Below are 165528 nucleotides of genomic sequence, written 5' to 3'. Positions count from 1 at the left end.
ACAGGAGCAAGCTCCTGATCATCGTTCGACTTGCATGTGTTAAGCACGCCGCCAGCGTTCGTCCTGAGCCAGGATCAAACTCTCCGTAAAAAAATACAACCAACACCGAAGTGCCAGCGAGTTGATTCTGACTGTTGACTGTCTACTGACAATCTTCAATCCAAAAGGAATTGTCTCCGTACCTCCACAAGTGAAGGCAACGGGGTCAATAAATTGGCATTGACAATGTGCACGCTGTTGAGTTCTCAAGGACCAGACGCACCCCCCACTCGACTCCATCAGGAGCTCCGCCAGAGGGGCATTCGTTCTTGGCTGCCACCGGCGACGCGTCGGACCGAGGTCCTGTGGCTCATCCCGAGGGGAGAGGGCCGGTGGAGTAGTCATCCTAAGCGTCGGAGCGATCGAGCACAAGGCCTGATCTGAACTCCGGTGGAGGATGGTCCCGCTTGAGGGCCGGCGTGCTCTGGGCTTTCGCTCCAGCCGCTCCGCCGCACCTTTGGGGTGACGAGTAAGAACTCTACGCAGCGATCCCGGGGAGCGCCAACTGCCCCGCCTCCCGGGCGTGTCGCGTTGTGCAACACGGCGGAGAACGACTCATGCCCGCTCCCCCGGGGACGGGCGAGCGGGCACGAGTGGTGTGCGGGATCCGGTGTCAGACCAGGGTGACGCCGGCGAGGGTCTTCTTCCCGCGTCGGAGCACCACGATGCCACCGGGGAGCGCGAGGTCGGCGAGCAGCGCGGTGCCTTCCTCGACGCGGACGTTGTTCACGGAGACCCCGCCCTGGTCGACTGCGCGCCGGGCCTCGCCCAGCGACTTCACGAGTCCGGTCTCGACGAGTGCACGAGCGACGTCGGCATCCCCCCCGAGGCTCACCGATCCGGGCAGCTCGGCGATGGCGGACCGGAGGGTGTCGGCGTCGAGGGCACCGAGGTCGCCGTTGCCGAACAGCGCACCCGCGGCGTCGATCGCCGCGCGGGTGGCGGCCTCGCCGTGCACGGTCGCGGTCACGTCGTGGGCCAGGGTCCGCTGGGCCTCGCGACGGAAGGGTTCCTCGGCCACGGCACGCTCGAGCCGCTCGATCTCCTCGCGGGACAGGAAGGTGAACTCCCGCAGCCGGGCGATCACGTCGGCGTCCGAGGTGTTGAGCCAGAACTGGTAGAAGGCGTACGGGGACGTCATCTCCGGGTCGAGCCAGATGGCGTTGCCCTCGCTCTTGCCGAACTTCGTGCCGTCCGAGTTCGTGATGAGGGGCGTCCCGATCGCGTGCACCGATGCACCCTCGGAGCGTCGGATCAGCTCCGTGCCCGAGGTCAGGTTGCCCCACTGGTCGGATCCACCGGTCTGCAGCGTGCAGCCGTACTGCCGGAAGAGCTCGCGGTAGTCGAGTCCCTGCAGGATCTGGTAGCTGAACTCGGTGTAGCTGATGCCCGCGTCCGAGTTCAGGCGCGCCGCGACCGCGTCCTTCTTCAGCATCGTGCCGACGCGGAAGTACTTGCCGATGTCGCGGAGGAAGTCGATCGCGGACAGCGGCGACGTCCAGTCGAGGTTGTTCACCAGCCGCACCCCGTTGTCGCCCTCCGGGCTGAGGAAGCGTGACACCTGGGCCTGCAGCCGGCTGACCCACTCGGCCACCGTCTCCGGGGTGTTCAGGGTGCGCTCGGCCGTCGGGCGCGGGTCACCGATGAGCCCGGTGGATCCGCCGACGAGCGCGAGCGGCTTGTGCCCGGCCAGCTGCAGCCGACGCATCGTGAGCAGCTGGAGCAGGTTGCCGCAGTGCAGGGACGGGGCCGTCGGGTCGAAGCCGCAGTAGTAGGTGACCGGCTCGCCGTCGAGGGCCTCCTTGAGCGCCGTCTCGTCGGTGGAGACGTGCACCAGACCGCGCCAGCGCAGTTCGTCCCACACCGAGGCGAAGGTGGGGTCGTTCCGCTGGCGTGTCAGGACGTCGTGATCGGTTGCGCTGGACACACGACGATCGTAGCGGCGTGCGGCGGCGCACCGGGATCCGGCCGGGAGGCGCGGTGCCGGTTCACCGGTCGACCGCACCCTTGTGACGCCGGTAGGTCGAGACCGTCGGGTCGCCCGCCAGCCAGAAGCGCCAGGGGAACGACACGCCGCCGGCGATGCCGCCGACGCCGGTGCGCGGTCCCCGCGCGATGCGCGGGCCGAGCCCGTCGGCCGGCCCCGACGGTACGGACAGGAGCGCGTCGGCGACCGCAGTGGGTCCGTGCTCGGTGATGCGCGCCTCCAGGCCGGGTGCCAGGGTGAGCACGAAGGGACCGGACCCGTCGAGCACCGACGTGCCGTCATCCGTGCCGAGGACCGCGCCGAGCGCGGTCCCGAGGTTGCCGGGACCGCGTGCGAGCGCGACGTCGGCAGGCCGGTCGCCCCGGCGCGCCCGAGCGGTCGCGACGCCGTCGACGACCTCCGCGGCCCGGAGGAGCGACCCGGACGACGTGCCCTCGGGGCCGCTGACCACGTTGACGCACGTGTGGATCCCGTAGGAGCGGTAGGCGTACAGCGTGCCGGGCGCACCGAACAGGTGCCGGTTCCGCTCGGTCATGCCGCGGTGCCCGTGGGAGCCGGGGTCGGTCGGACCCCAGTAGGCCTCGACCTCGGTGATCCGGAGGGTGACGCCCCGACCCGAGATCGTCGCGCCGAGGAGGGCCGGCGCCGAGGTCGGTGCCGGCAGCTCGAGCAGCGCGCGGAGCGGGGACGTCATCGGGTGAAGGGCGCCCCCGCGGCCAGGTCGTGCACCCGACGGGTCAGGGACGCGAGCTGCTCGGCGACGCGGTCGGGCGCAGTGCCGCCGACGCCGGCGCGGGACGCGACGCTGCCCTCGATCGTCAGGACACCGCGGACCTCGGGGGTCAGGTGCTCTGACACCGAGCGGTACTCGGCGTCGGTCGGCTCGTCGAGCTCGATGCCGCGTTCCTCGCAGTGCCGGACGAGCGCACCCGAGATCTCGTGCGCGTCGCGGAAGGGCACGCCCTGGCGGACGAGCCACTCGGCGACGTCGGTGGCGAGCGAGAAGCCCTGCGGCGCGAGCTCGGCCATCCGGTCGGTGTCGAAGGACAGCGTCGCGACCATGCCGGTGAACGCGGGCAGCAGGACCTCGAGCTGCGCGACCGAGTCGAAGACGGGCTCCTTGTCCTCCTGGAGGTCGCGGTTGTACGCGAGCGGGAGCCCCTTCAGCGTCGTGAGGAGCCCCGTGAGGTTCCCGACGAGACGCCCGGACTTGCCCCGGGCGAGCTCGGCGATGTCGGGGTTCTTCTTCTGCGGCATGATGCTCGAACCGGTCGAGAACGCGTCGTGGAGGCGGACGAAGCCGAACTCCTTCGTGTTCCAGAGGATGACCTCCTCGGCGAGGCGGGACACGTCGATCCCGACCTGTGCCAGCACGAACGCGAACTCGGCCACGACGTCACGGGCTGCGGTGGCGTCGATCGAGTTGTCCGCCGGCCGGGCGAAGCCGAGTTCGTGGGCGATCGCCGTCGGGTCGAGCCCCAGCGAGCTGCCCGCGAGGGCACCGGCGCCGTACGGGCTGACGCTCGCGCGGTCGGCCCAGTCGCGGAGCCGCTCGAGGTCGCGGACGAGCGGCCACGCGTGCGCGAGCAGGTGGTGCGCGAGGAGCACGGGCTGGGCGTGCTGCAGGTGCGTCCGGCCCGGCATGATCGCAGCCGGGTGCTCGCTCGCCTGCTGGGAGATCGCGTCGACGAGGTCGATGACGAGCCGCCCGATGCGGCGACCGTGGTCGAGCATGTGCATGCGGCCGAGCGTCGCGATCTGGTCGTTGCGGCTCCGTCCCGCCCGGAGCTTGCCGCCGAGCTCGGAGCCGAGGTCCGCGATGAGCAGGCGTTCGAGGGCGCCGTGGACGTCCTCGTCGCCGTCGTCGGGGAGCAGCGAACCGTCGGCGTGGGCGGTCTCGAGCCGGTCGAGGCCGCCGAGCATGCGGTCGAGCTCGTCCGCGGTCAGGTACCCGGCCGTGTGCAGCGCCCGGGCGTGCGCACGCGATCCGGCGATGTCGTACGGGGCGAGCTGCCAGTCGAAGTGCGTCGACCGGGACAGCGCGGCCAGCTCGGCGCTGGGGCCGTCGGCGAAGCGCCCGCCCCAGAGGGCGCCGGTGTTCGTGGCGTCGGTCTTGGCGGGCTGGTTCGCGTCGGTCATGTCGTCCTGCCTGGTGGTGGTGTCGGGGTCGGTCGGTTCGGGTGCATCGGCGCGGGCTGTCGAGTGGCGGGTGCTGCTGGCGGCGGTCGTCTCGGAGCCCGGTCAGTTCGCGCGGTCACGCCGGGCGGCGATCCGGGCGGGTCGGGCCCACGCCGCGGCGAGGGTCACGGGCTCGTCCGACGGAGCGGCGGCGAGTTCGTAGTCGTAGAGGCTCTGGCCCGACCGGCGCCCGACCACGGTCGCGGTCCCGCCGTGGAGCCGGAGCCGGACGTCGCCGGAGACGTGCTCCTGGGACTGCTCGACGAAGGCGTCGAGCGCGCGACGGAGACCGCTCCCCCACCGCCCGTCGTGCACGAGGTCGGCCCACTCCTGGTCGACGGACCGCTTGCAGCGGAGCACGTCCCGCTCGAGGGTGAGCCGCTCGAGGTCGCGGTGCGCGGCGACGAGCGTGGTGGCGGCGGGGCTCTCCGCCAGGCGACGGACCTTCCGCCCGTCGAGCAGGTCGTCGATCCCGTCGTGCCGTCCGACGCCGTGCCGACCGGCGAGGGCGTCGAGTTCGAGCAGCAGCCGCAGGACCGGGAAGCGCTGGCCGTCGAGGGCGACCGGGACACCGTGCTCGAACGTGACCACGACCTCGTCGGGGTCGGGGGCGTCGGTCGGGTCCTGCGACCGCGTCCAGTCGTCCGCTTCGGCACCGGACCAGGGGTCGTCCGCCGCCGACGTCGTGACGAGTCGGCCCCACAGGTCCTGCTCGGTCCCCGAGGACGGGACGGCGCTCGTCGGCACGGCGACGACGTCGAGATCGGGGTCGAGCCCGCCGACCGCGGCGGCCAGGGCCACCTCGTCCGGGGCGACGGTGGCGTGGGCGACCGCGGTCGCGCCGAGCTGCCGGGCGGTGCGTACCAGGTGGGTCGCGACGAGGGGGCGGCGGAGTGCCGGTACGAGCACCCGGTCGCCGTCGCCTGCGTTCGCACGGACCGCCGCGACGACGTACTGCTCCGCGAACTCGGCCTTGGCGTCGACGACGATGGCGTCCACCGCACCCGCCGTGCGGGCACGGTGGCGGACGGCGTCGACCTCGCGCGACCGCCCGCCGACGTCGACCACGAGGGCCAGGACCTCGTGGTCGACACCGAACTGCCGGACGGCGGCAGACGGGTCGACGCCGGCGGAGCAGGCCACCACGATGCGGTCGGTCACGGTCGGGTCCCCGGTCCGCTCAGACGGCGAGCGGGGCGGGTGCCGCGGGCGCACCCGTGGCGTTCGCCGCGAGGAGCCAGGCGAGCAGGGCCTTCTGCGCGTGCAGTCGGTTCTCCGCCTCGTCCCAGATGATGCTGCGCGGTCCGTCGATCACCTCGGCTGTGACCTCGTACCCGCGGTCGGCGGGCAGGCAGTGCATGAAGACCGCGTCGGCCGCCGCGTGGCCCATCAGCTCGTCGTCCACGCGGTAGCCGGCGAAGGTGTCGAGCCGCGACTGCTTCTCGTCCTCCTTGCCCATCGACACCCACGTGTCGGTGACGACGACGTCCGCTCCGGCGACCGCCGCGACCGGGTCGGTCACGACGAGGACCGAGCCGCCCGTCTCGGCGGCACGACGCTCGGCGTCGGCGACGACCCGGCTGTCCGGGCTGAACGCCGCCGGAGCGGCCACGCGTACGTGCATGCCCGCCGTCGCGCCGGCGAGCAGGTAGGACTGCGCCATGTTGCTGGCACCGTCGCCGATGAAGGCGACGGTCTGGCCGGCCAGGGTCCCGCGGTGCTCGCGGATGGTGAGCAGGTCGGCGAGGAGCTGGCAGGGGTGGAAGTCGTCGGACAGCGCGTTGACGACGGGGACCCGCGTGCCGGCGGCCATCTCCTCGAGCCCGGACTGCGCGTAGGTGCGCCAGACGATCGCCGACACCATGCGCTCGAGCACGCGGGCGGTGTCGGACGGGGTCTCCTTGCCGCCGAGCTGGCTGTTCGCCGTCGTGATGACGAGCGGGCTGCCGCCGAGGTCGGAGATGCCGACGTGGAAGGACACCCGGGTACGGGTCGACGACTTGTCGAAGATCACCGCGACGGTCTGCGGTCCGGCGAGGGGCTGCTCGCCCCAGCGGTCGGCCTTCACCTGCGCGGCCAGGTCGAGGATCGCGGACTGCTCGGCCTGGGTGAGGTCGTCGTCGCGGAGGAAGTGGCGGGTCATGCGGAGGTCTCCTGGGTGGGGGTGCCCTGCTCGGCGGCCACGGCGGCCAGGCTCTCGCCGAGGATCGACACGAACTCGTCGATCTCGTCGTCGGACACGATGAGCGGCGGCGCGATGCGCAGGCTCGACTCGTTCGGGGCGTTGATGATGAGACCGCGCCCGAGGGCGGCGGCGTTGACGGCGGGCCCGACGGGTGCGGTGAGCCCGACGCCCACGAGCAGGCCCGTGCCGCGGACCTCCTGCACCAGCGGCGATCCCAGCCCCGCGATGCCGGCACGGATGCGCTCGCCCTTCGTCACCGCTCCGGCGACGAGGTCGGCGCGCTCGATCTCCTCGAGGACCGCGTTCGCGACGCGGGTGCCGAGCGGGTTGCCACCGAACGTCGATCCGTGCTGCCCGGCCGAGAACAGCTCCGACGCCCACCCGAACGTGACGAGTGCCCCGATCGGGAAGCCGCCGGCGATGCCCTTCGCGATCGTGACGGCGTCGGGGGTGAAGCCGTGCCCCTGGAACGTGAACCAGTTGCCGGTCCGACCGACACCGGTCTGGATCTCGTCGAGGATGAACAGCGCGCCGTGTTCCTCCGTGAGCCGTCGGGCGGTCTGCAGGAAGCCCTCGGGCAGGTCGACGACGCCGGCCTCGCCCTTGATCGGCTCGACGATGAGCGCGGCGACGGTGTCGTCGATCGCGGCCTCGAGCGCCTCGACCGTCGAGTCGATGTGCTCGACGCCGGGGACCATCGGCAGGAAGTCCTCCTGCAGCGCGGGCTTGCCGGTGAGCGCGAGCGCGCCCATCGTCCGGCCGTGGAAGCCCTGCTTGAGCGCGAGGATGCGGGTCTTGCGGCCGTCGGCGCCCTTGTTCAGACGGGCGAGCTTGAAGGCCGCCTCGTTCGCCTCGGCGCCCGAGTTGCCGAAGTACACGCGGCCGGCCGCACCGGCCCCGGTGATCCGCTTGAGCCGCTCGGCGAGCTCGAGCTGCGGCGGTGTCGCGAAGTAGTTCGACACGTGGACGAGCTTCGCGGCCTGGTCCGCGACGGCGTCGACGAGCGCCGGGTGCGCGTGGCCGAGCGAGTTCACGGCGATGCCGGCGAGGAAGTCGAGGTACTCGTTGCCCTCGACGTCCCACACGCGGCACCCCTTGCCGTGGTCGAGCATGATCTTCGGCGGTGTCAGGGATCGCATGAGCGACGCCCCGAACCGGTCGTTCCAGGTCTGGGTCTGCGTCTCGGTGCTCACTGCTCGTTCCCCTTCTGCGTGGTGCTCGTGGTGTCGGCGGTGTGCCGGCCCGGGTCTGCTGCGGACTCCGGGACACGGCGTCCGACCTCGGCGTGGGTGTTCTGGTTCTCCGTGCGACGGCTCGGGTCCGGGATCACCTCGGTGCCCGCACCCCGGAGGGTGAAGACCTCGAGCAGGATCGAGTGCGGGATCCGGCCGTCGATGATGGTCGCGCCGCCGACCCCGCCGACCACGGCGTCGAGGCACGCGGTCATCTTCGGGATCATCCCGGACTCGAGGGTCGGGAGCAGCTCGCGCAGCTCCTCGACCGCGATGAGGTCGATGATCGAGTCGCGGTCCGGCCAGTTGCGGTAGAGCCCGGGGACGTCGGTCAGCATGAGGAGCTTGGCGGCGCCCAGCGCGATCGCCAGGGCACCCGCGGCCGCGTCGGCGTTGACGTTGAGCGCCTGGTCCGGGTGGGCGTCGTCGATCGCGATGCTCGAGACGATCGGGATCCGACCGGCAGCGATCGCGGCGAGGACCCCCGAGGGGTCGACGTGCGTGATGTCGCCGACGTGCCCGAGGTCGAAGTGCTCGCCGTCGACGACGACGCCCTTCTTCTCGCCGGTGAACAGCGAGCCGCCGTCACCGGAGACCCCGACGGCCAGACCGTCGCCGTGCTCGTTGACCAGGTCGACGATCTCGCGGTTGACCTCGCCGGCCAGGACGTCACGGACCACCGTGATCGCCTCGGTCGTCGTGACCCGGTAGCCGCCGCGGAACTCGGACTCGATGCCCTGCTCCTTGAGCGCCGCCGAGATCTGCGGACCGCCGCCGTGCACGACGACCGGGTGCAGACCGGCGTAGCGCAGGTAGACCATGTCCTCGGCGAACGCCCGCTTGAGGTCGTCGTTCACCATCGCGTTGCCGCCGAACTTGACGACCACGGTCTTGCCCGTGAACCGCTTCAACCACGGCAGGGACTCGATGAGCGTCGCGGCCTTGACGGCGGCGAGCTCGTGCTCTTCTTCCTTGGTGAGGTCGCTCATCAGCTGGAGTACGCGCTGTTCTCGTGGACGTAGTCGTGCGTCAGGTCGTTCGTGAGGATGGTCGCCGCGTGCGTGCCCACCCCCAGCTCGATGAGCACGTGGGTGTCGCGCGGGGTCAGGTCGACCTCGTCGCTCGGCCGGTCGGGGGCACCGGCGTGGCACACGCGCACCCCGTTCATGCTGACGTCGACCGCGTACGGGTCGAACTCGGCGTCCGTCGTGCCGATCGCGGCGAGCACCCGGCCCCAGTTCGGGTCGTTGCCGAACACCGCGGCCTTGAACAGGTTGTTGCGGGCCACGCTGCGACCGACGGTGACGGCCTCGTCCTCGCTGACCGCGCCGGTGACCGTGATGGTGATGTCGTGGCTCGCACCCTCGGCGTCCTGCTGGAGCTGCCGGGCGAGGTCCGCGCAGACGGCGGTCAGGGCCTCCTGGAAGTCGCCGACCTCCGGTGTCACACCGCTCGCGCCCGAGGACAGCAGCACCACCGTGTCGTTCGTCGACATGCAGCCGTCCGAGTCGACCCGGTCGAACGTGACGCGGGTCGCCGCGCGGAGCGCCTGGTCGAGCTGCTCGGGGGTCTGCACGGCGTCGGTCGTGATCACGACGAGCATCGTGGCGAGCCCGGGTGCGAGCATGCCCGCACCCTTCGCCATCCCGCCGACGGTCCAGCCGTCCTCGGTGACGACCGACTGCTTCGGCGTCGTGTCCGTCGTCATGATCGCGGTCGCGGCATCGGGGCCGCCGGCCGCCGACAGCGCGGCACTCGCCAGTTCGACCCCGCGGAGCACGCCGTCGCGGAACGTCTGGTCACCGACGCCGATCAGGCCGGTCGAGCACACGACGACGTCGCCGGCGCCGATTCCGAGTGCGTCGCCGACGGCCTCCGCGGTCATGTGGGTGGTCTGGAACCCGAACGGGCCGGTGAAGCAGTTCGCGCCACCGGAGTTGAGGACGACGGCCCGGGCGACGCCGTCGCCGACTGCCTGGCGCGACCAGATCACCGGGTGCGCCTGCGCGCGGTTGCTCGTGAAGACCGCGGCTGCGGCTGCGTCCGGCCCGTCGTTCACGACGAGGGCGACGTCGGGCTTCCCGCTCGCCTTGAGTCCGGCGGTCACGCCGGCCGCGCGGAAGCCCGCAGCGGCGGTCACGCCCTGGAGGCCCGTCCCGGCCTGGTCCGTCGAGGTCACGTCGGTCACGGGGCGACTCCGTCCACGCTGAGGCCGAGGGTCTCGGGGAAGCCCAGGGCGATGTTGGCCGACTGCACGGCCGCGCCGGCGGTGCCCTTGGCCAGGTTGTCGAGGGCGCTCACGGCGACGACGCGACCGGCGGCCTCGTCGACGGCGATGCCGACCAGCGCCGTGTTCGCGCCGACGGTGTCCGCGGTCCGCGGGAACTCGCCCTCCGGCAGCAGGTGCACGAACGGCTCGTCGGCGTACGCCTGCTCCCAGGCGAGCCGGACGTCGCGGGCGCTCACGCCGGGCGACAGCCTCGCCGTCGTGGTCGCCAGGATGCCGCGCGACATCGGGACCAGCACGGGCGTGAACGAGATCCGGACGTCGCCGGCCCCGGCGGCCACCAGGTTCTGCTGGATCTCCGGGATGTGCCGGTGGGTGCCGCCGACCGCGTAGGCGCTCGCGGATCCCATGATCTCCGATGCGAGGTACGTGGTCGCGAGCTTCTTGCCGGCACCGCTCGGGCCGACGCTCAGCACCGCGACGAGGTCGTCCGTCTCGACGAGTCCGGCCTGGACGCCGGGCTGGATGCCGAGCGTCACCGCGGTGACGTTGCACCCGGGGACGGCGATCCGCTTCGTCGCCGCGAGCTCGGTGCGCTGCCGCCCGAGGCTCTCGATGTCGTCGACGTCCCGCCACTCCTCCGCGGTCCCGGGCGCCGGCGCGGCGTGCAGCAGCTCCGGCAGGCCGTAGGCCCACGCGCCGTGGTACGCGCCGCCGTAGAACGCGTCCCAGGCCGCCGGGTCCGTCAGCCGGTGGTCCGCGCCGCAGTCGACGACGAGGGTGTCCTCGTCGAGCTCCGCCGTGATCGCACCGGACTGCCCGTGCGGCAGCGCGAGGAAGACCACGTCGTGTCCGCGCAGGTGCTCCGCCGTCGTCTCGACCAGGGTCATGTGGGCCAGCGATCGCAGGTGCGGCTGGGTCGCGACGAGCGGCTGACCGGCGTTGCTGTGCGCGGTCACCGTCCTGATGTCGAACTCCGGGTGGGCGGCGAGCACGCGCAGGAGCTCTCCGCCCGCGTAGCCGGAGGCTCCCGCCACGGCGACGGATACGGACATGGGTTCCACCTTTGGTCGGACTGGTCGTCGAGAGAGTCGGAGGCGGCGGCCCCGGGCGGTGCTGATCCGGTGGATCAGTCGCGCAGGGTCGCCCCGAATCGCTCGCCGGCACGTCGGACGGCGCCGTCACGGGCCTCGGAGGCCTCGGCAGCGGTCAGCGTGCGGTCCGTGGCGCGGAAGCGCAGCGCGAACGTCAGGGACTTCTGTCCCTCGTCCACGCCCGTGCCCCGGTAGTCGTCCACGAGCCGAGCATACTCCAGCAGCTCGCCGGCGCCGGAGCGCACGGTCTCGAGGACGTCGCCCGCGGGCACGTCGACGCCGACCACGAGGGACAGGTCCTGCGTCGCGGCCGGGTACGACACGATCGGCGCGACCGACACGAGGTCCGGTGCCGCGGCGATCAGCGCGTCGAGGTCGAGCTCGACGACGGCGACCACCCGCGGCAGCACCGCGGCCTCGGTGAGGACGGGCAGGAGCTCACCCGCGACGCCGACGACGGTGTCGCCCACGAGCAGCGAGGCCGCGCGCCCCGGGTGCAGGGACGGGTGGCTCGTCTGCGCGATGCGGAGCTCCACGCCGACCGCCCACGCCACCGTGCGGGCCACGTCGAGCGCATCGGCGACACCGTACGGCTCCGGCTGCACGCCCGGCTGCTTCACCGTGCGGTTGCCCGTGAGGAGGGCCGAGAGGTGGAACGGCTGGGGCGGGAGCGCGGCGTCGAGCGCGGCCAGGGTGTCGGCGGCGGGCAGCGCGGCGCCCGCCGGGACGGTCTCGGTGCCGAGCTCCACGCCGGTGGTCGGCAGGAACACCCGCGAGGTCTCGTACAGAGCGACGTCGACGAGCCCGCGGGACACGTTCCGCCGCGCGGCGTCGACGAGTGCCGGCAGCCCGCTGCGACGGAGCAGCGACTGCTCGCTGTCGAGGGCGTTCGCGAGCACGACGCTCGGTCCGCCGTCCCCGTCGATGCCGGGGTACGCGTCCTGGATCGTGGGGGAGACGAACGGCGCGGTGACGACCTCGACGAGGCCGTCCGCGGCGAGGGCGGCGGCCACCCGACGACGAGCCAGCTGGTGGCGCGTGAGACCACGCCCGGGCGGGGCGACCGGCAGCACGCTCGGGATGCGGTCGTACCCGACGATGCGTGCCACCTCCTCGACCAGGGTGGTGTCGTCGGTGAGGTCGGGGCGCCAGGACGGCGGCGTGACGACGAGGAGGTCCCCGTCCGCCTCGACCGACGCGCCGATCGCGCGGAGGGTGTCGACGACCTCGGCGTCGGTGTAGTCGACGCCGACCAGCTCGGCCGGACGTGAGAGCCGCATCGTGGTGGTCGGGCGCGGCTCGGTGTCGACGAGCGTCGAGCCGAGGGCGTCCGCCGTGCCGCCCGCGAGCTCGACGAGGAGCTCGACGGCGCGGTTCGCCGCGGCCTCGGCGACGAGCGGGTCGACCCCGCGTTCGAAGCGCTTCGAGGCCTCGCTCGGCAGCTTGTGGCGACGGGCGGTCCGGGCGATCGAGACCTGGTCGAAGCCGGCCGCCTCGATGAGGACGTCCGTCGTGCTGCCGGAGATCTCGGTGCGGGCGCCGCCCATGACGCCGGCGAACCCGACCGGGCCCTCGTCGTCGGTGATGACGAGGTCCTCGGGGTCGAGCGTGCGGGTCGTGTCGTCGAGGGTGACCAGGGTCTCCCCCGTGGTCGCGCGACGGACCCCGAGGCCGCCGACGACCTTCGCGAGGTCGTAGCCGTGCAGGGGTTGCCCGAGCTCGAACATCACGTAGTTCGTGACGTCGACCGGGAGCGAGATGGAGCGCACGCCGGCGAGCGAGAGGCGGGACACCATCCACGCCGGTGTCTTCACGGTCGGGTCGATGCCGCGCACGACGCGCGTGACGAAGGTGTGCGCGCCGACGCGACCGCGGATCGGTGCCCGGTCGTCGATCGTGACGCGGAAGCCCTCGCCGGAGCGGGGCGTGACACGCTCCACGGGGTCGTGGAAGCTCGCGCCCGTCGCGTGGGCGTACTCGCGCGCCACACCGCGCATGCTCATCACGTACCCGCGGTCCGGCGTGACGTTGATCTCCACCGCCGCGTCGTCGAGGCCGAGCAGCGCGATCGCGTCGGCGCCGACCTCCGGGTCCATGCCGAGGTCCGCGAAGCGGAGGATGCCGTCGTGCTCGTCGCCGAGACCGAGCTCGCGCGCCGAGGCGATCATGCCGTCGGAAACGTGGCCGTAGGTCTTGCGCGCGGCGATCGGGAACGGTCCGGGCAGGACGGCGCCGGGCAACGTCACGACGACGAGGTCGCCCACGTCGAAGTTGTGCGCACCGCAGACGATGCCGCGCGGTTCGGGCTCGCCGACGTCGACCTGGCACCAGTTGATCGTCTTGCCGTTCTTCTGCGGCTCGGGCTCGCGCTCGAGTACGCGGCCGACGACGATCGGGCCGGTCAGGTCGTAGGTGTGGATCGCCTCTTCCTCGAAGCCCACCGACACGAGCGCCGCGTGGACGTGCTCGAGGGTGACGTCGTCGGGCAGGTCGACGGACTCGCCGAGCCAACGGAGTGGGACGCGCATCAGACCACCGTTCCGAACTGCTGCGAGAAGCGGACGTCGCCCTCGAGGAAGTCACGCATGTCGTTCAGGCCGTTGCGGAACTGCAGCGTCCGCTCGATGCCCATCCCGAACGCGAAGCCCTGGTACTCGTCCGGGTCGATCCCGGCGGCACGCAGGACGTTGGGGTTCACCATGCCGCAGCCGCCCCACTCGACCCAGCGCGCCCCGCCCTTGGCGTTCGGCTGCCAGACGTCCATCTCGGCGCTCGGCTCGGTGAACGGGAAGTAGTTCGGGCGCAGGCGGATCTGCGCCTCGGCCCCGAAGACCTGGCGCGCGAAGTGCTCGAGCGTGCCGCGCAGGTGCGCCATCGTCAGGCCCTTGTCGATGGCGATGCCCTCGACCTGGGTGAAGACCGGCAGGTGGGTCGCGTCGAGCTCGTCGGCGCGGTAGACCCGCCCCGGGGCGATGACGTAGAGCGGCAGGTCACGCGACAGGAGCGAGCGGACCTGCACCGGCGAGGTGTGGGTGCGCATCACGAGGTGCCGGTCGACCGGTTCGACGAAGATCGTGTCCGCCATCGCACGGGCGGGGTGGTCCGGGTCGAAGTTCAGGGCGTCGAAGTTGAACCACTCGTGCTCGAGCTCGGGGCCCTCCGCCACCTCCCACCCCATGCCGACGAAGATGTCGGCGACGGTCTCGTTGAGGACCGACAGGGGGTGGCGCGAGCCCGGGGTCCTGCGGCTCGGCAGCGCCGTGACGTCGACCCGCTCGGCCTCGAGCCGGGCGCGCTCCTCGGCCTCGGCCAGGACGGCTTCCTGCTCGGCGATCGCCTGGTTCACCTGCCCACGGGCCTGCCCGACGAGCTTGCCGGCCGCGGCCTTCTGCTCCTTCGGCACGGTGCGCATCGCGGCGTTCATCCGCGCGAGTGCGGACTGCTCGCCGGTGTGCTCGGTCCTGGCCTGCTTCAGCTCGGCCACGGTCGTCGCGGCACGGACGGCGGCGAGGGCCTCGTCCACGGCGGCGGCGACGGCCGGTTCGCTGATCTCGAGGTGTTCTGACACGAGGCCCAAGCCTACCGGCCCGTGGGATACCGCCGTCCTGCACCGATCGGACGGTGGACGGCGACGCGGACGACTCCGCCCGTGCAGGACTACTTCGTCCGGTGGGCGAACGCCGACTCGTACAGGCAGACCGACGCGGCCGTCGCCAGGTTCATCGACTCCGCCCTGCCGTAGATCGGCACCTTGACGGCTCGGTCGACGAGGGCGAGGTCCTCCGCCGTCAGCCCGCGTGCCTCGTTCCCGAACACCCACGCCGTCGGCCCGTCGAGCATCCCGTCGGCACGGACGTCCGGCAGGTCGTCGCCCGAGACGTCGGCCGCGAGGATCGTGTACCCGAGGCCGCGTGCCCGGGAGACCGCGTCCGCCAGGGTCACGCCGACCGACACCGGGACGTGGAACAGCGAGCCCGTGGTCGAGCGCACCACCTTCGGGTTGTACGGGTCGACCGAGCGCCCGGTCAGCACCACGGCGTCGGCCCCGGCGGCGTCCGCGGCGCGGATGATCGTGCCGGCGTTGCCGGGGTCACGCACCTCCTCGAGGATCGCGACGATCCCCGGGAGGCCGCCCCGTTCCTCCAGGCCGTCGACCGTGTCCGGGAAGACGTCCTTCACCGACGTCGGGAACTGCTGGCACACCGCGACCACGCCCTGCGGGGTCACGGTGTCGGCCATCGTGTCGAGCACCTGCTCGGTGACGAACCACGTGTCCACCGGTGCGTCGTCGAGCGCGTAGCGCGCGGCGGCCGTCGGCGTGACGTACAGCTCGCGGAGCAGCTCCGGCCGGTACGCGATCGCCTCGCGCACCGCCTGCGGCCCCTCGAGCAGGAACAGGCCGGTGTCGGCACGGACGTCCTTCTTCGCCAGGGCGGCCACGGCCCGGACACGACCGGACTTCGGGTTCTCGAGGAGATCGCTCACGACACCAGTCTAGGAACGACGAAGCCCCCGCTCCGGAACGGAACGGGGGCTTCGGGTGGAGCGGTGACGACTACGCGGCCTTCGGAGCCGAGGTGTCGGCCGGGAGGGCGCCCTTGGCGGTCTCGACGAGCGCTGCGAACGTCTCGGGGTTGTTCACCGCGAGGTCCGCGAGGATGCGACGGTCGACCTCGACGCCGGCCAGGCCGAGGCCCTGGATGAGGCGGTTGTAGGTCAGGCCGTTCGCGCGCGACGCGGCGTTGATGCGCTGGATCCACAGGCGACGGAACTCGCCCTTCTTCGCGTGACGGTCCCGGTACGCGTAGACGAGGGAGTGGGTGACCTGCTCCTTCGCCTTGCGGTACAGGCGCGAACGCTGACCGCGGTAGCCCTCGGCGCGCTCGAGGATGACGCGGCGCTTCTTGGCGGCGTTGACCGCTCTCTTTACACGTGCCATTGATCTGTTCCTTTACGTTTCCGCCGGCTCAGTGGCCGAGAAGCTTCTTGACGTTCTTCGCGTCGGCCTTCGCGAGGACCTGGTCCTCGTTGAGGCGGGCCTTGCGCTTGGCGCTCTTGACCTCGAGGTTGTGACGCATACCGGCCTGCTGCTTCATGATCTTGCCGCTGCCGGTGACCTTGAAGCGCTTCTTCGACCCGGAGTGGGTCTTCTGCTTGGGCATGGAGGTGCCTTTCCGTGGGATGGGATGGGGGGCCGCGCCGTTGCGGGTGGGTCAGCTGCGCCGAGGGGCAGCTGCGCGGCGTGTCCGGGGAGGACCTACTCGGCCGGAGCCTCGACGGCCGCGGACTCGGTCGACTCGTCGGTCTCCTTGCCCTTCGCGGCGTGCTCCGTCGCGCGACGCTCGGCCTTCTGCGCAGCACGCTTGGCGTTCTGCTCGCCCTTGACGTCGGACTTGTTCTTGAGGGGGGCGATGATCATCGTCATGTTGCGGCCGTCCTGGGTCGGACGCGACTCGACGACACCGAACTCGGCGATCTCCTCGGCGAACTTCTGGAGGAGACGGACACCCTGCTCCGGACGCGACTGCTCGCGGCCACGGAAGAGGATCATCGCCTTCACCTTGTCGCCACCGAGGAGGAAGCCCTCGGCACGCTTGCGCTTGGTCTCGTAGTCGTGCACGTCGATCTTCAGGCGGAACCGGACCTCCTTGAGGTCGGTGTTCACCTGGTTGCGACGTGCTTCCTTGGCCTTCTGAGCGGCCTCGTACTTGAACTTGCCGTAGTCCATGATCTTGGCCACGGGCGGCTTCGAGTTCGGCGCGACCTCGACCAGATCCAGCTCGGCTTCCTGCGCGAGACGCAGGGCCATGGCGATCGGGACGACGCCGACCTGCTCACCCTGCGGTCCGACGAGACGGACTTCAGGGACGCGGATTCGGTCGTTGGTACGGGGATCGGTGATGCGGAGCTCCTTCAATCAGGTGGTGGTCGTCCGGGGCATCTGCCCTGGACGACGGCACGAGAGAGGAGATCTGACGCACGGATCTGGAACCCGTTCGGCAGCCGCCCGACGCCGTTCCGTCCGGAACGGCCAGCCGGCGCGGACGCCGGCGGAGCGGTTGGGACCCGGTAGCCTGTGGTGCACGGCCGCGGGTGGGAGAGACTCCTCTTCTACGACGCCGTCCGGTTGCCGGACCCGCTCGGAGAGCTGGTCGAAGCGCACGGACAGTATCTGCCGCCGATGAGTCTAGCAGAGGAGCACCGTGCCCGACACCCCCGAGAACGACAGCCCTGGGAACGACGTCCCGCAGGAGATCGCCGGCGAGGCGGCCGCCGCCGAGGCACGCGACATCGCCGAGGTCCCCGCCGTCGAGCTCATCAACACCGTGGCGGTGCACCTGCTGAGCGCGGCGGCCGTCAAGGTCGGCCTGGCCGACGACCCGCAGGAGCAGACGGACCTCGACGAGGCCCGGAAGCTCATCACGGCACTCGCCGGGCTCGTGACCGCCGCAGCCACCGAGATCGGCGACCACCACGCGCGTCCGCTGCGCGACGGGCTCCGCTCGGTGCAGCTCGCGTTCCGCGAGGCGTCGACGATCCAGGACGCCCCGGGCAAGGGTCCGGGCGAGAAGTACACCGGGCCCGTCAACTGAAGCGACACTGACGCGACACTGACGCGCCGCACCCGGTGACGGACGGGAGGCGCGTGACCGGCTGGTCACGCGCCTCCCGTCCGTCAGGGGCCGCTGCTGGTGCGGTGCGGTCAGCGGGCCGGCGCGGTCACCCCGCGTCGCGGGACGCGAGCCGCGCGACCGCGGCGAGCGGGATGCCGGCCCAGTCCGGTCGGTTGCGGGTCTCGTAGACCACCTCGTACAGGGCCTTGTCGAGCTCGAACGCGTCGAGGAGCGCGCGGTGGCCTCCGAGGTCCGTGCCGGTGCCGCGCTGGTAGCCGTCGAGGAACGCCTCGCGGGCGGCCTGTGCCCACGCGCCCGCGTCGACGAACGCGGCGTCGTGCGCGAGCGAACCGGCGACGTAGTCGAAGGACCGCAGCATGCCGGCGACGTCGCGCAGCGTGACGTCCGGGAGCGAGCGCTCGGTGAGCGGGCGGAGCGGCTCCCCCTCGAAGTCGAGGAACACCCACCCGCGGGGCTCCGGCGCCGCGAGCACCTGGCCGAGGTGCAGGTCGCCGTGGATGCGCTGCAGGGCGGGCCAGTCGGCCGCGGCGGCCCGGTCGTACACGGCGCGGACGGCGTCGACGTGCGGGGCGACGGTCGGGGCCTCGCGGACCGCGGCGTCGAACCGCGCGTGCATCGTCGCGACGGCCGCGTTCCGGCGCGCCTCGTCGGCGGGTTCGGTCGGCAGCGCCTCGGCGAGGGTGCGGTGCACCTCGGCGAGCGCCGACCCGAGGGCCGCGGCGTGCGCGTCCCACGGCGTCCCCTCGCGGGCGTCGTGCAGCGCGACCCGCCAGGCGTCCTCGAGCCCGGGGAGGAACTCCTGGGCGAACGCGAGGTGTCCGGTGGCCGTCCCGTCCGGGCGCCCGGAGTCCGGCCACGTGGCGCGCAGGGCGCCGTACACGGTGGGGACCCGGGCGCTGCCGGCGGCCGACAGTGCGAGCTGCGTCGTGACGTCGGGGTTGTCGCCGTGGTGCAGGACGCGGAAGACCTTCACGATGACCTGCGCGCCGTCCGCGGTGTCGCAGATGACCGAGGTGTTCGACTGCTCGCCGGAGAGCACGCGCGACGCGGTCACCCGTCCGATCGGGCGGAGGGACGACGGGTCGGCGTCGATGCGCTCGGCCAGTTCCTGCACCCACGCGGTGTCGGTCGTCGCGTCGACGGGATCCGACCCCGACCCGTCCAAGTCCGGTGCCGGGGACAGCACCGGCACCTGGTAGAGCACCGGCCCGGTCGGAGCGTCGTCGAGGACGAGCCGGGTGCCGTCCGACTCGGACAGCGTGCGGAGGGACGGCGTGCTGCCCTTCGCCGTGTACCAGCGCTGCCGGGCGATCCAGCCCTCGAGCGTGCGGTCGTGGACGCGGTCGGGTGCCTCGGCGCTCATGGGGAGGACGCTACGCGTCGGGACCGGAGTGCGTCCCGGGTGACGCGTCCGCTGCTCTTTACAACGATGTACAGAACGACCAGCATGGGGGCATGAGCTCCCTCGACGGCACCGGCGCCGCCCCCTCTGCCCGCGCATCCCTCCCCCTGGCCTCCGAGCAGGACGGCACCTACCCGCGTCCGCAGCTGCTGCGTCGTGCCTGGGCGGACCTCGACGGCACGTGGTCGTTCCGGAACACCGGGGACGACCCGTCGTGGCGGAGCGGTCTCCCCGACGCGCGGGACATCACGGTGCCGTTCCCGCCCGAGTCGCCGGCGTCCTGCATCGACGAACCGGGCTTCCACCCCGTCGTCTGGTACGCCCGCACCCTGACCCGGGCCGAGCTCGACGCCGCCGGGTACGGCCCCGGGGCCGATCGGCTGCGGCTGCACTTCGGCGCCGTCGACCACCGCGCCCGGGTCTGGATCGACGGCCGGTTCGTCGGCGAGCACGAGGGCGGCCACACCCCGTTCTCGTTCGACGTCACCGAGGCCCTCGGCACCGACCCCGACGGCGAGCACGTGCTGGTCGTCCGCGCCGAGGACGACCCGCACGACGTCACGCAGCCCCGCGGCAAGCAGGACTGGCACGAGGAGCCCCACGCCATCTGGTACCGCCGAACGACCGGGATCTGGCAGACCGTGTGGCTCGAGGCCGTGCCGTCGCGGTCGATCGCGGCCCTCCGCTGGACGAACGTCGACCACGCCACCGTGCGCCTGACCGTGCGGCTCGCCGGCGAGCGCCGGGACGCCGAACGGGTCCGCGTGGACGCCTGGTGGCAGGGCACGGGCGAGGAGCTCGCGTCGGTCGAGGTCGCCGTGCCCGCCGACGCCGACGAGGTCGTCGTCCCGGTTCCCGTCGCCCGCCAGACGAACGGCCAGGCCGAGGACGAACTGGTGTGGAGCCCGGAGACCCCGCGCCTCGTCGACGCGACGGTGGCACTCGTCGGAGTCGACGCGGTGGCGAGCTACTTCGGGCTGCGGACGGTCGGCACCGACGGCGGTGCGTTCCTGCTGAACGGGCGCGCGTACGACGTCCGCAGCGTGCTCAACCAGGGCTACTGGCCCGAGTCGCACCTCGCGGCCCCGTCCCGCGCGGCCCTCCGGCGCGAGGTCGAGCTCATCAAGGAGCTCGGCTTCACCGCGGCGCGGAACCACCAGAAGATCGAGGACCCGCGCTTCCTCTACTGGGCGGACCGCCTCGGGCTGCTCGTCTGGGGTGAGGCGCCGGGCGCGTACGCGTTCACCCCGCTCGCGGTGCAGCGGCTGGTGCGCGAGTGGATGGACGCCGTCGAACGGGACGCCTCCCACCCGTCGATCGTCACGTGGGTCCCCGCGAACGAGAGCTGGGGCGTGCAGCACGTCGCGACCGACCCGGCGCAGCAGGCGTACGCGAGGGCGCTCGCCGACCTGACGCGGGCACTCGACCCGACCCGCCCGGTGATCTCGAACGACGGCTGGGAGCACACGAACTCGGACATCGTCACGATCCACGACTACGAGGGCGACGGCGTCCGGCTCGCGGCGACGTACGCGGACGACGCGGCACGGACGGCGCTGCTCGGCGGCCGCGGACCCGCCGACCGCCGGATCCTGGTCGGTGGAGCGACGGACGAGGGCCAGCCGGTGATGCTGACCGAGTTCGGCGGCGTGGACTTCCAGCCGGGAGCCCGCCGCGAGGACGGCTGGGGCTACACCTCGGCCCTCGACGGCGACGACTGGGTCAACCGGATCACGGCGCTGTACGACGGCGTCCGGGCGAGCTCGTTCCTGGCCGGGTCGTGCTGGACGCAGCTCACGGACACGATGCAGGAGACGAACGGGCTGCTCAACGCCGACCGCAGCCCGAAGGTGCCGATCGAGCGGATCCGGGCGGCCGTCACCGGGCACTGACGGGCGGCACGTCGGTCCGTTCCCGCAGAACGCAACGTGGGCGGATCCTCGCAGCGACCTACCGCTGCGAGGAACCGCCCACGTTGCGTGTCGCGGGAGGGTCAGGACGCGAGGAAGCGCAGGACCGTCTCGTTCCACTCGTCCTTGTGCGAGGCGAGCACACCGTGCGGGCCGCCCTCGATGACGTGCGTCTGCGCGTTCGGGATGGCGGCGGCGGTGCGCTGACCGGACGCCTCGAACGGCACGATGCCGTCCGAGTCGCCATGGATGACGAGCGTCGGGACGTCGATCTTCGTCAGGTCGTCGCGGAAGTCCGTCGTCGCGAAGGCAACGGTGCAGTCGAGCGTGCCCTTCGGCGAGGCGAGCTCGGCGATCGACAGGTCGTACGCACGCTGGTCGTCGCTCACGAGCGGCTTCTTGAGCAGGCCCGGCTCGCCGCCCGCCGTGTAGAACATGTCGACGAACTGGTGGAGGAACGCGGGACGGTCGCCCGTGATGCCGTTCGCGAACCAGTCGGCGAGGTCCTGGTCGACCGCGCCGTCCGGGTTGTCGTCCGACTTCCACAGGTACGGCGGCACCGCGCTGGCGAAGACGAGCTTCTTGATGTTGCTGGTCCCGTACCGCGAGGCGTAGCGCGCGAGCTCGCCGCCGCCCATCGAGAACCCGATCAGCGTGACGTTCGACAGCCCGAGCTCGGTGATGAGCTTGTCGAGGTCCGCGGCGAACGTGTCGTAGTCGTACCCGCCCCAGGGCTGCGAGGACTGGCCGAACCCGCGGCGGTCGTAGGCGATGACGCGGTGGCCGGCCTCGACGAGTGCCGGGATCTGGCCCTCCCACGAGCGGCCGGAGAGCGGCCAACCGTGGATCAGGACGACCGGGTCGCCCGAGCCGAAGTCGTCGTAGTGCAGGTCGATGTCGTGGCCGTTCTCGGCGCCGACGGTGATGAAGGGCATGATTCCTCCTGTCGTGGTCCTTCCAGGGAACGCGGCTGATGCAACTCCCTGCACCCTGGTGCTCCCTGGAGGTGCGGCGACCGGACAGTGAACGTCGGCTGTGGAGGTGGGAGGATCGGTCGGTGACCGACCTGGCGGAGACGACCCGTGCCTCCCGGCCGGGGCTGTCGTCCCGCGTCCGTCGCCTGCTCACGGTCGGCCTGGAGGGACGGCACAGCGGGTGGACCGCTCCCCTCCTCGTGTGGCTGGCTTCCCGCGTGGTCAGCACCGTCCTGCTGCTCACGGTCTGGCTGCTCGCCACCGCGCACGGCTGGCGGTTCGCGTCGTACCGACGCGAGGGGACCTTCACGGCGTTCCTCGGGTCGTGGGACGCGTCGTTCTACCGGACCATCGCCGAGCACGGCTACCCGACGACGCTGCCCACCGACGCGGCGGGCCACGTGCTGCCGAACCCGTGGGCCTTCCTGCCGGTCTTCCCGGCGCTGTCGCGACTGGTCCAGCCCCTGGTCGGCGGGTCCTTCTGGGCCGCCGGCGTGCTCGTCGCCACGCTCGCCGGAGCCGGCACGTGCGTCGTGCTCTGGCACCTGGTTCGCGCGGCGACCGACGAGCGGCGGGCGACCCGGGCGACGGCGCTCTTCGCGTTCGCGCCGACCGGGTTCCTGCTGCAGGTGGCGTACGCCGAGAGCACGTTCCTGCTCCTGCTGTTCGGCGGCCTGCTCGCACTGGTGCGCCGGCGGTACTGGCTCGTGCTGCCGCTCGGGCTCGTGGCGGCGTTCACGAAGCCGGGGGTGCTCGCGCTCGCGGTGGCCCTCGCGGTGCACCTGGTGGTGCGGGTCGTCCGGGAGCGCCGGGCGCTGCCGGTGCGCGACGCGGTGGCCATCGTCGTCGCCGGGCTCGGGGTCGCGGCGACCGGCCTCGCGTGGCCCGTCGTCGCGTCGGTGGTGACGGGGCGGCCGGACGCCTACCTCGAGACGGAGACGTCCTGGTGGGTGGGGTTCGTCGGGCGGCAGCACTTCGAACCGCTGACGCCCTGGTTCCGGATGGCCTCGACGTGGCTCGGGCCGCTCGGCGTCGTGCTCGTGGTGGGTGTGCTCGCCGCCGCGGTGTGGGTCTGGACCCGGCGGGGCGTCCGCGCCCTCGGGACGGACGTCGTGGCGTTCACGGCGTCGTACGCGCTGTACCTCGTCGCGGTGTTCCTGCCGCAGCAGAGCCTGCCGCGACTGCTCCTGCCGACGGCGCCGCTCCTCGGGGCGGCGGGCTTCACGGGGACGCGGCGGCGGACGGTCGCGTGGCTCGTGGTCGGGGTGTGCCTGCAGCCGGTCGCGGTCGTGCTGCTGTGGTTCCTCGGGTTCCCCTGAGCACGCGCCGGCGGGTGGGGCGGAGGTCGCGGTCGCCGCGGTCGAACCACGGTTCCGACGTCGAACCAGGGTGGGCGGCTGGTTCGACGTCGCTTCCGTGGTTCGTCCCACGTCGTCGGAGCCGCCCCGCGCGGCCCTACGCGTCGAACGTGTGGAACCAGGCGGTGCCGCCCGGGTGCTGCACGGTGATCATCTCGTCGAGGTCGCGGTAGGGCCCGTCCTGGTTGTGGCTCGCCGACTTGATCCGGACGGTGCCGTCCGGCTCGGTGAAGACCTCGGAGACGATCGTCACGTGGTCGGGCGACTGGTTGTCGTTCCAGTCGTAGAACACGATGTCGCCGACCCTGACCTTGCTCCGCTCGTCGAGGGAGCGTCGGGTCAGCCCGAACTCCGCGGCGTTGGCGGTCATCCACGGTTCCATCGCCGGGCAGTACGTCCAGGTGGCGCTGTGCTGGGCGCCGCCGGCCCGGTTGTACCAGTCGGAGCGCTGCTGCCACCCGCGGGCGACCAGGGTCTGCGACACGTAGTTCGCGCAGTCGCCACCGATCGGGTTCATGGTGCCGTACTCGGCGAGGTTGTAGTCGGACCAGTACCGCATCGCGTACGCGAGCTGCCGGTCGACGTCGGTCAGCGCCGCGTAGGCGACCGTCGTCGTCGCGACCGCCGTCGACGCGTCCGGGACGGGTGCGGCCGTGGGCGTCGGGGTTGCGGTCGTCTGGTCCTGGGTCGCGCCGGCCTGCCCGTCGTTCGCCGCGCTGCCGTTGCCGTCCGACGACCGGTTGGCGGACGGACTCGGCTCGACCGCCGTCGTGAAGAGCGCGACGTCCGCCGAGCCGGGCGTGTACATCGCCTGGTGCGGAGCCGTGAAGGTCACCTTCGTCGCCGAGGCCCGCACGTCACGCGCCGCGATCCCGCCGACCGTCACCCCGCGGACCTCGGCCAGGCCGGTCCCGGCGACCGTGACGGTGACGCCGCCGGCGAGCGGGACCTGTGCGGGCTCGATCGACGAGGCGGCCGGGCGGGCGCTCGACGACGACCCGCCGTCCTTGCCACCGGAAGCTGCCCCGGACGAGCTCGACGATCCGGACGAGCCCGACGGGCTCGACGTGGCGTCGTCGCCGCGGGAGCAGGCGGCGACGGCGAACCCGATGCCGGCGACGCCGGCGAGGGAGAGCAGGGAGCGGCGGGTGAACGAGGCAGTCATGTCTGCACCAGGGTAGGCGACGGTGCGGCAGGATCACCGGAAGCGCACCACCGACCGGAAGGACCGCCACCCGCATGCCCGAGAGCCACGACTTCTTCGTCGCCGCCGACCCCGACTCCACCCGCCTCCGGGTCCGCGACGCACTCGTCCGTGAGGGCTACGCCGTCGAGGACGCCGCGCAGGGCGCCCTGCGTGCGACCCGCGGCAGCCTGGGCGTCACCCTGTTGATCGGGGCGCTGGCGGGCGAGCGGACGTTCCACACCCGGCTCGACGTGCAGCTCATGGTCGCACCGGACGGGAGCACGGTGGCACGGCTCCTCCGCGGGTCCGGGCGGGCGGTGCTGAAGGGCGGGGCGATCGGCGTCGCCCGCGGCACCCGGGCGTTCGAGCAGGCCGCGAACGCGATCCACGCCGAACTCGCGCGCGCCGGCGTCCTGACGGACAGCGCTCCGAGCTGACGACGGACCCTCGGGAACGCAGAAGGCCACCCGGTCCGGGTGGCCTTCGTGCATCTGGTGGAGCTAAGGGGATTCGAACCCCTGACCTTCTCATTGCGAACGAGACGCGCTACCAACTGCGCCATAGCCCCAAGTGCTCGACCACACTAGCACCACCGTGAGCGCGATCCGAAATCGGGACGCGGCGGCCGGGCGTGCCGCGGCGTCAGACCGCTCGACGTCGACGCATGACCGCGTCGAGGTCGGTCTGCCGGTAGTCGTCGTCGCCGATGACGCCCATGCCGGCCCAGCGGCTCGGCGTCGCGGTTTGCTCGGGCTCGAGAGCCGTGGCAGCTCACCACCGTGAGCGCGATCCGAAATCGGGACGCAGCGGCCGGGCGTGCCGCGGCGTCAGACCGCGCGACGTCGACGCATGACCGCGTCGAGGTCGGTCTGCCGGTACTCGTCGTCGCCGATGACGCCCATGCCGGCCCAGCGGCTCGGCGTCGCGGGCTGCTCGGGCTCGGGCGCCGCAGCAGCCGGAGCGGTTGCTGCGTCCGGCGAGGCCGGAGCGGTGGACGCGTCGGCGGACGCGGGTGCACGGAGCCCGAGCCGTTCCGCCAGGCGCCCCTGGTCGTGCGACGACAGCGAGGCCGCGGCCTCCTCGACGTCGGCACGCAGGCGGGACACCCGCGCGAGCGACGGGTCCTGCTCCCCCGCGCGGATCGCCGCCGCCTCGGCGTCTGCCTCGGCCTTCGCCGCGGCGACGCGCTCCCGCAGCCGGGCGGCGAGCTCCGCCGACGACTCCGGCGTGGGCGCCGGCGCCGACGGCCGCTGCACGTAGAGCGGCTTCGGCACACCGGCCGGGGTCCAGCTGCGGTCACGGGCGGGTCCGGCGGGCTGCTCGGCGGACAGCGGCGGCGCCGGGTCCGTCCAGGTGGCGGCCGGACGGGAGGCACGGGTCGCCTCCGCAGCCCCGGCCGCGGCACGCGCCTTCCGCGCCTGCGCCACCTGGTGCAGCTGCGCGAGGACCGCTGCGGACCCGCCCGCGGCGACGAGCCCCGCGACGGCGACGAGCCACGCCCCGGGTGCCGCGACGAGGACGACGAGCGCGACGACGATCCCGAGCGTGCCGAACAGGGTCGCGCCGAGCCGGGACCGACGCATGCGCATGGCGGTGAGCGCGGGGACGGACGAGACGCGCTCGAGCGTCGGCTGCTGCTCGGCCAGACGCCGGGTGATCTCCCGCTGCCGCGCCGCCTCGTGGGCGCGGACGATCGCGGTGCGCTTGGCCTCCTCGGACCGGGCGACGCGCTGCGCCTCGGCGAGGGACCGTGCGTTCATCTCGACCCGGACCTCGTCGGGGAGCTCGGCGGTCTGGGCGAGGATGCGCAGGGTCTGCTGCAGCCGGATCGCGTTCCGCTCGGTGGCGAGGTACTGGCGACGAGCCGCCCAGGACGGCATGAGGTAGACGACCCAGAGCACGGCCGCGATGAGCAGGACGATGCCGCCGCCCCAGGAGCCGATACCTGCCATGGGGCCACGGTAGGGGTGCGGGTTCCCCCGGCCGCTGATTGCCGGACGCGTGTTGCGCGAGTCGCGACGGAATCCGTCGGAGGAGGCGGTGCCTCCCGTCCGTCAGCTGCGGTGCGTCAGATCCGGGGGCGCGTGTCGAGCGGGACCGCCGCCTCGTCGCGCGCGGCGAGCGGGACGCTGCCGACGCCGGACGGCACCCGGCCGGCGACCCAGCGGTCGAGGACGCCCTCGCGGACCTCCTCGGCCACGAGCGCGAAGCAGAAGTGGTCGCGCCAGTCGCCGTTGATGTGGATGTAGCGGCGGCGCAGGCCCTCGAACCGGAAGCCGAGCTTCTCGACGACGCGGAGGCTCGGGGCGTTCTCCGGTCGGATGCAGATCTCGACGCGGTGGATGCCGACGACGCGGAAGCAGTGGTCGACCGCCATCGCGACGGCGATCGGGGTGACGTTGTGCCCGGCGGCGTCCTCGACGACCCAGTAGCCGATCGACGCGCTGCCGAGGGACCCGTAGGTGATCCCGGAGACGTTGAGCTGCCCGACGAAGCGGCCGTCGAGCTCCATCGCGAACGGGAGCCCGAGCCCCGCCCGGGCGTTCGCCTGGAGCGCCCGGATGCTGCCGCGGACGTCGGTGGAGACGTGCCCGGAGGGGTTCGTCGCCTCCCACGTCCGGAGCCACGACCGGTTGGTGGCGAGCGCGACGTCGAGGTCGCGGGTGTCACGGAGCCGGAGGGGCCGGATGGTGACCCGCCCGTGGGACAGGGTCGGGATCGTCGTCATCGCTGTGGTTCCTCCGGTGCCCGGTGGTCGACCGGGTGGATGCACGAACGGGCCCGGGGGCGACCCCGGACCCGTTCGTGACGGGGTGGCTACTCTCCCGCGTTGAAGTCCTTCAGCCAGGCCTTGAGGTCCGGGCCGAGGTCGTCGCGGTCCGAGGCGAGCTGCACGATCGCCTTGATGTAGTCCAGCTTGTCACCCGTGTCGTACCGGCGTCCACGGAACACGACGCCGTACACGCCGCCGGTCCACTCCTCGGCGCCCGCCATCTTCATGAGCGCGTCGGTCAGCTGGATCTCGCCGCCCTTGCCCGGCTCCTGCTTCTCGAGGACGTCGAAGACCTCGGGGCGGATGACGTAGCGGCCGATGATGGCGAGGTTCGAGGGGGCTTCGCCCTGCGGGGGTTTCTCGACCAGGCCGGTGATCTTCACGACGTCGTCGGTGTCGGTCTCCTCGACCGTGGCGATGCCGTACATGTGGGTCTGCGACTCGGGGACCTCGAGGAGCGCGACGATCGTCGCGTTCTTCTGGCCCTGCACCTCGATCATGCGCTTGAGCAGCGGGTCGCGGGCGTCGATGATGTCGTCGCCGAGCAGGACGGCGAACGGCTCGCGCCCGACGTGCATCTTGGCGCGGAGCACCGCGTGGCCGAGGCCGAGCGGGTCGCCCTGGCGGACGTAGTGCATGTCGGCGAGGTCGGTCGACTGGTTGACCTTCTGGAGCTTCTCGTGGTCGCCCTTCTTCTTGAGGGTCTCCTCGAGCTCGGCCACGTGGTCGAAGTGGTTCTCGAGTGCGTTCTTGTTGCGTCCGGTGATCATCAGCACGTCGGTGAGTCCGGCGCCGACGGCCTCCTCGACCACGTACTGGATCGCCGGCTTGTCGACGACCGGGAGCATCTCCTTCGGCATCGCCTTGGTCGCGGGGAGGAAGCGCGTGCCCAGGCCTGCGGCCGGGATCACCGCCTTCGAAATCTGGAAGCCCATGCGGATGAACGTACCGGACGACCACTGAGCCGTGGCATGGGCCTTTCGGGGGACACGGCAAGCCGCGTCCTGCGGCGGGAAGCCGCAAACCCGGTCTCGGTAGACTCCCCGCCATGACCGCCGATCTCGGGAACGAGAAGCGCGCCCTGCGAGCCGAGCTCCGGCAGCGGCGGCGCACCCGGACCACGACCGAGCGCGACACGGACACCGTGGGGCTGACCGCCACGCTGCAGCGCTTCGTGGAGGAGCGGCAGGTCCGCTCGCTTGCGCTCTACCTGTCCGCCCCCGACGAACCCGACGTGCGTCCCTTCCTCGTGTGGGCGCACGAGCACGGCGTCCGGGTGCTGCTGCCGATCACCCGCGAGGACGGCCTGCTCGACTGGGCGGTCGGCGACGGCTCGACCGAGCAGCAGGGCCTGCACGGCATGCCCGAGGTGGTCGGCGAGCTGCTCTCCCCGCTCGCGCTCGGCGACGTCGACGCCATCCTCGCGCCGGCGGCCGCGGTCGGGCACGACGGTTGCCGGATGGGCTGGGGACGGGGTTACTACGACAAGACCCTCGGGTCGATGGCGAACCGCCCGCCCGTCTATGCTGTGATCTTCGACGCGGAGTACCTCGACGAGGTCCCGCGCGAGGCCCACGACGAACCCGTCGACGGCATCATCACGCCGTCGCGCATCATCACCTTCCGGAGCTAGGGTGCCCACCTACTCGTACCGCTGCACCGAGTGCGACAACGCCTTCGACGTCAAGCAGTCGTTCTCCGACGCCACCCTGACCGAGTGCCCCGTGTGCGGCGGCGCCCTGCGCAAGGTGTTCTCGCCTGTGGGCGTCACCTTCAACGGCGGCGGGTTCTACCGCACCGACTCGCGGTCGACGCCGAAGGCCGAGGGGTCGTCGTCGGCGTCCGGCACGTCGTCGACGAGCGAGCCGAAGAAGAGCGAACCGAAGAAGACCGAGTCGAAGCCGGCCGCTCCCAGCGCTTCCTGACGGACGCTCGCCACCGTCGGTACGGTGGGGTCTCCTCGACACGGAAGGAGGCCCGCGTGAAGGGCTTCAAGGAGTTCCTGCTCCGCGGGAACGTCATCGACCTGGCCGTCGCGGTCGTCATCGGTGCCGCGTTCACCGCCATCGTCACGACGATCGTCAACGCGCTCATCAACCCGCTCATCGGCGCGGTCTTCAACGCGTCCTCGCTGGACGAAGCGCTCAAGGTCGACATCCCGACGGTGAGCGGCGGCAAGCCCGCGACCCTCTACTTCGGCGCGATCATCGGCGCCGCGCTGAACTTCGTGATCGTCGCCGCGGTGGTGTACTTCGCCCTGGTCGTCCCGGTCAACCGGCTCAAGAAGATCGCCTTCGAGCGGGTCAAGAACGACGAGCAGCAGACGCCGCAGGACGTCCCGCCGACCGACGTCGAGGTGCTGCTCGAGATCCGCGACCTGCTCCGGACGCAGAACGGCGTCGCGGCGGACACCGGCGGCGGCGCGCACGTGGCCCCGTCGACCGCGCCCGAGGGTCCGGGCATCGGCGGCTCGACGAAGCTCTAGTCGCGTCGAACCACGGAACCGACGTCGAACCACGCTGCAGGGCGGGTTCGACGTCGGTTCCGTGGTTCCACGAAGACGGAGGCGGGGCGAAGGCCGGCCGGCGGCTCAGGCCGTGCGGGACACCGTGCGGTGCTTCGCGGCGAGGGCCGCGGCGTACTGGGCACCCGCGATGACGTGGCCGATCGTGCCGAGCCAGACGAACACGAGCGCGAGCACGCGGATCCAGTCGTACTGCGACGCCCACGACGTCGAGGAGAACAGCAGGAGCGGCAGCCCGACGAAGAGCAGCGCGGACCGGATCTTGCCCGTCCACGTGACGTCGAGGTCGGGGTTGCCGCGGAACCACAGCCACGAGAGCACGACGAGCACCAGGTCCACGAGCACGATGATCGCCACGCTCGGCCACGGCAGCAGGCCGACGAGCACGAGCGAGAGCACGATCGCGATGATCGCGAGCCGGTCGGCGATCGGGTCGAGGGCCTTGCCGAGCTGCGACCCCTGGTCGAACTTCCGGGCGATGAACCCGTCGGCCCAGTCGCTGACGCCGAGCACGACGAGCGTGACGAGCGCCCACCCCGGGTGACCGGCGACGACGAACCCGATGAACACGGGGATGAGCACGAAGCGCACGAGCGTGATCAGGTTCGGCCACGTCTGCCAGTCGGGTCGCTGTCGCGCGGTGTCAGTCATCGCCCCCAGGCTACCCGTCACCAGTGCGGGGGCACGTCCCCCCGGAGTCGGGCGTCGTTCTCGCCCTCGCGGTGGCGGGCCGGTTCCGGCGGCGCGGCCGGGTCGTAGCCCGGCACCGGGCGGGTGGTGACGCGCCTGCCGGGGCGGGAGGCGCCTCCCGGCCGTGCCGCCGTGTCGTCTGCAGGACGGACGCCGTCATCCGCAGCGGGGACGCCGTCGGCCGCGGGGCGGACGGGAGGCGCGGCCTCCGCCGCGTCGTCGGCCCGCGTCCACGTGCCCACCAGCTGGTCGGTCTCCGACGTCACCGGCCCGGCGGCGCGGGACGCACGCCGGGACCGGGTCATGGGCGAGCGGGGCCCGGAGCGGGCACGCTGGGATGCATCTCCGGCCTGCTCACCGGCGAGCGGGGATCGGTGGGATGGAGATCTCCTGCGTGGCACCCCGGTCGACACCGAGGACCGACGCGACCGTGTCCGCGACGCGGTCCGGGTCGGAGAACAGCTGGAAGGCGTGCACGCGCACGTAGTGCCACCCGAGTCGGCGGAGCACCTCGGGCCGGAGCCGCAGCGTCTCGCGCAGGGAACCGCGGACCAGCGAGGCGTCCGTCTCGATCGTCACGCAGACACCGCCGTGCGCGGCCACCAGGCCGAGCTTCCCGCGGTGGCCGAGCGCGACCGGGATGCCGCGCATCTCGAGCCGGCGGGCCAGGTCGACGAGCAGCGGGTCGGAGTCGTCCGGCACGTACTCGGCCGCCGTGCGGGCGCGGACCTCGGCGAGGATCTCGGCCAGCGCGACGGTGCCGTGGCCCATGCGCTCGGCCTCGATGTCCGAGGGCTGGAAGCAGGTGACGATGATCATCGAGCGGCGCGCCCGGGTCATCGCGACCGCCAGCAGGCGCTCCCCGCCCGGCTTGCCGAGCGGACCGAAGTCGCGGAGCACCCGACCGTGCGGCGTCCGGCCGTAGCCGATCGAGAACACGACCCGGTCGCGGCTCTGGGCCACGGACTGCTCGAGCGTCGCGACGATGAACGGCTCGGCGCGGTCGCCGATGACGAACTCGGTCAGGTCCTTGTGGCCCTGCGCCGCGGTGAGCACGGCCTGCTCGACGCGGACGGCGTGCTTGGCCGAGGCGGTGATCACCATGAGCGACTCGGTCGGCCGGGTGCGGGCGTGGTCGAGCACGAGCCGGACGACGCGGTCGACCTCGGCGTCGACGCTCTCGACGGCACCGGACTCCGGGTCCGGCACGGCCTTGCCGTCGCTGACGTAGTCGATCGCGATCGAGCCGTGCCCGAGGAACGACCCGGCCCACGGCAGCGACTCGATGCGGCCGCCGTAGAAGCGGCGGTTCACGAGCTCGGCGAGGTCCTCGCCGCCGGCGCGGTACGAGCGGGTGAGCGACAGCGTCGGCAGGAGCGTCGACAGCTTCGCGAGCGCGGAGTCGGCGTGCAGGGCGTCGAGCGTGCCCTCGTCGACCTGCAGGGCACGGCGGTCGGGGTCGACGGCGATGCCGAACGGCGACGGGGTCTGCGTGACCGGGTCGCCGAAGACGACGGTCTGCCGCGCACGACGGACGGCGCCGACGGTCTCGGCGATCGTGACCGCACCGGCGTCGACGAGGATCACCGTGTCGAACGGCATCGTGTCGGCGATGTCGGGCACCTCGTACGGGCTCGCGAGCCAGACCGGCGCGATCGAACGGGACAGGTGCGGCGCGGAGTCCTGCAGCAGGCGCGAGGTGATCGCGCCCTCCTTGAGCTGCGTCTTCAACGCGGTCGCCTCGTCCGGCCAGTCGACGAGGCCGACCTTCCAGTTCTCGGCGAGCTGCCACGCCAGGCCCTGCGAGACCCCGGCCGCGTGCGCGTCGTCCACCAGGCGGAAGTCGGCCTCCACCCGGTCGAGCATGTCGGTGTTGCCGCCGAGCAGTGCCCGGTCGGACTCGAGCATCGTCTCGAGCGCGGACTGCCACCAGGCGAGCTCGAGCTCGGCCGGCACCTGCAGGTCCGGCACGTGCCGGTTCGCCAGGTCGGTGATGAGCGGCTCGAGCTGCAGGTCGCGGAGGGTCTGCATGAGCTCGGTGCGCTCCTGCAGGTTGTGCAGGACGTCGGACTCGGCGGCGAGCTCGGCGATGGTCGGCACGAGCTCGTCGATCGGCAGGTTCGCGAGCTGCCGGTCACGGTCGGTGCGGCCGAGGGGCTCGTCGAGCCGCGCGAGGTCCTGCACGACGTTCGAGAAGAGCACCTGCACGTCGCCGATGCCCGTGGGCACCTCGGGGTTCACGCCCGCGGCGACGTACCGCTGCCAGAGCACGCGCTGCTGCTGCACGCGGGTCAGGGCCTCGTGGAGGTCGGACACGTGCACGCCGGGGCGGACGTACTCGCGTGCCAGCTTCTTCAGGCGACGACGGTTCGTCGACGACATCGGAGCGCCCTCGCCCCGCGGTGCGGTGGCGGCGACGAGCTCGGAGACCGACCGGTCGAACACGACGGGCAGGAAGCGGTCGAGGGTGTCGCGGATCTCGGTGAGCAGGCGGAGGTAGATGCCGAGCTCGTTGATCGTCGTGAACTGCCGCATCCGGGTCGTCGCGACGAGGTCGTGCGCGCGGCGGAGCAGCGTCGGCAGGCCCTCGGTGTCGAGGTCCTGCGCCGTGCGGTGGGCGCGCTGCGCGCCGTCGCTCGAGCCGAACTTCGCGCCGTACCAGGGCGAGTCGTCGGGGCCGTAGCGGAACTCGCCGAGGTTCGCGGCGCTGACCATCGTCTCGGCGACGCGCGAACGCCCCTCGACCATGCTCGTCACCGAGCGCTTCGACAGGCGCGCCGTGGTGGACGGCGGCACCGGCAGGAGCGACAGGCGGGACAGCTCGACGAGGCAGTCGAGCACCGAGACGCCGAAGTCCGCGTCGACCCGGGTGAGCGAGCCGCGGTAATCGGTGAGGACCTTGCGGAGACGGACCAGGGCGTCGTCGACCTCGCGGAGGTTCGGGCGCTGCGACTTCTCGTTACGAGCGATCGCCCGGACGACATCACGGCGCAGCGTGGCCGGGGTGACGGCGACGCCGGGCAGCTGGACCTCGGCGAACCGGGCCGCGATCCCGCGGAGCGTCGCCCGGCGTGGGCTGACCACGAGGACGCGCTTGTTCGCCGCCACGAGGCCGCCGAGCGCGTTGACGATGGTCTGCGTCCCGCCGGTGCCCGGCAGCGTCTTCACGACGATCGAGTTGCCGGCCGTGATCTGCGCGATCACGTTCTCCTGCTCGTCGTCGGCGTCGAGGAGCAGCGTGTCCGTCTCCGGGCTGCGCTCGTCCGACGGGGTCTGCTCGACCGGGTGGTAGGACTGCTCGACCTGCCACTTCGCGCTCGGGTTGCCGGCGAGGGCGTCGAGCACGGGGTGCGACAGGTCGCCGGTGTCCTCGACCATGCCGCTGGCGACCTCGGCGAAGGTCGACACGACCAGGCGCGCGTGCACCGAGAAGCCGGGGATGTGCGCGGTCAGGCCACGGAGCCGGTCGATCACCGGGTTCGGCGTGAACGAGCCGTCCTGCTGCGCGAGCGCGACGAAGGACTGCGCGTCGAGGATGACGCCGTGCTGCTCGTGCAGCGCATCGGCGAGGCCGGGGTTGAGGACGGGCTCGCCGAGCAGGCGCACCTCGAAGTCGCGGCCGTGGCGACGGATCGCGAGCGGGCGCAGGAGCACCGGTCCGCGGAAGTGCTCGTCGCCGTGCTGCCAGTCCGCCATGCCGATGCCGAGCTTGACGGCGTCGATGCCGCGCACGGTCGCGAGCTCGGTGCCCTTCGCCTCGACACGGGCGGCGGCGATGCGGGCGGCGCGCAGCGCCACCTCGTCGCGGATGAGGCTCGACAGCAGCGTCGTCTTGCCCGTGATGAACTGTGCGAGTCCGCCCGGGTGCGTCGTGGACAGCTCGATCCGGGCGCGCGGGTGGTCGCTGAAGTGGGTGAGCGGGCTCGTGCCACCGACACCGGTCAGCTGCGTCCGCCACGCGTCCCACGTCGGTTCGGCGGCGTTGCCGGCCTGGAGGCGCGGGTCACCCAGGCTGATCGCCTGCGGGCTCGTGAGCTGCAGCTCGGGACGCAGGGTGCGGTCCGGCTCGTCCGTCACGACGGTCTCCTGCTGCTGCCCGGCCTCGGGCGTCGGGGCAGCATCGACGGGGACGTCGTCGTTTCCGTCGTCCGCGCCGTCGGTCACCCTGTCTCGCCACACATCCGACACTGTAGGCGGAAGCGGGCGACCCCTGCGGCAATGACCCGAGGTTTCGGGGTTTCCGCGGGAGCCCGATGCCGGTTCGGGAGGGCCGGTGTGGTACCAACGAGGACATGGCCACCGACGACCGCACCGCCCCGTCCGCCCCCGCCACCTCGACGGCGGGCCCGGACCGCCGCCGATCGGTCCCCGCCGAGATCTCCCGCTCCTGGCTCCTCGTGCCGGGCACCGCGGCCGACCGCTTCGAGCGCGCGCAGCGGTCCCGCGCCGACCAGATCATCCTCGACGTCGAGGACGCGGTGGACCCGGCCGCCAAGCCGGGTGCACGACAGACCGTCGCCTCGTGGCTCGCCGGCGGCGGCGAGGCCTGGGTCCGGATCAACGACGTGACCACCCCGTTCTGGGAGGACGACGTCGAGGAGCTCCGCGGCCTGCCCGGTCTCCAGGGCGTGATGCTCGCGAAGACCGAGTCGCCGGCGCAGGTCACGGACACGTGGCACCGTCTCGGCGGCCACACGCCGGTCATCGCCCTCGTCGAGTCCGCGCTCGGCATCGAGGAGTCCACCTCGATCGCCCGGGCGCAGGGTGCGTTCCGTCTGGCGTTCGGCTCCGGCGACTACCGGCGCGACACCGGCACCTCGGCCGACACGCTCGCGATGGCGTACCCCCGCTCGCGGCTGGTCGTGGCGTCGCGCGTCGGCGACCTGCCCGGCCCGATCGACGGGCCCACCGTGGGCTCGGCGCACGCCATCCTCCGCGAGCAGTCCCAGGTCGCGGTGTCGCTCGGCCTGACCGGCAAGCTCTGCCTGGACACCGAGCAGCTCCCGGTCATCAACGAGGTCATCTCGCCGACGCCGACCGACGTGGCGTGGGCGCAGGACTTCCTCGACGACTTCGACGCCCGCGGGCAGGTCATCCGCGACGGGTCCGACCTGCCGCGGCTCGGCCGTGCGCAGAAGATCCAGCGCCTCGCCCGGGCGTTCGGCGTCGAGGCACGGTAGACCGGTCCCCATGACCTGGTCGCACCCGTCCGGCGGTCCGCCGCAGTCCTCGCCCTCGGGGCCGAGCGGTGCCGAACGCGCCGCCTGGGAGCGTGGCGGCACGACGCTGTTCCCCGCCGGTCGGGTCGCCGACCGCGTCTCGACCGTCCTGCTGCTCGTGTCCGGCGCCGTGCTGACGGTGCTCGCCGTCGTGATCGGGATCATCGCGGTCGTGTCCGCCGCCGCGAGCTGCGACGCCGCGGCGGGGTGCTCGCCCGGCCGGTTCCTCGGCGGCGCCGCGATCGCGGCCGGCGGGTCCTTCGTGATCGGTGTCGTGACCGTCGTGCTCGCGATCGGCGCCTGGGTGCGCCGTCGCTCGTCCTGGTGGATCGCGGCGATCGGCTTCGTGCTCGCGATCGCGGTCGTCACGTGGGGCGGGGTCGTCTTCGCCGAGGCCACGGACGGCAGCGCGGCGGGGTCGGTGACCGCGTCGGCCGCGAGCGGACCCGCGGAGCCGACCGCCGGCTGAGGCGCGACCGACCACCGGACGCACGGCGCGGTGCGGGTCGGCACCGCGCCTCCCGTCCGTGTCGACGCTGGGAGTCGCGGTGTCGCCCCGGCGCATGCTCGGGGCATGAAGCAACGAGTCATCGGAGACGTGTCGGTCAGCGCCATCGGACTGGGCGGCATGCCCATGTCGATCGAGGGGCGTCCCGACGAGCGACAGGCGGTCGCCACCATCCACGCGGCGCTCGAGGCGGGCGTCACGCTCATCGACACCGCCGACGCCTACCACCAGGCGGGCCACGACGAGGTCGGCCACAACGAGCTCCTGATCGCGAAGGCGGTGCGGGAGTTCCACGGCGACACGGACGCCGTGCTCATCGCCACCAAGGGCGGGCACCTGCGCCCGGAGGCCGGCCCGTGGGCGCAGGACGGCCGGCCGGAGTACCTCAAGGAGGCCGCGAAGGCCTCGGCGGCTCGGCTCGGCGTCGACGCGATCGGGCTGTACCAGTTCCACCGACCGGACCCCGCGGTGCCGTACGCCGACTCGGTGGGGGCGCTCGCGGAGCTCCTCGACGAGGGCGTCATCCGCATGGCGGGCATCTCGAACGCCGACCCCGACCAGATCCGCACGGCGAACGAGGTCCTCGGCGGCCGACTCGCGTCGGTGCAGAACCAGTACTCGCCGGCGTTCCGCTCCAGCCAGCCGGAACTCGACCTGTGCGACGAGCTCGGCATCGCGTTCCTGCCGTGGAGCCCGCTCGGTGGCATCGCGAAAGCGGCGGACCTCGGCACCGCGTACGAGGACTTCGCCGTGATCGCCCGCGAGCGTGACGTCTCGCCGCAGGTCGTGGCCCTCGCGTGGGAGCTGCAGCAGAGCGACGTCGTGGTCCCGATCCCGGGCGCATCGCGGCCGCAGTCGATCCTCGACTCGGTCGTGGCGGCGACGATCAAGCTCCGCGACGAGGACGTCGAGCGGCTGGACCGGTCGCAGCCCGCGGCCTGACCCCTCCGCGGCGGGCCGGACGCCGGTCGTCTGCGTCCGGTCCTCAGCGGCGCGTACGGTCGGGTGCATGCAGGCGATCACGGCACACGACGGCGGACTCCGACTCGACGACCACGAGGACCCGGTGGCCGGGCCCGGCGAGGTCCTGGTGGAGGTCGCCGGCGCCGGCGTCAACAACGCGGACCTGCAGCAGGTCGCCGGCAACTACCCGCCGCCGCCCGGTGCCTCGGAGGTCCTCGGCCTCGAGGTCTCCGGCACCGTCCGCGCGCTCGGTGACGGCGTCGACGTATTCGCCGTGGGCGACCGGGTCTGCGCCCTGCTCTCCGGCGGTGGCTACGCGACGCTCGTGGCGGTCCCCGCGGCGCAGGTGCTGCCCGTGCCCGACGGCGTCGACCTCGTCGAGGCCGCCGGTCTGCCCGAAGCGGCGTGCACGGTGTACTCGAACGTGGGGATGATCGCGGGCCTCCGAGCGGGGCAGACGCTCCTGGTGCACGGCGGCACCGGCGGCATGGGCTCGCACGCGGTGGTCTGGGCGAAGGCCCTCGGTGCGCGGGTGATCGCGACGAGCGGCGGGGAGCGGAAGGTCCGGGCGTCGCAGGAGCTCGGCGCCGACCTGGTCGTCGACCACCGCACCGAGGACTTCGTCGAGCGCGCCCTGGCGTTCACCGACGGTCGCGGCGTCGACGTCGTGCTCGACGTGGTCGGCGCGGACTACCTGGCGAAGCACCTCGAGGTGCTCGCCCCGAACGGGCACATCGCCGTGATCGCCGCGGGCAGCGGCCAGAAGGGCGAGCTCGACTTCGGCGCGATGATGCGCAAGCGCGCGACGATCAGCGCGACCACCCTGCGCGCCCGGCCGGCGGACGAGAAGGCCGCGATCGTCGCCGCCGTGCGCGAGCACGTGTGGCCGCTCGTCGCCGACGGCAGCGTCCGTCCGGTCGTCGACTCGGTCCTGCCCCTGGCCGAGGCCGCCGAGGCCCACCGCCGGGTCCGCGACGGCGAGGTCATCGGCAAGGTGCTGCTGACGCCCTGACCCGGGCTCGGGGTCACGCGTGCACGCGGGAGAGGAACGCGACGAGCGCCGGGTGCTGCGGCCGGTCGAGCACGTCCGCCGGGGCGCCCTGCTCGACCACCTCGCCCTCGTGCAGGAACACGATCCGGTCCGCGACGTTCCGCGCGAAGGCCATCTCGTGCGTCGTCATGAGGATCGTCGCCCCCTGCTCCTTGAGCTCCCGCACGAGGTCGAGCACCTCGCCGACCAGCTGCGGGTCGAGCGCGCTCGTCACCTCGTCGAGGAGCAGCAGCTCCGGCGACGTCGCGATCGCGCGCACCACGGCGACGCGCTGCTGCTGGCCGCCGGAGAGCCGGTCCGGGTACGCCCCGGCGAAGTCGCCCAGGCCGATCCGGTCGAGCAGCCGTCGGGCGGTCGCCTCGGCCTCGGCCTTCGCGATGCCGTGCACCCGCCGCGACGCGAGGGTCACGTTGTCGAGCACGGTCATGTGCGGGAACAGGTTGAACTGCTGGAACACGACGCCGATCCGCGCGCGGGTGGCGTCCACGTCTATGCGCGGGTCGGCGATGTCGGTGCCCTGCAGCAGGACCTCGCCGTCGTCGATGCCCTCGAGCAGGTTGACGGTCTTCAGGAGCGTCGACTTGCCGGAGCCCGAGGCCCCGATGACGCAGATCACCTCGTGCCGGTGCACGGTCAGGTCGATCCCGCGCAGGACCTCGTGCTCGCCGAACGCCTTGCGCAGGCCGCGCAGTTCCAGCACCACCGACTCGCTCACACCGTCCCCCCGATCTGCTCGCGCTGCTGCTGCCGCCGTGCGATCGCGTCCGTCACGCGGATGAGCGGCAGGCTGATCACGACGAACAGCAGCCCCGCGACGAGGTACGGCGTGAAGTTGTAGGTCTCGGCCTGCGCGATCTGGGCGCTCCGGACCGCGTCGACGGCACCGAGGATCGACACGAGCCCGACGTCCTTCTGCATGGACACGAAGTCGTTCATGAGCGCGGGCGTGACCTTCCGGACCGCCTGCGGCAGGACGACCAGGCGCAACGTCCCCGCGTGCGAGAGCCCGAGCGACCGCGCGGCGAGGCGCTGGGAGGGGTGCACCGCCTCCATCCCGGCGCGGAGCACCTCGGCGACGTAGGACGAGTACGTCAGCACGATCGCGATGGTGCCCCAGACCTCCGGGGGCTGGCGCGGGAAGATGCCGAGGCCCGGGACGCCGAACCCGACCAGGTACAGCACGATGATGAGCGGGAGCCCGCGGAACAGGTCGGTGTACGCCGTGGCGAGCATCCGCAGCGGGAAGAACACCGGGTTGCGCAGCCCCCGCACCACGGCGAGCAGGGTGCCGAGCACCGCGACGCCGATCGCGCTGAAGAACAGGATCCGGACGTTGAGCCACAGGCCGAGCAGGACGTCCGGGAAGGTGTCGATCGCGGTCTGCGGGTCGAAGAACGACTGCTGGACCGCGGCCCACCCCGGCGTGTTCACGACACCGAGCCACACCACCACGACGACGACGAGCGTCGAGACGACCGACACCACGACCGAGCGACGGCCACGCTGCCGGCGGTAGAGCCGACGCTCGGCCTCGACCGGGCTCGGTGCGGGGGCGGCGACCGGGGTGCCGGCACCTGCTGGGGCGGTCACGCGGCTACTTCAGCACGGGGGTGTTCGTCGCCGAGGAGAGCCACTTCGTCTGCAGCTGCTCGAGCGTGCCGTCCTTGCGCAGCGCGGCGAGGGCGTCGTCGACCTTGCTCGTCAGCGCCGAGCCCTTCGGCAGCACGAAGCCGAACTGGTCGCCCGAGCCGTCCTCGGGGAACTGCGCCGAGACCGTGCCGTCGTCGAGCTGCGCGGCGGCCATGTAGAAGGCCGTCGGCAGGTCGGTGACGATGGCGTCGATCTGGCCGGACTTGAGCGCGAGGACGGCATCGTCGTTCGAGTTGAACACCTGCGGGGTGACGCCGAGGACGTCCTTCACGCTGCTGATGCTCGTCGAACCGGACGCGACGCCGATGGTGTCGCCCTTCAGCGCGGCGACGGTCGTGTCGTCGATCGCCTTCGACGACTTCGTGGTCACCACGGCCTGGGTCGTCGTGTAGTACGCCGACGACATGTCGACGGCCTTCTTGCGCTTCGCGTCGATCGAGAACTGCTGGACGTTGAGGTCCCAGTCCTTCGGGCCGGGGGCGATGGCGCTGTCGAACGTGCTGCGCTTCCAGACCACGTCGGACTTCGCGTAGCCCATCTCCTCCGCCACGGCGTAGGCCACGGCGGACTCGAAGCCCTTGCCGGACTGCGGCGCGTCGTCCTCGACCCAGGGCGAGTAGGCCGGCTGGCCGGTGGCGATGGTGAGCTTGCCGTCGGTGACGGTGTCGCCGCCGCTGCCGCTGCCGCTGCCACCAGCGGAGCATGCGGCGAGTGCGAGGGCGGCGACCGCGGCGGTCGCGACGGCGAGGGAGAGACGGCGGGTGCGGGTCACGGGCGGGCCTTCGTCAGGAGGGGCGGGGGCAGGACGCAGTGTACCGGCGAGTGGGATACCAGCGCGAAGGCGACGACCGCTCGTGACGCCGGGAGGACGGCACCGCCGGCGCGGCTCACTCCGCCATCGTGAAGTTGTCGAACGAGAAGCCCGGCGAGACGAGGCAGCTGAGGAGCACCTCGCCCTCGCCCGGGAGCGTCCGCTGCCAGACACCGCCGCGGACGAACGCCTGTGCGTCGTGCACCCGGTGCCGGCCGGCGTCGGGTCCGAGGGTGATGCGGTCGCCCGGCTCCGGCTGGTCGCCGGACCCGCCGAGCTCGAGCACGACGGTGTCCGGACCGTGCCACATCCAGATCTCGTCGCTCGTCACCCGGTGCCAGGCCGAGGCCTCGCCCGGGGGCAGCAGGAAGTGGATGAGCGTCGCGGCGGGCCGCTCCCCCGCCGGGGTCTCGACGGACGCCGGCGAGGTCCAGGTGCGGGTGTACCAGCCGCCCTCCGGGTGCGGTTCCATGCCGAGGGCGACGGCCCGCTGCGGCACGTCGAGCCACTCGATCAGCTCGCCGGTGACGGTGCGGCGGGCGACCATGCCGGGGCGGGGTGCGGTGTCGGTCATCGTTCCTCCAGGGGACGGGTGGGGGCGGGGTGCATCGGGTGGGCTGCGGTCGGAGGGACCGCGCCGGCGGTGGGGTGGACGACGCCGTCCGTCGCGCGGACCGCGCCGCGCACGACCGTCGCGACGGCCCGACCGGCTCCGTCCTCGACGAGTTCGGCCAGGGCGTCCGGCACGGTTCGCGCGTCGACGTCGAAGACCGCGAGGTCGGCACGGGCACCGACCGCCAGGTGCCCGACCCGGTCCGGTCCGACCGCCGTGCCCATGGCGTGCGCGCCGCCGAGCGTGACGGCCGCGAGCAGCCGTTCGTGCAGGTCGCGGTGGCCGTAGCCCTGCGCGCGGGCGATCCGGTGCAGCGCGGTGACGTCCGCCATCGGGTCGAGTGAGGGCGAGGACGACAGCGAGTCCGTGCCGACGGCGATCGGGCTGCCCTCGCGCAGGTAGTCGGCGACCGGCGGCGGGTCGAGGCCGATCACCGCGTTCGACCGCGGGCAGAGCGCGACCGTCGTGCCGCGTGCACGGAGCAGAGCCCGGTCCGATGCGGTCACGTACACGCCGTGCGCGATGTGGCAGTCGGGGCCGAGGACGCCCAGCCGGTCGACGAACGCGGTGGCGCTCGCCCCGAAGCCGAGCGCACGCATCGCCCGGAAGGACGGCACGTTCGCCAGGTGCCAGTCGGCGGTGTGCCAGTCCGCGGAGCGCGCGACGCCGTCGACCCCCTCGAGCCCGGGGACGGGTCCGAGGGCGATCCGCTCCCCCTCGAAGGCGGCCTCACCGAGGTGCAGGTGCAGGCGGAGGCCCCGCTGGCGCACGATGTCCGGCAGCTCGAGGAGCGGTGCCACGTCGAGCGAGTACGGCGCGTGCGGGGACAGTCCCGCGCCGGGTGTGGTCGGGATGCGCGCGAGCTCGTCGAGGACCTGGTCGCGCCCGCGGGACTCCCACGCGGCGTTCTCCCAGTCCATCACCTCCCAGTACGCGATCCCGCCCAGGCCGTGCTGCTCGAGGACGTCCGCGGCCTCGATGTCGGTGACGACGTCCGCGACGCTGGTGACCCCGGCCGCCAGCGAGGCGACCGCTCCGGCCGACGCCTCCGCGCGCCAGTCGTGCGGGAGCGCGTAGTCCTCGTTGAACGCGGCTGCCCAGTCCTCGAAGCCGTCGTACTGCCGCTGTCCGACACCGGACATGCCGGTGTACTGCAGGTGCGTGTGCGCGTTGACCAGGCCCGGCAGGAGGGCGCCCCGCCACCGCCGTTCCGACCAGGGTCGTCCGACCGAGTCGAGCTGGTCGACGACCCACGAGCGGTCGCCGACGTGCAGGATCCGGCCGTCCCGCACCGCGACCGCGCCGTCGGCGATCGGCGGCGCGGTCATCGGGACGACGACGCGCGCCGAGTGCACCACGACGGGTGCCGTGGTCGCGCGCACGACGGAGGCCGCGCTCACGAGGGGTCCCCGAAACGGTGCGTCCGGACGTCGGGCTCGCGGTCGGCGGGCTGCGCGGCTGGCCGGACGGGAGGCGCGTGGCGGCTCCCCCAGGCGGCGAGCGCCGCACGGGCGGTCGCCTCGTCCACCGCGGGGTCGACCGGCACGACGGCACGCTCGAGCTCGTCGCCGCGCTCGAGGAGCATCCGCACCGCGCCGAGCTGCACGGCGAACGACAGGTCCATGACCTCGACGGGGTTGCCCTCGGCGGCGCTGGTGTTCACGCCGTTGCCGCCGGCGAGCACCACCACCTGGTGCCCGTCCGGCCAGGTGAGCCGTTCCGCGTGCGGGGCCTCGGCCGTCCGGACCGCACCCGCGGTCGCTGCGTCGACGAGAGCCACCTCGTGGGCCACGCCCCCCGCGACCGACACGACCGCACCGGAGGCGCACGCACGGAGCACCGCGTGGTCGATCGTGTCCGGCACCCCCGAGGCGCTCACCACGAGGTCCGCCCCGCGCACGGCGTCGACCAGCGGCGCGACGGCGTGCCCGGCGAGCCGTGCCTGCAGGGCACGCACCGGGTCCATGTCGGCGACCGTCACCCGGAGACCCAGCGCCGCGAGCACCTGGGCGACCCCCTCGCCGACCGGACCGTACCCGGCGACGACGGCGGCGCCTCCCGGCCGGACGCGGTGGGCACCGGACGGGAGCCCGTCGATCAGGTCGAGCGTCGCGAACACCGTCGACTGCCCGGTGCCGTACCGGTTGTCCGGGACGGTCTTGGTGCGGGCGTCGTTGACCGCGACGACCGGGATCCCGAGCGTGCCGCGTTCCGCCATCACCCGCAGGGGGCGGAGGCCGCTCGTCGTCTCCTCCGCCGCGCCGAGCATCGTCGGCAGCAGGTCCGGCCGCTCCTGGTGCGCGAGCCGGATCAGGTGGGACCCGTCGTCGAGCAGCACGTGCGGTCGGGTGTCGAGCGCGGCGAGCGCGAGCGCACGCTGCTCGGCGAGCGACGCGGTGCTGCTCGCGTGCACGGGCAGGCCGGCCTCGCGGAGCACCGTGGCGACGGCGTCGTCGGTCTCGTCCGCGTGGGCGTAGACGACCACGTCGGCGCCCGCGTCGCGGAGCAGCAGGCTGAGCACCGCGGTCTTCGGCTCGAGCACCATCGCGACGAGGACCCGGGTCCCGCGGAGCAGACCGTCGTCGCGGAGGTCGGCGGCCAGGGCACGGGAGACCGGCATGGACCGACGGGCCCAGCGGATGCGGGCGGCCGCGGCGGGGTCGTGCTCCGGCTCCCTGCCGGTCGACACGAGGAAGACGTCGTCGGACAGCGCCGGGACGGCGAGGACCCCGGGGCGGGCCGGGGCGACCGGGCCGAAGGCGTCCTCGTCGACGGCCGGAGCGTACCGACCGGCGTCGACGACGACGAGGGTGTCGCCGCGGGGCCGGTCGGCCGCACGTTCGACGGCCGCGGTCGACTCGTCCGGGTCGCCGAGGCACCAGAGCTGGTCGACCGCCTCGTCGTCCGCTGCGACGCGGGCGCCGAGGGCCGTCAGCAGCCCGGCGAGCGCCGCGGCGTCGCGCGGGTCGCCACCGAGGACCCGGACGGCGCGGCCGGCGACGAGCAGGTTCGTCGCGGCGGCGGAACGACGGACGGCGGCGGAGGCCCAGGCGGCCCGCTCGGGGTCGAGTCGCTGCGGCATGGGGCAATCGTAGGGCGCGCGGCGGTCGGATCGGTGCCGTGGTGGTGCTGGCCGGTGCTGCGGCGGGGTCGGGTGGTGCCACGGCGGGGTCGGGTGGTCAGGGGGCGTGCGGGGGCGGGGTCGTCGCCCAGACCGGGGCAGAGGCGATCCGCGCGTCCACCCGGGCACGGTCGACGCGGCGGTGGTGGAGCAGGACCCCGACGAGGACCACGACCCCGACGGCCGTCACCACGAGCAGCCCGACGACGTACAGCGTCGTCGCGACGCCGGCGAGCCCCGGCGGCACCGATCCCGAGGCCGCCGCGGAGAACGGCGTCCCCGTGAGCACGAACGCGAGCACGGTCGACAGCGTCCCGTTGCTGTCCCACAGGCCGTGCAGCACCGCGGAGACGACGTAGGCGACCGGGATCCACCACGACCACCGGAACCGGGCACCGCCGCGGGCGGCACCGAACAGGACGGCACCGATGATCGCCGTCCAGAGCACGTGCCCCACGGGCGAGAGCACGGCGCGGACCACCTCGGTCTGCAGCAGCGAGACGAGGTCGATGCCGCGCTGGGTGATCGCCGCGTTGAAGGCGTACCCGGCGGACTCGAACGCGGCGAAGCCGGCCCCGATCGTCGCGCCGAGCAGGGCACCCTGACGCGCGGACTTCGGCCGTACCCGCCAGCCGACGACGAGCAGCAGCACGGCCTTGACGAACTCCTCGACGAACCCGACCACGACGTAGATGAACGCGCCCTGGCGCAGGTCGGCCTCGAGCAGCGACGCCCCGAGCACGCCGAGGATCCCGCCCACGAAGAACGCCGTGACGAGCTGCAGCGTGCTCACCGTGCCGGTCACCCGCTCGATCACGAAGAGCACCACCGTGAACGGCACCAGGAAGCTGCCGAGCAGGATGATCGTCGGCACGAGGTTCGTGTTGCTCGTGACGACGGTGACGACGATCGTCACCACCCAGAGCAGGAACCCGGCGAGCAGGGTCTTCCACCACCAGCCGTGGCGGTGGTGCGGGTGGACGGCGCCGTCCGGGATCGCGGTCATGGCGCCATCGTGCTCCCCGCCACGGCTGCCCGGTGCGGGGAATGTCCGGTCCCGGCCGGACGTACTGTTGGGACATGACCGACGCGACGTTCGACAAGGTGACCATGTTCGGTGCGGACTGGTGCCGCGACTGCCGACGCTCGAAGGCGCTGCTCGACCGGCTCGGCGTGGACCACGACTACGTCGACGTCGAGGCGGACCCGTCCGCGGCGGACCGTGCGGAGGCGATCAGCGGACGCAAGAACATCCCCGTGGTGGTCCTGCCGGACGGCCGGCACCTCGTCGAGCCCTCGGACGCCGAACTGCAGGCCGCACTGACGGCCAGCGGTGTCGTCTGACGGCTCCGGTCCGGCGCCTCGGACCTGAACCTCCGCGCAGGCTGGGTACGTGCTGAGGGAAGCCGGTGTTCACTCGGGCACCGACCACGATCGCGGGCACCCCTGACCGCGGCAAGGTCCGACCCCAGGAGGACACCGTGCTCGGTCTCATCATCAGCCTCATCATCATCGGCCTCATCGCGGGTGCCCTCGCGCGGCTGATCATCCCCGGCAAGCAGCAGATGTCGATCCTCATGACGATCGTCCTCGGCATCGTCGGTTCGTTCGTCGGCGGGTTCCTCGGCTTCCTGATCTTCCAGCACGACCCGATGGACGGCTTCTTCCAGCCGGCCGGCATCATCGGCTCGATCATCGGTGCCGTCATCGTGCTGTTCCTCTACACGCGCTTCGCCGGGCGGGGCGCGCGCCGCTGACGCTGCCTCCCGCACCGCTGACACCCCGGGACCGCACGACGCGGGCCCGGGGTGTCGTCGTCGTACCGCAAGGCTCGGCGCACCCGGGTCGCACGCGATGCCGGGGGACCCAGGGTGCAGCGCGTACCGTCCCCGCCATGACCGACGACACCGAACGCTCCCGCCCCGAGGACGACGCTGCACGACTCGGACTCGTCGTGGTCGGCGAGGCCGCTGCCCTGCACGCCGGGGACGACGCCGCGCTGGACGCCAGCGAGGCGAACATCCGCGACACCGTCGACAGCATGGTCGACGAACCCCTCACCCCGCGGCAGGAGGAGGTGGTGGAGCGGCTCGCCGCCGCCGGTGGCACGCTCACCGCCGGACTGAGCGGCGCACTCGCGGCGAAGACGGGCGGCAGCGTCGAGGACGTCCTCGGCGGTGCTGCGCGCAGCGTCGTGTGGCAGCAGCGGCTGGCGGCGGAGCGCGACGGGCTCGGCGAGCGCGAGGACGCCGGCGGCCAGCAGCGTCGCAACGAGGACGGCAGCGAGCAGGACTGACCGACACCGGGACCGTCCCACGGCGGGACCATCCGGACGGACGACGACGGGCGCGGCGGGGAGCATCCCGCCGCGCCCGTCGTGACGTGCCCGGTCGTCCGATCAGTCCGCGGTCGCGGTCTCCTGCTCACGGACGACGGCACGCGCCGCTGCCTGGCCGGTCGTGGTGCTCTTGACGATGTCGCTCAGCGTGAACCCGGCCGTGGTCCCGAGCAGCGCGTCGACCTCGCTGAACTGGCTCACGACGCTCTTGGACAGGGCACCGGCACCGTCCGAGGACACCACGGTGAGCTTGTCGATGTTCCCCATCGGGGCGGCGAGCTCACGGGCGATGCTCGGCAGCGTCTCGATGGCCTTGACGCGGAGGACGGCCTCGGAGTGCTGCGCGAGTGCGTCGGCCTGGGCCTTCGTCGCGTCGGCCTCGGCCTGGCCCTTGGCGCGGATCGCGTCGGCTGCGGCCTCGCCCTCGGCACGGGAGGCGTCGGCTGCCAGCTTGCGGGCAGCGGCCTCGGCCTGCGCCTCGGCGGCGACTGCCTCGGCCGAGATGCGGCGGGCCTCGGCCTGGGCGCGGGCGGTCTCGACCTGTGCGGCCGCGGCGGCCTCGGCCTCGACCCGGGTCTTCCGTGCGTTCGCCTCGGCCACGGCGGAGACCTCGGACTCGAGCTCGGCTCGACGGAGCTCGGCTCGCTTCTGCGCGGTGATCTGCTCCTGCTCGACGACGCCCTGGGACGCCCGTGCCTGGGCGAGCGGGCCGGCGGCAGCGGCCTCGGCGGAGGCACGGTCGGCGTCGAGCTGCAGTGCGGCACGACGGATGGCGAGGGTGTTCTCGGCCTCGGCGATCGCCTGGTCCGCGGTGGCCCGGGCCTCACGTGCCTCGCGGTCGGCCTGCGCCTCGGCGTTCTCGGCCTCGAGCCGCACGCGGGCACGCTCGGCCCGACCGAGGTCGCTGATGTAGTCGTTGCGGTCGGAGATGCCCTTGATCTCGAACGAGTCGACGTCGAGCCCCTGGCTGTGCAGGGCGTCCTTCGCCACGTCGAGCACCGCGACCGTGAGCTGGTCGCGGTTGCGGATGATCGTCGACACGTCGGTGGCACCGATCGAGGCGCGGAGCGATCCGGAGAGGACCTCCCGTGCGAAGTCGTCGATCTTCTTCTCCTGGCCGAGGAAGCGCTGCGCCGCCGCGCGGATCGACGCGTCGGCCTCGCCCACCTTGACGAGCGCCACGGCCTCGACGTCGATCGTGACGCCGCGGGAGTCCTGGGCGTTCACGTTGATGTCGATCGCCCGCGAGGACAGCGAGATCTTCGCCACCCGCTCGAAGAACGGCCGGACGAGCACACCCGCGCCGAGCACGACCTTGATGCCGGACTCCACCGTCTCGGTGCCGTCCGGGTTCTTGACCTTGCGGGACCGCTTGCCGGTGATGATGAGCGCCTCGTCCGCACCGGCGTTGCGGTAGACGAGCTTGGCGTACACGAGCACGATGACGGCGAGGACGACGATCCCCACGATGACGAGCGGGACGGCGCCGAGCGCGAGCAGGACTTCCATGGTGATTCCCCCGAGCGGGCCCGCCACGGTCGGTCGTGACCGGGATTCCGCATCTGTTGTTCCGTCGCGCCCATCCTAGGAGCGCGGCGCGGTGCCGCGGCAGCCCCGGGACGGGGGCTGTGGAGAACCCCGCCGGACACGACGGGAGGCGCGGTGCAGGTCGGGACCTGCACCGCGCCTCCCGTCCGGTGGTCGCGTCGGCTGCCTACGCGCCCTGCTGCCACCAGTCGTCGAAGGGCGTCGCGGGGACGCGACGCTTGTGCTCGGTCGCGCGGTAGCGCGTCTCGATCGCCTCGGCGACCTCGGCCGGCACGTCGTGCCCCTGCAGGTACGCGTCGATCTCCGCGTACGTGAGCCCGAGGTTGGCCTCGTCCGTCTGACCGGGCAGGTCGTCGAGCAGGTCCGCGGTGGGTGCCTTCTCGTAGAGGCGGGCCGGAGCACCGAGGTGCTCGAGCAGCTGCCGGCCCTGCGTCTTCGTGAGGCCGGTGAGCGGCGTGAGGTCCACGCCGCCGTCGCCGTACTTCGTGAAGAAGCCCGTCACGGCCTCGGCCGCGTGGTCCGTCCCCACGACGAGGAGCCCGAGCTGCCCCGCGACCGCGTACTGCGCGACCATCCGCGTCCGCGCCTTGACGTTCCCCTTGACGAAGTCGCTCAGCTCGACGCCCGACGCCGCCGTGTCCTGCACGACACCGTCGACGCCGTGCTCGATGTTGACGACGATGCCCGGCTCGGCGGCGATGAACTGCAGGGCGAGCTGCGCGTCGTCCTCGTCCGCCTGCACCCGGTACGGCATCCGCACGGTGACGAAGCGGACGTCGTGCCCCTCGGCCCGGAGGGACTCGGTGGCGAGCTGCACGAGGCGCCCGGCGAGCGTCGAGTCCTGGCCGCCGCTCACGGCGAGGACGTAGCCCTTCGCACCGGTGGTGGTCAGGTAGTCACGGAGGAACCCGACGCGTCGGGCGACCTCCTGCTCCGGGTCGATGGTCGGCTGGACGTCGAGGTCCGCGGCGATGGTGGCTTGGAGTTCACGCACGCGACCAGTATCGCGCGCCGTCCCCACCGACGCCCGGATTCACCGCGGGCACCCGGCTCCCGTTCACCGGGCCGACTCGTCCGCCCGACCTCAGCCGATCGACGGGGCAGCGTGCCGGATCGTGTTGTCGTGGTCCGCACCGATCGCGCACGTGCAGACGACCCGCAGGGTCTCGTCGGTGCGGCTCAACCGGAACCGCTCGACGTGCGGCGGTCCGATGTGACGGTCGAACGGATGGGTGTCGTGGTCGTGCACGTCGGGTCCTCCCTGATCCGGACTCCGCTGGTGAGGCAGAGGAGGGCTCCTGGGAGCCCTTGCCCGAGATTCTCCACGTGGGCCACGCCGCGCCGCGATACCCCTGTACGGGGGTCCCGTAGCCTCGGCGATCAGACCCGCTCGGCCCTCAGACCTGCTCGCCGAGGAAGTCGGCGTAGGACGGTTCGTCGTGGTCGGCGCCCGCCGGGCCCGCGGCGTCGGAGGTACCGCCGACGCGGTCGGCGATCATCTGGGCGACCTCGTCGGGGGAACGCAGGCCGTGCCGGTGCCAGTCCTCTGCGAAGCGGGGCGTCACGAGAGCACCGACAGCGCGGTCGTGACGAAGGGGGAGGACACGGGGTAGCGGGTCTGGCCCGCGGAGAAGTCGAGGTGCGTGGAGCACGTGCAGCGCATGGCGGTCACGAGACAGCCTTCCGTCGGAGTGGTGCGCACTCCGGATCCGACCGGGCCGTCCCGCTGTGCCAGACCTCGCAGACCGCGAGGGCATCGTGACGACGGGACCCTGAAGGAGAACCCGGTGACTCCAGGGTAGAAGTGGGTGGACCACGCGTCCACGACGATGCGTTTACCGGCGACCGCGTCCGCGTGCGCCCGTCGGCTGACCGCGCTCTCCACGGGTCCGTCGGTGCCCGACCCGAGGAGCCGCCGCATCGGTAGCGTGGTGGCTCCGCACGACACCGAGGAGCCCCATGCCCCTGTTCGGCAACACCGCCGCCCCGCCAGACGCCACCCCGGGACCCTTCGTCCGCAAGTGGACGGACGGCTTCGGGAGCCTCGCCACCCGGTGCCTGCAGGTGATCATCGTGCTCGTGGTCGCGATCGGCATCGTCTACGCCGCCGCGACCCTCAGCGTCGTCACCATCCCGGTGCTGCTCGCGCTCATCATCGCCTCGGCCATGCACCCCGTCGTCTCCTGGCTCCGCCGCCACGGAGTGCCGTCCGTGCTGGCGACCCTGATCGTCCTCGTCGGGGTGCTGATCGTCCTCGGGCTCGTCGGCTGGCTCATCGTCGTCGCCGTGATCTCGCAGTGGCCGGACCTGCAGAAGTCCGCCGTCGAGGGCTTCGGCCAGCTGCAGGACTTCGTGGCGCACCTGCCGTTCGCGATCTCCGACCAGCAGGTCGACGAGGCCGTCAAGGGCGTCCAGGGCTTCCTGACCAGCTCGCAGTTCGGCTCCGGCGCACTGGCCGGGGCATCCGCCACCGCGAACTTCCTCACCGGCCTCGTGCTGATGATCGTGGTGCTCTTCTTCTTCCTGAAGGACGGCCCGGCGATCTGGGAGTTCCTGCTGCGCCCCTTCACCGGCGCCCGCTACGAGCGCGCCCGCCGGGTGGGTGACCGCGTCGTGCAGACCCTCGGCGGCTACGTCCGCGGGACGGCGAGCGTCGCCGCGGTGGACGCGGTCGGCATCGGCGTCGGCCTGGCGATCATCGGGGTCCCGCTGGCACTCCCCCTGGCCGTCGTCGTGTTCATCACCGCCTTCATCCCGATCGTCGGTGCCACGGCCGCCGGGATCCTCGCGGCGCTCGTCGCGTTGGTCGCGAACGGGCCGGTCGCCGCGCTCATCGTCGTCGGCATCGTGGTGCTCGTGAACCAGCTCGAGGGCAACCTGCTGCAGCCGGTCCTGATGGGCAAGACGCTCAAGCTGCACGGCCTGGTCATCCTCATCGGCCTGACCGCCGGCACCGTCCTCGCCGGCATCACCGGTGCGATCATCTCGGTCCCGCTGCTCGCGGCGGCCTGGGGTGCCGTGCAGGTGTGGGACGCGCCGGGCCAGCCGGCCCTGCCGTGGCGGCAGAAGCGTCCGGAGACCGCCGAGCGGCGGTAGTCGGTCACAGCAGACGGACGGGAGGCGCGGTGCCGGCTGGCACCGCGCCTCCCGTCCGTCTGCGGTGTGGGTCAGTCCGTGCCGGAGTCGAACGCGGCGCCCTCGGACGCCGCGTCGGTCGCGCGGCCGAGCGCCTCGTCCTCGCTGGAGACAATCGCTCCGCCGAGGATCTCCTCGGCCTCGCCCGACTGCAGCTCGCCGACGAGCTCGCCCGTCGCGCCGCCGATCAGCCCGGCCGCCGCGTACTGCTCGAGGCGCGAACGCGAGTCCGCGATGTCGAGGTTCCGCATCGTGAGCTGACCGATCCGGTCGTCGGGGCCGAACGCCGCATCGCCGACGCGCTCCATCGAGAGCTTGTCGGGGTGGTACGACAGCGCCGGACCGGTCGTGTCGAGGATCGTGTAGTCGTCGCCGCGACGCAGGCGCAGCGTGACCTCGCCGGTGACGGCCGAGGCGACCCAGCGCTGCAGCGACTCGCGCAGCATGAGGGACTGCGGGTCGAGCCACCGGCCCTCGTACATCAGGCGACCGAGGCGTCGACCCTCGTTGTGGTACGCCGCGACGGTGTCCTCGTTGTGGATCGCGTTGAGCAGCCGCTCGTAGGCGATGTGCAGCAGCGCCATGCCCGGGGCCTCGTAGATGCCCCGGCTCTTCGCCTCGATGATGCGGTTCTCGATCTGGTCCGACGCACCGAGACCGTGGCGACCGCCGATCGCGTTCGCCTCGTAGACGAGGGCGACGGCGTCGGCGAACTCGGTGCCGTTGATCGCGACCGGGCGACCGGCCTCGAAGCGGACGGAGACCTCCTCCGTGGCGACCTCGACGTCGTCACGCCAGGCGGCGACGCCCATGATCGGCTCGACGATGTCCAGACCGCTCGAGAGCTCCTCGAGGCTCTTCGCCTCGTGGGTCGCGCCCCAGATGTTCGCGTCGGTCGAGTAGGCCTTCTCGGTGGAGTCGCGGTACGGGAACCCGCGGGCGACGAGCCACTCGCTCATCTCCTTGCGACCGCCGAGCTCCTCGACGAACTCGGTGTCGAGCCACGGCTTGTAGACGCGCAGGCGCGGGTTCGCCATGAGGCCGTAACGGTAGAACCGCTCGATGTCGTTGCCCTTGTAGGTGGAGCCGTCGCCCCAGATGTCGACGCCGTCCTCCTTCATGGCGCGGACGAGCATCGTGCCCGTCACCGCGCGGCCGAGGGGCGTCGTGTTGAAGTAGGTCTTGCCGCCGGAGCGGATGTGGAAGGCACCGGTCTGCAGTGCGACGAGGCCCTCTTCCACGAGGGCGCTCTTCGCGTCGACGATGCGGGCGATCTCGGCGCCGTACTCCTTCGCGCGACCGGGGACGGCGTCGATGTCCGGCTCGTCGTACTGGCCGATGTCGGCCGTGTACGTGCAGGGCACCGCTCCCTTCTCGCGCATCCAGGCGACCGCGCAGGAGGTGTCGAGCCCTCCCGAGAACGCGATGCCGACTCGTTCGCCGACGGGGAGACTGCTCAGGACCTTGGACACGGGGTCAATCGTACGGGGCGCGCTGCCCGGGCTACCGTCCAGCGCGACGGTTGTGGAGAACCCGGCCCGGTTCGGCTCGAGAAAGTGTGCCCCTGGAGGGACTCGAACCCCCAACCGTTTCCTTAGGACGGAACTGCTCTTCCGTTGAGCTACAGAGGCTGGCCCCACCACTCTAGCGGCGGATCGCCCCGCGGTACGGCTCCAGGAACGTCCGGAGCTCCTCGACGTACAGCTCCGGCACCTCGAACGGTGCGAAGTGCCCGCCGCGCTCGAGTTCCCGGTGGTACACGAGGTTCGTCGTGCGCTCGAGCCACTCCCGCGGCGCCCGGACGATGTCGCCCGGGAACACCGAGAAGCCGGACGGCACCACGACCCGACGGGACAGCTGCGCCGCCGGGATCGCCGCGTTCGCGTGGTACATCCGCATCGCCGACCCGATCGTCGCCGTGGCCCAGTACTCGGTCAGGAGTGCGAGCACCTCGTCCCGCGTGTACACCGACCACAGGTCGCCGCCGCAGTCGCTCCAGGACCGTAGCTTCTCGACGATCCACGCCGCGAGCCCCGCGGGCGAGTCCGTGAGGCCGACCGCCGCGGTCTGGGGCTTCGTGCGGTGCATCATCGCGTACGCGCCCTCCGCCGTGCGCCACTGCTCCGTCGCACGCACGAACGAGCGCTCCGCGGGCGACAGCTCGGTCTCGTCGAGCCCCGGCCACGCCAGCCCGCCGTCGATCCGGTGCACGGCGACGACCCGGTCGGGGTGGTCGAGCGCGAGGTACCGGGCCACGTTCGTGCCGATGTCGCCGCCGGACACGGCGAAGCGCTCGTACCCGAGGTCGGTCATGAGCGTGGCCCACATGCCGGCGACCTCGCGGGCGTCGAGCACCCGCGGCGGCGCGTCCGAGAACCCGTACCCGGGCATGTCCGGCACGACGACGTCGAACCCGGCAGCGACGAGCACCGGCAGCACCTTCCGGTACCGCCACCCTGAATCCGGCCAGCCGTGCGCCAGCAGCAGGGGCAGCGGGTCCTCGGTGTCCGCCCGGGCATGGAGCACGTGCACGTCGATCCCGTCGACGGCCACCCGGCGCGAGGGCAGCGCCGCCAGCGCCGCCCGGTGCGCGTCGAAGTCGAAGCCGTCGGCCCAGTACTCGACGAGCGGCCGGAGCTCGGCCACGTCGACGCCCAGCGACCACCCGGTGCCGGCGGGTGCGTCCGGCCAGCGCGTGGCACGGAGCCGGGTGCGGAGGTCCTGGATGGTGGCGTCGTCGATCACCGGCGTCTCGCTCATGCTGCGCACGCTACGCCCGCCCGTTCCTTCCCACGACGGTCGCGATGGGAAGCGGGATCGGGCGTACCTGGTGGTCCGGAACGACCAGGTACCCCCGACCCGCCCCGGTACGCCCGGAACCACCCGGCAGCAGCGCCCAGCGCCCACCGGCACCAGCGCCCGCACGACCGCGACCGCGGACGACGGGAGGCGCGTGGCAACCCCGCCACGCGCCTCCCGTCCGTCCCGACGCGACCCGGCTGACCGCTACGCGGCCACCAGGTACTCGTCCCACTCCGACTGCGGACGCTCGATCCCGCGCACGACCCAGGACGCCCCGTGCGGTGCCTTCGGCCGGAACCGGAGGCGCCACCCCATCTCCTGCGGCGTGCGGTCGCCCTTGGTGTTGTTGCACGCCAGGCAGCAGGCGACGAGGTTCTCCCACGAGTCCTGACCGCCCCGCGACCGCGGCTGCACGTGGTCGATGGTGGTCGCGTGCCGACCGCAGTAGGCGCAGTGGTTGCCGTCACGCCGCAGGACCCCGCGGCGCGAGACGGGCACGAGCCGCGCGTGGGGGATGCGGACGTAGCGGGTGAGGATGATGACGGACGGCCGGTCGAAGCTCGTCGTCGACCCGGTGACCGGGTGGTCGGCGTCGGCGGCGACGATGGCGGCCTTCTGGTTCATGACCAGCACGAGGGCCCGTCGGTCCGAGATCACCGCGAGGGGCTCGTAACCGGCGTTGAGGACGAGAGTGCGCATGGGTTCCCTTCCGACGGTGCCTGGACGGCTTCCAGGCGCTGCGGGTGCGTCGGGCCGAGCGTCGCCGACAGGGGACCGCGGTCTGCGACCACGCCCGGAACCACGAAGAGCACCACCCGGATGGGCAGTGCTCTCGTCAGACAGGGGCGTGATGGTGCACGCAGGGGGCGGTCGACCGTATGTCCACGAGCGCGCGCCGACCCGTGGTGCGGGTCGTGCGGAACGCTGACATGAGGTCTCCCGTGTTCGGGCCGGATCGGACCGGTGCGGGACCAGGCTACGTCAGGAACCGGCCCAGCACGAGGGTGTGCGGGCCGGTTTCCGGGAGTGTTCACGGGAACGACACGAGGGCCGTCCGACGTGGTGCGCGCGCTGGCGTCAGATGCCGAAGCGGACGATGTGGTAGTCGCTCGTCCAGATCGGGCGGATCGAGACGGCACCGCCGGGCTTCGGCGCGTCCATGATCATGCCGTTGCCCATGTAGAAGCCGTCGTGCGCCTCGTTGTTGAAGATGACCACGTCGCCGGGCTGCGCCTCGGACTCGGGGATCGTGGTGCCGGCCTGGTCCTGCAGCGGCACGGAGTGCGCGAGGCTGATGCCGTACTGCGCGTACACGTACATGACGTAGCCGGAGCAGTCGAAGCCGGACGGGTCGGCGCCGCCGAAGACGTACGGGGTGCCGATGTACTGCTTCGCGGTCGCGACGACGGCCGGGAGCGAGAACGGGGTGTTCGCGGCAGTCGCCGACGTGGCGATCTCGTCGGCGCTCGGGCCGCTGTACGACGAGTACTGCTTCGCGGTCTGGGCGCGCGCTGCCTGCGTGGCGGCCGCGTCCGAGGCCTGCTTCGCCGCGGCCTGCTGCGCTGCCTTCGCGGCGGCCTGCTGCGCTGCCTCGGCGTCGAGCGTCGACTGCGCGGTGGCACCGAAGCCGTCACGCGAGGTCCCGGCGAGGGCGACGGCGTCGGAGACCGAGAACTGCTGCGCCTCGGCGGCACGGACCTGGCGCTGCGCGGTCGCGGCGTCGGTCCCGGTCTGCTGCGTCGCCGCGAAGGCCGGGGCGACGGCGACGGTGCCGAACATGCCGGCTGCCACGGTGAGCACCACCGGGGCGAGGAAGCGACGCTTGCGGGCCGCGCTGCTCGCCTTGGCGGTCTCGGCGGCGCGGGCGGCCTGCGCGGCACGGCGTCCGCCGGGCAGCGGGGCGTCGCGGACCGGGGTGACGCGGCGGACCGGCGTCGAGGCCTCGCGGGCTGCTCGTCGGGTGAGCGGCGCGGCGGTGGCGTCCGCGGTGGTCGTGCGGGCTGCGGCCGTCGGGAGGGCGGGCGTCGGGGCGTCCGCGGCGGAACCGGTCTGCGTCAAGGGCGGTGTCTCCGGCGTCTCGTCCCCCGTCTCCGCCTGGGTGGGGCGGAGGGGTGGACCCCATCCGTTCGTCATCGTCTCCGATCCAGGCAGGAGACGGGTCGAGACGTCCTGCCACGGGTCCTGGGCCTCTGTGGGCGGCCCGGGGACTCGACGAGTGTACGTGGGGGCCGTTACCTTGTCGAGACGAAACGACCGTTCGGTAACGGAACGATCACGAAGCCCTGGTCAGGAGCGGGACCCGGGCGCCAGCATGAGCCCATTCTCAGGCTCGGGTGGCTCCGGCTCGCCTCAGGAGCGCTCGATGTAGACGTGCTGGGCGACCTCGGTCGGCAGCTCGATGCCGGCGTCCTCGCCCTCGACCCGGACAGCCACGTACGCCCCGGCACGCTGCACGCTCGCGACGCGACCGGGCATGACGCCCGCGATGCGCAGCTGGTGCAGCAGCTCGGGTTCGAACTGCACGGGCTCCCCGAGACGCCGCACGACACCGGTCGCCACCGCGTCGGTGCCGTCCGTCGCCGCGACGATGTTCTGCACGCCGTCGAGGAAGTGTCCGGCGGTGGGACCGCCGATCTCGGCGAGCCCGGGGATCGGGTTGCCGTAGGGGGACTCCGTCGGGTTGCCGAGCATCTCGAGCAGGCGGACCTCGACCTGCTCGCTCATCACGTGCTCCCACCGGCAGGCCTCGTCGTGCACGAACGCCCAGTCGAGCCCGATGACGTCGGCGAGCAGGCGTTCGGCGAGCCGGTGCTTCCGCATCACGTGGGTCGCGCGGGAGCGTCCCTCGCCGGTGAGCTCCAGGTGCCGGTCGCCGGAGACGACGACCAGGCCGTCGCGCTCCATGCGGGCGATGGTCTGCGAGACCGTCGGACCGGAGTGCCCCAGCCGCTCGGAGATGCGCGCGCGCAGCGGGACGATCCCCTCTTCCTCGAGGTCGAGGATCGTCCGCAGGTACATCTCCGTGGTGTCGACGAGATCGGTCACGCGTGTCGCCTCTCATGTCCGGGACCAGCCCGGTCCACCCTACTTGAGCGGGACGACGAGGCGGCACCGCCGGCACGCTGGACGGACGGGAGGCACGGCACACCTCCGCCCCGTCCGGCCGGTCCAGGGACGGGAGCGCTGGGATACCACTGGCTAGGATCGGCGCATGGCAGACATCGTCATCCCCGCTGAACTCCTCCCCACCGACGGACGCTTCGGCTGCGGCCCGTCCAAGATCCGTGGCGCACAGCTCGAGTCCCTCGTGACCCGCGGGGCGACGATCCTCGGCACGTCCCACCGCCAGAAGCCCGTCAAGGACCTGGTCGGCAGCGTCCGTCGTGGCCTGGCCGACCTCTTCCAGCTGCCGGACGGCTACGAGGTCGTCCTCGGCAACGGCGGCTCGACCGCGTTCTGGGACGCCGCCGCCTTCGGGCTCGTCGAGCGCCGTGCCGAGAACCTGTCCTTCGGCGAGTTCGGCTCCAAGTTCGCCAAGGCCGTGCAGACCCCGTGGCTCGAGGCGCCGCACGTCGTCGAGGCACCCGGCGGCTCCCTCGCCGCACTCGAACCGGTCGAGGGCGTCGACGTCTACGCGTACCCGCACAACGAGACCTCGACCGGCGTCATGGCCCCGGTCGTCCGGGCCGAGGGCGACGCGGGCGCACTGACCGTCGTCGACGCCACGAGCGCCGCCGGCGGTGCGACGTTCGACGTCTCCGCGACGGACGTCTACTACTTCGCGCCGCAGAAGAACTTCGCATCGGACGGTGGCCTCTGGCTCGCGCTGTTCTCCCCCGCTGCGCTCGAGCGCGTGGAGCGGATCGCCGCGAGCGACCGGTACGTGCCGGAGTTCCTGTCGCTCAAGAACGCCGTCGACAACTCCCGGCTCGACCAGACCCTCAACACCCCCGCGCTCGCGACCCTGCTGCTGCTCGACGACCAGATCGGCTGGATCAACGAGTCCGGTGGCCTGGCGTGGGCGGACACCCGGACGCGGACGTCGTCCTCGACGCTGTACGACTGGGCCGAGGCCTCCGACTACGCTACGCCGTTCGTAGCGGACCCCGCAGCCCGGTCGCAGGTCGTCGCGACCATCGACCTCGACGACTCGATCGACGCCAAGGCCGTGGCCGCGACGCTCCGCGCGAACGGGATCGTCGACACCGAGCCGTACCGGAAGCTCGGCCGCAACCAGCTCCGCGTCGCGACCTTCACGGCGATCGACCCGGACGACGTCGCGAAGCTCGTCCGGGCGATCGACCACGTCGTCGACGCGCTGCGCGGCTGACGCACCAGCACGACGGACGGGAGGCGCGGTGCCGGCTGGCACCGCGCCTCCCGTCCGTCGTCCGTCAGGTCCGACCGGGTGACCCGCGGTCAGGCGCCGTGGCGCTCCGGGTCCGTCTCCCCCGGGTCGAGCCGGTCGACCTCGAGGTCCTCGTCGGGGTCGGTCGGACGGACGCGGGACGCCCGGCGACGGGCGCCGCGGGAGCGCGTCGGGACGGTCTCCTCGTCAATGGCGTCGCCCTCGTCCTGCTCGGCGTCGTCCTGCTCGGCGGCAGCGTCCACGTCGACCCCGTCGAGCTCGTCGTCGTCCGACTCCCCGAGGTCGTCCTCGTCGTCGTCGAACTCGTCGTCGTCGGCGTCGTCGTCGTCGTCCGAGGCGTCGTCGTCCGCCTCGTCGTCGTCCGGGTCCTCGTAGTCGGCTTCCTCGTCGGCGTCCTCGTCGAGGTCGTCGTCGTCGCCCTCGTCGTCGCCCTCGTCGTCGCCCTCGTCGTCCGACTCGTCGTCGTCGCCCTCGTCGTCCTGTCCGGCGCGGTACTCCGCCATCCGGTCGGCCCACGGCACCCACTCCGGCGCGACGAGCGACCCGTCGCCCGGCATGAGCTCGACCTCGAGCACGGTGGGCTCGTCGCCCTCGACCTGCGCGACCGAGACCGTCCAGCGCCAGCCGGGGTACCCGGGCATGCGGTTCGCGAACAGGACGGAGACGACCCCGTCGCCCTCGTCGACCGTGCCGACCTGCTGACCGACCGTCGACTCGGGCGTGACCTCGAGCAGCGCCGTGCGCGCGAGCTCCGTGACGTCCTCCATCAGGCGTCCAGCTGGTCTGCGACGTGGCGCAGGATCGCGGCGAGACGCTCGCCGTTCTTCGGGTAGTGACCGCGGCGGAGGTCCCCGCTGATCCGGTCGAGCTCCTTCACGAGGTCCTCGACGATCACCGCCATGTCGTCCGCCGAGCGCCGGGAGCGCTTCGACAGCGACGGCTGGGTCTCGAGCAGCCGCACGGTGAGCGCCTGCGAGCCCTTCTTGCCCTGCACGACGCCGTACTCCAGGCGCGTGCCGGCCTTGACCGAGGTGGTTCCGTCCGGCAGCGAGGACGCGTGCAGGAACACGGGTTCGCCGTCGTCGCCGGTGATGAACCCGAAGCCCTTCTGCTCGTCGTAGAACTTGACCTTGCCGGTGGGCATGCGTGGTCTCCTCGTGGTCGTGGAACGGCCGTGGTGCGTCGGATATCCTGGGCCGATGGCCAAGCCGACCCGATCCACCGGGACCCCCCGCGAAGCAGCGGAGCCCTCGATGACGTTCAATCGTACCGAACGCGTCCTCGGGTTCATGATCGGTGGGATCTTCGTCGCCGGCATCCTCTGCATCATCGCCATGGTCGTGATGTGGTTGACGGTGCCGAGCGCCAACGGCTCGATGCCCTGGCCGGTCATCATGGCGATCCCGCTGATCGGTCTACCCATCGGGATGGTGCTCGTGATCGTCCTGCTCGGCATCACGTGGTCGAAGCGCGCCCGCGAGAACCGGTCGGCACGCTGATCCCCCGCGCCGACCGTCGGGGCGGACGATGACGACCACCGCCGACCTGGCCGCCCGGCTCCGGGCGATGCCCGACGACGAGCTCGAGCGGCTCGTCGTCGCCCGACGGCTGCCCGCGGCCGTCCTCGCCGACTCCGGGCCCCAGCACGCGTCCGACTTCTTCGACCTGGCCGAGGCGCTCCGCACCGACGACGCGGTGGACGCCGCGCTCGAGCACCTGCCGCGCGCCACGCTCCTCGCGCTCCGGGACGGCGCCGCGGACCCCGACGCACTGGCACCCGCGGTCGCACTCGGCCTGGCGGACGACGCGGGCGCCGTCGACGACGCGGTCGCCGCCCGCCTGGCCGCCTCCCCCGAGGTCACGGCGCTGCGGACGGGAGGCACGGAGGAGCCCCGTCCCGCGGCCTCCGCTCCGGAGACGGCCGACACAGACACAGCCACAGCCACCGACCCGGCCCGCGCCCGTGCCACCGGCGCGGAGCGCGCCTTCGCGACGATGACGGTGCTCGCCGAGCTGCTGCGCGCGGTCGACGCGGGCGAGGTCCGCGAACTGGTCAAGGGCGGCATCGGCACACCGCTCGCCCGGACGCTCGGCGAGCGCGTCGGCGCCGAGCCCGAGGTGGTGCCGGACCGCCTGGCCCTGCTCGGTCGGACGGGGCTCGCGGACGCCGGCGAGGGCCGGTGGAGCGTCACGGACGACGGTCGCTCCTGGCTCGGCGCCGCCTGGCCGGAGCGCTGGGTCGACCTCGCGACGCGGTGGTGGCGGTCGCTCGACCCCGCCGTCCACGACGTGCTCGCAGCCGCGGACGACGACCTCCGCGACCTGGTGTCCGTCGGGCGCTGGGCGTTCCCGGCCGGGGCGCGCTGGCTCGACGCGGTCCTGCTCGACGTCGGCGGCACGGCCGAGGTCCTCGGCACCGCCGTCGACGGCCGGGTGACCCCGACCGGCCGTGCGGTGCTCGACGGCGACGTCGCGGCGGCCACGGCGGACCTGCCGCCGACCGTCGAGGGCGTGTACCTGCAGCACGACCTGACCGTCATCGCTCCCGGCCCGCTCTCCCCCGCGGACGACGAGGCGCTCCGGAGCGTCGCCGACCTCGAGGCGCCCGGCCTCGCCGCGCGGTACCGCGTCTCGGAGGACTCCGTCCGCCGGGCCCTCCGCGCGGGTGCGACCCGCGACGACCTGCTCGCGCTGCTCGACCGCCTGTCCGCGACCGACGTGCCCCAACCGCTGCGGTACGTCGTCGACCAGGTCGCGGCGCGCGACGGGGGCATCGTCGTCGATGTGGACCCGACCGGTACCGGGACACGGGTGGTCGGGACGCCCGACCAGCTCGACCTGGTCGGGGTCGACGCCGAGCTGCGGCAGCTGGGCTGGGACCGCCTCGACCTGACGACCCTGGCGACCGCCCACCCGCCGCACGTGGTGCACGCGGCGCTCGAGGAGCAGCGCTACCCGGCCGTGCTGACGGCCGCGGCCCGACCCGTGACGCAGGACGCGCCTCCCGTCCGTCGCCGTGCCGCCGGGCGGACGCCGGAGCAGGCCGCCCGCGCGCTCGTGGAGCGGCTGCGGCTGACGACCGAGCGCGGCGAGGCGGAGCCGGAGCAGGAGTGGCTCGGTCGGCAGATCGACCTGGCGGTGCGCGGCAAGACGCCGATCCGGCTCACGGTGCGGATGCCGGACGGCTCCGAGCGGCCGTTCTCCATCGTGCCGACGTCCGTCGCGGCCGGCCGCGTGCGGGGCCGCGACACCGCGGTGGACGTCGAGCGCACGCTGCCGCTGTCGCTCGTCGTGGCGGTCGACAGCGAGGCGTGAGGCCCCGGGCCGTCCTGCACACCCGTGCCGGAGGGGCCGGTTCTCCACCACAGCGCGCTGACGGCGACTGCTCGCAGGCGCGCCGCCTAGGCTGATCCGTCATGAACGGACCGCTGATCGTGCAGAGTGACCGCACCGTGCTCCTCGAGGTCGCCCACCCCGACGCCGAGGACGCCCGGCACGAACTCGCGGCCTTCGCCGAGCTCGAACGCGCGCCCGAGCACGTGCACACGTACCGCATCACGCGGCTCGGTCTGTGGAACGCCCGCGCGGCCGGACACGACGCCGACTCGATGACCGGCACGCTCGAGCGGTTCGCCAAGTTCCCGGTCCCGCAGAGCGTCACGGTCGACATCCGCGACACGGTCTCGCGGTACGGACGACTCGTCATCCGGCGCGAGGAGCGCGAGGACGCCCCGGCGATCGCGAACTCCCCGACCGAGGAGCTCGAGCGCCAGCCGGTCCTGCTGCTCACGGCGGAGGACCCGGCGGTGCTCGCCGAGGTGACCCGGTCGAAGCGCATCAAGCCCCTGCTCGGCGACCAGCGGTCCCCGAACGAGGTCGCGCTGCAGCCGTGGGCCCGCGGTCAGGTCAAGCAGGAGCTGGTGAAGCTCGGCTGGCCGGCGGAGGACCTGGCGGGCTACACGCCGGGGCAGCCGCACCCGATCGACCTCGACACCGAGTCGTGGCACATGCGTCCGTACCAGGAGCAGGCCGTCGACACGTTCTTCGCGCAGGGGTCCGGCGTCGTCGTGCTGCCCTGTGGTGCGGGCAAGACGCTGGTCGGCGCCGGGGCGATGGCGACCGTGAAGGCGACGACGCTCATCCTCGTCACGAACACCGTCTCCGCGCGCCAGTGGCGCGACGAGCTGCTCCGCCGCACCACGCTCACGCCCGAGGACATCGGCGAGTACTCCGGCACCTCGAAGGAGATCCGACCGGTCACCATCGCGACCTACCAGATCCTCACCGCCCGTCGGAAGGGCGAGTACACGCACCTGTCGCTGCTCGACGCGCTCGACTGGGGGCTCATCGTCTACGACGAGGTCCACCTCCTGCCCGCACCGGTGTTCAAGCTGACCGCCGACCTGCAGGCACGTCGCCGGCTCGGGCTCACGGCGACGCTCGTGCGCGAGGACGGTCGCGAGAGCGACGTCTTCTCGCTCATCGGGCCGAAGCGCTACGACGCCCCGTGGAAGGAGATCGAGGCCCAGGGGTACATCTCCCCCGCTGCCTGCTACGAGGTCCGCATCGACCTGCCGCACGAGGACCGCCTGGAGTACGCGGCGTCCGGCGACGACGAGCGCTACCGCCTCGCCGCGACCTCACCGGCGAAGACCCCGGTCGTGCGCGAGCTCATCGGCAAGCACCACGGCGAGCAGATCCTCGTCATCGGGCAGTACATCGACCAGCTCGACGAGCTCGCTGCGTCGCTCGACGCCGCGGAGATCACGGGGTCGACCCCCGTCGACGAACGCGAGCGGCTGTTCCAGGCGTTCCGCGAGGGGTCCATCGACGTCCTGGTGGTGTCGAAGGTCGCGAACTTCTCGGTCGACCTGCCGGACGCCACGGTGGCGATCCAGGTGTCCGGCTCGTTCGGCTCACGGCAGGAGGAGGCCCAGCGGCTCGGCCGGCTGCTCCGGCCGAACAAGGACGGCCTGCCGGCGTCGTTCTACACCCTCGTGGCACGGGACACGGTGGACCAGGACTTCGCGCAGAACCGGCAGCGGTTCCTCGCCGAGCAGGGGTACGCCTACACGATCCTCGACGCCGACCAGGTCCTGGCTGCCGCGTAGCCACCACACGTCCCGCTCCCAGGAAACCTCTAGGGAACGGTCAGAGGATGGGTCCATGACCGATGGCCCCAAGATCCTGATCGTCGACGACGAACCGAACATCCGCGACCTCCTCACGACCTCGTTGCGCTTCGCCGGGTTCGCCGTCCGCGCGGTCGGCAACGGTGCCCAGGCGATCTCCGCCGTGCTCGAGGAGGAGCCCGACCTGATCATCCTCGACGTCATGCTCCCCGACATGAACGGCTTCGGCGTCACCAAGCGCCTCCGGTCGTCGGGCTACACCTCGCCGATCCTGTTCCTCACCGCGAAGGACGACACCGAGGACAAGATCACCGGGCTCACGGTCGGCGGTGACGACTACGTCACGAAGCCGTTCTCCCTCGACGAGATCGTCGCGCGCATCAAGGCCATCCTGCGTCGCACGATGAACGACGAAGAGGACGCCATCATCCGCGCGGGCGAGCTCACGATGGACCAGGACACGCACGAGGTCACCATCGGCGACGCGCAGATCGAGCTGTCCCCGACGGAGTTCAAGCTCCTCCGCTACCTCATGCTCAACCCGAACCGGGTGCTGTCGAAGGCGCAGATCCTCGACCACGTGTGGGAGTACGACTTCAACGGCGACGCGGGCATCGTCGAGTCCTACATCTCGTACCTGCGGCGCAAGCTCGACCAGTACTCGACCGAACCGATCATCCAGACGAAGCGCGGGTTCGGCTACATGCTGAAGGCCACCAAGGCGTCCTGACGTCGGGCACACGGCGACCGTCCGGTTTCACCGGGCGGTCGCCGCTTATCGTTGGGGCAGCATGCACACGCGAATGAGCCGCTGGTGGGACGGGATATCCCTGCGCACGAAGATCACCGGGATCACGGTGCTCCTCGTCGCGCTCGGACTCCTCGTCGCGGGGCTCGGCACCATGACGGTGCTGTCGACGTACCTCATGCAGCAGCTCGACAACACGGTCAAGCAGACGACCGAGCAGCTCGAGGGCCAGAACATCAGCGACGGCCAGCAGTACTGCACGCTCTCGGTCGTGCTGTCGCAGAGTGCCTACGTCGCCGCGTACGACGCCCGCGGCGACCAGATCTGCCAGACGCGCGCGGCCAGCCGGCCCGACATCCGCAGCCTCGACTTCCCCGCCGCAGCGCAGTCGTCGCAGCGGTTCTCGCTGTACGACAGCCAGCACAACCACGAGTGGCGGGCCCAGGTCATCCCCGCGTCGCTGCAGAACCAGTCGAGCGGGACCTCGGAGACGGGCTTCGTGCTCGTCGCGGTGTCGAGCGCGGACACCGACCAGACCATCGCCCGGTTCACGGTGATCTTCCTGGGCTTCGGCATCTCGGTCATCCTGCTCGGCGCGATGCTCACGCGGTTGCTCGTGACGGCGACCTTCGACCCGCTACGCGACGTCGAGGACACCGCGGCACGCTTCGCCGCGGGCGACTTCAACCAGCGCCTCGAGGCGGACACCCCGAACACCGAGGTCGGCCGCCTGAACCGCTCGCTGAACGCGATGCTCGAGCGCATCGACTCGGCGTTCGAGGACCGCGAGCGCACCATCGCACAGATGCGCCGCTTCGTCGGGGACGCCTCGCACGAGCTCCGGACGCCACTGGTGTCCCTCCGCGGGTACGCCGAGCTGTACCGCATGGGTGCCCTGCGCAAGGACGAGGACGTCGCCCAGGCGATGGACCGCATCGAGAAGGAGGCCCAGCGCATGGGCCTGCTCGTGCAGGACCTGCTCCAGCTCGCCCGGATCGACGAGTCCAAGCCGCTCGAACTCGGGCCGGTCGACCTCGTCGCGATCGCGCGCGACTCGGCGCTCGACACCATGGCCTCCAACCCGGACCGCGAGATCCAGGTGCTCGTCGAGGACTCGGTGACGGGCGTGAGCGTGCCGCAGGCCGTGCGGCCGGTCAGCACCGAGGGCTCGGACACCGGCGAGGCCCCGGTGTCGCCGCCCTCCGCCAACACCACCGGTCCGATCGCGTTCTCGCGGCAGACCATCGCGCGCCTGCGTGCCCGTCGGACCCGGGCCATGGGCCTCGACGGACTCGAGCCGTCCGACGAGACCTCGCCCCTGCCGACGGTCGTGCTGCCCGCCCGTCCGCCGATCGTCCTCGCCGAGGAGAACAAGATCCGGCAGATCGTGACGAACCTCATGGGCAACGCGATGCGGTTCACCGAGCACGACGACCCGATCGAGATCGGCATCGGCGTCGACGACGAGCGCGGCATGGCCCACCTCGACGTCATCGACCACGGCGAGGGCATCCCGCCGCAGCTGCGCGAGAAGATCTTCCAGCGCTTCTGGCGGGCCGACACCTCCCGCGCCCGCGACACCGGCGGCTCCGGCCTCGGCCTGGCGATCGTCTCCGGCATCGTGCACGCGCACCGCGGCTCCGTCGAGGTCTTCGACACCGAGGGCGGCGGCGCCACCTTCCGCGTCTGGCTCCCCCTGCTCCCCCGCGACTACACCCCCACCCCCGCGTCCCCGGCGCCCGGCGTCTGACGCCGCCGGCGGCCCCGGCCCGCCGCCCTGCCCCGCCCACCCGCTGCGCCCGCCCGTCCCGGGGGCGGCCGCCGCCGAGGTTGCGCAATTCTGCGCTCTCGGCGCGCACGACCGCGTTCTGTGCGACCGCGGTGCCACTCACACGGCGTGTCGTGGAACCTCGCCGGCAGAGACCGTGCGCGCCAGCCCTCACCGACCGCTGCGGTCCTCGAGTCGCCGCTGCACGAAGGCCTGCCGGAGCCGCTCCAACAGCACGGCTGGGCGGGAAGCGTCCGCCGCCGTGGCGTGGATGAGGATCCACCCGTTCACGGAGAAGCCGTTCGACCGACGTCGGTCGTGCTGGAACGTCGGGCGGTCACGATGGTGGTCGCCGTCGTACTCCAGCCCGATCCGCAGCCTCGGCCACGCGAGGTCGACCCGCCCCAGGAACGTGCCGGAATCGTCGGACACGTCGACGTTCACCTCCGGTTCCGGGAAGCCCGCGTCGACGACCGTGAGTCGGAAGCGGGTCTCCATCGGGGACTCGACTCCGCTCCTCACCCGGTCCAGCGCGATGCGAGCGGCGTGGGCCGAGCGCGCGCCGGCGACGATCGCGCGACGCAGGTCGTCGGCGGTGGCCGGGCCGTCCGGGCCGACGAGCGCATCTCCGACGACGACGAGCTCCTCGTGCGTCAGGAGCGACGCGCACTCGAACCACGCGCGGCCTGGTGCGCTCACCCGAACGCCTCGGACGGTGGCGACTGCGACGTCTCCTCGAGCGCGGTGACCGATGACCTGCGGACGACGCATGACCGGCGCCGTGCCGATCGATGACACGTGCACCGGTCCTCCGTCGAACCGTGGGGGTAGCGGAACTCCCCAGAGTCGGGCTGCACTGACGTGGCTGACGAACTGGTCCGACCGGAGCACCGTCGCCACCGCCTCGACCAACTCGAGTGGCAGTTGCGCAGGAGCGCGGACACCGTGCAGGGGTGCCCGCAGGTCCTTCCTGGTGAGTCGAGTCCGCGTCGCGCCCTCGGCCAGTGCATCACGCACCCGGAACGGTCCGGCACCCGTTTCCAGCTCGGTCCGACTCCCCATGGACCGAGCATCGTGCACGTTTCGCCGGTGGTGACCGCCTACCCGGGTGCCTGTGGAGAACGACGTGCGCCGTGCCTCCCGGCCGACACCCGCAACGGGAGTCCACCGAGGTTCCACGACTTGCCGTGTGAGGCGCGCCGAGGTCCCACGCCTGCGGCGAGCAGCCCGCGAGATGTCGTAATTCTGGAACCTCGCGACTCACGTGCCCGCGCCCGCTCGGCCCGCTCGGCCGCCCCGCCCCGCCCCGCCCCCGCCCCCGCCCCGGCACGCGGAAGGGCCCCGCACGCGCAGCGTGCGGGGCCCTTCCGTCAGGACTGCCTAGAAGTCCATGCCACCCGTGGGGTCGCCGGCCGGCATGGCCGGGTTCTTCTCCGGCTTGTCGGCGACGACGGCCTCGGTGGTCAGGAACAGACCGGCGATCGACGCAGCGTTCTGCAGCGCCGAGCGCGTGACCTTGGCCGGGTCGATGATGCCCGCGGCGACGAGGTCGACGTACTCACCGGTCGCGGCGTTGAGGCCGTGACCCGACTCGAGCTCGCGGACCTTGGCGGCGACGACACCCGGCTCGAGACCGGCGTTCAGCGCGATCTGCTTGAGCGGCGCGTCGATGGCGACGCGGACGATGTTCGCACCGGTCGCCTCGTCACCCTGCAGGTCGAGCGAGTCGAGCGCGACGGACGCCTGGATGAGGGCGACGCCACCACCGGCGACGATGCCCTCCTCGACGGCGGCCTTCGCGTTGCGGACGGCGTCCTCGATGCGGTGCTTGCGCTCCTTGAGCTCGACCTCGGTCGCGGCACCCGCCTTGATGACGGCCACGCCACCGGCGAGCTTCGCGAGGCGCTCCTGGAGCTTCTCGCGGTCGTAGTCGGAGTCGGTCGCCTCGATCTCGGAGCGGATCTGACGGACGCGGCCCGCGATCTGCTCGTCGTCGCCGGCACCCTCGATGATCGTGGTCTCGTCCTTGGTGATGATCACCTTGCGGGCCTTGCCCAGCAGGTCGAGGGTCGCGTTCTCGAGCTTGAGGCCGACCTCCTCGGAGATGACCTGGCCACCGGTCAGGATCGCGATGTCCTGCAGCATGGCCTTGCGGCGGTCACCGAAGCCCGGAGCCTTGACGGCGACGGACTTGAAGATGCCACGGATCTTGTTCACGACGAGGGTCGCGAGGGCTTCGCCGTCGACGTCCTCGGCGATGATGAGGAGCTGCTTGCCCGCCTGGATCACCTTGTCGACGACCGGGAGCAGATCCTTGATGTTGGAGATCTTCGAGTTGACGATGAGGATGTACGGGTCCTCGAAGACCGCCTCCTGGCGCTCCGGGTCCGTGACGAAGTACTGCGACAGGTAGCCCTTGTCGAAGCGCATGCCCTCGGTCAGCTCGAGCTCGGTGCCGAAGGTGTTCGACTCCTCGACGGTGACGACGCCCTCCTTGCCGACCTTGTCGATCGCCTCGGCGATGAGCTCGCCGATGGTGGGGTCGGCGGCCGAGATCGACGCGGTCGCGGCGATCTGGTCCTTGGTCTCGATGTCCTTCGCGTTGGCGAGGAGCTGGTCGGAGACGGCGGCGACGGCCTTCTCGATGCCGCGCTTGAGCGACACGGGGTCGGCACCGGCGGCGACGTTGCGGAGGCCCTCGCGGACGAGCGCCTGGGCGAGCACGGTCGCGGTGGTCGTCCCGTCACCGGCGACGTCGTCGGTCTTCTTGGCGACCTCCTTGACGAGCTCCGCGCCGATCTTCTCGTACGGGTCGTCGAGCTCGATCTCCTTGGCGATGGAGACACCGTCGTTCGTGATCGTGGGGGCGCCCCACTTCTTCTCGAGGACGACGTTGCGGCCGCGCGGGCCGAGCGTCACCTTCACGGCGTCAGCCAGGATGTTCAGGCCGCGCTCGAGGCCACGACGGGCCTCCTCGTCGAAAGCAATGATCTTAGCCATGTGAGTTTCTCGTCCCTCCCGGACGTCGTGCATGGGGGTCTTGCTGGCACTCAGCGTGAGCGAGTGCCAACGCCGATTCTGGCACTCGCCGGTTGCGAGTGCAACACAGCCGGGAGGCACGGGTCGACTTCCCAGGACACACCCCGCCCGGCGGGGACCACCGCGGCCACGCGGACGGCGCGGCCCCCCGGACACGACGAACGCGCCGCCCCCGAGGGGACGGCGCGTTCGCAGTGGTTCCGGACCTCAGGCGGGTCGGACGGACTCGGCCTGCGGCCCCTTCGAGCCGGTACCGACGTCGAACGTGACCGCCTGCCCCTCCTCGAGGACCTTGTAGCCCGACATGTCGATCGCCGAGTAGTGCACGAACACGTCCTGGCCCCCTCCATCGACGGTGATGAAGCCGAAGCCCTTCTCGGCGTTGAACCACTTCACGGTTCCGTTGGCCATGATCTCTTGCTCCCTGGTGCTGCTGGTGCGAACGACGCAGTCGCCGTCTGGCGACGACTCTGCTGGAACGCACGCGGGAGGGCAAGAGGTGTGATGTTGTTTCACGACGATGCCGTCAGAAATCAACGTGTCGGAAACACGCCCGACACACGGGCGGTCGCCGATCGGGATCAGCCGCGGTAGTCCGCCCCGAGCACGACGCTGACGTCGGCGTTCGGGAAGGCGGCGGACTGCTGCACGGCCGTGATGCCGAGCGCGTTCGCGATGCCCTGCGCGACCGCCTGCTGGTCGGCCTGCCGGTAGTACACGACCGACCCGGTGGCCCCGGTCGTACCGGCGTCGCCGGTCGACGTCACGCGCCACCCGGCACTCGTCAGCGCCGTGCTGCCCCGGGCGGCGAGCCCGGTCGTGGTCGTGCCGTTCAGCACGACGACGCTCGTCGAGCCCTGGTCGGCGGGCGTCGCGGCGCTCGGTGCCTGCGAGGCGGAGGACGAGGACGACGCCGACGGCTCCCCGGACGGCGCGGCCGACGCGGAGGCCGAGGCGCTGGGCGTCGACGACGGCGAGGCCACCCCCGGGAACGACGTACTGCCGTTCAGGAGCGCGAGCACGAGGACCCCGACGAGCACCAGGACGCCCGTGGCGAGCGCGGCCCAGGCGAACGCGATCCACCCGCGACCACGACGACGGGCACCACGGTGCGCGCCGACCCGGGGCCCGTCGGTCGCGTCGTCGAACCGGTCTCGCGGGAATCTCTGGGTCATCGTTCCTCTTCACGGGGATCGGGCGCGGGGGCGACGAAGGCGCGTGCCGCTCGTGCGCGGGTGCGTGCGTGCCGCAGGCGCTGCAGGCGTCCGACCAGCTGCGGGTCGAGGACGAGTGCGGCGGGCAGGTCGATCACGCGGTTGAGCACCTGGTAGTAGCGAGCCGGCGACATGTCGAACTCGACCCGGATGTCGGCTTCCTTCGTGCGGTCGTGCTGCGCCCGGTCGTGCTCGAACGCGAGCACGCGCTGGTCGAGCTCGCTGAGCTCGTCGGTGGGGAGGGCGGTCACGGCACTTCCGGTCACGGTCGGGTCACGGGTCTCGCACATCGTAGGGGTGGTCCGGGGCCGGACCCTGGCACGCGGCTGGACTGTCGCGAAGCCCGGTTCAGGCGAGCGGCCGGCGGAACCAGCGGACGCGGAGGCCGAACGGGTCGCAGACGGCGAGGGCGACGCCGTCGAGCGAGACCGTCGCGAACGCGTCCGGGTCCGACGGGTCGACGTCGTCGGGCAGCGTCGCGGCCACACCGCCGAGGATGCCGGTGCGTTCGAGGGCGATCCAGTGCACCCGCCGCTCCCGCAGCCGGTCGACCACGCGCTGCCGGTCGGCGCCGGGCACGTAGACCAGCGTGCCCGTCGTCAGGACGACGGGCCGCACGCCGTCCGGCAGGGCGTCCAGTGCGCGGTCGAGGTCGCCGGGCAGCGTCCCGCGGATCCGGACGGGAGGCACGGCGAGCGTCGCGCGCGCCGCCTCGCGCATCAGGGCGGTGCGGTCCGTCGCCTCGGGCGGGACCGCCTCGACCAGCCGCGCGAACGCGTCCGGGTCGCCCGGGTCGATCGGTGCCGGGTCGAGGGCGACCCGGGCTCCGATCCGGATCGGCACCGTCGCGGGTGCCGGGACCGTGCCCCGGACCTCGACGGTGAGGTGCAGGGCAGGCTCCTCGAGCGCGGTCGCGAACCGGACGGTGGCGTCCCCGGTCCGGTGGTCGAGCGTCACCCGGTCCGGGATCGAGCACAGCCCGGCGGCCGCACCGGCGTCGACGAGGCCGAGCGGCCGCGGGTCGCCGGTCCGCGCCGCGGCCGCGGCGAGCGCCGCGAAGAGCGGGACGACGGGTCCGAGCCGCCGCGGGTCGTTCGCCTGCACCGTGGCGGTCGCGAGGGCGCTCGTGAAGGGGAGCGGAGCCTCCCGTCCGAGCGCGCACAGCGCCCCGGGGTCCGACGGGTCGGCGCCGAGCCGCCGGGCGACCGCGAACACGAGTTCGGGCTGCCGCTGCTGCTCGAGCACGGTGTCGAGCAGCGCGACCAGGCCGTCGTCGACGGACCGGGCCCACGCGGCGTACGACGGCGAGACCGCGGCGATGCGGTCCGCGTAGGCGGCGTAGCGCTGCCGGGTGCTCGTCACGGGCGGTGCATGCCGACGTGACGGATGCCGGCCTCGTCGTACGGCTCCCCGAAGCGGACGAAGCCGTGCCGCTCGTACAGCCCCGCGACGTACTCCTGCGCGTGCAGGGCGAACGGTTCGTGCCCGTGCCGGTCGAGCACCGCGGCGACCAACCGACCCGCGATCCCCTGCCCGCGGTGGTCCGGGTGCGTGGCGACCCGTCCGATCACCCACGCTGGCGGCTGGAGACCGGACGGGTGCGCCTCGTCCCGGGCGGGCCGGACGAGCCGGAGGTACCCGACCGGATCGTCGTCCGCTCCGAACCACCAGTGCTCCGTCTCGGGCTCGCGGTCACGGCCGTCGAGGTCCTCGGCGGTGACGCGCTGTTCGAGCGCGAAGACGCGGTTCCGCAACCGCACGATGCCGTACAGTTCGTCCGTCGTCAGGCGGGTCCAGCGGGCGTGGCGCACGGAATGCTCGGACATCGTGGCGAGTTTACTGAAAGGGTCGGGCACCACCATCGAGCCTCGACCGGAAGCAGGAGGAAGCAATGGCGTACAACGTCGACAAGTCCGACGCCCAGTGGCGCGAGGAGCTCTCCCCGGACCAGTACGCCGTGCTCCGGCAGGCAGGGACCGAGCGTCCGTGGACCGGTGAGCTGCTCGACGAGGAGCGCGCCGGCATCTACACGTGTGCGGCGTGCGGCAAGGAGCTCTTCAAGAGCGGTACGAAGTTCGACTCCGGCTGCGGCTGGCCCTCGTTCTACGAGTCGGTCGACCCCGAGGCCGTGCAGCTCATCGAGGACAAGTCCCTCGGCATGGTCCGCACCGAGGTCCGCTGCGCGAACTGCGGCTCGCACCTGGGCCACGTGTTCCCCGACGGCTTCGGCACGCCGACCGGCGACCGGTACTGCATGAACTCGCTGTCGCTGAACTTCTCGGCGGACTCCTCGGCCGAGTGACCCCCCGACGCGCCCGTCGGGTCCGCCGCTAGGATGGGCGCGTCAGCCAGCATGGCGCAATTGGTAGCGCACCGTACTTGTAATACGGGGGTTGCGGGTTCGAGTCCCGCTGCTGGCCCCAGCACGAAGGCGAAGGGCCCGGACGGAAGCCGTCCGGGCCCTTCGGCGCGTGGAACGCGGATCAGGGGGCGTTCCGGGCGCTCGACGCGGTAACCAGCCGGTCGTCCTCCGATGGTCGCACCGTTCGGCGCCCCGCGACCACCGATCTTCCCGGTTCCGCGGGTTCCCGCACGGATCTGCAGGAAGCGGCTGCCCCGTCTGCGTCCGGGCTGGACGGTCGCCGTGCGGTTGCCCGACGACCGCCCGGGACGGACGCTCAGCGCCCGCCCGTGATGCGCCGCTCGCGCTGGGCGACGCCGGCCGTGCCGTACGGGTAGTCGTCGATGCGCGGTGCGCTGGCGTCCGTCAGGCTGCGGAGCTCCTCGTCCGTGAGCACGAGGTCGGCCGCACCGAGGTTGTCCTCGAGCTGCGACACCGTGCGGGCACCGAGGATGACGCTCGTGACCGCCGGCCGGGCGAGCAGCCAGGCGAGGGCGACCTGCGACCTCGACGCACCGTGCGCGTCGGCGACGGCGGACACCGCGTCGAGCACCTGCCACGTGCGCTCGTCGGCGTTCCGGGCCTCCCACGCCTCCATGCCGCGCTTCGGGTCCTCGCCCAGGCGCGTCGCGCCGGTGGGGGCCTCGTCGCGCTGGTACTTGCCGGAGAGCCACCCGCCGGCCAGCGGCGACCAGGGCAGCAGGCCGATGCCGGCGTCGAGGCAGGCCGGGACGACCTCGTGCTCGATGTCGCGGACGAGCAGGTTGTACTGCGGCTGCAGCGTCACCGGCGGTGCCCAGCCGTGGGCCTTCGCCTCGTAGACGGCCTTCGTCACCTGGTAGCCGAGGTAGTTCGAGAACCCGTAGGTGCCGATCTTGCCGGCGGACACGGCGTCGTCGAGGAAGCGCAGGGTCTCCTCGATCGGCGTCAGGGCGTCCCACGCGTGCATCTGGTACAGGTCGATGTGCTCGACGCCGAGCCGTTCGAGCGAGGCGTCGAGGGCGACCCGGAGGTGTCGGCGGGACAGCCCGAGGTCGTTCGGGCCGTCGCCCTGCGGGAAGCGGCCCTTCGTGGCGAGGACGACCTGCTGCGCCTCGGTCGGGTGCGCGGCGAGCCAGCGGCCGATGATGCGCTCGGACTCGTTGCCCGAGTAGACGTCCGCCGTGTCGACGAGGGTGCCGCCGGCGGCGACGAACGTGTCGATGATCTGGTGGGAGGTGGGTTCGTCGGCTTCGCTGCCGAACGTCATGGTGCCGAGGGTCAGCGTCGACACCGATGTCCCGCTGTTGCCGAGGAGTCTGTAGTCCATGGGCGGGACGCTACGCCCGGTCGGCTGGCCCCGAGGGGACCCGCCAGTACCCGTCAGGGGGAGCGCACCGCCCGGTCAGCGTCCCTGGGACAGGAAGGCGATGGCCGCTTCGCGGAAGTCGCGCGACGTCGGAGCATTGAAGTGGTTCCGCCGCGGGATCTCGAAGAACGACGCGTCCGGCGCCGCCTCGGCCAGGCGCACCGCGCTGTCCCGGATGCCGTCCTCGCTGCCCGCCGCCATCAGGATCGGCTGCGCCGGTGCGTTCTCGGGCGTCGGCTCGACGCTGTTCCGCATCCCCTCGACCATCGCCACGAGCGCCCGCAGGTCGTTCCCCTCGACGTTCGCGGCCATCTGCAGGTACCCGCGCGTGACGCGGTCCTCGACGGGCGTGCCGTCCGCGATGTACGCCTTCGCCTGGTCGACCGCGACCCGTCGCATCGGGTCGGCGTCGGGGATCCCGCCGAGCACGGCCCGCGAGATGCGGTCGGGGATCTGCTCGGCGGTGTGCCAACCGACCCGGGCGCCGAGCGAGTACCCGAGGAAGGCGACGTCGGTGAGCAGGTACGTGTCGACGACCGTCGTGACGTCGGCGACGAGCAGCTCCATCGAGTACGCCGACGGGTCGTGCGGCTTCGACGACGCCCCGTGGCCGCGCTGGTCGAGCGCGACGACCCGGTAGCCGGCGCGGACGAGGTCGCGGGTCCACCCCGAGGCGTGCCAGTTGAGGACCGCGCCGGAGGCGAACCCGTGCACGGCCACCACGACGGGGGCGTCCGGGTCACCGAAGTCGTACGTCGCGAGCTTCAGGCCGTCCGGGGACATCACGGCACGGGGACGGGGCGCTTCGGGGACGAGTGACATGTCCCCACCAGGCTACCGGGGCATGGTGGTCCCCATGGACGGCTACGGCGGCGATCAGGTCCGGGCGGCGGAGCGGCCGCACCTCGAGGCGGGCGAACCCCTCATGCAGCGTGCGGCGGACGGGCTCGCCCACATCGTGGGCGACCTGCTGGACGACCCGGCGGTGCGCCCGCAGGACGGGTCCGGGTCCGTCCTGCTCCTGGTGGGCAGCGGCGACAACGGCGGTGACGCCCTGTTCGCGGGTGCGCGGCTGGCGTCGGCCGGGAGGCACGTGGCGGTGCTGCGCGTCGGCGCACGGGTCCACGAGGCGGGCCTGGCAGCGGCGCTGGACGCCGGGGCGCGCCTCCTGGACGGCCCGTCGGACCCCGGGGCAGACCGTGACGACGCGGGCGCTGCCGACATCCTGCGGGCGGCTGCGACGTCGGACGCCGAGCGCCTGGCGGCGGTCGCCGCCGAGGCCGCCGCGGCGACCGACCTCGTGCTCGACGGCATCCTCGGCATCGGCGCCGGCGGCGGCACACCCCTGCGCTCTCCCGCTCGGCAGGTCGTCGACGCGATCCGCGAGCTCGCCCGCGACCAGCGCGCCCCGTTCGTCGTCGCCGTCGACGTGCCGAGCGGCATCGACGTCGACACGGGTGCCGTCGCGGACGAGCACGTGCTGCACGCCGACGTCACGGTGACGTTCGGCGGGGTGAAGGCGGGCCTGCTCACCGGCCCCGGGGCGACGCTCGCCGGACGGATCGCGCTCGTCGACGTCGGGATCGGTGCGGACCTGGCGACCGTGGAGCCGCTGGTCCGCACCTGATCGGTGGTGTCAGGCCGCGCCGGCGTCGACCCCGTCGACCACGTCCGGACGCGCCTCGAGCCAGGTGTCGACGAAGTGCCGGTAGTTCGCGGCGATGACCTGCTCGGCCGCCTCGCGGTCGAGCCCCTGCTGCACGACGTCGTCGAGGGCGTCCTCCCAGTTGCTCCGACCGATCGCGAAGCCGACGAACCCGTCGACGGGCGCCGCGGTGCGGAGCCAGTGGTCGAGCTGCTCCTCGGGGGCGTCCCGACCGAGCACGATGCACTGCACGCCGTCACGACCACCGGCACGGGCTGCGGCCACGACGCGCTCGGCGTCCTCGGCGCGGTCCAGGCCCTCGAGCTTCCACACGTCGGGCTCGACGCCGTGCTCCTGCAGGAACCCGATCGACTCGACGACGAGCCCGGGGCGGACGTCGCGGTCGTAGTCGTCGGCCTGCGCCTGCTGCTCGTCCGTGCCGGGCACGAGCAGCTCGACCAGGAACGCCCGGTCGGCGTCGTGCAGCGTGCGGGAGACCTCGGCGAGCCGCTCGGCCTGCGCCGTCCGGTCGTCGGCGTCGAAGGCGGGGTTGTCGCGGACGAGCACCTTCACGAAGTCGGGGTCGAACGAGTCGACGTGCGCGATCCAGTCGTCGCCGTACTCGAGCTCGAACCAGTCGCGACCGGAGCGCTCGATCGGCATCGCGAGCTGGAGCCCGGCCTCCCGGACCAGCCGGGCGACGTCGGCGCCGTACCGCTCGTCGACGAGGACGCCGGTGCGTGTCCGCGATGCCCCCGCGGCGAGCGCCGTCAGGACTCCGCGGTAGACCAGCTGCTTGCCGGCGCGGACGCGCTGGGCGTCGGCCTCGTCGGCCGGTTCGCCGGACTCGTCGCCGTAGGTGTGCTCGAGGAGCGAGGAACGTTGGTCCATCGCGAGGAGGAAGAGGGGGTGCTGTTCGTCGAGGTCGGCCATGCCGCCATGCTGCTCGCACCCCCTCGGTGCGGACTCAGTGGGCGCGGTACAGTTCCGGCGCCGGCAGCCCGTGCGCGGCACGGATGCTGCGCGCGATGCCCTCGATCGCCACGAGCGCGTCGACGACGGCCTCGGCGGTGACGGGGAACGGCATGTTGTGGATGGTCTCGCCCTCCACGGTGGCAGCCTCGGCGACCGCCCGCAGGACGTCGCGGTCGTCGACGGTCAGACCGATCTCGGTGAGCGTGTTCGGCAGCCCGACCTTCGTGGTGAACACGACGAAGTCCTCGATCTCCTCGGCGGGGGCACCCTCGAGGACGAGCTGCGCGATCGTGCCGACGTTGACCTTCTGCCCGTGGGCGAGCCCGTGCGCCTGGGGTGCGGCGGTCAGGCCGTTGTGGATCGCGTGCGCCGCGGCGAGCCCGCCCGACTCGAAGCCGAGGCCGGAGAGGAGCGTGTTCGCCTCGACGACCTTCTCGAGCGCGGGCGTGACGACCTTCGCCTTGACGGACTCGATCGCCTGGAGCGCGTTGTCGTGCAGGAGCTCCCACGACAGCTTCGCGAGGGCCACACCGGTCTCGGTCTGCAGCCCACCCGCCATCGTGTCGGCGTTCGCGCGCTTCGCAGCCCGGGCCTCGACCCAGGTCGCGAGGGCGTCGCCGATGCCCGCGACGAGGAACTGCACGGGGGCGTTGGCGACGAGCTTCGTGTCGATGAGCACGAGGTCGGGGTTGTGCGGGAAGAAGCGGTACTCGATGAACTCCCCCTCCTCCGAGTAGACGACCGCGAGCGCGGAGGTCGGGGCGTCGGTGCTCGCGGCGGTCGGCACGCTCGCCCAGCGGATGCCGGCGAGGTGCCCGGATGCCTTCGCGGCGTCGATCGCCGAACCGCCACCGAGGCCGACGACCACGTCGCTGTCGGTCGCGCGGATCGTCTCGACGAGGTCGTCGATGGCCTGCGGGGTGGCGAACCGACCGAAGCCGACGCGCTCGACGGGCAGGTCGGCGTCGGCGAACGAGGTGCGCACGGCCTCCTCGACGATGCCCCAGACGACGTCGTCCGCCACGAGGAGCGGGCGTCGGCCGATCGGGGCGACGAACTCGCCGACGCGGGTGATCGCGTCCTTGCCCTGCACGTAGCGGGCGGGGCTCATGACGGTGCTGATCGGAGTGGCCATGGTGCTGCTTCCTTCCGGGTGGTGACGAGCGCTTGCACGACAGGTGTCGGCTCAGACGACGAGCCCGACGCTACGCGGGCCGGCTGCGGGTACGGTCTGCGGCATGACGTTCAACGACGACTCGAAGCTCAGCGGCGGGAAGGTGCAGCGCCGCGGGCGGACGGCCGCGATCGGCGGTGGCACGGTCGGCATCGGCGCGATCGTGGTGTTCCTCATCGCGCAGTTCACCGGGGTCGACCTGAGCGGCTTCGTCGACGACGGCACCACGCAGGTCCAGGACCAGGGCCAGACGGTGCAGCCAGCCGAGGAGTGCCGGACCGGCCGCGACGCGAACCAGCGGGTCGAGTGCCGGATGGAGGGCGCCGCCGAGTCCCTCGACGACTACTGGACCGACGAGTCCCGACAGCTCGGCATCTCGTACGAGACGCCCGGCTTCGTGCTCTTCGACAGGTCGACCGGCACCGGGTGCGGTCAGGCCTCCGCCGCCACCGGCCCGTTCTACTGCCCGCCGGACCGCTCGATCTTCCTGGACACCGCCTTCTACGACGACCTGCAGTCGCAGTACGGGTCCTCCGGCGGTCCGCTCGCCCAGATGTACGTCGTCGCGCACGAGTGGGGGCACCACGTCCAGCAGCTCCAGGGCACCTTCGCGGACACCGACCGCTCCGGCACCGGGGCGTCGTCGGGCAGCGTCCGCGTCGAGCTCCAGGCCGACTGCTACGCCGGGGCGTGGGTCGGGTCGGCCGCGACGACCGAGGACGCGGACGGCCGGACGTTCTTCGAGCCGATCAGCCGGTCGCAGATCGCCGACGCCCTGTCCGCGGCGAGCGCGGTCGGCGACGACAGCATCCAGGAGCGGGCGACCGGTCGGGTCGACCCGGACTCGTTCACGCACGGCTCCAGCGAGCAGCGCCAGGCCTGGTTCACCCGCGGGTACGAGCGGGGCGCGACCGCGTGCGACACGTTCAGCGTGCCGGGCTCGTCGCTCTGACCACCCGCCGAACGGACTGATCGGACGTCGGGCCGATCAGTCGCCGGACGGGCTCGGGGTCGCGCTGGCCGAGGGGGTCGGCGTGGGCGTCGACTCGGTCGAACCGGCCGCCGACACCACGAACGTGCGGAAGTCGTCGTTCGTGATGGGCGAGGTCAGCTCGTACTGCTTGCCGTTCACCAGCACCAGCGGCGGTCCGGGGAAGGCGTCGAGCGACGAACCCGGGATGTCGCCGTCCGTGACGTCGGTCGTGCGCTCGTCGACCCACTTCGCGTACGTCTGGTCCTGGATGCAGTCGCGGATCGCCGCCTGGTCCTGCACGCCGTCGACGCCGGTGACGATCCGCTCGAGCTGCGCGTTCGTCAGACCGGACGTGCCCTGCTCGGGCTGCCGGGCGAAGAGCGCCTGGTTCACGGCGTAGAACTGCCCCGGGGAGCGGTCGGCCACGCAGGCCGCCGCGTTCGCCGCCCGGAGCGAGTACTTCGTGCCCTGCGACCGGTTGGTCAGCACGGCCACCGGGTGGATGTCGACCGTCGCGGCGCCGGAGTCGACCAGGCTGGCGATGTAGTCGCCGTTCGCCCGCTCGAACTGCGCGCACGTGTCGCAGAGGTAGTCGACGTACATGGTGATGCGCACCGGGTCCGAGGCGTCGGTCGCACTCGGCGACGGCGACGCGGACGCTCCGACGGGCTGCAGGCCCTGCCCGATGGTGATGCCGCCCTGCGACATCGTCGACGGGCCGGGGCCGGCTGGCTTGACGGAGTCGACGAGCACCAGCGTCACGACGGCGACCGCCGCGAGGAGCACCACACCGAGCCCGATCCGGAGCCCGAGCCGCGTCCCGCGCTGCCGACGCTTCTGCTGCGTCCGTGCTCGCTGGGCACGCTGCCGTGCGGCTTCTCGTCGTTCGTTGCGCGCGGCGCGTGCGTCACCCTCGGGGCGGTTGGTCATGCGTCGATGGTCCTCACGTTGATCCTGACGTCCGTGCGGCCTTCCCCCGGTACGCCGGACGGACCCACCGATGGTAGTGGTCCTTCCTGGGACCAGCCAACCAGGTCGTCCCCGACACTGGCGCTGCCCGGGGAAGTCGTGTTGTATGAGCAGCGATGGTCGACGGCGACCATCCGGGGCCCCCTCGGGCAACCGCTTCACAACGGATCGTCCGGCACGTACCTGCCGGTGAAGGAAGGATCGAACGCTCATGGCGTCCGTCACCTACGACAAGGCAACCCGTCTCTACCCCGGAGGCACCCGCCCCGCGGTCGACTCCCTCGACCTGGACGTCGCCGACGGCGAGTTCCTCGTCCTCGTCGGCCCCTCGGGCTGCGGCAAGTCCACCTCCCTGCGCATGCTCGCCGGCCTCGAAGAGGTCAACTCCGGCGCCATCCGCATCGGCGAGCGCGACGTCACCGACGTCCCGCCGAAGGACCGCGACATCGCGATGGTGTTCCAGAACTACGCGCTGTACCCGCACATGACCGTCGCCGAGAACATGGGCTTCGCGCTCAAGATCGCCGGCGTCGGCAAGGAGGAGCGCGCCACCCGCGTGCAGGAGGCCGCCAAGCTCCTCGACCTCGAGCAGTACCTCGGCCGCAAGCCGAAGGCGCTCTCCGGTGGTCAGCGGCAGCGCGTCGCGATGGGCCGCGCGATCGTCCGTCAGCCCCAGGTGTTCCTCATGGACGAGCCGCTGTCGAACCTCGACGCCAAGCTCCGCGTCCAGACCCGCACCCAGATCGCGTCGCTCCAGCGCCGCCTCGGCGTCACCACGGTCTACGTCACGCACGACCAGACCGAGGCGCTCACCATGGGCGACCGCATCGCGGTGCTCAAGGACGGCATCCTGCAGCAGGTCGGCTCGCCGCGCGACCTCTACGAGAAGCCGAACAACGTGTTCGTCGCCGGCTTCATCGGTTCGCCGGCCATGAACCTGCTCCCGGCCGACGTCATCGAGGGCGGCATCAAGTTCGGCACGCTCAACCACCCGATCGACCGCGACACCCTGTCGAACGCCCGCTCGGGCAACGTCACGGTGGGCATCCGCCCGGAGGACGTCATCGTGTCGACCTCCGGCGAGGGCCTGCCCGTCACGGTCGACGTCGTCGAGGAGCTCGGCGCCGACGGCTACCTCTACGGTCACGCCGACGTGAACGGCCAGCGCACCGACATCGTCGCGCGCGTCGACGGCCGCTCGCACCCCTCGATCGGCGACACGATCGTCATCGCACCGAAGCAGGGCCACGTGCACGCCTTCGACACCGAGTCGGGCGAGCGCCTCGACGACAAGGCCGTCATCAGCGCCTGACGCGCGAACAGCCGGACGGGAGGCGCGGTGCCAGCTGGCACCGCGCCTCCCGTCTGTGAGACCGCCGGACCGACACCGGACACCGCACCGACAGGAGCCACCCGTGCCCGACTCCCTCGCCATCACCGCCGCCACGGTCGACCCCGGTCTGCTCGACCTGCCGTGGGACGTCCCGCTGGAGGACTGGCCGGACGACGTCATCGTCGCCCTCCCGAAGGGCATCTCGCGGCACCTCGTCCGCTTCGTGCACCTCAGCGGGTACGTCGCGGCGGTGAAGGAGACGGGCGAGGAGGTCGCACGCTCGGAGTACGAGATGCTCCGCACCCTGCAGCGCATGGACGTGCCGTGCGTGGACCCGGTCGCCGTCATCACGAACCGCGTCGACGAGCACGGTGAGCCGCTGCACCCGGTGCTCGTCACCCGGCACCTGCGGTTCTCGCTGCCGTACCGCGCGCTGTACTCGCAGACGCTGCGGCCGGAGACCGCCACGCGCCTCGTCGACGCCCTCGCGCTGCTGCTCGTCCGCCTGCACGTCATCGGCTTCTACTGGGGCGACGTCTCCCTGTCGAACACCCTGTTCCGCCGCGACGCCGGAGCCTTCGCCGCGTACCTGGTCGACGCCGAGACGGGGAAGCTCTACCCCGGCGGCCTGTCGAACGGGCAGCGCGAGAACGACCTCGAGGTCGCCCGCGTGAACATCGCGGGCGAGCTCCTCGACCTCGAGGCCGGCGGGCGGCTCGACGAGAACGCCGACGCCGTCGACGTGTCGAACCGGATCGTCGCCCAGTACCGGACGCTCTGGAAGGAGCTCACGGGCACCGAGCAGTTCGACGTCAAGGAGCGGTGGCGCATCAACGACCGCGTCGAACGCCTCAACGCGCTCGGCTTCGACATCGAGGAGCTCTCGATCCACACGACCGAGGGCGGGTCGCAGGTGCGCATCCAGCCGAAGGTCGTCGACGCCGGGCACCACCAGCGTCGGCTGCTGCGCCTGACCGGCCTCGACGCCGGCGAGAACCAGGCCCGCCGACTGCTGAACGACCTCGACGCGTACCGGGCGCGAAACGGCCGCGACCAGCTCGACGAGGAGATGGTGGCGCACGAGTGGGTGTCGCGGGTGTTCGAGCCCGTCGTCCGCTCGATCCCGCGCGACCTCCGGGGACGGCTCGAACCCGCCGAGGTGTTCCACGAGCTGCTCGAGCACCGCTGGTACATGTCCCAGGAGGAGGAGCGCTCGGTCTCGCTGCCCGAGGCCACCACCGCGTACATCAACGACGTGCTGCGCCACCGTCGTGACGAGCGCCTGCTCATCAACCCGCCGACGTCGTCGATGACCCTGCCGATCCCCGTGGTGGACGACGACGGGTCGGCGGACGAGTCCGACGACGTCGAGGACTGGCGCGCCTCGGTCTGACGGCTCCCGCCCGCACGGACGGGAGGCCCGGTGCCGGTCCCGTGGAACGGCACCGGGCCTCCCGTGGTGCGCTGGTGCGGTGGTGCGCTGGTGCGGGCCGCTACTCGGCGCGACGGCGCCGGGCGACCTCCCACAGCGTGACGCTCGCGGCGATGCCCGCGTTGAGGGACTCGGTCGCGCTCGAGATCGGGATCGAGACGACCGCGTCGCAGGTCTCGGTCACGAGTCGGGACAGCCCCTTGCCCTCGGAGCCGACGACGATGACGATCGGCCGGTCGGCGAGCTCGAGCTGGTCGAGCTGCACGTCGCCGTCGCCCGCGAGACCGAGCACGAAGAGCCCCATCGACTTGAGCGACTTCAGGGTCTGGGTCAGGTTCGGCGCCATCGCGACGGGCGTGCGAGCGGCCGCGCCGGCGGAGGTCTTCCACGCGCTCGCCGTCACGCCGACCGAGCGGCGCTGCGGCACGATGACGCCGTGCCCGCCGAACGCCGCCGTCGAGCGGATGATCGCACCGAGGTTCCGCGGGTCGGTGATGCCGTCGAGGGCGACCATGAGCGGCACCTCGTCCCGGCCGAAGGCGCGCTCGGCGAGGTCCTCTGCCACGGCGTACTCGTACGCCGGGACCTTGAGGGCGACGCCCTGGTGCACGCTGTCGTGCCCCGTGATGCGGTCGAGCTCCGGCCGCATGATCTCCATGATCGGGACGCCGCGGTGGTTGGCGAGCGCAAGGATCTCCTTGACGCGGTCGTCCACCTCGATGCGGGCGGCGATGTAGAGGGTCGTGGAGGGGGTCTTCGTGCGGAGGGCCTCGAGCACCGAGTTGCGGCCGGTCACGAGCTCCGAGTCGTCGGACTTCCGCTGCGGCGGGCGGCCGGTGCGCTGCTGCGGCGAGCTCGACGCTCCGTGACGACCACGGGCAGCGTCGAGCCGCTCCTTGGCGGCCTTGCGCTTGCCGGCGGGGTGGTACGGGCGGTCCTCGGCCTTCGGCGTCGGCTTCCGACCCTCGAGCGCCTGGGCGCCCTGGCCGCCGGAGCCGACCTGCTTGTTGCCCTTGCGGCCGGAGCGGACGGCGCCGGGCCGGCCCTTCCTGCTCCCCGAGACGTTCTTCATGCGTAGCTCCTGTTCGGCACTGCCGTGGTCAGGCGATGCTCCAGCGTGTTCCGGACGGTGTGTCCTCGATCGTGATGCCCGCTGCTGCGAGATCGTCGCGGTACCGGTCGGCGGCCGCGAAGTCACGTGCTGCTCGTGCGTCGGTGCGCTCCTGCAGGAGACGCTCGACGAGAGCGGCGAGCGGTGCGGCAGCGACGTCGTGGCCGGTGCCGGACCAGTGGGCTGCGCGCGGGTCGATGCCGAGCACCTCGACCATCGCAGCCACCTGATGGTACGCGGTTCCGAGCGCATCCGCATCGTCGGCGTCGAGGGCGGCGTTCCCGGCCCGGACGGTCTCGTGCAGCACGGCGAGGGCCTGGGGCACCGCGAGGTCGTCGTCCATCGCGGTCCCGAAGGCCTCCGGCACGCCCGGGGCGTCCCGCAGCGGGACACCAGCGAGCCGGGCACCGGCGCGCTCGAGGAAGCCCGCGATCCGGTCGTAGGCCGCCTCGGCCTCGACGAGGGAGCCCTCGTGGTGGTCGATCGACGACCGGTAGTGCGCGGCGCCGAGGAAGTAGCGGACCACGGCGGGTCGGGCGGCAGCGAGGAAGTCGGCAGCGAAGATCGAGTTGCCGAGCGACTTCGACATCTTCTGCCCCTCGACGGTCACGAGCCCGTTGTGCAGCCAGTACGACGCGAAGGGGTCACCGGCCGCGGTCGACTGCGCGAGCTCGTTCTCGTGGTGCGGGAAGCGCAGGTCGAGTCCACCGCCGTGGATGTCGAACGCCGGACCGAGGTACCGCCGCGACATCGCGGAGCACTCGATGTGCCACCCCGGTCGCCCGGGGCCCCACGGGGAGTCCCACGTGGCCGTGCCCGGCTCGCCCGGCTTCGCGCCCTTCCACAGCGCGAAGTCGCGGGGGTCCCGCTTGCCGCGCGGGTCCGCGTCGGCCGCCTCGACCATGTCCTCGCGGCGCTGTCGGGTGAGGGCGCCGTACGCCTCCCAGCTCCCGGTGTCGAAGTACACGTCGCCGGAGCCGTCGGCCGCCGCGTAGGCGTGCCCGCGCTCGATCAGACGCTCGATGATCTCGTGCATCTGCGGCACGCTCGCCGTCGCCCGCGGCTCGTAGGTCGGGGCGAGGATGCCGAGGGCGTCGTACGCGGCGGTGAACTCCCGCTCGACGCGGTAGGCGCGGGCGAACCACTCCTCGTCGGTGCCGGCGGCCAGGTCGAGCACCTTGTCGTCGATGTCGGTGACGTTCCGGACGAGGGTCACCCGGTACCCGCGGTACGTCAGCCACCGCCGCCAGATGTCGTAGACGAGGGCGGAGCGCAGGTGCCCGATGTGCGGCGACGACTGCACCGTGGGGCCGCACACGTACATGCTGACCTGTCCGTCGACCAGCGGGACGAGGTCGACGACGGCTGCGGCGCGGGAGTCGTGGAGGCGAACGGTCACGCCCACCACCCTAGGACGTCAGACCGGTCGGACGACGGCCGTCGCGATCGCGGCGAGCCCCTCACCGCGACCGGTCAGCCCGAGGCCGTCGGTCGTCGTGCCGGAGACGGCGACCGGAGCGCCGACGACTGCGGCGAGCGCGGCCTGCATCTCGCCCCGCCGGCCGCCGATGCGGGGGCGGTTGCCGACGACCTGCACCGTCACCGAGGTGGGGACGAGGCCGGCCTGCCGCAGGAGCTCGACGGCGCCGCGGACGAACACGTCCCCCGCCGCACCGGCGTAGCGCGGGTCCGACGTGCCGAAGCGGCCGCCGATGTCGCCGAGCGCACCGGCGGACAGCAGGGCGTCGCACACCGCGTGCGCGACCGCGTCGCCGTCGCTGTGCCCGGAGAGGCCGGGTTCGCCGGGGAAGTCGAGGAGCCCGACGCGGCACGGCGATGCGGCGTCGAACGCGTGCACGTCGACCCCGAGGCCGATCCGCACCGTCGATGCCGCGGCACCGGCGACGAGCGCCTCGGCCCGGGCGAGGTCCCACCGGGTCGTGATCTTGAACGCGTCCGCGCTGCCCGGCACGGTGCGGACCGTGCCACCGGCCGCGCGGAAGACACCGGCGTCGTCGGTCTCCGACCGCTGCGAGGACGCGTAGGCCGCGCGGAGCGCTCCGAGCGGGAACACCTGCGGGGTCTGCACCCCGACGAGCGCCGAGCGGTCGACGGTCTCGACGACCTCGTCGCCGTCGACGCGCTTCACCGTGTCGGTCACGGGCAGCGCCGGGACCACGCCGTCACCGGTCGCGCGGGCCCGGTCGAACACCGCGTCGAACTGCGCCGCCGGCGTCAGGCACCGCGCGGCGTCGTGCACGCCCACCCACTCGACGCCGTCGGGCAGGGCGTCGAGCCCCGCCTGCACGGACGCGTGCCGGTCGGCACCGCCCGGCACGACCGCGGTCAGCCCCGCGGCCGGACCGGCGACGGCGTCGACCAGTGCGCGGCACTCGTCGAGCCGTGCGGCCGGGGCGACGACCACGACGAAGGTCGGTTCGGCCGACGTGAACACCGTGCGGACCGCGCGGGTGAGCATGAGTTCGCCGGCGACGGGCACGAACGCCTTGGCGTCGCCGATGCCGAGCCGGGTCCCCGAGCCCGCCGCAACGACGACGACCGCCCTGCTCACCCGGTCGGGGAGCAGGACGGTCGTCGTGTGGTCCAGTGGTGGCCCGCGCTAGGAGGCGAGGACCTCGTCGAGGACGGTCGATGCCTTGTCCTCGTCGGTCTTCTCGGCCAGGGCGAGCTCGGAGATCAGGATCTGCCGCGCCTTCGCCAGCATCCGCTTCTCCCCCGCGGAGAGCCCGCGGTCCTGGTCGCGGCGCCAGAGGTCGCGGACGACCTCGGACACCTTGATGACGTCACCCGACGCCAGCTTCTCCAGGTTCGCCTTGTACCGACGCGACCAGTTCGTGGGCTCCTCGGTGAAGGGCGCACGCAGGACCTCGAAGACCTTGTCGAGGCCCTCCTTGCCGATGACGTCGCGGACGCCGACCAGGTCGACGTTGTCCGCCGGTACCTCGATCGTCAGGTCGCCCTGCGTCACGCGCAGCTTCAGGTAGACCTTCTCCTCACCCTTGATGACGCGCGTCTTGACTTCAGAGATGGTTGCCGCCCCGTGATGGGGGTAGACGACGGTCTCGCCGACCTCGAATTGCATGTATCAGGCTCCGTTCCCAGGACCCCCAGTTTACCACAGGGGCACCTCGGCCACGGGGGCCTGGGCACGTGCCCTCCCCGGCGATCGCTAGGATGGATCCGGACCGTCCGGTCCACAACGTGATCTTCCGGAGGAATCTCTTGCGAGCTCGGGTACTCGTGTCCGTCGCCGTTGCGGCATCCATCGCGCTCGGCGCCACCGGCTGCGAGTTCATGTCGCCCGCGCACACCAAGGAGATCAAGCAGATCACCGACGGCGTGAACGTGACGACCGGCGACCTCGACATCCGCAACGCGCTCTTCATCTCCGACGACGCCGACGACGCCCGCTTCATCGGCACGCTCATCAACCGCGACGCCTCGGACGACATCACCCTGTCGATCGAGGTCGGGGCCGACACCCAGACCGTCGTGGTCCCGGCGAACGGTCGCGTCGACCTCGGCGCGAACACCCCGTCCTCGGCGAGCACCGCCGGCGGCGACTCGCAGGAGGGCGCCGGCTCGCAGGGCTCCGAGGTCGCGGACTCGAAGGCCGTGCTGTTCGACGCCTCCGACGTCGTCGCCGGGTCCCTCGTGAAGACCTACTTCTCGTACTCCGGTGCCGAGGGCGTCTCGGCGTCCGTCCCCGTCCTCACGAGCTCGCTCGAGGAGTACCAGACCCTCGCACCGACCCCCACCCCGTCGAGCTCCGCGACCTCGCCGTCGGAGAGCGGCAGCCGCCCGACCGGTGACGCGACCGCTCCGGGCACGCAGCCGAGCGACTCGCAGACCGACTCGTCCGAGGGTGACAGCGGCTCGAACTGACCACGCTGCGCGCCGGACCGGCGCGCACCAGACGCAACGCACCGGAGGCCCGGTGCCGGTCTTCCGGACCGGCACCGGGCCTCCAGTGCGTGACAGCTCGCGTCAGCCCTCGATCCGGTACCCCAGACCGCGGACCGTCACCAGGATCTCCGGGGCGCTCGGCACCCGCTCGATCTTCGAGCGGATCCGCTTGATGTGCACGTCGAGCGTCTTCGTGTCGCCGAAGTAGTCGGAGCCCCACACCCGGTCGATGAGCTGCCCGCGGGTCAGCACCCGGCCGGCGTTGCGGAGGAGCAGCTCGAGGAGCTCGAACTCCTTGAGCGGCATCGGCGTCTCGGACCCGTCCACCGACACCGTGTGGCGCTCGACGTCCATGCGGATGCCACCGACCTGCAGGATGCCGCTGTCGCCCGGGTCGTCCTCGGTCCGACGGCGCAGCACCGCCCGGATCCGCGCGAGCAGCTCCCGCGTCGAGTACGGCTTCGTCACGTAGTCGTCGGCGCCGAGCTCGAGCCCGACGACGATGTCCACCTCGGAGTCCTTCGCGGTGAGCATGATGATCGGGACGTTCGACCGAGTGCGGACCTGGCGGCACACCTCGGTGCCGCTCAGCCCCGGCAGCATGAGGTCGAGCAGCAGGAGGTCGGGGTTCTCCGCGTCGAACTTCGACAGCGCGGTCACGCCGTCCGCGGCGACGGAGGTCTCGTAGCCCTCTCGCTGCAGGAGGAACTCCAGGGGCTCGCTCAGGGCCGGCTCGTCGTCGACGATGAGGATCTTGGTCACGATGGCTGCTCTTCCAGTTGCTCTTCGAGTGCGGTGGTGAGGTCGGGATCCGCCTCGGGCAGGCGGATCGTGAAGGTCGAGCCCTTGCCGGGCTGGGACCAGACGCGCACGTCGCCGCCGTGGTTGCCGACGACGTGCTTGACGATCGCGAGTCCGAGTCCGGTCCCGCCGGTGGCGCGCGACCGTGCCGGATCGACGCGGTAGAACCGCTCGAACACGCGGTCGAGATCGGACTCGGGGATGCCGACGCCCTGGTCGGTCACCGCGATCTCGACGAACCCCTTCGACAGCCGCACGCCGACACCGACGCGTGTGTGGTCCGGGGAGTACTTGACGGCGTTCGCGATGAGGTTCGACACCGCGACCTGCAGCAGCCCCGGGTCGCCCATGACCCGGAGCTTCGACTTCTTCGCGCGCACCAGCTCGATCGACCGTGCCCGCGCGACGACCTCGTTCGCGTCGACGGCGGCCTGCACGACCTTGTCGATCGACGTCTCCTCGCTGTTCTCGAGCGTGTCGACGGACTGCAGGCGGGACAGCTCGATGATGTCCTTCGTCAGGGCGCCGAGCCGCTCGGACTCGGTGACGAGCTGCGAAGCGAACTTCTTCACGTGGTCCGGGTCGTCGGCCGCGAGCACGAGGGTCTCGGAGAGCAGCCCGATGGCGCCGATGGGTGTCTTGAGCTCGTGCGAGATGTTGGCGACGAAGTCGCGACGGACCTCGTCGATGCGCCGGCTCTCGGTCAGGTCGTCCGCCGTCAGGAGCACGTACCGGTTGCCGAGCTGCGCGGCCCGGAAGCTCAGGTAGCCGATCAGCTCCCCGCGTCGGCCGCGCGGGAGCTCGAGGTCCTCGGAGCCCATCTCGCCGCTCCGACGGACCCGGTCGACGAGCTCGACCAGCTCGTCGTGCACGAGCTTGCGCCGGACCACCAGCCCGACCGTGAGCGCCTGCGGGGACGCGGCGACGACCGTGTTCGACGGGTCGACGACCACGGCCGGGTTGTGCATCGTGGCGATGACCGCGGCGACACCGTCGGGCAGCGTCCGCTCGGCGACGTCGGCTGCCCGGGCCGTGCGCTCGGCCGTGATGATCAGCACCACGACACCCGCGCCGAACACCCCGCCGAGGAGCATCGACAGTGGCACGAGCCACGCGTTGTCCATGCCGCCAGTGTAGGGACGGTCACACGGGGTTCCGACGCCGTTCACCCGCCCGGGCCTGCTTTCCCGCTGCTCGGGACGAGGTGTTCAGCCGCAGGTCACCGTTCGTTCACCTGGGCTGACGACACTCGTCCGGTACGCATCAGAGAGGCACATCCCCCATGCGCGAAGTCTTCCAGCAGGAGCTCCAGGACGTCCAGGAGCGTCTGACCGAGATCGCCGGGCTCGTCGAGTCCGCGATCACCCGTGCGACCCAGGCGTTCAGCGAGTCCGACGTCGCCCTCGCCGAGGAGGTGATCGCCGACGACGCCAAGATCGACCAGGCGGCGAACAGCCTCGACGAGATCGCGATCGACATCCTCGCCCGCCAGGCCCCGGTCGCCCGCGACCTCCGTGTCGTCGTGACCGCCCTCCGCGTCAGCTCCTCGCTCGAGCGCATGGGCGACATGGCCGAGCACATCGCGCAGCTCGCCCGCCAGCGCTTCCCCGAGAAGGTCGTGCCGAAGGGCCTACGCCCCACATTCAAGCAGATGGGCGCGCACGACGTGCAGATGGCCCAGAAGCTCACGCGCCTGCTCGCCACCGAGGACATCGCCCTGGCCGCGGAGATCCGCGACGAGGACGACGCCGTCGACGAGCTGCACGCGAGCGTGTTCGACTTCGTGCTCGGTGAGACCTGGAAGGGCAACCCGATCGACACGGTCGACGCGACCCTCGCCTCGCGCTACCACGAGCGCTTCGCCGACCACGCGGTCTCGATCGCGAAGAAGGTCGAGTACCTGGCGACGGGTGACTGGGCCGGCGCCGCGTCGGTGACGACCTCCCCCGCCTGACGGGTTCTGCCAGGATCGTGGCATGGCTCAGGTCGCGATCGTCGTCAACGGGATGCCCGGTTCGGGCAAGAGCACGGTCGGGGCCGCCCTGGCCGAGGTGCTCGGCTGCCCCTTCCTGTCGAAGGACCGGGTCAAGGAGCCCCTCGCCGACGTGGTCGGTCCGATGATCGGCTCCCGCGAGCTCGGGGGCATCGCCATGGACACGATGTGGTCGATGGCACGGGCCGTCGAGAACGGGGTCGTCCTCGACGCCGTCTGGCTGCCGTCGCGGGACCGCGACCGCCTGGAGGCCGGGCTCGCCACCGCCGGTTCGCCGCGCGCCGTCGAGGTCTGGTGCCACGTCGACCGGGTCACCGCCGCAGAGCGGCTGCGCGACCGGTACGAGCCCGGCACCCTCCCGGTCCGGCACGAGGTGCACGGCGACCTGACGGACGTGCTCGCGTTCTGGGACGAGCACGGCGACACCGCCGAGCCCGTCGCGCTGCCGGGCGTTCCCGTCGTGCGCGTCGACACCGGTCGGCCGTACGACGTCGGTGCGCTCGTGCAGGAGATCGCCGCGCACTTCGTCTGAGATCGCGCCCCGGACGACCGAACGCCCCGCCGGAGACCGGCGGGGCGTTCGTCGTCGTGCCGGTGCTACTTCTTGGCGCCCTGTGCGGCGACCGCTGCGGCACCGGCGGCGGCGGCCTCGGGGTCGAGGTAGTACGAGGGCTTCGTGGGGCGGAAGTCGTCGTCGAGCTCGTACACGAGCGGGATGCCCGTCGGGATGTTGAGGCCCGCGATGTCGTCGTCGGAGATGCCGTCGAGGTGCTTCACGAGCGCGCGCAGCGAGTTGCCGTGGGCCGTGACGAGGACGGTCTTCCCCTCGCCGAGGTCCTTCGTGATGTCCGACTCCCAGTACGGCAGCAGACGGTCGATCACGAGCTTGAGCGACTCCGTGCGGGGCAGCTGGTCGCCGAGCTCGGCGTAGCGGCGGTCCCCGGCCTGCGACCACTCGGCGTCGTCGGCGATGGGGGGCGGCGGGACGTCGAACGACCGACGCCACTCCATGAACTGCTGCTCACCGTACTGCTCGAGCGTCTGGGCCTTGTCCTTGCCCTGCAGGTCGCCGTAGTGGCGCTCGTTGAGGCGCCAGTCGCGCTTCACCGGCAGCCAGGCCAGGTCGGCTTCGAGCAGCGCGATGTCGGCGGTCTGGATCGCCCGGGTCAGCAGCGACGTGTACAGGACGTCCGGGACGATGCCCGACCCGGCGATGAGCTCGCCGGCGCGCTTCGCCTCCTTCTCGCCCAGCTCGCTGAGTCGGACGTCGACCCAGCCGGTGAACAGGTTCTTCTGGTTCCAGTCACTGTTGCCGTGACGCAGCAGGACGAGCGTGGAGGTCATGCCCCGAGTCTACCGAGCGGGTGCGCCTCGGTACCCTGGGCTGCATGCCCATCGGGAACGTCACGCGCGGGACCACCGGGTACAACCGGCTCCGTCGCGTCGACCGGTGGATCGCGACGCTGCCGGCGCTCCGGCGCACCGCCGACCCGCTCGTCGCGGACGTCGGCTACGGCGCCCGCCCGACGACCACCCTCGAGCTCCGCGACCGGCTGGTGCGGGTCCGTCCCGACGTCGAGGTGACGGGCATCGAGATCGAACCGGCCCGGGTCGCGCTCGCGAACGCGGGCACCCGGGACGGGGTGACCTTCCGGCTCGGCGGCTTCGAGACGCCGACGCCCGGCGGTCGCCGGCCCGTCGTGATCCGCGCGTTCAACGTCCTGCGGCAGTACGACGAGTCAGCCGTGGTCGACTCGTGGCGGATCATGCAGGACCGGTTGCAGCCCGGTGGGGCGCTCGTCGAGGGCACCTGCAACGAGGTCGGCCGGGTGGCGTCCTGGGTGACGCTCGACGAGCACGCGCCGCACACCTTCACGGTGTCGCTGCGGATCGCCGACCTCGAACTGCCGAGCATCGTCGCCGAGCGGCTGCCGAAGGCGCTCATCCACCGGAACGTCCCCGGGGAGCGGGTGCACGCGTTCCTGCTCGACCTCGACCGGGCGTGGGCCGTCGCCGCCCCGCTCGGCACGTACGGCCCGCGGCAGCGGTGGATCGCCACGGTGCAGGGCGTGCGCGACCGGGGCTGGCCCGTGCTGCACGGGGTGTCCCGGTGGCGCCTCGGCGAGCTCAGCGTCCCCTGGTCGGCCGTCGCCCCCGCCTGACGGCGTCCCCGCGCCGACGCGTCAGCACGAGCCTCGTGCCAGCGGACACGTTCGCGATCTGACCGCCGCGAAGATGTCCGCCTGGGCGAGTCTCGCAACGCCGGACGCCGTCCCGCCGATCAGCTGCGGCGGACGGCGCCGAGTCGCGGCAGACGCGGGACGTTCGCCGTCGCTCCGGCGCCGGGCGGCACGATGACCTCCTGCGCGGCGGTGACGACGACGTCGCCCACGGTGAGCGTCAGCGTCGCCTCGGGGTCGAGCGAGCGCTTCACGACGGCGAGACCGACCGGACCGAGCTCGTGGTGGAGCGCCGACGCGGTGAGCCGCCCGACCTCGTTCCCGTCGAGCTCGACCGCGGTGCCCGGCGCGGGGAGCACGCCGTCGGAGCCGTCGAGGTGGAGCATGACGACCCGACGCGGCGGATGACCGAGGTTGTGCACCTTGGCGACGGTCTCCTGCCCGCGGTAGCAGCCCTTCGACAGGTGCACGGCGGAGCGGAGCCAGTCGAGCTCGTGCGGGATCGTCCGGTCGTCGACGTCGGTCAGGGTCGGGCGCCAGGCGGCGATCCGCAGCGCCTCGAACGCGAGCAGCCCCGCGACCGGCGCACCGGTCGCTGCCAGCGCGGCCGCGGCCTCCCGGGTGACCACGTCGATGCGGAGGGTCCAGTCGGAGCCGGGGTGGGCCTCCCCTGCGGCGTAGCCCCACCCACCGGGCGCGACCGACGACCACGGGTCGACCCACTCGACGACCACGTCGTCCGGGGCGGACGACCCGTCGAAGCGGCCGAGCGTGACGAGGTCCGCCGAGCGGTCGGCGACCTCGACGCGGAGCATGAAGCGCATCGTGTCGAGCCACGCGGCGAGCGGTGCCGCGTCGTCGTGCTCGGTGAGGAGCCACGCGACCGAGCCGTCGTCGACGACGCGGGCGGCGTGCTCGACCCGACCGGACTGGTCGAGCACGAGCGTCTCGGTGCTCGCACCCCGCTCGAGCCCGGTGAGCAGCTGCGACGTGATCGAGTTGAGCCAGGAGAGCCGGTCCGGCCCGCTGACCGTGACGACGCCGAGCCCGAGCTCGACGACCGCGCGACCGGCGACGAGCGCGCGCTGCTCGCCGGTCGGGTTGCCGAAGTGCGCCGCGGGCCCCTCCGGTGCGGCGACGAAGCCCGGACGGTCGGCGAAGACGGCCATCAGTCGACCTTCGCGAGCTGCCCCGAGGCGTGCGAGGTGAGCTGCTGCCCGAGTGCGGCGATGTCCCAGGCCCAGAACAGCTTGCCCTCGACCAGGCCGTAGAGCCGGGTGGCGGCCGAGTAGTCCTTCGCGTTCGGCGAGCGCATCACCGCGTCGGTGGCCAGGTCGATCCGGCCCTTCTTGACGCGGCCGACGTAGAGCTCGTTGACGCCCGTCGGGTGGATGATCGCGGCCTCGACGTCGAAGCCGTCGGTGGTGTTGCGGAGCGCCTCGACGCTCTCCACCGTGGTGAAGGGCACCGGACCGTCGCCCATCAGCATCGCCGGACCGCGGTCACCGGGCTCGCTCGGACGGTCGATGCGCCAGTAGCCCATCTCGGCGGCGAGCGGCGTGCGCTCGTCGTCGAGCAGCCACGAGGTCGACGAGTAGTTGAGGTAGGGCAGCCCGTCGTGGCTGAAGCTCACGCGCTGGCCGAACTCGTACTTCCGGGGCTCGTCCTCGCCGTCCACGGGATACTCGACGACGCCCGTGCCCTCCCAGACACCGACGAGCCACGACAGCGGGACGAGTTCGGGTGCCAGGCCCTCGGGCAGTTCGATCAACGCTGACCCTTGAACAGCTTCACGACGACGACGATCGAGATGAACGCGATCGCGAGCGACGCCAGGCCGAGGAGGCCCACGTAGAACAGCTCGAGCGCAAGCAGCGAATCCATGCCGCGAGTCTACGCGGGACGCCTGACGGCGCCAGGGCCGGGCACCGCGGGTCGCGCGGGCGGTCAGCGCGCCAGCAGGACCACGGCGGTCACGAGCACGACGACGAACGCCCCGGAGGACGCGATGCTGATCCGCTCGACCAGCCCGTCCTTCGTCGCGGTGATGAGCTGCAGCACGAAGCTGACGAGCACGCACAGCACGAACACGAGGAGCAGCCACGCGAAGGAGTCCTGCCGCGTGAGGGTGAGGACGAGCACCGCGCCGACGACCGCGAGCACCCACACCGGCAGCACGGAGGTCAGCCGCAGACGGCGCTGGTCGAGGGGCGGGACGGGCTCGGTCACGCGCTCCATCATGACAGGGCCGTGCCCGCGTGGGCGTCGGACCGACCGGCCGGTCGGCGGGCGGTTGCGCGGGCATCACTAGGATGGCTCCACGACTCCCCCTCGTTCTGGAGGTCCTGTGGCCCAGCTCCTGGTACTCACCTCAGCCGCGCCCGGCGACGTCCTGCCGAGCCTCGGTCTGCTGAGCCACCGGATCCGTCACGTCCCCGCCGAGGCCGCCCAGCTGGTCAACGCGCCGCAGAGCGACCTGATGTTCGTGGACGCCCGCACCGACCTGGTCAGCGCGAAGGCCCTCTGCAAGATCCTCGCGACGAGCGGGTCGACGACGCCGATCGTCCTCGTCGTCACGGAGGGCGGTCTGACCGCCGTGAACAGCGAGTGGAACGTCGAGGACGTCGTGCTCGAGACCGCGGGTCCGGCCGAGGTCGACGCGCGCATCCGCCTGACCACGGGTCGCGCCGCCAAGAACCCGACGGGCTCGAAGATCCAGGCGTCCGGCGTCGTCATCGACGAGGCCAGCTACTCGGCGAAGGTGCGCGGACGGCCGCTCGACCTGACCTTCAAGGAGTTCGAGCTCCTCCGCTTCTTCGCCACGCACCCGTCGCGGGTGTTCACGCGCGAGCAGCTCCTCAGCGAGGTCTGGGGCTACGACTACTTCGGCGGCACCCGCACGGTCGACGTGCACGTGCGACGGCTCCGCGCGAAGCTCGGCGACCTCGAGTCGCTCATCGGCACCGTCCGGAACGTCGGCTACCGCTTCAACGTCCACGACGACGAGGCCGAGCGGCTGGCGGACCGGTAGTGCTCGCCGTCGTCGAGATGCTCGCGAGCGCGTCGGTCGCCGCCGGCGAGGCACCGCCGTTCTCCGACCAGACCCTGGTCGACGTGCGCGCCGGCCGCGCGACGGTGGTCGGCGACGAGCGCGGGGTGGCGGTCGTCCGTGACGGCGAGCTGGAGCTCGTGGTCGCCCGGGAGGCCCGTGGCCAGGGCGTCGGCTCGGCCCTCGTCGCGCAGGTGCTCGCCCCGGGCGGCGGGGCCGCGACGCCGCCGGACCCCGCGCCCCGGCTCGCATGGGCGCACGGGGACCACCCGGCCGCGCGCGCGCTCGCCGACCGGTACGGCTGGACCGCCGTCCGCACGCTCCTGCAGCTCCGGGCGCCGATCGCCACCGAGCCCGTCGACCCGCGGGTGCCGGAGGGCTGGAGCCTCGACGCGTTCCGCGCCGGGGACCCGGTCGACGAGGACGCCTGGCTGACCCTGAACGCGGCGGCCTTCGCGCACCACCCCGAGCAGGGTCGGATGACGCTCGACGACCTCCGTGCCCGCGAGGCCGAGACGTGGTTCTCCGGCGACGACCTCCTGCTCCTCCGCGACGCCGACGGGGCGCTCGCCGGATCGTGCTGGCTCAAGGTCGAGGACGGCACCGGCGAGTTCTACGCGGTGGCCGTCCGGCCCGACCTGCAGGGGCAGGGTCTCGGCGGCGTGCTGATGCGCGCGGGGACGGCGCGTCTGGCGGGCCGGGGCCTGACCGCGGCGGCGCTCTACGTCGAGGGCGACAACGAACCGGCGCTGGCACTCTACCGCCGGTCGGGCTTCACCCGGCACGCGATCGACGTGCAGTACGCCGCACGGTCCTGACCGGGCCGGTCCCGAGGGCCCTCGTTCACCCGCGCGCTCCCCGGCGTCCACCCGCGCTCCACCGACCGTGCCGGGCGGGTGGCAGGATGGCGACATGGACACCGAACCGCAGCTCGACGGCGAATCCGTCGCCCCCGACCTCGACGACTTCGACGAGGTCGTCGAGATCGAGCACGAGTCGCTGCCGTCGGACCGCTACTTCGACCGCGAGCTGAGCTGGCTGCGCTTCAACCAGCGCGTGCTCGAGCTCGGCGAGGACCGCACGCAGCCGCTCCTCGAGCGCGCGAACTTCCTGGCGATCTTCGCGTCGAACCTCGACGAGTTCTTCATGGTCCGGGTGGCCGGGCTGAAGCGCCGCATCGACACCGGCATCGCGGTGCCGACGAACGTGGGCCGCGCCCCGAGCGACGTCCTGCGGGACATCGCGGCGAAGGCGCACGAGCTGCAGGACCGGCACGCCCAGGCGTTCATCGACTCGCTCAAGCCGGACCTCGACGCCGCGGGCATCCACGTCGAGCACTGGTCCGACCTCGACGAGGCCGACCGGCTGCGCATGCGCGAGTACTTCAACGAGCAGATCTTCCCGGTGCTCATGCCGCTCGCGGTCGACCCGGCGCACCCGTTCCCGTACATCTCCGGGCTGTCGCTCAACCTCGCGGTCCGCGTCCGGAACCCGAAGTCGCAGCGCCAGGAGTTCGCGCGCCTCAAGGTCCCGCAGAACTTCTCGCGCTTCATCGCGCTGCCCGACGACGGCTCCGGCCGGATGCGCTTCATCCCCCTCGAGGACCTCATCGCGAACCACCTCGACGACCTGTTCCCGGGGATGGAGGTCCTCGAGCACCACGTGTTCCGGGTCACCCGCAACGAGGACGTCGAGATCGAGGAGGACGAGGCCGAGAACCTCATCCAGGCCCTCGAGCGCGAACTGCTCCGCCGTCGGTTCGGACCGCCGATCCGCCTCGAGATCACCGAGGACATGGACCCGGTGACCCTCGACCTGCTCGTGCGCGAGCTCGACGTCACCGAGCAGGAGGTCTACCGCCTGCCGTCGCCGCTCGACCTCGGCGGACTGTTCGAGATCGCCAAGATCGCCCGTCCCGACCTGCACTACCCGCGCCACGTGCCGACGACGCCCGTGCAGTTCCAGCCGGGCGAGCCGAACACGAAGCCCGACCTGTTCCGCGCGATCGCGGCGCGCGACGTGCTCGTGCACCACCCGTACGAGTCCTTCGCGACGAGCGTCCAGGCCTTCCTCGAGCAGGCCGCCGCGGACCCGAACGTGCTGGCCATCAAGCAGACGCTGTACCGGACCTCCGGTGACAGCCCCATCGTCGAGGCACTGATCGACGCCGCCGCCGCGGGCAAGCAGGTGCTGGCGCTCGTCGAGATCAAGGCGCGCTTCGACGAGCAGAACAACATCGGGTGGGCCCGGAAGCTCGAGAAGGCCGGCGTGCACGTCGTCTACGGCCTGGTCGGGCTGAAGACGCACTCGAAGCTGGTGCTCGTGATCCGGCAGGAGGGCGGCACCCTCAAGCACTACAGCCACATCGGCACGGGCAACTACAACCCGAAGACCTCGCGCATCTACGAGGACATGGGCCTGTTCACCGCGGACGACACCGTGGGCAAGGACCTGACGCGGCTGTTCAACGAGCTGTCCGGCTACGCGATCGAGAAGAAGTTCAAGCGCCTGCTCGTCGCGCCGCTGCACCTCCGCAAGGGGCTCGTGAAGCGCATCCAGGCCGAGGCCGAGAACGCCCGCGCCGGGAAGCCGTCCGGCATCCGCATCAAGGTCAACTCGATGGTCGACGAGCAGGTCATCGACGCGCTCTACCTCGCGAGCCAGGCCGGGGTGCCGGTCGACGTGTGGGTCCGGGGCATCTGCTCGCTGAAGCCCGGCATCGAGGGCGTGAGCGAGACCATCCGCGTCCGCAGCGTCGTCGGCCGCTACCTCGAGCACTCGCGGGCGTTCACGTTCCACAACGACGGCGACCCGCTCGTCTTCATCGGGTCGGCGGACATGATGCACCGCAACCTCGACCGCCGCGTCGAGGCCCTGGTCCGCCTCGTCGACCCCGCACACACCGCCGAGGTCCAGGAGATGTTCGACCTCGCGATGGCGGACACGACGAGCTCGTGGCACCTCGAGTCCGACGGCGAGTGGACGCGCCACTCGACGGACGACGACGGCCGCCCGCTCGCGGACGTGCAGAATGTGCTCATGCGGAAGATCTCGGCCCGGAAGCGCTCGGCTCGGTGAGCGGCGGCCCCTCGGGCCCCGTCGTCGCGGCGGGGGCGGTCGTCTGGCGCGAGCGCGACGGCGTCCCGCTCGTGCTGCTCGTGCACCGTGACCACCACCAGGACGTGTCCCTGCCGAAGGGCAAGGTCGACCCGGGCGAGAGCGTCCCGACGACCGCGGTCCGCGAGATCGCCGAGGAGACGGGGTACCGCGTGCACCTCGGTGCGCCCCTCGGCACGGCGGAGTACGTCCTGCCGAGCGGCCGCGACAAGGTCGTGCACTACTGGTCGGCGCGCGTCGGCTCGAAGGAGTTCGAGCGGGCCGGGCGGTTCCGCCCCAACGACGAGGTCGCCGCCATCGACTGGGTGACGATCGACGACGCCCGCGCCCGGCTCACGTACGAGCGGGACGTCGCGATCCTCGACCGCTTCGCCGAGCGCGTCGCGGCCGGCGAGCACCGCACGTTCGCGCTCATCGCGCTCCGGCACGCGAAGACCGTGCCCGGATCGGACTGGGACGGCCCCGACGCCACCCGGCCGCTGCTGCCCGTCGGACGGTCGCAGGCCAGGGCCGCCGCCGCCCCGGTCGCGGCCTTCGGCCCGAAGAAGATCGTCAGCAGCACGGCGGCGCGGTGCCTCGCGACCGTCGAGCCGCTCTCGGCCCGGACGAAGATCGGTGTCTCGAGCACGGCCGACATCAGCCAGGACGCCCACGACCGGGGCGCGGCCGACGTCAAGGGCGTGGTGCAGAAGCGCATCGCGAAGGCGAAGTCGACCGTCCTGTGCTCGCACGGGCCGGTCCTGCCGGACATCGTCGCGCGCATCGCCGCGGCGACGGCCGACGACCGCCGTCGCTTCGACCTCCGGCGGGCCGCCATGCTGTCCGTCGGGGACTTCGCGGTCCTGCACATCGCCGGCGAGAAGCTCGTCGCGGTCGAGACCCACCGGAACACCGTCCCGGCCTGACCGGAAGCGGACCGACGTGGCGGAGCTGCGCCGCGCCTCCAGACCGATGCATCTGCATCATCCGGATCGGCGCACAGTGAGACCGATCATGCACCCGCTCGCGCGTCCGCGCACGTGTTCCGGACCGGGCACAACCCCTCGTTCACCTCCCGTTCACCGATGAGCGTCATCCCCGTCACCTCGCGTCCCTACAGTCGCTTCCGGGTCAGCACCGGCCCGAGGGACCAGCAGCGGTCCCACCTGCAATGACATTCCCGAAGGGACCCCTGTGAACATCAAGCGATTCGGTTCGATCGCAGCGATCGCGATCGCCGGCGCCGTCGTGCTCTCCTCCTGCGCGGCGAACGAGGGCGGCAGCGGCGAGTCCGCGGCTCCGACCTCGAGCTCCGGCACCGACTACTCGAAGCTCTCGGGCACGCTGACCGGCTCCGGCTCCTCCGCACAGCAGACCGCCGAGGCCACGTGGGCCGCCGGCTTCCAGAACGTCGCCTCCGGTGTGACGGTCAACTACTCGCCGGACGGCTCCGGCGCCGGCCGCAAGAACTTCATCTCGGGTGCGGCGGACTTCGCCGGCTCCGACGCCGCGCTCAAGGACGAGGAGCTCTCCGGCTCCTTCGACCTGTGCAACGCCAAGGCCATCGACATCCCGGTCTACATCTCCCCGATCGCGATCGCCTACAAGATCGACGGCGTCAGCGACCTGACCCTCGACGCGAAGACCATCGCGGGCATCTTCTCGGGCAAGATCACCAAGTGGAACGACTCGCAGATCGCCGCACTGAACGACGGCGTCGACCTGCCGGACGCGAACATCACGGTCGTGCACCGCTCGGACGACTCGGGCACCACGCAGAACTTCTCCGAGTACGTGTCGGCGAACGCGTCGGACGTCTGGACCGAGGCTCCGAGCCAGACCTTCCCGTACCAGGTCGGTGACTCGGCGAAGGGCACCTCGGGTGTCGCGTCGGCGATGGCCAGCGCCTCGAACGCCATCACCTACATCGACGACTCCGGCGCCGGTGACCTCGACAAGGCCAAGCTCATGGTCGGCGACAAGGCCACCGAGATCTCGGCCGAGGGCGCTGCCAAGGTCGTCGCGGACTCCGAGACGGTCTCCGGCCGTGAGGACAACGACCTCGCGATCGACATCAACCGCAAGGACACCGCCGAGGGTGCGTGGCCGCTGGTCCTCGTCTCCTACGCGATCGCCTGCCAGGAGTACAAGGACTCCGCCAAGGGTGAGCTCGTGAAGGGCTACCTCGACTACGTCGTCTCGAAGGACGCGCAGGACGCCGCCGCGAAGGAGGCCAAGTCGGCCGCCCTCTCGAGCGACCTCGCGGAGAAGGCCGCGAAGGCCGTCGCCTCCATCAAGTAACGCCCCCTGAGCACCCGGACGCCGGTCCCACCCAATCGACCGGCGTCCGGGTTCTCGCCCGTCCGGCCCAGCGCCCGACGCCCGTCCGACCCCGCGCCCGACGACCGCCCGGCCCGAGGCCGGGAACCCCGCACCACCCCGTCGCCTCCCCCGGCCGCTCCTGACCGAGCACGGCCTCCCCTCCGACAGGAGTCCCATGACGACCGCACCGGCCCAGCCAGGGGCCACCGTCTCGCCCACCAAGCCGAAGGCCGTCGTCCGCGTCGGCGACCGGGTCTTCTCGACCGCCTCGGTGGTCGCGGGCAGCCTGATCCTCTTCGTGCTCGTGCTCGTCGCCGCCTTCCTGGTCTGGCAGAGCATCCCCGCGTTCAGCGCGAAGGTCGGCGAGCTGCCGAACAACGCGACGAGCTTCTGGGACTACGTCGGTCCGCTCGTCTTCGGCACGATCTGGTCCGCGCTCATCGCACTCGTCTTCGCGGTGCCACTGTCGCTCGGCATCGCCCTGTTCATCTCGCACTACGCCCCGCGACGCATCGCGCCGCTGCTCGGCTACGTGATCGACCTGCTGGCCGCGGTGCCGTCGGTCGTCTACGGGCTCTGGGGCATCGTGGTCCTGGCGCCGTTCGTCAAGCCGTTCTACGGCTTCCTCAACGAGTACCTCGGCTGGTTCCCGCTGTTCTCCGGCCAGGTGTCCGGTACCGGCCGCACGATCCTGACCGCGTCGATCGTGCTCGCGGTGATGGCGATCCCGATCATGACCGCGGTCATGCGCGAGATCTTCCTGCAGGCGCCGACCCTCAACGAGGAGGCCGCGCTCGCCCTCGGGGCGACCCGGTGGGAGATGATCCGTCTGTCGGTCCTGCCGTTCGCCAAGTCCGGCATCGTGTCCGCGATCATGCTCGGCCTCGGCCGCGCGCTCGGCGAGACGATGGCGATCGCCCTGGTGCTCTCGGTGTCGACGAACGTCACGTTCCAGATGCTGACCTCGCTCAACCCCTCGACGATCGCGGCGAACATCGCGCTGCAGTTCGCCGAGGCGTCCGGCACCGCGTTGAACGCCCTCGTCGCGTCGGGCCTGATCCTCTTCGTCATCACCCTGCTCATCAACATGCTGGCGCGCTACATCGTGCGCAAGCGGGTCTCCTGAGAGGTCGCGCCCGATGTCACTCGCTCTCCGTCAGACCGGCGTCGCCGGCAACGTCTACGCCAACGGCAAGCTGCACAAGTCCGTGCCGTGGCTGCTCCTCATCGGCTCGTGGGTCGCGCTGATCGCGGTCTTCGCCCTGCTCAACGCGGGCGGTGCCGTCCGTGACTTCAACGTCGTCGCGGCCCTGTTCCTCGGCACGGTCCTCTTCGACGTGCTCATCGTCGTCGTCTCGCGCATCGTCGAGGGCGGCCGCAAGGCGGTCGACCGCCTCGTGACGTCGCTGGTCGCCACGGCCTTCGTCGTCGCCGTCCTGCCGCTGGTGTCGCTCCTCTGGACCGTGGTCGCCGACGGTGTCGCCCGCTTCGACGCCACGTACTTCAGCTCCTCGATGCGCGGCGTCATCTCGGAGGGCGGCGGGGCCCTGCACGCCCTCATCGGCACGCTCGAGATCACGCTCTTCGCGGCGCTCATCTCGGTGCCGATCGGCCTCCTCACCTCGATCTACCTCGTCGAGTACGGCAAGGGCGCCCTGGCGAAGGGCATCACGTTCTTCGTCGACGTCATGACCGGCATCCCCTCGATCGTCGCGGGCCTCTTCGCATACTCGCTCTTCGCGCTCTTCCTCGGCCCGGGCGCCCGCTTCGGCCTCGTCGGCTCCATCGCCCTGAGCGTGCTGATGATCCCCGTGGTCGTCCGCTCCACCGAGGAGGTCCTGAAGATCGTCCCGATGGAGCTCCGCGAGGCCTCGTACGCCCTCGGCGTCCCGAAGTACCTGACGATCCTCAAGGTGGTCCTGCCGACCAGCCTCGCCGGCATCACCACGGGCGTCATGCTCTCGATCGCCCGCGTCATCGGTGAGACCGCGCCGCTGCTCGTCACCGCCGGCTTCACCGCGAGCATGAACTACGACCTGTTCAAGAACCCGATGATGACCCTGCCGGTGTTCGCCTACACGCAGTACTCGCAGCAGGGCGCCAACCCGGTACCGTTCGTCGACCGGGCCTGGACGGCTGCGCTCGTGCTCATCCTCATCGTGATGGTGCTCAACCTGCTCGCCCGCTTCATCACCCGCCTCTTCGCCCCCCGGCTCCCGCGCTAGCGCCGAGCACGCACGGTCAGACCACCCCACCCCGAAGGAAACCACGTGTCCAAGCGCATCGAGGTCGACGGCCTCAACGTCTACTACTCGAAGTTCAAGGCCGTCGAGGGCGTCGACATGACGATCGAGCCCCGCACCGTCACCGCCTTCATCGGCCCGTCGGGCTGCGGCAAGTCCACCTTCCTCCGCACGCTCAACCGCATGCACGAGGTCATCCCCGGCGCCTACGTCGAGGGCTCGGTCAAGATCGACGGCGACGACCTGTACGGCGCCGGGGTCGACCCGGTGCTCGTCCGCCGTCAGGTCGGCATGGTGTTCCAGCGCCCGAACCCGTTCCCCACGATGTCCATCCGCGACAACGTGCTGGCCGGTGTGAAGCTCAACAACAAGCGCATGTCGAAGTCCGAGTCCGACGACATCGTCGAGCGCTCGCTGCAGGGCGCGAACCTCTGGAACGAGGTCAAGGACCGCCTCGAGAAGCCCGGCATGGGCCTGTCCGGCGGTCAGCAGCAGCGTCTCTGCATCGCGCGCGCGATCGCGGTGCAGCCGGACGTCCTGCTCATGGACGAGCCGTGCTCGGCGCTCGACCCGATCTCGACGCTCGCGATCGAGGACCTGATCGAGGAGCTCAAGAAGGACTTCACGATCGTCATCGTCACGCACAACATGCAGCAGGCGTCGCGCGTCAGCGACAAGACCGCCTTCTTCAACATCGCGGGCACCGGTGCACCCGGCAAGCTCATCGAGTTCGACGACACGGCGACGATGTTCTCGAACCCGTCGGTGCAGGCGACCGAGGACTACGTCTCGGGTCGCTTCGGTTGATCTGCCGTCGGACCGTCGCCTGACGGTCGGCCTGGAGGCCCGGTGCACGTCCGCCACGGACGGCACCGGGCCTCGCTGCGTCTGCTGGTGGGACGCGTCTGCCGGTACGACGCTCCGGCTGGCACGGCACGCCCACCGACGACGACGGGCGGGCAGCGGATGCTCCGCTGCCCGCCCGTGTCGTGCTGTGCTGTGCTGCTAGGCCTGCGTGGTCGGGACCGCCATGATCGGCGTCGTGGTCGGCTGGTCGGAGCCGCCCTCGGGCTCGACCGTCATGCCGATGGTCGCACCCTGCGCCAGCTGTCCGTCGAGGACCGCCGTGTGCACCCCGTTGCGGGCACCGTCGACCAGGCCGGCCGGGACGATCTTCCCGCCCTCGCTGCCGATGTACCAGAGCTCGTAGGTCTTGCCCTCGGGCGCCTGCTCGACACCGTCGAGGATCACCGCCGAGCGTCCGACGTCGTGCGACCAGACGACCGTGGCCGAACCGCCGCCGGCGACCTTCGCGGTCGAGCGCTGGAAGTCCGCCGCGGCGTAGATGGAGTCGAGCGTGCCGGAGGCCTGCGTGGTGCCCGGGCCGGTGCCCTCGGACTGGCCGAAGTTCGTCCCGACGCCGAGCCCGACGCCGAGGAACACGACGGCGACGGCGGCCGACGCCGCGAGTGCGGCGGCTGGGCGCTGGAACCAGCGGCGGCGGGCCGTCGCTGCGGCGCGACCCTCGGCCGGAGCCGTGGGAGCGGACGAGGCGAGGGACGTGACGGGCGCGGCCGGGGCCTCCAGGCCGGTGACCGGAGCGTCGGTGCCGAGGTCGGACGCCGGAGCGGTCTGCTCGGCGACCGGGGCCGCCTGCGGGGTCCGGGCGATCTGGGCCATCAGCGACGTCTTCAGCGACGACGGCGGCTCGATCGGTTCGACGGCGTAGGCCAGCTGCAGCGCGGTCTCGCGGAGCGAGTCCGCCTCGGCCTGCAGCTCGGGCGACGTCGTGAGTGCGTACTCGAGCAGCGCGCGCTCGTCGTCCGAGAGGGCGTCCAGTGCGTGCGACCCGGTGAGCAGGGCGGGGTCGTCGTGTCGGGTGTTCATGACGTCACTCCCATCTCGTCTCGGAGTCGGATCATCCCGTCACGGAGACGGGTCTTGACGGTGCCGATCGGGACACCGAGCCGTTCGGCCATCTCGCTGTGCGAGTAGCCGCCGTAGTACGCGAGCTGCACGGCCTGCCGTTGGAACTCGGTCAGCTTGCCGAGCGCCCGACTGACGCGTTCGTGCTCGATCCGGATCTCGACCGACTCCGACACCTGGTCGAAACCGGCCTCGAGGTCGCGGATCCCGATCCGGGTGTCCCGGTCGTGCGACGCCTGCGACGCCCGGATCCGGTCGACCGCCCGTCGGTGGGCCATGGTGAGCACCCAGCTTGCGGCGGTCCCGCGGGAGCGGTCGAACCGGGTGGCCTGCTGCCAGACCTCGAGGAAGACCTCCTGCGTGACCTCCTCGGACTGCGCCCGGTCCTTGAGGAGCCGGATCACGAGTCCGAGCACGCGGCCGGACAGGGCGTCGTAGAGTTCGGAGAAGGCAGGCTGGTCGCCGGAGGCGACGCGGGCGAGCAGGTCGTCGGGCGACACGGGTGCGGGCTCGTCGGAGCGCCAGGCCTCGGTGTCATGTTCCACGAGCGCTAGCATTGCAGGTTTCCCCCCTCTCGGTGGCATCAGGGTCGACACACGCGTTCACTTCGCAGGGTCGGGTTCGGGTGATCGGGTCCTCGCGGCGGGTACGTGGGCGAGGGCAGCGCGACCCGCAGGGAATTGACCGGCGGGTACCGGACCGGGTCACGCTGGCCCTCACTGTGACGTCCGCGAGGAGCGTCACACCCTCTCTTCGGCACCGTCCCCTGAACGGATTGGGAGCAGCTGCGACGACGCTCGTCCCGGAGCCGTCAGCAGGGGCACGCTGCGACCGTCGGGGGCACGCCCGGCCGCGCATCGTGTCCACCGAGAGTGAACACGGTCGCTCGTCCAGCGAGCGTCTCGTACGATGGGTGTCGCCGGGCCGCAGCAAGCCCCGGGCTCCAAAATTCGCCGCTTCGAGCGGCCTCGCGCCGAGAGGCGCTTCTGCGGCCCGGTCTTCTGCTGTCCGGGCGGTGTCCTGCCTGTCCGGGCGGACGCGTCCGCGGTCGCGTCAGCGCAGTCGGTCGCGGCAGCGCGCTCGAGTCAGTCCAGGCTGTCGCGGCGCCAGAGCGCCGCCGCCTCGGTGAGGTCCGCGGCGAGCTCGGTGAGCCGAAGTGCGCGCCGGGTCAGCTCGCTCGCACGCGGTCCCGCCGTCAGGTCGGCGTCGTCGGCGACCGACGTCGCGCCCGCCGCGGTCAGCCGGCAGAACGCCGCTCCGCGGTCGAGCGCCACCGCGAGGTCGCCCGTGTACAGGCCGTGCAGGATGCGGTCCGCGAGCGTGAGGATCTCCGCCGGACCCGTCGGCTGCTCGGCGCCCGCGACGGCCTCGTCGATCGTGCCGATCCGCTCCGTGCCGCGCTCGAAGAAGTACGCGATCTCCTCCGGGTTCTGCCGGATGACGACGCGGACGAGGTAGATGCGCCACAGGGCGCCCGGCAGGGTGTGCGCCCCCACGCGCGCCCAGAGCTCGGCGATCGCGTCGATGCCGTGCACGTCCGTGTAGGTCACCAGGCGCTCGACCACCGCAGGGTCCGGGTCCTCCCGCACGCGGTGCAGCAGGGCGTTCGCGGTCTCGTGCGCGACGCGGTTCACCAGCGCCGGGTCGTCGCCGCCCTGGATCGCGGCGAACTCCTTGTCGGTGAAGTGGACGGGGCGGTGGTGATCGCGAGGCACCCGGCGAGTGTAGGCACGGCCGCCGACGCGCGCGCCCCCCGTTCGCCCTGGACGCAACCCCGACCCTCCGCGTACCGTGCTCGGGCGGGGAGGCGGTCCCTCCCCGACGTGAGGAACCCGGAGTGAGGAAGAGGTCACCCCATGAACGCCCTGCTCGTGGTCCTGGCGGTCGTCGCGGTCGTCCTGCTGTTCATCGGCGGCATCGTCGCGAGCCTGAAGCTCCTGCTGTTCGTCGGGATCGTGCTGTTCGTCGTCGCGCTCGTCGCGTGGATCGTGCGTGCCCTGACCGGGCGCCGGAGCTGAGGCACACCCGGTCCCGCACGTGGGGCACCAACCGCTAGCCTGAGGGTGAGGGCCTCTAGCTCAGTCGGTAGAGCACCGGACTTTTAATCCGAGGGTCGTGGGTTCGAGCCCCACGGGGCCCACATGCGCGCTCTTCCTCCGACGCTGCATCGGGTGCTCCCCTGGCTCGTCGCGGTGGTCGTCCTGGTCGTCGCGACGGCGGCCTCCTGGGCACTGCCGGGAGCCACGAGCGTCGACCTGCGCCAGAGCCCAGACCGGGCGCCGTGGACGACCACCCTCTCGTGCGCCGACGTCGAGCGCTGAGCGGGGTACAAGTCGTCCTCAGCAGGTTCATGGCGCGTCTTGTGCACAGTTCAGTCGCCGTTCAGCGGACTGTTGGCCCTGCGCCGATAGTGTCGTGCCCGGTCCCGATCAGCGGACCGAGCACGAACGCACGACGACAGAACGGACGGGGTACACCGTGACCGAGCCCATCGACGCCACGCAGGCCAGCACCACCGGTGACGCGCGCCGCATCGTGGAGCTCGCAGCAGCGACGAACACCACGATGAGCAACCAGCTCCTCCTCGACACCCTCCGCCGCAACGCCCGCGTCACGACGCGGCACATCCGCACGGACTTCCTCGAGGTCGCGACGGCCACGACCGTGCTCGGCTACGTCTGCCGACAGGGCAAGGCGTACGTCGCCCTCCGTGGTGACGACCCGGCTTGGGCGCAGGAGATCGGCCGCTACGGCACCGAGTCCCTCGCGGTCGAGGCACTCCGGATGCGCCGCGCCTGAGCGCCTCGGATCCGCAGCGGTCGGTCAGGACCAGACGCGGCGGATGCCCCAGGTACCCGTCCACGACTCGTCCGGCTCGAGCCACCGGAGCCCCTCGCCGGAGTTGAGCGCGTTCGCGGGCGCCGTCATGGGCTCGACCGCCACGGCGAGTCCGGTGCCGTCGCCACGGGGGAACTCCCGCGAGGTGAAGACCTGCACGTACGGGAACGACGCGTCCTGCCAGAGCTCGACGCCGTCGCCCTCGGGGCCGTGCAGCGCCGTCCGTCGCACACCGTCCGCGTCGGGCGTGACGTCGCGGTACGCGGTGTCGAGGTCGGCGTCCCCGGCCCGCTGCCCGCCCCGAAGGTCGTACGGCGTGCCCTCGACCGGGACCGTGCCGTCGGGGATCTTGTGCTCGTCGACGGTGAAGGCCGTCGCCGCGTCGAGCGTCACGACGAGGTCCTCCACCGGGGTGTCCCCAGCGCGCAGGTACGGGTGCGCACCGACGGCGAACGGCGCGCGGACGCCGGACCGGTTGACGATCGTGTGCGTCACGCGGATGCCGTCCTCGACGAGCTCGTGGTGCACGCGGGTCTCGAGCGTGAACGGCCAACCGTGCTGCGGGTGGATCGTCGCCTGCTGCACGATGCCCGACTCGGTCTGCTCGACCACGCGGTAGGGCGAGAACCGGAGCAGGCCGTGCGAGGCGTTGCCGTACTTCGGCTCGGTCACGTCGAGCTGCTGGCGCTTCCCGTCGAGCTCCCACACGGCACCGGCGACGCGGTTCGGCCACGGGACGAGCACGATGCCGTCCGCGCCCGGCGGGAGCGTGGTCACGGGGAACGGCTCGGTCAGGTCGAAGCCGGCGACCCGGAGCTCCCGGATGCCCGCGGCGACCTCGGTGACGACGGCCTCGACGACGCCGTCCGGTCCGGCGTGACGGAGGTGGTACTGCCCTCCGGTGGGTGCTGCTGCGGTCATGCGGTCCCGTCCTTCCGTGCTGCTTCGTCGTCCTGTGCACCGTCGGCCACCACGACCTCGACCCCGGCCGCCCGGATCGGGGCGACCGCGTCCGCGGTGACCCCTGCGGTGACGACGACGTCGATGTCCTCGAGCGGGCGGACGCGGCCTCGGTGTGCCCGGCCGAACTTCGAGCCGTCCGCCACCACGACCGTACGCCCGGCGGTCGCGGCGAGCATCCGCTTCGCCTCGGTCTCGGGCAGGTTCACGTTGGTGAGCCCGTGCTCGACGTCGAGCCCGGTCCCGCTGATGAACGCCAGGTCGGCGGCGATCGCGGGCAGGACGGCACCCATGAACGGTGCGACGAGGGAGTGCTGGAGCGGGCGCAGGGTGCCGCCCGTGACGACCACCGTGAAGCGTGGGACGGCCGGTTCCAGGGCGAGCGCCGTCGTGAGCGAGTTGGTGACGACGGTGACGTCGGTCAGGTCCTCGCGCGCGACCAGGGCCGACGCCACGGCGGCCGGCGTCGTGCCGACGTCCAGCACCACGCACTGTCCGGAGCGGACGAGGTCCGCCGCGGCGCGCCCGATCGCGGCCTTGGCCACCTGGTGCTCGACGGCGGTCTCCTCGAGCGGACGCTCGCCGGAGCCGGCCCCGAGGCGGACGGCACCGCCGCGCACCCGGCGGATGCGGGCCTCCAGTCCGAGCGTCGCGAGGTCCTGCCGGACCGTCACCTCGCTCGTGCCGAGCGCGGCGGCCAGCGCCGCGGTGCGGACGAGACCGGGGGCTCCCTCGACGATGGACACGATCCGGTCCTGTCGGAGGGGCGCGGGCAGCGAGCCTGCCAGGAAGAGGTCGTCGTCGCGCACGGGACGAGTTTCGCGCACTTGCGGAGGCTTTCGCAACGCTTCACGGACGCGCTAGACTCGTGCGGTGATCACCAAGCGCGTGACGACGCTCGCCGACGGCCGCGAGCTCATCTACTTCGACGACGCCGACACGCAGCTGCCCGCCGAGCGCAGCATCGACGAGCGCGTCCTCGACCCCCGGCCCGAGACCGCGCGGATGCGGCAGGACGTCCTGACCGGCGAGTGGGTGTCCATCGCGTCGAGCCGGCAGAACCGCGTGTTCCTGCCCCCGGCCGACCAGGACCCGCTCGCACCGCAGACCGCGGCGAACCCGTCCGAGATCCCGAGCCGCTACGACGTCGCGGTGTTCGAGAACCGCTCGCCGTCCTTCGGCCCGTTGCTCGAGGCCGAGGACGCCCCGGAGTCGCTCGACTCGCTGTCCGACGTCGGCCTGAACCGCCAGCTCCGGAGCGTCGGCCGCTGCGAGGTCGTGTGCTTCTCCCCCGAGACGAGCGGCTCGTTCGCCTCGATCTCCGAGTCCCGCGCTCGCACCGTGGTCGAGGCGTGGGCGGACCGCACCGCGGCGCTGTCCGCGATGCCCGGCATCCAGCAGGTGTTCCCGTTCGAGAACCGCGGCGAGGCGATCGGCGTGACGCTGCACCACCCGCACGGGCAGATCTACTCGTACCCGTACGTCACGCCCCGCACGCAGCGCCTGCTCGCGTCGATCGAGCGCTTCGGGCCGGACCTGTTCGAGCAGCACCTCGCGAACGAGCGGGCCTCGGAGCGCGTCGTGCTGCAGGGCGAGCACTTCACGGCCTTCGTGCCGTTCGCCGCGCGCTGGCCGATCGAGGTCCACATGCTGCCGCACCGCCACGTCCCTGACTTCGCAGGGCTGACCGACGCCGAGAAGGACGAGCTCGCGCAGATGCACCTGCGGCTCACCCGCGGACTCGACGCGCTCTACGACACCCCGACGCCGTACATCGCGGCGTGGCACCAGGCGCCGGTGCACACCGCGCGCGACACCGTGCGGCTCATGCTGCAGATCACGTCCCCGCGCCGCGCGGCGGACAAGCTCAAGTTCCTGGCCGGCAGCGAGGCCGCCATGGGCGCCTGGATCGGGGACCTCGTGCCCGAGAAGGCGGCCGAGTTCATCCGAGGAGGGATCGAACGCGCATGACGTTCCAGCAGGTGTACGGGTACGAGCCGGCGGTGCGGTACTCCGCCCCCGGTCGCGTCAACCTGATCGGCGAGCACACCGACTACAACGACGGCTACGTCCTGCCGTTCGCGATCGACCGGCGCACGGTCGCCTCAATCGGGCAGCGCGACGACCGGCTGATCCGCGTCGCATCGGCGTTCGAGCCGGACGCCGTCCACGAACTCTCGCTCGACGAGCTGGACCCGTCGCGCATGCAGGGGTGGTCCGCCTACGTCTTCGGGATCGCCTGGGCGCTCCGCGAGCAGGCCGGAGCCGACCTGTCCGACAAGACCGGCTTCGACGTCTTCATCGAGTCGGACGTCCCGGTGGGCGCGGGCCTGTCGTCGAGCGCCGCGATCGAGTGCGGCGTCGCGCTGGCGTTCACCGACCTGTGGGAGCTCGACCTCGACCGGAAGACGCTGGCCCGCGTCGGGCAGTACTCCGAGAACCACGCCGTCGGCGCCCCGACCGGGATCATGGACCAGTCGGCGTCGCTCCTCGGTGAGCAGGACGCGGTCGTGTTCCTCGACTGCCGGACGCTCGACACCGCCGTGGTCGACCTGGCGCTCGAGGCGAACGGGCTCGAGGTCCTGGTCATCGACACCCGCGTCGAGCACGCCCACGCCACCGGCGGCTACAAGGCCCGTCGGGACTCGTGCGAGCGGGGCGCGCAGGTGCTCGGCGTCGAGGCGCTCCGCGACGTGTCCGTCGACGACCTGCCCCGCGCCCAGGAGCTGCTCGACGACGAGACCTTCCGCCGTGTGCGGCACATCGTCACGGAGGACCAGCGGGTCCTCGACACCGTCCGCACGCTCCGCGAGCAGGGGCCGCGTGCGATCGGTGACCTGCTCGTCGCCTCGCACGCGTCGATGCGCGACGACTTCGAGATCTCGGTGCCCGAGCTCGACCTCGCGGTGTCGACCGCCCTCGAGCACGGTGCCGTCGGTGCCCGCATGACCGGTGGCGGCTTCGGTGGTGCGGCGATCGCGCTCGTCGACCGGGAGGCCCGTGACGCGATCACGACGGCCGTCACGTCCGCCTTCTCCTCGGCCGGGTACCGCGAACCCACCGTGTTCACGGTGCACGCCGCGCAGGGCGCCCGGCGCGACTGACGCGCTGCGCGCCGGCGCCTCGCGCGGCGCCTCGCGCTTCCGCACAACCGGAAGCGGCTCGCGCCACGGAATCCCTTGGCGCGAGCCGCTTCTCGTTGTGCGGGGTCAGGACGGTCTGCGGCGAGCGCTGCACGGCCACGAGCGGCCGACCGGCCCGCCGGTCAGCCTCCGTAGTCGGCGTACCTCGTCGTCTCGACGACGTTCCCGAGCACGAACGGGTGCGTCCGACCGTGCTCGACTGCCCACTGCACCCACGCCGTCTGCACGGGCATGAGCAGCCACACGGCCACGGTGACACCGAGCACGCCGGCGAGGGTGAGTCCCATCACGGTGTGCTCGTCGACGCGGCTCGCGCCTCGGCGGGCGACCGCGACGGCGAACCCGACGAGGGCGATGCCGACGGTCAGGAGCGTCGTCCCGAGGGCCGGCGACGACCGGAAGTCGAACTCCTGCCCGGCGTGGACGAAGGTCGTGCTCCAGCTCGAGCCGGGCTGCTGGAACAGGACGCAGAGCACCACGATGAGGACCAGCCAGCGGGCGTCCTTGGTGAGCTGCGACGGCTCGGGCCGCGGGCGCAGCACCGATTCGGTCAGCTGTCGTTCGTCCCCCATGACGTGACCGTAGCACCGCGGGAGGCGCACGGCGGGGGTGATCCGCGCCTCCCGTCCGAAGCCGCACACCGAGACTCGGCCGAGCGGACAGTCCCGTCCTGCACAGGGGACGGAAGTGTCCGCCTGGCCGAGTCTCGGTCGACCGGGCTCGCGCTACCGCAGGTGGCGCTCGGCCGCCTCGACGACGTTCTTCATGAGCATCGCGCGGGTCATCGGGCCGACGCCGCCCGGCGTGGGCGACAGGAAGCCGGCGACCGACGCGACCGACGGGTCGACGTCACCACGGAGCTTCGCCTTGCCGGTCGTCTCGTCGACGATCCGGCTGATGCCCACGTCGATGACCGCTGCCCCGGGCTTGACCCAGTCCGGGCGCACGAGTCCCGCGACCCCGGCCGCCGCGACGATGATGTCGGCGCGACGGCACTCGGCGGCGACGTCCTCGGTGAGGGAGTGGGTGAGGGTTGCGGTGGCCTCGAGCCGGGTGAGCAGCAGGCCGAGCGGACGCCCGACCGTCAGGCCCTGGCCGATGATCGTGACGTGCCGACCCCGGATCGGGACCTCGTACGCCTCGAGCATCGCGACGATGCCCCGCGGGGTGCACGGCAGCGGCGCGTCGATCGTGCCGGCACCACCGGGGACGGCGAGCACGAGCTCACCGAGGTTGGTCGGGTGCAGGCCGTCGGCGTCCTTCGCCGGGTTCATCAGCTCGAGCATCGGGATCGGGTCGATGCCCTGCGGCAGCGGGAGCTGCACGATGAACGCGGTGACCCGGGGGTCGTCGTTCATCTGCAGGATCGCCGCGCGGATGTCCGCTGCACTGGCCGACTCCTGCAGGTCGATGCGGATCGAGTCGAGCCCGATCTGCGCCGAGTCCCGGTGCTTGCCCGCGACGTACGACACCGAACCCGGGTTCTGCCCGACCATGATCGTGCCGAGGCCGGGCCGGAAGCCGTGGTCGTGCAACCGGTCGATGCGGACCTTCAGGTCGTCGAGCGTGCGGGCGGCGAGGGCGGTGCCGTCGATGCGGACGGCACTGCCCTCCCCCGCCCAGAGCGCTCGCGGCAGGTCTGCCACGGCGCCGCTCACGTGTAGAGCGGGAACGCGTCGGTGAGGGCCTTCACCCGGGCCGACAGCGCGGCGATGTCCGGCTCCGGCATGAGGGTCAGCGCGATGACGTCCGCCACCTCGGTGAACTCGGCGTCGCCGAAGCCGCGGGTCGCCAGCGCCGAGGTGCCGATGCGGACACCGGAGGTGACCATCGGCGGGCGCGGGTCGAACGGCACCGAGTTGCGGTTCACGGTGATGCCGACCTCGTGCAGGAGGTCCTCGGCCTGCTTGCCGTCGACCTCGGACTCGCGCAGGTCGACGAGCACCAGGTGCACGTCGGTGCCACCGGTGAGGACGTCGATGCCGGCGGCCTTCGCGTCGTCCTGCGTGAGCCGGTCCGCCAGCGCCTTCGCGCCACGGAGCGTGCGCTCCTGGCGGTCCTTGAACTCGGGCGTCGCCGCGAGCAGGAACGCGGTGGCCTTGGCGGCGATCACGTGCATGAGCGGGCCGCCCTGCTGGCCCGGGAACACCGCGGAGTTCAGCTTCTTGAAGAGCGACTCCTCGTTGGACAGGATGATGCCCGAACGGGGACCGGCGAGCGTCTTGTGCACCGTCGACGACACCACGTGGGCGTGCGGCAGCGGCGACGGGTGCAGGCCCGCGGCGACGAGCCCGGCGAAGTGCGCCATGTCGACCCAGAGCGTGGCGCCGACCTCGTCGGCGATCTCGCGGAACTTCGCGAAGTCGAGCTGACGCGGGTACGCCGACCAGCCGGCGATGAGGACCTTCGGCTGGTGCTCGATCGCCTTCGCGCGGATGTCGTCGTAGTCGACCTCGAAGGTCTCCGGGTCGACGCCGTACGACACGGCGTTGTAGATGCGGCCGGAGAAGTTGAGCTTCATGCCGTGGGTCAGGTGGCCGCCGTGGGCGAGCTCGAGACCGAGGATGGTGTCGCCGGCGGAGGCGATGGCGTGCAGGACGGCGGCGTTCGCGCTGGCGCCGGAGTGCGGCTGCACGTTCGCGTACGCAGCGCCGAACAGGGCCTTCGCGCGGTCGATGGCGAGCTGCTCGGCGACGTCGACGAACTCGCAGCCGCCGTAGTAGCGCTTGCCCGGGTAGCCCTCGGCGTACTTGTTCGTCAGGACGGAGCCCTGCGACTCGAGGACGGCGCGCGGCACGAAGTTCTCGGACGCGATCATCTCGAGGGTGTCGCGCTGGCGACCGAGCTCGTTCTGCAGGACCGCGGCGATCTCGGGATCGACCTCGGCGAGGGGGGCGTTGAAGCTGGTCGGCGTGGCGTTCGTGGGCTGCGTGGACGCAGCGGGCAGATCGGTGATGGACACGGGACTCCTCGTTGTCTGATCGCCGCGCGGACGCGACGAGGTGGACGGATGGGCACTGCCCAGTCGTTCGGAATGGACACTGCCCAGGCGTACGGCAGCGCTCCGTGTCAGGTGTCGCTCCCCGATGGTGACCCATCCAACGCCAGTCGCGACCCGTCGATCGTACCGAGCGTGCCGGTTCGTGTCACCCTTGGTGCATGACCCTGAGCAGCCCGGAGCTCGACGAGCGCACCGATCTCCGCGCCCGGTACGACGTCCCGTGGACCACGGTGGTCTGGGACGACCCGGTCAACCTCATGTCCTACGTGACGTACGTCTTCCAGAGCTACTTCGGCTTCGGGCGCGAGCACGCGGACCGCCTCATGCGCCAGGTGCACGTCGACGGTCGGGCGATCGTCGCGACCGGGGCCCGTGAGGCGATGGAGCGGCACGTCGAGGCGATGCACGGGTTCGGCCTGCAGGCGACCGTCGAGCGTGCCCCCGGAGCGGACGCGTGATCCCGTTCGTGCGGCGTCGGGACGGCGTGCACCTCGGGCTGTCCTCCGGCGAGCGCTCCGTGCTGGCGAGCCTGGTCGAACAGCTGCAGCAGGTGCTCGGCGGCGACCTCGACGAGGACCCGGTCGCGACGCGCATGTTCCCGGTCGCCTACCCGGAGGACGCCGAGGCGAGCGAGGAGTTCGCGCGGTACACCCGCTCGGACCTCCTGACGCAGAAGACCACGAACGCGGGCGTCGTCCTCGCGTGGCTGACGGGCGCCCGTGACGGCGCGCTCGAGCCCGAGGACGAGCAGGCCTGGCTCCGCTGCCTCACCGACCTGCGGCTCACCATCGCGGAGCGGCTCGGCATCGTGGACGCCGAGACCGAGGAGTCGTCGTCCGGCGGGTCGACCGGCGTCGGACTCCGCGACGTCTACGACTGGCTCGGGTACGTGCAGGAGCACCTGGTCACGACGCTCACGTCCGCACGGTGACCGTCAGCGTCCGGGCGTCCACGGCAGCCGACCTGGAGGCCCTGCTCGCGTTCTCGACATCGGCTCCGGTCTCGTGGACCCGTCCGGACCGGTACCGGCAGGAGTCGCTGACGGGCAACCACCGACCGGAGTGGTCGTTCCTCGCGGTGCGCGACCGCCGTCCCGTGGGTCGGGCGCTCTGGTGGGGCGGCGCCGACGCCGGTGCTCCGTCGACCCTGGACGACCTCCTGGTGGCGCCGTCGGACGAGGACGACCGGGTGACGATCGCGGCGGCCCTGATCCGGGTGGGTACCGCGTCGTTCGGCACCGTGCCCGAGTGGATCGTCGACCTGGCGGTGGACTGGCACGACGACCCGGAGGCGGTCGCGGCGGTGGCCTGGCGCACCGAGGCGGCGCGGCAGGCGGGGCTCGCCCGGTCGACCGAGCGGGTCAGCGTCGCGTGGGAGCACCCCACGGCCGCCGTCGCGCCCACGACGCCGCGCCTCCGGTTCCGCGGCGGTGACGACGACGAGTTCACCGACCTGTTCGCGCGGGTGACCGTCGGGTCGCTCGACGCCCACACCCGCGCGACCGTCGCGGAGCTCGGGGTGCGCGGCACCGCGCTCGACTTCTACCGCAGCCTGCCCGGTCGGCGCGAGGACTGGCGCATCGCCGAGGACGACGACGGCCTCGTCGTCGGCTTCGTGCTCGCGACCCGGACCGCCTACGACGCAGCGGTCAGCTCCATCGGCGTCCTGCCGCAGCACCGCGGGAAGGGCATCGTCGACGGGCTCCTCGCCGAGGCGCTCCGCGTCCACACCGCCGCCGGGGAGCCGCGGGTCGTGGCGACGACCGACGCGGACAACGTCCCGATGCGGCGGGCGTTCGAGCGCGCGGGCGCCACCGTCACGAAGCGGCGGATGGTGTACGAGCGCTGAGGATCGCTTTCAGAAGGCAACCTTGCAAGTTGCCCTGGTGAGGCGTACCGTACCGGTGTGGAACCGGACTTCGCGCTCGCCGACGACCTGCTGACCCTGCACGGGCGCATCCGTCGCACGCTCCTGACGGGCAAGGCCGACGAGGTCACCGCATCCCAGACCGCAGCGCTCGGTCGGCTGCTCCGTCACGGTGAGAGCACGGTCGCCGACCTCGCCCGGGCCGAGGGCGTCCGCCCGCAGTCGATGGGTGCGACCGTGCAGGCGCTCGTCGACCTCGGCCTGGTCGACCGCCGACCGGACCCCGCCGACGGCCGCCGCACGCTCGTCCGCGCGACCGACGCCGGGTCCCGCGCGCGCGAGGACGCCTGGACCACCCGCACGCGCGTGCTCGCCGACCGGCTGTCCGCGCTGCCCGAGGACGACCGCGCGGCCGTCGCCCGGGCCCTCGCGATCCTCCTGCCGCTGACCGACGACTGACCCACACCCACGACCGACCTGCACCGTTCCGACCCCGGGAAGAAGCCCACCACGTCCACCTCGACCTCCCCCTCGCCCACCGTCGCCCCCGGGGACACCGGCAGCGGCTTCGGCCCGAAGCTCCTCGTCCCCGTCCTGGTCGGTCCGCTCCTCAACCCCATCAACACGACGATGGTGTCGGTGGCCCTCGCGCCGATCTCCCGTGACCTCGGCATCGGTGCCTCCCAGGCGATCTGGCTCGTCGCCGCGCTGTACCTGGCGAGCGCGATCGCACAGCCGACGATGGGCAAGCTCGCCGACCGGTTCGGCCCGAAGAAGGTCTTCCTCACCGGACTCGTCATCGTCGGGGTCGCCGGCGTCGTCCCCGAGTTCCTGACCGGCTTCGGCGGGGCGGTCACCGCGCGGGTGCTCATCGGCATCGGGACCTCGTCGGCGTACCCGGCGGCGCTCACGACGCTGCGGCAGCACTCGGCACGCATCGGGAAGCCGACACCGCCCCTGGTCCTCGGGGCCCTCTCGATCACCTCGCTCGTGTCCGCGGCAGCCGGACCGCCCCTCGGCGGCGCCCTCATCGCGGCGTTCGGATGGCACGCGATCTTCCTGGTGAACGTCCCCCTCGCGGTGTTCGGCATCGTCGTCGCGGCGCTCTGGCTGCCGTCCGACCGGCTCCGCCCGCGCGACGCCGACCGGCTCCCGGTCCGCACCGCGCTCGACCCGCTCGGCATGGTCCTGATGACCGGGGCCGTCTCGGCGCTCCTGGTGTTCCTGCTCGACCTGTCCGCCGGGCTCTGGTGGCTGCTCGCGACCGCGGTCGTGCTCCTCGTCGCGCTCGTGCGGTGGGAGCTCCGGGCGACGAAGCCGTTCGTCGACGTGCGGCTGCTCGTCCGGAACGGGGCGCTGTCACGCACGTACGGCCGGCTCTTCCTGACGTACCTGCTCGCCTACACGATGACCTACGGGTTCTCGCAGTGGGTGCAGGACGTCGCGGGCTACTCGAGCGACGTCGCCGGGTACCTGCAGCTGCCGGCCGCCGTCGTCGCCGGGGTCGTCTCGTTCCTGGTGGCCCGGAAGACCGCGGTCCGCCGGCCCCTCGTCGTCGCAGCGCTCACGCCGCTCCTCGGCGCCGGGCTCCTCCTGCTCCTGCACGCGGGGTCGCCGCTCGTGCTGCTGATCGTCGTCCCGGCGCTGTTCGGGGTGCCGCAGGCCCTCGCCTCGGTGTCGAACCAGGCGGCGCTCTACAAGGTCGTACCGTCCGAGTACATCGGCACGGCTGCGGGCCTGTCCCGCACGAGCATCTACATCGGGGCGATCGCGGCGTCGTCGCTCATCGGCGGGGTGTTCGGCCAGGCCCCGACGACCCCGGACCTGCACGTGCTCGGCTGGGTGATGCTCGGCATCGCCGTGCTCCTCAGCGTCCTGACGCTCGCCGACCGGGCGCTCGCCCGGGCGGACGCCGCCTGACGCAGGCCGCCCGGCGGGCGGACGCCGGCGCCGTGCGCCGGTAGCGTGACGGGCATGACGCACGGCGGCGGGTTCGACAGCAGCACCAGGGCCGGCGCGGTCTGGAACGTCGTGATCTGCGGGACCATCTGCATCGCCGCCCCGGTCTTCGCGGTGGTGAACGCCGGACGGGGTGCGACGTACGTCGGCATGGCGGTGGCCGTCACGGTGCTCGCGGTCTGCCTCGAGGTGTACTTCGTGCGCCGGCTCCTCGCGCACCGACGCTGACGACACCGGCCACGCTCCGAGGCGACCGGCGACCGGCGCGCCGGACGCACCCCGCGCCTCCCGTCCGCCGCCCGACGCCCGACGCCCGCCGGAACGTGCCGACCCGGGCCGGTACCCTGATGCCGTGACCGACCCGATCCCCACGCACTGGACCCTCACGCTCGTCTGCGACGACCAGCCCGGGATCGTGCACGCCGTGTCCGGAGCCGTCGTCGCGGCACACGGCAACATCACCGAGTCGCAGCAGTTCTCGAGCGCCGACACGAACTCGTTCTTCATGCGGCTGCAGGTCATGGCACCCGTCGACCGCGAGACCTTCGAGCAGGCCCTGGCGCCCGTGGTCGAGCGCTACGACGCCCGGGTGCAGCTCGACGTCGTGGGTCGGCCGATGCGCACGCTCGTGCTCGTGTCGAAGGCGGGGCACTGCCTGAACGACCTGCTGTACCGCCAGCGCGGCGGGCAGCTGCCGATCGAGGTCCCGCTCGTCCTGTCGAACCACGGCGACCTGGCCGGCCTTGCGGCGTTCCACTCCGTGCCGTTCGAGCACCGGCCGGTCACCGACGCGGCCTCGAAGCAGGCCATGGAGCAGCGCATCCTCGAGGCGGTCGAGGAGCACGACATCGAGCTCGTCGTCCTCGCCCGCTACATGCAGATCCTGTCGCCGGAGCTGTGCGCCGCGCTCGCGGGCCGCGCGGTCAACATCCACCACTCGTTCCTGCCCGGCTTCAAGGGCGCGAACCCGTACCGGCAGGCGCACGCGCGCGGTGTGAAGCTCATCGGGGCGACGGCGCACTTCGTCACGAGCGACCTCGACGAGGGGCCGATCATCGAGCAGAACGTCGTCCGCGTGGACCACACGAAGGACCCCGCCGAGCTGGTCTCCATCGGCCAGGACGAGGAGTCCCGCACGCTCACCCAGGCGGTGCGCTGGATCGCCGAGGACCGCGTGCTCCTCGACGGCGCCCGCACGATCATCTTCAAGTAGGCACAGCGCATGACGAACGCACCGCAGAGCCCGGTCGACTGGGGCGAGGTCCCGCCGCCGGTCGACGCCGACCGTCCTCGCCGTCGTGTGTCCGGGTGGACGGTGCTGCGGATCGTCGTGTGCGCGTTCGGCCTGTTCTCGCTGGCGTTCTGGGGGTACTGGTCGTGGATCCTGCCGTGGCCGGGCTACCTCTTCGCGATCGGGACGCCGCTGTTCGCGGCCGTCGTGTGGTACCTGTTCCGGTCGCCGCGGTCGCCGATCGACACGGACGTGGTGGGCAAGGTCATCGTCGAGACCGCCCTGGTGATCGCAGCCGGCGCGTGCTGGGTCTCGATCGGCCTGCCGCTCGTGGGCCTCGTGTTCGTCCTGGTCGCGGCGCTGTCCGGGGTGGTCGCGTTCCGTCGGGAGACGGCGTGAGCTCGGGCTCCGGTCTGGAGGCGCGGCGCACGCTGGTCCGCGCCCGTCACCTCGTCGACGTGTCCGGCACCACGACCGACGGCTGGGTCCTGCTCGCCGGTGACGTGATCGACGCGGTCGGGTCCGGCACCACCGCGGTGCCCGCGGCGGACGAGGTCGTCGACCTCGGCGACGCGGTGCTGACGCCCGGCTTCGTCGACCTGCACGGGCACGGCGGGGGCGGAGCGGCCTACGAGGACGAGGCGTTCGACGCCGCCCTCGCGGTGCACCGGGCACATGGCACGACCCGCTCGGTCCTCTCCCTCGTCGCGAACCCCGTGCCGGCACTCGCCGCGTCGCTCGAGCACCTCCGCGCCGTCGCTGCGGGCGACCCGCTCGTGCTCGGCGTGCACCTCGAGGGACCGTTCCTCTCCCCGCACAACAAGGGCGCGCACAACGAGTCGTTCCTGGTCGACCCGACCCCGACCGCGGTGGACGCCCTGCTCGAGGCCGGCGCGGGGCTCCTCCGCCAGGTGACGATCGCGCCCGAACTGCCGGGAGCGCTCGGCGCCGTGCGCCGGTTCGTCGACGCCGGGGTCACGGTCGCCGTGGGGCACACCGTCTGCTCGTCCGACCATGCCCGGGCCGCGTTCGACGCCGGCGCGACGGTCCTGACGCACGCGTTCAACGCGATGCCGGGGATCCACCACCGGGCGCCGGGGCCGATCGTCGCCGCCGTGGCCGACGAGCGGGTGACCCTCGAGCTCATCCTCGACGGCGTGCACGTGGACCCGTCCGTGGCCGCGATGCTGTTCGACGCCGCACCGGGCCGGGTGGCGCTGATCACCGATGCGATGGGCGCGGCCGGCTCGGCGGACGGCTCCTACCTGCTCGGGTCCCTCGCCGTGACCGTCTCCGACGGTGTCGCCCTCGTCGCGGGCACGGACACGATCGCGGGGTCGACGCTGACCCAGGACACCGCGCTCCGGAACGCCGTCGACGGCGCGGGCCGGACCCTGCCGCAGGCAGTCGCGGCCCTGACGAGCGTGCCCGCCGCGGCGCTCGGGCTCGGCGACCGCCTGGGTCGACTCGCCCCCGGGTACGCCGCCGACCTCGTCGCGCTGTCCCCGTCGCTCGACGTGCGTCGGGTGTGGGGCGCCGGACGCGAGCTGACTCCACCCGACGCTTGACCACCGGGCTCGTGCGGCGGGACCATCACCGCATGAGCCTCTACATCGCCTGTCCGGTCGAGAGCGTCGAACGTGCGACCGCCTTCTACACCGCGCTCGGCTGGTCCCTGGTCGAGTCGATGTCGCGCGACGACGTCTCGTGCATCGCGTTCGGCACCGACCAGTTCCTCATGCTCAGCAGCCGCGAGGTGTACGCCAGCGTCGGGGGCACCGAGGACCTGGTCGGCGGACCGGACACCCCGTCGAAGGTCACGCTGTCGTTCGACCTCGACAGCCGCGAGGCCGTCGACGAGCTGGTCGAGCGTGCCCGTGTGGCCGGTGGGCGGATCGGCGACACCGACGAGTACCCGTTCATGTACCAGCGGCAGTTCGACGATCCGGACGGGTACCACTGGTCGCCGTTCTGGACGGCCCCCGCCGCGACCCCGGGCTCCTGAGGCCGGCACGCACCGGGGGCTGCACGGCCTCACTGGTGCAGGAAGTCCTGCCGGGGCTGCGTCGGCACCGGGGTGAGCGAGATCCGCAGCACGGGTCCGCTGTCCTCGGCCGTCGATCCCTCGACGACGACCTCGAGCGCGTCCGGAGTCCGGGTCCACCGCGTCACGGTGCCGGAGCCGAGCACCTCGACGTCGCTGACCGCCCGGTCCAGCAGCGCGCTCGCAGACCGCAGTGACCGCAGTCGCACGACCCCGTCACCGGGCTGCGCGAGCACGACCGCGTAGAGGTGGTCACCGGTCACGTCGTGCCGCACCGTGAACCGCACGTCCTCCGCCGTGTACACCGGAGCGGCCTCGTCGACGAACGAACCCGCGGTGACCTCGGTCGGCCCCTCCGACGGCACGACCCACGGCCGCGTGCCGTAGACGGCTTCGCCGTGCAGTGCGAGCCACCGACCCATGCCCTCGAGCAGGCGCTGCTCCTCGACCGGGATCGTGCCGTCCGGCTTCGGCCCGACGTTGAGCAGCAGCACCCCGCGCTTGGACACGACGTCGACGAGCTCGGCGACGAGTTCCCGCACGCTCTTGTAGTCGTGCCCCTCCACCCAGCACCACGAGGTCCGGGACACCGACGTGTCGTTCTGCCACACCACGGGCTCGATCCTCGCCGTCGCTCCGCGTTCGATGTCGTACACGGCCGTCCCCGGTGCGAAGGCGTCCCACTTGTGGTTGATGACGACCTCGCGGCCCCACTCGGCCGCCCGGTTGTAGTAGTAGGCGGCCAGCGTCCGGAGCACCGGCGCGAACGCGGGCTGTTCGATCCACCAGTCGAACCAGAGCACCTGCGGCCGGTAGCGATCGATGACCTCGACGGTGCGGAGCAGCCAGTCCTCGAGGAACCGCTCGGTCGGGGCGGTCTCCTCGCGCTGCGCCGGCCCGTAGAAGTCGTTCCACCGGGGGTCGAGCACGTCGGACTCGAACCGCGCACCGCCGTTCATGAAGAACCAGTGCTCGGCGCGGTGCGACGACGCGCCACGCACCATCCAGGCGTCGTCGACGGCGCGCGAGAGGTCCCCGAACACGTCGCGCTCCGGGCCCATCTGCGCGGCGCTCCACCGCGACCGGGCGGTGTCGTACATCGCGAACCCGTCGTGGTGCTCGGCCACGGGCACGACGAACTGTGCTCCTGCGCGTCGGAAGAGCGCTGCCCAGGCGGTCGGGTCGAAGTGCTCCATCGTGAACGACGGGATGAAGTCCTTGTACCCGAAGTCGCGCTGCGGTCCGTACGTCGCGACGTGGTGCTCGTACGCCGCGGTGCCCTCCCGGTACATCTCGCGGGAGTACCACTCGTTGCCGAAGGCCGGGACGGAGTACACGCCCCAGTGCAGGAAGACGCCGAACTTCGCGTCCTCGTACCAGCGAGGCGGCTCGTAGGCGGCGAGGGACTCCCACGTCGCGTCGAACGGACCGGCGTCGACGACGGCCCGGACGGCGCGGAGGGCCTCGGTGTTGTCGCTGACGTCGACCGGGTCGGGGAGCGACTCCGGGTCGAGGCGGGCGGGGCGGTCCGGCATGGGGCACTCCTTCGTGCGTCGGATGCTGCACCCCCTGCCTACCCGACGCGGTCGGGAGCCGGTCGGGTCAGCCGGACGGACCGGTCAGGGGAGCTCGACGGTCACCGATGCCGTCGACGGTCCGCCGCACTGCTCGGAGCCGCCCGTCCGCACCCACGTGAGGTCCACGTCCCGCTCCACGAGCACCCGGTCGTCGGCGCCGAACAGGGCGACGCGGCCGCGCTCCGCCGTCGCCATCGACGTCGAGACGATCCAGACGTCCCCCTCGTGCGTGGTCGACGGCAGCAGGGTCGAGGTCGGCGCGGGTGGTGCGTCTGCTGGACCGGCAGGGGTCGCGTCCCCCGGCTCGTCCGGCTGCACCGGCGCAGCCCGGACCACGAGTCCGGGGGTGCAACCGCGCTCCTGGCAGAAGCCGACGCCGTGCACACCCGATGCCGGATCCGCCGAGCCCGGCACACGGACCTCCACCGAGTTGCTCCACCCCTGCAGGGTGCACGCCACCCGGAAGAACCCCGAGCACCCGCTCAGCGCCACCGCGAGCACCACTGCGACCACGACCGACCCGGCCGCCGGCCCGGTCCCCGCTCGCCGTCGCACGCCTCCATGGTCGCCGATGCCGCGGCGGCGCATGGTCACGATCACGCAACCGTCCTCAGGCGGCGACCACCGAGAGCAGGCGGAGTCGGTCGTGGCTCTCGGTGCCGGGGACCGCGGTGTAGACGAGCAGCACGTGCGCCTGCTCCGGGTCGAGCAGCACCTGGCAGTGCAGCTCGAGCCGGCCGACGACCGGGTGGTCGTACCGCTTCACGGTGCCGGGCCGGAGTCCGACCTCGTGCCGGTCCCAGAGCGCGCGGAACTCGTCGGAGCGATCGAGCAGGTCGTCCGCGAGCCGGGCAGCGGCGGAGTCCGGGCCGCGCCGTGCAACGACCTCGCGGAGCGACGACGTGTACAGCCGGGAGGTTGCCTCGCGGTCCTCGACCGGGAACAGGTCGCGCGCGCCCGGCTCGGTGAACCACCGCCACCCGCTCGACCGCTCGTGTCCGGTGCGCAGGCTCGCGTCACCGAACAGCGCGGTGGCGAGCGGCGTCTGCTGCAGGGTCTCGCCGAGCTCCGAGACGACCTCGGCCGGGGTGTCGACCAGCCGGTCGAAGATGCGCATCATGCCGGGCCCGACGTGATCGGTGCCGACGCCGGACTCGGGCGGCCGGTGCCCGGCGAGGCGGAAGAGGTGGTCGCGCTCCTGCCGCGTCAGGTGGAACCCCTGCGCGATCGCGGCGACCATCTGCTCGGACGGCTGCGGTCCGGTCCCCCGCTCGAGCCGGGCGTAGTAGTCGGCGGACATGTGGCAGAGCGAGGCGACCTCCTCGCGCCGGAGGCCTGCGGTCCGGCGCCGCTGCCCGGGCGGGAGGCCGACGTCGGACGGTTGCAGCGCCTCCCGTCGGCCGCGCAGGAAGGCGCCGAACTCCGATCGATCCGTCATGCGTCCATCCTCCGGGTCCGCGGCCCCCGCAGCCACGGTTCGTCAGGTCCTGGTTCACGGTGCGGCGGCGTCGCAGGCTGGGACCGGCCCGGTCCGCGGGCGACGACGACGAGGAGACCACCGTGCCGAGACGACCCATCGAGATCACCCTCCCCCGCCTGGACGGCACCCGTGCCGTCGTGACGGGCGGCAGCGACGGCATCGGACTCGGCATCGCGACCGCACTGGCCGGCGCCGGCGCCGAGGTCGTGCTGCCGGTCCGGAACCCCGCGAAGGGCGCCGCCGCACGCGACCGTGTCCTCCGCACGCACCCCGGCGCGCAGGTCGCGCTCGGGACGCTCGACCTGTCCTCGCTCGCGTCGGTCGACGCCTTCGCCGGCGCGATGGTGGCCGACGGCACCCCGGTCGACCTGCTCGTCGGCAACGCCGGCGTGATGACCCCGCCCGAGCGGCAGACCACCGTGGACGGCTTCGAGCTGCAGCTCGGCACGAACCACCTCGGGCACGTCGCACTCGTCCGCGGGCTCCTGCCGCTGCTCCGCGCAGCACGGGGGCACGTCACGTCCCAGATCAGCGTCGCGGCGCGGAGCGGTCGGATCAACTGGGACGACCCGAACTGGGAGCGCCGCTACGACGGCATGCGCGCCTACCAGCAGTCGAAGCTGGCGTTCGGTCTGTTCGGGCTCGAGCTCGCCCGGCGGAGCCACGAGCACGGGTGGGGCGTGACGAGCAACATCGCCCACCCGGGCGTCGCACCGACGAGCCTGCTCGCCGCCCGTCCGGAACTCGGTCGGAGCGGTGACACCGCGTCGGTGCGGGTCATCCGCTGGTTGTCCGGGCGCGGGCTGCTCGTGGGGACCCCGCGCACCGCCGGACTGCCGGCACTCGTCGCCGCGACCGACCCGGCCGTGCGCGACGGCGGCTTCGTGGGCCCCACCGGCCCGGGCGGTGCCGGCGGTGCACCGGGGACGCTCGACCCCTGGAAGCCGCTGCGCAGCGCCGAGGACGCCCGACGCGTGTGGGAGCTGTCGGAGCAGCTGCTCGGCGCACCCGTCCGCTGACGACACGCGAGCGGTCCGCCTGCCAGGCTGTGCGCATGAGCGTCATGGTCAGCGTCTCGGAAGCACAGCGGACGCGCACGAGCGAGAAGTACACGGCCTACCCGCCCGAGGTGCTGCCGATGTTCGTCGCGGAGATGGACTCGGTGCCGGCGGAGCCCGTGCGCGAGGCCCTCGAGCGCGCGGTCCGCGACGGTGACACCGGCTACGTCGGCCACACCCGGGTGCTCCCCGAGGTGTTCGCCGACTTCGCCGGACGCCGGTGGGGGTGGGACGTCGATCCCGACCTCGTCCGGACGACCACGGACGTGTCGGTGGCCGCGGTCGAGGTCCTCCGGCGCGTGGTCGAGCCGGGCGACCAGGTCGTCGTCATGCCGCCCGTGTACCCGCCGTTCTGGGAGTACGTGCGCGAGGCCGGGGGCACGGTGACCGAGGTCCCGCTCCGCGCGCCCGACGGTGACCCCGACCCGTTCGACACGACGGCGGGCTGGCGCATCGACCTCGACGGCATCGCTCGGGCGTTCGCCGGCGGTGCCCGCACGGTCCTGCTCTGCAACCCGCACAACCCGCTCGGCCTGGTGCACGCACGGGACGACCTCGTCGCGCTCGCACGGCTGGCCGCCGAGTGGGACGCGGTCGTCGTGTCCGACGAGATCCACGCGCCGCTCACCCACGCCGACGCCGCCTTCACCCCGTTCCTGACGTGCGGTCCCGAAGCGGTCGAGCACGGCGTCGCCCTGACGAGCGCGAGCAAGGCGTGGAACCTCGCCGGGACGAAGTGCGCGCTCATGGTCGGCGCATCGGAACGGGCCCGTGCCTGGTTCGACGGGCTGCCGGTCGAGGTCGTCGAGCGGACCGGGATCCTCGGCTACACCGCGAGCGTCGCCGCGTTCCGGGACGGCGAACCGTGGCTCGCGTCGCTGCTCGGCGAGCTCGCGACGAACCGACGGGTGCTCGCGGAGGAACTCGGTGCAGCCCTGCCCGGCGCCGGGTACCGGCAGCCGCAGGCGTCCTACCTCGCCTGGATCGACCTGCGCGCCCTGCCGTGGGGCGACGGGCCCGCCGTGGTCCTGCTCGAGCGGGCGGCGGTGGCGCTGTCCGACGGGCGGGACTTCGGGCGCCAGGGCGCCGGCCACGTGCGGCTCAACTTCGGCTGCTCCGAGGAGACGCTGCGCGAGGGGCTCACCCGGCTGGCCTCAGCCCGCTGAGCGCGGCCCGCCGGGCGCGCCGCCGTTCACTCGAAACGCTGCCACTCCGGCTTGTTCGCGTACGTGTACCGGTAGTAGTCGGCCAGGCGAAGGCCGGCGGCCGCCTCCTCGTCGACGACGACGGTCGCGTGCTCGTGCAGCTGCAGGGCCGAGCCGGGCACGAAGGACGACAGCGGGCCCTCGACCGCAGCCGCGACGGCGTCGGCCTTCGCGGAGCCCTGCGCGACGAGGACGAGCTCACGCGCCTCGAGTATCGTGCCGAGCCCCTGGGTCATGCAGTGCGTCGGGACGTCGTCGAGGGAGTCGAAGAAGCGCGCGTTCGCCTCACGCGTCGACGGCGCGAGCGTCTTGATGCGGGTGCGCGACGCGAACGACGAGGTCGGCTCGTTGAACCCGATGTGCCCGTTCGCGCCGATCCCGAGGATCTGCACGTCCACTCCCCCGGCCGCGCGGATGGCGGCGTCGTACTCCTTCGCCGCGAACGCCAGGTCGCCGGCGCGGCCGTCCGGCACGCGGACGCGCGACGGGTCGAAGCCGAGCGGCTCCACGACGTCGCGCTGGATCACGGACGCGTAGGACTCGGGGTGCTCGAGCGGGATCCCGACGTACTCGTCGAGGGCGAACCCGCGCGCGGCCGCGAACGAGACCTCGCCGGCCTCGACCCGACGGCGCAGGTCTGCGTAGATGCCCTGCGGGCTGGAGCCGGTGGCGAGTCCCACGACGGCGGACGGCTTCTCGGCGACGACCGAGGCGATCTTGGCGGCGGCGACACGACCGACCTCGGCCGGCGTCGGCAGGATGATGATCTCCACGCGGCCACCCTACTGGTCATGACCAGTCGGCGACAGGGGTGATCGGTAGCGTGGACCCATGCCGACCCCTGACTTCGTCCTGTCCCTGCGCGAGAAGATCGGCACCGACCTGCTCTGGTTGACCGGGGTCACCGCCGTGGTCACCCGTGGCGAGGGCGCCGCGCGCGAGCTGCTCGTCGTCCGACGCGCGGACACCGGCGCGTGGACGCCGGTGACGGGGATCGTCGACCCGGGCGAGGAACCGGCGGTGGCCGCCGAGCGCGAGGTCCTCGAGGAGGCCGACGTCGTCGCGGTCGCCGAGCGCCTGGCGTGGGTGCAGACCCTGCCCGAGATGACGTACCCGAACGGCGACCGCGCGCAGTACCTCGACCTCGTCTTCGCCTGCCGGTACGTCTCCGGGGACCCGTTCCCGGCGGACGGCGAGAACACCGAGGCGACCTGGGCCCGGCTCGACGCCCTGCCCGCGATGTCCGCGGACATGCGCGCACGTGTCGAGGCGGGCCTGGCCGACGAGCGCGAAGCGCGCTTCGAGCGCTGACCGCAGCGGACGGGAGGCGCGTGGCGGCCCCGCCACGCGCCTCCAGGCCGGCGGGGTGCACGGGCAGGGCCCGGGCCGAGTCGCCGGTCAGGCGAGCGGCGCGACCGCCACCGGTGCACCGAGCAGCCGCAGGGCCACGGCGTCGCCCGTGGTGCGGCGGTCGCTGACCTCGTGCTGCACCGTGACGACCGTGTCGTCGTCGAGTCGGACAGTCGTGCGGCGGATCGAGCCGAGGAAGCTCGACGCGACGACCGTGCCGGTGACGCCCTCGGCGGCGAACGCGACGTCCTCGGGCCGGACGAACGCGGTCACCGGGCCGTCGGCGGTCCCGGCGTCGAGGGCCGGTACCCGGAACCCGTACACGAAGACGTCACCGTCGCGCAGGTCCCCGCGCAGCCGGTTCGACTGGCCGACGAAGTCCGCGGTGAACGCCGACACCGGGTGGCGGTAGAGCTCCTCCGGCGTACCGACCTGCTCGATGTCGCCCGCGTTCATGACGGCGATGCGGTCGGAGACGGCGAGCGCCTCCTCCTGGTCGTGGGTGACGAACACGGTGGTGATGCCGAGGTCGGTCTGGATGCGCCGGATCTCGTCGCGCAGGGAGACCCGCACCTTGGCGTCGAGCGCGGAGAGCGGCTCGTCGAGCAGGAGCACGCGGGGCCGGGTGACGAGGGCGCGGGCGAGGGCGACGCGCTGCTGCTGGCCGCCGGAGAGCTGGTGCGGCCACCGGTCGGCGAAGTCGACGAGGTGCACCATGTCGAGGGCCTCGACGACCCGCTCGCGTCGTGCGGCCGCAGGCACCCGACGCATCTCCAGGCCGAAGGAGACGTTCTGCCGCACGGTCATGTGCGGGAACAGCGAGTACTGCTGGAACACCATCCCGATGTCCCGCTGGTCGACCGGGACCGAGGCGACGTCCGCGCCATCGATGCGGATGGCGCCGCCGTCGATCGTCTCGAGCCCGGCGAGGGCCCGGAGCGCGGTGGTCTTGCCGCAGCCGGACGGGCCGAGCAGCGACACGAACTCACCGGGTTCGATGCGCAGGGACAGCCCGGCGAGTGCCCGGTGCGTGCCGTAGTGCTTCTCGACCGCCTCGAGTTCGACGGTCGCGCCCTCGGTCGAGAGCGAGGCCGGGGCGGCGGGGGCGGTCGTGGTCATGCGGACTCCTTCGGGGTGCGCCGGCGGCCGGTCCCGACCCGGCCGATCAGCACGAGCAGGACGAACCCGAACAGCAGCGCGGCGAGCGAGAAGACCGCTGCGACGTACGGGTCGGTCGACTGCACGAGCAGCAGCGCGGTCTGGAACGTGGTGCGGGAGAGGAACGAGGCGAGGGTGTACTCGCCGAGGACGACCGTCACGGTGAGGAAGCACGCGGCGGTGATGCCGCGGCGGAGGTTCGGCAGCAGGATCCGCCACGTCACCGTCCACCACGAGGCGCCGAGGGACCGCGCCGCCTCGGACAGCACCGTGACGTCCGCCGCGGTCAGGGCCGCCGCGATCGGACGGAACGCGAACGGCAGCGACACGATCCCGATCGCGAACGCCAGGGTCCAGGCGCCGGAGCCGAAGACCTGGGCCACGACCTGGTAGACGGGGATGAACCCGACGACGAGCACCACGACGGGCACGGTGATCGGGACCAGGCACACGAACTCGAGCACGCGACGCAGGCGGGGGTAGCGCAGTGCCGTGACGATCTGCGCCGGCAGGAGGACGAGCAGCACGATCCCGACGGTGATGACGGCGATGAGCAGCGACGCGGCGAGGCCGTCGAAGACCGGCTGGTACGTGACGGCGTTCGCCGAGTCGACGATCGCGGCGTAGTGGTCGAGGGTGAGGGCGCCGTCGGTGCCCTGCCGGAACGTGAACTGTGCCAGGGCGACCAGCGGGACCGCGAACACCAGTCCGACCAGGGTGAGCACGACCGCTGCGGTGCCCCGCGACGGGGCGACGCCGAAGCGGCGGGGGCGAGCCGAGCCTCCCGGCCGGGTCGCCAGACGCACGACGGCGCTCACCGCTGCCACCGGGCGGCCCGGCGCTGGAGCAGCGAGTACAGGGCCATGACGACCGCCATGACGACGACCATGCCGAGCGCGAGCACCCCGGCGACGTTCTGCAGGCCGATGATCGTCTCGCTGGTCAGCTGCGCGCGGATCGTCAGCGGGACGATGCCGCCCTGGGAGATGAGCGCGGCGGCGGTGGCGAACGACGAGAACGCGTTCGCGAACAGCAGCAGCAGCGAGCCCCAGAAGGCCGGAGCGAGAACCGGGACGGCGATGCGCCGCCAGTACGTCGCGCGCGAGGCCCCGAGGGTGGCCGCGGCCTCGCCCCACTGCGCCTGCACGCCCTCGAGGGCGGGCATGAACGTCAGGACCATCAGCGGGACCTGGAAGTACACGTAGGGGATGACGAGCCCCGGGACCGTGTAGAGGAAGGTGCCGTCGGCGTTGAGGTCGATCCCGAACGTGGACACGAGCCACGTCGTGACCAGGCCCTGCGCCCCGATCGTCGCGATGAAGGCGAACGCGAGCATGACACCGCCGAACTGCGCGAGGACGCTCGCGGCGGCGTCGATCACCGAGCGGACGAGTCCGTCCGGGCGGAGCGCCGCGAGCGCCCAGCAGACGAGCGCACCGACGACCGCGCCGATCACGGCGGAGACGGCCGACAGCCCGAACGAGCCACCGAAGGCGCGCAGGACGGACGGGTCGGTGAAGGCCGCGAGGTTCGCGACGGTGAACGCACCGTCGCCGGTGAGGAAGCCGCTGCCGACCGCGATCACGGCCGGGACGGCCAGGAACAGCAGCACGTAGGCGGCGAACGGGGTGAGGCCGAGCCAGGCGAGGCGGGGGCGGCCGGTGCGGCGGCCCCGGCCCGTCCGCCGGTGCGGGGCGACGGGAGTGGGCTGCGGACCGGGGTCGGGCTGCGGACCGGGGGCGGGGGTGCCGCCGGTATCGGCCACCGAGCCGGCGGCGCTGGTGGCCGCAGCACTGGTCGCTGCAGCACTGGTCGCTGCGGGGGCGGGTGCCTGCCCCGGCACGGTCGCGCTGCCGCCGCTCGGGGCCGATGCGCGGGTCACGGGATCAGGACCCCATGGTGGCGGACCACTTCGCCGCCAGGACCTTCGCGGCCTCGGTGACCTGCGCGTCCGTCAGCTCGACGTAGTCCTTCGGCATGCCGCCGGCGGCCTCGAGCGCGTCCTTGTCGACCTTGCCCGACTGCTCCATCGCCGCGAGGGTCGACGGGAAGGCGCCGGCCTGCAGGTACAGGTTCTGCGCGTCCGGGCTGGCGATGTACTCCTGCCAGAGGCGCGCCGCCGCCGGGTGCGGGGCGTCCTTGTTGATCGCCTGCGAGTAGTACGAGCCGAGGGCCTGGCCCTCGGGGACGACGGTCTTCCAGTTCTCGTTGCCGGAGGCACCGGCGGCCGGGCCCCACGCGAGGTTGTTGTACGACCACTGCACGACGACCGGGGTCTCGCCCGAGGCGACCGTGGCCTGCGACGGCAGCACGTTCTGGAAGTTGCCGGCCTGCTTCAGCTTGCCGAAGAAGTCGACGCCCTTCGTGATGTCGTCCGCCGAGCCGCCGTTCTCCAGCGCCGCGAGGTACACCGCGCTCGCCGCCTGGTTCGCCTGCGTCGGGTCGCCGGCGATCGAGACCTTGCCCTTGTACTCGCTGCCGAGCAGGTCGGTCAGGTCCTTCGGGGCGTCCTGGATCTTCGACGAGTCGTACCCGATCGACATCAGGCCCGTGTAGTCACGCGTCCACTTGCCGTCGGCGTCCTTCAGCGTGTCCGGGATGTCCGACCAGTTCGCGACCTTGTAGTCGGTGAGCAGGCCGAGGTTCTGCTGCATGACCGCGTTGCCGAGGTCGAGCACGTCGGGGGCGGTGGACTGCCCCTGCTGCGACTTCACGGCGGCGACCTCGTCGGCGCTCGAGCCGTTCGGGTTCGCGGAGTTCACCTTGATGTCGTACTGCTTCTCGAAGCCGGCGATGATCTTGCCGTAGTTCGCCCACGTCGGCGGGAGCGCGATGACGTTGAGCTGGCCCTCGGCCTTCGCGGCCTTCACGAGGGCGTCCATGCCGCCGGCGGACTCGGCGCTGGTGGCCGTCTTCCAGTCGGTGTCGCCGGAACCGGTGCTCGTGCTCGCCGAGCTCGTGGCCGAGCAACCGGCCAGGGTGACGACTGCTGCTGCGGCCAGGGCGATGCCGGCCAGGGTGCGGGTGTGCTGCACGGGGTGTGCCTTCCGGGTGCTGTGGGGGTTCGGGTGTCCGGGGGGTCCGGGTTCGGCACGATCGTGGACGCGGCCGGTTTCGGGGTCGTGCTGCGGCGGTGAACGGTGGCGGAACAGCGGGTGCGGCTGTACGGTTTCGCTGCCGGGGACGGTCCCCGGTGATGGTCGGTCGCGTCTGCGGCGCACGCTGCGGTCGCGACCGCGGACAGCCGGGAGGCACGGGTGCAGTTCACGACGACGGTCCTGCAGGCGAGGAAGACGGCCACCGGTCTGCCCGTTCCCGAGGAGGTCATCGACGCCCTCGGCTCCGGGAAGCGCCCCGCCGTGGTCGTCACGATCGACGGCGGCTACACCTACCGGTCGACGGTCGGGGTGATGGGCGGACAGTTCCTGGTGCCGCTGTCCGAGGCCCACCGCACCGCAGCGGGCATCGCCGCCGGGGACACCGTCGAGGTCACGCTCGAGGTCGACACCCTGCCGCGGACGGTCGAGCTGCCGTCGGACCTGGCGGCGGCGTTCGACGAGGCCGGGGTCCGGGCGGCCTACGAGACCCTGTCGGCCTCACGGCAGCGGGCGCTCGTGGACCCGGTGCTCGCGGCGAAGGCGCCGGAGACGCGGCAGCGCCGGGTCGACAAGGCCGTGGAGTCGTTGCGTGCGTAGGCGGGGTGGGTCCACCCCGCCTCAGGCGCCGAGCTCGACCAGGACGCGCGGGATCTCGGCGAGGAGCTCACTGGCCAGGTAGCCGAGCGGCCCGACCTGCACGGCCAGGCGGTCCCCCGCGGCCGCGTGCACGTAGGACGCCCAGGCGACGGCCTGCGCGGGTTCGGCTCCACGGGCGAGCAGCCCGACCACCACGCCGGACAGCACGTCGCCGCTGCCGCTCGTCCCCAGGCCGCCCGAACCGGTGCCCTTCACCCAGGCACGACCGTCCGGCGCGGCGATGACGTCGGACAGCGCCACGACGGCGCCGTACCGCTCGGCGATCTCGCGGGCGTCGGCGACGTCGTCGTCCCCGCAGTCCCGCCCGAGGAGGCGCTCCGCCTCGCCGCTGTTCGGCGTCAGCACGAGCCGACCGTGCAGGGGCGCGAGGCGGTCCTCGACGTCCGCGGCCACGCCGAGCGCGAAGGCGTCGAGGACGACGAACGCCTCCGGACCGACCGCATCGGCGATGCCGGCGACGAGGTCGCGGGCGCCGTCGGGCTCGTCGAGCCCGGGGCCGACGAGCACGGCGTCGGAGGACCCGGCGGTGTCGGCCACCGCGGCGAGCGCACCGACGGCGACGTGCCCGTCCGCGTCCTCGGCGAGCGGGAGCACCCCCGACTCCGGCACGGCGACGGCCACGTGGTGCGCGACGCTCGCGCCGACCGCGAGGGTGAGCCGACCGGCACCGACCCGGAGTGCGGCGAGCGCGGACAGCATGGCTGCGCCGGGCGTGTACGAAGCACCACCGATGACGAGCACCTGCCCGCGACCGTACTTGCCGGCACCGGGCTCGGGCAGCGGCCACTCGCGCAGGACGTTCGGCGTGATGTGCTGCGGGGCCTCCGGCTCACTCGACACGGGCGTCGTCCTTCCGGCCGCTGTGCTCGGTCACTTCGTCGTCGTCGAGGTGCCCGACGGCGGAGAACTCCTCGAGCGTCCAGGGCGCACCGGGGCCGTCGCGGTGGAGCCGGGTGAGCGAGGCGTTCGCGACGGTGTGGTCCTCGGCGAAGGCCATGAGCGCGTGCTCGTCGAGGTCGAGGCACACGGCCATCGCGAGCATGACGACCGCGTCGTGTGCGGCGACGAGGAGCCGCTCGGTCCCCTCGAGCCGGTCGACGTCGGTCATCACCGTGCGGAGCCGGAGCATGACGTCCGCCCACGACTCCCCGCCCGCGGGCCGGTGGTAGTACTTGCCGAGCCACTGTCGGCGGCGCTCCTCGTCCGGGTAGCGGTTGCGCACGCCCTGTCGGGTGAGCAGGTCGAGGACACCGAGTTCCCGGTCGCGCAGCCGTTCGTCGGTGCGCCTCGGCGGCTCGGTCAGGCCGCCGGCCTCGAGTGCGATGCCGATCGTCTGCTGCGCACGACGGTAGGGCGACACCCACAGCGCGACCGGGACGTCGTCGACGCCGCGGTCGGCGAGCTCCTGCCCGAGCGCCCGCGACTGCTCCTCACCGAGGGGACTGAGCGGGACGTCGGCATCGCGGTGGTCGACCTCGATGACGTCCGCGCCCGCGGCGTCCGCACGGGCGGCGGCGACGTTGGCGGTGGACTCCCCGTGGCGGACGAGCCAGATCTCGGTGACTGCCATGGGCGCGACGCTAAGCCGAGGCCCCTGGGCCCGCTCCCGGTCAGGCAGCCGGTCGGGCGCTCCTGATCGGTCGCACCGGACACGGCAGGCCGGCGGCCCGGAAACGGCGGACCAGGGCGTCCGGGTCGAACAGGTCCCGCCATTCGAGCCGGACGACCGCCCGGACCCCGGGGACCGTCAGCAGCCCCTCGTGCCGACGCTTCTCGTCGAGGAACACCTCGGTCGGGCTCCTGCCCGCGAGGTACCGCTCCTGCGTGTACTTCGCACGACCGTCGATCTCGACGACGACGCCCTGGTCGGGGAACCAGAAGTCGACGGCGTACCGACGGCCGTCGACCACGAACCCCTGCTGCAGCACCGGCTCCGGCAGACCGAGCTCGAGGAAGACGACGCGGGCGAACGACTCCGCTGCGGATCCGGACCTGCCGTCGGCGAGGTCGATGACCTGGTCGGCGCGTCGGCGCCCGCGAGACCGGGGGTGGACCGCTGCCCGGAGGCACCCGGTGCCGATGCCGCTGCGGAGGGCCGCATCGGCGACGACCACCGCGGTCCGGAGGTCGTCGGACATCGCGATGTCGACCACCGTCCGCGGCACGGACGTCACCGCGACGCCGTCCGCCTCGACCCGTTCGTCCGGCGGCACCGGACGCGTGTGCAAGACCAGGGTCGGTGTCCGGCCGCGGTACATCGACTCCGGCACGGTGGCGTGCACCGGGGCGTTCCACCCGGACAACGCCGGGAGTCCGTGGACCGCGGCGGCCGACACGTGCGAGGCGACGGCGGGGGTCCCGAGCCGTCCGAGCCGTGCGTACACGCGTGTGACGTACCGCTGCCGAGGGCCCGCGCCGTCCCACCGGACGCCCTCGACGAAGGCGTTCGGGCCGACGCGGACGAGCCGATCGGATCCGCTGGACCGGACGCGGCGACGCAACGTGGTCGGATCGCAGCCGACCTCGCGGGCCGGACCCGCACGGAGGATGGGGAGTGGTCGTTCCATGCCGGGAGCGTGCCCGGTCTCCACCGCGGGACCGGGGCCGGCGGGGCGGACTGTGGACGAGCCTCCCGTCCGCTCGCCCTGTGCAGGACGCCCGTTCCTTCCCATGACGGCCGCGATGGGAAGTGAGAACGGGCGTACCTGGTCGTCCTGTTCGACCACGTACGCCCGTTCCCATCAGGTACGCCCGGAACGACCGGGCACGACACCGCGGGCGATCAGGAGCGATCAGGAACGACCGGGCACGACACCGCGGGCATTCCACGAGCGGCGCAGACCGCCGCCCGCCCCGCAACGCGGCGCCGAGGGAACGCACCCGTGCTCCCCCGGCGCCGCAGCCCCTCCGGGCCGGCGGCACCGGACCCGCTGCCACGGGCCCGGCGCCGCCGCCTCAGCCCCGCCGCACCCGCAGCGTGACGATCTCGAACGGACGCAGCGTGAGCACGACCGGCTCCCCGGCAGCCCACGTCCCGTCGCCGACCGGCCGCTCGAGCAGGTCCACCGCGTCGACCGCGGCGACGTCGAACCCGAACGACACCCCGACGTCCGTCGCCCGACCGCCCGACGCCTCGTACAGCCGCACGACGACGTCGCCCGAGCGGTCCTCGGCGAGCTTGACGGCCTCGACGAGCACCTGCGGCGAGGACACGACGACCAGCGGCGACACCTCGGCCGAACCCGGCACCGAGCGCACCGGCAGGTTGAGCCGGTACCCGGAGTCCGCGGCGTCGAGCACCGAGGCGCCGACGCGCAGCACCGTCCGGAACACGTGGTGCCCCTGGTCGGCGTGCGGGTCCGGGAACGTCGGCGCGCGCAGCAGCGATTCACGCACGAGCGTCGTCGTCCCGCCGTCCGCACGCGTCGAGCGCGTGATGTCGTGCCCGTACGTGGAGTCGTTCGCGACCGCGACGCCGAACCCCGGCTCCGCGACGTGCACCCACCGGTGCGCTGCGGTCTCGAACCGCGCCATGTCCCACGAGGTGTTCTGGTGCGTCGGCCGGTCGATGTGCCCGAACTGGATCTCGCTCGAGGCCACCGACGCCCGCACGTCGAGCGGGAAGGCGAGCTTGAGGAGCTTCTGCCGCTCGTGCCACTCGACCTCGGTCTCGATGTGCAGCTCGGGCTGCCCCGCGGTCGCCGAGTACCGGGTGGTCACCGACGACGAGCCGAAGGGGCGCGTCACGACGAGCGCATCGCCGAGCACCTCGACGGAGGCCGCCGCCAGGACGGTCCCGTTCCGCTGGTAGGCGCGGTCGATGTCCCACGCCTCCCACTGGTTCGGGGTGTCCCGGAACACCGTGTACTGCGCGGCCACGGCGCCCGGTGCGACGGCGTCGCGACCGGAGGCGTGGTCGACGAGCGACACGACGTGGCCGTCCGCGTCGATGCTCGCCGTGACGACGCCGGTGTCGAAGACGAAGCGGTCGCCGTTCCGGACGGGAGGCACGGCCTCCTCCGCCGACGCCGCGGAACCACCCAGGGCGGTCACCCCGCCCGCCGTGACGGGCGAGGCGTTGAAGCGCACCACGGTACCGACCTCGGCGCTGCCCCCGGTCCCGACGGCACTCGCATCCTGCGGCGCGTCGAGCCCGCTGCCGGCTCCGCCGGCGAACGCGGTCGCCGACGCCCCGACCCCGGCGAGCGCCGGCGCCCCACCGCTCGCGAGCGCGGTCGTCGACGACCCGATCAGTCCCTCGAGGACCTCGGCGACCCGGGCGTACTCGGCCTCGGCGTTCTCGTAGACCCAGGCGATCGACGACCCCGGCAGGATGTCGTGGAACTGCTGGAGCAGCACGGTGTGCCAGACGGCCTCGAGCTCGTCGTACGGGTACTCGGCGCCGATCCGCACGGCCGCGGTCGCCGCCCAGAGCTCGGCCTCGCGGAGCAGGTGCTCGGAGCGCCGGTTGCCCTGCTTCGTGCGGATCTGCGACGTGTAGGTGCCGCGGTGGAACTCGAGGTACATCTCCCCCGACCACACCGCGGGCTCGGGCAGGACGCGCTCGAGCTCCTCGAACACCTGCGCGGGGGTGCCGAGGTCGACCCGCGGCGAGCCGTCGAGGTCGTGCTGGCGTCGGGCCGCCGCGACCATCTCGCGGGTGGGTCCACCGCCGCCGTCGCCGAACCCGTACAGCAGCATCGACGTGTTCGCGACGCCGCGCTCCTTGTTGCCGCGTTCGCCGCGGAGCAGGTCGGCGGCGGAGACGTCCGAGTTGTAGGTGTCGGCCGGCGGCAGGTGCGTCAGGACGCGGGAGCCGTCGATGCCCTCCCAGTGGAAGGACGTGTGCGGGATGACGTTCGTCTCGTTCCACGAGGGCTTCTGCGTGACGAACCACTTCGAGCCGGCGGCGCGGACGATCTGCGGCAGCGCGCCGGTGTAGCCGAACGAGTCGGGCAGCCAGGCCTCGGGGGTGTCGACGCCGAACTCCTCGAGGAACAGGCGCTTCCCGGCGACGAACTGGCGCGCGAGGGCCTCACCACCGGGCAGGTTGGTGTCCGACTCGACCCACATGCCGCCGACGGGGATCCAGCGACCCTCGGCGACGCGCTGCTTGATGCGGGCCCAGATCGACGGGTAGCCGTCGCGGATCCAGGCGTACTGCTGCGCGGACGAGCACGCGAAGGTGAAGTCGGGGTCCTGGTCCATCAGGTCGAGCACGTTCGAGAACGTCCGGGCGCACTTGCGGATCGTCTCGCGGACCGGCCAGAGCCAGGCGGAGTCGATGTGCGCGTGTCCGACGGCGACGGCGCGGTGCGCGGCGGCGCTGGCGGGCACCGCGAGGGCGGGGGCGAGCACGGCGCGGGCGTCCGCGGCGGTGCCCGGGACGTCGTCGGGGTCGAGGGCGTCGGCGGCGCGCTCGAGCACGCGGAGCAGGTCGGCCCCGCGGGTGCCGTCGGTCGGCAGCTCGGCCATCAGGCCGCGGAGCACCCAGACGTCCTGCTGGAGCTCCCACACGGAGTCGTCGCGCTCGACGAGCTCGAGGGCGCGCAGCCGGTAGATCGGCTCCGTCCCGGCGGTCGACCGGGACCCGAGCGGTGTCGCGCCCTGGAAGTCGTCGCCACCGATGTCCGGGTTCGCGGCGGCCTCGACGTACAGCTCGAAGGAGCCGCCGGGGCCGACCTCGACGGGCACGGTGTCGTTGCGCGGCTCGATGCCCTTGATCGTCGAGCCGTCGGTGCGCCAGGCGAGGCCCTCGGCCTGGAAGCCGGGCTGCCGCTTCGAGAAGCCGAGGTCGACGCGGAGCTCGACGGTGGTGCCGGGGTCGGTGCCGAAGCCGTCGGGCACCGTGCCGCGGACCCGGAACCAGGTGGTGCCCCACGGCCGGCCGCCCCATGCGCTGCCGACCGTGAACGGCGTGTAGTCGGCGGTGACGGCCTCGGCGAACGGGACGGGCTCGTCCGGCACCTCCCAGGCGTCGATGGTGACCGGGGCCGAGCGGCGGTGCACGGCGGGGTCGATGCGGTCGCGGACGAGGCGGGCGATCCGGGCCTCGACGAGCGGTTCGTCGTGGTGCATGGAGTGGTTCCTTTCCAGCAGGGGTCGGCGGGCAGCGCGGTACCGCGGCACCGTCTCCCGTCGAGCGGTGGGGTCAGCCCTTGATGCCGCCGGCGAGGGCGTTGCCGCCCCCGAGGCCGCGGGACACGAGCACGTAGAGGGCGATCACGGGCACGGAGTAGACGATCGAGAAGGCGGCGAGCTGCCCGTAGGCGACCGCGCCGTTCTGCCCGAAGAAGTTGAAGATGCTCACCGCGGCGGGCACCTTGTCGGGCGAGAGCAGCAGGACGAACGGGACGAAGAAGTTCCCCCAGGCCTGGATGAACACGAAGATGAACACGACCGCGATGCCGGGGCGCATGAGCGGCACGACGATCCGCGTGAGCGTGGTGAACATCGAGGCGCCGTCGGTCCACGCCGCCTCCTCGAGGGAGATCGGCACCGAGTCCATGAAGTTCTTCGCCATCCAGATCGCCATCGGCAGGCTCGTCGCGGCGAGGAAGAAGATGCAGCCCCACACGTTGTCGATCAGGTTGAGCGACACGAACAGCGCGTAGACGGGCACCATCATCGCCGTGATCGGCAGCCCGGTGCCGAACAGGATGCTGTACAGGAACGGCTTGTTGACGCGCATCTTGTAGCGGGACAGCGGGTACGCGGCGAGCAGCGCGAACACCACGGTGACGACCGCGGTGCCGCCGGAGAGCAGCAGGCTGTTCGCGAGCGGGATGAACGACAGCTCCGGGGTGAGCACCTGCGTGAAGTTGTCGAGCGTGAACTGCGTCGGCAGCTTCACCGACAGCGACGCCTGGGTGTCCACCGACGCCAGCACGAGCCAGAGCAGGGGCACCGCGAAGCAGACGGCGATGACGAGCAGGACGACGTTCGACACCCAGCGCATGGTCCGTCCGCGCGGGGACGTCATGTGCAGTGCGCCGGGCGCGGTCACCGAGCGGGTGACGTTCGCGACGGGACGGTCGGCGGTGAGGGCCATGGTCAGTCCACCTCGGGCTTGAGCGCGCGGATGTAGATGATCGAGAACACCGCGCCGACGATCAGCAGGATCGTCGCGATCGCGGTCCCGAAGCCGAGCTGTGAGAACTTGAACGCCTCCTGGTACGCCAGGATCGGCAGGGTCGACGAGTTCGTGCCGGGGCCGCCGCCCGTCATCACGAAGATGAGGGTGAAGACCGACAGCGTCTGCAGCGTCGTGAGCATGAGGTTCGTCGAGATCGAGCGGCGGATGACCGGCAGCGTGATGTAGACGAGCCGCTGCCACCCGGTGGCGCCGTCGACCTCGGCGGACTCGGTGATCTCCTCGGGGACCTCGGACACGGCGGCCGAGTAGACGAGCATCGAGAAGGCAGTCCCGCGCCAGATGTTCGCCAGGATCACGGCGAGCATCGGGTACGTGTAGAGCCAGTTCGCCCCGGTGATCCCGATGGACGCCAGGAAGGTGTTGAGCGTGCCGGTGTCGTTGAAGAACGCGTAGGCGGCGAACGAGGCGACGATCTCCGGCAGCACCCAGGCGGCGACGACGAAGGTGCCGACGATCGCGCGGACGACCCGGTTCGCGCTGCGCATGAGGAGCGCGAGCCCGAGGCCGAGCACGTTCTGCCCCACCACCGCCGAGGCGAGGAGGAACACGATCGTCAGGACGACGGACTTCGGGAAGTCCTTGTCCTGGAAGAGCTCGACGTAGTTGCGGAAGCCGACGAACTGCTGGTCAGCGGCGCCGACGCCGGTCAGGGCCGAGTCGGTGAACGACCCGTAGAACGACGAGATGACGGGGCCGAGCAGGAAGACGACGAGGAGGACGACCGCGGGCAGGAGCGGGACGACCCGCGTCGCGTTCCGCAGTGGTCGCCGCTTGCGCGGCACGGGTGGCTCGGTGCGCTTCGGCGCACCGGGCGCCGACAGTGTCGGCGCGAGGGGTGTTGTGGACACGCTGGATGCCTTCCGGGTGCGGAGGGGTTCCGAAGGTGGGGAGGGACGGACGGGAGGCGCGGTGCGGGACCGCCCCGCGCCTCCAGTCCGTCAGGTGGTCGCGCCGCTAGCCGGCGTCGACGGTGTTGTCCTTGCCGACGACCTGTTCGACCGCCTGGTCGTAGTCCTTCGCGGCCTCGGCGGGCGTCTGCTGCCCGGTCATGACGGACTCCATCGCGACCTGGATCGCGTTCGAGACCTGCGCGTAGTCACTCGTCGCCGGGCGGAAGTTCGTGTGCTCCACCAGACCGGAGAAGAACTTGAACGTCGGGTTGGCGTCCGTGTACGCGGTGTCCTCGGCGACGTCCTTGCGGACGGCGATCTGGCTGTTCTCGGTGTCGTACTTCAGCGAGCCGTCCTTGTCGAGGAAGGTCGTGATGAAGTCGAACGCCGCCTGCGGGTTCTTCGACTTCGAGCCGACCGCGAGCGTCCAGCCGCCGGACATCGAGTTGTAGCCCGGCGCCTGGCCGTTCTGCGTCGGGAACGCTGCCTGACCCATGACGTCGTTCCACTCCTTCCACGGAGCGGTGCCGGACTCGAGCCACGTGCCGGACTGCCACGAGCCGTCGAGGTCGATGGCGAGCTTGCCCTCTGGGAGCCACGTCTGCGCGATCGTCGTGCCGACGTTCGTGTCGAGCGCCTGCTGCGGTGTCGGGCCGAGGCCGCCCTGGTAGACGTCCTTCACGAACTTGAGGGAGTCCTCGAACTGCTTCGAGCCGACGACCCACTTCTTGTCCTTGTAGAGGGTGTTGCCGTCGCCGTCCGCGCCGTACAGGAGCATCTCGAAGCCCTGCATGGTCGAGGCCTCGCCCTGCGCCTTGCCGGAGTAGATGTTGAACGGGATGACGTTCGGGTCCTTCTCCTTGAGCGTCTTGGCGGCGGACAGGACGTCGTCCCAGGTCTTCGGCTGCCACGGCACGGGGAGACCGGCCTTCTCGAAGAGGTCCTTGTTGTACCAGAGGGCCCGGGTGTCGGTACCCATCGAGACGCCGTAGATCTTGCCGTCGTCGCCCTGGCCGGCCTGCTTCGCGTTGTCGTAGAACTGGTCCCACTCGTCCCACTTGTCCGTGTACTTGTCGAGGGGCAGAAGGTAGCCGGCCTCGGCGTCGGACTTGATGAGGAAGGTGTCCTCGTACATGACGTCGGGGGCCGTCGCGGGCGCCTTGTTCATGAGCGCGAGCTTCGTGTAGTAGTCGTTGCCCTGCGCCTGGATCGGGACGAGGGTGACGGTCTTGCCCGGGTTCGCCTTCTCGTACGCGGTCTTGACCTCCTTCATCTGCGCATCGAGCTGCTGGAAGGCACCGAACTTCTGGTACGCGATCTTGATCGTGTTGCTCGAGGCGGACCCCGAGCTGGAACAACCCGCCAGTCCGACCGCGGCGACTGCCACGGCTGCGAGACCGGCGATGATTCGGGTGCGGCGTTTCATCGGTGCTCCTTTGCACGGGATGTCCGCGGGCTCCGTCACCCGCGCGCAGGATTAGTACAGCGTGTGGACTTATTCGTGTCAAGAGCTTTCGGTCACGGCTCCGCAACGGTGCCGAGCTCGGGAGCGCGCGCCTCGTGCCGGCGGGCGCCCACCTGGTCGGGTGGCGTGGGCGGAGGCCTCCCTGGCCGGAACGGGCGTACCTGCCGTGACGGAACGACCAGGTACGCCCGGAACCGCTCCCCATCGCGCCCGTTGTGGGAAGGAACGGGCAGCGCACGCACGACGCCCCCGCTGCCGGGAGGGCAGCGGGGGCGTCGTGGGACGCTCGGCGTCAGGCGCGCGCGGCTCCCGCACGGTGCCGACGCACCACGAGGACACCGGCACCGGCCGTCACGAGCAGGAGCGCCGCGGCGATGCCTCCCGCCAGGTCGGCACCCGTGAACGCGAGCTCGCCGGTCGCGGGGTCGACCGTGACCTCGGTCCACCCGAGCACGGTGCCGTCGAGCGCGGCCACCACCAGGCGGTGGGCACCGGCCGACACGTCGGCGGGGACGAGGACCGTGACCGTACCGTCCGCCGCGACCGTCGGGGTGCCGAGCAGTCGGGCGTCCGAGAACAGCCAGACGGCCACCGGCTGCCCGGCGTACCGCGTGCCGACGGTGATCGTCACCGAGGACCCCGCGCGCACGGTGTCCGGTGCCGAGACCGACCCGCGGTTCGCGTCGGTCAGGGCCTCGGTCGGAGCGACCGGGGCGACCGGGGCGACCGGGGTGCCGGGCACGGACGGGGTCGGGGTCGGTGCGGTCCCACCGGTCCCGGGCGTCGGGGCGGGCGTGCTGCCGTCACCCGGGGCGGGCGTGCCGCCGTCGCCCGGAGCGGGCGTGCCGCCGTCGCCGTCACCCGGCTCGGTCGTCGCGTCGCACGGGTGGGTCCCGGTGCGGAGCGAGGCGCCGTTCGTGTCGTTGTCGTCGGCGTAGAAGGTCGCCCGCGCACCGTCGACGCAGCGGCCCGAGATCGCGAAGCCCTCGTTCGCGAGCGTCCGGTCGGCGTTCGCCGGCGCCTCGTACAGCGACGCGAGGGCGAAGGCGCCGTCCTGCACGTCGAAGAGCGCCGTGCGACCGGAGCACGCCTCGTCGCAGACCACCCAGAGGGCGTCGAGCGTCGGGTCGAACTGCACCTCGGCCACCAGCGAGAACGGGGTGCTGATCGTCGCGACGCGCTGGAACGACCCGTCGTCCATCAGGGCGTAGGCGTACACGCTCGCGGTGCCCTCGACACCGACGAAGAAGAGTCCGTCACCGTGCCCGGGGTAGGACGCCGGGGCGTAGGCCGCACCGGTGTGCTGGTCGACGAAGCCGCGCTCGGTCAGCCAGGCGTCCGGCACCCAGGTGACACCCTCGAGTCCGGCGTTGGCACCGAGCCCGGGGAAGTCCGCGGCGAGGTTCCACTCGTCGGTCGCCCGCAGCGTGGACTCCGCCCCGGCGGTGGTGGCGAAGCGCAGGACCGCGGGGCGGCTCACCTTCGACACGTCGTTGTCGCGCTCGGTCGACACGTAGACGGCACCGGGGTCGTCCGCGGTCACGGTGACGCCCTCGGCGTCGGGGGTCCCGGTGCCGTCCGCGTAGCGCAGGTCGGTGCCGGCGGCGTTCGTCGGCGCCCAGCCGCCCTCGCCGTCCGGCGCGAGGTGGTACAGCAGGCCGTCGCCGTTCTGCACCGCCCAGAGCTGCCCGTCGCGCGAGGTCGACGAGGTCGTCCAGTCGAGTCCGCTGAGGTCACCGGTGAAGGTGCCCTCGGCGTCGAGCACCGTCTCGTCCGGTCCGCCCGGCCACGCCTCGGCGGTCACGACGCCGGCGAAGCGGTTCGCCGCACCCTTGGTCGGCTCGGCCGTCTCGGCGAACTCGCCCGTGCCGTCGGGGTTGCGCCCGTACGTCGTCGCCGCGTGGGCGGTCCAGGAGTACGCGTCGACCCGGACCCCGCGGGGGTCGGAGAGCCGCACGCTGTCGGCCTTGCCGAGCCCGAAGCCGAACTGCGCCTCGTCGAGCACGGTGAAGCCGCCCGCTGCGACCGTGGTGCCGGCCGGGATCGTCCAGGCGTGGTCGTCCTCGCTGTCCCGCAGCACGTACCCGCCGAGGTCGACCGTGGTCGTCCCCACGTTCGTCAGCTCGACCCAGTCCCCCGGGGTGCCGTCCTGCGACTCGACCTCGTTGATCCGCACGGGCGAGGAGCAGTCGTTCGGGGCGCCCTTCGTCGACGCGGTGGTGTCGACGAGCGTGCCGGAGCCGTCCGGGCAGCTGCCGTACGTGACGACCGCGTGCGAGGTCCACGCGTACCGGAGGGTCAGCGTGCCGCTCGTGTCGTAGAGCCGCACGGCGTCGGAACCGCCGAGCCCGAAGCCGAAGCCCGTCCGGGTCGTGGTCTCCTCGTCGACGACGAGGTACCCGCCCGCGGCGATGGTCGAGCCGGCCGGCAGCGTGTACGCCGTGTGCGTCGAGTCGGAGTCGAGGAAGCGCCAGCCGCTCAGGTCGATCGGCGCCGACGAGGTGTTGACGAGCTCGACCCAGTCGTTGTCGTCGCCGTTCGACTCGACCTCGTTGATCGCGAGGCCGGTCGCGGGGCCGCTCGTGACGCGGGCGCCGACGGCGGGGTCGTCGTCGCCGACGGCAGCGAGGGCGGGGCTGGCGGTCAGGACGCCGGCGGCGAGGGCGAGGCCCGTCGCGATGCCGGCGCCGACCCGCAGGGCGGGTGTGCGCATGCAGAGTCCTTCTCGGGTTCGGGGGGAGACCTGCACGACTGTTCAGGACCCGGGCGTCCGTGCGGTGACCGCCCGGTGAACGACGGGTGTCGCAGCAGCGGTCGCCGACCGGTCGACAGGAAGCGCGCGTCGACAGCAGGCGCGTGTCGACAAGAGGCGCGTGGCGGACGGGAGGCGCGTGGCGGCGCCGCACCGCGCCTCCCGTCCGGCGGTGGTTCCCGTCTCCTCCCAGCAGCCGTCGGGAGGATGGTGGGGACCACGCGAGGCGCGCGTCCGGTCGGAGAGGACATCGTGTCGAACGAGAACAGCCAGGCCGCAGTGCAGTCGATGATCGACCGGGCCGGGCGGATCACCGCTGACGAGGCCGAGGCGCTCGACGTGACCTGGAAGGCGGACGAGGGCATCGTCGTGCCGGAACCGAGCGCGTCGCTCGCGATCCAGGGCGGGGCGGACGGCCGGATGGTGACGAACGCCGACCTCCTCGCCGCGTGGCAGCACGCGCTCGAGGCGGCGGGCGCAGCCGGCCGTGTCGACGAGATCGAGGCGGCGCAGGAGGCCGGGCGTGCGGTGAAGCACTCGGACGCACACCTGCGTGACCGGGCCGGCGCCGAGGAGGCCGTCCGGTCGGCGGTGCTCGCGACCGGGGTGCGCGACCTGCTGTCCGACGACGAGTACGCCACGCTGACCGCCGCCTGGCGGAAGGTGCTCGGCGAGGTCTGAGGGGCGACTGCTCCGGGTCAGGGGCGGGCGACGCCGCCGAAGTCGGGCGAGCCGTCGGGTGCCGCCGGCAGCGGGGTCCCGTCGACGTAGCGCGGCCACGCGAGTGCCCGGGCCCCGTCCGGCCTCCGCTCGTAGAGCAGGCCGTCGCTGCCGCGGACCGTCGCGGCCTCGTCGTGTGTCCGTCGTCCGTCGGCCGCCAGCGCGGTGGGATCCACGGAGACGGCCGGAGCCGCGGCGACCGCGGGGCCCGCGGGGACGGCCGGAGCCGCGGAGACGGCGGGAGCAGCCGGGACGGGCGTGCCCGTCCAGCCGCCGGCGACCGGCGTGGCTGCCGCCAGCTGGCTCCGCCACGCCACCGAGGGGGCGTCGACGGACGCACCGGCACCCGGGCCGCCGTGGTGCCGCGGCCGGAACAGCGCGTTGCTCAGCGGCACGACGACGGTGCCGAGCAGGTCGAGGATGACGACCACCCACACGAGCCGCCAGTACCCGCTGGCGAGGTCGGCGTCCGGGGCCAGCAGCGGCACCGAGAGCAGCAGGGCGAGCAGCGCGATCACGCCGACGGTGACCTTCGCCACGAGCTGCAGCAGCGGGGTCGGGTAGCGGCGGTGGATGACGAGCAGCAGGTGCACGTGCAGCAGGGCGAACCGCGCGACGAACACGATCCCGAGCCACTGCCAGAAGTGCTCACCGACGAGCCAGATCCCGTCGCCGCCGTACGGGTCGGTCGGCACGACCCAGACCTTGAAGAGGCCGGTCACGAGCAGGTACATCGACACGACGATGCTCGCGAACGCGAACGTGCCGGACCGCCGCGAGGAGACGTCGGCGTCGTACCAGGACAGCAGCGCGAAGACGACGACCACGACCACCGTCAGCAGGAGCTGCACCGCGACCCGGCCGAAGTCCCCGAGGAGCACCGCGACGATGCCCACCAGTCCGGCCGCGACCACGGCGCCGATGATCGTCCGGAAGACCATCGGCCGGACTCGGGCCCAGCGTGGGTCGATCGTCCCCGTCGGGTCGTCCGTGATCGTCATGCGGCCCTCCGTCGCGTGCGTGTCCCCGAACCCTAGCGAGGCGGGCGGTGGCGGCGCAGCACCGCGAACGGGGGCCCGACCATCCGGGCCGTCAGCGCCGGATGAGCAGGGCGCTCGCTCGGGGGGACAGCGCGGCGTCGAGCACCAGGCAGGCCGCGCCGACCGCCGTCACGTCCGCGCCGCGACCGCTGTCGACCACCGCGACCGGGTGCTTCGGCACGAGCAGCGGTGACGCGACCACCGCCGCACGGGCCGCGGGCAGCGCGACCGGCGCGATGCGTGACCAGAGGGGCCCGCCGAAGACGACCCGGTCGATGTCGAGCAGGTTGACGATGACGACCACGGCCCGTCCCATCACGGCGCCGGCCTCGGCCGCGAGTCCCACCGCGACCTCGTCGCCGGCCTCGATCGCGGCGCCGAGGGCGTCCCACGCCCGCTGCACCGCGGCGATGCCGTCCGGCTCGCCGGGGCCGAGGCCGGTCTCGTCGTCGCCGAGCCGCAGCCCGCGGGCCCGCGCCACCTGCACGAGCCGGTCGGGCGCGACGGTCCCCCCGACCTCCCCCCGGCTGCCGGCACCGTCCGGTGTGCCCGCCAGCGCACCCTGGTCGACCATGATGTGCCCGGCGTCGCCCGCGTTCGACCCCACGCCGCGCACGGGTTCGTGATCGACGACGAGCCCCACGCCGAACCCCGTGCCGAAGTACACGAACGCGAAGTTCCGCGCCGAGGACTCCCCCGCCAGGAACATCTCCCCGACGACCGCGGCCGTGACGTCCTTCTCGAGGAGCACCGGGAAGCCGGTGGCCTCGGCGAGCGCGTCGCGGAGCGGGACGTCCCGCCAGCGCGGCAGGAAGGGCGGGTCGAGCACGACGCCGGCGTCCACGTCGATCGGTCCCGGGCTCGCGATGCCGACCCCGAGGACGCTCTCCACCGCCACCCCGGCGTCCGCCACGAGACCGGCGATGGCGGTGGCGATCGTGCGGACGACCTCGGTGGGGTCGTCCGCCGACGGCGTCGACGTCGTGGTCTCGGCGACCACCCGGCCCGCCAGGTCGAGGAGCACGTACGTCACGACGGCCGGGTCGACGTGCACCCCGACGGCGTAGCGGCTGGTGGCCTCGAGCCGCAGGATCGTCCGGGGCTTGCCCCGTCCAGCCACGACCGTGCCGGACTCGGCGATCATGCCCGCCTCGATGAGGAACCGCGTGACGTTGGACACCGTCTGCGCGCTCAGGCCCGTGCGGGCGGCGAGCTCGACGCGGCTCAGCCCGTCCGGCGAGCGACGGACTGCGTCGAGGACGACGGTGCGGTTGAAGCCGCCGATCGAGGGCAGGTTCGCCCCACGCCGATGCTCCGCCATGTCGCGACCCTACCGCCGCGGACGGGCGTGCAACGTTGCTGCAACGGACCCTGCTGCGTCCTGGCACCCCGACGGGGTGCACCGCTAGCCTGAGCGGCATGACGGACCTCCGCCTCGAAGCCCTCTCCGCGTCGACCGCCGCCGCGGCGAACTCCCTGACGCTCAAGCCCGGGCAGGAGCAGTTCGTGCAACCGACGACGTACGGCGTCGCGGAGTCCGACGTGAAGCCGAGCTCGGCGTGGACCCGCGTCGTGCTCGACGGCGACCGCGTGGTCGGCATGATCATCGGCACCTTCGACGAGGAGAACCGCGAAGAAGAGCTGCGCAGCGCCATCTGGCGCGTCAACGTGGCCGCCGACGCGCAGGGCAGGGGCGTGGGCCGGTTCGCCGTGCACGGCCTGGCGGACGAGGCCCGGAGCCGTGGCTTCGAGCGCCTGACCGTGGTCTACGAGCCCGGCGGCAACGGCGGCCCCGAGGCGTTCTTCCGCGCCCTCGGCTTCGAGACCGTGCGCGACACCCAGTACGGCGACCACTTCGCCGTGCTCGCTCTGTAACCGCCCGGGTGACGGAGCCGGACTTCGGCGCAGCCGTCGCCGAGGTCGTCCGGCTCATCCCGCCGGGCTGCGTCATGACCTACGGCGACGTCGCCGCAGCGCTCGGGTCCCGTGCCTCGCGCGCGGTCGGCAAGGTGATGGCGCACGAGGGTGCCGACCTGCCCTGGTGGCGCGTGGTGCGGTCCGGCGGGCTGCCGCCGCTCCGGCACGAGGCACGCGCGCTCGAGCACTACCGCGTCGAGGGGACGCCGCTCGTGCACGGTCCGTCGGCCTGGAGGATCGACATGGGTCGTGCGCGCTGGTCACCCGCCACGGACGCCGAAGATCCGTTCTGACCTGCTCGCGCAGGTCACGTCACGCGGGTCGCTTCAGACGTCGAAGCGCGGGCCCTTCGGGTTCGACGGCAGCAGGAACAGCACGAGCAGCACGAGTGAGCCGATACCGACGAGCACGTGCAGGAACTGCCAGAAGCCCGACCGGTTCGCGTCGTGGAGCCGACGGGCGCCGAGCGCGAGCGAGCCGACCAGCGTCGCCAGACCCCAGAGCACGAAGAGGTACGAGCCGACCGGGTTCTCGAACGCAGCGCTACCGGGCGTGAACAGCTGCGGGACGAGCTGCAGCACGAGCCCGACCACGAACGACGTGACCCACCACCACCAGAACTCCGCGCGCGACGCCCGCCCGGTGAACACGGTGTACTTCCGCCAGAAGCGCCGGAACGCCGCGGAGAGGGGTGCGCCGTACCAGGGATCGCGCAGGGCGACGCCGCCGGGCTGCACGCTGTCGTTGCTCATGGGAGCAAGCCAACCACGTGCAGCCCGCTGCGTCAGAAGGCGCCGCGAGGGCAGGCGGGGCGCCGGGCTTCGTTTGCAGCCCGGACACCACGCCCTGACGTCACGCGCACGCCCAGAAGCTCGCTGAGCTCTCCTTGTGCCCGTGAGCACAGCCGAACAGGCTGATCGCGCTCGCGAGCGGCGTGATCTCAGCTCGCTGAGCACGACCCTGCATCTCGATGATCGATCCCATCAGTTCACCTCCCTTCTGTGGTGTGGTTCTCCGGCGCGGTCCGCGCCGGAATCCAGGCGAGCGGATCCGGCGTCGTCGGGAGACTCAACAACACACCGGCACTTCCGGTCGCGAGGTCGCTGGAGAGTCGGAGGCACCCGTCTCCCGCCATGTGGACTTCGCCACGCCAACTGAAGGACCGGCGCGCCAGTCGTTCGTGCAGGCTGACCACCAGTTCGCCGACCTCAGGGTGGAGTCCGATCGCACTCCGCAGTGCGAGCAGCAGCCCGGCAATCCCGTGGAAGAGCCCGTCGAAGACCTGCACACCGCCCGCGCAGGACTCCACCAGCCGGTCGATGTTCCGCGTCCACAACGCGTCGTTTTCGCCGACGAGTCCTCGACGCCGCATCGTGGTGAGTGTCAGGAGGACTCCGGCTGTCCCGTTCGCAAGGTAGGGGAACACTCGGTCCCCATCGGTCTCGCGGAGCCCGATGGTCCCGGCAGACGACCGCCTGATCTGGTCGCAGTCCCGGCCCAGGGCACGGCGCGCCGCCTCGTCCGCGGAGGCCGAGCGAGCGCTGTCCGGCGAGAGGGCGAGCGTCAGCGCGATCCCCGTCCAGCCGCCGAGCAGACCCGGAGACGCGTCGAGCGCGATGGTCGCGGAGCCGCTCGACACTCTCCCGAGAACGATGTCCTGCAGCTCGCAGGCGAACTCCGCGTCCAGCGCTCGCAGCGCCAGTGCGGCACCGCTCAGGCCCGTCGCGAGCGAGCAATCGTCCGACGCAGGAGCCAGGAGTCGTACTCGCTCGAGGAGCTCGTGCGCTTCTTCCGTCCGACCCGCCGCCGCCAGGACGTAGGCCGCACCCGACAGTCCGTCGAACGCCCCGATCCGGTCGGTGCCCTGTGCCGCGCCCGCGAGGAAGTCGAGGTCAGCCGGCTCGGGCACCTCCCCCAGGCGAAGCTGCGCGAGGAGGACGCCCGCGAGCCCGAAGGCGCACGACATCCTCGCGAACCCCTCGGTCCCTCGAGGGTCGCCCGGGAATCGTCGTGACGCTCCCGGCCTGCGGCTCTGCCGGATTCCCCTGCGCAAGGCGGGAGCCAGTCCGGAGGTCTCGATCGTCGAGACCTCGACACCCTGGACGGCGAATGCCCGTCTCCCTCGTGCACCACCAGCTCGGGCCTCGCCCTCCGCCAGGAGTTCGGCGAGCTCTGCGGTCCCCTGCTCGCGGACGCGTTCGAGGGTCGACTGCCAGTGGTGCGGAGCCAGGAGTTCACGCGCGAAGCTCGGATCGAACATCGATGCGACGGTCCTTGTGAACGCGTACCAGTCGCTCGCGGCCGCGTCGAGCCCGTCCGGTGCTCGGTACCCGAGAGCGTTGAACGGCGAGCGCCCGCGTTCGTGCGGCTCGCGGTGGTCCTCCAGGTCGATGAGTCTGACGCGGAGCGCAGGGGACAGCATCACGTTGCTCGGGTGCAGGTCACCGACCACGACCCCGCAGTTGTGCGCGAGCTCGACGGCCTCGAACAGCCCGCGTGCGATCTCGGTGCTCACGTCCGCGTACGTGGCGGCGACGGCGCCGCGGTGTCCCCGCGCCCTGAGTTCCGGCAGCTCCGCGACGGTCCTGGCGGACAGGGTCTGTCCGCCGAGGAACTCCATCTCGAGGAACGCATGCTCCAGGACACCGAAGAGTCGGAGCGGTTCCGGCGCGATCCCGGTGCCGTCGAGGACCTGCAGGTTCCGGTGTTCGGTCTGCAGCCGCTGTCGTGCGGAGCGTCCGTTCGCGTCGACCCCGGCCGACCGGCGCGCTTCCTTCAGCACGGTCAGCTTCCCGTCCTCGCCCGCCGCCAGGTACACGCCGCCGGCGTTCGAGAACTGCAGCGGCTCGATCGACCGGAAGTCGAGCAGGGGGTTGTCGGTCGGACTGCGTCGGTAGTCCGCGATCGCCTCTGCCACGCAGTCCGGGACGTGCACCCCCGCTGGTTCATCGAAGCGCGGACCACGGACGTCCTCGACGAGCATCCCGTTCGCGTCCGGCCGAGCGGCGACACGCCGTCCTCCACGCTCGACGTAGAGCGGCTCGAATCCTCCGTAACGGAAGTGGACCGGCCCGGCCCGGAACCGGACGTCCGAGAGGATGTACGGCCCCTCGAAGGATCGGAGTGCCGCGTGCAGCTCCTCCGCCAGGCTGTCGAGTTGATCGTCGGACGTCGGGTAGATCGTGACGGCCTTGCCCGACGCAGAGCGATTGGCGTTCTTCGCATTCCTCGCGATCAGGCCGAGGACGCTCGGGACGTACTTGAACGCGACGTCTGCACGGAAACAGATCTCAGCAGCGAGGCGGAGCGCTTCCTCGTACGCCTCTGGGCAGAGCGACAGGTGGATCTTCCAACCGTGGGTCCGACGGCGGACTCCGGCGGGGAACACACCGGTCCATGCGAGTCCCGGCGCCGAGCGCCACGAGGTCGGCGCCGCCAACGAGATCCGGTCGGATCGTTCGTGGTCGGGCTCGTAGAACGGACTCGAGTCCGAGCAGAACGTTGTGAAGTCCACGAAGTCCCCATCTGACATGTCACCGGCCGGTATCCTGACCCTACAACGAGGAATCGAGGCAGATGACCATGACGAGGACCTCCACCGAACCGCTGGACGTCCGAGGCGTCGAGCTCGCAGTGGGCCGCGGACCCGTGAGGAAGCAGCTCGTGTCCGGCGTCTCGTTCACGTCGGACCGCGGGACGATGACCACACTCGTCGGGAGGTCGGGCTGCGGCAAGTCGACGCTGCTCCGGTGCCTGGCCGGGGCGGTACGGCCGTCATCCGGGAGCGTCCGCATCGCCGGAACTGACCTCTGGCCGCATCCGCGACGCCGCGACCGAGGCGACCGGGAGGGCGCAGTCGGCATCGTCCTCCAGTCGGACAATCTCGTTCCGTCGCTCTCCGTCCTGAACAACGTGGCGCTCCCTGATCGGCTCCGCGGCAGGCGGGACTGGCGCGCTCGGGCCGAAGCTGCGCTCGATCGGGTCGGGCTCGAGGGGCGCGGGCGCGGTCGGCCCGACGACCTGTCCGGGGGTGAGCACCAGCGTGTCGCGATCGCACGGCTGATCGCGTCCAGACCGGCAGTCGCTCTCGTCGACGAACCGACCTCCTCCCTCGACGAGGTCACTGCGGAGAGCGTCGCAGGTGCGCTGCAGGAACTCGCGAACACCGGGACGGCGGTCCTCGTGGTCACGCACGACCTCCGGCTCGCGACGAGGGGAGACCAGACCTTCACGATCGAGGGCGGACTCCTCCACGACAGGAGTGGTCAGGACAGCGCGTCCCTCCGCTCCGCGCTCGAGGACGTCCGGTGCTGATCCGGCTCGTGTTCGTCGTTGCCGAGACGTTCGGCACATGGCGGTCGGCCCGCGACTGGGCCGGGTACGCGGCGCAGGTCGCCCTGACCTCCTTCGTCGTGTCGGTGATGTGCGGTCTGGTCGAGACGGCGAGCGGACTGGGGGGCGACGTCGGCGCATCGCTGCGTTCCTTCACCACTCCGGGCGTGCTCGCTGCGGCGGTCTGCGCGGCGGTCGTCACGGGGAGCTCGGCCAGATCAGCGCACGCAGCCCTGCGCGATGGTCGGACGGTGTGGGCGGCATCCGGTGTGGGCCGGCCCCTGGCGCGCGTCGTCGTCCTGGCGCAGACCATCACCGTCAGCAGTGTCTCGACCGTCCTCGGCCTGGCTGGCGCTCACGCTGCGATCACGGGCGTCGGGACCCTCGTACTGGGCACCACCGAGATCCCCCTGCGGTTCGGTGCCCCGACGTGGGTCGCGGCCTCGGTCATCGTCGGCGCGACCCTGGTGCCCAGCGCAGTGGACGCGATCCGCCGACCTGTCGAAGCGGGGCCCTCGAGAGGACACCCGTCCCGGACCGTGGCGCTGTCGGTCGCCGCGATGACCTGGACGGGCACCGCCGCCTGGCTCGCACTCGTGCCGGTCAGCTCCGTGCGGGCGCTCGAGCAGCGAATCGCCCTCTCGATCGTGTCGCTCGCACTCGCCGTCATCGTCACGTCAACGGTCGTGAACACTCTCAGGAGCCGCATCGCATCGGCTCTCTCCCGACCTGACACGGTCGGCACGGGCCTCGTCTGGGTGCTCGGACTCGGTTCGGCAGCGGGGGCGCTGCGGGCATCGACCGCGGCGCTGGGCCCGATCCTCGCATCCGTGTCACTGACCGGCGGCGCTGTCGCAGTGTTCACGCTCGGCGACATCGCGAGCGCACGCCTCACCGGAGCGGGCGAGACGTCCACCGTCAACGTCGACTCGATCCTCCTGACGTTGACACCCGTCCTCCTGCTCGCTGTCGGGGCGAGCATCATCGCCTCGGCGACCGGGGATCCACGGCGGAGGACGGCGACGAGGGTGCTGCTCGCCGCTCGAGTCCCCCTCCGGACGCTCGTCGCGGCGGCCGCGCTCGGGGCCGCGACCTCAGCCGTGCTCGCGGCATCGCTCAGCCTTGCCGTCGTCCTCGCCGCCTGCACACCGATCGTCATCGCTGCGGGTCTGGACGTCCGAGCCCTCGTCAGCGCCGTGTGCAACCCGGTCGAGGCGGGACTCCTGCTCCTCATGGGCGCGCTGCTCGTGATCGCTGCGGCCGTGAGGACGGCGGCAGCAGGTGTCCACGTACCGGCACGCGGATGACGCGCCCGATGGTGCCGGGCGCGTCATCCCTGCACCATCGGGCGGTCCCGTCCCGCTCGCGGCTGCAGCCCGGTCCGTCAGACGAGCGAGTCGCGCCAGGCCGCGTGCAGCTGCGCGAAGCGCCCGGTCCCCGCGATGAGGTCGTCGGGCGTGCCGTCCTCGACGATCCGGCCGTACTCCATCACGAGCACCCGGTGGGCGATCGCGACGGTCGACAGTCGGTGCGCGATGATCACGGCCGTGCGGTCCGCGAGCAGGGTCTCGAGCCCCTCCTGCACGAGCCGCTCCGACGGGATGTCGAGCGACGCCGTGGCCTCGTCGAGGATGAGCACCTTCGGGTCGGCGATGAACGCCCGGGCGAACGACAGCAGCTGCCGCTGCCCGGCCGACACCCGACCGCCGCGCTTGTTCACGTCGGTGTCGTACCCGTCGGGCAGGGCCTCGATGAACGTGTGCGCGCCGACCGCCTCCGCCGCCCGCACGATCTCGTCGCGCGTCGCCCCCGGCTTGCCGAGCGCGATGTTGTCCGCGACCGAGCCGGAGAACAGGTACGCCTCCTGCGTCACCATGACGATCGCGCGCCGCATGTCCTTCGGGTCGATCTCCCGCAGGTCCACCCCGTCGAGCCGCACCGAGCCCCGCGACGGGTCGTAGAACCGCGCCATGAGCTTCGCGAGCGTCGACTTGCCGGCACCGGTCGACCCGACGAGCGCGATCGTCTGCCCCGCCGGGATGTGCAGGTCGAACTCGGGGAGCACGACCTTGCCGGCGTTGTAGGCGAACTCGACGTCGTCGAAGTCCATCGCGCCCGTCGCCTCGGGCAGGCGCACCGGCTTCGCGGGGTCCGGCACCGACGGCCGCTCCTCGAGGACGCCGGAGATCTTCTCCATCGCCGCCGAGGCCGACTGGTACCCGTTGTAGAACATCGCGAGCTCCTGGGCCGGGTCGAAGAACCGCTTGGCGTACAGCGCGACCGCGAGCAGTGCGCCGACCTCGAGCGAGCCCCCGACGATCCGGAAGCCACCGACGATGACGACGGCCGCGAGCGTGGCGTTGCCGATGAGCACGAGCACCGGGTCGAACGTCCCGAACAGGTTGAACACCTTCGTGTTCGCGACGCGGTAATCCTCGACGTAGCGGCCGTACTCGTCGCGGTTGCGGGACTCCTTGCGGAACGCCTGCACCGCCCGGATGCCGGTCATGGTCTCGACGAAGTGCACGATGACGCGCGCCGAGGTGACGCGGGTGGCCCGGAACAGCGTCTGCGAGTTCGTCTGGAACCAGCGGATGAGGAACCAGAGCGGCACGAGCGACACCGCGAGCACGAGCCCGGACGTCGGGTCGAGCAGCACGAGCGCGATGCCCGTGAACACCATGTAGAGCACGCCCTGGATGAGCTGGTTCAGGCCGGAGTCGAGCAGCTCGCGGATCGAGTCGAGGTCGCTCGTCTGCCGCGAGATGATCCGCCCCGAGGTGTACGTCTCGTGGAACTCGAGCGAGAGCCGCTGCGTGTGCAGGAACACCCGCTTCCGCAGGTCGAACAGGATCGCCTGGCTGATCCGCGCCGCCAGCACGGTGTACCAGGCGGTCAGGACGGCGCCGAGCACCGCGACGACGATGTACGTCGCCACGACGCCGAACGCCGGCACCCAGTCGTTCTCGTCCATCACCCGGGGCAGGGCGTTGTCGATGCCCCACGCGATGAGCGCCGGACCGGCGACGGTGCCCGCGGTGGACACCACCACGACGACCCCGAGCAGCACGAGCCGTGCCTTCAGGGGCGCGGCGAGCGACCCGAGCAGAGCGAGGGAGCGACGCCGCAGGCGCTTGCTCTCCGCCTTGGTGAAGTCCTCGCGCTCCTCGCCGCGCACGCCCTGCGTGGTGATCGACGCGGTGATCGGGGCGGCAGCCTGCGCGGCCGCGGCCTCGTCGAGGACGGGGTCCGCGCCTCCCGACCCGACTGCCGTGTCCACGGGCGGTACCTGCTCCTGCTGGCTCATGCCATCGCCTCCTCTCGGGCGGGTGCGTCGTCCTCGTCGAGCGACGAGATGACGTAGCGGTAGTGCTCGTTGGTGGCCATCAGCTCCGAGTGGGTGCCGACGGCGGTGATGCGGCCGCCCTCCATGAGCGCCACCCGGTCGGCGAGCGTCACGGTGGAGGGGCGGTGGGCGACGATGAGCGACGTCGTGTCCGCGAGGACCCGGCGGAGCCCCGCCTCGACGCGGGCCTCGGTGTCGACGTCGAGCGCCGACAGCGGGTCGTCGAGCACGAGCACCGACGGCCGGGCGGCGATGGCCCGGGCCAGGGCGAGCCGCTGGCGCTGGCCGCCGGAGAGCGACAGGCCCTCCTCGCCGACGCGGGTGTCGACGCCCTCGGGCAGGTCGTCGACGAACGACGCCTGCGCGATGTCGAGGGCCTCGCGCATGATCCGCTCGGCCTCGTCCCCGGACAGGTCCGGACGTCCGAGCAGCACGTTGTCCCGCACGCTCGTCGAGAAGAGCGTGGCGTCCTCGAACGCGACACCGACGTGCCGACGGAGCTCGGCGCGGGACAGGTCCCGCACGTCGACGCCGTCGATCGTGATCGAGCCGCCGGTGACGTCGTAGAGCCGCGGCACGAGCGACAGCAGGGTCGTCTTGCCGCTGCCGGTCAGGCCGACGAGCGCCATGGTCTCGCCGGGCTGCAGCTGCAGCTCGACCCCGTCGACCAGGTCGGGGTACGCGTCCGTGGCGTCCTGGTACCGGAAGTGCACGGCGTTGAACGACAGCGCCCCGTGCGGCTCGGCGATGGTCCTCGGCTCCGCCGGGTCCTCGATCGTGTTCTCGGAGTCCATGACCTCGAAGAACCGGTCGACGGCGGTCCGGGTGTCGAACGTCATCGACAGGAAGAAGCCGATCGACTCGATCGGGAACCGCAGCACGGTCGCCGTCGCGAAGAACGCGAACAGCTGTCCGACGGTGAGCTCGCCCTGCGACGCCAGCCAGATGCCGGCGAGCAGGCAGAGCGCGAACGCGACGTCCGGCACCAGCAGCAGCCACAGCCAGATGCTCGCGATGGCCTTCGCCTTCTCGATCTCGGTCCCGCGCAGCGCCTCGGCCTGCTCGCTGAACTCCTCGAGCTTGCTCCGACCGCGACCGAACGCCTTGAGCACGCGGATACCGTGCACCGACTGCTCGACGCTGGTCGCGAGGTCGCCGACCTGGTCCTGGCTGCGCCGCGCGACCACGGAGTACTTCCGCTCGAACAGCAGGCCGTTGATCCACAACGGGATCGACGCCACCAGGAAGATCAGGCCGAGCAGCCACCCGAAGGTGAACAGCACGACGAAGCCGACCGCGATCGTGACGATGTTCACCACGAGCAGCACGACGCCGAACGCCAGCCACCGGCGGATGAGCGACAGGTCGGACACCGAGCGGGACAGCAGCTGCCCGGACTCCCAGCGGTCGTGGAACGACACCGGCAGGTCCTGCAGCTTCGCGTACAGCGCGTTGCGCATGCTCGTCTCGATGCGCGTCGACGGGCGCATCACCAGCCGGCGGCGCGACGCGATGAAGAACGCCTCGAGCGCGCCGAGCGCGAGCACGCCGAGACCGGCGGGCCAGATGAGCGCGGCGTCGCGCGACGACAGCGGACCGTCGACGAGCCACTGGAGCACGTACGGGATCGCCAGGGCGACGAGCGAGGCGCCCATCGCTGCGGCCATGCCGCCGAGCAGCCGCCAGCGGTACGGCTTGACGTACGGGTAGATGCGCGCGATGGCGCGCAGGGTCGAGGGGCGGTCGGTGGACGGGAGCGCCTGGTCGGGCGTTGTGGACATGCGGTTGCGTCCTCGTGCGTCGTGCCGCGTCCGCTCGGTCGGGTCGCCGGTCCCGTCGACGGGTCACGTCGGCGGGTGGCGGTCCGGCCGGGAGGCACGGTGTGGCCTTGCGTGGGTCGTCGGCCGGGCGCGTGGTCGCGCGCCGTCGCCGTCACTCGCGTGACGTCGACCGGGCCGGTGGGCACCGGGGACGCGGGTCCCCGGGTTCTCAGCGGACGGTCCGCGCTCGCCGACAGGTCGTCGGGCGCGGGGCCGTGGGAGGGGCCTGGCTAGGCGGCGGCCGCGGCTCGGTACCGCAGCGGCAGGGCCGCTCCGGTACGGGGTCGCGGAGCGGGAGTGGTCCCCACGAGGGACACGAGACCCGTCCGGGCAGCCGTCGCCACTGTTCCGGTCGTCGCGTCCATCGTCACTCCAGTCGTCGTCTTCGTCACCGTTGTGTCCGCCGGCACGGCCGATCCGGTTGCGATCGTCGGTACTCGGTGCGGAGCCTTACAGACTATTCACAGTCGCTGCTGTCGCGCAATGGCTCCGGCGTTGTTGGACGCCGTCGATCTGAGCACGGCTCAGTGCGCCCGGTGGGCCCAGTAGGCCCAGTGGGCTCAGTGGAAGAAGTGCCGCTCACCCGTCAGGTACATCGTCACGCCCGCTGCCTGCGCCGCCGCGACCACCTCGTCGTCCCGCACGCTGCCGCCCGGCTGGGCGACGGCACGGACACCGGCGTCGAGCAGGACCTGCAGCCCGTCGGCGAACGGGAAGAAGGCGTCACTCGCTGCGACGGACCCCGCGGCCCGCTCCCCGGCACGATTGACCGCGAGGTGGCAGGAGTCGACCCGGTTGACCTGGCCCATGCCGACACCGACGCTCGCGCCCTGGTCGGCGAGCAGGATGGCGTTCGACTTCACGGCGCGGCTCGCCTTCCACGCGAACGCCAGGTCGGCCAGGGTCGCGGCGTCGGCGGGCTCGCCGGACACCAGCGTCCAGGTGGACTGGTCGAACGCGGTGAAGCGGTCGGCGTCCTGCACGAGGAAACCGCCGGAGACCTGCTTGACCTCGCGGGTCGCGAGCGCGAAGTCCGCCGGCAGCGTGAGCAGGCGGATGTTCTTCTTCTGCGACAGGATCTCGAGCGCCTCGGGGTCGAACGCCGGTGCCACGACCACCTCGGTGAAGATGTCGCGGACCGTCTCGGCCATCTGCTTCGTGACGGGGCGGTTGGCGGCGATGACCCCGCCGAACGCCGACAGCGGGTCGCAGGCGTGGGCGGCGGCGTGTGCCGAGGCGATCGGGTCGACGGCGTCCGCCGGGGCGATCGCGATGCCGCACGGGTTGGCGTGCTTGATGATCGCGACGGCCGGGGTGTCGAAGTCGTACGCGGCACGGACGGCCGCGTCGGCGTCGACGTAGTTGTTGTACGACATCTCCTTGCCGTGCAGCTGCGTCGCCTGTGCGATGCCCGCTCCCCCGGCGGTCGTGTACAGCGCCGCGGCCTGGTGCGCGTTCTCGCCGTAGCGGAGCGTCGCGGTCAGGTCGGCCTCCAGGCGGAGGGAGTCGTCGAACGACCCCGGCGTCTCGACGTCGCCCGCACCGGTGCCGTGCCCGGCGGCCCCGGCGGACCCGACCACGTCGGACGCGAAGTACGCGGCGACCGCGGCGTCGTACGAGGCGGTGTGCGCGAAGGCCTGGGCGGCGAGCCGCTGCCGGAGCCCGAGCGTGGTCCCACCGGCGCGGACGGCCTCGACGACCTCGGCGTAGGACGACGGCGACACGACGATCGCGACGTTCGGGTGGTTCTTCGCGGACGCCCGGACCATCGCGGGGCCGCCGATGTCGACGTTCTCGACCACGGTCGCGGGCTCGGCGCCCGAGGCGACCGTCTCGACGAACGGGTACAGGTTCACGACCACGAGCTCGAACGGCGCGATCCCGAGGTCGGCGAGCTGCTGCTCGTGCGACTCGAGGCGCAGGTCGGCGAGCAGGCCGGCGTGGACGGCCGGGTGCAGCGTCTTCACGCGGCCGTCGAGCGACTCGGGGAAGCCCGTCACGCTCGACACGTCGGTGACGGCGTAGCCGGCGTCGCGGATCGTCTGCGCCGTGCTGCCCGTCGACACGAGCTCGACGCCGGCGTCGGCCAGGGCGCCGGCGAGCTCGAGCAGGCCGGACTTGTCGCTCACCGAGACGAGTGCGCGCCGCACGGGCACGACGTCGCGGTGGCGGTAGAGGCTGGGGTCGGCGGCGTGCACGCTCATGCGCTCGGGGTGCCCTTCAGGTCGGTGGTGCCGTTGGCGATGTCGAGGATGGTCTGGACGAGCAGGCGGCGTTCGACCGGCTTGATGCGGTCGTGCAGCGTCGACTCGGTGTCGCCCGGCAGCACCGGGACGCGCTCCTGCGCCAGGATCGGTCCGGTGTCGACGCCGTCGTCCACCTGGATGATGCTCGCGCCCGTCTGCTCGACGCCGGCGGCGAGGGCGTCCCGGACGCCGTGCGCACCGGGGAACTCGGGCAGGTACGCCGGGTGGGTGTTGATGATCGCCGGGGCGAACTCGGACACCACGGCGTGCGGCAGCAGGCGCATGAGGCCGGACAGCACGAGCAGGTCGGGCGTCCACGGGCGGATCTGCGCGGCGAGCTCGGCGCCCCACTCCTCGCGCGTGGCGAACCGGGAGAACGGCACCGTGAAGGTGGGGATCGAGAACTCCTCGCCCAGGCCGAGGCCCTCGGCGTCACGGTCCGCCCCGATCGCGACCACGCGGGCGGGGTACTCGGCGTCGGTCGTCGCCTCGAGCAGGGCTCGGAGGTTCGAGCCGGTACCGGAGATCAGGACGACCAGTTCGAGCACGGGGTCCAGCCTAGCGGCGGACGACCGCCCCGCCGATCGCCAGCAGCGGGAGCGCCTGCGCTGTCGCGGACCCCGGGGCGCAGCCGTAGACGACCAGCTGCAGCCCCGGCGACCCCTGCACGGCGAAGCTGTGCGCGTCGAACTCCAGCCCACCGACCTCTCCGTGCACGAACCGCTTGGTCGTCACGGCCTTCCGCTGCACCCGCTGCGCACTCCAGCGTTCCTCGAAGTCGTCGCTGCGTCCGCGCACCTCGGCCACGACCGCCAGGAGGCCAGGGTCGGCTCCGTGCTCGGCGGTCGCGGCGCGCAGGCTGGCGACGGTCGAGTCCGCGGTCCTCGACCAGTCCACGTGGAAGTCGCGAGCAACCGGATCGGTGAAGGTCATCCGGACGAGGTTGTCGAACCGGGCGAACGGTGCGTGGACGCCGCGGGCGAGGGCGTTCGCTGCGAGGACGTCGTGGGCCGGGTCGATCACGAACGCCGGGTGCGCTGACCACGAGTCGAGGAGCTGACCGAGCGCCGGTGAGACCGAGCCGGGTGCGCGGGACCGCCGCGGCGGCGGGACGAGCCCGGCGAGGGTGAAGAGGTGGTCGCGCTCGTCGCCCTCCAGCTCGAGCCCGTCGGCGATGCCGTCGAGCACCGCCGACCCGGGGCTGACCTCGCGCCCCTGTTCGAGGCGCGTGTAGTAGTCGACGCTGAGGCCACCCAGCACCGCCACCTCCTCTCGCCGGAGGCCGGCCACGCGGCGGAGCCCGCCGGAGGGCAGGCCGAGCGCCTCCGGGGAGAGACGACCGCGGATCGCCCGCAGGTACGCGCCCAGGGCAAGGTCGGCAGAGGACGACGGCACGCTGACAGGGTAGTTCCGACGGCGACCGCCTCCCTGGTCGTGGCACACCCCGGAACGACGCGGCACGGGAAGCCCTGCACACGAGACGGACGCTGGCTCCGTGAACGACGACACTCCCACCACCCCCCACCCCTACCTCGGCCTCTGGGTCACGGACGACGGCCGCGTCCGTCACGAGCTCCGCACCGGAGGCCGGTACGTCGAGGCCCGCGGTGACCGCGAGGCCGCGTACACCGGCAGCTACGAGGTCGCCGGAGCCCACGTCGAGTACCGGGACGACACCGGCTTCACCGCGGACGGCGACTTCCGCGACGACGTCCTGCACCACGGCGGCATGGTGCTGCGACGCCGGAAGGTCGTGCTCGTCACAGGTGCCTCCAGCGGTATCGGCAGGGCGACCGCGCTCCGGCTCGCCTCGGCCGGTCACCCCGTCGTCCTGGGGGCTCGCCGGGTCGACCGTCTCGGATCCCTCGTGACGGAGATCGAGGGCGCGGGCGGCCAGGCCCTGGCGGTACCGACGGACGTCACCGACCTCGCCTCCACACAGGCGTTCGCCGACGCGGCCACCGCGCGGTTCGGGCGCATCGACGTGGTGGTTGCGAACGCCGGCGTGATGCCGCTCTCGCCCCTGTCCTCCGGGCTCGTCGAGCAGTGGGACCAGATGATCGACGTCAACGTGCGCGGGCTCCTGCACAGCATCGCGGCGACCCTCCCGACGATGCTCGCGCAGGGCGCCGGCCACTTCGTGACGATGGCGTCGATCGGTGCCCACAGCGTCACGCCGACGGCGGCCGTCTACTGCGGCACGAAGTACGCGGCACGGGCGATCACCGAGGGCCTCCGCCTGGAGTCGCCCAGGGGGATCCGGGTGACGACGATCTCACCGGGCGTGACCGAGTCGGAGCTGGCCTCCACGATCACCGACGCGACGGCCGCCGCCGCGATGGAGGCCTACCGCGCCGACTCCGTCTCCGCCGACGCCATCGCCCGCGCCGTGGAGTACGCCGTGGCCGAGCGGCCCGACGTGGACGTCAACGAGATCGTCGTGCGACCCGCGGCTCGGCGCTGACCGGTTCGACGGCGCGACCCGAGGAGCGCTAGGCGTCGTGCTTCGGACGGCGCCACCAGGGCAGCTCGTCCTCGGCGATCTGGTCGGTCTGGTCCCAGCGGGTGCCGCCGGTCGCGGGCGATGCCGGCCCGTTCGTCGCCGGGCTGGGCTCGTCGGCGTCGTCGCGGCCGGCGACGAACTCCTCGGTGCTCCACGGGAAGGCGGGCTGCTGCTCGGTGCCGGGCGCGTGCGGGAGCGTGTCGTCCGCCGGTCGCGGTCCGTCGTTCCCCGTGCTGCCCGTGCCGGTCCCGCCGACGCGGTCGCGGAGGTCGCCGGCACGGTCGCGCAGGTCGCCGGCGCGCGCCCGGACGTCGTCGGCGGCGCCGCGGAGCCGGTCCCGCAGTCCGCTGATGCCGCTGCGGGCGGGGGCGGCCGGTGCGGGAGCGACGCGCTCGGCGGCGACCGCGTCGGTCCGCGCCCAGTCCGGCAGCGGCACGTCGTCCGGTTCCGCGACGGGTGTGCGGCGGGCGATGACAGGCTCGTGCTCGTGCTCGTGTTCCTGCGACGAGGAGGGCTCGCGCGCACCGTCGTGCGCTGTGTCGGTGTCGGTGTCGGTGTCGGCGATCGGCTCCGTCAGGTGGTCGTCCGACGCGGCCCCGGCAGCACCCGACGACGACCCGGCAGCACGGGTCGACGAGTCGTGGGCCTCCTCGACGGTGAACCGGTGGGACGCTGAGGCGCGTCCGGCACCGGCCTCGTCGAGTGCGGCGACGAGCGAGCCGGCGCGGGCGTCGTCGGCAGCGTCCTGGTCGGCCTCGATCCAGCGGTCGCGGCCCCGGGAGCGCTCGGGCAGCCGCACGAGGTCGCTCCCCACGGCGAGCGCCACCGCGGCCGGCACGCCGACCTCGAGGGCCGCGAACACGCCGACGAGCAGGCCGTCCGGCCCGGCCTGGGTGAGTCGGCCCGGGCCGAGGGACCCCGACGTGAGCGCCGTGGCCACCCCGGTCAGCACGCCCGCCACGACACCGGTGGCCGCTCCGGCGAGCGCCCGGCGGAGCGGGCTGTCCGCCGAGCCGAGCGCGCGCACGAGCGCGGGCCGCATGAGCCCGGCCACGACGAACCCGGCGACGACGGGCACGAGCACCCCGAGCAGGCCGAAGGTGTGGCCGGAGGCGGGCAGGGCGCCGAAGACGGGGATCCCGGGGATGGGGCCGAGGACCGTGCCGATCGGCGAGACGTTCGACCCGGTGCCGATGGCGAACCCGGGGCCGACGAGCCACGCGACGGCCCACCCGACCAGGTCGGGCAGGAACGCGAGCTGACCGACGGTGAGCGCGATGCCGCCGATGACCCCGGCGTGCGAGCGCTCGTACAGGGCGATGACCTCGGCGAACGAGGTGACGAGCAGGAGGGCGACGACCACCCCGGCGGCCGCGACCACGACGGCGGTCACCG

The 165528-nt window shown here is 72.3% G+C and carries 160 protein-coding genes, 4 tRNA genes, 1 rRNA gene and 1 riboswitch (1 of these 166 running past the window's edge); of the genes, 65 read left to right on the top strand and 100 right to left on the bottom strand.

The window, feature by feature from the left end; genetic code table 11:
* The 16 genes from AB0N84_RS03550 to infC all read right to left on the bottom strand — a co-directional run.
* A 16S ribosomal RNA gene (locus AB0N84_RS03550) occupies positions 1-90 on the bottom strand; the annotation flags it as partial.
* Between the two features lie 562 nt (positions 91-652).
* Positions 653-1966: a tyrosine--tRNA ligase gene (tyrS, locus tag AB0N84_RS03545; protein ID WP_363543756.1), complete on the bottom strand. Its 1314-nt coding sequence runs from the start codon at positions 1964-1966 to the stop codon at positions 653-655.
* A gap of 61 nt (positions 1967-2027) precedes the next feature.
* Positions 2028-2720, bottom strand: coding sequence for a DNA-3-methyladenine glycosylase (locus AB0N84_RS03540; RefSeq protein WP_363543754.1), 693 nt, complete (start codon positions 2718-2720; stop codon positions 2028-2030).
* Positions 2717-4165, bottom strand: a complete 1449-nt coding sequence (argH, locus tag AB0N84_RS03535; RefSeq protein WP_289459650.1) for an argininosuccinate lyase — start codon at positions 4163-4165, stop codon at positions 2717-2719. The genes AB0N84_RS03540 and argH overlap by 4 nt, the downstream gene beginning before the upstream one ends.
* Before the next feature lie 102 nt (positions 4166-4267).
* Positions 4268-5365: an argininosuccinate synthase domain-containing protein gene (locus AB0N84_RS03530; RefSeq protein WP_182047745.1), complete on the bottom strand. Its 1098-nt coding sequence runs from the start codon at positions 5363-5365 to the stop codon at positions 4268-4270.
* A gap of 19 nt (positions 5366-5384) precedes the next feature.
* Positions 5385-6347, bottom strand: coding sequence for an ornithine carbamoyltransferase (gene argF, locus AB0N84_RS03525; protein WP_182047747.1), 963 nt, complete (start codon positions 6345-6347; stop codon positions 5385-5387).
* The gene (locus tag AB0N84_RS03520; protein ID WP_289459652.1) at positions 6344-7582 is read right to left on the bottom strand and encodes an acetylornithine transaminase; all 1239 of its coding nucleotides are present in this window, start codon (positions 7580-7582) and stop codon (positions 6344-6346) included. Before AB0N84_RS03520 ends, argF begins: the two co-directional genes overlap by 4 nt.
* On the bottom strand, positions 7579-8610 hold the full coding sequence (gene argB, locus AB0N84_RS03515; protein WP_182047751.1) for an acetylglutamate kinase: 1032 nt from the start codon (positions 8608-8610) through the stop codon (positions 7579-7581). Before argB ends, AB0N84_RS03520 begins: the two co-directional genes overlap by 4 nt.
* Positions 8610-9809, bottom strand: a complete 1200-nt coding sequence (argJ, locus tag AB0N84_RS03510; protein WP_289459654.1) for a bifunctional glutamate N-acetyltransferase/amino-acid acetyltransferase ArgJ — start codon at positions 9807-9809, stop codon at positions 8610-8612. The genes argB and argJ overlap by 1 nt, the downstream gene beginning before the upstream one ends.
* Positions 9806-10903 (bottom strand): NAGSA dehydrogenase family protein, encoded by a 1098-nt coding sequence (locus tag AB0N84_RS03505; RefSeq protein WP_363543750.1) that lies wholly within the window; start codon positions 10901-10903, stop codon positions 9806-9808. The genes argJ and AB0N84_RS03505 overlap by 4 nt, the downstream gene beginning before the upstream one ends.
* 74 nt (positions 10904-10977) lie before the next feature.
* The gene (gene pheT / locus AB0N84_RS03500; RefSeq protein ID WP_363543748.1) at positions 10978-13470 is read right to left on the bottom strand and encodes a phenylalanine--tRNA ligase subunit beta; all 2493 of its coding nucleotides are present in this window, start codon (positions 13468-13470) and stop codon (positions 10978-10980) included.
* Complete coding sequence (gene pheS, locus AB0N84_RS03495) at positions 13470-14510, bottom strand: phenylalanine--tRNA ligase subunit alpha (protein WP_289459657.1); 1041 nt, start codon at positions 14508-14510, stop codon at positions 13470-13472. Before pheS ends, pheT begins: the two co-directional genes overlap by 1 nt.
* An 89-nt stretch (positions 14511-14599) precedes the next feature.
* Positions 14600-15427 (bottom strand): RNA methyltransferase, encoded by an 828-nt coding sequence (locus tag AB0N84_RS03490; protein WP_182047759.1) that lies wholly within the window; start codon positions 15425-15427, stop codon positions 14600-14602.
* 70 nt (positions 15428-15497) lie between these two features.
* On the bottom strand, positions 15498-15881 hold the full coding sequence (gene rplT / locus AB0N84_RS03485; RefSeq protein ID WP_069711283.1) for a 50S ribosomal protein L20: 384 nt from the start codon (positions 15879-15881) through the stop codon (positions 15498-15500).
* Between the two features lie 28 nt (positions 15882-15909).
* Positions 15910-16104, bottom strand: a complete 195-nt coding sequence (gene rpmI, locus AB0N84_RS03480) for a 50S ribosomal protein L35 (RefSeq protein ID WP_022903519.1) — start codon at positions 16102-16104, stop codon at positions 15910-15912.
* A 95-nt stretch (positions 16105-16199) separates the two neighbouring features.
* Entirely contained in the window at positions 16200-16859 is a 660-nt protein-coding gene (infC, locus tag AB0N84_RS03475) for a translation initiation factor IF-3 (protein ID WP_182047761.1), read from the bottom strand.
* Positions 16860-17196: 337 nt separating this feature from the next.
* On the opposite strand from infC, the gene AB0N84_RS03470 reads away from it, so the two are divergent.
* Positions 17197-17535: a DUF1844 domain-containing protein gene (locus tag AB0N84_RS03470; protein WP_069711450.1), complete on the top strand. Its 339-nt coding sequence runs from the start codon at positions 17197-17199 to the stop codon at positions 17533-17535.
* A gap of 127 nt (positions 17536-17662) precedes the next feature.
* Here the strand turns inward: AB0N84_RS03470 and AB0N84_RS03465 are convergent, their stop codons facing one another.
* Positions 17663-18940 (bottom strand): phosphotransferase, encoded by a 1278-nt coding sequence (locus AB0N84_RS03465; RefSeq protein ID WP_363543744.1) that lies wholly within the window; start codon positions 18938-18940, stop codon positions 17663-17665.
* A gap of 92 nt (positions 18941-19032) precedes the next feature.
* Between AB0N84_RS03465 and AB0N84_RS03460 the strand changes: the two genes are divergently transcribed.
* A complete protein-coding gene (locus tag AB0N84_RS03460; RefSeq protein WP_363543742.1) occupies positions 19033-20871 on the top strand; it encodes a glycoside hydrolase family 2 TIM barrel-domain containing protein in 1839 nt (612 codons plus the stop codon).
* A gap of 101 nt (positions 20872-20972) precedes the next feature.
* On the opposite strand, the gene AB0N84_RS03455 is transcribed toward AB0N84_RS03460, so the two are convergent.
* Complete coding sequence (locus AB0N84_RS03455) at positions 20973-21824, bottom strand: alpha/beta hydrolase (protein ID WP_289459663.1); 852 nt, start codon at positions 21822-21824, stop codon at positions 20973-20975.
* A gap of 122 nt (positions 21825-21946) precedes the next feature.
* Here AB0N84_RS03455 and AB0N84_RS03450 point away from each other — a divergent pair, with 122 nt between their 5' ends.
* Entirely contained in the window at positions 21947-23182 is a 1236-nt protein-coding gene (locus AB0N84_RS03450; RefSeq protein WP_363543740.1) for a hypothetical protein, read from the top strand.
* Between the two features lie 136 nt (positions 23183-23318).
* On the opposite strand, the gene AB0N84_RS03445 is transcribed toward AB0N84_RS03450, so the two are convergent.
* A complete protein-coding gene (locus tag AB0N84_RS03445; protein WP_182048107.1) occupies positions 23319-24386 on the bottom strand; it encodes an amidase domain-containing protein in 1068 nt (355 codons plus the stop codon).
* Between the two features lie 74 nt (positions 24387-24460).
* Here AB0N84_RS03445 and AB0N84_RS03440 point away from each other — a divergent pair, with 74 nt between their 5' ends.
* Positions 24461-24844, top strand: a complete 384-nt coding sequence (locus AB0N84_RS03440) for a hypothetical protein (RefSeq protein ID WP_182048106.1) — start codon at positions 24461-24463, stop codon at positions 24842-24844.
* A 55-nt stretch (positions 24845-24899) separates the two neighbouring features.
* On the opposite strand, the gene AB0N84_RS03435 is transcribed toward AB0N84_RS03440, so the two are convergent.
* The 4 genes from AB0N84_RS03435 to galU all read right to left on the bottom strand — a co-directional run bounded on the left by AB0N84_RS03435 (position 24900) and on the right by galU (position 28115).
* A tRNA-Ala gene (locus AB0N84_RS03435) sits at positions 24900-24975 on the bottom strand.
* Positions 24976-25234: 259 nt separating this feature from the next.
* Entirely contained in the window at positions 25235-26359 is a 1125-nt protein-coding gene (locus AB0N84_RS03430) for a hypothetical protein (RefSeq protein WP_363543737.1), read from the bottom strand.
* A gap of 116 nt (positions 26360-26475) precedes the next feature.
* On the bottom strand, positions 26476-27135 hold the full coding sequence (locus AB0N84_RS03425; protein ID WP_069711290.1) for a GNAT family protein: 660 nt from the start codon (positions 27133-27135) through the stop codon (positions 26476-26478).
* An 89-nt stretch (positions 27136-27224) separates the two neighbouring features.
* Positions 27225-28115, bottom strand: coding sequence for a UTP--glucose-1-phosphate uridylyltransferase GalU (gene galU / locus AB0N84_RS03420; protein ID WP_069711291.1), 891 nt, complete (start codon positions 28113-28115; stop codon positions 27225-27227).
* A 113-nt stretch (positions 28116-28228) separates the two neighbouring features.
* Here galU and AB0N84_RS03415 point away from each other — a divergent pair, with 113 nt between their 5' ends.
* Genes AB0N84_RS03415 through mscL form a run of 3 tightly spaced genes read left to right on the top strand, consistent with a single transcriptional unit; the run spans position 28229 to position 29665 of the window.
* Complete coding sequence (locus tag AB0N84_RS03415) at positions 28229-28813, top strand: 5-formyltetrahydrofolate cyclo-ligase (protein ID WP_069711292.1); 585 nt, start codon at positions 28229-28231, stop codon at positions 28811-28813.
* 1 nt (position 28814) lies between these two features.
* Positions 28815-29105 (top strand): FmdB family zinc ribbon protein, encoded by a 291-nt coding sequence (locus AB0N84_RS03410; protein WP_069711293.1) that lies wholly within the window; start codon positions 28815-28817, stop codon positions 29103-29105.
* A 56-nt stretch (positions 29106-29161) separates the two neighbouring features.
* The gene (gene mscL, locus AB0N84_RS03405; protein ID WP_182046195.1) at positions 29162-29665 is read left to right on the top strand and encodes a large conductance mechanosensitive channel protein MscL; all 504 of its coding nucleotides are present in this window, start codon (positions 29162-29164) and stop codon (positions 29663-29665) included.
* A gap of 105 nt (positions 29666-29770) precedes the next feature.
* Here the strand turns inward: mscL and AB0N84_RS03400 are convergent, their stop codons facing one another.
* Positions 29771-30355: a CDP-alcohol phosphatidyltransferase family protein gene (locus AB0N84_RS03400; RefSeq protein WP_289459673.1), complete on the bottom strand. Its 585-nt coding sequence runs from the start codon at positions 30353-30355 to the stop codon at positions 29771-29773.
* 393 nt (positions 30356-30748) lie between these two features.
* Entirely contained in the window at positions 30749-34471 is a 3723-nt protein-coding gene (locus AB0N84_RS03395) for an AAA family ATPase (RefSeq protein WP_363543767.1), read from the bottom strand.
* A gap of 215 nt (positions 34472-34686) precedes the next feature.
* Here AB0N84_RS03395 and AB0N84_RS03390 point away from each other — a divergent pair, with 215 nt between their 5' ends.
* From AB0N84_RS03390 to AB0N84_RS03375, 4 genes are all read left to right on the top strand, one after another.
* On the top strand, positions 34687-35574 hold the full coding sequence (locus AB0N84_RS03390; RefSeq protein ID WP_220456195.1) for a CoA ester lyase: 888 nt from the start codon (positions 34687-34689) through the stop codon (positions 35572-35574).
* 10 nt (positions 35575-35584) lie between these two features.
* Positions 35585-36082, top strand: coding sequence for a DUF6264 family protein (locus AB0N84_RS03385; RefSeq protein ID WP_289459675.1), 498 nt, complete (start codon positions 35585-35587; stop codon positions 36080-36082).
* Positions 36083-36187: 105 nt separating this feature from the next.
* Complete coding sequence (locus AB0N84_RS03380; protein WP_289459676.1) at positions 36188-37063, top strand: aldo/keto reductase; 876 nt, start codon at positions 36188-36190, stop codon at positions 37061-37063.
* A gap of 67 nt (positions 37064-37130) precedes the next feature.
* Entirely contained in the window at positions 37131-38096 is a 966-nt protein-coding gene (locus AB0N84_RS03375; RefSeq protein WP_363543731.1) for an NAD(P)H-quinone oxidoreductase, read from the top strand.
* Between the two features lie 13 nt (positions 38097-38109).
* Here AB0N84_RS03375 and AB0N84_RS03370 read toward each other — a convergent pair whose 3' ends face one another.
* The 7 genes from AB0N84_RS03370 to AB0N84_RS03340 all read right to left on the bottom strand — a co-directional run bounded on the left by AB0N84_RS03370 (position 38110) and on the right by AB0N84_RS03340 (position 45336).
* Positions 38110-38850 (bottom strand): amino acid ABC transporter ATP-binding protein, encoded by a 741-nt coding sequence (locus AB0N84_RS03370; protein ID WP_363543729.1) that lies wholly within the window; start codon positions 38848-38850, stop codon positions 38110-38112.
* On the bottom strand, positions 38847-39725 hold the full coding sequence (locus tag AB0N84_RS03365) for an amino acid ABC transporter permease (protein WP_069711303.1): 879 nt from the start codon (positions 39723-39725) through the stop codon (positions 38847-38849). The genes AB0N84_RS03370 and AB0N84_RS03365 overlap by 4 nt, the downstream gene beginning before the upstream one ends.
* A 4-nt stretch (positions 39726-39729) precedes the next feature.
* Entirely contained in the window at positions 39730-40557 is an 828-nt protein-coding gene (locus AB0N84_RS03360; RefSeq protein WP_363543726.1) for an ABC transporter substrate-binding protein, read from the bottom strand.
* A 115-nt stretch (positions 40558-40672) separates the two neighbouring features.
* Positions 40673-41170 carry a cupin domain-containing protein gene (locus AB0N84_RS03355; RefSeq protein WP_363543724.1) on the bottom strand — a complete coding sequence of 166 codons (498 nt, stop codon included), beginning with the start codon at positions 41168-41170 and terminating at the stop codon, positions 40673-40675.
* Positions 41167-42609, bottom strand: a complete 1443-nt coding sequence (locus AB0N84_RS03350) for an amidohydrolase family protein (protein ID WP_363543722.1) — start codon at positions 42607-42609, stop codon at positions 41167-41169. Before AB0N84_RS03350 ends, AB0N84_RS03355 begins: the two co-directional genes overlap by 4 nt.
* Positions 42606-44291, bottom strand: a complete 1686-nt coding sequence (locus AB0N84_RS03345; protein WP_363543720.1) for an adenosylhomocysteinase — start codon at positions 44289-44291, stop codon at positions 42606-42608. The genes AB0N84_RS03350 and AB0N84_RS03345 overlap by 4 nt, the downstream gene beginning before the upstream one ends.
* A gap of 97 nt (positions 44292-44388) precedes the next feature.
* A complete protein-coding gene (locus AB0N84_RS03340) occupies positions 44389-45336 on the bottom strand; it encodes a PrsW family glutamic-type intramembrane protease (protein WP_363543718.1) in 948 nt (315 codons plus the stop codon).
* A 74-nt stretch (positions 45337-45410) separates the two neighbouring features.
* Here AB0N84_RS03340 and AB0N84_RS03335 point away from each other — a divergent pair, with 74 nt between their 5' ends.
* The 3 genes from AB0N84_RS03335 (at position 45411) to AB0N84_RS03325 (ending at position 46626) form a co-directional block, all read left to right on the top strand.
* Complete coding sequence (locus tag AB0N84_RS03335; protein ID WP_363543716.1) at positions 45411-45674, top strand: glutaredoxin family protein; 264 nt, start codon at positions 45411-45413, stop codon at positions 45672-45674.
* A gap of 137 nt (positions 45675-45811) precedes the next feature.
* Positions 45812-46087 carry a GlsB/YeaQ/YmgE family stress response membrane protein gene (locus AB0N84_RS03330; protein ID WP_069711455.1) on the top strand — a complete coding sequence of 92 codons (276 nt, stop codon included), beginning with the start codon at positions 45812-45814 and terminating at the stop codon, positions 46085-46087.
* Positions 46088-46224: 137 nt separating this feature from the next.
* Complete coding sequence (locus tag AB0N84_RS03325) at positions 46225-46626, top strand: hypothetical protein (protein WP_141718792.1); 402 nt, start codon at positions 46225-46227, stop codon at positions 46624-46626.
* Positions 46627-46728: 102 nt separating this feature from the next.
* Here the strand turns inward: AB0N84_RS03325 and AB0N84_RS03320 are convergent, their stop codons facing one another.
* From AB0N84_RS03320 to AB0N84_RS03305, 4 genes are all read right to left on the bottom strand, one after another.
* Positions 46729-48177, bottom strand: coding sequence for a flotillin family protein (locus AB0N84_RS03320; RefSeq protein WP_182046184.1), 1449 nt, complete (start codon positions 48175-48177; stop codon positions 46729-46731).
* Between the two features lie 205 nt (positions 48178-48382).
* On the bottom strand, positions 48383-49210 hold the full coding sequence (gene nadE, locus AB0N84_RS03315) for an ammonia-dependent NAD(+) synthetase (RefSeq protein ID WP_363543713.1): 828 nt from the start codon (positions 49208-49210) through the stop codon (positions 48383-48385).
* Between the two features lie 90 nt (positions 49211-49300).
* Positions 49301-49465, bottom strand: coding sequence for a hypothetical protein (locus AB0N84_RS03310; RefSeq protein WP_289459685.1), 165 nt, complete (start codon positions 49463-49465; stop codon positions 49301-49303).
* Between the two features lie 148 nt (positions 49466-49613).
* Positions 49614-49781, bottom strand: coding sequence for a hypothetical protein (locus AB0N84_RS03305; protein ID WP_289459686.1), 168 nt, complete (start codon positions 49779-49781; stop codon positions 49614-49616).
* 394 nt (positions 49782-50175) lie between these two features.
* On the opposite strand from AB0N84_RS03305, the gene AB0N84_RS03300 reads away from it, so the two are divergent.
* Positions 50176-51312 (top strand): AI-2E family transporter, encoded by a 1137-nt coding sequence (locus AB0N84_RS03300; protein WP_289459687.1) that lies wholly within the window; start codon positions 50176-50178, stop codon positions 51310-51312.
* A 71-nt stretch (positions 51313-51383) separates the two neighbouring features.
* Here the strand turns inward: AB0N84_RS03300 and argG are convergent, their stop codons facing one another.
* The 6 genes from argG to AB0N84_RS03270 form a co-directional block, all read right to left on the bottom strand.
* Positions 51384-52823, bottom strand: coding sequence for an argininosuccinate synthase (gene argG, locus AB0N84_RS03295; RefSeq protein WP_069713331.1), 1440 nt, complete (start codon positions 52821-52823; stop codon positions 51384-51386).
* Positions 52824-52910: 87 nt separating this feature from the next.
* Positions 52911-52982, bottom strand: a tRNA-Arg gene (locus AB0N84_RS03290).
* Positions 52983-52995: 13 nt separating this feature from the next.
* Positions 52996-54111, bottom strand: coding sequence for an epoxide hydrolase family protein (locus tag AB0N84_RS03285; protein WP_363543710.1), 1116 nt, complete (start codon positions 54109-54111; stop codon positions 52996-52998).
* A 246-nt stretch (positions 54112-54357) separates the two neighbouring features.
* Positions 54358-54852, bottom strand: a complete 495-nt coding sequence (locus tag AB0N84_RS03280) for an HNH endonuclease (RefSeq protein WP_069713329.1) — start codon at positions 54850-54852, stop codon at positions 54358-54360.
* A 378-nt stretch (positions 54853-55230) separates the two neighbouring features.
* Positions 55231-56211 carry a C40 family peptidase gene (locus AB0N84_RS03275; RefSeq protein WP_363543708.1) on the bottom strand — a complete coding sequence of 327 codons (981 nt, stop codon included), beginning with the start codon at positions 56209-56211 and terminating at the stop codon, positions 55231-55233.
* 291 nt (positions 56212-56502) lie between these two features.
* Positions 56503-57198, bottom strand: a complete 696-nt coding sequence (locus tag AB0N84_RS03270; protein ID WP_069713327.1) for a metal-dependent transcriptional regulator — start codon at positions 57196-57198, stop codon at positions 56503-56505.
* Positions 57199-57364: 166 nt separating this feature from the next.
* Here AB0N84_RS03270 and serC point away from each other — a divergent pair, with 166 nt between their 5' ends.
* Positions 57365-58483 (top strand): phosphoserine transaminase, encoded by a 1119-nt coding sequence (gene serC, locus AB0N84_RS03265; RefSeq protein ID WP_363543706.1) that lies wholly within the window; start codon positions 57365-57367, stop codon positions 58481-58483.
* Between the two features lie 89 nt (positions 58484-58572).
* On the opposite strand, the gene AB0N84_RS03260 is transcribed toward serC, so the two are convergent.
* A complete protein-coding gene (locus tag AB0N84_RS03260; RefSeq protein ID WP_363543704.1) occupies positions 58573-59289 on the bottom strand; it encodes a DUF3027 domain-containing protein in 717 nt (238 codons plus the stop codon).
* A complete protein-coding gene (locus tag AB0N84_RS03255; RefSeq protein WP_182046174.1) occupies positions 59289-59666 on the bottom strand; it encodes a cold shock domain-containing protein in 378 nt (125 codons plus the stop codon). Before AB0N84_RS03255 ends, AB0N84_RS03260 begins: the two co-directional genes overlap by 1 nt.
* A gap of 55 nt (positions 59667-59721) precedes the next feature.
* On the opposite strand from AB0N84_RS03255, the gene AB0N84_RS03250 reads away from it, so the two are divergent.
* The 5 genes from AB0N84_RS03250 to AB0N84_RS03230 all read left to right on the top strand — a co-directional run bounded on the left by AB0N84_RS03250 (position 59722) and on the right by AB0N84_RS03230 (position 66152).
* Positions 59722-60021, top strand: a complete 300-nt coding sequence (locus AB0N84_RS03250) for a hypothetical protein (RefSeq protein WP_141719005.1) — start codon at positions 59722-59724, stop codon at positions 60019-60021.
* 28 nt (positions 60022-60049) lie between these two features.
* Positions 60050-61837, top strand: a complete 1788-nt coding sequence (locus AB0N84_RS03245; protein ID WP_363543701.1) for a helicase-associated domain-containing protein — start codon at positions 60050-60052, stop codon at positions 61835-61837.
* A gap of 101 nt (positions 61838-61938) precedes the next feature.
* On the top strand, positions 61939-63633 hold the full coding sequence (locus AB0N84_RS03240; protein WP_289459697.1) for a DNA repair helicase XPB: 1695 nt from the start codon (positions 61939-61941) through the stop codon (positions 63631-63633).
* 55 nt (positions 63634-63688) lie between these two features.
* Positions 63689-64384 (top strand): response regulator transcription factor, encoded by a 696-nt coding sequence (locus AB0N84_RS03235; RefSeq protein WP_069713320.1) that lies wholly within the window; start codon positions 63689-63691, stop codon positions 64382-64384.
* 61 nt (positions 64385-64445) lie between these two features.
* Positions 64446-66152 carry a sensor histidine kinase gene (locus tag AB0N84_RS03230; RefSeq protein ID WP_289459698.1) on the top strand — a complete coding sequence of 569 codons (1707 nt, stop codon included), beginning with the start codon at positions 64446-64448 and terminating at the stop codon, positions 66150-66152.
* Positions 66153-66341: 189 nt separating this feature from the next.
* Here the strand turns inward: AB0N84_RS03230 and AB0N84_RS03225 are convergent, their stop codons facing one another.
* The 7 genes from AB0N84_RS03225 to AB0N84_RS03195 all read right to left on the bottom strand — a co-directional run bounded on the left by AB0N84_RS03225 (position 66342) and on the right by AB0N84_RS03195 (position 72249).
* Positions 66342-66869 (bottom strand): hypothetical protein, encoded by a 528-nt coding sequence (locus tag AB0N84_RS03225; protein WP_289459700.1) that lies wholly within the window; start codon positions 66867-66869, stop codon positions 66342-66344.
* Between the two features lie 681 nt (positions 66870-67550).
* Positions 67551-69170 (bottom strand): chaperonin GroEL, encoded by a 1620-nt coding sequence (gene groL, locus AB0N84_RS03220; RefSeq protein ID WP_289459702.1) that lies wholly within the window; start codon positions 69168-69170, stop codon positions 67551-67553.
* Positions 69171-69416: 246 nt separating this feature from the next.
* On the bottom strand, positions 69417-69620 hold the full coding sequence (locus AB0N84_RS03215; RefSeq protein WP_022903461.1) for a cold-shock protein: 204 nt from the start codon (positions 69618-69620) through the stop codon (positions 69417-69419).
* A gap of 170 nt (positions 69621-69790) precedes the next feature.
* A complete protein-coding gene (locus AB0N84_RS03210) occupies positions 69791-70384 on the bottom strand; it encodes a LytR C-terminal domain-containing protein (protein WP_363543697.1) in 594 nt (197 codons plus the stop codon).
* On the bottom strand, positions 70381-70674 hold the full coding sequence (locus tag AB0N84_RS03205; protein ID WP_223246633.1) for a DUF3263 domain-containing protein: 294 nt from the start codon (positions 70672-70674) through the stop codon (positions 70381-70383). The genes AB0N84_RS03210 and AB0N84_RS03205 overlap by 4 nt, the downstream gene beginning before the upstream one ends.
* 97 nt (positions 70675-70771) lie before the next feature.
* On the bottom strand, positions 70772-71785 hold the full coding sequence (locus AB0N84_RS03200; protein WP_363543695.1) for a DUF2332 family protein: 1014 nt from the start codon (positions 71783-71785) through the stop codon (positions 70772-70774).
* The gene (locus AB0N84_RS03195; protein ID WP_363543693.1) at positions 71782-72249 is read right to left on the bottom strand and encodes a GNAT family N-acetyltransferase; all 468 of its coding nucleotides are present in this window, start codon (positions 72247-72249) and stop codon (positions 71782-71784) included. Before AB0N84_RS03195 ends, AB0N84_RS03200 begins: the two co-directional genes overlap by 4 nt.
* A 65-nt stretch (positions 72250-72314) precedes the next feature.
* On the opposite strand from AB0N84_RS03195, the gene msrB reads away from it, so the two are divergent.
* Positions 72315-72725 (top strand): peptide-methionine (R)-S-oxide reductase MsrB, encoded by a 411-nt coding sequence (msrB, locus tag AB0N84_RS03190; protein ID WP_069713313.1) that lies wholly within the window; start codon positions 72315-72317, stop codon positions 72723-72725.
* Between the two features lie 45 nt (positions 72726-72770).
* Positions 72771-72846: transfer RNA gene (locus tag AB0N84_RS03185), tRNA-Thr, on the top strand.
* Between the two features lie 255 nt (positions 72847-73101).
* On the opposite strand, the gene AB0N84_RS03180 is transcribed toward AB0N84_RS03185, so the two are convergent.
* Complete coding sequence (locus tag AB0N84_RS03180; RefSeq protein ID WP_182046165.1) at positions 73102-74133, bottom strand: aldo/keto reductase; 1032 nt, start codon at positions 74131-74133, stop codon at positions 73102-73104.
* A 75-nt stretch (positions 74134-74208) separates the two neighbouring features.
* On the bottom strand, positions 74209-74994 hold the full coding sequence (locus AB0N84_RS03175) for an alpha/beta hydrolase (protein WP_289459721.1): 786 nt from the start codon (positions 74992-74994) through the stop codon (positions 74209-74211).
* A gap of 22 nt (positions 74995-75016) precedes the next feature.
* Here AB0N84_RS03175 and AB0N84_RS03170 point away from each other — a divergent pair, with 22 nt between their 5' ends.
* Positions 75017-75799: an NAD(P)H-hydrate epimerase gene (locus tag AB0N84_RS03170; RefSeq protein WP_363543690.1), complete on the top strand. Its 783-nt coding sequence runs from the start codon at positions 75017-75019 to the stop codon at positions 75797-75799.
* A 9-nt stretch (positions 75800-75808) separates the two neighbouring features.
* On the opposite strand, the gene AB0N84_RS03165 is transcribed toward AB0N84_RS03170, so the two are convergent.
* A complete protein-coding gene (locus tag AB0N84_RS03165) occupies positions 75809-76750 on the bottom strand; it encodes a 2-deoxy-5-keto-D-gluconate 6-phosphate aldolase domain-containing protein (RefSeq protein ID WP_363543688.1) in 942 nt (313 codons plus the stop codon).
* A gap of 34 nt (positions 76751-76784) precedes the next feature.
* A complete protein-coding gene (locus tag AB0N84_RS03160) occupies positions 76785-77927 on the bottom strand; it encodes a glycerol dehydrogenase (RefSeq protein ID WP_363543686.1) in 1143 nt (380 codons plus the stop codon).
* Positions 77928-78030: 103 nt separating this feature from the next.
* Here AB0N84_RS03160 and AB0N84_RS03155 point away from each other — a divergent pair, with 103 nt between their 5' ends.
* A complete protein-coding gene (locus tag AB0N84_RS03155; RefSeq protein ID WP_363543684.1) occupies positions 78031-78918 on the top strand; it encodes a neutral zinc metallopeptidase in 888 nt (295 codons plus the stop codon).
* Positions 78919-78954: 36 nt separating this feature from the next.
* Here AB0N84_RS03155 and AB0N84_RS03150 read toward each other — a convergent pair whose 3' ends face one another.
* Entirely contained in the window at positions 78955-79869 is a 915-nt protein-coding gene (locus AB0N84_RS03150; RefSeq protein ID WP_363543682.1) for a thioredoxin domain-containing protein, read from the bottom strand.
* Positions 79870-80119: 250 nt separating this feature from the next.
* Here AB0N84_RS03150 and ugpC point away from each other — a divergent pair, with 250 nt between their 5' ends.
* Positions 80120-81220, top strand: coding sequence for a sn-glycerol-3-phosphate ABC transporter ATP-binding protein UgpC (gene ugpC / locus AB0N84_RS03145; protein WP_182046158.1), 1101 nt, complete (start codon positions 80120-80122; stop codon positions 81218-81220).
* Positions 81221-81323: 103 nt separating this feature from the next.
* Positions 81324-82634 carry a DUF4032 domain-containing protein gene (locus AB0N84_RS03140; RefSeq protein WP_069713304.1) on the top strand — a complete coding sequence of 437 codons (1311 nt, stop codon included), beginning with the start codon at positions 81324-81326 and terminating at the stop codon, positions 82632-82634.
* A gap of 100 nt (positions 82635-82734) precedes the next feature.
* Here the strand turns inward: AB0N84_RS03140 and rlmB are convergent, their stop codons facing one another.
* The 4 genes from rlmB to AB0N84_RS03120 are packed head-to-tail and all read right to left on the bottom strand — an operon-like array spanning position 82735 to position 86887.
* A complete protein-coding gene (rlmB, locus tag AB0N84_RS03135) occupies positions 82735-83745 on the bottom strand; it encodes a 23S rRNA (guanosine(2251)-2'-O)-methyltransferase RlmB (RefSeq protein ID WP_069713303.1) in 1011 nt (336 codons plus the stop codon).
* 28 nt (positions 83746-83773) lie between these two features.
* Entirely contained in the window at positions 83774-85183 is a 1410-nt protein-coding gene (cysS, locus tag AB0N84_RS03130) for a cysteine--tRNA ligase (RefSeq protein ID WP_363543679.1), read from the bottom strand.
* Between the two features lie 18 nt (positions 85184-85201).
* Positions 85202-86356 carry a 2-C-methyl-D-erythritol 4-phosphate cytidylyltransferase gene (gene ispD / locus AB0N84_RS03125; protein WP_363543677.1) on the bottom strand — a complete coding sequence of 385 codons (1155 nt, stop codon included), beginning with the start codon at positions 86354-86356 and terminating at the stop codon, positions 85202-85204.
* Positions 86357-86404: 48 nt separating this feature from the next.
* Positions 86405-86887 (bottom strand): CarD family transcriptional regulator, encoded by a 483-nt coding sequence (locus AB0N84_RS03120; RefSeq protein WP_017888066.1) that lies wholly within the window; start codon positions 86885-86887, stop codon positions 86405-86407.
* A gap of 158 nt (positions 86888-87045) precedes the next feature.
* Between AB0N84_RS03120 and AB0N84_RS03115 the strand changes: the two genes are divergently transcribed.
* On the top strand, positions 87046-87690 hold the full coding sequence (locus AB0N84_RS03115; protein WP_363543675.1) for a hypothetical protein: 645 nt from the start codon (positions 87046-87048) through the stop codon (positions 87688-87690).
* 102 nt (positions 87691-87792) lie between these two features.
* Here the strand turns inward: AB0N84_RS03115 and AB0N84_RS03110 are convergent, their stop codons facing one another.
* Together AB0N84_RS03110 and AB0N84_RS03105 are read right to left on the bottom strand one after the other, a co-directional pair.
* Positions 87793-88473, bottom strand: a complete 681-nt coding sequence (locus AB0N84_RS03110) for a response regulator transcription factor (protein WP_069713300.1) — start codon at positions 88471-88473, stop codon at positions 87793-87795.
* Positions 88470-89636 (bottom strand): ATP-binding protein, encoded by a 1167-nt coding sequence (locus tag AB0N84_RS03105; protein ID WP_069713299.1) that lies wholly within the window; start codon positions 89634-89636, stop codon positions 88470-88472. The genes AB0N84_RS03110 and AB0N84_RS03105 overlap by 4 nt, the downstream gene beginning before the upstream one ends.
* A 158-nt stretch (positions 89637-89794) precedes the next feature.
* Here AB0N84_RS03105 and phoU point away from each other — a divergent pair, with 158 nt between their 5' ends.
* Positions 89795-90466, top strand: a complete 672-nt coding sequence (gene phoU / locus AB0N84_RS03100; protein WP_069713298.1) for a phosphate signaling complex protein PhoU — start codon at positions 89795-89797, stop codon at positions 90464-90466.
* Positions 90467-90488: 22 nt separating this feature from the next.
* Positions 90489-91037, top strand: a complete 549-nt coding sequence (locus AB0N84_RS03095) for an AAA family ATPase (RefSeq protein WP_182046153.1) — start codon at positions 90489-90491, stop codon at positions 91035-91037.
* Positions 91038-91102: 65 nt separating this feature from the next.
* Here AB0N84_RS03095 and AB0N84_RS03090 read toward each other — a convergent pair whose 3' ends face one another.
* Positions 91103-91849: a phosphoglyceromutase gene (locus AB0N84_RS03090; RefSeq protein WP_069713296.1), complete on the bottom strand. Its 747-nt coding sequence runs from the start codon at positions 91847-91849 to the stop codon at positions 91103-91105.
* A gap of 44 nt (positions 91850-91893) precedes the next feature.
* On the opposite strand from AB0N84_RS03090, the gene AB0N84_RS03085 reads away from it, so the two are divergent.
* A complete protein-coding gene (locus AB0N84_RS03085; protein ID WP_363543671.1) occupies positions 91894-92667 on the top strand; it encodes a class I SAM-dependent methyltransferase in 774 nt (257 codons plus the stop codon).
* A 119-nt stretch (positions 92668-92786) separates the two neighbouring features.
* Here AB0N84_RS03085 and AB0N84_RS03080 read toward each other — a convergent pair whose 3' ends face one another.
* From AB0N84_RS03080 to AB0N84_RS03070, 3 genes are all read right to left on the bottom strand, one after another.
* The gene (locus tag AB0N84_RS03080) at positions 92787-93854 is read right to left on the bottom strand and encodes a folate-binding protein (RefSeq protein ID WP_363543669.1); all 1068 of its coding nucleotides are present in this window, start codon (positions 93852-93854) and stop codon (positions 92787-92789) included.
* Positions 93854-94456 (bottom strand): FABP family protein, encoded by a 603-nt coding sequence (locus tag AB0N84_RS03075; protein WP_363543667.1) that lies wholly within the window; start codon positions 94454-94456, stop codon positions 93854-93856. Before AB0N84_RS03075 ends, AB0N84_RS03080 begins: the two co-directional genes overlap by 1 nt.
* Before the next feature lie 176 nt (positions 94457-94632).
* A complete protein-coding gene (locus tag AB0N84_RS03070) occupies positions 94633-94914 on the bottom strand; it encodes a hypothetical protein (protein WP_182046149.1) in 282 nt (93 codons plus the stop codon).
* Positions 94915-95032: 118 nt separating this feature from the next.
* On the opposite strand from AB0N84_RS03070, the gene AB0N84_RS03065 reads away from it, so the two are divergent.
* From AB0N84_RS03065 to pstB, 8 genes are all read left to right on the top strand, one after another.
* Positions 95033-95716, top strand: a complete 684-nt coding sequence (locus tag AB0N84_RS03065) for a response regulator transcription factor (protein WP_069713293.1) — start codon at positions 95033-95035, stop codon at positions 95714-95716.
* Positions 95716-96552, top strand: coding sequence for a mycothiol synthase (gene mshD, locus AB0N84_RS03060; RefSeq protein WP_363543665.1), 837 nt, complete (start codon positions 95716-95718; stop codon positions 96550-96552). Before AB0N84_RS03065 ends, mshD begins: the two co-directional genes overlap by 1 nt.
* Before the next feature lie 94 nt (positions 96553-96646).
* Positions 96647-98812 carry an RNA degradosome polyphosphate kinase gene (locus AB0N84_RS03055; RefSeq protein ID WP_182046147.1) on the top strand — a complete coding sequence of 722 codons (2166 nt, stop codon included), beginning with the start codon at positions 96647-96649 and terminating at the stop codon, positions 98810-98812.
* A complete protein-coding gene (locus AB0N84_RS03050; RefSeq protein WP_182046146.1) occupies positions 98809-99756 on the top strand; it encodes an NUDIX domain-containing protein in 948 nt (315 codons plus the stop codon). Before AB0N84_RS03055 ends, AB0N84_RS03050 begins: the two co-directional genes overlap by 4 nt.
* Positions 99757-100024: 268 nt before the next feature.
* Positions 100025-101131 (top strand): phosphate ABC transporter substrate-binding protein PstS, encoded by a 1107-nt coding sequence (pstS, locus tag AB0N84_RS03045; protein WP_069713290.1) that lies wholly within the window; start codon positions 100025-100027, stop codon positions 101129-101131.
* A 196-nt stretch (positions 101132-101327) separates the two neighbouring features.
* The gene (gene pstC / locus AB0N84_RS03040) at positions 101328-102278 is read left to right on the top strand and encodes a phosphate ABC transporter permease subunit PstC (protein WP_069713289.1); all 951 of its coding nucleotides are present in this window, start codon (positions 101328-101330) and stop codon (positions 102276-102278) included.
* 13 nt (positions 102279-102291) lie between these two features.
* Positions 102292-103377 carry a phosphate ABC transporter permease PstA gene (gene pstA / locus AB0N84_RS03035; protein WP_182046145.1) on the top strand — a complete coding sequence of 362 codons (1086 nt, stop codon included), beginning with the start codon at positions 102292-102294 and terminating at the stop codon, positions 103375-103377.
* Between the two features lie 45 nt (positions 103378-103422).
* Positions 103423-104202 (top strand): phosphate ABC transporter ATP-binding protein PstB, encoded by a 780-nt coding sequence (gene pstB, locus AB0N84_RS03030; RefSeq protein WP_182046144.1) that lies wholly within the window; start codon positions 103423-103425, stop codon positions 104200-104202.
* 198 nt (positions 104203-104400) lie between these two features.
* Here pstB and AB0N84_RS03025 read toward each other — a convergent pair whose 3' ends face one another.
* The 3 genes from AB0N84_RS03025 to AB0N84_RS03015 all read right to left on the bottom strand — a co-directional run bounded on the left by AB0N84_RS03025 (position 104401) and on the right by AB0N84_RS03015 (position 107036).
* A complete protein-coding gene (locus AB0N84_RS03025; RefSeq protein WP_363543661.1) occupies positions 104401-105282 on the bottom strand; it encodes an anti-sigma factor in 882 nt (293 codons plus the stop codon).
* Positions 105279-105878, bottom strand: coding sequence for an ECF RNA polymerase sigma factor SigK (gene sigK, locus AB0N84_RS03020; protein ID WP_363543659.1), 600 nt, complete (start codon positions 105876-105878; stop codon positions 105279-105281). Before sigK ends, AB0N84_RS03025 begins: the two co-directional genes overlap by 4 nt.
* A gap of 528 nt (positions 105879-106406) precedes the next feature.
* Complete coding sequence (locus AB0N84_RS03015) at positions 106407-107036, bottom strand: DNA-directed RNA polymerase subunit beta (RefSeq protein ID WP_182046142.1); 630 nt, start codon at positions 107034-107036, stop codon at positions 106407-106409.
* Positions 107037-107177: 141 nt separating this feature from the next.
* Here AB0N84_RS03015 and AB0N84_RS03010 point away from each other — a divergent pair, with 141 nt between their 5' ends.
* From AB0N84_RS03010 to AB0N84_RS02995, 4 genes are all read left to right on the top strand, one after another.
* Positions 107178-107339 carry a hypothetical protein gene (locus tag AB0N84_RS03010; protein WP_182046141.1) on the top strand — a complete coding sequence of 54 codons (162 nt, stop codon included), beginning with the start codon at positions 107178-107180 and terminating at the stop codon, positions 107337-107339.
* 49 nt (positions 107340-107388) lie between these two features.
* Positions 107389-107461 (top strand) — tRNA-Lys (locus tag AB0N84_RS03005).
* 31 nt (positions 107462-107492) lie between these two features.
* Positions 107493-107642, top strand: a complete 150-nt coding sequence (locus tag AB0N84_RS03000) for a hypothetical protein (protein WP_182046140.1) — start codon at positions 107493-107495, stop codon at positions 107640-107642.
* 157 nt (positions 107643-107799) lie between these two features.
* Complete coding sequence (locus tag AB0N84_RS02995) at positions 107800-108120, top strand: hypothetical protein (protein ID WP_069713283.1); 321 nt, start codon at positions 107800-107802, stop codon at positions 108118-108120.
* 24 nt (positions 108121-108144) lie between these two features.
* Here the strand turns inward: AB0N84_RS02995 and AB0N84_RS02990 are convergent, their stop codons facing one another.
* The gene (locus tag AB0N84_RS02990; RefSeq protein WP_363543656.1) at positions 108145-109080 is read right to left on the bottom strand and encodes an aldose 1-epimerase family protein; all 936 of its coding nucleotides are present in this window, start codon (positions 109078-109080) and stop codon (positions 108145-108147) included.
* A complete protein-coding gene (locus AB0N84_RS02985) occupies positions 109077-109928 on the bottom strand; it encodes a DeoR/GlpR family DNA-binding transcription regulator (RefSeq protein ID WP_182046138.1) in 852 nt (283 codons plus the stop codon). The genes AB0N84_RS02990 and AB0N84_RS02985 overlap by 4 nt, the downstream gene beginning before the upstream one ends.
* A 64-nt stretch (positions 109929-109992) precedes the next feature.
* Here AB0N84_RS02985 and galT point away from each other — a divergent pair, with 64 nt between their 5' ends.
* Positions 109993-111090 carry a galactose-1-phosphate uridylyltransferase gene (gene galT / locus AB0N84_RS02980; RefSeq protein WP_363543653.1) on the top strand — a complete coding sequence of 366 codons (1098 nt, stop codon included), beginning with the start codon at positions 109993-109995 and terminating at the stop codon, positions 111088-111090.
* Entirely contained in the window at positions 111087-112223 is a 1137-nt protein-coding gene (galK, locus tag AB0N84_RS02975; protein WP_363543651.1) for a galactokinase, read from the top strand. Before galT ends, galK begins: the two co-directional genes overlap by 4 nt.
* Before the next feature lie 161 nt (positions 112224-112384).
* Here galK and AB0N84_RS02970 read toward each other — a convergent pair whose 3' ends face one another.
* The 3 genes from AB0N84_RS02970 to glyA all read right to left on the bottom strand — a co-directional run bounded on the left by AB0N84_RS02970 (position 112385) and on the right by glyA (position 115218).
* The gene (locus tag AB0N84_RS02970; protein ID WP_363543649.1) at positions 112385-112834 is read right to left on the bottom strand and encodes a hypothetical protein; all 450 of its coding nucleotides are present in this window, start codon (positions 112832-112834) and stop codon (positions 112385-112387) included.
* Positions 112835-112987: 153 nt separating this feature from the next.
* Positions 112988-113920, bottom strand: coding sequence for a tetrahydrofolate dehydrogenase/cyclohydrolase catalytic domain-containing protein (locus AB0N84_RS02965; RefSeq protein WP_363543647.1), 933 nt, complete (start codon positions 113918-113920; stop codon positions 112988-112990).
* The gene (gene glyA / locus AB0N84_RS02960; protein ID WP_363543765.1) at positions 113917-115218 is read right to left on the bottom strand and encodes a serine hydroxymethyltransferase; all 1302 of its coding nucleotides are present in this window, start codon (positions 115216-115218) and stop codon (positions 113917-113919) included. The genes AB0N84_RS02965 and glyA overlap by 4 nt, the downstream gene beginning before the upstream one ends.
* An 80-nt stretch (positions 115219-115298) precedes the next feature.
* Positions 115299-115384: riboswitch (ZMP/ZTP riboswitch) on the bottom strand.
* A 37-nt stretch (positions 115385-115421) separates the two neighbouring features.
* Between glyA and clpS the strand changes: the two genes are divergently transcribed.
* The 10 genes from clpS (at position 115422) to AB0N84_RS02910 (ending at position 122324) form a co-directional block, all read left to right on the top strand.
* The gene (gene clpS, locus AB0N84_RS02955; protein ID WP_069713277.1) at positions 115422-115721 is read left to right on the top strand and encodes an ATP-dependent Clp protease adapter ClpS; all 300 of its coding nucleotides are present in this window, start codon (positions 115422-115424) and stop codon (positions 115719-115721) included.
* Positions 115718-116194 carry a DUF2017 family protein gene (locus AB0N84_RS02950; RefSeq protein WP_289457913.1) on the top strand — a complete coding sequence of 159 codons (477 nt, stop codon included), beginning with the start codon at positions 115718-115720 and terminating at the stop codon, positions 116192-116194. Before clpS ends, AB0N84_RS02950 begins: the two co-directional genes overlap by 4 nt.
* The gene (locus tag AB0N84_RS02945) at positions 116191-117111 is read left to right on the top strand and encodes a GNAT family N-acetyltransferase (protein ID WP_363543644.1); all 921 of its coding nucleotides are present in this window, start codon (positions 116191-116193) and stop codon (positions 117109-117111) included. Before AB0N84_RS02950 ends, AB0N84_RS02945 begins: the two co-directional genes overlap by 4 nt.
* 57 nt (positions 117112-117168) lie before the next feature.
* The gene (locus AB0N84_RS02940) at positions 117169-117588 is read left to right on the top strand and encodes a MarR family winged helix-turn-helix transcriptional regulator (protein ID WP_182046131.1); all 420 of its coding nucleotides are present in this window, start codon (positions 117169-117171) and stop codon (positions 117586-117588) included.
* 18 nt (positions 117589-117606) lie between these two features.
* On the top strand, positions 117607-119049 hold the full coding sequence (locus AB0N84_RS02935; protein ID WP_363543763.1) for an MFS transporter: 1443 nt from the start codon (positions 117607-117609) through the stop codon (positions 119047-119049).
* A gap of 54 nt (positions 119050-119103) precedes the next feature.
* On the top strand, positions 119104-119316 hold the full coding sequence (locus AB0N84_RS02930; RefSeq protein ID WP_363543642.1) for a hypothetical protein: 213 nt from the start codon (positions 119104-119106) through the stop codon (positions 119314-119316).
* 124 nt (positions 119317-119440) lie between these two features.
* A complete protein-coding gene (gene purU, locus AB0N84_RS02925; protein WP_259346100.1) occupies positions 119441-120301 on the top strand; it encodes a formyltetrahydrofolate deformylase in 861 nt (286 codons plus the stop codon).
* 9 nt (positions 120302-120310) lie between these two features.
* Positions 120311-120718: a YrdB family protein gene (locus AB0N84_RS02920; RefSeq protein WP_182046129.1), complete on the top strand. Its 408-nt coding sequence runs from the start codon at positions 120311-120313 to the stop codon at positions 120716-120718.
* Positions 120715-121887 (top strand): N-acetylglucosamine-6-phosphate deacetylase, encoded by a 1173-nt coding sequence (gene nagA / locus AB0N84_RS02915; RefSeq protein WP_363543639.1) that lies wholly within the window; start codon positions 120715-120717, stop codon positions 121885-121887. Before AB0N84_RS02920 ends, nagA begins: the two co-directional genes overlap by 4 nt.
* Before the next feature lie 32 nt (positions 121888-121919).
* A complete protein-coding gene (locus AB0N84_RS02910; protein WP_363543637.1) occupies positions 121920-122324 on the top strand; it encodes a VOC family protein in 405 nt (134 codons plus the stop codon).
* A 29-nt stretch (positions 122325-122353) separates the two neighbouring features.
* Here the strand turns inward: AB0N84_RS02910 and AB0N84_RS02905 are convergent, their stop codons facing one another.
* The 3 genes from AB0N84_RS02905 to AB0N84_RS02895 form a co-directional block, all read right to left on the bottom strand.
* Positions 122354-123898: an alpha-L-fucosidase gene (locus AB0N84_RS02905; RefSeq protein WP_363543635.1), complete on the bottom strand. Its 1545-nt coding sequence runs from the start codon at positions 123896-123898 to the stop codon at positions 122354-122356.
* Between the two features lie 84 nt (positions 123899-123982).
* Complete coding sequence (locus tag AB0N84_RS02900) at positions 123983-124540, bottom strand: hypothetical protein (RefSeq protein WP_363543633.1); 558 nt, start codon at positions 124538-124540, stop codon at positions 123983-123985.
* Between the two features lie 10 nt (positions 124541-124550).
* Positions 124551-125378, bottom strand: coding sequence for a helix-turn-helix transcriptional regulator (locus AB0N84_RS02895; protein WP_363543631.1), 828 nt, complete (start codon positions 125376-125378; stop codon positions 124551-124553).
* A gap of 122 nt (positions 125379-125500) precedes the next feature.
* On the opposite strand from AB0N84_RS02895, the gene AB0N84_RS02890 reads away from it, so the two are divergent.
* On the top strand, positions 125501-126439 hold the full coding sequence (locus AB0N84_RS02890) for an SDR family oxidoreductase (protein ID WP_363543629.1): 939 nt from the start codon (positions 125501-125503) through the stop codon (positions 126437-126439).
* Positions 126440-126474: 35 nt separating this feature from the next.
* Positions 126475-127644, top strand: coding sequence for an aminotransferase class I/II-fold pyridoxal phosphate-dependent enzyme (locus AB0N84_RS02885; RefSeq protein ID WP_182046123.1), 1170 nt, complete (start codon positions 126475-126477; stop codon positions 127642-127644).
* Between the two features lie 26 nt (positions 127645-127670).
* Here AB0N84_RS02885 and nagB read toward each other — a convergent pair whose 3' ends face one another.
* Positions 127671-128456, bottom strand: a complete 786-nt coding sequence (gene nagB / locus AB0N84_RS02880) for a glucosamine-6-phosphate deaminase (protein ID WP_182046122.1) — start codon at positions 128454-128456, stop codon at positions 127671-127673.
* Between the two features lie 58 nt (positions 128457-128514).
* Between nagB and AB0N84_RS02875 the strand changes: the two genes are divergently transcribed.
* Positions 128515-128994 carry an NUDIX domain-containing protein gene (locus AB0N84_RS02875; protein WP_182046121.1) on the top strand — a complete coding sequence of 160 codons (480 nt, stop codon included), beginning with the start codon at positions 128515-128517 and terminating at the stop codon, positions 128992-128994.
* Between the two features lie 87 nt (positions 128995-129081).
* Here the strand turns inward: AB0N84_RS02875 and AB0N84_RS02870 are convergent, their stop codons facing one another.
* The 4 genes from AB0N84_RS02870 to AB0N84_RS02855 all read right to left on the bottom strand — a co-directional run bounded on the left by AB0N84_RS02870 (position 129082) and on the right by AB0N84_RS02855 (position 133226).
* Positions 129082-130152 carry an ABC transporter ATP-binding protein gene (locus tag AB0N84_RS02870; protein ID WP_182046120.1) on the bottom strand — a complete coding sequence of 357 codons (1071 nt, stop codon included), beginning with the start codon at positions 130150-130152 and terminating at the stop codon, positions 129082-129084.
* Positions 130149-131009, bottom strand: coding sequence for an ABC transporter permease subunit (locus AB0N84_RS02865; protein ID WP_363543626.1), 861 nt, complete (start codon positions 131007-131009; stop codon positions 130149-130151). Before AB0N84_RS02865 ends, AB0N84_RS02870 begins: the two co-directional genes overlap by 4 nt.
* Positions 131006-131803 (bottom strand): ABC transporter permease subunit, encoded by a 798-nt coding sequence (locus tag AB0N84_RS02860; protein WP_363543761.1) that lies wholly within the window; start codon positions 131801-131803, stop codon positions 131006-131008. The genes AB0N84_RS02865 and AB0N84_RS02860 overlap by 4 nt, the downstream gene beginning before the upstream one ends.
* A gap of 274 nt (positions 131804-132077) precedes the next feature.
* Positions 132078-133226 (bottom strand): ABC transporter substrate-binding protein, encoded by a 1149-nt coding sequence (locus AB0N84_RS02855; protein ID WP_363543624.1) that lies wholly within the window; start codon positions 133224-133226, stop codon positions 132078-132080.
* 222 nt (positions 133227-133448) lie between these two features.
* On the opposite strand from AB0N84_RS02855, the gene AB0N84_RS02850 reads away from it, so the two are divergent.
* Complete coding sequence (locus tag AB0N84_RS02850) at positions 133449-133886, top strand: YdeI/OmpD-associated family protein (RefSeq protein ID WP_363543622.1); 438 nt, start codon at positions 133449-133451, stop codon at positions 133884-133886.
* 21 nt (positions 133887-133907) lie between these two features.
* Here AB0N84_RS02850 and AB0N84_RS02845 read toward each other — a convergent pair whose 3' ends face one another.
* The 8 genes from AB0N84_RS02845 to AB0N84_RS02810 form a co-directional block, all read right to left on the bottom strand.
* Entirely contained in the window at positions 133908-134786 is an 879-nt protein-coding gene (locus AB0N84_RS02845; protein ID WP_363543620.1) for an NAD(P)H-hydrate dehydratase, read from the bottom strand.
* Positions 134776-135516, bottom strand: a complete 741-nt coding sequence (locus tag AB0N84_RS02840) for a histidine phosphatase family protein (RefSeq protein WP_069713259.1) — start codon at positions 135514-135516, stop codon at positions 134776-134778. Before AB0N84_RS02840 ends, AB0N84_RS02845 begins: the two co-directional genes overlap by 11 nt.
* Before the next feature lie 40 nt (positions 135517-135556).
* Complete coding sequence (locus AB0N84_RS02835; RefSeq protein ID WP_363543617.1) at positions 135557-136513, bottom strand: hypothetical protein; 957 nt, start codon at positions 136511-136513, stop codon at positions 135557-135559.
* A 388-nt stretch (positions 136514-136901) separates the two neighbouring features.
* Positions 136902-140024 carry a glycoside hydrolase family 38 C-terminal domain-containing protein gene (locus AB0N84_RS02830; RefSeq protein WP_363543615.1) on the bottom strand — a complete coding sequence of 1041 codons (3123 nt, stop codon included), beginning with the start codon at positions 140022-140024 and terminating at the stop codon, positions 136902-136904.
* Between the two features lie 73 nt (positions 140025-140097).
* On the bottom strand, positions 140098-140928 hold the full coding sequence (locus AB0N84_RS02825) for a carbohydrate ABC transporter permease (protein ID WP_189319611.1): 831 nt from the start codon (positions 140926-140928) through the stop codon (positions 140098-140100).
* Between the two features lie 71 nt (positions 140929-140999).
* Positions 141000-141884, bottom strand: a complete 885-nt coding sequence (locus tag AB0N84_RS02820; RefSeq protein ID WP_259346023.1) for a sugar ABC transporter permease — start codon at positions 141882-141884, stop codon at positions 141000-141002.
* 172 nt (positions 141885-142056) lie between these two features.
* The gene (locus tag AB0N84_RS02815) at positions 142057-143418 is read right to left on the bottom strand and encodes an extracellular solute-binding protein (protein ID WP_363543613.1); all 1362 of its coding nucleotides are present in this window, start codon (positions 143416-143418) and stop codon (positions 142057-142059) included.
* Positions 143419-143749: 331 nt separating this feature from the next.
* Entirely contained in the window at positions 143750-146170 is a 2421-nt protein-coding gene (locus AB0N84_RS02810) for a lamin tail domain-containing protein (RefSeq protein WP_363543611.1), read from the bottom strand.
* 291 nt (positions 146171-146461) lie between these two features.
* Here AB0N84_RS02810 and AB0N84_RS02805 point away from each other — a divergent pair, with 291 nt between their 5' ends.
* Positions 146462-146890 carry a hypothetical protein gene (locus tag AB0N84_RS02805; RefSeq protein WP_141718953.1) on the top strand — a complete coding sequence of 143 codons (429 nt, stop codon included), beginning with the start codon at positions 146462-146464 and terminating at the stop codon, positions 146888-146890.
* Positions 146891-146907: 17 nt separating this feature from the next.
* Here the strand turns inward: AB0N84_RS02805 and AB0N84_RS02800 are convergent, their stop codons facing one another.
* On the bottom strand, positions 146908-147930 hold the full coding sequence (locus AB0N84_RS02800; RefSeq protein WP_363543608.1) for a hypothetical protein: 1023 nt from the start codon (positions 147928-147930) through the stop codon (positions 146908-146910).
* A 91-nt stretch (positions 147931-148021) separates the two neighbouring features.
* Positions 148022-149290 carry an ROK family transcriptional regulator gene (locus AB0N84_RS02795; RefSeq protein ID WP_182045436.1) on the bottom strand — a complete coding sequence of 423 codons (1269 nt, stop codon included), beginning with the start codon at positions 149288-149290 and terminating at the stop codon, positions 148022-148024.
* A 98-nt stretch (positions 149291-149388) separates the two neighbouring features.
* Here AB0N84_RS02795 and AB0N84_RS02790 point away from each other — a divergent pair, with 98 nt between their 5' ends.
* Positions 149389-149844 carry a GNAT family N-acetyltransferase gene (locus AB0N84_RS02790; RefSeq protein WP_182045435.1) on the top strand — a complete coding sequence of 152 codons (456 nt, stop codon included), beginning with the start codon at positions 149389-149391 and terminating at the stop codon, positions 149842-149844.
* A gap of 8 nt (positions 149845-149852) precedes the next feature.
* Positions 149853-150179: an MGMT family protein gene (locus AB0N84_RS02785; RefSeq protein WP_182045434.1), complete on the top strand. Its 327-nt coding sequence runs from the start codon at positions 149853-149855 to the stop codon at positions 150177-150179.
* 33 nt (positions 150180-150212) lie between these two features.
* Here the strand turns inward: AB0N84_RS02785 and AB0N84_RS02780 are convergent, their stop codons facing one another.
* Both AB0N84_RS02780 and lanKC read right to left on the bottom strand, forming a co-directional pair.
* Complete coding sequence (locus AB0N84_RS02780; RefSeq protein WP_363543605.1) at positions 150213-150638, bottom strand: DUF805 domain-containing protein; 426 nt, start codon at positions 150636-150638, stop codon at positions 150213-150215.
* 236 nt (positions 150639-150874) lie between these two features.
* Positions 150875-153418: a class III lanthionine synthetase LanKC gene (gene lanKC / locus AB0N84_RS02775; RefSeq protein WP_363543603.1), complete on the bottom strand. Its 2544-nt coding sequence runs from the start codon at positions 153416-153418 to the stop codon at positions 150875-150877.
* A gap of 44 nt (positions 153419-153462) precedes the next feature.
* Between lanKC and AB0N84_RS02770 the strand changes: the two genes are divergently transcribed.
* Together AB0N84_RS02770 and AB0N84_RS02765 are read left to right on the top strand one after the other, a co-directional pair.
* Positions 153463-154200, top strand: a complete 738-nt coding sequence (locus AB0N84_RS02770) for an ATP-binding cassette domain-containing protein (RefSeq protein ID WP_363543601.1) — start codon at positions 153463-153465, stop codon at positions 154198-154200.
* Complete coding sequence (locus AB0N84_RS02765) at positions 154194-155525, top strand: hypothetical protein (RefSeq protein ID WP_363543599.1); 1332 nt, start codon at positions 154194-154196, stop codon at positions 155523-155525. The genes AB0N84_RS02770 and AB0N84_RS02765 overlap by 7 nt, the downstream gene beginning before the upstream one ends.
* Before the next feature lie 77 nt (positions 155526-155602).
* On the opposite strand, the gene AB0N84_RS02760 is transcribed toward AB0N84_RS02765, so the two are convergent.
* The 5 genes from AB0N84_RS02760 to AB0N84_RS02740 all read right to left on the bottom strand — a co-directional run bounded on the left by AB0N84_RS02760 (position 155603) and on the right by AB0N84_RS02740 (position 163025).
* Positions 155603-157525, bottom strand: a complete 1923-nt coding sequence (locus tag AB0N84_RS02760) for an ABC transporter ATP-binding protein (protein WP_289457935.1) — start codon at positions 157523-157525, stop codon at positions 155603-155605.
* Positions 157522-159345, bottom strand: a complete 1824-nt coding sequence (locus AB0N84_RS02755; RefSeq protein WP_363543596.1) for an ABC transporter ATP-binding protein — start codon at positions 159343-159345, stop codon at positions 157522-157524. The genes AB0N84_RS02760 and AB0N84_RS02755 overlap by 4 nt, the downstream gene beginning before the upstream one ends.
* A 599-nt stretch (positions 159346-159944) precedes the next feature.
* Positions 159945-161588 (bottom strand): bifunctional phosphoribosylaminoimidazolecarboxamide formyltransferase/IMP cyclohydrolase, encoded by a 1644-nt coding sequence (purH, locus tag AB0N84_RS02750; protein WP_289457937.1) that lies wholly within the window; start codon positions 161586-161588, stop codon positions 159945-159947.
* Positions 161585-162178 carry a phosphoribosylglycinamide formyltransferase gene (gene purN, locus AB0N84_RS02745; RefSeq protein ID WP_182045430.1) on the bottom strand — a complete coding sequence of 198 codons (594 nt, stop codon included), beginning with the start codon at positions 162176-162178 and terminating at the stop codon, positions 161585-161587. Before purN ends, purH begins: the two co-directional genes overlap by 4 nt.
* Positions 162179-162188: 10 nt before the next feature.
* Positions 162189-163025, bottom strand: coding sequence for a helix-turn-helix transcriptional regulator (locus AB0N84_RS02740; RefSeq protein WP_363543594.1), 837 nt, complete (start codon positions 163023-163025; stop codon positions 162189-162191).
* Between the two features lie 100 nt (positions 163026-163125).
* On the opposite strand from AB0N84_RS02740, the gene AB0N84_RS02735 reads away from it, so the two are divergent.
* On the top strand, positions 163126-164094 hold the full coding sequence (locus AB0N84_RS02735; RefSeq protein WP_363543592.1) for an SDR family NAD(P)-dependent oxidoreductase: 969 nt from the start codon (positions 163126-163128) through the stop codon (positions 164092-164094).
* Between the two features lie 28 nt (positions 164095-164122).
* Here the strand turns inward: AB0N84_RS02735 and AB0N84_RS02730 are convergent, their stop codons facing one another.
* Positions 164123-165528, bottom strand: the 3' portion of a protein-coding gene (locus tag AB0N84_RS02730) for a DUF6350 family protein (protein WP_363543590.1). Its footprint extends 613 nt past the window's final position; 1406 of the gene's 2019 nt are visible here — the last part of the coding sequence; its start codon lies off the right edge, out of view — the gene reads right to left on this strand; the stop codon is at positions 164123-164125.

The sequence above is a fragment of the Curtobacterium sp. NPDC089185 genome, assembly GCF_040685235.1.
GTDB lineage: Bacteria > Actinomycetota > Actinomycetes > Actinomycetales > Microbacteriaceae > Curtobacterium > Curtobacterium citri.
This window is presented reverse-complemented; position numbering and strand designations above follow the sequence as displayed.

Bases quoted from the DNA above. Each gene is read 5' to 3' on its own strand.
- AB0N84_RS03440 (WP_182048106.1), top strand. From the start codon at position 24,461: ATGCCCGAGAGCCACGACTTCTTCGTCGCCGCCGACCCCGACTCCACC.
- pstA (WP_182046145.1), top strand. From the start codon at position 102,292: ATGTCACTCGCTCTCCGTCAGACCGGCGTCGCCGGCAACGTCTACGCC.
- AB0N84_RS03180 (WP_182046165.1), bottom strand. From the start codon at position 74,133: ATGGACTACAGACTCCTCGGCAACAGCGGGACATCGGTGTCGACGCTG.
- AB0N84_RS02885 (WP_182046123.1), top strand. From the start codon at position 126,475: ATGAGCGTCATGGTCAGCGTCTCGGAAGCACAGCGGACGCGCACGAGC.
- AB0N84_RS03320 (WP_182046184.1), bottom strand. From the start codon at position 48,177: ATGGAAGTCCTGCTCGCGCTCGGCGCCGTCCCGCTCGTCATCGTGGGG.
- AB0N84_RS03280 (WP_069713329.1), bottom strand. From the start codon at position 54,852: ATGCGCACTCTCGTCCTCAACGCCGGTTACGAGCCCCTCGCGGTGATC.
- AB0N84_RS03155 (WP_363543684.1), top strand. From the start codon at position 78,031: ATGACGTTCAACGACGACTCGAAGCTCAGCGGCGGGAAGGTGCAGCGC.
- AB0N84_RS03105 (WP_069713299.1), bottom strand. From the start codon at position 89,636: ATGGACAACGCGTGGCTCGTGCCACTGTCGATGCTCCTCGGCGGGGTG.
- AB0N84_RS02920 (WP_182046129.1), top strand. From the start codon at position 120,311: ATGACGAACGCACCGCAGAGCCCGGTCGACTGGGGCGAGGTCCCGCCG.
- AB0N84_RS03025 (WP_363543661.1), bottom strand. From the start codon at position 105,282: ATGAACACCCGACACGACGACCCCGCCCTGCTCACCGGGTCGCACGCA.
- AB0N84_RS03430 (WP_363543737.1), bottom strand. From the start codon at position 26,359: ATGGCAGGTATCGGCTCCTGGGGCGGCGGCATCGTCCTGCTCATCGCG.
- AB0N84_RS03355 (WP_363543724.1), bottom strand. From the start codon at position 41,170: ATGACCGACACCGCACCCCGCCCCGGCATGGTCGCCCGCCGCACCGTC.
- AB0N84_RS03465 (WP_363543744.1), bottom strand. From the start codon at position 18,940: ATGAGCGCCGAGGCACCCGACCGCGTCCACGACCGCACGCTCGAGGGC.
- AB0N84_RS03415 (WP_069711292.1), top strand. From the start codon at position 28,229: ATGACCGCCGATCTCGGGAACGAGAAGCGCGCCCTGCGAGCCGAGCTC.
- AB0N84_RS03240 (WP_289459697.1), top strand. From the start codon at position 61,939: ATGAACGGACCGCTGATCGTGCAGAGTGACCGCACCGTGCTCCTCGAG.
- AB0N84_RS02800 (WP_363543608.1), bottom strand. From the start codon at position 147,930: ATGACGATCACGGACGACCCGACGGGGACGATCGACCCACGCTGGGCC.
- AB0N84_RS02810 (WP_363543611.1), bottom strand. From the start codon at position 146,170: ATGCGCACACCCGCCCTGCGGGTCGGCGCCGGCATCGCGACGGGCCTC.
- AB0N84_RS02755 (WP_363543596.1), bottom strand. From the start codon at position 159,345: ATGTCCACAACGCCCGACCAGGCGCTCCCGTCCACCGACCGCCCCTCG.
- AB0N84_RS02760 (WP_289457935.1), bottom strand. From the start codon at position 157,525: ATGAGCCAGCAGGAGCAGGTACCGCCCGTGGACACGGCAGTCGGGTCG.
- ugpC (WP_182046158.1), top strand. From the start codon at position 80,120: ATGGCGTCCGTCACCTACGACAAGGCAACCCGTCTCTACCCCGGAGGC.
- AB0N84_RS03540 (WP_363543754.1), bottom strand. From the start codon at position 2,720: ATGACGTCCCCGCTCCGCGCGCTGCTCGAGCTGCCGGCACCGACCTCG.
- AB0N84_RS02770 (WP_363543601.1), top strand. From the start codon at position 153,463: ATGACCATGACGAGGACCTCCACCGAACCGCTGGACGTCCGAGGCGTC.
- AB0N84_RS03175 (WP_289459721.1), bottom strand. From the start codon at position 74,994: ATGTCACTCGTCCCCGAAGCGCCCCGTCCCCGTGCCGTGATGTCCCCG.
- AB0N84_RS03165 (WP_363543688.1), bottom strand. From the start codon at position 76,750: ATGGCCGACCTCGACGAACAGCACCCCCTCTTCCTCCTCGCGATGGAC.
- AB0N84_RS03010 (WP_182046141.1), top strand. From the start codon at position 107,178: ATGAACGCCCTGCTCGTGGTCCTGGCGGTCGTCGCGGTCGTCCTGCTG.
- AB0N84_RS02905 (WP_363543635.1), bottom strand. From the start codon at position 123,898: ATGCCGGACCGCCCCGCCCGCCTCGACCCGGAGTCGCTCCCCGACCCG.
- AB0N84_RS02875 (WP_182046121.1), top strand. From the start codon at position 128,515: ATGCCGACCCCTGACTTCGTCCTGTCCCTGCGCGAGAAGATCGGCACC.
- AB0N84_RS02895 (WP_363543631.1), bottom strand. From the start codon at position 125,378: ATGACGGATCGATCGGAGTTCGGCGCCTTCCTGCGCGGCCGACGGGAG.
- AB0N84_RS03120 (WP_017888066.1), bottom strand. From the start codon at position 86,887: ATGCAATTCGAGGTCGGCGAGACCGTCGTCTACCCCCATCACGGGGCG.
- AB0N84_RS02780 (WP_363543605.1), bottom strand. From the start codon at position 150,638: ATGAGCAACGACAGCGTGCAGCCCGGCGGCGTCGCCCTGCGCGATCCC.
- AB0N84_RS02835 (WP_363543617.1), bottom strand. From the start codon at position 136,513: ATGGAACGACCACTCCCCATCCTCCGTGCGGGTCCGGCCCGCGAGGTC.
- purH (WP_289457937.1), bottom strand. From the start codon at position 161,588: ATGAGCGTGCACGCCGCCGACCCCAGCCTCTACCGCCACCGCGACGTC.
- AB0N84_RS03170 (WP_363543690.1), top strand. From the start codon at position 75,017: ATGGTGGTCCCCATGGACGGCTACGGCGGCGATCAGGTCCGGGCGGCG.
- AB0N84_RS03250 (WP_141719005.1), top strand. From the start codon at position 59,722: ATGGCCAAGCCGACCCGATCCACCGGGACCCCCCGCGAAGCAGCGGAG.
- rlmB (WP_069713303.1), bottom strand. From the start codon at position 83,745: ATGAAGAACGTCTCGGGGAGCAGGAAGGGCCGGCCCGGCGCCGTCCGC.
- AB0N84_RS03090 (WP_069713296.1), bottom strand. From the start codon at position 91,849: ATGACCTCCACGCTCGTCCTGCTGCGTCACGGCAACAGTGACTGGAAC.
- AB0N84_RS03385 (WP_289459675.1), top strand. From the start codon at position 35,585: ATGACCTGGTCGCACCCGTCCGGCGGTCCGCCGCAGTCCTCGCCCTCG.
- msrB (WP_069713313.1), top strand. From the start codon at position 72,315: ATGGCGTACAACGTCGACAAGTCCGACGCCCAGTGGCGCGAGGAGCTC.
- AB0N84_RS02830 (WP_363543615.1), bottom strand. From the start codon at position 140,024: ATGCACCACGACGAACCGCTCGTCGAGGCCCGGATCGCCCGCCTCGTC.
- AB0N84_RS03380 (WP_289459676.1), top strand. From the start codon at position 36,188: ATGAAGCAACGAGTCATCGGAGACGTGTCGGTCAGCGCCATCGGACTG.
- AB0N84_RS03335 (WP_363543716.1), top strand. From the start codon at position 45,411: ATGACCGACGCGACGTTCGACAAGGTGACCATGTTCGGTGCGGACTGG.
- clpS (WP_069713277.1), top strand. From the start codon at position 115,422: ATGACCCTGAGCAGCCCGGAGCTCGACGAGCGCACCGATCTCCGCGCC.
- phoU (WP_069713298.1), top strand. From the start codon at position 89,795: ATGCGCGAAGTCTTCCAGCAGGAGCTCCAGGACGTCCAGGAGCGTCTG.
- AB0N84_RS02825 (WP_189319611.1), bottom strand. From the start codon at position 140,928: ATGACGTCCCCGCGCGGACGGACCATGCGCTGGGTGTCGAACGTCGTC.
- pstC (WP_069713289.1), top strand. From the start codon at position 101,328: ATGACGACCGCACCGGCCCAGCCAGGGGCCACCGTCTCGCCCACCAAG.
- AB0N84_RS03505 (WP_363543750.1), bottom strand. From the start codon at position 10,903: ATGTCCGTATCCGTCGCCGTGGCGGGAGCCTCCGGCTACGCGGGCGGA.
- AB0N84_RS03055 (WP_182046147.1), top strand. From the start codon at position 96,647: ATGGACACCGAACCGCAGCTCGACGGCGAATCCGTCGCCCCCGACCTC.
- AB0N84_RS03445 (WP_182048107.1), bottom strand. From the start codon at position 24,386: ATGACTGCCTCGTTCACCCGCCGCTCCCTGCTCTCCCTCGCCGGCGTC.
- groL (WP_289459702.1), bottom strand. From the start codon at position 69,170: ATGGCTAAGATCATTGCTTTCGACGAGGAGGCCCGTCGTGGCCTCGAG.
- argF (WP_182047747.1), bottom strand. From the start codon at position 6,347: ATGACCCGCCACTTCCTCCGCGACGACGACCTCACCCAGGCCGAGCAG.
- AB0N84_RS03260 (WP_363543704.1), bottom strand. From the start codon at position 59,289: ATGGAGGACGTCACGGAGCTCGCGCGCACGGCGCTGCTCGAGGTCACG.
- AB0N84_RS03460 (WP_363543742.1), top strand. From the start codon at position 19,033: ATGAGCTCCCTCGACGGCACCGGCGCCGCCCCCTCTGCCCGCGCATCC.
- galK (WP_363543651.1), top strand. From the start codon at position 111,087: ATGACGTTCCAGCAGGTGTACGGGTACGAGCCGGCGGTGCGGTACTCC.
- pheT (WP_363543748.1), bottom strand. From the start codon at position 13,470: ATGCGCGTCCCACTCCGTTGGCTCGGCGAGTCCGTCGACCTGCCCGAC.
- argH (WP_289459650.1), bottom strand. From the start codon at position 4,165: ATGACCGACGCGAACCAGCCCGCCAAGACCGACGCCACGAACACCGGC.
- AB0N84_RS02840 (WP_069713259.1), bottom strand. From the start codon at position 135,516: ATGGCAGTCACCGAGATCTGGCTCGTCCGCCACGGGGAGTCCACCGCC.
- AB0N84_RS03285 (WP_363543710.1), bottom strand. From the start codon at position 54,111: ATGAGCGAGACGCCGGTGATCGACGACGCCACCATCCAGGACCTCCGC.
- AB0N84_RS02930 (WP_363543642.1), top strand. From the start codon at position 119,104: ATGACGCACGGCGGCGGGTTCGACAGCAGCACCAGGGCCGGCGCGGTC.
- AB0N84_RS02790 (WP_182045435.1), top strand. From the start codon at position 149,389: ATGACGGACCTCCGCCTCGAAGCCCTCTCCGCGTCGACCGCCGCCGCG.
- AB0N84_RS03390 (WP_220456195.1), top strand. From the start codon at position 34,687: ATGGCCACCGACGACCGCACCGCCCCGTCCGCCCCCGCCACCTCGACG.
- AB0N84_RS03195 (WP_363543693.1), bottom strand. From the start codon at position 72,249: ATGTCCGAGCATTCCGTGCGCCACGCCCGCTGGACCCGCCTGACGACG.
- AB0N84_RS03400 (WP_289459673.1), bottom strand. From the start codon at position 30,355: ATGACTGACACCGCGCGACAGCGACCCGACTGGCAGACGTGGCCGAAC.
- AB0N84_RS03425 (WP_069711290.1), bottom strand. From the start codon at position 27,135: ATGACGACGATCCCGACCCTGTCCCACGGGCGGGTCACCATCCGGCCC.
- AB0N84_RS02815 (WP_363543613.1), bottom strand. From the start codon at position 143,418: ATGAAACGCCGCACCCGAATCATCGCCGGTCTCGCAGCCGTGGCAGTC.
- argB (WP_182047751.1), bottom strand. From the start codon at position 8,610: ATGAGCGACCTCACCAAGGAAGAAGAGCACGAGCTCGCCGCCGTCAAG.
- AB0N84_RS03160 (WP_363543686.1), bottom strand. From the start codon at position 77,927: ATGGCCACTCCGATCAGCACCGTCATGAGCCCCGCCCGCTACGTGCAG.
- AB0N84_RS03255 (WP_182046174.1), bottom strand. From the start codon at position 59,666: ATGCCCACCGGCAAGGTCAAGTTCTACGACGAGCAGAAGGGCTTCGGG.
- AB0N84_RS03080 (WP_363543669.1), bottom strand. From the start codon at position 93,854: ATGGCCGTCTTCGCCGACCGTCCGGGCTTCGTCGCCGCACCGGAGGGG.
- AB0N84_RS03375 (WP_363543731.1), top strand. From the start codon at position 37,131: ATGCAGGCGATCACGGCACACGACGGCGGACTCCGACTCGACGACCAC.
- AB0N84_RS03210 (WP_363543697.1), bottom strand. From the start codon at position 70,384: ATGACCCAGAGATTCCCGCGAGACCGGTTCGACGACGCGACCGACGGG.
- AB0N84_RS03300 (WP_289459687.1), top strand. From the start codon at position 50,176: ATGCCCCTGTTCGGCAACACCGCCGCCCCGCCAGACGCCACCCCGGGA.
- AB0N84_RS03215 (WP_022903461.1), bottom strand. From the start codon at position 69,620: ATGGCCAACGGAACCGTGAAGTGGTTCAACGCCGAGAAGGGCTTCGGC.
- AB0N84_RS03230 (WP_289459698.1), top strand. From the start codon at position 64,446: ATGCACACGCGAATGAGCCGCTGGTGGGACGGGATATCCCTGCGCACG.
- rplT (WP_069711283.1), bottom strand. From the start codon at position 15,881: ATGGCACGTGTAAAGAGAGCGGTCAACGCCGCCAAGAAGCGCCGCGTC.
- galU (WP_069711291.1), bottom strand. From the start codon at position 28,115: ATGGGCTTCCAGATTTCGAAGGCGGTGATCCCGGCCGCAGGCCTGGGC.
- AB0N84_RS03345 (WP_363543720.1), bottom strand. From the start codon at position 44,291: ATGCCGCAGCGACTCGACCCCGAGCGGGCCGCCTGGGCCTCCGCCGCC.
- AB0N84_RS02870 (WP_182046120.1), bottom strand. From the start codon at position 130,152: ATGACCACGACCGCCCCCGCCGCCCCGGCCTCGCTCTCGACCGAGGGC.
- AB0N84_RS02990 (WP_363543656.1), bottom strand. From the start codon at position 109,080: ATGACCGCAGCAGCACCCACCGGAGGGCAGTACCACCTCCGTCACGCC.
- rpmI (WP_022903519.1), bottom strand. From the start codon at position 16,104: ATGCCCAAGCAGAAGACCCACTCCGGGTCGAAGAAGCGCTTCAAGGTC.
- AB0N84_RS03150 (WP_363543682.1), bottom strand. From the start codon at position 79,869: ATGACCAACCGCCCCGAGGGTGACGCACGCGCCGCGCGCAACGAACGA.
- AB0N84_RS03095 (WP_182046153.1), top strand. From the start codon at position 90,489: ATGGCTCAGGTCGCGATCGTCGTCAACGGGATGCCCGGTTCGGGCAAG.
- serC (WP_363543706.1), top strand. From the start codon at position 57,365: ATGGCAGACATCGTCATCCCCGCTGAACTCCTCCCCACCGACGGACGC.
- AB0N84_RS02910 (WP_363543637.1), top strand. From the start codon at position 121,920: ATGAGCCTCTACATCGCCTGTCCGGTCGAGAGCGTCGAACGTGCGACC.
- AB0N84_RS03455 (WP_289459663.1), bottom strand. From the start codon at position 21,824: ATGCCCTTCATCACCGTCGGCGCCGAGAACGGCCACGACATCGACCTG.
- lanKC (WP_363543603.1), bottom strand. From the start codon at position 153,418: ATGTCAGATGGGGACTTCGTGGACTTCACAACGTTCTGCTCGGACTCG.
- AB0N84_RS03085 (WP_363543671.1), top strand. From the start codon at position 91,894: ATGCCCATCGGGAACGTCACGCGCGGGACCACCGGGTACAACCGGCTC.
- AB0N84_RS03235 (WP_069713320.1), top strand. From the start codon at position 63,689: ATGACCGATGGCCCCAAGATCCTGATCGTCGACGACGAACCGAACATC.
- AB0N84_RS02795 (WP_182045436.1), bottom strand. From the start codon at position 149,290: ATGGCGGAGCATCGGCGTGGGGCGAACCTGCCCTCGATCGGCGGCTTC.
- AB0N84_RS02970 (WP_363543649.1), bottom strand. From the start codon at position 112,834: ATGGGGGACGAACGACAGCTGACCGAATCGGTGCTGCGCCCGCGGCCC.
- sigK (WP_363543659.1), bottom strand. From the start codon at position 105,878: ATGCTAGCGCTCGTGGAACATGACACCGAGGCCTGGCGCTCCGACGAG.
- AB0N84_RS03245 (WP_363543701.1), top strand. From the start codon at position 60,050: ATGACGACCACCGCCGACCTGGCCGCCCGGCTCCGGGCGATGCCCGAC.
- AB0N84_RS03340 (WP_363543718.1), bottom strand. From the start codon at position 45,336: ATGACCGCGATCCCGGACGGCGCCGTCCACCCGCACCACCGCCACGGC.
- AB0N84_RS03325 (WP_141718792.1), top strand. From the start codon at position 46,225: ATGACCGACGACACCGAACGCTCCCGCCCCGAGGACGACGCTGCACGA.